The organism is Streptomyces sp. DG2A-72, from assembly GCF_030499575.1.
In the GTDB taxonomy this organism is placed as follows: Bacteria; Actinomycetota; Actinomycetes; order Streptomycetales; family Streptomycetaceae; genus Streptomyces.
On the sequence record NZ_JASTLC010000001.1, the window covers coordinates 961,655 to 1,192,340 of the forward strand.

The 230,686-nt window shown below is 70.9% G+C and carries 189 protein-coding genes and 10 pseudogenes (1 of these 199 only partly in view); 97 read left to right on the forward strand and 102 right to left on the reverse strand.

Annotation, left to right across the window (positions count from 1 at the left end; translation table 11 throughout):
• Window positions 1-27: 27 nt before the first annotated feature.
• The 3 genes from QQY66_RS04780 to QQY66_RS04790 all read right to left on the reverse strand — a co-directional run bounded on the left by QQY66_RS04780 (window position 28) and on the right by QQY66_RS04790 (window position 2,085).
• Window positions 28-813 carry an electron transfer flavoprotein subunit beta/FixA family protein gene (locus QQY66_RS04780; RefSeq protein WP_301977780.1) on the reverse strand — a complete coding sequence of 262 codons (786 nt, stop codon included), beginning with the start codon at window positions 811-813 and terminating at the stop codon, window positions 28-30.
• Between the two features lie 219 nt (window positions 814-1,032).
• On the reverse strand, window positions 1,033-1,554 hold the full coding sequence (locus QQY66_RS04785; RefSeq protein WP_301977781.1) for a flavin reductase family protein: 522 nt from the start codon (window positions 1,552-1,554) through the stop codon (window positions 1,033-1,035).
• Window positions 1,555-1,758: 204 nt separating this feature from the next.
• Window positions 1,759-2,085 (reverse strand): thioredoxin family protein, encoded by a 327-nt coding sequence (locus QQY66_RS04790; RefSeq protein WP_301977782.1) that lies wholly within the window; start codon window positions 2,083-2,085, stop codon window positions 1,759-1,761.
• A 109-nt stretch (window positions 2,086-2,194) separates the two neighbouring features.
• On the opposite strand from QQY66_RS04790, the pseudogene QQY66_RS04795 reads away from it, so the two are divergent.
• A pseudogene (locus tag QQY66_RS04795) lies at window positions 2,195-2,322 on the forward strand (DUF4395 family protein); the annotation flags it as partial.
• 187 nt (window positions 2,323-2,509) lie between these two features.
• On the forward strand, window positions 2,510-3,238 hold the full coding sequence (locus tag QQY66_RS04800) for a 1-acyl-sn-glycerol-3-phosphate acyltransferase (RefSeq protein WP_301977783.1): 729 nt from the start codon (window positions 2,510-2,512) through the stop codon (window positions 3,236-3,238).
• Window positions 3,239-3,295: 57 nt separating this feature from the next.
• Here the strand turns inward: QQY66_RS04800 and QQY66_RS04805 are convergent, their stop codons facing one another.
• On the reverse strand, window positions 3,296-4,000 hold the full coding sequence (locus tag QQY66_RS04805) for a B3/4 domain-containing protein (protein ID WP_301977784.1): 705 nt from the start codon (window positions 3,998-4,000) through the stop codon (window positions 3,296-3,298).
• 13 nt (window positions 4,001-4,013) lie between these two features.
• Window positions 4,014-4,604 (reverse strand): transglutaminase family protein, encoded by a 591-nt coding sequence (locus QQY66_RS04810; RefSeq protein ID WP_301977785.1) that lies wholly within the window; start codon window positions 4,602-4,604, stop codon window positions 4,014-4,016.
• Between the two features lie 63 nt (window positions 4,605-4,667).
• Here QQY66_RS04810 and QQY66_RS04815 point away from each other — a divergent pair, with 63 nt between their 5' ends.
• Genes QQY66_RS04815 through QQY66_RS04825 form a run of 3 tightly spaced genes read left to right on the forward strand, consistent with a single transcriptional unit; the run spans window position 4,668 to window position 5,522 of the window.
• Window positions 4,668-5,096, forward strand: a complete 429-nt coding sequence (locus tag QQY66_RS04815; RefSeq protein WP_301977786.1) for a hypothetical protein — start codon at window positions 4,668-4,670, stop codon at window positions 5,094-5,096.
• Window positions 5,097-5,138: 42 nt separating this feature from the next.
• Complete coding sequence (locus QQY66_RS04820) at window positions 5,139-5,303, forward strand: hypothetical protein (RefSeq protein ID WP_301977787.1); 165 nt, start codon at window positions 5,139-5,141, stop codon at window positions 5,301-5,303.
• Window positions 5,304-5,522 carry a hypothetical protein gene (locus tag QQY66_RS04825; RefSeq protein ID WP_301977788.1) on the forward strand — a complete coding sequence of 73 codons (219 nt, stop codon included), beginning with the start codon at window positions 5,304-5,306 and terminating at the stop codon, window positions 5,520-5,522. It abuts the gene before it with no gap.
• Window positions 5,523-5,536: 14 nt separating this feature from the next.
• Here the strand turns inward: QQY66_RS04825 and QQY66_RS04830 are convergent, their stop codons facing one another.
• From QQY66_RS04830 to QQY66_RS04840, 3 genes are read right to left on the reverse strand one after another with little or no spacing between them, the layout of a single operon-like run.
• Window positions 5,537-6,607: a low specificity L-threonine aldolase gene (locus tag QQY66_RS04830; RefSeq protein WP_301977789.1), complete on the reverse strand. Its 1,071-nt coding sequence runs from the start codon at window positions 6,605-6,607 to the stop codon at window positions 5,537-5,539.
• Window positions 6,604-7,350, reverse strand: a complete 747-nt coding sequence (locus tag QQY66_RS04835) for an SDR family oxidoreductase (protein WP_301987172.1) — start codon at window positions 7,348-7,350, stop codon at window positions 6,604-6,606. The genes QQY66_RS04830 and QQY66_RS04835 overlap by 4 nt, the downstream gene beginning before the upstream one ends.
• A 38-nt stretch (window positions 7,351-7,388) precedes the next feature.
• Entirely contained in the window at window positions 7,389-8,786 is a 1,398-nt protein-coding gene (locus QQY66_RS04840; protein ID WP_301977790.1) for a DUF6421 family protein, read from the reverse strand.
• Window positions 8,787-9,181: 395 nt separating this feature from the next.
• Between QQY66_RS04840 and QQY66_RS04845 the strand changes: the two genes are divergently transcribed.
• Window positions 9,182-9,865, forward strand: a complete 684-nt coding sequence (locus QQY66_RS04845) for a glycerophosphodiester phosphodiesterase family protein (protein ID WP_301977791.1) — start codon at window positions 9,182-9,184, stop codon at window positions 9,863-9,865.
• Window positions 9,866-9,868: 3 nt separating this feature from the next.
• Here the strand turns inward: QQY66_RS04845 and QQY66_RS04850 are convergent, their stop codons facing one another.
• Complete coding sequence (locus QQY66_RS04850) at window positions 9,869-10,408, reverse strand: GNAT family N-acetyltransferase (protein ID WP_301977792.1); 540 nt, start codon at window positions 10,406-10,408, stop codon at window positions 9,869-9,871.
• Between the two features lie 71 nt (window positions 10,409-10,479).
• Here QQY66_RS04850 and QQY66_RS04855 point away from each other — a divergent pair, with 71 nt between their 5' ends.
• Entirely contained in the window at window positions 10,480-10,872 is a 393-nt protein-coding gene (locus QQY66_RS04855; RefSeq protein WP_301977793.1) for a VOC family protein, read from the forward strand.
• A gap of 27 nt (window positions 10,873-10,899) precedes the next feature.
• Here QQY66_RS04855 and QQY66_RS04860 read toward each other — a convergent pair whose 3' ends face one another.
• Window positions 10,900-11,883, reverse strand: coding sequence for a GNAT family N-acetyltransferase (locus QQY66_RS04860; RefSeq protein WP_301977794.1), 984 nt, complete (start codon window positions 11,881-11,883; stop codon window positions 10,900-10,902).
• A gap of 177 nt (window positions 11,884-12,060) precedes the next feature.
• On the opposite strand from QQY66_RS04860, the pseudogene QQY66_RS04865 reads away from it, so the two are divergent.
• From QQY66_RS04865 to QQY66_RS04895, 7 genes and pseudogenes are all read left to right on the forward strand, one after another.
• Window positions 12,061-12,860 (forward strand): annotated as a pseudogene (locus QQY66_RS04865) (VOC family protein).
• A 102-nt stretch (window positions 12,861-12,962) separates the two neighbouring features.
• The gene (locus QQY66_RS04870; RefSeq protein ID WP_301977795.1) at window positions 12,963-14,015 is read left to right on the forward strand and encodes an aldo/keto reductase; all 1,053 of its coding nucleotides are present in this window, start codon (window positions 12,963-12,965) and stop codon (window positions 14,013-14,015) included.
• Window positions 14,016-14,216: 201 nt separating this feature from the next.
• The gene (locus QQY66_RS04875; RefSeq protein WP_301977796.1) at window positions 14,217-14,747 is read left to right on the forward strand and encodes a DUF5134 domain-containing protein; all 531 of its coding nucleotides are present in this window, start codon (window positions 14,217-14,219) and stop codon (window positions 14,745-14,747) included.
• A gap of 86 nt (window positions 14,748-14,833) precedes the next feature.
• On the forward strand, window positions 14,834-15,769 hold the full coding sequence (locus QQY66_RS04880; protein WP_301977797.1) for a M56 family metallopeptidase: 936 nt from the start codon (window positions 14,834-14,836) through the stop codon (window positions 15,767-15,769).
• 107 nt (window positions 15,770-15,876) lie between these two features.
• Window positions 15,877-16,548 (forward strand): phosphatase PAP2 family protein, encoded by a 672-nt coding sequence (locus QQY66_RS04885; RefSeq protein WP_301977798.1) that lies wholly within the window; start codon window positions 15,877-15,879, stop codon window positions 16,546-16,548.
• A gap of 68 nt (window positions 16,549-16,616) precedes the next feature.
• Window positions 16,617-17,306 (forward strand): HAD family hydrolase, encoded by a 690-nt coding sequence (locus QQY66_RS04890; protein ID WP_301977799.1) that lies wholly within the window; start codon window positions 16,617-16,619, stop codon window positions 17,304-17,306.
• A 145-nt stretch (window positions 17,307-17,451) separates the two neighbouring features.
• The gene (locus tag QQY66_RS04895) at window positions 17,452-18,129 is read left to right on the forward strand and encodes a TetR/AcrR family transcriptional regulator (protein ID WP_301977800.1); all 678 of its coding nucleotides are present in this window, start codon (window positions 17,452-17,454) and stop codon (window positions 18,127-18,129) included.
• Here the strand turns inward: QQY66_RS04895 and QQY66_RS04900 are convergent.
• The gene (locus QQY66_RS04900; RefSeq protein ID WP_301977801.1) at window positions 18,117-19,619 is read right to left on the reverse strand and encodes an LVIVD repeat-containing protein; all 1,503 of its coding nucleotides are present in this window, start codon (window positions 19,617-19,619) and stop codon (window positions 18,117-18,119) included. The two genes, QQY66_RS04895 and QQY66_RS04900, sit on opposite strands and share 13 nt — an antisense overlap.
• A 96-nt stretch (window positions 19,620-19,715) precedes the next feature.
• Between QQY66_RS04900 and QQY66_RS04905 the strand changes: the two genes are divergently transcribed.
• The gene (locus QQY66_RS04905; protein WP_301977802.1) at window positions 19,716-20,357 is read left to right on the forward strand and encodes a DUF305 domain-containing protein; all 642 of its coding nucleotides are present in this window, start codon (window positions 19,716-19,718) and stop codon (window positions 20,355-20,357) included.
• A gap of 12 nt (window positions 20,358-20,369) precedes the next feature.
• Here the strand turns inward: QQY66_RS04905 and QQY66_RS04910 are convergent, their stop codons facing one another.
• A complete protein-coding gene (locus tag QQY66_RS04910; RefSeq protein WP_301987173.1) occupies window positions 20,370-20,840 on the reverse strand; it encodes a DUF6214 family protein in 471 nt (156 codons plus the stop codon).
• A 200-nt stretch (window positions 20,841-21,040) separates the two neighbouring features.
• Here QQY66_RS04910 and QQY66_RS04915 point away from each other — a divergent pair, with 200 nt between their 5' ends.
• Window positions 21,041-22,384, forward strand: a complete 1,344-nt coding sequence (locus tag QQY66_RS04915) for an FAD-dependent oxidoreductase (protein WP_301977804.1) — start codon at window positions 21,041-21,043, stop codon at window positions 22,382-22,384.
• A gap of 130 nt (window positions 22,385-22,514) precedes the next feature.
• Window positions 22,515-23,900, forward strand: coding sequence for a nucleobase:cation symporter-2 family protein (locus QQY66_RS04920; RefSeq protein WP_301977805.1), 1,386 nt, complete (start codon window positions 22,515-22,517; stop codon window positions 23,898-23,900).
• On the opposite strand, the gene QQY66_RS04925 is transcribed toward QQY66_RS04920, so the two are convergent.
• Window positions 23,823-24,173 carry a helix-turn-helix transcriptional regulator gene (locus QQY66_RS04925; RefSeq protein WP_301977806.1) on the reverse strand — a complete coding sequence of 117 codons (351 nt, stop codon included), beginning with the start codon at window positions 24,171-24,173 and terminating at the stop codon, window positions 23,823-23,825. The genes QQY66_RS04920 and QQY66_RS04925 overlap by 78 nt on opposite strands.
• 124 nt (window positions 24,174-24,297) lie before the next feature.
• Between QQY66_RS04925 and QQY66_RS04930 the strand changes: the two genes are divergently transcribed.
• Complete coding sequence (locus QQY66_RS04930; RefSeq protein WP_301977808.1) at window positions 24,298-25,377, forward strand: NADH:flavin oxidoreductase/NADH oxidase; 1,080 nt, start codon at window positions 24,298-24,300, stop codon at window positions 25,375-25,377.
• Window positions 25,378-25,488: 111 nt separating this feature from the next.
• Here the strand turns inward: QQY66_RS04930 and QQY66_RS04935 are convergent.
• The 3 genes and pseudogenes from QQY66_RS04935 to QQY66_RS04945 form a co-directional block, all read right to left on the reverse strand.
• Window positions 25,489-26,436 (reverse strand): annotated as a pseudogene (locus QQY66_RS04935) (PHB depolymerase family esterase); the annotation flags it as partial.
• Between the two features lie 286 nt (window positions 26,437-26,722).
• Window positions 26,723-30,991, reverse strand: coding sequence for a cation-translocating P-type ATPase (locus QQY66_RS04940; RefSeq protein WP_301977809.1), 4,269 nt, complete (start codon window positions 30,989-30,991; stop codon window positions 26,723-26,725).
• Between the two features lie 8 nt (window positions 30,992-30,999).
• On the reverse strand, window positions 31,000-31,521 hold the full coding sequence (locus QQY66_RS04945) for a hypothetical protein (protein WP_301977810.1): 522 nt from the start codon (window positions 31,519-31,521) through the stop codon (window positions 31,000-31,002).
• A gap of 341 nt (window positions 31,522-31,862) precedes the next feature.
• On the opposite strand from QQY66_RS04945, the gene QQY66_RS04950 reads away from it, so the two are divergent.
• Window positions 31,863-32,843, forward strand: a complete 981-nt coding sequence (locus tag QQY66_RS04950; protein WP_301977811.1) for a polysaccharide lyase family 1 protein — start codon at window positions 31,863-31,865, stop codon at window positions 32,841-32,843.
• Window positions 32,844-32,874: 31 nt separating this feature from the next.
• Window positions 32,875-33,657: a pectate lyase gene (locus tag QQY66_RS04955; RefSeq protein ID WP_301977812.1), complete on the forward strand. Its 783-nt coding sequence runs from the start codon at window positions 32,875-32,877 to the stop codon at window positions 33,655-33,657.
• A 67-nt stretch (window positions 33,658-33,724) separates the two neighbouring features.
• Here the strand turns inward: QQY66_RS04955 and QQY66_RS04960 are convergent, their stop codons facing one another.
• A complete protein-coding gene (locus QQY66_RS04960) occupies window positions 33,725-34,468 on the reverse strand; it encodes a PaaX family transcriptional regulator C-terminal domain-containing protein (protein ID WP_301977813.1) in 744 nt (247 codons plus the stop codon).
• Between the two features lie 75 nt (window positions 34,469-34,543).
• Here QQY66_RS04960 and QQY66_RS04965 point away from each other — a divergent pair, with 75 nt between their 5' ends.
• Together QQY66_RS04965 and QQY66_RS04970 are read left to right on the forward strand one after the other, a co-directional pair.
• A complete protein-coding gene (locus QQY66_RS04965; RefSeq protein ID WP_301977814.1) occupies window positions 34,544-36,211 on the forward strand; it encodes a DNA alkylation response protein in 1,668 nt (555 codons plus the stop codon).
• Between the two features lie 91 nt (window positions 36,212-36,302).
• Complete coding sequence (locus QQY66_RS04970) at window positions 36,303-38,309, forward strand: HEAT repeat domain-containing protein (RefSeq protein WP_301987175.1); 2,007 nt, start codon at window positions 36,303-36,305, stop codon at window positions 38,307-38,309.
• A gap of 19 nt (window positions 38,310-38,328) precedes the next feature.
• Here the strand turns inward: QQY66_RS04970 and QQY66_RS04975 are convergent, their stop codons facing one another.
• Window positions 38,329-38,913, reverse strand: a complete 585-nt coding sequence (locus QQY66_RS04975; RefSeq protein WP_301977815.1) for a hypothetical protein — start codon at window positions 38,911-38,913, stop codon at window positions 38,329-38,331.
• Window positions 38,914-39,207: 294 nt separating this feature from the next.
• On the opposite strand from QQY66_RS04975, the gene QQY66_RS04980 reads away from it, so the two are divergent.
• The 5 genes from QQY66_RS04980 to QQY66_RS05000 all read left to right on the forward strand — a co-directional run bounded on the left by QQY66_RS04980 (window position 39,208) and on the right by QQY66_RS05000 (window position 43,490).
• Window positions 39,208-40,293 carry a sialidase family protein gene (locus QQY66_RS04980; RefSeq protein WP_301977816.1) on the forward strand — a complete coding sequence of 362 codons (1,086 nt, stop codon included), beginning with the start codon at window positions 39,208-39,210 and terminating at the stop codon, window positions 40,291-40,293.
• 216 nt (window positions 40,294-40,509) lie between these two features.
• Entirely contained in the window at window positions 40,510-41,187 is a 678-nt protein-coding gene (locus QQY66_RS04985; protein ID WP_301977817.1) for a uracil-DNA glycosylase, read from the forward strand.
• Window positions 41,184-42,242, forward strand: coding sequence for an N-acetylglucosamine kinase (locus QQY66_RS04990; protein ID WP_301977818.1), 1,059 nt, complete (start codon window positions 41,184-41,186; stop codon window positions 42,240-42,242). Before QQY66_RS04985 ends, QQY66_RS04990 begins: the two co-directional genes overlap by 4 nt.
• 131 nt (window positions 42,243-42,373) lie before the next feature.
• Window positions 42,374-43,297, forward strand: coding sequence for a sirohydrochlorin chelatase (locus QQY66_RS04995; RefSeq protein WP_301977819.1), 924 nt, complete (start codon window positions 42,374-42,376; stop codon window positions 43,295-43,297).
• 46 nt (window positions 43,298-43,343) lie between these two features.
• Entirely contained in the window at window positions 43,344-43,490 is a 147-nt protein-coding gene (locus tag QQY66_RS05000) for a hypothetical protein (RefSeq protein ID WP_301977821.1), read from the forward strand.
• A 141-nt stretch (window positions 43,491-43,631) separates the two neighbouring features.
• On the opposite strand, the gene QQY66_RS05005 is transcribed toward QQY66_RS05000, so the two are convergent.
• Window positions 43,632-44,666, reverse strand: a complete 1,035-nt coding sequence (locus QQY66_RS05005; RefSeq protein ID WP_301977822.1) for a lactonase family protein — start codon at window positions 44,664-44,666, stop codon at window positions 43,632-43,634.
• 91 nt (window positions 44,667-44,757) lie between these two features.
• Window positions 44,758-46,248 (reverse strand): FUSC family protein, encoded by a 1,491-nt coding sequence (locus QQY66_RS05010; RefSeq protein ID WP_301977823.1) that lies wholly within the window; start codon window positions 46,246-46,248, stop codon window positions 44,758-44,760.
• Between the two features lie 194 nt (window positions 46,249-46,442).
• Here QQY66_RS05010 and QQY66_RS05015 point away from each other — a divergent pair, with 194 nt between their 5' ends.
• The 3 genes from QQY66_RS05015 to QQY66_RS05025 all read left to right on the forward strand — a co-directional run bounded on the left by QQY66_RS05015 (window position 46,443) and on the right by QQY66_RS05025 (window position 50,619).
• Window positions 46,443-46,919, forward strand: a complete 477-nt coding sequence (locus tag QQY66_RS05015) for an Lrp/AsnC family transcriptional regulator (RefSeq protein ID WP_301977825.1) — start codon at window positions 46,443-46,445, stop codon at window positions 46,917-46,919.
• Between the two features lie 476 nt (window positions 46,920-47,395).
• Window positions 47,396-50,215 carry a beta-L-arabinofuranosidase domain-containing protein gene (locus tag QQY66_RS05020; RefSeq protein ID WP_301977826.1) on the forward strand — a complete coding sequence of 940 codons (2,820 nt, stop codon included), beginning with the start codon at window positions 47,396-47,398 and terminating at the stop codon, window positions 50,213-50,215.
• Window positions 50,216-50,289: 74 nt separating this feature from the next.
• Window positions 50,290-50,619, forward strand: coding sequence for a TfoX/Sxy family protein (locus tag QQY66_RS05025; protein WP_301977827.1), 330 nt, complete (start codon window positions 50,290-50,292; stop codon window positions 50,617-50,619).
• 8 nt (window positions 50,620-50,627) lie between these two features.
• On the opposite strand, the gene QQY66_RS05030 is transcribed toward QQY66_RS05025, so the two are convergent.
• Window positions 50,628-51,401 carry a LysR family substrate-binding domain-containing protein gene (locus QQY66_RS05030; protein WP_301977828.1) on the reverse strand — a complete coding sequence of 258 codons (774 nt, stop codon included), beginning with the start codon at window positions 51,399-51,401 and terminating at the stop codon, window positions 50,628-50,630.
• A gap of 58 nt (window positions 51,402-51,459) precedes the next feature.
• Between QQY66_RS05030 and QQY66_RS05035 the strand changes: the two genes are divergently transcribed.
• A complete protein-coding gene (locus QQY66_RS05035) occupies window positions 51,460-51,870 on the forward strand; it encodes a DUF5997 family protein (RefSeq protein ID WP_301977830.1) in 411 nt (136 codons plus the stop codon).
• On the opposite strand, the gene QQY66_RS05040 is transcribed toward QQY66_RS05035, so the two are convergent.
• The 4 genes from QQY66_RS05040 to QQY66_RS05055 are packed head-to-tail and all read right to left on the reverse strand — an operon-like array spanning window position 51,812 to window position 56,658.
• Window positions 51,812-52,987, reverse strand: a complete 1,176-nt coding sequence (locus QQY66_RS05040; RefSeq protein WP_301977832.1) for an XdhC family protein — start codon at window positions 52,985-52,987, stop codon at window positions 51,812-51,814. The genes QQY66_RS05035 and QQY66_RS05040 overlap by 59 nt on opposite strands.
• The gene (locus tag QQY66_RS05045; protein ID WP_301977835.1) at window positions 52,980-55,109 is read right to left on the reverse strand and encodes a xanthine dehydrogenase family protein molybdopterin-binding subunit; all 2,130 of its coding nucleotides are present in this window, start codon (window positions 55,107-55,109) and stop codon (window positions 52,980-52,982) included. Before QQY66_RS05045 ends, QQY66_RS05040 begins: the two co-directional genes overlap by 8 nt.
• Window positions 55,106-56,098: a xanthine dehydrogenase family protein subunit M gene (locus tag QQY66_RS05050; protein WP_301977837.1), complete on the reverse strand. Its 993-nt coding sequence runs from the start codon at window positions 56,096-56,098 to the stop codon at window positions 55,106-55,108. The genes QQY66_RS05045 and QQY66_RS05050 overlap by 4 nt, the downstream gene beginning before the upstream one ends.
• Window positions 56,095-56,658 (reverse strand): 2Fe-2S iron-sulfur cluster-binding protein, encoded by a 564-nt coding sequence (locus QQY66_RS05055; RefSeq protein WP_301977839.1) that lies wholly within the window; start codon window positions 56,656-56,658, stop codon window positions 56,095-56,097. Before QQY66_RS05055 ends, QQY66_RS05050 begins: the two co-directional genes overlap by 4 nt.
• Before the next feature lie 235 nt (window positions 56,659-56,893).
• Here QQY66_RS05055 and QQY66_RS05060 point away from each other — a divergent pair, with 235 nt between their 5' ends.
• Window positions 56,894-57,481 (forward strand): TetR/AcrR family transcriptional regulator, encoded by a 588-nt coding sequence (locus QQY66_RS05060; RefSeq protein ID WP_301977842.1) that lies wholly within the window; start codon window positions 56,894-56,896, stop codon window positions 57,479-57,481.
• A 122-nt stretch (window positions 57,482-57,603) separates the two neighbouring features.
• Window positions 57,604-60,450, forward strand: a complete 2,847-nt coding sequence (locus QQY66_RS05065; RefSeq protein ID WP_301977845.1) for a SpoIIE family protein phosphatase — start codon at window positions 57,604-57,606, stop codon at window positions 60,448-60,450.
• A gap of 22 nt (window positions 60,451-60,472) precedes the next feature.
• On the opposite strand, the gene QQY66_RS05070 is transcribed toward QQY66_RS05065, so the two are convergent.
• The 4 genes from QQY66_RS05070 to QQY66_RS05085 form a co-directional block, all read right to left on the reverse strand.
• Window positions 60,473-60,697, reverse strand: coding sequence for a heavy-metal-associated domain-containing protein (locus tag QQY66_RS05070; RefSeq protein WP_301977847.1), 225 nt, complete (start codon window positions 60,695-60,697; stop codon window positions 60,473-60,475).
• 101 nt (window positions 60,698-60,798) lie between these two features.
• Window positions 60,799-61,416 (reverse strand): 2'-5' RNA ligase family protein, encoded by a 618-nt coding sequence (locus tag QQY66_RS05075; protein WP_301977849.1) that lies wholly within the window; start codon window positions 61,414-61,416, stop codon window positions 60,799-60,801.
• Window positions 61,417-62,132: 716 nt separating this feature from the next.
• The gene (locus tag QQY66_RS05080) at window positions 62,133-64,511 is read right to left on the reverse strand and encodes a glycoside hydrolase family 65 protein (protein ID WP_301977851.1); all 2,379 of its coding nucleotides are present in this window, start codon (window positions 64,509-64,511) and stop codon (window positions 62,133-62,135) included.
• Complete coding sequence (locus QQY66_RS05085) at window positions 64,508-65,266, reverse strand: HAD family phosphatase (RefSeq protein WP_301977853.1); 759 nt, start codon at window positions 65,264-65,266, stop codon at window positions 64,508-64,510. Before QQY66_RS05085 ends, QQY66_RS05080 begins: the two co-directional genes overlap by 4 nt.
• Before the next feature lie 101 nt (window positions 65,267-65,367).
• Here QQY66_RS05085 and QQY66_RS05090 point away from each other — a divergent pair, with 101 nt between their 5' ends.
• Window positions 65,368-65,811 carry an archease gene (locus QQY66_RS05090; protein WP_301977855.1) on the forward strand — a complete coding sequence of 148 codons (444 nt, stop codon included), beginning with the start codon at window positions 65,368-65,370 and terminating at the stop codon, window positions 65,809-65,811.
• Window positions 65,812-65,822: 11 nt separating this feature from the next.
• Here QQY66_RS05090 and QQY66_RS05095 read toward each other — a convergent pair whose 3' ends face one another.
• The 4 genes from QQY66_RS05095 to QQY66_RS05110 form a co-directional block, all read right to left on the reverse strand.
• Entirely contained in the window at window positions 65,823-67,235 is a 1,413-nt protein-coding gene (locus QQY66_RS05095; RefSeq protein ID WP_301977857.1) for an RtcB family protein, read from the reverse strand.
• The gene (locus QQY66_RS05100; protein ID WP_301977860.1) at window positions 67,139-67,978 is read right to left on the reverse strand and encodes a universal stress protein; all 840 of its coding nucleotides are present in this window, start codon (window positions 67,976-67,978) and stop codon (window positions 67,139-67,141) included. Before QQY66_RS05100 ends, QQY66_RS05095 begins: the two co-directional genes overlap by 97 nt.
• Before the next feature lie 14 nt (window positions 67,979-67,992).
• Entirely contained in the window at window positions 67,993-68,649 is a 657-nt protein-coding gene (locus tag QQY66_RS05105) for a phosphoribosyltransferase (protein ID WP_301977862.1), read from the reverse strand.
• Window positions 68,650-68,717: 68 nt separating this feature from the next.
• Window positions 68,718-69,374: a dienelactone hydrolase family protein gene (locus QQY66_RS05110; protein WP_301977864.1), complete on the reverse strand. Its 657-nt coding sequence runs from the start codon at window positions 69,372-69,374 to the stop codon at window positions 68,718-68,720.
• Window positions 69,375-69,488: 114 nt separating this feature from the next.
• Between QQY66_RS05110 and QQY66_RS05115 the strand changes: the two genes are divergently transcribed.
• Entirely contained in the window at window positions 69,489-69,941 is a 453-nt protein-coding gene (locus QQY66_RS05115; protein WP_301977866.1) for a YbhB/YbcL family Raf kinase inhibitor-like protein, read from the forward strand.
• Here QQY66_RS05115 and QQY66_RS05120 read toward each other — a convergent pair.
• Entirely contained in the window at window positions 69,919-71,412 is a 1,494-nt protein-coding gene (locus QQY66_RS05120) for an alpha/beta hydrolase (RefSeq protein ID WP_301977867.1), read from the reverse strand. The two genes, QQY66_RS05115 and QQY66_RS05120, sit on opposite strands and share 23 nt — an antisense overlap.
• A 273-nt stretch (window positions 71,413-71,685) precedes the next feature.
• Between QQY66_RS05120 and QQY66_RS05125 the strand changes: the two genes are divergently transcribed.
• Together QQY66_RS05125 and QQY66_RS05130 are read left to right on the forward strand one after the other, a co-directional pair.
• A complete protein-coding gene (locus QQY66_RS05125) occupies window positions 71,686-72,867 on the forward strand; it encodes a sensor histidine kinase (RefSeq protein ID WP_301977868.1) in 1,182 nt (393 codons plus the stop codon).
• A complete protein-coding gene (locus tag QQY66_RS05130; RefSeq protein WP_301977869.1) occupies window positions 72,868-73,545 on the forward strand; it encodes a response regulator transcription factor in 678 nt (225 codons plus the stop codon).
• Window positions 73,546-73,551: 6 nt separating this feature from the next.
• On the opposite strand, the pseudogene QQY66_RS05135 reads toward QQY66_RS05130, so the two are convergent.
• From QQY66_RS05135 to QQY66_RS05145, 4 genes and pseudogenes are all read right to left on the reverse strand, one after another.
• Window positions 73,552-73,875, reverse strand: a pseudogene (locus tag QQY66_RS05135) (DNA polymerase/3'-5' exonuclease PolX); the annotation flags it as partial.
• 95 nt (window positions 73,876-73,970) lie between these two features.
• Window positions 73,971-74,105, reverse strand: a pseudogene (locus QQY66_RS50225) (helix-hairpin-helix domain-containing protein); the annotation flags it as partial.
• 39 nt (window positions 74,106-74,144) lie between these two features.
• On the reverse strand, window positions 74,145-74,564 hold the full coding sequence (locus QQY66_RS05140; RefSeq protein WP_301977870.1) for a CBS domain-containing protein: 420 nt from the start codon (window positions 74,562-74,564) through the stop codon (window positions 74,145-74,147).
• 18 nt (window positions 74,565-74,582) lie between these two features.
• Window positions 74,583-75,008, reverse strand: coding sequence for a CBS domain-containing protein (locus QQY66_RS05145; protein WP_301977872.1), 426 nt, complete (start codon window positions 75,006-75,008; stop codon window positions 74,583-74,585).
• Window positions 75,009-75,303: 295 nt separating this feature from the next.
• On the opposite strand from QQY66_RS05145, the gene QQY66_RS05150 reads away from it, so the two are divergent.
• The 3 genes and pseudogenes from QQY66_RS05150 to QQY66_RS05160 all read left to right on the forward strand — a co-directional run.
• Window positions 75,304-76,509, forward strand: a complete 1,206-nt coding sequence (locus QQY66_RS05150; RefSeq protein WP_301977874.1) for a hypothetical protein — start codon at window positions 75,304-75,306, stop codon at window positions 76,507-76,509.
• Between the two features lie 134 nt (window positions 76,510-76,643).
• The gene (locus tag QQY66_RS05155; protein ID WP_367666960.1) at window positions 76,644-77,138 is read left to right on the forward strand and encodes a hypothetical protein; all 495 of its coding nucleotides are present in this window, start codon (window positions 76,644-76,646) and stop codon (window positions 77,136-77,138) included.
• Window positions 77,123-77,425 (forward strand): annotated as a pseudogene (locus QQY66_RS05160) (TIM barrel protein); the annotation flags it as partial. The gene QQY66_RS05155 and the pseudogene QQY66_RS05160, both read left to right, overlap by 16 nt.
• On the opposite strand, the gene QQY66_RS05165 reads toward QQY66_RS05160, so the two are convergent.
• Entirely contained in the window at window positions 77,415-78,128 is a 714-nt protein-coding gene (locus QQY66_RS05165) for a response regulator (protein ID WP_301977876.1), read from the reverse strand. The pseudogene QQY66_RS05160 and the gene QQY66_RS05165 overlap by 11 nt on opposite strands.
• Entirely contained in the window at window positions 78,125-79,900 is a 1,776-nt protein-coding gene (locus tag QQY66_RS05170) for an ATP-binding protein (RefSeq protein ID WP_301977878.1), read from the reverse strand. The genes QQY66_RS05165 and QQY66_RS05170 overlap by 4 nt, the downstream gene beginning before the upstream one ends.
• A 218-nt stretch (window positions 79,901-80,118) precedes the next feature.
• Here QQY66_RS05170 and QQY66_RS05175 point away from each other — a divergent pair, with 218 nt between their 5' ends.
• From QQY66_RS05175 to QQY66_RS05190, 4 genes are all read left to right on the forward strand, one after another.
• Window positions 80,119-81,105, forward strand: a complete 987-nt coding sequence (locus QQY66_RS05175) for a tripartite tricarboxylate transporter substrate binding protein (protein ID WP_301987176.1) — start codon at window positions 80,119-80,121, stop codon at window positions 81,103-81,105.
• A complete protein-coding gene (locus tag QQY66_RS05180) occupies window positions 81,102-81,638 on the forward strand; it encodes a tripartite tricarboxylate transporter TctB family protein (RefSeq protein ID WP_301977880.1) in 537 nt (178 codons plus the stop codon). Before QQY66_RS05175 ends, QQY66_RS05180 begins: the two co-directional genes overlap by 4 nt.
• 1 nt (window position 81,639) lies before the next feature.
• The gene (locus QQY66_RS05185; RefSeq protein ID WP_301977882.1) at window positions 81,640-83,133 is read left to right on the forward strand and encodes a tripartite tricarboxylate transporter permease; all 1,494 of its coding nucleotides are present in this window, start codon (window positions 81,640-81,642) and stop codon (window positions 83,131-83,133) included.
• A gap of 167 nt (window positions 83,134-83,300) precedes the next feature.
• Entirely contained in the window at window positions 83,301-84,296 is a 996-nt protein-coding gene (locus QQY66_RS05190) for a serine protease (protein ID WP_301987178.1), read from the forward strand.
• 57 nt (window positions 84,297-84,353) lie between these two features.
• Here the strand turns inward: QQY66_RS05190 and QQY66_RS05195 are convergent, their stop codons facing one another.
• Both QQY66_RS05195 and QQY66_RS05200 read right to left on the reverse strand, forming a co-directional pair.
• On the reverse strand, window positions 84,354-86,120 hold the full coding sequence (locus tag QQY66_RS05195) for a thiamine pyrophosphate-binding protein (RefSeq protein WP_301977884.1): 1,767 nt from the start codon (window positions 86,118-86,120) through the stop codon (window positions 84,354-84,356).
• Window positions 86,117-86,902: a cyclase family protein gene (locus QQY66_RS05200; protein ID WP_301977885.1), complete on the reverse strand. Its 786-nt coding sequence runs from the start codon at window positions 86,900-86,902 to the stop codon at window positions 86,117-86,119. Before QQY66_RS05200 ends, QQY66_RS05195 begins: the two co-directional genes overlap by 4 nt.
• 64 nt (window positions 86,903-86,966) lie before the next feature.
• On the opposite strand from QQY66_RS05200, the gene QQY66_RS05205 reads away from it, so the two are divergent.
• A complete protein-coding gene (locus QQY66_RS05205) occupies window positions 86,967-88,145 on the forward strand; it encodes a cytochrome P450 (RefSeq protein WP_301977886.1) in 1,179 nt (392 codons plus the stop codon).
• Window positions 88,146-88,151: 6 nt separating this feature from the next.
• Here QQY66_RS05205 and QQY66_RS05210 read toward each other — a convergent pair whose 3' ends face one another.
• The 3 genes from QQY66_RS05210 to QQY66_RS05220 all read right to left on the reverse strand — a co-directional run bounded on the left by QQY66_RS05210 (window position 88,152) and on the right by QQY66_RS05220 (window position 90,862).
• On the reverse strand, window positions 88,152-88,358 hold the full coding sequence (locus tag QQY66_RS05210; protein WP_301977888.1) for a hypothetical protein: 207 nt from the start codon (window positions 88,356-88,358) through the stop codon (window positions 88,152-88,154).
• A gap of 71 nt (window positions 88,359-88,429) precedes the next feature.
• Window positions 88,430-89,452, reverse strand: coding sequence for a LacI family DNA-binding transcriptional regulator (locus QQY66_RS05215; protein WP_301987179.1), 1,023 nt, complete (start codon window positions 89,450-89,452; stop codon window positions 88,430-88,432).
• Between the two features lie 222 nt (window positions 89,453-89,674).
• Window positions 89,675-90,862, reverse strand: coding sequence for a transposase (locus QQY66_RS05220; protein WP_301987181.1), 1,188 nt, complete (start codon window positions 90,860-90,862; stop codon window positions 89,675-89,677).
• Window positions 90,863-91,024: 162 nt separating this feature from the next.
• On the opposite strand from QQY66_RS05220, the pseudogene QQY66_RS05225 reads away from it, so the two are divergent.
• Window positions 91,025-91,450 (forward strand): annotated as a pseudogene (locus QQY66_RS05225) (sugar-binding domain-containing protein); the annotation flags it as partial.
• Between the two features lie 160 nt (window positions 91,451-91,610).
• On the opposite strand, the gene QQY66_RS05230 reads toward QQY66_RS05225, so the two are convergent.
• A complete protein-coding gene (locus QQY66_RS05230) occupies window positions 91,611-92,717 on the reverse strand; it encodes an NAD(P)/FAD-dependent oxidoreductase (protein ID WP_301977890.1) in 1,107 nt (368 codons plus the stop codon).
• A 262-nt stretch (window positions 92,718-92,979) separates the two neighbouring features.
• Between QQY66_RS05230 and QQY66_RS05235 the strand changes: the two genes are divergently transcribed.
• A complete protein-coding gene (locus QQY66_RS05235; RefSeq protein ID WP_301977891.1) occupies window positions 92,980-94,218 on the forward strand; it encodes a cytochrome P450 in 1,239 nt (412 codons plus the stop codon).
• Between the two features lie 149 nt (window positions 94,219-94,367).
• Here QQY66_RS05235 and QQY66_RS05240 read toward each other — a convergent pair whose 3' ends face one another.
• Window positions 94,368-94,958: a TetR/AcrR family transcriptional regulator gene (locus tag QQY66_RS05240; RefSeq protein ID WP_301977892.1), complete on the reverse strand. Its 591-nt coding sequence runs from the start codon at window positions 94,956-94,958 to the stop codon at window positions 94,368-94,370.
• 119 nt (window positions 94,959-95,077) lie between these two features.
• Here QQY66_RS05240 and QQY66_RS05245 point away from each other — a divergent pair, with 119 nt between their 5' ends.
• The 3 genes from QQY66_RS05245 (at window position 95,078) to gap (ending at window position 98,510) form a co-directional block, all read left to right on the forward strand.
• Entirely contained in the window at window positions 95,078-96,094 is a 1,017-nt protein-coding gene (locus QQY66_RS05245; protein ID WP_301977893.1) for a saccharopine dehydrogenase, read from the forward strand.
• 330 nt (window positions 96,095-96,424) lie between these two features.
• Window positions 96,425-97,381 carry a GlxA family transcriptional regulator gene (locus tag QQY66_RS05250; RefSeq protein ID WP_301977894.1) on the forward strand — a complete coding sequence of 319 codons (957 nt, stop codon included), beginning with the start codon at window positions 96,425-96,427 and terminating at the stop codon, window positions 97,379-97,381.
• Between the two features lie 130 nt (window positions 97,382-97,511).
• Window positions 97,512-98,510: a type I glyceraldehyde-3-phosphate dehydrogenase gene (gap, locus tag QQY66_RS05255; protein ID WP_301977896.1), complete on the forward strand. Its 999-nt coding sequence runs from the start codon at window positions 97,512-97,514 to the stop codon at window positions 98,508-98,510.
• Between the two features lie 30 nt (window positions 98,511-98,540).
• On the opposite strand, the gene QQY66_RS05260 is transcribed toward gap, so the two are convergent.
• The gene (locus QQY66_RS05260) at window positions 98,541-99,257 is read right to left on the reverse strand and encodes an NAD(P)-dependent oxidoreductase (RefSeq protein ID WP_301977898.1); all 717 of its coding nucleotides are present in this window, start codon (window positions 99,255-99,257) and stop codon (window positions 98,541-98,543) included.
• A gap of 93 nt (window positions 99,258-99,350) precedes the next feature.
• Here QQY66_RS05260 and QQY66_RS05265 point away from each other — a divergent pair, with 93 nt between their 5' ends.
• On the forward strand, window positions 99,351-100,040 hold the full coding sequence (locus QQY66_RS05265) for a TetR/AcrR family transcriptional regulator (RefSeq protein ID WP_301977899.1): 690 nt from the start codon (window positions 99,351-99,353) through the stop codon (window positions 100,038-100,040).
• Window positions 100,041-100,060: 20 nt separating this feature from the next.
• On the opposite strand, the pseudogene QQY66_RS05270 reads toward QQY66_RS05265, so the two are convergent.
• A pseudogene (locus QQY66_RS05270) lies at window positions 100,061-100,404 on the reverse strand (DUF1062 domain-containing protein).
• Window positions 100,405-100,657: 253 nt separating this feature from the next.
• Here QQY66_RS05270 and QQY66_RS05275 point away from each other — a divergent pair.
• From QQY66_RS05275 to QQY66_RS05315, 9 genes are read left to right on the forward strand one after another with little or no spacing between them, the layout of a single operon-like run.
• Entirely contained in the window at window positions 100,658-100,861 is a 204-nt protein-coding gene (locus QQY66_RS05275) for a DUF2997 domain-containing protein (RefSeq protein WP_301977900.1), read from the forward strand.
• A complete protein-coding gene (locus tag QQY66_RS05280; protein WP_301977901.1) occupies window positions 100,849-101,448 on the forward strand; it encodes a 4Fe-4S cluster-binding domain-containing protein in 600 nt (199 codons plus the stop codon). Before QQY66_RS05275 ends, QQY66_RS05280 begins: the two co-directional genes overlap by 13 nt.
• Window positions 101,449-102,996, forward strand: a complete 1,548-nt coding sequence (locus QQY66_RS05285; protein WP_301977903.1) for an AAA family ATPase — start codon at window positions 101,449-101,451, stop codon at window positions 102,994-102,996.
• A 5-nt stretch (window positions 102,997-103,001) separates the two neighbouring features.
• Window positions 103,002-103,529, forward strand: coding sequence for a hypothetical protein (locus QQY66_RS05290; RefSeq protein WP_301977904.1), 528 nt, complete (start codon window positions 103,002-103,004; stop codon window positions 103,527-103,529).
• Window positions 103,530-103,534: 5 nt separating this feature from the next.
• Window positions 103,535-105,850, forward strand: a complete 2,316-nt coding sequence (locus QQY66_RS05295; protein ID WP_301977905.1) for a hypothetical protein — start codon at window positions 103,535-103,537, stop codon at window positions 105,848-105,850.
• Window positions 105,851-105,855: 5 nt separating this feature from the next.
• Window positions 105,856-107,757, forward strand: a complete 1,902-nt coding sequence (locus QQY66_RS05300; RefSeq protein WP_301977906.1) for a hypothetical protein — start codon at window positions 105,856-105,858, stop codon at window positions 107,755-107,757.
• 5 nt (window positions 107,758-107,762) lie between these two features.
• Window positions 107,763-110,024 (forward strand): hypothetical protein, encoded by a 2,262-nt coding sequence (locus QQY66_RS05305; protein ID WP_301977907.1) that lies wholly within the window; start codon window positions 107,763-107,765, stop codon window positions 110,022-110,024.
• Complete coding sequence (locus tag QQY66_RS05310; protein ID WP_301977908.1) at window positions 110,021-111,631, forward strand: Hsp70 family protein; 1,611 nt, start codon at window positions 110,021-110,023, stop codon at window positions 111,629-111,631. The genes QQY66_RS05305 and QQY66_RS05310 overlap by 4 nt, the downstream gene beginning before the upstream one ends.
• A gap of 45 nt (window positions 111,632-111,676) precedes the next feature.
• On the forward strand, window positions 111,677-112,084 hold the full coding sequence (locus QQY66_RS05315) for a DUF1257 domain-containing protein (RefSeq protein ID WP_301977909.1): 408 nt from the start codon (window positions 111,677-111,679) through the stop codon (window positions 112,082-112,084).
• 10 nt (window positions 112,085-112,094) lie between these two features.
• On the opposite strand, the gene QQY66_RS05320 is transcribed toward QQY66_RS05315, so the two are convergent.
• Together QQY66_RS05320 and QQY66_RS05325 are read right to left on the reverse strand one after the other, a co-directional pair.
• Entirely contained in the window at window positions 112,095-112,502 is a 408-nt protein-coding gene (locus tag QQY66_RS05320) for an FAD-binding oxidoreductase (RefSeq protein ID WP_301977910.1), read from the reverse strand.
• Window positions 112,503-112,615: 113 nt separating this feature from the next.
• Window positions 112,616-113,086 carry a hypothetical protein gene (locus QQY66_RS05325; RefSeq protein WP_301977911.1) on the reverse strand — a complete coding sequence of 157 codons (471 nt, stop codon included), beginning with the start codon at window positions 113,084-113,086 and terminating at the stop codon, window positions 112,616-112,618.
• Window positions 113,087-113,400: 314 nt separating this feature from the next.
• Between QQY66_RS05325 and QQY66_RS05330 the strand changes: the two genes are divergently transcribed.
• Entirely contained in the window at window positions 113,401-114,588 is a 1,188-nt protein-coding gene (locus QQY66_RS05330; RefSeq protein ID WP_301977912.1) for an acyl-CoA dehydrogenase family protein, read from the forward strand.
• Here the strand turns inward: QQY66_RS05330 and QQY66_RS05335 are convergent, their stop codons facing one another.
• The 4 genes from QQY66_RS05335 to QQY66_RS05350 all read right to left on the reverse strand — a co-directional run bounded on the left by QQY66_RS05335 (window position 114,589) and on the right by QQY66_RS05350 (window position 120,324).
• Window positions 114,589-115,791 (reverse strand): LCP family protein, encoded by a 1,203-nt coding sequence (locus tag QQY66_RS05335; protein WP_301977913.1) that lies wholly within the window; start codon window positions 115,789-115,791, stop codon window positions 114,589-114,591. It abuts the gene before it with no gap.
• A gap of 30 nt (window positions 115,792-115,821) precedes the next feature.
• Entirely contained in the window at window positions 115,822-117,924 is a 2,103-nt protein-coding gene (locus tag QQY66_RS05340; RefSeq protein WP_301977914.1) for a glycosyltransferase, read from the reverse strand.
• A gap of 355 nt (window positions 117,925-118,279) precedes the next feature.
• Window positions 118,280-119,302 carry a DNA-directed RNA polymerase subunit alpha gene (locus tag QQY66_RS05345; RefSeq protein WP_301977915.1) on the reverse strand — a complete coding sequence of 341 codons (1,023 nt, stop codon included), beginning with the start codon at window positions 119,300-119,302 and terminating at the stop codon, window positions 118,280-118,282.
• 194 nt (window positions 119,303-119,496) lie between these two features.
• Window positions 119,497-120,324, reverse strand: a complete 828-nt coding sequence (locus tag QQY66_RS05350; RefSeq protein ID WP_301977916.1) for a hypothetical protein — start codon at window positions 120,322-120,324, stop codon at window positions 119,497-119,499.
• Between the two features lie 255 nt (window positions 120,325-120,579).
• Between QQY66_RS05350 and QQY66_RS05355 the strand changes: the two genes are divergently transcribed.
• From QQY66_RS05355 to QQY66_RS05370, 4 genes are read left to right on the forward strand one after another with little or no spacing between them, the layout of a single operon-like run.
• Window positions 120,580-121,227, forward strand: a complete 648-nt coding sequence (locus QQY66_RS05355; RefSeq protein ID WP_301977917.1) for an ABC transporter permease — start codon at window positions 120,580-120,582, stop codon at window positions 121,225-121,227.
• Complete coding sequence (locus QQY66_RS05360; RefSeq protein ID WP_301977918.1) at window positions 121,224-122,396, forward strand: ABC transporter ATP-binding protein; 1,173 nt, start codon at window positions 121,224-121,226, stop codon at window positions 122,394-122,396. The genes QQY66_RS05355 and QQY66_RS05360 overlap by 4 nt, the downstream gene beginning before the upstream one ends.
• Entirely contained in the window at window positions 122,397-123,188 is a 792-nt protein-coding gene (locus QQY66_RS05365; RefSeq protein ID WP_301977919.1) for an ABC transporter permease, read from the forward strand.
• Window positions 123,185-124,174, forward strand: a complete 990-nt coding sequence (locus QQY66_RS05370; RefSeq protein WP_301977920.1) for a glycine betaine ABC transporter substrate-binding protein — start codon at window positions 123,185-123,187, stop codon at window positions 124,172-124,174. Before QQY66_RS05365 ends, QQY66_RS05370 begins: the two co-directional genes overlap by 4 nt.
• A gap of 13 nt (window positions 124,175-124,187) precedes the next feature.
• Here the strand turns inward: QQY66_RS05370 and QQY66_RS05375 are convergent, their stop codons facing one another.
• The 3 genes and pseudogenes from QQY66_RS05375 to QQY66_RS05380 form a co-directional block, all read right to left on the reverse strand.
• Window positions 124,188-124,808: a CocE/NonD family hydrolase C-terminal non-catalytic domain-containing protein gene (locus QQY66_RS05375; RefSeq protein WP_301977921.1), complete on the reverse strand. Its 621-nt coding sequence runs from the start codon at window positions 124,806-124,808 to the stop codon at window positions 124,188-124,190.
• A 232-nt stretch (window positions 124,809-125,040) separates the two neighbouring features.
• Window positions 125,041-125,523 (reverse strand): annotated as a pseudogene (locus QQY66_RS50230) (CocE/NonD family hydrolase); the annotation flags it as partial.
• Window positions 125,524-125,624: 101 nt separating this feature from the next.
• Window positions 125,625-126,965: a CitMHS family transporter gene (locus QQY66_RS05380; protein ID WP_301977922.1), complete on the reverse strand. Its 1,341-nt coding sequence runs from the start codon at window positions 126,963-126,965 to the stop codon at window positions 125,625-125,627.
• 167 nt (window positions 126,966-127,132) lie between these two features.
• On the opposite strand from QQY66_RS05380, the gene QQY66_RS05385 reads away from it, so the two are divergent.
• The 3 genes from QQY66_RS05385 (at window position 127,133) to QQY66_RS05395 (ending at window position 130,301) form a co-directional block, all read left to right on the forward strand.
• Window positions 127,133-128,053 (forward strand): LysR family transcriptional regulator, encoded by a 921-nt coding sequence (locus QQY66_RS05385; RefSeq protein ID WP_301977923.1) that lies wholly within the window; start codon window positions 127,133-127,135, stop codon window positions 128,051-128,053.
• A gap of 129 nt (window positions 128,054-128,182) precedes the next feature.
• Window positions 128,183-129,403 carry a CaiB/BaiF CoA-transferase family protein gene (locus QQY66_RS05390; protein WP_301977924.1) on the forward strand — a complete coding sequence of 407 codons (1,221 nt, stop codon included), beginning with the start codon at window positions 128,183-128,185 and terminating at the stop codon, window positions 129,401-129,403.
• Window positions 129,393-130,301 (forward strand): CoA ester lyase, encoded by a 909-nt coding sequence (locus tag QQY66_RS05395; protein ID WP_301977925.1) that lies wholly within the window; start codon window positions 129,393-129,395, stop codon window positions 130,299-130,301. The genes QQY66_RS05390 and QQY66_RS05395 overlap by 11 nt, the downstream gene beginning before the upstream one ends.
• Window positions 130,302-130,334: 33 nt before the next feature.
• Here QQY66_RS05395 and QQY66_RS05400 read toward each other — a convergent pair whose 3' ends face one another.
• The gene (locus QQY66_RS05400; RefSeq protein ID WP_301977926.1) at window positions 130,335-130,757 is read right to left on the reverse strand and encodes a secondary thiamine-phosphate synthase enzyme YjbQ; all 423 of its coding nucleotides are present in this window, start codon (window positions 130,755-130,757) and stop codon (window positions 130,335-130,337) included.
• A 124-nt stretch (window positions 130,758-130,881) separates the two neighbouring features.
• Here QQY66_RS05400 and QQY66_RS50235 point away from each other — a divergent pair, with 124 nt between their 5' ends.
• From QQY66_RS50235 to QQY66_RS05420, 5 genes are all read left to right on the forward strand, one after another.
• Window positions 130,882-130,965, forward strand: coding sequence for a putative leader peptide (locus QQY66_RS50235; protein WP_349817350.1), 84 nt, complete (start codon window positions 130,882-130,884; stop codon window positions 130,963-130,965).
• Between the two features lie 142 nt (window positions 130,966-131,107).
• Window positions 131,108-131,998, forward strand: coding sequence for an ABC transporter permease (locus QQY66_RS05405; protein ID WP_301977927.1), 891 nt, complete (start codon window positions 131,108-131,110; stop codon window positions 131,996-131,998).
• Window positions 131,971-132,729, forward strand: coding sequence for an ABC transporter ATP-binding protein (locus tag QQY66_RS05410; protein ID WP_301977928.1), 759 nt, complete (start codon window positions 131,971-131,973; stop codon window positions 132,727-132,729). The genes QQY66_RS05405 and QQY66_RS05410 overlap by 28 nt, the downstream gene beginning before the upstream one ends.
• A gap of 28 nt (window positions 132,730-132,757) precedes the next feature.
• Window positions 132,758-133,783, forward strand: a complete 1,026-nt coding sequence (locus QQY66_RS05415; RefSeq protein WP_301977930.1) for an ABC transporter substrate-binding protein — start codon at window positions 132,758-132,760, stop codon at window positions 133,781-133,783.
• A gap of 53 nt (window positions 133,784-133,836) precedes the next feature.
• Window positions 133,837-134,904 (forward strand): NAD(P)-binding domain-containing protein, encoded by a 1,068-nt coding sequence (locus QQY66_RS05420; RefSeq protein WP_301977931.1) that lies wholly within the window; start codon window positions 133,837-133,839, stop codon window positions 134,902-134,904.
• Window positions 134,905-134,916: 12 nt separating this feature from the next.
• Here the strand turns inward: QQY66_RS05420 and mltG are convergent, their stop codons facing one another.
• Together mltG and QQY66_RS05430 are read right to left on the reverse strand one after the other, a co-directional pair.
• Complete coding sequence (gene mltG / locus QQY66_RS05425; protein WP_301977932.1) at window positions 134,917-135,756, reverse strand: endolytic transglycosylase MltG; 840 nt, start codon at window positions 135,754-135,756, stop codon at window positions 134,917-134,919.
• Window positions 135,757-135,799: 43 nt separating this feature from the next.
• Complete coding sequence (locus QQY66_RS05430; protein ID WP_301977933.1) at window positions 135,800-137,602, reverse strand: ABC transporter ATP-binding protein; 1,803 nt, start codon at window positions 137,600-137,602, stop codon at window positions 135,800-135,802.
• Window positions 137,603-137,696: 94 nt separating this feature from the next.
• On the opposite strand from QQY66_RS05430, the gene QQY66_RS05435 reads away from it, so the two are divergent.
• Entirely contained in the window at window positions 137,697-138,140 is a 444-nt protein-coding gene (locus QQY66_RS05435; protein WP_301977934.1) for a MarR family winged helix-turn-helix transcriptional regulator, read from the forward strand.
• Window positions 138,141-138,198: 58 nt separating this feature from the next.
• On the opposite strand, the gene QQY66_RS05440 is transcribed toward QQY66_RS05435, so the two are convergent.
• Together QQY66_RS05440 and QQY66_RS05445 are read right to left on the reverse strand one after the other, a co-directional pair.
• Complete coding sequence (locus tag QQY66_RS05440; protein WP_301977935.1) at window positions 138,199-139,617, reverse strand: cation:dicarboxylase symporter family transporter; 1,419 nt, start codon at window positions 139,615-139,617, stop codon at window positions 138,199-138,201.
• 170 nt (window positions 139,618-139,787) lie between these two features.
• Window positions 139,788-141,383 carry a peptide-N4-asparagine amidase gene (locus QQY66_RS05445; protein ID WP_301977936.1) on the reverse strand — a complete coding sequence of 532 codons (1,596 nt, stop codon included), beginning with the start codon at window positions 141,381-141,383 and terminating at the stop codon, window positions 139,788-139,790.
• 158 nt (window positions 141,384-141,541) lie between these two features.
• On the opposite strand from QQY66_RS05445, the gene QQY66_RS05450 reads away from it, so the two are divergent.
• The 5 genes from QQY66_RS05450 (at window position 141,542) to QQY66_RS05470 (ending at window position 146,529) form a co-directional block, all read left to right on the forward strand.
• Window positions 141,542-143,329: an ABC transporter ATP-binding protein gene (locus tag QQY66_RS05450; protein ID WP_301977937.1), complete on the forward strand. Its 1,788-nt coding sequence runs from the start codon at window positions 141,542-141,544 to the stop codon at window positions 143,327-143,329.
• Entirely contained in the window at window positions 143,326-145,107 is a 1,782-nt protein-coding gene (locus QQY66_RS05455) for an ABC transporter ATP-binding protein (RefSeq protein WP_301977938.1), read from the forward strand. The genes QQY66_RS05450 and QQY66_RS05455 overlap by 4 nt, the downstream gene beginning before the upstream one ends.
• Window positions 145,108-145,275: 168 nt before the next feature.
• Complete coding sequence (locus QQY66_RS05460; protein ID WP_301977939.1) at window positions 145,276-145,482, forward strand: hypothetical protein; 207 nt, start codon at window positions 145,276-145,278, stop codon at window positions 145,480-145,482.
• A 270-nt stretch (window positions 145,483-145,752) separates the two neighbouring features.
• A complete protein-coding gene (locus QQY66_RS05465; RefSeq protein WP_301977940.1) occupies window positions 145,753-146,223 on the forward strand; it encodes a DUF5709 domain-containing protein in 471 nt (156 codons plus the stop codon).
• 48 nt (window positions 146,224-146,271) lie between these two features.
• Window positions 146,272-146,529 (forward strand): type B 50S ribosomal protein L31, encoded by a 258-nt coding sequence (locus tag QQY66_RS05470; RefSeq protein WP_301977941.1) that lies wholly within the window; start codon window positions 146,272-146,274, stop codon window positions 146,527-146,529.
• Window positions 146,530-146,591: 62 nt separating this feature from the next.
• On the opposite strand, the gene QQY66_RS05475 is transcribed toward QQY66_RS05470, so the two are convergent.
• Complete coding sequence (locus QQY66_RS05475) at window positions 146,592-147,386, reverse strand: metal-dependent hydrolase (protein ID WP_301977942.1); 795 nt, start codon at window positions 147,384-147,386, stop codon at window positions 146,592-146,594.
• 145 nt (window positions 147,387-147,531) lie between these two features.
• On the opposite strand from QQY66_RS05475, the gene QQY66_RS05480 reads away from it, so the two are divergent.
• Together QQY66_RS05480 and QQY66_RS05485 are read left to right on the forward strand one after the other, a co-directional pair.
• Window positions 147,532-150,045, forward strand: a complete 2,514-nt coding sequence (locus tag QQY66_RS05480) for a DEAD/DEAH box helicase (RefSeq protein ID WP_301977943.1) — start codon at window positions 147,532-147,534, stop codon at window positions 150,043-150,045.
• Between the two features lie 19 nt (window positions 150,046-150,064).
• Window positions 150,065-150,931, forward strand: coding sequence for an acyl-CoA thioesterase II (locus QQY66_RS05485; RefSeq protein ID WP_301977944.1), 867 nt, complete (start codon window positions 150,065-150,067; stop codon window positions 150,929-150,931).
• Window position 150,932: 1 nt separating this feature from the next.
• Here the strand turns inward: QQY66_RS05485 and QQY66_RS05490 are convergent, their stop codons facing one another.
• Window positions 150,933-151,826 (reverse strand): DUF6397 family protein, encoded by an 894-nt coding sequence (locus QQY66_RS05490; RefSeq protein ID WP_301977945.1) that lies wholly within the window; start codon window positions 151,824-151,826, stop codon window positions 150,933-150,935.
• A 120-nt stretch (window positions 151,827-151,946) separates the two neighbouring features.
• Window positions 151,947-152,360 carry a roadblock/LC7 domain-containing protein gene (locus QQY66_RS05495; protein ID WP_301977946.1) on the reverse strand — a complete coding sequence of 138 codons (414 nt, stop codon included), beginning with the start codon at window positions 152,358-152,360 and terminating at the stop codon, window positions 151,947-151,949.
• Between the two features lie 94 nt (window positions 152,361-152,454).
• Between QQY66_RS05495 and QQY66_RS05500 the strand changes: the two genes are divergently transcribed.
• Window positions 152,455-152,883, forward strand: a complete 429-nt coding sequence (locus QQY66_RS05500) for a PPOX class F420-dependent oxidoreductase (RefSeq protein ID WP_301977947.1) — start codon at window positions 152,455-152,457, stop codon at window positions 152,881-152,883.
• Between the two features lie 14 nt (window positions 152,884-152,897).
• Here the strand turns inward: QQY66_RS05500 and QQY66_RS05505 are convergent, their stop codons facing one another.
• The 5 genes from QQY66_RS05505 to QQY66_RS05525 form a co-directional block, all read right to left on the reverse strand.
• Window positions 152,898-153,503, reverse strand: a complete 606-nt coding sequence (locus tag QQY66_RS05505) for an ATP/GTP-binding protein (protein WP_301977948.1) — start codon at window positions 153,501-153,503, stop codon at window positions 152,898-152,900.
• Between the two features lie 114 nt (window positions 153,504-153,617).
• Entirely contained in the window at window positions 153,618-154,028 is a 411-nt protein-coding gene (locus QQY66_RS05510; protein ID WP_301977949.1) for a DUF742 domain-containing protein, read from the reverse strand.
• A 22-nt stretch (window positions 154,029-154,050) separates the two neighbouring features.
• On the reverse strand, window positions 154,051-154,506 hold the full coding sequence (locus QQY66_RS05515) for a roadblock/LC7 domain-containing protein (protein WP_301987182.1): 456 nt from the start codon (window positions 154,504-154,506) through the stop codon (window positions 154,051-154,053).
• Window positions 154,507-154,520: 14 nt separating this feature from the next.
• Window positions 154,521-157,037, reverse strand: coding sequence for a nitrate- and nitrite sensing domain-containing protein (locus QQY66_RS05520; RefSeq protein WP_301977950.1), 2,517 nt, complete (start codon window positions 157,035-157,037; stop codon window positions 154,521-154,523).
• A gap of 215 nt (window positions 157,038-157,252) precedes the next feature.
• Window positions 157,253-158,026 carry an MHYT domain-containing protein gene (locus tag QQY66_RS05525; RefSeq protein WP_301977951.1) on the reverse strand — a complete coding sequence of 258 codons (774 nt, stop codon included), beginning with the start codon at window positions 158,024-158,026 and terminating at the stop codon, window positions 157,253-157,255.
• Window positions 158,027-158,177: 151 nt separating this feature from the next.
• Between QQY66_RS05525 and QQY66_RS05530 the strand changes: the two genes are divergently transcribed.
• Window positions 158,178-158,777: a class I SAM-dependent methyltransferase gene (locus QQY66_RS05530; RefSeq protein ID WP_301977952.1), complete on the forward strand. Its 600-nt coding sequence runs from the start codon at window positions 158,178-158,180 to the stop codon at window positions 158,775-158,777.
• 136 nt (window positions 158,778-158,913) lie between these two features.
• On the opposite strand, the gene QQY66_RS05535 is transcribed toward QQY66_RS05530, so the two are convergent.
• A complete protein-coding gene (locus QQY66_RS05535; protein ID WP_301977953.1) occupies window positions 158,914-159,816 on the reverse strand; it encodes an oxygenase MpaB family protein in 903 nt (300 codons plus the stop codon).
• A gap of 98 nt (window positions 159,817-159,914) precedes the next feature.
• Between QQY66_RS05535 and QQY66_RS05540 the strand changes: the two genes are divergently transcribed.
• A complete protein-coding gene (locus QQY66_RS05540) occupies window positions 159,915-160,211 on the forward strand; it encodes a hypothetical protein (protein WP_301977954.1) in 297 nt (98 codons plus the stop codon).
• A 135-nt stretch (window positions 160,212-160,346) separates the two neighbouring features.
• Entirely contained in the window at window positions 160,347-161,222 is an 876-nt protein-coding gene (locus QQY66_RS05545; RefSeq protein ID WP_301977955.1) for a hypothetical protein, read from the forward strand.
• Window positions 161,223-161,367: 145 nt separating this feature from the next.
• Here QQY66_RS05545 and QQY66_RS05550 read toward each other — a convergent pair whose 3' ends face one another.
• A complete protein-coding gene (locus QQY66_RS05550; protein ID WP_210571217.1) occupies window positions 161,368-161,550 on the reverse strand; it encodes a hypothetical protein in 183 nt (60 codons plus the stop codon).
• Between the two features lie 357 nt (window positions 161,551-161,907).
• Here QQY66_RS05550 and QQY66_RS05555 point away from each other — a divergent pair, with 357 nt between their 5' ends.
• Entirely contained in the window at window positions 161,908-163,995 is a 2,088-nt protein-coding gene (locus tag QQY66_RS05555; protein WP_301977956.1) for an AAA family ATPase, read from the forward strand.
• A gap of 16 nt (window positions 163,996-164,011) precedes the next feature.
• Here QQY66_RS05555 and QQY66_RS05560 read toward each other — a convergent pair whose 3' ends face one another.
• The 5 genes from QQY66_RS05560 to QQY66_RS05580 all read right to left on the reverse strand — a co-directional run bounded on the left by QQY66_RS05560 (window position 164,012) and on the right by QQY66_RS05580 (window position 168,688).
• Window positions 164,012-164,599 (reverse strand): histidine phosphatase family protein, encoded by a 588-nt coding sequence (locus QQY66_RS05560; protein WP_301977957.1) that lies wholly within the window; start codon window positions 164,597-164,599, stop codon window positions 164,012-164,014.
• Window positions 164,600-164,681: 82 nt separating this feature from the next.
• Complete coding sequence (locus QQY66_RS05565; protein WP_301977958.1) at window positions 164,682-166,208, reverse strand: pyruvate, phosphate dikinase; 1,527 nt, start codon at window positions 166,206-166,208, stop codon at window positions 164,682-164,684.
• Window positions 166,205-166,831: a transcriptional regulator gene (locus tag QQY66_RS05570; RefSeq protein ID WP_301977959.1), complete on the reverse strand. Its 627-nt coding sequence runs from the start codon at window positions 166,829-166,831 to the stop codon at window positions 166,205-166,207. The genes QQY66_RS05565 and QQY66_RS05570 overlap by 4 nt, the downstream gene beginning before the upstream one ends.
• Before the next feature lie 106 nt (window positions 166,832-166,937).
• Window positions 166,938-167,735 carry an ABC transporter permease gene (locus tag QQY66_RS05575; RefSeq protein ID WP_301977960.1) on the reverse strand — a complete coding sequence of 266 codons (798 nt, stop codon included), beginning with the start codon at window positions 167,733-167,735 and terminating at the stop codon, window positions 166,938-166,940.
• Window positions 167,732-168,688 (reverse strand): ATP-binding cassette domain-containing protein, encoded by a 957-nt coding sequence (locus QQY66_RS05580; protein ID WP_301977961.1) that lies wholly within the window; start codon window positions 168,686-168,688, stop codon window positions 167,732-167,734. The genes QQY66_RS05575 and QQY66_RS05580 overlap by 4 nt, the downstream gene beginning before the upstream one ends.
• Before the next feature lie 89 nt (window positions 168,689-168,777).
• On the opposite strand from QQY66_RS05580, the gene QQY66_RS05585 reads away from it, so the two are divergent.
• Entirely contained in the window at window positions 168,778-169,875 is a 1,098-nt protein-coding gene (locus QQY66_RS05585; RefSeq protein WP_301977962.1) for a TetR/AcrR family transcriptional regulator, read from the forward strand.
• A 448-nt stretch (window positions 169,876-170,323) separates the two neighbouring features.
• Here QQY66_RS05585 and QQY66_RS05590 read toward each other — a convergent pair whose 3' ends face one another.
• The 11 genes and pseudogenes from QQY66_RS05590 to QQY66_RS05640 form a co-directional block, all read right to left on the reverse strand.
• Window positions 170,324-171,136 (reverse strand): 2-keto-4-pentenoate hydratase, encoded by an 813-nt coding sequence (locus QQY66_RS05590; protein ID WP_301977963.1) that lies wholly within the window; start codon window positions 171,134-171,136, stop codon window positions 170,324-170,326.
• Window positions 171,133-172,116 (reverse strand): class I SAM-dependent methyltransferase, encoded by a 984-nt coding sequence (locus tag QQY66_RS05595; protein WP_301977964.1) that lies wholly within the window; start codon window positions 172,114-172,116, stop codon window positions 171,133-171,135. Before QQY66_RS05595 ends, QQY66_RS05590 begins: the two co-directional genes overlap by 4 nt.
• A gap of 20 nt (window positions 172,117-172,136) precedes the next feature.
• A complete protein-coding gene (dmpG, locus tag QQY66_RS05600) occupies window positions 172,137-173,183 on the reverse strand; it encodes a 4-hydroxy-2-oxovalerate aldolase (protein ID WP_301977965.1) in 1,047 nt (348 codons plus the stop codon).
• Window positions 173,180-174,070, reverse strand: coding sequence for an acetaldehyde dehydrogenase (acetylating) (locus tag QQY66_RS05605; RefSeq protein WP_301977966.1), 891 nt, complete (start codon window positions 174,068-174,070; stop codon window positions 173,180-173,182). The genes dmpG and QQY66_RS05605 overlap by 4 nt, the downstream gene beginning before the upstream one ends.
• Window positions 174,067-175,188: a tryptophan dimethylallyltransferase family protein gene (locus tag QQY66_RS05610; protein ID WP_301977967.1), complete on the reverse strand. Its 1,122-nt coding sequence runs from the start codon at window positions 175,186-175,188 to the stop codon at window positions 174,067-174,069. Before QQY66_RS05610 ends, QQY66_RS05605 begins: the two co-directional genes overlap by 4 nt.
• 41 nt (window positions 175,189-175,229) lie before the next feature.
• Window positions 175,230-175,820 (reverse strand): isopentenyl-diphosphate Delta-isomerase, encoded by a 591-nt coding sequence (idi, locus tag QQY66_RS05615; RefSeq protein ID WP_301977969.1) that lies wholly within the window; start codon window positions 175,818-175,820, stop codon window positions 175,230-175,232.
• A 3-nt stretch (window positions 175,821-175,823) separates the two neighbouring features.
• Complete coding sequence (locus tag QQY66_RS05620; protein WP_301977970.1) at window positions 175,824-176,039, reverse strand: MbtH family protein; 216 nt, start codon at window positions 176,037-176,039, stop codon at window positions 175,824-175,826.
• Window positions 176,039-180,376 carry an amino acid adenylation domain-containing protein gene (locus tag QQY66_RS50240; RefSeq protein WP_367667075.1) on the reverse strand — a complete coding sequence of 1,446 codons (4,338 nt, stop codon included), beginning with the start codon at window positions 180,374-180,376 and terminating at the stop codon, window positions 176,039-176,041. Before QQY66_RS50240 ends, QQY66_RS05620 begins: the two co-directional genes overlap by 1 nt.
• Before the next feature lie 467 nt (window positions 180,377-180,843).
• Window positions 180,844-199,689 (reverse strand): annotated as a pseudogene (locus QQY66_RS05630) (amino acid adenylation domain-containing protein); the annotation flags it as partial.
• 36 nt (window positions 199,690-199,725) lie between these two features.
• Window positions 199,726-200,520 (reverse strand): phytanoyl-CoA dioxygenase family protein, encoded by a 795-nt coding sequence (locus QQY66_RS05635; protein ID WP_301977973.1) that lies wholly within the window; start codon window positions 200,518-200,520, stop codon window positions 199,726-199,728.
• Between the two features lie 77 nt (window positions 200,521-200,597).
• Window positions 200,598-201,806 carry a cytochrome P450 gene (locus QQY66_RS05640; RefSeq protein ID WP_301977974.1) on the reverse strand — a complete coding sequence of 403 codons (1,209 nt, stop codon included), beginning with the start codon at window positions 201,804-201,806 and terminating at the stop codon, window positions 200,598-200,600.
• A 220-nt stretch (window positions 201,807-202,026) separates the two neighbouring features.
• Here QQY66_RS05640 and QQY66_RS05645 point away from each other — a divergent pair, with 220 nt between their 5' ends.
• Window positions 202,027-203,304 carry a cytochrome P450 gene (locus tag QQY66_RS05645; protein WP_301977975.1) on the forward strand — a complete coding sequence of 426 codons (1,278 nt, stop codon included), beginning with the start codon at window positions 202,027-202,029 and terminating at the stop codon, window positions 203,302-203,304.
• A gap of 53 nt (window positions 203,305-203,357) precedes the next feature.
• Here the strand turns inward: QQY66_RS05645 and QQY66_RS05650 are convergent, their stop codons facing one another.
• The 4 genes from QQY66_RS05650 to QQY66_RS05665 form a co-directional block, all read right to left on the reverse strand.
• Window positions 203,358-203,894 (reverse strand): hypothetical protein, encoded by a 537-nt coding sequence (locus QQY66_RS05650; RefSeq protein ID WP_301977976.1) that lies wholly within the window; start codon window positions 203,892-203,894, stop codon window positions 203,358-203,360.
• 64 nt (window positions 203,895-203,958) lie between these two features.
• Window positions 203,959-204,723, reverse strand: a complete 765-nt coding sequence (locus tag QQY66_RS05655; RefSeq protein WP_301977977.1) for a thioesterase II family protein — start codon at window positions 204,721-204,723, stop codon at window positions 203,959-203,961.
• Window positions 204,720-205,577 carry an FkbM family methyltransferase gene (locus QQY66_RS05660; RefSeq protein ID WP_301977978.1) on the reverse strand — a complete coding sequence of 286 codons (858 nt, stop codon included), beginning with the start codon at window positions 205,575-205,577 and terminating at the stop codon, window positions 204,720-204,722. Before QQY66_RS05660 ends, QQY66_RS05655 begins: the two co-directional genes overlap by 4 nt.
• A gap of 28 nt (window positions 205,578-205,605) precedes the next feature.
• On the reverse strand, window positions 205,606-206,814 hold the full coding sequence (locus QQY66_RS05665) for a cytochrome P450 (RefSeq protein ID WP_301977979.1): 1,209 nt from the start codon (window positions 206,812-206,814) through the stop codon (window positions 205,606-205,608).
• A gap of 345 nt (window positions 206,815-207,159) precedes the next feature.
• Here QQY66_RS05665 and QQY66_RS05670 point away from each other — a divergent pair, with 345 nt between their 5' ends.
• The 3 genes from QQY66_RS05670 (at window position 207,160) to QQY66_RS05680 (ending at window position 212,088) form a co-directional block, all read left to right on the forward strand.
• Entirely contained in the window at window positions 207,160-210,039 is a 2,880-nt protein-coding gene (locus QQY66_RS05670) for a LuxR family transcriptional regulator (protein WP_301977980.1), read from the forward strand.
• Between the two features lie 79 nt (window positions 210,040-210,118).
• Window positions 210,119-210,673, forward strand: a complete 555-nt coding sequence (locus QQY66_RS05675; protein WP_301977981.1) for a GNAT family N-acetyltransferase — start codon at window positions 210,119-210,121, stop codon at window positions 210,671-210,673.
• A 71-nt stretch (window positions 210,674-210,744) separates the two neighbouring features.
• Window positions 210,745-212,088 carry an esterase-like activity of phytase family protein gene (locus QQY66_RS05680; protein ID WP_301977982.1) on the forward strand — a complete coding sequence of 448 codons (1,344 nt, stop codon included), beginning with the start codon at window positions 210,745-210,747 and terminating at the stop codon, window positions 212,086-212,088.
• Between the two features lie 52 nt (window positions 212,089-212,140).
• Here the strand turns inward: QQY66_RS05680 and QQY66_RS05685 are convergent, their stop codons facing one another.
• Window positions 212,141-212,440 (reverse strand): hypothetical protein, encoded by a 300-nt coding sequence (locus tag QQY66_RS05685; protein ID WP_301977983.1) that lies wholly within the window; start codon window positions 212,438-212,440, stop codon window positions 212,141-212,143.
• Between the two features lie 231 nt (window positions 212,441-212,671).
• On the reverse strand, window positions 212,672-213,838 hold the full coding sequence (xylA, locus tag QQY66_RS05690) for a xylose isomerase (RefSeq protein ID WP_301977984.1): 1,167 nt from the start codon (window positions 213,836-213,838) through the stop codon (window positions 212,672-212,674).
• A 172-nt stretch (window positions 213,839-214,010) separates the two neighbouring features.
• On the opposite strand from xylA, the gene xylB reads away from it, so the two are divergent.
• The 6 genes from xylB (at window position 214,011) to QQY66_RS05720 (ending at window position 221,598) form a co-directional block, all read left to right on the forward strand.
• Entirely contained in the window at window positions 214,011-215,465 is a 1,455-nt protein-coding gene (gene xylB / locus QQY66_RS05695) for a xylulokinase (RefSeq protein WP_301977985.1), read from the forward strand.
• A 13-nt stretch (window positions 215,466-215,478) separates the two neighbouring features.
• A complete protein-coding gene (locus QQY66_RS05700) occupies window positions 215,479-216,687 on the forward strand; it encodes an ROK family transcriptional regulator (protein ID WP_301977986.1) in 1,209 nt (402 codons plus the stop codon).
• A gap of 269 nt (window positions 216,688-216,956) precedes the next feature.
• A complete protein-coding gene (locus tag QQY66_RS05705) occupies window positions 216,957-217,865 on the forward strand; it encodes an acetamidase/formamidase family protein (RefSeq protein WP_301977987.1) in 909 nt (302 codons plus the stop codon).
• Window positions 217,866-217,900: 35 nt separating this feature from the next.
• Window positions 217,901-218,500 carry an N-acetylmuramoyl-L-alanine amidase gene (locus tag QQY66_RS05710; protein WP_301977988.1) on the forward strand — a complete coding sequence of 200 codons (600 nt, stop codon included), beginning with the start codon at window positions 217,901-217,903 and terminating at the stop codon, window positions 218,498-218,500.
• A gap of 155 nt (window positions 218,501-218,655) precedes the next feature.
• A complete protein-coding gene (locus QQY66_RS05715) occupies window positions 218,656-219,948 on the forward strand; it encodes a GAF domain-containing protein (RefSeq protein ID WP_301987183.1) in 1,293 nt (430 codons plus the stop codon).
• A 126-nt stretch (window positions 219,949-220,074) separates the two neighbouring features.
• Window positions 220,075-221,598 carry an aldehyde dehydrogenase family protein gene (locus QQY66_RS05720; RefSeq protein WP_301977989.1) on the forward strand — a complete coding sequence of 508 codons (1,524 nt, stop codon included), beginning with the start codon at window positions 220,075-220,077 and terminating at the stop codon, window positions 221,596-221,598.
• Window positions 221,599-221,651: 53 nt separating this feature from the next.
• Here QQY66_RS05720 and araD read toward each other — a convergent pair whose 3' ends face one another.
• From araD to QQY66_RS05755, 7 genes are all read right to left on the reverse strand, one after another.
• Entirely contained in the window at window positions 221,652-222,380 is a 729-nt protein-coding gene (gene araD / locus QQY66_RS05725; RefSeq protein ID WP_301977990.1) for an L-ribulose-5-phosphate 4-epimerase AraD, read from the reverse strand.
• Window positions 222,381-222,412: 32 nt separating this feature from the next.
• Entirely contained in the window at window positions 222,413-223,930 is a 1,518-nt protein-coding gene (araA, locus tag QQY66_RS05730) for an L-arabinose isomerase (protein ID WP_301977991.1), read from the reverse strand.
• Window positions 223,931-223,978: 48 nt separating this feature from the next.
• Entirely contained in the window at window positions 223,979-225,661 is a 1,683-nt protein-coding gene (gene araB, locus QQY66_RS05735) for a ribulokinase (RefSeq protein ID WP_301977992.1), read from the reverse strand.
• 102 nt (window positions 225,662-225,763) lie between these two features.
• Window positions 225,764-226,783, reverse strand: coding sequence for an ABC transporter permease (locus QQY66_RS05740; RefSeq protein WP_301977993.1), 1,020 nt, complete (start codon window positions 226,781-226,783; stop codon window positions 225,764-225,766).
• Window positions 226,780-228,372, reverse strand: a complete 1,593-nt coding sequence (locus QQY66_RS05745) for a sugar ABC transporter ATP-binding protein (RefSeq protein WP_301977994.1) — start codon at window positions 228,370-228,372, stop codon at window positions 226,780-226,782. The genes QQY66_RS05740 and QQY66_RS05745 overlap by 4 nt, the downstream gene beginning before the upstream one ends.
• A gap of 2 nt (window positions 228,373-228,374) precedes the next feature.
• Window positions 228,375-229,526 (reverse strand): substrate-binding domain-containing protein, encoded by a 1,152-nt coding sequence (locus QQY66_RS05750; RefSeq protein WP_301977995.1) that lies wholly within the window; start codon window positions 229,524-229,526, stop codon window positions 228,375-228,377.
• A gap of 364 nt (window positions 229,527-229,890) precedes the next feature.
• On the reverse strand, window positions 229,891-230,686 hold the 3' portion of the coding sequence (locus QQY66_RS05755; RefSeq protein WP_301977996.1) for a substrate-binding domain-containing protein. It continues 236 nt past the right edge of the window; only the last 796 of its 1,032 coding nucleotides appear in the window; its start codon lies off the right edge, out of view — the gene reads right to left on this strand; the stop codon is at window positions 229,891-229,893.

The following is a 230,686-nucleotide window of genomic DNA, read 5'->3' on the forward strand; positions in this document are numbered from 1 at the left end:
GTGAGGGGGCGGTCAGCGAATCGGGGCTCAGATGAACTTCTGGCCCGCGAGGAACTGAGCGAGCTGCTTGCCGCCCTCGCCCTCGTCCTTGACGATCGTGCCTGCCGTACGGGCCGGGCGCTCGGCCGCGGAGTCGACGACCGTGTAGGAACCCTCCAGGCCGACCTCCTCGGCCTCCAGGTCCAGGTCGGACAGGTCCCAGGACTCCACCGGCTTCTTCTTGGCCGCCATGATGCCCTTGAAGGACGGGTAACGCGCCTCGCCCGACTGGTCGGTGACCGACACGACGGCCGGGAGGGAAGCCTCCAGCGTCTCGGACGCGGCGTCGCCGTCCCGGCGCCCCTTCACGGTGCCGTCCTCGACGGAGACCTCGGAGAGCAGCGTGACCTGCGGGACGCCCAGACGCTCGGCGAGCAGCGCCGGTACGACACCCATGGTGCCGTCGGTGGAGGCCATGCCGGAGATGACCAGGTCGTAGCCGGCCTTCTCGATCGCCTTGGCCAGCACCAGCGAGGTGCCGATGGCGTCGGTGCCGTGCAGGTCGTCGTCCTCGACGTGGATCGCCTTGTCGGCGCCCATCGAAAGGGCCTTGCGGAGCGCGTCCTTGGCGTCCTCGGGGCCCACGGTCAGGACGGTGATCTCGGCGTCGTCGGCGTCCTCGGCGATCTGCAGCGCCTGCTCGACCGCGTACTCGTCGAGTTCGGAGAGCAGACCGTCCACGTCGTCCCGGTCGACGGTCAGGTCATCGGCGAAGTGCCGGTCGCCAGTGGCGTCGGGCACGTACTTCACAGTGACAACGATCCTCAAGCTCACGCCGGCTCTCCTACTGCATCGACATTTCTCTGCTGCCTGCTTGCAGGCAGCATAGGCGCCCCAAGCGGCCGATCCCGGTCGGGGCGGCCTGCGCTCCGACCGGAATATTACTCGTCAGTACACCCAGTCCCTGCCCGCTAAGCAAGCGCTTTGAACTGTGACCTTTGCAACGCAGCGTAACCGGAACTGGACGGTCCCGCAGAAGAGTCCGGAGCCCGGTCAGTCACGCAGTGCGGTGAACCGCCCCTGGTGGTACACGAGCGGACGTCCGGGTCCCGAGGGGTCCCCGTGCACGACCTCGGCGAGCACCACGCGGTGATCCCCGGCGGGCACGCGCGCGTGGACCCGGCACACGAGCCAGGCGAGGACATCGTCGAGGACGGGAACGCCTTCCGGCCCTTCCCGCCAGGCGGTGGACGGGCCGAAGCGGTCGGCACCGCTGCGCGCGAAGGTCGCGGCCAGCTCGCGCTGGTGCTCGCCGAGTATGTGCACCCCGACATGGTCGGCCCGGGCTATCGCGGGCCAGCTGGAGGCGCCGGTGCCGATACCGAAGGAGACGAGCGGAGGTTCGGCGGAGACCGAGGTGAGGGAGGTGGCGGTGAAGCCGACCGGGCCCCGGTCACCGTGGGCGGTGATCACGGCGACGCCCGCCGCGTGCCGCCGGAAGACGGAGCGGAACAGGTCGGTCGTGGCGAGCTGAGGGGTGAGCTGAGGGGTGACCAGATCGGGCGTGGCCGTCATGGAATGGTCCTTCTGGGGGGAGTCGGCAGCGGTCCTGTCGGTGTTCTGGGTGTTCAACGACCCGGACAGCGCGCGCTCGCGGTACGGACGAGGTCGATGTGCACCCGTCCGAAGAGAAGGAGTTCCGAAGGCATACAGTCAGGCTGACGATAGATGGTGCACGCAGTCAAGTACGTCCCGTTACCTGGGACATGGCTCACGCACTCACACCGCCTCCCCCAGCGCCGCGATCACATCCGCCTTGCGCGGTTGACCGGTCGCCCGCCGCACCACGTGACCGTCGGCGTCGAGGACCAGCACGGTCGGGGTCTTGAGGATGCCGAGTCGGCGTACGAGCTCCAGCCGGGCCTCGGCGTCGATCTCGACGTGGGCCACGCCCGGCACCATGTCCGCCACCTCACCGAGGACCCGCCGGGTCGCCCGGCAGGGCGCGCAGAAGGCGCTGGAGAACTGCACGAGGGTGGCGCGCTCGCCGAGATCCTGGCCCAACTCGGCCGCGCCGAGCCGCTGTCCGTCGTCGCGCCCGCGCACCCGCACTCTCCCGTTCCGCCGCCGACGCGGCACTCCGTAGGCGCCGCCACCAGTCCGCCCATCATCTCGTCAGCATGCACACGACTCCAAAGATTCCTTCGCCCCGGTGCCACCCTGGCTGGGGTTCGCGGCGACCGGCGCCGCGCTCGCCGCCGCGTTTCTCAATGCTGCATTCGGGTACTGCTTGACTGCGAGATGTACCTGGTCGTACGGAGGGTTGCCGTACGTGCGAAGTAAAGGCGACGCAAAAGCCCGAGGTGGATCATGGGGTCGACGTGACGAGGATCTCGCCGTTCCCAGGCACCAACACTGGCTGTCCGTGCGTTCTTGGGGCACGATCTGCGAGATGCCGTAAACCTACGGCTGCGTAACTTTCCCGCCGGGAGCCCTTTCCCTGGCAGAGAAGGAAGGGTTCACCCCGTCCATGGCAGAGCTTGTCTACCGTCCCGTTGTCGGTCTCGCCCTCACTTTGTTCAAGGCGTGGGACCTGAAGATCGACTGCAAGGGGTCGGAGAACATTCCGCGCTCGGGCGGCGCCGTGCTGGTGAGCAACCACATCAGCTACCTGGACTTCATCTTCGACGGCCTGGCGGCGCTCCCGCAGAAGCGGCTCGTCCGCTTCATGGCCAAGGAGTCCGTGTTCCGGCACAAGATCTCCGGGCCGCTGATGCGCGGGATGAAGCACATCCCCGTGGACCGCAAGCAGGGTGAGGCGGCGTACAAGCACGCGCTCGACTCGCTGCGCTCCGGCGAGATCATCGGAGTCTTCCCGGAAGCCACGATCTCGGAGTCGTTCACGCTGAAGACCTTCAAGTCGGGCGCCGCGCGACTGGCCCAGGAGGCGGGCGTACCGCTGATCCCGATGGCCGTGTGGGGCACGCAGCGGCTGTGGACCAAGGGCCACCCGAAGAACTTCAAGCGGAGCCACACCCCGATCACCATCCGGGTCGGCGAGGCGATCGAGGCGTCCCGCGACAAGTACGCCGGCGCCATCACGCGCCAGCTGCGCGAGGCCGTACAGGAACTCCTCGAAGCAGCCCAGCGCGCCTACCCCGTACGCCCCAAGGACGCCCAGGACACCTGGTGGATGCCGGCGCACCTCGGTGGTACGGCGCCGACACCGGAAGAGGTCCGCGCGGCCGAGGCCCGCTGACACCGCGCGGCACACCGACCGTCAGGGTCCCGGCAGAGACGGGGCGAGTGCGGCGAATCAGTCCCGCGCCGGTTCGGCGGGACGGATCTCGATGCGCGCGCCGGGGCTGAACTTCTCCAGCAGTTCGGCGAGTTCGGCAGCCGCCGTCTCGACGTCGGTGACCGGCATCGGCGCCATGCTCTCCAGCAGGAAGATCGCCGAGACGGTCTCCTCGGTGAGCCGGGTGCGCGGCCCCTGGCGCCAGTTCCAGCGGCGGCAGGTCACCCCGGACTCGTCGCACCACACGACCTCGCCGGCGTCGGGGTGCTCGACGACTTCCTCGCCCGCGGCGACGGTCACGAAGTCCTCGTCGCCGGTGGCACGGACGAGACGCATGCCGCCCTGGATGCGGTCGAGGTCCTCGCCGCCCACGGGGATCAGGTGGGCGACGCTGATGGCGTTGTAGAGGTCGACGAGCACATTGATCCGGGGCAGCCCGGCCTCCGACAACGCCCGCTTGGCCAGCGCCTCCGCCGAGTTGCGGGTGCGTGAGGGCTTCGAACCGAAGGCCGTGTAGGCCTCCCGCCAGGCCGCCATGTGCGGGTCCTCGTGCGGCGCGCGCCCGTCCAGGCGTACGGCGAGCCGCCGGGCCGCGTCGTCGAGGAGCGCCGAACTGGCGTCGGTGCTGGGCCCGTTGACGAGGCCGTACGCCTCGATGGCGACGTGCGTGAAGCCGGGCGCGAGGGCGCGCACCTCGTCGGACACGGTCAGCGTGAGAGTCATGGTCGGCCTTGCCTCAGAGTGCGGTGGGGAGCGTCTGCCACAGGTGCGGCCGGTCGCGCGCCGCCTTGAGGGTGTTGAGCACGACCGGGTGAGGTTCAGCGTACAACACCGAATAGTCCACCTCATTGGACTTTGACTCGGCCACGAACGCCAGCCGCTCACCGTCGAGCGAGAACTGGGCGTCCACGCCGGGCTTGTTGCCCCTGGGGTCCTGCCGATGCCAGGCGCCGTTGAACCGGACAGCGACCAGACCGTGTACGACATGTCCGTCACCGTCGTCCGCCAGCCGCTGATAGCAGAACGCCGTCGGGATGTCCTCGGCCCGCAGCAGCGCCGCGAGGGCGTGCGCCTTGGCGTAGCAGATGCCGGTGCCCTGTTCCAGGACATCGGAAGCACGCCAGGTGACCCGCAAATCGCCGGAGTCCTGCGAGTGCGGGATGGTGTCGCGCACGAACTCGAACGCCAGCCGCGCATAGACATACGAGTCCTGCGCTTTCCCGGCAAGGCGGGCAGCCGTCGTCCGTACGCGCGGATGGTCGTGGTCGATGACGTCGTCAGCGGCCAAGTAGGCGGACAGGTCAGGGGTTTCCTGAGTGAGCTCCATACTCGTAGAGCATAGGAATCCGATCACCTGGGCGTCAATGAATTTTCCCTTTGCCGCATATCTATGCAGCGGCGGGAGCAGTGGCCGGGGCCGGACGCGGACGGCAGCGCACGTGAGCGCAGGCTCGCTGTGGACATCACCCACGACAACCTCGACGACGGCGTTCCGGCCGAGCAGCTGACGTCGCACACCGCGGAGACCCTGGTCGCCCTCGGCAACGGACCGGATCTCGGACTCAGCCAGGCCGAGTACCAGCGGGGACTCAGGCCGGGCACGGACACCAGCGTGCGGGCGACGGTCGCCAACAGCGGCAACCGCGCCGTGGACCGGACGCTGCTGTGGCTCAGCGCCTCATACGGCCTGCGGTTCAAGGAGCAGGAGTACGCCCTGGTGACCGAGCTGGGCGTCGGGCGGAAGGCGCTGTACGAGCGGTTCGACCGCTCCGTCGAGCCGTACTCGGACGAGCGGCTGGAAGACGTCCGCGGCGACTGAACGTGGACTCGGGGCACCGGCGCCGAGCTGGACCTTCTTCCGGTGACCGCGGCCGGGGCCGTCGGTGACACCGTGACCGCGGGGGTGACCGTGCACGACCGCGGACCGGCGTGGGTGGCATCGCTCGGCGCGGGCGCGGCCGTGACCACGGTGCGGTTCCAGGCGCCGGAGGGCACGACGGTCGTCGGACTGCCGGAGGACTGCTAGGTGCTGCAGCCGTCCGAGGAGGGTCCGTCCGCCACGACGTACTTCTGCTGGACGCCGATCTACCTGCACGACAAGGCGTCCTACACCATCGAGGTCCAGTTGCGGATCGACCGGGTGGTGCGCGGGGCACGCACCACCGTCATCGAGGACTGGGAGCTCGACATCCGCCGGTTCGATCCGAACCTGCGCGACAACAGGACGGCCATCGTCGTCAACTGACGCACGGCGCGGCCTCAGCGGGCCATCTCCTCCTTGAGCGCCGCCACGAACGCGTCCACGTCCTCCTCGGTGGTGTCGAAGGCGCACATCCAGCGGACGTCGCCCGCGGCCTCGTCCCAGAAGTAGAAGCGGAACCGCTTCTGCAGGCGCTCGCTCACGTCGTGCGGGAGGTGCGCGAACACGGCGTTGGACTGCACCGGGTAGAGCAGTTCGACGCCGTGCACCGCGCGCACGCCCTCCGCGAGCCGCTGGGCCATCTCGTTGGAGTGGCGGGCGTTGCGCAGCCACAGGTCCTTGGCGAACAGCGCCTCCAACTGCACCGACACGAAGCGCATCTTGGAGGCGAGCTGCATGGACAGCTTGCGCAGGTGCTTCATATGGCTAACGGCGTCCCGGTTGATGACGACGACCGCCTCGCCGAACAGCGCGCCGTTCTTGGTCCCGCCCAGCGAGAGGAGGTCCACGCCGACCGCGTCGGTGAAGGTCCGCATGGGCATGTTGAGCGAGGCCGCCGCGTTGGCGAGGCGGGAGCCGTCGAGGTGGACCTTCATGCCGTGCGCATGGGCGTGCTCGCAGATGGCGCGGATCTCGTCCGGCGTGTAGACGGTGCCGAGTTCGGTGCTCTGGGCGATCGAGACGACCTGCGGCATGGCCCGGTGCTCGTCGTCCCAGCCGTACGCCTGCCGGTCGATCAGCTCGGGGGTGAGCTTGCCGTCGGGAGTGGGCACGGTGAGCAGCTTCAGGCCGCCCATGCGCTCGGGGGCGCCGCCCTCGTCGACGTGGATGTGTGCGCTCTCGGCGCAGATCACCGCGCCCCAGCGGTCGGTGACCGCCTGGAGCGCGACGACGTTGGCGCCGGTGCCGTTGAAGACGGGGAAGGCCTCGGCGGTGGCGCCGAAGTGGCTGCGGATGATCCGCTGGAGGTTCTCGGTGTAGACGTCCTCGCCGTACGCGACCTGATGCCCGCCGTTGGCCAGGGCCAGGGCGGCGAGTACCTCGAGGTGGGCCCCGGCGTAGTTGTCGCTGGCGAAACCGCGGAGCTCCGGGTCGTGATGGCGACGGGCGTCGGTCTTCGGAGGGTTCACGGCTTCTCGGTCAGCCACAGACGGTTTCCGTTCACTTCGGCGGCGGGCTTCTCCCAGACTCCGACGATGGCCTCGGCCAGGTCCTTGACGTCCGTGAAGCCCGCGAACTTCGCGTTGGGTCGCTCGGCGCGCATGGCGTCGTGCACCAGTGCCTTCACCACCAGGATCGCAGCCGCCGCGTTCGGGCCCTGCTCGCCCCCGGCCTTGCGGAAGTAGTCGGCCGTGGCCAGCGTCCACGCCTCGGCGGCGGCCTTGGCGGCGGCGTAGGCGGCGTTGCCCGCGGTGGGCTTGCTGGCGCCGGCCGCGCTGATCAGGACGTACCGGCCGCGGTCACTGCGCTGCAGCGCCTCGTGGAAGGCGAGGGAGGTGTGCTGCACGGTGCGGATCAGCAGCAGCTCGAGGAAGTCCCAGTCGTCGAGGTTGGTCCGGGTGAAGGTCTCGCTGCCGCGCCAGCCGCCGACGAGGTGGACCAGGCCGTCGACCCGGCCGAAGTCCTTCTCGATACGGGTGGCCCAGTCATGGGTGGACTGGAGGTCGAGCAGATCGACCGTGTCACCGACGACGGTGGCACCGCCGTGTGCGTAGCTGGCCGCGTCCACGGCCTCGGCCAGCCGCTCCGGGTCGTTGTCCGAGCCGACGACGGTCGCACCCGCCTCGGCCAGCCTGAGCAGCGCCGCCCGCCCGGCGGGTCCACCCGCACCGGCCACCGCGATCACCGCACCGCTGAGAGCCCCGTTCCCCATGATCTTCGCCTCCTGAGCCACGTTCTTGGTGCGGTCGCTCACGCGGCGACCCGTTCGGCGGTGTCCGCCGTGATGCCCCGAGTCGAGGCAATCACGTTCTTCAGCTTCTTGGACAGCGCCTCATAGAACATGCTCAGGGGAAACTCGTCCGGAAGCACGTCATCGACGAGTTTGCGCGGCGGCAGGGTCAGGTCGAGGGCGTCGGGGCCCTTGGCCCACTTGGAGCCGGGGTGCGGAGCGAGGTAGGTGGAGACCAGCTCGTACCCCTTGAACCAGTGGACGAGCTTGGGGCGGTCGATGCCCTCCCGGTACAGCTGCTCGATGTCGGCGCACAGCTGGTTGGTGACCTGGGGTGCGCGCTCCCAGTCGATGGAGAGCCTGTTGTCGGTCCAGCGGACGACGTCGTGCTTGTGCAGGTAGGCGAAGAGGAGCTGGCCGCCGAGGCCGTCGTAGTTGCGGACGCGCTCGCCGGTGACCGGGAAGCGGAACATGCGGTCGAACAGCACCGCGTACTGCACGTCACGGGCCTGCGGCACACCGTCCGCGGCCAGTTTCACGGCCTCCTTGAAGGCGGTGAGGTCGCAGCGCAGCTCTTCCAGGCCGTACATCCAGAACGGCTGGCGCTGCTTGATCATGAACGGGTCGAAGGGCAGATCGCCATGGCTGTGGGTGCGGTCGTGGACCATGTCCCACAGGACGAAGGCCTCCTCGCAGCGCTTCTGGTCGTGGACCATGGCGGCGATGTCCTCGGGCAGCTGGAGGCCGAGGACGTCCACGGCGGCGGCGGTCACGCGGCGGAAGCGGGCGGCCTCACGGTCGCAGAAGATGCCGCCCCAGGAGAAGCGCTCGGGCGCCTCGCGCACGGCGATCGTCTCGGGGAAGAGGACGGCGGAGTTGGTGTCGTAACCGGCCGTGAAGTCCTCGAACTTGATGCCGCAGAACAGCGGGTTGTCATAGCGGGTGCGCTCCAGCTCGGCCAGCCAGTCCGGCCAGACCATGCGCAGGACGACCGCTTCGAGGTTGCGGTCGGGGTTGCCGTTCTGCGTGTACATCGGGAAGACGACCAGATGCTGGAGGCCGTCCGCGCGGTGTGCGGCGGGCTGGAACGCCAGCAGCGAGTCGAGGAAGTCCGGCACTCCGAACCCGCCGTCGGCCCAGCGGCGCAGATCCTCGACCAGGGCCTCGTGGTAGGCGCGGTCGTGCGGGAGCAGTGCGGAGAGCTCCGCGACGGCGTCGGTGATCCGGCGCACGACGCGTTCGGCGTCCGCGGGACCGGGGGCGCCCTCGGCCTCGAAGTCGATCGATCCGTCCTTGGACTGCCACGGCCGGATCCGCTCCACGGCATCCTTGAGCACGGGCCATGCCGGGTGCTCCACCACCCTGACCACCGAAGGAACCTGGTCCCCCGTACCCACCTGCACAAGAATTTCCGTCATGTCCCATCCTCCACGGGAGAACCTCGCGTAAGGACACCGTATGCGTACGGGGTTTCTTCCAGCAAGGGCAGACTCGGGAGATTATCCTGCGCACACCCCACTGTCACCGAACTTTTTCCCGCCTGATGCCGTGACGGCGATTACTTCGGCTGTGCGCGGGCACGCGTGACACGAGCGTCGGAGCCACCCGCGGTCAATCCGCGCAGGGACTCGCCCACGCCCGAGTGACCGCGCCCGGCGACGGCGGGCAGGTCCGCCATACGCGCCACGCCAATCCCCGGTGAACGCGCGGGTACATCCCGGGTCGGGGCCATTAGGCTGCGGCCCTGCCGCGCGAAACGTCCGTTCCTTTTCCCGCGCGCCCGAGCCGCCGTCGACGGAAGCGAGTTGGAACCTTGAACTTCCTTACCATCGGTCACCGCGGAGTCATGGGTATCGAACCCGAGAACACCCTCCGTTCCTTCGTCGCCGCCGAGCACGCCGGCCTCGACGTCATCGAACTCGATCTGCACCTGAGCAAGGACGGCGCCCTCGTCGTCATGCACGACGCGGACGTGGACCGCACGACCGACGGAACCGGCCCGATCGCCGAGAAGACCCTCGCCGAGCTGCGCGCCCTGGACGCGGGCCGCGGGGAGCGCGTACCGGTCTTCGAGGAGGTCCTGGACGCGGTGAAGTGCCCGCTCCAGGCCGAGATCAAGGACGAGGCGGCGGCGCGGGCGCTGTCCGAGGTCATGCACAGCCGGGATCTGGTCGCCCGGGTCGAGGTGTCCTCGTTCCACGACGAGGCGATCGCCGAGATCGCCCGCCTGGTGCCCGGCGTCCGCACCGCACTCATCGCCAGCCGCTACGGCACCGACATCGTGGACCGCGCCGTCGAGGCCGGTGCGCGGACGGTCTGCCTCAACATCCGCCGGCTCACCCTGGAGATCGTGGAGCACGCCCGGAAGGCGGACCTCAGGATCATCGGCTGGGTGGTGAACACCCAGGACCACCTGCGGCTCGTACGGGCTCTGGCGCTGGACGGCGCGACCACCGACTACCCGGAGATCAAGCGCACCGGCCGCTTCACCGCGTGACGCTCAGCCCAGTTCCTTGACCAGCAGCTCGAACTGCAGGTCGTCGCGGAGCGGAATGCCGAACCGCTCTTCGCCGTACGGGAACGGAGTCATCCGTCCCGTACGGCGGTAGCCGCGCCGCTCGTACCAGGCGATCAGGTCATTGCGTACGGAGATCACGGTCATGTGCATCTCCGTGGCGCCCCACTCCTCGCGGACCGTGCGCTCCGCCTCGGCGATGATCATCTTGCCGAGGCCGTCGCCCTGGAGATCAGGGCTGACCGCGAACATCCCGAAGTAGGCGTGATCACCGCGGTGTTCGAGCTGGCAGCAGGCGACGACCCGCCCGTCCCGCTCGACCGTCAACAGCCGACTGTCGGCCGACTTGATCACGTCCCGCACGGCCTCCGGGTCGGTCCGCTGCCCCTGGAGGATGTCCGCCTCCGTGGTCCATCCGGTCCTGCTGGAGTCACCGCGATACGCCGACTCGATCAGTACGACCAGCGCGTCGACATCGCTGTCGACAGCGTCTCGGTACGTCAGTCCGTTGGCTGCGGTCTCCATGGAGTACGGCTCCGATCTGCGGCGCGGCTCGAGCACCGACGAGGGTAACGCAGCCACTAGGCTCCGGGTGCATGGTGCACGTACTCAGCAGCCGGACCCTCCTGCGGCCCACCGATCCCGAACGGTCCCGGAACTTCTACGGTGAGCAGCTGGGCCTGGCCGTCTACCGCGAGTTCGGTACGGGCCCGGAACGCGGCACGGTCTACTTCCTCGGCGGCGGCTTCCTGGAAATCTCCGGCCGGTCGGACACTCCGCCGTCCCCGGCCGTGCGGCTGTGGCTCCAGGTCGAGGACGTGGCCACGGCGTTCGAGGAGCTACGGGCGAAGGGCGTCGACATCGTGCGGGAGCCGGTGAAGGAGCCGTGGGGCCTGATCGAGATGTGGGTGGCGGATCCGGACGGAACGCGGATCGTACTGGTGGAGGTACCAGCGGACCACCCGATCCGCTACAGGCCGGGGATTTGAGCGCCCCCGAAGGGGCGCGGGGCTGTGTCAATATGCGGCTCCGCCGCGTGGGCGCGACCAGCCACGACGGCTCCGCAGACGCTCGACGACCTGGCGCGGCACCTCGCGGAGCGCCCAGCCGCGATCGGTCCGGGCCAGTTCCCGGAACCCCGCCGAGGTCAGATGGTCGATCATCGTGCGGTCGGTGGCCGCCCCATAGGCGAGCAGACGATCCGCACCACACAGCCGCAGCCAATCCGCGGCCTGGGCAAGGAGCCGCCGCTCGATGCCCCGTCCGTACTGAGCCGGCTCGATGTGCAGGTTGCCGACGTCGGCGAGGCCGGCCGCGCGGGTGTGCCGCTCGGGGCGGGCCGGCGTCGTGTCGACCTCGATGAAGCCGAGAGGGGCACCGTCGGCGTACGCGGTGAGCCGCGTGCCGCACTCCCCCAGCGTGCGCTCGACCGTGACGCCCGGCCACGGCTCCCGCACCGGCAGGTCGGCCACCCGCGCGATCAGGATCACCTCGGTGTCCCCCGTGTGCCGGAAGCCGGCACGTTCGTAGAGGGCTCGGATGTGCGGCCAGTTCCGGGGCAGGCCGTACACGACCGGGGCGGGCAGCTCGCCGCTCGCACAGCAGGCGCGGACACCCCAGCGGGCCAGTTGGGCGAGGCAGGCGCTCATCAGCAGATCGGCCGCCTCGTCGGGGTCCGGCCAGAACGAGGCCGGCGGGTGGCAGACGAGCCAGTCGATCTCACCGATGTCCCGGTAGCACTCGCCCACTTCGGCGTCGGCGCGGTACCGCAGCAGATGCGCGGCGGCCACGAGGTTGTCGCGCTGCTCGGCGACGAGCGTCACCCGCTCGGCCACCCAGGGGTCGGTGATGAACTCGTCCGGCTGTCGCTCCAGGCTGCTGAGGACGGTGTTCACCGAGACGGAGACACCGGGTACGACGGCTGCGACATGCGCGTTGATCAGGTCGGTGAGCTGGTCGCGGTCGGCACGGTGGAAGGGGCGCACGGTGGGCGCGGGCATGCGGGACCTCCGGGAGAACGGGTCGGGCTGGAGGCCGCCATGCGATGCGGTACGGGGCCGAGGGTACGTCGGCGGCGGCGCCGGGCACCAGTGGATTCGCGTCGGATGGCCGGGCACCCGAGCGGGGCATAGCGTGCTGGAGGGGGATCCCCGTGCCTGCCCTACGGAAGGATCGCCATGAAGCTCGACAAGCCGATGCCCGGCGGACCCTGCTGGACCGAGCTGGGAACCGATGACCTGACGGCGGCCAAACGGTTCTACGAGGAGCTGTTCGGCTGGCGCACCGTGACGGATCCGCGCGAGGAGGCGGGCGGCTACACGATGGCCCACCTCGGCGATGCCCCGGTCGCCGCGCTGACCCCGCTGTACCAGGAGGGGCAGCCCGTCGCGTGGAACGTGTCGTTCGCGATGGGGGTCCCCCCGCTCGAGCGAAGTCGAGAGTGGGGGAGGACGCCGACGACGCGGCGCAGCGGGTGGCGGAGGCCGGCGGGACGGTGCTGGTCGGTCCGACGGAGGTGTTCGACGTGGGCCGGTTCGCGGTGGCTCTCGACCCCACCGGTGCCGCCTTCCAGCTGTGGCAGGCGCGGACGTTCCCGGGCGCCGGGCTGTTCAACGCGCCCGGGGCGCTGGGCTGGGTGGAGCTGCTGACCCGGGCGCCGGAGCGCGCCGAGTCCTTCTACACGACGGTCTTCGGCTGGAGCGTCGACTCCTCCGCGCACTACACGCAGTGGGGCATCGACGGCGCCGACTTCGGCGGCATGACCACGATGGACGACAAGTTCCCGCCCGAGGTGCCGACCCACTGGCTGCCCTACTTCGCCGTGGCCGACGTGGACACCAGCGCGGCCACCGCGGCAGGAGCGGGCGGCACGGTCCTCATGGAGCCGACGTCCGTACCGCGCGGGCCGCGGATCGCGGTGCTGCGGGATCCGCAGGGGGCGGTGTTCGGGGTCTACCTCGCGGGGGACGAGGGCTGAGGCGACGGCAGGCGCCGGGGCAACGGCCAGGGCGGGGCCTTGCGTTGAAGCGCGCTCCAGCTCCTAGCGTCGTACGCACGACCTCCTCGAAAGGGAACCACCGTGCGTTACACACTGTTCGGCAGGACCGGTCTGCGCGTGAGCGAGCTGAGCCTGGGCGCGATGACCATCGGCGACGACTGGGGCTGGGGTGCCGGCCAGGAGGTCAGCGCCCGGATCCTGGACGCGTACGCGGACGCCGGCGGCAATTTCGTCGACACGGCGAACAACTACACCGACGGCAGCTCCGAGCGGATCCTCGGGGAGCTGCTCGAAGGGCGGCGTGACGAGTTCGTGCTGGCCAGCAAGTACACGTGCGGGATCCGCAAGGGGGATGTCAACGCCGCGGGCAATCACCGCAAGAACCTGGTCCAGTCGGTGGAGGCGAGCCTACGGCGGCTGCGCACCGACCGCCTCGACGTGCTGTGGGTGCACGCCCGCGACAACTTCACGCCGGTCGACGAGGTCATGCGGGCGCTGGACGACCTGGTGCGGACGGGCAAGGTGCTGTACATCGGCGTCTCGGACTGGCCCGCCTGGGAGATCGCGCAGGCCAACACCCTTGCCGAACTGCGGGGTTGGACGTCGTTCGCCGGTTCGCAGCTGCGCTACAACCTCCTCGATCGCACTCCGGAACGTGAACTGCTGCCGCAGGCAAGGGCGTTCGACCTGGCCGTGCTGGCCTGGGCACCGCTCGCGGCCGGACAGCTCACCGGCAAGTACCGCCGCGGTGAGCCGGGACGGCTGAGCGCGCAGGAGGACCGGCCGGATCCGCAGGAGGAGGACGTCATCACGGCCGTCGTGGAGGTCGCCGAGCAGGGCGGCTGGAGCCCGGCGCAGGTGGCCCTGGCCTGGCTGCTCGGCCGGCCCGGCACCGTCGTCCCGATCATCGCCGCGACCAAGGAGAGCCAGCTCGCCGACAACCTCGGCAGTGTCGGTGTCCGGCTCGACGCCGACGCCGTCGCCCGCCTCGACGAAGTGAGCGCGGTGCCGCTCGGCTTCCCGCACGACTTCGTCCGCGAACCGGCCGTCACCCGGAACATCTACGGCGACCGCTGGCCCGACATCGTCGACCGGCGTTCCACGTACCGCCGCACCGCCCACGAGGTGCTCTGATCAGACGCGCAGTCCGCCCAGGCGCCCTTCCAGCTGTGCGAGCAACTCGCCGAGCAGAGGAGAAGGTCTCACAGGCCGGTTCGCCGGCGAACCCGTGCTCCACCGAATGCCCCCCGCGTACACCCTTGCGCTCGTATGCGCGCCGCCTGCCCCGGGCATCTCCTGACCGAGTGGCCGCGACCGTCGACCGCGGAGGTGCGTGTGCACGGAACGGCTTCGTCCGGCTGGCTGCTGGTCGTGCTGTGCATGGCGACCGGCGCCTACTGTCTGCTGCGGATGCGCAGCAGCGTCGAGGAGCAGCGCCGTGCCGCGGGCGGTGAGGCGCTGATGGGTTTCGGCATGGCCGCGATGGCCGTACCGGCCGCGGTGTTCACGCCCCCTTCATGGGCCTGGCCCGTGTACGCGGCCGTGTTTGGCGTGGCCGCGCTGCACGCGTTGTGGGCGGCACGGACGCACGCCCACCATCTGCACCACCTGGTCGGCGCCTCGGCCATGGTCTACATGGCGCTGGCGATGGCCGCCTCGCCGGGACGGCACGGCGATTCCGGAGTCCCCCTCGTCACGGCGGCGCTGCTGGCGTACTTCGTGGCGTACGTGCTGCTGTCGGGCGCCCGGCTGGTGCCCGTCGGCGCCGGTGGCGGGAGCGTGGGGTGGGGCAACCGGCCGGAGCTGTCACGGGCCTGCCGGCTGTCGATGGGGATCGGGATGGTCGCGATGCTGCTGGCGCTGTGAGTACTGGCCGCATACGGCCGTGGTCTGCGTCACTTCGGCGTGACAAGCCGTACCCCTGAGCGTTCCGCCGCTCATAGGGTGCTCCCATGATGGTCCCCGCGGCACTGTTGCTGCTCGGCGCCCTGACCGCCGTGGTCGCCCCTCGGCTGATCGCCCGGGCCGACTGGCCGGACCGTGAACCCGTGGTCGCCCTGTGGGTGTGGCAGTGCGTGGTGGCGGCCGTGCTCCTGTGCTGTGCGCTGTCGATGACGCTCAGCGCGGCGGCGGCCTGGCAGGCGGTCCGGGGCCATGTGTTCGCGCCCGCGCCGCACGCCGTCGTGGAGGCCTACGCCTTCGGTCCCACCGGCCCCTGGGCCGCCACGACCGCGGTGGCGCTCGCGCTGGGCGGGGTGTGGAGCGCGGCGATGCTGGTCCGCGAGGTTGCACGGGCACGCGCACGGCGACGTCAGCGGCGGGCCGAACTCCTCGTCCGCGCCCCGCGGTTGCCCGGCGAGGGGCCCGAACATCACCAGCTGGTCGTTCTAGAGGGCGAGCGGCCCGACGCCTGGTGGTTGCCGGGCGCGCGGCCCCAACTGGTCGTCACCACCGCCGCGTTGCGCCGGCTGAAGGGCCGGCAGCTGGACGCCGTGCTGGCCCACGAGGAAGGGCACGCGCAGGCGCGGCACGACTGGCTGCTGCACTGCTCGGCCGCGCTGGCGGGCGGGTTTCCGCAGGTGCCGGTGTTCGCCGCGTTCCGTGACGAGATGCACCGGCTGGTCGAGCTCGCCGCCGACGACACAGCCTCCCGGCGCTTCGGCCGCCTGACCACCGCCCTGGCGCTGGTGGAACTCAACGAGGACCGGGGCGTGTTCGGCCACGGGGCCACCCCGCACACCCATGTGCCGCAGCGGGTGAACCGGCTGCTCACTCCCCCGGACCGGCTCTCGACGGCCCGGCGGCTGCGGCTCACCGCGGCGGCCTCGCTGGTGCCGGTGGTGCCGGTACTGGTGGCGTTCGTACCGGCGCTGCGGACACTGGGCTAGGGCCGGTGGGAAGGATCAGGCGGCTGGAATCCCGTCCGTCCGCGGCACTGGCCCCCGCGGAGCCCCGGAATTCGCCTAACTCCCCGTCGTTCGGCGAGGATCACAGCATGCACACCCCACCCGTCGACTCCCCGCCCCGCCCGCCCGGCCATCGCGGCGCCCTGCGCTCCGCCGCCGCCCTGGCGGCGTCCTCCCTGCTGCTCCTCATCCTGGTCGCGGCGGAGTGGGGCCCCCTGATCACGCTCGACGGCGACATCTCCCGGACCACGCACCGCTGGGCGGTCGACGACCCCGGGGTCACACAGGCGTGCCGCATCCTCACGGACTGGGTGTGGGACCCGTGGACGATGCGCATCCTGTGCGCGGCCGTCGTGGTGTGGCTGATGTGGAGACGCAGGGCCTGGCGGACGGCTCTGTGGCTGACCGCCACCGTGGCCCTGGGCACCCTGGTGCAGCAGTCCCTCAAAGCGGCGGTCGGCCGGGCCCGCCCGGTCTGGCCCGACCCCGTCGACTCGGCCCACTACGCGGCGTTCCCGTCCGGCCACGCCATGACCGCCGCGGTGGTCTGCGGCGTCCTGCTGTGGCTCCTCCACCACTACGGCGCCGGCCGCGTCCTGTGGCGTACGGCGGTGGCGGTGGCGGTGATCTCCGTGGTCGGCGTCGGCCTGACCCGCGTATGGCTCGGCGTGCACTGGACCACGGACGTCGTCGGCGGCTGGCTGCTGGGCGCGACGCTGGCGGCGCTGGCGGCGCTGGTGCACCGGCGGTGGATCGCCTAGGTACGGCCCTGCGTCGCCGGGTCGGCGATCTTCCCTCCCGATGCGCCGCGTCCTCGTAGGATCGCCTCATGACTGCCGTGCTGTTCGATTTCTCCGGGACCCTCTTCCGTGTCGAGTCCACCGAGTCCTGGCTGCGGGGTGCGCTCGCCGAGGCCGGGATCGAGCTGCCGGAGCCGGAGTTGACCGAGACGGCGCAGGCGCTGGAGACGGCGGGGGCGCTGCCCGGCGGGGCCGATCCGGAGCGGCTGCCCACGGAGGTCGCCGAGGTGTGGGACGTCCGGGACCAGAGCTCGGAGCTGCACCGGGCGGCGTACACCGGGCTCTCCCGGCAGGTGCCGCTGCCCGACCCGGGGTTGCACGACGCGCTGTACGACCGCCATATGCGGCCCGCCGCCTGGGCCCCGTACCCTGATGCCGCGGAGGTCCTGCACACCCTGCGTGAGCGCGGAATCCCGGTCGGTGTGGTGAGCAACATCGGCTGGGATCTGCGCCCGGTGTTCCGCGAGCACGGCCTCGACCCGTACATCGACGTATACGTTCTGTCGTACGAGCACGGCATCAGAAAGCCGGACCCGCGGCTGTTCGCGACCGCCTGCGCGAAGCTCGGCGTCGAACCGCGGGACGCGCTCATGGTCGGTGACAACCGCCGCGCGGACGGCGGCGCGGCCACGCTGGGCTGCGGGGTGCACTTCGTGGACCATCTGCCGGTGGCACTGCGGCCCGACGGCCTGCGGCCGGTGCTTGACCTGGTGGGCTGAGCCGGCCCGGAAGTGGCCGCCTCCTCGGACGATCCCCCGCGTTGCCCGAGGAAGACGGCAGCACCGGACCAGCCCGCGGAAAGGGGCAGGTCCGGACTCGCCTGAGTATAGTTGGCTGCCAGCCAGTCAACGCAGGAGTTACAGCATGTCCCCGCGCAGCGCCTCGGTCAATGAAGAGTTGCGGCGGCGTTCCCGGGAGCGGCTTTTGCAGGCGGCGGTCGAACTGGTCGGTGAGCGCGGGTTCGAGGCGACGACGCTGGGCGACATCGCGGACAGAGCGGGCTCGGCGCGCGGCCTGGTTTCGTACTACTTTCCCGGCAAACGCCAGCTCGTGCAGTCCGCGGTGCACCGGCTGATGAACCGCACGCTGGAGGAGGCGCTGGAGCGCGAGCCGCGTACCGGGGACGGCCGGGAGCGGATGGCGCGGGCGATCGACGCGATCCTGAGCCTGGCCCGGGACCGGCCCGTGCTGATGCGCCAGCACATGGCCGGGCTGCTGCAGTCCGAGGGATTCATGCCGTGCCAGGAGCAGCGGCGGCTGGCCGAGCTGCTGCGGGACACCGTCGCCCGCAACGGCTCACAGGACGTCGACGCCGACTACACGATGCTGCGCGCCCTGCTGATGGGCGCGGTCTACGCGGCGCTGGTGCCGGGTGCTCCGATGCCCCTGCCGGTGCTGCGGGCCGAGCTGTTCAAGCGCTACCGGCTGGACTGGGAGCTGGGCGTCCCGCCGGACACCGAGGTGGCGTCCGGCGGGACGGGTGACACGGATCTGTCACGGTTCTTCGCGACCGGCGAGCGGCCCGCAGATCAGTCGAAGTAGTCCGGCTGGGTCTGCACGTTGAGCTCGCTCATCCGCACCCACTTGGCCGGGTCGGTACGCCGGTCGTTGATCTTGAGGACGTCGAGACCCTTGGCGATGTCGTTCGAGTAGATGTAGCCGTTGTAGTAGTACGCCGACCAGGAACCGGCCGTCGTGACCCTGTCCGTGGTCAGCGGGCCGCGCTCGAAGTAGGCGATCTCCTTCGGGTGGGCGGAGTTCGTGAAGTCCCAGACGGAGACGCCGCCCTGGTACCAGGCTTGGACCATGATGTCCCTGCCCTTGACCGGGATCAGCGAGCCGTTGTGGGCCACGCAGACCTCGGTGTCCGCCTGGTGGCGGTCGATCTTGAAGTAGCTGCGGAAGACCAGCTTGCGCTTGTCGCCCTTGCCCACGAGGTCGTAGATGCCGTCGGCACCGCGGTTCGGGCCGATCTCCTCGTTGCAGGTGGCCGCTCCGCCGCCGCCCAGCTCGTCGGTGAAGATGACCTTGTTGGCCTTCTGGTTGAAGGTCGCCGAGTGCCAGAACGCGAAGTTGACGTTGTCCTGGACCCGGTCGATGACCTTCGGGTGCTCCGGGTCCTCGATGGAGAACAGGATGCCGTCGCCCATGCAGGCGCCGGCGGCCAGGTCCTTCGAGGGCAGCACGGTGATGTCGTGGCAGCCGGTGGTCTTCGAGACGCCGGGGTTGGTGGGCGCGCCCGGGTTGCCGCCGCCGTCGGGTCCCTCGCCCGGGAAGAGGACCGGGAAGCCCACCATGGCGGCCTTCTCGGGGGCCTTGCGCGGGACCTTGATGACCGAGATGCCGTCGTGCGGTGGCTGGCAGTCGGGGTAGGTGGCGCTCGGCGAGTAGGAGGAGACGTAGACGTAGACGTTCCGGCGCTCGGGCACCAGCGTGTGGGTGTGCGAGCCGCAGGCGGTCTCCACGGCGGCGACGTACCTCGGGTTGGCCTTGTCGCTGATGTCGAAGACCTTCATGCCCTCCCACGAGGACTTCTCGGTCGCGGGCTGCGTGGTGCTGCTGCAACTGCTGTCGCTGCGCGAGGAGTCGGTGGACAGGAAGAGCAGGTCGCCGGAGACCGAGATGTCGTTCTGCGAGCCGGGACACAGCACCTGGGAGACCGTCTTCGGGGCCTTCGGGTTGCTGATGTCGAAGATCCGGAAGCCGTCGTAGTTGCCGGCGAAGGCGTACCTGCCCTGGAAGGCGAGGTCCGAATTGGTGCCGGGCAGCACGTCCTTGGGGATGTTCGTCACGTGCTGGATGTTGGCGGAGTGGACGATCTCGTCCTGGCCTGGTATCTCACCGCTCTCGACGGACCGTCTCACCTCGGCCTGGGTGCTCTTGGAGACCTCCTTCTGCGCCGCCGGGCCGTCCCCCGGGTCGGGGGTCGCGGCCGCCGGACCGCCCGTGAGCAGCGCGGCCAGCAGCCCGACGGCGACAGCGCCGACTCCCAGGCGTCTGTGCCGCGTTCGGGGTTCGTTCAACAGGATCACTGTTTCCTCCCTAGTTCCGTTCGCGTGTGAACGGTTCATGCACGTCGAAGTATTGTCTTGGACATGCTCATACCAACAGAGGGACACGGACATGTAATGAAGCTTTTCAATCGATCGTTTACGGCCGTCCTGGCCGCCATCGCCGTTCTGGCGCTGGGAAGTTGCGACTCCGGATCCGACGCCGACTCCGCCCCGGAGAGCGGGCCATCGGTGATCGTGCCGGGCAAGCCGGGCGAGGCGAACCACACGATGTCCGCCGAGGACGCCGCAGAGCAGCGCGCCGACGACGACTCCCCCAACTCCGCGGACGTGTCGTTCGCCCGCATGATGATCGAGCACCACTCCCAGGCCCTGGAGATGACCGAACTCGCCCCGGACCGCGCCGAGTCGACGAAGATCAAGAAGCTGGCCGAGCGGATCGCGGCCGCACAGAAGCCGGAGATCGAGGGCATGAAGGGCTGGCTGAAGACGCACGGCGAGAAGGAGACGGGCGGCGGACACGACCACGCCTCGATGCCCGGGATGGCGACCGAGGGTCAGCTCAGCAACTTGCGCAAGGCCAAGGGGAAAGCGTTCGACCAGCTCTTCATCACCCTCATGATCACCCATCACGAAGGGGCGGTCACCATGGCCACGGAGGTGAAGGCGCAGGGCAACAACGTTCAGATCGAGGAGATGGCGGACGACACGGTCGCCCAGCAGACCAGCGAGATCAACCGGATGCGGGACCTGCCGTGAGCCGGGCGCGCCTCAGCGGCGTGCGTGACGCGCCGTCAGGAACCCGGTGTCGCGGGCCTGGGCGATCAGGCTGAGCGACCGGCGCCGGCTGTGCCCGGTCGCGCCCATCACCGCGAGGACGGGATCGACACCCTCCTCCTGTGCCGCGCGGTACTCCCGGGCCACCAGCCACTGCCCCGCGATGCCGCGCGGCCAGGCGGGCCGGGCATGCCGCGAGGCCCCCGGCTCGCCGGCCGGCTCCACCCCGCACACCTCGGACAGCGGGCCCTCGACCCACTCGGCGAGCACCGCCAGATCGTCGAGGGACAACGCCGGCTGGGCCCGCACGTCCTCGATGCAGACCCCGGCGTCGGACACCACGGCGAGCAGGTCGACCTGCGCACCGTCCGGGAACGCCAGCCGAACGCCCCACCAGGACGTCACGCCGGCGTCGTCCCCATCGGCTCCGTCTTCCCGCACTTCCCACGCGGGCCACACGGACACCGCACCGTCCATCGGACAACGATCAGAAAGATCAAGAAAGGATGCTTCGAGCACACACGCAACGAAACCGCATGATCACATTCCATACGAAAGGACACGCGCGCCCGTCCTCCGGTCAGCACCCTGTCAGCGGAGCATCCGCGGTGCGATGCTGGAAGCGTCAGCGATCTCCGACGGTCTTCGGGGTAAGGAGTTCCGCCGTGCTTCGTGTCGCCGTCGTCGGCTCCGGGCCGAGCGGGGTCTACACAGCCCAGAGCCTCGTCCAGCTCCACTCCGACGTGCTCGTGGACGTCCTGGACCGGCTGCCGTGCCCGTACGGCCTGGTGCGCTACGGGGTGGCACCGGACCACGAGAAGATCAAGTCGCTGCAGAACAACCTCCGGGCGGTCCTGGAACACGAGCGGGTGCGGTTCCTCGGCGGCGTCGAGGTGGGCCCCGGCGCCGTGCCCGCCGCGAGGCTGCGTGAGCTGTACCACGCGGTCGTGTACTGCGTGGGCGCCGCGACCGACCGGCATCTAGGGATCCCCGGCGAGGATCTGCCCGGCAGCTGGTCGGCCACCGAGTTCGTCTCCTGGTACAGCGCCCACCCGGACGCCGCCGCCGACGGCTTCGTGCTCGGCGCACGCTCCGCGGTGGTCATCGGCGTCGGCAACGTGGCCGTGGACGTCACCCGGATGCTGGCCCGCGGCCAGGCCGAGCTGAGCCCCACCGACATGCCACAGGCGGCGCTCACCGCACTGGCGGCGAGCCGGGTGACCGAGATCAGCATGGTCGGCCGCCGCGGCCCTTCCCAGGCCCGCTTCACCACCAAGGAACTCCGTGAGCTCGGCGCCCTGCCGGACACCGAAGTGCGGGTCGATCCGGCCGAGTTGGCACTGGACCCGGCCTACGCCGACCCCTCCGGCCTGCCCGCGGCGAACCGCCGCAACGTGGAGGTGCTGCGCGGCTGGGCCGAGACCCCGGCGAAGGACGCCCACCACCACATCCGGCTGCGCTTCTTCCTGCGCCCCGTCGAACTCCTCGCCGAAGCGGGCCGCGTGGGCGCGGTGCGCTTCGAGCGGACGCGGCCCGACGACCACGGCGGCGTGACGGGCACCGGCCACTACGAGGACATCGAGGCCCAGCTGGTCCTGCGTTCGGTCGGCTATCGCGGCGTCCCTCTGGAGGGCCTCCCCTTCGACACGACGACCGGCACGGTGCCCCATCTCGCCGGCCGCGTACTCCGCGAGAACCTCGTCGCGCCGGGCGAGTACGTGGCGGGCTGGATCAAACGGGGGCCCACAGGTGTCATCGGCACGAACCGTCCGGACGCCAAGGAGACGGTGACATCACTGATCGAGGACGCCGCCGTGCTCGTACAGAAGGATCTTCCTGAGGATCCGCTGACGGCACTGCGCGCGGAGGGGATCGAGCCGGTCGAGTGGTCCGGCTGGCAGGCGATCGAACGGGCCGAGGCAGAACTCGGGGCATCGCTGGGACGGGGCGTGGTGAAACTGCCCGACTGGCAGTCACTACTGAACGCCGCGCAGGGCGACGCCGGTTAGGGGCGCGGGGCTGTATCAATATGCGGCTCCGCCGCGTGGGCGCGACCAGCCACACACAACCCGCAGCGAGAAACGAACCAGCAACACTCCCGAAATCAACAAACTGTGCAAGGAGCCTACGGTCCCGTACATGACCGAAACCGCACCCGTACACCCCGTTGACCAGATCCCGCCCAAACGCCACCTCGTCGCCTTCGGCCTCCAGCACGTCCTCGCGATGTACGCCGGCGCCGTGGCCGTCCCCCTGATCGTCGGCGGAGCCATGAAGCTGTCGCCCGCGGACCTGGCGTATCTGATCACCGCCGACCTGCTGGTATGCGGAATCGCCACGCTCATCCAGTGCATCGGCTTCTGGCGCTTCGGCGTACGACTGCCGATCATGCAGGGGTGTACGTTCGCGGCCGTGTCCCCGATGGTGCTGATCGGGACGACGGGCGGCGGCCTGCCCGCGATCTACGGCGCCGTGATCGTCGCGGGCCTGGCGATCATGCTGCTCGCGCCGGTCTTCGGAAAACTGCTGCGGTTCTTCCCGCCGCTGGTCACCGGCACGGTGATCCTGATCATCGGTATCTCACTGCTGCCGGTGGCGGGCAACTGGGCCGCGGGCGGCGCCGGTTCGGCGGACTTCGGGGAGCCGAAGAACCTCGCGCTGGCCGGTTTCGTACTGCTGGTGGTGCTGGCCGTGCAGCGGTTCGCGCCGGTGTTCCTGAGCCGGATCGCGGTACTGGTCGGCATCGCGGTGGGCCTCGCGGTCGCGGTGCCGTTCGGCTTCACGGACTTCGGCGGGGTCGGGGACGCCGACTGGCTCGGCATCAGCACGCCGTTCCACTTCGGCGCGCCCACCTTCGAGGCGTCGGCGATCATCTCGATGCTGGTGGTGGCGCTGGTGACGATGACCGAGACGACCGGTGACCTGATCGCGGTCGGCGAGATGACGGACCGCAAGGTCGAGCCGCGCGCCCTCTCCGACGGCCTGCGCGCGGACGGCTTCTCCACGGTCCTCGGCGGCGTCTTCAACACGTTCCCGTACACGGCGTACGCGCAGAACGTCGGGCTCGTCGGGATGACGCGCGTGCGCAGCCGCTGGGTCGTCGCGACCGCGGGCGGCATGCTCGTGCTGCTCGGTCTGCTGCCCAAGCTGGGCGCGGTGGTGGCGGCGATACCGGCGCCGGTGCTCGGCGGCGCGGGTCTGGTGATGTTCGGGACGGTCGCGGCGAGCGGGCTGCGGACGCTGGCCCAGGTCGACTTCAAGGGCAACAGCAACCTGACAGTGGTGGCCGTTTCGGTCGCCATGGGGGTGCTGCCGGTCGGCGTGCCGACGATCTACGAGAAGTTCCCGGACTGGTTCCAGACGGTGATGAACAGCGGCATCAGCGCGGGCTGCCTCACGGCGATCGTGCTGAATCTGCTCTTCAATCACCTTCCCGCACAGGCAGGTTCAGCCGCCGAGGCGGACGGCCTGCCGGGCGGCGGCGTCGAGCAGGGTGTCGAGAAGCCCCGGGAAGAGGCCGTCTAGGTCGTCCCGGCGCAAGCCGTTCATCTTGGCCGTGCCCCGGTAGATCTGCCGGATCACGCCGCTCTCGCGCAGCACCCGGAAGTGGTGCGTGGTCGTGGACTTGGTGACCGGCAGGTCGAAGCGCGAACAGGAGAGCTCGCCGCCGTCGGTGGCGAGCTCTCGCACGATCTGCAACCGCATCGGGTCGGAGAGCGCATGCAGGATGCCCTCCAGCCTGATCTCGTCGCGCGCCGGGTGCGGAAGATCGCGACTGGTGGTGGCGGCGGTGGTCACGGCGGCTCCAGTTCGTCGGGCGGAATTCCATTGTACGAAAGGTCTCGTAGTTTGACACTCCCCGTACTACGATGCCTATCGTACGAGTCGTCCTTCGACCCCGTGACGATTGGAGCAGCTCACCATGAGCGCCCTCTTCCAGCCTTTCCGCCTGCGTGATGTGACCGTCCCGAACCGGGTCTGGATGGCCCCGATGTGCCAGTACTCGGCCGCACCGGAGGGCCCGGACACCGGGGTCCCGAACGACTGGCACTTCGCGCACTACGCGGCGCGCTCGGCCGGCGGCACGGGCCTGATCCTGGTCGAGGCGACCGCCGTCAGCGCCGAGGGCCGGATCTCCCCGTACGACCTGGGCATCTGGAACGACACGCAGGTCGAGGCGTTCCGCCGGATCACGCGCTTCCTGGTGTCGCAGGGCACGGTGCCCGGGATCCAGCTCGCGCACGGCGGCCGCAAGGCGTCGACCGACCAGCCCTGGAAGGGCGGGGCGCCGGTGGGGCCGCAGACGTACGGCTGGCAGCCGGTGGCGCCGAGCCCGGTCGCGTTCGACGAGCGGCACCCGGTGCCGGACGAGTTGACGGTGGCTCAGATCCACGAGGTCATCGGCCAGTTCGCGGAAGCCGCCCGCCGTGCTCTCGCCGCCGGCTTCGAGATCGCCGAGATCCACGGCGCCCACGGCTACCTGATCAACGAGTTCCTCTCGCCGCACTCCAACCACCGCACCGACGCGTACGGCGGCTCGTACGAGAACCGCACCCGTTTCGCCCTGGAGGTCGTCGACGCCGTACGGGAAGTGTGGCCGGACGAGAAGCCGCTGTTCTTCCGCATCTCGGCGACCGACTGGCTGGAGGACGGCGGCTGGACCGCTGACGACACCGTCCGTTTCGCCGCCGACCTCCAGGCCCACGGCATCGACCTGCTCGACGTCTCCACCGGCGGCAACGCCTCCGGCGTCCGCATTCCGACCGGCCCCGGTTACCAGGTGCCGTTCGCCGCCCGCGTCAAGGCGCAGACGAGCCTGTCCGTCGCCGCCGTCGGTCTGATCACCGACGCCGAACAGGCCGAGAAGATCCTCGCCAACGACGAGGCGGACGCGGTGCTGCTCGGCCGTGAGCTGCTGCGGAACCCGTCCTGGGCGCGGCACGCGGCGCGCGAGCTGGGTGGGGACGTCCACGTGCCGGACCAGTACCACCGCTCGGTCTGACCGGCCCTGAGGGGTTCCCTCCGCCCCGGGGAGCACGACGGCGAGGGTGGTGGCATCGGAAACGCATCAGGAACCCTCGGGCCGTCTGCTGCCGTATCAGCCGGCTCGGCTGCCGCTCAGGCCGAAGAAAGTGAGTACGCGCTCGGCCATACCGGGGGCGTAGAGGGTGTGGTCGACGCCCCGGAGGCTGATGGCCTCGACGGGGGCCCGGTCACCGGTACCGCCGTAGCGGGTGCGGGTCCAGCTGGACTGGGGCGAGTCCGTGGCAGCCGGGGTCTGGCTGAGACCGAGTACGTTCGTCCACTGCTCGATCTGCTCACCGAAGTTGGGGTAGCGGAGTACATCGTCCTCGGTGCCGTGCCAGAGCTGCATCCGCGGCCGGGGTCCGCTGTAGCGAGGATAGGCGGCGCGCACCAGGTCGCCCCACTCCTTCGGGGTGTGGGCGACGGTGCCGTTCGCGCACGCGCTGTTCCATTCGGAGCCGTCGGTGGTGGCGAAGCAGCCGAAGGGCACACCGGCGAAGGAGGCGCCCGCCGCGAACACATCGGGGTAGAGGGCCAGCAGGACGTTCGTCGTCATCGCACCCGAAGAGATGCCGGTGGCGAAGATCCGGCTCGTATCGGCGTGAGAGGTCCGGGTCACCCAGTCGACCATGGACTTGATGCCGACCGGGTCGCTGCCGCCGCCGCGGCGCAGGGCCTGGGGCGAGGAGACATCGAAGCACTTGCTGGCGCGGGTGACCGACGGGTAGATGACGATGTACCCGTGGCGGTCGGCGAGCGAGGCGTACTCGGTGGCGGAGTACATCTCGGGGCCGGAGCCCCCGCACCAGTGCGGGGCCACCACGACGGCCGGCTTGTCGGCCACGTTGTCCGGAACGTACAGGTACATCCGCAGGTTGGTGGGGTTCTCGCCGAAGCCGGTGACCTCGGTGAGCGTCGCGGTGGGCTCGTCGGCGCGGGCGACGGCCGGGGATGCGGTGAGGAGAGCTGCCGCGAGCATTCCGCAGAGAGCGGCGAGCGAGGTGCGAAGCGGTCTGTGCTTGGTGGTGGCAGGCATGTGGTCGTCCCTTCGTGATGGCGGCTCGTGGGGCTGTCGAGCAAGCGCTCCAAGGCGGCGACTCCGACTGTCCCATCGCTCAGCAGGGGTGTCCGAACATGTTGTGCGCAAAGCGTGGACCATAAGCGCCGGCCCCCTGGGTGCCGTTCAGCGAACTGACCGTCAGGCACCTCTATCAGGCCGAATGCAGCAGCATTCCCCGGCGTGGCGTTCTGTACCTCGCACGCCATTCACACACATGACCAGCCGCGGCCACCCGAAGAGACGCACCCGTATGCGTACAGGCTTACCGGCTCAGCCGTACCACCGCCTGCTCCAGCTCCGGCATCAACCGCTGTCCGGTCACCGCTAGAACGATGGCCGCCACGACGCCGGCCCAGGCGACCGGACCCAGCGGTGTGCAGCCGAGGGCGTTGCTCACGCCCGGAGTCTGAACCAGCAGGACGAGGGCGGCGGCGGAGCCGAAGGAGGTGACGCGGACCAGCGGGGAACCGCTGCGGTCGGCCAGGGTCTGGGCGAGCTGGGTGCCGACGACCGCGCACAGGGCCATCGTCGTGGTCCGGCGGGCCGACCCCGGCGTGAACCGGCCGATGAGCCAGGCCACGACCGCGCCCAGGCAGGTCGTCAGCGCCCGGTGACGGATCTGCCGCATCAGCGGTGTGCCGAGCAGGGTCTTGCCCAGCGGCGCGCTGACGTCGGTCTCCCCCTCCTTCTGGGGGGTCACCGCCACGGCCATCGCCGGGAACAGGTCCGTGAACAGGTTCACCAGCAGCATCTGACGGGTGGACAGCGGCGCGGCGCCGGCGAGCAGGGTGCCCAGGATCCCGAAGCCCACCTCGCCCGCGTTGCCGCCGATCAGGATGGCGATCGCGTCGGCGACGCTGTGCCACAGGGCCCGGCCCTCGACGACAGCCTCGACGAGCACCGTGAGGTCGTCGTGGGTGAGCACCAGGTCGGCGGCGTTGCGGGCGGCGGCCGAGCCGCGGGCACTGATGCCTACGCCGATGTCGGCGGCGCGGATGGCGGCCGCGTCGTTGGCGCCGTCGCCGACCATGCCGACCACCCGGCCCGCGTCCATCAGGGCCTCGACGACCTGGAGCTTCTGCTCGGGCGCGACCCGGGCCACGACGTCCACGTCCCGCAGCATCCGGGCGCGCTCGGAGCGGTCCGCGGCGGCCAGTTCGTCGCCGGTGACGACGGCCGTGTCGTCGGGCCAGCCCAGCTCGATGGCGATCGCCCGCGCGGTCTGCGGATGGTCGCCGGTCAGCATGACGGGTCGTACGCCCGCTTCACGCAGTCCGTGGACCAGGGCGGTGGAGGTCTCGCGCGGTACGTCGGCGAGCGCGAGCAGACCGGTGAACTCCAGCTCCGACAGGGGCTCTTCGCACACGTCCGCGTCCTTCTCGTCGGCGCCCAGTCGCCGTCGCGCGACCGCGAGGACGCGCAGTCCGTCGCGGGCCAGCGACTGCGCCGTACGGGAGGCGTGTTCCGGCAGGTCGCGGCAGGCGGGCAGGACGATCTCCGGGGCGCCCTTGACCACGAACTCCCGTATTCCGTCGGCCGCGTGGCCCACGGCTCCGGCGTATCCGCGCCCGGCCTCGAACGGCCTGCCCTCGGTCTGCTCCCACTCCGGGTCGCGCCCGGCCGCGTCCAGGACCGCCTCGTCGGTGGAGTGCACCGGCTGGTGGGGGCCCTCCTCGGGCTCGGGGCAGGCCCGTGCCGCGACGCGCAGGGTGGCCGTGTCGACGGCCTCGTCCGGCTTGCGGGCGGTGCCGTCGGGGTCGGTGACGCGGACGAGGCGCAGCTTGTTCTCGGTGAGGGTGCCCGTCTTGTCGAAGCAGATGGTGTCCATCCGGCCGAGGGCTTCGAGCGTGCGCGGGGTACGGACCAGCACGCCACGCTTGCTGAGCCTGCGGGCGGCGGCCAGCTGCGCGACCGTGGCCACCAGGGGCAGCCCCTCGGGTACCGCGGCCACCGCGACCGCGACCCCGCCGCTCACCGCCCGGCGGATCGGGGTGCCGCGCAGCAGCGCGAGACCGGTCACGGCAGCGCCGCCCGCCATGGTCAACGGCAGTGCCTTGCGGGTGAGTTCCTGCAGCCGGGCCTGCACTCCGGCGGCCGGCGGCTTGCGTGCGGCGAGGTGGACCGCGCGGGCGGCCTCGGTGTGGTCGCCGGTCTCCACCACGACGGCACGGGCCTGTCCGGCCACCACGGTCGTGCCCTCGTACACCATGCAGCTGCGGTCGGCGACGGGTGCGCGCGGGGTCGGGGCGGTCTGTTTCTCCGCGGGCAGGGATTCGCCGGTCAGGGCGGACTCGTCGACCTCCAGGCCGTCCTCCCACAGCAGGCGTGCGTCGGCCGGCACGACGTCGTCGGCCTGCAGCTCGATCACGTCGCCGGGCGTGAGGCGTGCGGCGTCGACGGTGTGCGGGTGGTCCGAGGTCCCGTCGGGTGCGACGCGTGCCTTCTGCTTCTGTTCCGCGAGCAGCCCGGACAGCGCCCGTTCGGCCCGCAGCCGCTGTATGCCGCCGACCAGGGCGTTCAGGTCGAGGGCGCCGACGACCAGCAGGGCGTCCACGACCGAGCCGAGGATCGCCGACGCGGCCGAGCCGACGGCCAGCACCGGGGTGAGCGGGTCGTCCAGCTCTCCCCGTACGGCCCGGCCCAGCCGCAGCGCCCCCTTGGCCGGCGCGAACACCGGGAGGCGGCCGACGGTCTCGGCCGCCTCCCGCACCTTGGAGGTCGCCTCGGCCGCCAGAGTCGGCGGCTCTTCCAGCCGGTGCTCCAGCCGCTGTCGTACGTCCTTCGCCTTCAGCTCGTGCCAGGCCACCCGCGCCCGGGGACGTGGCGCGCGAGTGGCCGCGACGCCTACGGCGGCTCGTGCTCCCGACAGCAGGGCCACCGCCGCGCTCGCGTCGACGGGCACATGCCGCAGACCGGGCAGCGGTGAGCGGGTACTGCGCCCGGACTCGCCCACGGCCACCAGCAGCCCGGACAGCGCCGCGCCGGACCGGGCCAGCGTCTGCGAACGCCGCCCGACCTTCCGCGCCACCGGTACGGCCGCGAGCAGCCGCCACACGTCGGCCAGACCGCCCGGCGCCACCACGTCGGCGCCCCAGGCCACGGCCGCGTCACCGTCGGCGAGCGCGACGGCCACATCGCCGGCGAGCAGCCCGGACAGGGTGTCTGTGTCATCGGCCGAGCTCGGCCGGGCCACGGTCAGGACGCCGCCGCGACTGCGTAGTTCGTTCACCGTCCGGCTGAAGGACCGTTCGGCGGACACGACGTGATCGGCGAGGGCGGTGAAGTCGCCGAGCGAGGGATCGTCCGTCACGACGACCCGGAGTCCGGCCCGCCGTGCCGCGTCCAGGACGGGCTCGGCCCAGGGGTCCGCGGCGCCGTCGGGGGTGTGCAGCGCGCTCGGGTGCAGGAACACGGTGGTGACCGTCCCCAGCTGCCGCATGCGTTCCATGTGGCGGACCAGTACGCCGGTGCGGGCTAGCGCGCAGCCCAGTGCGGCGTGGAAGGCGGCGGGTCCGTAGCGGGCCGCTTTCGGGGAGCCCGCGAGGACCGCTTCGGCCGCCTCGGTGCCGTCGTGCTTCACCAGCAGCGTCACGGCCGCGCCGACCACGCTGCCCGTCTCGGCGTGGACCGCGTACTCGTGCGCCGGGGTGGTGCGTAGCGGTGGGCGCGGGAACCGCTCCGGGGACACGTCCTCCCGCTCGGGTCCGCAGACCCGGTCGTGGACCGCGTCGAACGCGGCCGCGCGTGCGACCGCCTCCGCGAGCTGAACCGAGCGCAGGCCCGCGTCGAGCACGAGGGACATCGGGGTGCGGCCCGCGCCATGGACCGCCGCGTTCGACACGGCCAGGATCAGATCCATGCGGGAGAACCCGAACCGTTCGCGCAGCCAGGCGCGGAAGCGGGGGTTCTCGCGCAGCAGGGTCACCACCGCCGTGATGGCCCGGGGCGAGTGCGGCAGTCGCAGGACGGAGCCGGTCACCGAGACCACGACGCCCGCCGCGTCGGCCGCGAGTGCCGCCGCGCTGGTCCGTACGAGGGCGGGGTCGCCGGGATGCGTGAATTCCTCCGTCGGTTCGTCCGCCGGCTCCAGCCCGTGTTCGGCGGCGAGCGCGTGCGCTTTCTGCTCCACCCGCTCGGACACGGCCGCCTCACTCGCGGCCACGACCAGCCGGGCGAGGCCGCCGTCCCAGTAGGCATAGGCCACGTCCGGCCGTTCCGCCAGCGCCGTGGCCACCTTCCGCGCCGCCTTGGCCGTCCCGCCCGCCCGCCGCACCCGCTCCGGCTCGGCCGGCCGGAGCGGCAGATGGCTCCGGTCACCGGACCGCCAGGTGTGGTCACCGCCCGGCAGCGCCCGGCGGGCCACCCGCGTCACCCTGACGGCCGCGTCCGCCCCTCGCACACCGGCCCGCGCCGTCCCGGCCACCGCCCCGGCGGCCACACCCACACCGGGCGCGGCCCCACGAACCAGCAACCGCGGCCCCGCCAGTACCGCACCGGACAGGACCGTGGCAGCCCCCGTCAGCACTCCCATGACTCACCTCAGCTCTTCGTGCTCGCGCGCTTCGACGCTGTGCTCCGGCTCTTCGGCGCGCTCTTGCCGCCGCCGGCGGCGGACGTCGACCGGGTGCTCGACGTCTTGCGGGTACCGCCGGACGTCTTGCGGGTGCCCGTGGACGACTTTCCGCCGCGGCTGGATGTCGTACGACGGCCGGGGGCCGACGTGCTACTGCTGCTGGACGACGTACGACCGCTGCGTGCCGTCGTCTTCTGGTCGCCTGTCTCTTCGCTCCCGCCGGGCTTGGGCTGGGTCAGCCAGACCACTGCCGCCCCCGTGAGGGCGATGGGCCATTCGACGATGCCCGCGACCCCGAGGAGCCCGGCCCCGGTGTACGCGACCATGCGCCGGCCGCGCGGTGACACGGCGCCGACCGCGTCCAGCGTGCCTTCGGCCGCCTTGGTCACCGCACCGGCGCCGGGGACCCTGCGCAGCGCCGACGCGGTGGTCTGCAACGGTTCGCGCAGTGGTTCCGGAAGATCGAGCGACGGCTTCTGCCGTGTCATGACTCTCGATGCCTCCCTCACAGATCGGCTCTCTCTTCACGGCCGGGTTCCCGCGAAACGGAACGTCACCCGTGCGGAGGGTGGCAGGCAACGAACGCGCCGGCCCTGGAAGCGCTCCCACACCCTCGCCCCGTCCGGCGTGGCGCTCACCTGGGGTGTTCGAATGTGTTCTGCGCGAAGCGTTGACTAGAAAGCGCTTGCCCTCTACGTTCCGTTCAGCAGGCTGACCGGCTGACGCCCCCTCAGGCCGGAATCAGCGGCATGCCCCAGCGCAGCGTTCAGAATGACGTACGTCATTCACAGATACGACCAGTCAAGGCAACGCGAAGGGACGCACCCGCATGCGTACAGGCCCCCTCCGTACACACGCGCAAAGAACCACCCTGGTGACGGCCGCAGCGGCCGCTCTCGCGACGGCTGCCGCCCTCGCCCTTCCCCAGTCGGCGGGCGCCGCCGAGACCTCGCCGGTCGGATTCGGCGCCGGCACGACCGGCGGCGGCAGCGCCTCCGCGGTCACCGTCTCGACGCTGAGCGCCTTCAAGACGGCCGTCACCGGCAGCGCGGCCAAGGTCGTCCGGGTGAACGGCCTGATCTCGCTGAGCGGTCAGGTGGACGTCGGCTCCAACACCACGGTCCTGGGCGTCGGTTCGTCCTCCGGGTTCACCGGCGGCGGGCTGCGGCTGAAGGAGGTGACGAACGTCGTCATCCGCAATCTCAACATCAGCAAGCCGGTCGCGCCCGCCGACGGCATCACCGTCCAGAAGTCGACGAAGGTCTGGATCGACCACAACTCCTTCTCGGCGGACCGCGAGCACGACAAGGACTACTACGACGGTCTGCTCGACATCAATCACGGCGCCGACAACGTGACCGTCTCCTGGAACACCTTCAAGGACCACTTCAAGGGCTCGCTCGTCGGACACAGCGACAACAACGCCGGCGAGGACACCGGTCACCTGAAGGTGACGTACCACCACAACCACTTCAGCAACGTCTACTCGCGCATCCCCAGCCTGCGCTTCGGCACCGGCCACTTCTACAACAACTACGTGGCCGGCGCCGACACCGCCTGCCACTCGCGCATGGGCGCCCAGATGCTCGTCGAGAACAACGTCTTCCGAGCGACGAAGATCGCGGTCACCACCAACCGCAGCAGCGACGTCGACGGATACGCCAACCTGCGCGGCAACGACCTCGGTGGGGCCGCCACCGAGATCTCGCGGGTCGGCAGCTTCACCGCCCCGCCGTACGGCTACGCCGCGGAGTCCGCCTCGACGGTCGTCTCCTCGGTCACGTCCGGCGCGGGCACCGGAAAGATCTGACCACCCCCCAACTGGAAGAAGGCATTGGGACATGACTTCACCAGCACTCCCACGCGCCCGTCGGCGCGCTCTGACCGGCACCGTGGCCGCGGTCGGCTTCTCGTCTGTCATGATCATGACGCTGGGAGCACCCCCGGCGAGTGCCGCCACGTGGCCGACGCCCACCGGCAGCCAGCCCGTGAGCTCCACGATCAACGTGTCCGGCGTCCGGGACGGCGGCATGGTGCGCTACTACGGCAGCGGCAACCTGGCCGGTAACGGCCAGGAAGAGGGCCAGGACCCCATCTTCAAGCTCGCGGCCGGCGCGACGCTGAAGAACGTCATCATCGGCGCACCCGGCGCCGACGGCATCCACTGCGAGGGCAACTGCACGCTGCAGAACGTGTGGTGGGAGGACGTCGGCGAGGACGCCGCCACCTTCCGGGGCGGCTCCACCTACACCGTGACCGGCGGTGGCGCGAAGAAGGCCGCCGACAAGGTCTTCCAGCACAACGGGCCCGGCACGCTGAACATCTCCAACTTCGCGGTCAGCGAGTTCAAGACGCTGTACCGCTCCTGCGGCGACTGCTCCACGCAGTACACGCGCAAGGTCAACCTCAGCAACATCGAGGTGACCGGCACGGGTTCCACCGCACGCCTCGTCGGCATCAACGTCAACCGGGGCGACGTGGCGACACTGCGCGGCATCACGATCCGCAACGACGCGAGCCGCAAGGTCATCCCCTGCCAGAAGTACAACAACAACACCGCGGTCGGTACGGGCCCGGACAGCACCAACTGCCGGTACTCCACCTCGGACATCACCTACCGCTGACCTCTCCCCCCGCGGTGAGGGCGGCCGTCCGAAGCGTCCCTGCACGGCGCTTCGGACGGCCGCCGTGTCATGCCCGCCGCTCCCGCACGACCTGCGTGAACTCTCGCTGGTAATCGGCGTACGCGGCGCGCAGGGCGGGTCCTGGCCAGTCGGCGGGGAGGAGTTCCCCGGGCAGGACGGGGTCGAGGAGCAGATGGCGTACGACGGCCGCGAAGGCGGTGAGCCGGTCGGCGGGGCGCTCCACGCGCGCGATGTGGCCGAGCAGGGCATGGGCCGTGCGGGCCCAGGTGTCCAGTGGCCAGAGGGTCCACGCCAGGTCGCGTGCCGGTTGTTCGGGGCGGGCCGTGAAGGGCCGGAGCACTGTTTCGAGGTCCCCCGGGAGCGAGCGGCGGAGATTGGCGGGGCGCAGCCAGACGCCTTCGCGCAGTTCGGCGAGGCGGAGGGCGGTCAACCGGGTCCGCAGTTCGGCGCGTTCGGCGGGACCACGGCCCGTCGCGGTGATCACGGCCATCTCCCAATCGCCGTCCCACGCGCGCGTGCTGGGCTCCACGGCGTCGTCCTGACGGCGCTGGCGCTCCAGCAGCCGGTCCCCGATGCGATACCCGGCGTCCGTGCGCCGCAGGTCGCCGGCGGCCGTCATCCGGCTGAGCGCGGCCCGCAGGGTGGAGCCGCCGACGCCGAAGGGTTCCACCACGCGCGCGAGGTCCTTCACCGGCAGCTCGGGCGGATGGCTGCCGAGGAGCAGGCTCAGGACGACCGAGCGCGCCGAGAGCGGGCGCAGGTGCAGCTCGTCTGCCTGGACCGTTCGCATGGGGACGTACTGTACGGGCCGGATCGGATCGTTGCATGATTGCTACGGTCGCAGGAATAGTGCAACACTCACCGTATGGCCTCGACACTCGCGCACGAAGAAGGCCCTCAGGGCCACGCCACACACGACGTGACCAACCAGCCCCCAGCCCTGGCCCCGTACGACGCGTCCGACGACTCGGCCCTGCTCGAAGGGCTGCGCCGCGAGGGTGCCGGATGGGCCGAGGAGGGGCTCCGGCGGCTCGGGCTGCGGGCCGGGAGCGCCGAGGCGCAGGAGTGGGGCGAGCTGGCCAACCGGTACGAGCCCGAGCTGCGCACGCACGACCGGTACGGCAACCGGATCGACGAGGTCGAGTTCCATCCGAGCTGGCACCACCTGATGCGTGTCGCGGTCACCGAGGGACTCGCCGCGACGCCTTGGGCCGAGGACCGGCCCGGCGCCCATGTCGCCCGGACCGCGGGCGGGTTGGTGTGGGGGCACACGGACGCCGGGCACGGCTGTCCGACGTCCATGACATACGCGGCCGTTCCCGCGCTGCGCCGGCAGCCGGAGCTGGCGAAGGTCTACGAACCCCTGCTGACCAGCCGGGAGTACGAGCCGGGGCTGCGGGTGCCGACGCAGAAGCGGGGCCTGCTGGCGGGCATGGGGATGACCGAGAAGCAGGGCGGCTCCGACGTCCGTACGAACACGACGACGGCGACGCCCAGCGCCGAGCCCGGCGTGTACACGCTGCGCGGGCACAAGTGGTTCACCTCGGCGCCGATGTGCGACGTGTTCCTGGTACTGGCGCAGGCTCCCGGCGGATTGTCCTGCTTCTTCGTGCCGCGCATCCTGCCCGACGGCACCCGCAACACCTTCCGCATCCAGCGGCTCAAGGACAAGCTGGGCAACCGCTCCAACGCCTCCTCCGAGCCGGAGTTCGACGGCACCGTGGCCTGGCTGGTCGGACCCGAGGGCCAGGGTGTGAAGACGATCATCGAGATGGTCAACTGCACACGGCTGGACTGCGTGATGATGTCGGCCACGCTGATGCGCCAGACACTCGTCCAGGCCGGACATCACGCGCGGCACCGCAGCGCGTTCGGCGCCCGGCTGGTCGACCAGCCGCTGATGCGCAACGTCCTGGCCGATCTGGCGCTGGAGTCGGAGGCCGCCACGACGCTCACGCTGCGGCTGGCGGGCGCGGCCGACCGGGCCGTGCGCGGGGACGCCGGTGAGGCGGCTTTCCGCCGGATCGCCACCGCCGTGGGCAAGTACTGGGTCACCAAGCGGGGCCCTGCCTTCACCGCGGAAGCCCTGGAGTGCCTAGGCGGCAACGGCTATGTGGAGGAGTCGGGCATGCCCCGCCACTACCGGGAGGCTCCTCTGCTGTCCATCTGGGAGGGCTCGGGGAACGTCAACGCCCTCGATGTGCTGCGGGCGTTGCGCCGGGAGCCCGGCACCGCGGACGCGCTGTTCGCCGAACTCGCCCTGGCGCAGGGGGCGGACGCCCGCCTGGACGCGGCCGTGAACCGGCTTCAGGACGCGTTGTCCGAGGGGTCCGAAGCGGGCGCCCGCCGTCTGGTGGAGCGGATGGCCCTGACCCTCCAGGCCTCCCTGCTGGTCCGGCACGCCCCCTCGGCGGTCGCCGACGCCTTCTGCGCCAGCCGGCTCGGCGGCGACTGGGGACACACCTTCGGCACCCTCCCCGACGCCGCTGACCTGGACGCGATCCTGCGGCGGGCCCTCGTGTCGGCGAACTGACCGGATCGCACACAGTCACTCCCCGATCCCGCTCGGTTGTCAGTGCCGTGGTGCACACTCACGACCAGTGGAACTCGCTGGGGAGGACAACGTGTTCACGGGGATCGACGAGGTCGACTGGGCCGCGCTGCGGCACGCCTACGGAAGTGCGGAGGACGTGCCCGGCATGCTGCGAGGGCTCGCCTCCGCGGACCCGGCCGAGCGGGAGATCGCACTCGACGGCATGTACGGCGCGGTGCACCACCAGGGCGACGTCTACGACTCGACACTCGCCTGCGTCCCGTTCCTGTTCGCGCTCGCGGGGCGGGAGGGGGTGCCCGATCGGTGCGGGATCGTGGAGCTGCTGGTCAGCATCGGCGGGGACGGTGGCGCGGAGCTCCTCGGCGGCAGCCAGGCGATGGCCCACACCGCGGTCCGTGCGAGCGCCGGGGTGTTCGCCCGTCTGGTCGGGGATCCGGACGCCGGGGTGCGGCGAGCGGCAGCGGGAGCGGTCGTGCGGTTCCTGGACGAACCGGCAAGGGTGCTGGGGCTGTTGCGGGAGCGGATCACGGTCGAGCGGGACGACGGCGTGCTGCTCGCCCTGACCGAGAGCCTCGGGCTCTTCGCCCGACGGCACCCCGGTCAGGCCGCGGGCGCGCTGGACCTCCTGACGACGCAGAGCGCGTCGCCCTACGGTCCCGGGCTGCGGATCGCCGCACTGGGCCAACTGGCGGCCTGCGCCCCCGACCGGCTCCCGGCCGACCTGGTGGACACCGTCGTACGACTGCTCAGGGACCGGTCCGAACGGCGGCCTGTCACTCCGGACGAGCCGGATCGGCCGGACACGAACACGCTCGTCGGCCGATTGCGGCGGCTCCGCCCCTCGGACGAGGAGGGCTCCCAGCTGCTGCGCACCCTGCACACCGCTCTCGGCAGCCGGGTGGAGGACCGGATCGGCCTGTTGTGCGGTCAGTTGACCAGCCCCGATCCGGTCGACCGGTGCAACGCCGTGTGGATGTCGACGAAACTGTTCGGCGAGTGGCGCGCCGACTACAGCGAACCTGTGGCGTTGATCGGTGCCCAACTGTGCGCGGACGACGACCGGTTGCGCGAGGCTGCGGTGTCCGCCCTGACGGGCCTCGTCGACGTCGCCCGCCCTGCCGCCGACGACCTCCACACGCTGGTCGCCTCCCGTCCCGACCTGTGGGTACAGCAGTGGGCGCACGGCCTGCCGTCTCTGGGTGGCCCGCTCAAGGTCCTGGCCCAGACCGGCGATCCCAGAGCGGTGCCGGTACTGGCGGAGGTCCTGGAGGGGCCGGCCGTACCCCACGACCTGGGGCAGGTGATCCCCTATATGGGCCGGGCCGCGGCGCCGTTGGCTCCCGCGTTCCGGCGCAGGCTCGAGGAGCTCCCTCTTGACTGCCCGGAGTCGCATGAGCGGGCCACGTCGCTGCTGCTGGCGCTGCGGGTGCTGCACGACAGGGAGTGTGTGCCCGGGGTGCTGCGACTGCTGCTCGGCACACCGGAGGAGGCGCGGCTGCGGGACGTCGTGGTGGAGAACTCGGTACGGACCCTGGGGTCGCTCGGCAGCGCGGCACAAGAGGCCATACCGGCGCTGCGCGGGCTGCTGGAGGGCGAATCCGCCGTAGCAGCCGCGGACGCGCTGTGGTCGTTGGCGGCCGACGCGAGTGCTGTACTCCCTGTCCTGCTGCGTGAGTTGACGTTCGACAACGCGCGCCGGCGCAGCGCGGCGGCCGACGTGCTGGCGCGGCTGGGCCGCGCGGCACACCCCGCGCTGCCAGGACTGCTGCCGATGACAGAGACCGGCACGGTCTGGGAACGGATGGCGGCCGCGTGCGCGATCTGGCGGATCACCTCGGAGCCGGACCCCGCCCTTACGGTGCTGCGCGGCGCCTGGGCGGAGAATCCGTACACACGCCTCACCATCGCCGAGCGCGTCGCCGCCATGGGCACGACGGGAGCGCCCCTGCACGACCTGCTCCGGGCGGAGCTGTCCTCCGTCCGGCGGCACCAGGCGACCTCCGAGGGATTCGGCCAAGGCGTGTTCGCCGACGAGCAGTTGCTGCGGGTGTGCCGCGAGGCGTTGAAGGGCGGGTAAGGGCTTCCGGCCCCGCCGCTCAGCCCGTCGTCCGCCCCCACAGCGGGCCGAGCAGCGCCCACTCCGCGTCCCACATCTCCATGCGCCTGCGCTCCAGCCGGCCCCGCAGGACCCGGCCCCCGACGAAGGGAAGCGCCGCCGCTGCCACCCCCATCAGCGCGCCGGTCATCGCGGCCTGTAAGCGGGCCTGGGACGCGGTGGCGGGCCTGGTCACCAGGCGGCCCTGCGGGTCCGTCCACACCGTGACCGAGGAGCCGACGGGGCTGCCCGCAGGGACCCGGGCCTGGCCGGTGTGCACGGAGCCGTCCGGCGCGGTCCAGCGCACCTTGCCCCACACCCGCTCGCCGCTGACCGCGCCCGCGTTCGCGACGGCCGGGCCGGGGGCCTGCTCGGTGAGCCGGGCCACCGCGGGACGCCACTCGACGCGCTCCCGGGCCAGTCCGTGCTCCACGGACCGGTCCACCGCCAGACCTGCGGACACCCCGACGAGGACGGTGGACACCCAGACACCGAGCACCACCCAGGCCTCCACCACGTCGGCCTGGCGCTTCAGCGGGTTGCGCCGCCAGCGCCACAGCCACACCTTCGGACCACGGAACGCCATCGAAGGCTTCCTCCTCATGAGCGCACGAACATCCCCGACCGTCCTCCCATACGTCGGACGGCTCGCGGATGCTCAGGGATGGTCCCCCGGGCCGACGGTCCCACGGGCCCGACGCGCTCACCGGTGTCTGACCGAAAGTGACCGGATCGGTCCGGGATCGGCACCGTGCGGCACATGCGGCACGGCCCGCCGCACCGCCCTGACCTGCGAGACAGCCCCTTCCAGAGGTGACTGTCAGTGGTGGGGTGCAGACTGGCCGGTGTCTTGGACAAAGATGTCGCGGAGGTGATCGGCATGACCGAGGTACTGCTCGCCGTGGGCACGCGCAAAGGCCTGTTCATCGGGCGCCGGCGCGGTGGCGCATGGGAGTTCGACGAGAGTCCCTACTTCAACGCACAGGCCGTCTACTCGGTCGCCGTCGACACCCGCGGCGACCGCCCGCGGCTGCTGGCCGGCGGCGACAGCTCGCACTGGGGTCCGTCCGTGTTCCACTCCGACGACCTGGGCCGGACCTGGACCGAACCGCCCCAGCCGGCCGTCAAGTTCCCCAAGGACACCGGCGCTTCACTGGAGCGGGTGTGGCAGCTGCACCCGGCCGCCGCCGAACCGGATGTGGTGTACGCGGGCACGGAACCGGCCGCTCTGTACCGCTCCGAGGACCGCGGCGAGAGCTTCGAGCTGGTCCGTCCGCTGTGGGAGCACCCCACCCGCTCGCAGTGGGTGCCGGGCGGCGGCGGTGAGGGCCTGCACACCGTGGTGACCGACAAGCGGGACCCGCGGGCCGTGACGGTCGCCGTATCGACTGCGGGCGTGTTCCGCACCGTCGACGGCGGCGCCGGCTGGTCACCGTCCAACTCCGGTGTCTCCGCGGTGTTCCTGCCGGATCCCAACCCGGAGTTCGGACAGTGCGTCCACAAGATCGCGCAGGACTCGGCCACCCCGGACCGGCTGTATCTGCAGAACCACTGGGGCGTCTACCGCAGCGACGACGCGGGCGCGCACTGGACGGACATCGGCGAGGGTCTGCCCTCCACGTTCGGATTCGCGGCGGCCACACACCCCCACCGCGGCGACACGGCCTATGTGTTCCCCATCAACGCGGACGCGGACCGGGTGCCCGCCGACCGCCGGTGCCGGGTCTTCCGCACGGCGGACGCGGGCAAGACGTGGGAGTCGCTGTCGGCGGGGCTGCCGCAGGAGGACCACTACGGCACGGTGCTGCGCGACGCGCTGTGCACCGACGACGGGGATCCGGCGGGCGTCTATTTCGGCAACCGCAACGGCGAGGTGTTCGCATCGGCCGACGACGGCGACAGCTGGCAGCAGCTCGCCTCGCATCTGCCGGATGTGCTGTGTGTCCGTGCGGCGGTGGTCGGTTGAGCGCTCCTAAGGAGGTCGGGCGACGTCCACTGCGGTTCGGCAGCGCCCTGAAGGGGCGCGGGGCTGTATCTAATATGCGGCTCCGCCGCGTGGGCGCGACCAGCCACGGCGGCGCCACAGACGGCCGACCGCCCGTCACGGTACTTCCAGCGGAGCGCTCAGCGGCCTTGGCCACCGGTTGATCGCCGCTGCCCGTACGGCAGTAGGGTGACGCCCGTGGCATCACGACCCTTGCATGAAATCGTCGAACCGGGCTGGGCGAAGGCCCTGGAACCCGTAGCCGGACGGATCGCCTCGATGGGCGACTTCCTGCGCACGGAGATCGCCGCGGGACGCACCTATCTTCCGGCCGGACCGAATGTTCTGCGGGCCTTCCAGCAGTCCTTCGACGACGTCCGCGTCCTCATCGTGGGGCAGGACCCCTATCCGACGCCGGGACACGCGGTGGGGCTGTCGTTCTCGGTCGCGCCCGAGGTGCGTCCGCTGCCCGGCAGCCTCATCAACATCTTCCGGGAGCTGAACACGGATCTGGGGCTGTCCCAGCCGTCCAACGGTGATCTGACGCCGTGGACCCAGCAGGGCGTGCTGCTGCTGAACAGAGCGCTCACCACCGCGCCACGCAGTCCGGGCGCGCACCGCGGCAAGGGCTGGGAGGAGGTCACCGAGCAGGCCATCAGGGCGCTGGCGGGGCGCGGCAAGCCGCTGGTGTCCATCCTGTGGGGCCGCGACGCCCGCAACCTCCGCCCCCTCCTCGGCAGCCTCCCCTCGGTGGAGTCCGCCCACCCCTCCCCCATGTCGGCCGACCGCGGCTTCTTCGGCTCCCGCCCCTTCAGCCGCGCCAACGACCTGCTGGTCCAGCAAGGGGGTCAGCCGGTGGACTGGCGCCTGCCGTGACAGGCATGGGGTCCGGGGCGGATGCGGCTCCGCCTGATTCCGCGCGAACGACGACCCCGTCCGGACGCGCCCGCCTCGCGGATACGCCCGCCGGTTTCCTCGCCGTCGACTCCGGCGGCTCCGGCCTGCGCGTGGTCGTGGCGACCGCGCAGGGGGACGTGAAGGCCCAGCGTGAGTCACGGGTGCCGGTGCGGACCGGTGCGCGTGGTATTGATCCGGGGCATCTGGTGGAGCAACTGGTGCCCATGGTGCGGGTGTTGGCGGCGGAGACCGGTGTGCAGCAGCTGGACACCGCCGTCGTCGGGGCCGCCGGGCTCTCCACGCTCGGCGACGCCCTGCGCGCCGAACTCCCGGGTGCGCTGCGCCAGGAGTTCGGTGTCCGGACGCTCGCGCTCGTCGCCGACGGTGTCACCGCGTATGTCGGCGCCGTCGGGCCTCGGCCCGGTGCGGTGGTCGCCGCCGGTACCGGACTGATCGCCATCGGCACGGATCTGACGAGCTGGCGCCGCGCCGACGGCTGGGGGCATCTGCTGGGCGACTGCGGCGGCGGTGCCTGGATCGGGCGGGCCGGACTGGAGGCGGCACTGCGGGCGTACGACGGGCGGCCCGGTGGGTCCGCCGTGCTGCTGGCGCGCGCCGAGGAGGAGTTCGGTCCGATGCCGGGGCTGCCCGGCAAGCTGTACCCGCGGCCTGACCGGCCCGCCGTCCTCGCGTCCTTCGTGCCGCATGTGGCCGCGTGCGCGGACGGCGACCCGGTCGCCGCGGGCATCCTGCGCACGGCCGCCCGGCACATGGCCGAGTCCGCGGCAGCCGTCTGCCCGCCGGACGCGGACGCCCGGGTCGCCGTCACCGGCGGGCTGCTCAACATCGGCGCCCCGCTCGTCGTACCGCTGGAGGAGGAGCTGTCCCGACAACTGCCGCGCGCCCGCCGGGTCCCGTCCGCCGGCGATCCGCTGGACGGCTCCGTGCGCATCGCGACGGACCTCGCGGCGGGCGCGTTCACGCTGCCGAGTGACGAGGCGATGCTGACCGTGGTCACCGTCGAGGGGGACTGACCCACAGCCCGGCCGGAACCCGCTGAGCACTTCTGATCCGACCGTAACTCATCAGACAAAACTGGACGGATACCGCTCACCTGCACCCTCCCCGAACAGGGAAGCCCAGGAAGCCAGTAACATGCGTCGCCATGAGCTCCCCCACTGGGCCCGCGTCCGGCCTGCCAGTACGAATGCCGCGACCTCGTCAGCCCGGGCGGCACCGCCGACCCGAGCCCCTGGCGGCTCCCGAAGGCGCGCCCGCGTTCGTCCTCGCGGTGCCGGGCACGCCCAGCGCCGCCACGCGCGGCCTCTCCGAGGAGGTCGTGAGCATCGCCCGCTCCGAGCTCCCCGGCCTGGACGCGCGGATCGGGTATCTGGACGGGGACGACGCGGAGTTCCCCACGCTCACGTCCGTGCTCGCACACGCCGCCCAGGAGCGCGCGGCCCGTTACGAGCAGGCGCGCGCCGCGGGTGTGGACGCCCAGGAGCCGGACGGCCCCGTCGCCGTCGTCGTACCGCTGCTCGCCGGGCCGGACGGCGCACTGCTGCGCCGGGTCCGCCAGGCGGTCATGGACAGCCGCGTCGCGGCCGATCTGACCGATGTGCTCGGCCCGCACCCGCTGCTCGCCGAGGCGCTGCACGTGCGCCTGTCGGAGGCCGGTCTGGCCCGCGCCGACCGCGCCCGTCTGTTCACCGTGGCGACCGCCGCGGACGGCATCATCCTGGCCTCGGTCGGCGGTGAGGAGGCCGTGCAGGCGGCCGGGATCACCGGCATGCTGCTCGCCGCGCGCCTCGCGGTGCCGGTGATGGCGGCGGCGCTCGATCAGGACGGCTCGATCTCGTCCGTCGCCGAGCAGCTGCGTTCCTCGGGCTCGCAGCAGCTGGCGCTGGCGCCCTATCTGATCGGCCCCGAGATCGACCCGGGCCTGGTCGACGCGGCGGCCAAGGAAGCGGGCTGCTCCGCCGCCGAGGCGCTCGGCCCCTACCCCGCGATCGGCAAGCTCGCGCTGGCCAAGTACACGACGGCGCTGGGCATCGCCCCGCAGCAGCCGCAGGGCTCGCCGGTGCGCTGAGCGCTCCGCTGGACGTTCGGTGCGTCAGCGCTCCGCTGGGAGTCCGGTGCGTCGACCGCGGGTTCGTCGTGGCTGGTCGCGCAGTTCCCCGATCGGCCCCGAGATCGACCCGGGCCTGATCGACGCGGCGGCCAAGTACACGACGGCGCTGGGCATCGCCCCGCAGCAGCCGCAGGGCTCGCCGGTGCGCTGAGCGCTCCGCTGGACGTTCGGTGCGTCAGCGCTCCGCTGGGAGTCCGGTGCGTCGACCGCGGGTTCGTCGTGGCTGGTCGCGCACTTCCCCGCGCCCCTTCGGGGCGCCCGGGAGCGGGCCCTCGCCGTTCCGGGGCCGGGTTCAGCCGATGACCACGCAGGAAGCGGCGGTCACCTCGATCAGCCCGCCGGGTCGCGGCAGGCCGGTGTCCGGGTCGACGGTGAACCAGGTGACGTCGCCGGAGCGCTCGTTCGCGGCGTAGAGGAAGCCGTCCGCCGCGGTGAGGGCCCGTGGCCAGTGGCCGCCGCAGGTGACCGTGCCCACCAGCCGCAGCTCCTCGCCCTCGACGGCGAACGTGGACACCACGTCCTCACCGCGGGTGGCGGTCCACACGAAGCGGCCGTCGGGCGACGCGACGATGCCCGACGGGTAGGCGTCACCGGCCGACTGCCCGGCCAGCACCGGAGTCTCGGCGAGCGGTTTCAGCGAGCCGTCTGCTGCGTCCCAGCGGCACACGGTGACGGTTGGGGTCAACTCGTTCAGCACGTACGCGTACGAGCCGCGCGGGTGGAACGCCAGGTGCCGGGGCCCGGAACCGGGGCGCAGGGCGATCTCCCGGTGCACCTCGAGGCTCCCGTCGGTCAGCGTGCACACGCGTACGGAATCCGTGCCGAGGTCCACGCTGACGGCCCACCGGCCGCTCGGGTCGGGCTGCACCTGGTGGGCGTGCGGGCCCTGCTGGCGCGGTGTGTGCGGGCCGGAGCCGGTGTGCCGGAGCACGCCGGACGCAGCCGGGGCGAGGGTGCCGTCGGCTCGCAGGGGCACGGCGGTGACGCTGCCGGAGCCGTAGTTGGCGGTCAGGACGTGTCCGGTGAACAGGCTCAGGTGCGTGGGGCCGCTGCCGTCGACCGGCACCGGAGAGCCGGCCGGCTCGGGCTTGTCGCCGGTCACGCGGTACGCGGCCACCGCGCCGTCGGCGGTCTCGCTGACCGTGTAGAGCGTGTTGCCGTCAGGCGAAAGGGCGAGATACGAGGGGTCGGGCACGGTCTCCACGCTGCCGAGAACGGTGAGCGCGCCGGTGTCCGGATCCACGGCCGCCGTCACGATCCCGGCGCCCCCGGCCGCCGTGAACGACCCGATGAAGGCCCGCCGCTGCCGCCTGCCGCCGTCTGCCACCGCTGTCCCCTCTCGGCGCCCTGTGTTGTCGGGGGTGACGCTAGCAGTCGATCACGATCGGTCTAGACCAAATAGGGGGCCGCCAGGGGTTTCACGCTCCGACGAGGGGCGAGCGCAATGGTGCTCGCAGCGGCTTCGCAAGGTCCGCGAGGGCCCGCTCCACGCCATGGAGGTGGGCGAGCGCCGGCTCCGTCGCGGTGGCCTCGATGGCAGACACGGGAACGTCGCCCCCGCCGGTGAGCGCCTCGACGGCGGCCTCGACGCGCCAGCAGGCCGCGGCGAGGCGCGCGTCGTGCGATGCCTCGGGGTCGGCGGCGACGGCTACCAGGCCGCGGATCTCGCGGGCGCAGTCGTCGAGGAGGGCGAGCACGCGGCGGGCGCGCCGTTTGCGGCCGAGCATCGGGTTGAGCGGGTGGACGAGCGGGGCGACCGAGAGCCGTACGCGGCCGAGCAGCTGCTCCAGTTCGGCCACCCGGGCGATGGGGTCGGCGCCTTCGTTTCCGGCGAGGCGGGCGGCGGCCTCGGCGGTGCAGGCGTGGACGCAGCGCAGGGCCCGCCGGATCCAGGCGTCGGTGACGGTGTGGGTGGTGACGGGCAGCACGAAGAGCACGGCCAGGACGGCGCCGAGCGCCCCGACGCCGGTCTCGGCGAACCGCAGCGCGAGCAGGGCGGGATCGAGGACGCCCAGCAGGCCGTAGAGCAGCTCGGCGAGCACCGTCACGCAGAGCATCATCCAGGTGTAGGACACGGCGGCCGTATAGAAGATGCCGAACACGCAGACGGCGAGCAGGACGGCCGTGGGGACGGCGGCCCCGTGCAGGGGGACGGCGACGAGCAGGCCGAGGCCGACGCCGATCACGGTGCCGAGGACGCGGCGGAAGCCCCGTACCAGGGTCTCGCCCCGCGAGGTGGTGTTGACGAAGACCCACCAGGCGGCGCCGACGGCCCAGTACCAGCGCTCTCCGGACAGCAACTGGCCCACGACGAGGGCGAAGCCCGCGCCGGCGGTCGCCTGGATCGCCTGGCGGGTGGTCACGCGGGCCAGGCCGGTGCCGGCCGGCGGGGCGGGCACGGCGGCCGGGGGCAGCCGGCGCTCGTAGCACCACAGCCCGAAGCGGACCGCCGAGGCGGTGAGGACGGAGAGGAGGACGGCGGCGTACAGCTCGGGCAGCTGCCCGGGGGTCGCGTGCAGGAACTGCGCCACGAAGTAGGTCATGAACGCGAACACACCGAGGCTGTGTCCGCGCGGGCCCCAGCGGCGCGCGTACACGCCCGCGCCGACCACGGCGAGGAAGGTGAGGTCCCGGGCCCCGGGCTGATCGTGCAGCTCGGCCGCGGCGGCTAGGACGGGCAGGCCGACGGCGGGCAGGAGCACGGTGGTGAGCGCCTGCCCGCGAACGGTGGCGTCGGTGACGGTGAACAGGGCGAGCAGCGCGGCGAGTCCGCCGGTGACGGCACCGGCGAGGGAGTGGCCGGCGAGGCCGCAGACGACGACCGCGAGGCCGACGCCGAGGACGGCCCGGGCGGCGAAGCGCAGCCGCAGCCGCCCCGGGTCCGGAGCCATGAACACCCTCTTCAGCACTGCTTCCCGCCCCCTTGGACAACGGCATGAAAAAGGCGCCGCGGGATCCGCAGCGCCATCGACATGTCCATTGCAGCATCAAGGCGCACCCTGGCTCAAGTGGTGCTTGGAATGCTGGACCATTGGCACAGACATATCGGATCCGGCTCATCCATCGACGAGCCAACGGACCAGGGACGAGGAGGCCGAGCGCCATGGCCGTGGACGAGCTCGACACCCGCATCCTGCGGCTGCTGCTGGAGCAACCCCGGACGAGCGTGCGTGAGTACGCCCGTGTCCTCGGCGTTGCCCGCGGGACGTTGCAGGCCCGCCTGGACCGGCTGGAGCGGGACGGCGTGATCACCGGGACCGGCCCCACGCTCTCCCCCGCCGCACTCGGCCATCCGGTGCTGGCGTTCGTGCACATCGAGGTCACACAGGGCCATCTCGACGATGTGGGCGATGCGCTGGCCGCCGTACCGGAGATCGTGGAGGCCTTCTCGATCACGGGCGGCGGGGATCTGCTGACGAGGGTGGTGGCGCGGGACAACGCGCACCTGGAAGACGTGATCCAGAAACTGATCAGCCTGCCGGGCGTCGTCCGCACCCGGAGCGAGGTGGCCCTGCGTGAACGCGTTCCGCACCGGCTGCTGCCGCTGGTCGAGTCGATCGGCCGCGCGGCAGGGAAATGACGGTTGGCATCCTGGACCCATTGCCTGCGCCAGTTCGGCGCCGATGCTGCCGATGAGGTCGCGGAACGGGCCGAGGGGCCGTCGGGTGGCGAGGTCGTCGCACTGGCCCACCAGGACGCGTGCCCCGCCGGGCAGCCGGTCCGGCATCGCCTTGACCAGGCTCGACTTGCCGATCCCGGCCTCCCGAAGACGAGCGCCACGGATCCGGCCCCGTCCGCCGCCTCTTGTGCGGCCGTGGCCAGTAGCGCCGGCTCGGGCTCGCGCACGCGGATCCCCCAGTCCACGGGGCAGACTCTGCCACCCGGGGGCGCCTGCGGCGCGGGCAAGCGTTCCCCCGGTGCCGGGCGCAGGCGGCCGGAACCGAACGCTCCCGACCCGTTGACGCTCACCCGTCCCCTCCCTATCGTCTGGTCGATCACTCGTACGACGTTCGAAATATCGACCCACATCGGCAAGTCGATTCGCGGAGGAGCAACATGGCACCGCCCCTCTCCAGACGATTCCTTCTCCAGGCCGCCGCCCTCGCGGCGACGGCCTCACCGCTCTCCTTCGCGGCCTCCGGCCGGGCCGCCGCCGCACCGGCCACACCCACCGCGGCCGACGCACCCGCCACCTGGACCACGCAGCCCTTCGCGCTCGACGAAGTGCAGCTCGGGCAGGGGGTGTTCGCCGACAAGCGGCAGCTGATGCTGGACCACGCCCGCGGCTACGACGTGAACCGGCTGCTCCAGGTCTTCCGCGCCAACGCCGGGCTCGCCACGGGCGGCGCGGTGGCGCCGGGCGGCTGGGAAGGGCTGGACGGCGAGGCCAACGGCAATCTGCGCGGCCACTACACCGGGCACTTCATGACGATGCTGTCGCAGGCCTTCGCCGGCACCGGTGAGCAGGTCTTCGCCGACAAGATCCGCACGATGGTCGGGGCGTTGACACAGGTGCGCGAGGCGCTGCGCCACGACCCGGTGGTACTCAAGGCGGCCGGGAAGTTCGGCACCGCGGCGGAGAACGTCCGCGGCTCCCACCAGTACGTCGATCTCCCCTCCGCCATCCTCGGCGGTGCCTCCGCGATCACCCTGTCCGCCTGGGTGAAGCCCACCCATGACGGCAACTGGGCCCGGATCTTCGACTTCGGCAACGACACCACGCGCTACCTGTACCTGGCCGCACGCAACGCGAACGGCGTCCCCCGCTTCGCCATCACGACCGGCGGCCCCGGCGGCGAGCAGGGCATCGACGGCACGGCCGCGCTGCCGCTGAACCAGTGGAGCCACCTCGCGGTCACGCTCGCGGGCGGCACCGGCACCCTCTACGTCAACGGCACGGCCGTGGCGCAGAACACGGCGATGACCCTCACGCCGGCCGTACTCGGCACCCTGACCAACAACTGGCTCGGCCGCTCCAACTTCTCCACCGACCCCGTCTTCGCGGGCGCCTTCGACGAGTTCAACGTCTGGTCGCGTGCCCTGACCGCCGCCGAGATCACGCAGTTGCAGAGCAGCCGGGCCGCCGACTCCTCGGCCGGACGCGGCAACCTGGCGTCGTACGCCTTCGACGAGACCACCGGCTCGGCCTTCGCGGACGCCTCCGGCCGCGGGCTGACCGCGACGCTGCGCCGCGCCTGGGGCGCGCCCAGCCATCCCGGGTTCCTGGCGGCGTACCCCGAGACGCAGTTCATCCAGCTGGAGTCGATGACGGCCAGCGACTACACGCGGGTGTGGGCGCCTTACTACACCGCCCACAAGATCCTCCGGGGGCTGCTGGACGCGCACGCCGCGACCGACGACAGCCGGGCGCTGGACCTCGCGTCGGGCATGGGCGACTGGATGTACTCCCGGCTGTCGCAGCTGCCCGAGGCCACCCTGCAACGCATGTGGGGCCTGTTCTCCAGCGGTGAGTTCGGCGGCATCGTCGAGGCGATCGTCGATCTGCACACGCTCACCGGCAAGGCCGAACACCTCGCGCTGGCCCGCCTGTTCGACCTGGACAAGCTCATCGACGCCTGCGCCGCGAACACCGACACCCTCGACGGGCTGCACGCCAACCAGCACATACCGATCTTCACGGGTCTGGTCCGGCTGTACGACGCGACGGGCGAGGCCCGTTACCTCACTGCCGCGAAGAACTTCTGGGGCATGGTCGTACCGGTGCGGATGTACGGCATCGGCGGCACCAGCACCGGAGAGTTCTGGCGGGCCCGGGGCGTGATCGCGGGCACGATCGGCGAGACCACCGCCGAGAGCTGCTGCGCGTACAACATGCTCAAGCTCAGCCGGACGCTGTTCTTCCACGAGCAGGACCCGAAGTACATGGACTACTACGAGCGGGCCCTCTACAACCAGGTGCTCGGCTCCAAGCAGGACAAGGCGGACGCGGAGAAGCCGCTCGTCACGTACTTCATCGGTCTGACGCCCGGCCATGTCCGCGACTACACGCCCAAGCAGGGCACCACCTGCTGCGAGGGCACCGGCATGGAGAGCGCCACCAAGTACCAGGACTCGGTGTACTTCAAGAAGGCCGACGGCAGCGCCCTGTACGTCAACCTCTACAGCCCGTCCACGCTGACGTGGGCGGAGAAGGGCGTCACGGTCGGCCAGACCACCGCCTATCCGAAGGAGCAGGGCAGCACGCTCACCATCGGGGGCGGCAGGGCCTCCTTCGAGTTGCGGCTGCGCGTGCCGTCCTGGGCGGCCCGCGGCTTCCGGGTGACGGTCAACGGCGAAGCGGTCAGCGGTACTCCGACGGCCGGAAGCTATTTCACCGTCTCCCGCACCTGGCGCGGCGGCGACACCGTGCGCGTCACCCTCCCCTTCCGGCTCCGGGTGGAGAAGGCCCTCGACGATCCGTCCCTGCAGACCCTGTTCTACGGCCCGGTGAACCTGGTCGCCCGCAACTCCTCCACCAGCCATCTGCAGTTCGGCCTGTACCGCAACGCCGCGCTCTCCGGTGACCTGCTGCCCACCCTCACCCCGGTCAGCGGCAAGCCGCTCCACTACACCCTCGATGGCACGGAGTTCGCCCCCTTCGCCGAGGGCACCGAGGATCCGACGCACGCCTACTTCCGGCGCTCGGAGCCCAGGGTGGTCTTCGGCACCAGGGACTCCGGCGTCGCGAACCCCGCGAAGACCGACGGCACCACGCTGCTCGACGAGGTCTGGGCCGGGGCTCCGTTCGCCACCAAGGCCGCGCTGGTCGCCCGGGTGCGGTCCTCCGTGAACGCATGGGTGTCGGCGGGCCTGCTCAGCCGGGCGAACGGGCGGACCGTCGTCGCCACGGCGGAAAGGGCGACGTTCGTGTCCTGACAGACGGCGCGCGCCCGCCGCCCCGCGCGGGGATCCTGGAGTCGGCACCGCGGACTCCAGGAACGAGGAACGTCATGGCGTACGACGAAGGACTGGCCGAGCGGATCAGGGCGCACCTGGGCCCGGACCCGGAGGTCACCGAGAAGAAGATGTTCGGCGGCCTAGCCTTCCTGCACCGCGGCAACATGGCCGTCGGGGTGAGCGGCGACGACCTCATGGTCCGGGTCGGCCCGGACGCCGCTGAGGCGGCGCTGGCCCGGCCCGGTACCCGGGTCTTCGACATGACGGGACGGCCGATGCGCGGCTGGATCCTCGTCGACGGCTCCGCGCTGGCGGAGGACGCCGACCTCGGGGCGTGGGTCGATCAGGGACACGCGTTCGCGGCGAGCCTGCCGCCGAAGTGAGCCTCGGGCTACGACCGGCGGCGGGGCTTGCCGCGTTTCGCGCCACCGCCGCCGCGCGTGGGCTTTCCTGTCGTCTTGCCCGGCGCGGGCTTGCGCCGGGCACCGGACGTCTCGGCCCGCTTGGCCTTCGGCTGAGACTGGGGCTGGGGCTGGGGCTGAGCAGCAGGCTGCGTACGTCCCCTCGTGCTGTTGACCGTCCGTCCGCGGACGATCCCGATGAAGTCCTCGACCAGCTCGGTGGTCGCCTCCTCGGGCCACGACAGGACGACGCTCGACTGAGGGGCGTCCACGACGGGCCGGTAGGTCACGTCCCGGCGGTGGTACAGACGGGCGAGCGACTGGGGTACGACGAGCAGGCCCACGCCCGCCGCCACCAGCTCGACGGCGTCCTGCGTGGTGGCGGGGCGCTCGAAGGCGGGCTGCCCGGGCGGGCGCTCCCAGTCGAAGACGTCGTCCAGGGGGTGGAACACCACCTCGTCGGCGAGATCCTCGACGGACACCTCCTCGGCGGCGGTCACCAGATGGTCCTTGGGGACCATGACGACCGTCGTCTCGGTGTAGAGCGGGATCGCGCTGAAGAACGTACGGTCCACGGGGAGCCGTACGAAACCCGCGTCCGCGCCCCCTTCGCGCAAGACGTCGGATGCTTCCGCGGCCGGTACGGCGACCAGGTCGAGCGGGACGTCGGGCAGGCGCTCGTTCCAGATCCGCACCCACTTGGCGGGCGTCACCCCGGGGACGTACGCGAGCCGGAACGAGGGGGAACTTTCCGAGCCTGTCACTCCGCCAGGTTACCCGGCGTGGTCGGAGGTCTCTTGCCCGGTCGTTAGTCTTGACAGCATGAAGTCGCACCAGACCGCCCAGACCATGAAGCCCGCGACCGCGGCGAAGAAGCTGGGTGTGTACCTCGAGGCCACCCCCGCCGAGTTCCAGGAGGGTGTCGTCTCGCGTGCCGAGCTGAACGCGCTCCAGGCCGATCCGCCACAGTGGCTGCAGGACCTGCGCGCAGGCGGCCCGCACCCGCGTCCGGTCGTCGCGGCGAAGCTCGGCGTGTCCATCGCGGGTCTGGGGCGCGGCGGGATCACCGAACCCCTCACCACCGAGCAGATCGAGGCCCTGAAGAGGGACATGCCCGAGTGGCTGGAGAAGGAGCGGGCCACCCAGGCCGAGGTCCGCAAGGAAGCGGCCCGCATCAAGAAGAGGAACACGGAGCGCGCCGCCCGGACCGACCAGTCGCCTCCCTCGCCGTGATCGCCGTGATGGCCGCGGTAGGCACGGCACGGTGAATCGGCGTCCCTGAATCGGTGAGCGGTACACCCGTCCCGCCGCGCCGAGTCGCGACGATCTCCGCTGCGATGGACAGCGCGGTCTCCTCCGGTGTGCGGGCGCCGAGGTCGAGGCCGATGGGTGAGCGCAGCCGGGCCAACTCGCTTTCTGTGAGCCCGACTTCACGCAGTCGCTCTTCCCTGTCCGCATGCGTACGGCGTGAGCCCATCGCGCCGACGTACGCGACCGGCAGTCGCAGTGCCGTCTCCAGCAGCGGTACGTCGAACTTGGCGTCGTGGGTCAGTACGCACAGCACCGTGCGCTCGTCGGTCTCCGTGTGCCGGAGGTAGCTGTCCGGCCACTCGACCACGATCTCGTCCGCCTCGGGGAAGCGGGCGCGGGTGGCGAAGACGGGGCGGGCGTCGCACACGGTGACGTGGTAGCCGAGGAACTTGCCGGTGCGGGCGAGGGCGGCGGCGAAGTCGATCGCGCCGAAGATGATCATGCGGGGTGGTGGGGTGTGGGTCTCTATGAAGAGGGTGAGGCCGTCGAGTTCGACAGTGCGGGTGCCTTCGGCGGTCAGGGGGGTGAGGGGCTCGGTGGGGAAGGTTGTGGGTCGGCTGCGGGCCGTCTGGGGCTGGTCGCGCAGTTCCCCGCGCCCCTTAGGTAGCTCCAGCACAGCCGTGCCCAGAAGTCCCGCCGGTCCACTTATCACCCGGGCCAGCGCCGTTGGCTCTCCTTGCGCTGCCTGCGACAGTGCCGCCTCGTACACCTCCCGGTCAGGGGTGTCCCGTGTCACCGGCGTGACCAAGACCTCGATCACCCCGCCGCACGTCAGCCCCACCGCGAACGCGTCCTCGTCGCTGTAGCCGAAGCGTTCGACGACTGTCTCGCCGTTCTCGAGGGCCTGGACGCACAGGTCGTACACAGCGCCCTCCACGCAGCCGCCGGACACCGAGCCGATGGCCGTGCCGGTGGTGTCGACGGCGAGGGCGGCGCCGGGTGGGCGGGGGGCGCTGCCGCCGACGGAGACGACGGTGGCGACGGCGAAGTCGCGGCCCTCCTCGGTCCATTTGGCCAGCTCGGCGGCGAGGTCAAGCATGTCGGCCTGCCTGGAGGACCCGGTCGGGGCGGATCGGGAGACTGCGGTGGCGTACGCCGGTCGCGTGCCAGACCGCGTTGGCGACGGCAGCGGCGGCGCCCACGATGCCGATCTCGCCGATGCCCTTGATGCCGATGGGGTCGTCGGCGTCCCGTTCCTCCTGCAGCCAGTCGGCCTCGATGAGCGGTACGTCGGCGTTGGCGGCGAAGTGGTAGCCCGCGAGGTCGGCGCCGACGTGGGCGCCCGAGGCCGGGTCACGGACCGCCTCTTCGTGCAGGGCCATGGAGATACCCCAGGTCATCCCGCCGACGAACTGGTTGCGGGCGGTCAGCGGGTTGACGATCCGGCCCGCCGCGAAGATGCCGAGCATACGGCGGACGCGTACCTCGCCGGTGGTGACGTCGACGGCGGCCTCGGCGAAGTGAGCGCCGTAGGAGTGCCGTTCCTTCTGCGACAGGGCGGCGATGGCCGCCGAGGTGTCCGAGCGGACGGTGATGCCGTCCGGCGGGACGGCGGCACCCGGGACGAGTCGCTCGCGCAGTTCGTCCGCCGCCGCGGTGATCGCCCAGGCCCAGGAGCTGGTGCCCATCGAGCCGCCCGCGATCATCGCCGGTCCGAAGTCGCTGTCGCCGATCAGGACGCGGACGCGGTCCGGAGTCACCTGGAGCGCGTCCGCCGCGATCAGGGTGAGGGCGGTCCGTGCGCCGGTGCCGATGTCCGACGCGGAGATCCGGACGGTGAAGGTGCCGTCCGCCTCCGCCGTCATCGCCGCCGTGGAGGGGAAGGCGCCCGCGTGGAAGGTGGCCGCGGCCGTGCCGGTGCCGAGCAGCCACCGGCCGTCGCGGCGCAGGCCGGGGCGGGGGTCGCGGTCGGCCCAGCCGAACCTGCGGGCGCCTTCCCGGAAGCAGTCGAGCAGGAGCCGGCGGCCGGCGAAGGGCAGCCCGGACACGGGACCCGTCTCGGGTTCGTTGCGGGCGCGCAGGTCGATCGGGTCGACGCCGCACTTCTCGGCCAGTTCGTCGAGCGCCGACTCCAGCGCGAACGACCCCGGTGCCTCACCCGGCGCGCGCATCCAGGTCGGGGTCGGCACGTCGAGCCGTACGATCCGGTGGGCCGTGTGGTGGGCGTCGGCGTCGTACAGCACCCGGCCCGGCAGGGCGCTGGGCTCCAGGAACTCGTGCACCGTCGAGGAGAGGTTGAGAGCTTGGTGCTCCAGTGCGCGCAGGCGTCCGTCGGGGTCGGCGCCGAGCCTGATGCGCTGGGCCGTGGGGCTGCGGTAGCCGACCAGCGAGAACATCTGCCGGCGGGTCAGGACGACGCGGACCGGGCGCTGGAGGACGGTCGCGGCCATGACGGCGGCCACCTGGTGGGCGCGGACGCCCTTGGATCCGAAGCCGCCGCCGATGTGTTCGGAGCGCACGCGCACCGAGGCCGGGTCGAGCGAGAACAGGCTCGCGAGTTCGCCCTGCACCCAGATGCTGCCCTGGTTGGAGTCGACGACTTCGAGACGGCCGCCGTCCCAGTGGGCGGTGGCCGCGTGCGGCTCCATCGGGCTGTGGTGTTCCTCGGGCGTGGTGTACTCGGCGTCCACGACGACGGCGGACCGGGCGAGTTCGCCCTCCAGGTCGCCCTTCGCGGTCACGGCCGGGGCGACGGCCGTGTCCGCCGCCGTGTAGGCGTCCGGACGCCCGTCGGAGAACGCGACGTCGTGCGGCTCCTGGTCGTAGTGCACCACGAGCGCCTCGGCGGCCTCCCGCGCCTGCTCGGAGGTCCGGGCGACGACCAGCGCCACGGGCCAGCCCGCGTGCGGCACCCGGTCGTGCTGGAAGAGCGCGACGGACGGGTCGGGTTTCATCCCCATGAGCCCCGCGTAGTCGGTCTCGACGTGCAGGGCGTTCCCGTGGTGCAGGACGGTGAGGACGCCGGGCATCGCCAGGACGGCGTCGGTGTCCATCGCACGGATGCGGCCGCGGGCGACCGTGGACAACACCAGCCAGCCGTGGGCCAGTTCGGCGAAGGGGATCTCTCCTGCGTAGCGGGCGGCGCCAGTGACCTTGTCGCGTCCCTCCACGCGCGTGTGCGCGGTGCCGACGAAGCCTTTCAGGGGGGTGACGGTGGTCATCGGGCGGTCTCCTGGGCGAGTTCGGTCAGCACGGCCACCATGAGGTTGCGCATGAGGGTCACCTTGTATCCGTTGTGGGGCAGGGGCCGGGCCGCGGCCAGTTCGGCGTCCGCGGCGGCCTCGAAGGTGCGGGCGTCGGCCGGTGCGCCCGTCAGCACCCGCTCGGCCTCCCGGGCCCGCCACGGCCGCGACGCGACCGCTCCCAGAGCCAGCCGCGTCTCCCGTACGACTCCTGCCTCGACGTCGAGCGCGGCGGCGACCGAGCCGATCGCGAACGCGTACGAGGCACGCTCGCGCACCTTGCGGTAGCGGGAGTGGGCCGCGACCGGCGCGGGCGGCAGGGTGACGCCGGTGATCAGGGCGCCCTGCGGCAGGGCGGTCTCCAGGTGCGGGGTGTCACCGACCGGCAGATAGAAGTCGCTGAGCGGCAACTCCCCGGGCCCATCGGCGGTTTCGTACGACACGACCGCGTCGAAGGCGGCGAGCGCCACGCCCATGTCCGACGGGTGTACGGCCACGCAGTGGTCGGAGGCGCCGAGGATCGCCGCGTTGTGGTGCTCGCCCTCGATCGCGGGGCAACCGCTGCCGGGGACACGCTTGTTGCAGGGCCGGCTCACGTCGGCGAAATAGCCGCAGCGGGTGCGCTGGAGGAGATTTCCGCCGACCGTGGCCATGTTGCGCAGCTGCCCGGACGCGCCGGCCAGCACCGCCTGCGTCAACGCCGGATAGCGGCGCCGGACTTCGGGGTGGGCGGCCAGGTCGCTGTTGGTGACGGTCGCGCCGATCCGCAGGGCGCCGTCGCTCGTCGACTCGATGCGGTCCAGGGGCAGTTCACGGACGTCGACGAGCCGGGCGGGCCGCTCGACGCCGGTCTTCATCAGGTCGACGAGGTTGGTGCCGCCGCCGAGGAAACGCGCCTGAGGGTCGGCGTCGAGCAGCGCGACGGCGCCGGAGACGTCGAGGACGCGCTGATAGCCGAACTCCCTCATGCCGCCGCCTCCGTCGTCTCGGTGCGAGCCTCGGCCGCCTGGGCGACCGCCTGCACGATCGACACATACGCTCCGCAGCGGCACAGGTTGCCGCTCATCCGCTCGCGGATCTCGTCGGCGGTCAGTGGCGGCGGTCCCGCCTCGGGCCTTACGTCGTCGGTGGCGGCGCTCGGCCACCCCGCCGCGTGTTCCTCGATCACCGCGACGGCCGAACAGATCTGGCCCGGCGTGCAGTAGCCGCACTGGTAGCCGTCGAGGTCGAGGAAGGCCTGCTGCACCGGGTGCAGCCGTTCGCCGTCGGCCAGGCCTTCGACGGTGGTGATCTCACGCCCCTCGACGGCCACCGCCAGCTGCAGACAGGAAACGGCTCGACGGCCGTCGGTCAGGACCGTGCAGGCACCGCATTGGCCCTGGTCACAGCCCTTCTTCGTGCCGGTGAGATCGAGGCGCTCACGCAGCGCGTCGAGCAGGGTGGTGCGGTGGTCGACGGAGAGCGTGTGTTTCTCGCCGTTGATGTTCAGGGTGATGGCGCTATACGTCGATGCGGGGGCTGGGGCCATGATCAGCCTTCTTTCACAGCTCCGGAGTGCGCCGAGAAGGCGGTCCGGCAGGCAGGCGTATAGGAAAATCCGGGGTGTCGGGAGGCAGAAGAGGCAGCGCAGCACGTGGCTGGATCGGTTCGGCCGCGGCTATGGTGGGATCCAACCGGACAGCTGTCCGCTATCAGGAAACGTACCGGACACCTGTCCGCTTAGCAAGGCCGGGCTCCTTGGCGAGCCCGCGAGGAGGCCACGGGTGAAGGAGAAGAAGGGCGCGCCGCTGCGCTCGGACGCGCAGCGCAATCGCGAGCGCATCCTGGAAGTGGCGCTCGTCGAGCTGACCCGCTCCGCCGATGCCCCGCTCAGCGCGATCGCCAAGAAGGCGGGCGTCGGACAGGGCACGTTCTACCGGAACTTCCCCAACCGCGAGGCGCTCGTCCTGGAGATCTACCGCCACGAGATGCAGCAGGTCGCCGACTGCGCACACCAGTTGCTCGAGACACGGGAACCCGACCGGGCGCTGCGGGACTGGATGGACCGGCTCGCTCAGTTCGCCATGGCCAAGGTCGGTCTGGCGGACGCGATCCGCCAGGCCACGAGTGCGCCCGGCGCCGCGGCGAAGCCCGATCACACCCCGGTGACCTCCGCGGCCGAACTCCTGCTCCGCGCCGCCGAGAAGTCCGGCACCATCCGCCCCGGCGTCACCGCGGACGACTTCATCCTCGCCATCTCCGGCCTGTTCGCGATGGACCCCCACAGCGACTGGGAGGCACGCGCCGCCCGCCTCTTCGACCTGGTCATGGACGGACTGCGGGTGGGAGCGCCGGGACCGAAGGCCGGCTGAACAGGGCGCGACAGAGGCGATGTTGGCGTGCCCCGCCGGTCGAGCGGCCCGTCAGAATCGGGACACATCAGTGCATGACGAGAATTTTGCACTCTGCGTATATTGAGGGTATGCACGGGCGGATGGCCATACTCCGCGCCATCGACGACGACGTGGCCGTGACAGAGGCGCTGCGTCTCGCCCTGGAGCACGCTGTCGCCGAGCTCGGCGGGGTCGGCGGCCTGATCCACGTGGGCGGGCCCGAGGGCCTGCGCGGACTGCATCTGCTGGTGAGCAGCGGGCTGCCCCCGGCACTGACCGAACCCTGGGAGCGCGTCCCGGACACCGGGGACCTGCCCCCGGCGCGTGCCGTGCGCGAGGGGACACGCTGCTGGCTGCCCGCCGAACCCGCCCCCGACGTCGGCGGACGGCCCGGCGCGGACCGCGGTGTGGCCACCGTTCCGCTGCCCGGACCGGACGGACCGCTCGGCGCGCTCACCGTCCTGACCGCCGTACACCATGCCCCCCGCCCCACCCAGTGGACCCTCCTGCACGCCATCGCCGCCTGGGTCGCCGGACGGCTGGACCGTCCCCTGCTGCTGCCCAAGGAGCCCTCACCGCGTGAGCGGCAGCCCGGAGCCCTGCTGCGACAGGCGCTCGATGCCGTGCACGTCGGCTCCTGGGAGTGGACCATGACCACCGAGGAGGTCGATCTGGACCAGGCCGGACTGACCGTGCTCGGCTTCGAACCGGGCGAATTCGACGGACGGGCCGAGACCTGGATGAACCTCGTCCACCCCGACGACCGGCCGCTCGTGACCGCCGAGGTCGCCAAGGCGCTGCGCGAGCGGACCTCCTACGGCACCGAGTACCGGGTGCAGCGCCCGGACGGCACGATCGGCTGGGTCCAGGTCCGTGGCCGGGTGAAGCTGGCGGACACCGGACAACCGGTCGGCATGGTCGGCACCGTATGGGACACCACCGAGTCCCGCAGCGCCCGCGACGCGATCAGCCGCGCCCTGCGGCACATGAGCGACGGCTTCCTCACCCTCGACCACCAGTGGCGGATCACCTTCCTGAATGAGGAGGCCGAGCGGGTCCTCGGCGCCGGGCAGGAGCTGATCGGCCGACTGGTGTGGGACCTCACCGCACTGCGGGTTCCCGGGCTGCGGGCGCTGTGCGAGGAGGCGGTCGCAAGGTCCACGCCCTCAGGTCTCGACCTGCTGGCCCCCGGCACCGGGCGCTGGTGCCATCTGCGGCTGGTCCCGCTCCCCGACGGCCTCGCCTTCTTCCTCACCGACATCCACGAAAAGCGCGTACGGGAGACCGAACGTGAGGCCGCCGCCCGCGCCCAGGCCGACCGCGCCGCCCGCATCGGCGAACTGACGGCGGCGCTCGCCAAGGCGATCAGCTCGCAGGACGTCGTGGACGCGGTCGCCCGCCATGTGCTGCCGCCGTTCGGCGCGGCCGGGCTGATGATGCAGGTCATCGAGGACGAGCGGACCCGGGTCGTCGGCAGCGTCGGCTACTCCCAGGAGTTCATCGACCTGGTCGACCACCTTCCCGTTACGGGACGCAGCGCGGTCACGGACGCGCTCTTCAGCCGCACTCCGCAGTTCTTCTCCTCCCCGCAGGAGTACGCGGCCCGCTACCCGGCACTGGCCGGGCAGCCCGCGGCGGGTTCCAAGGCGGCCTGGGCGTTCCTGCCGCTGATCGCCTCGGACCACCCGGTCGGGGTGTGCGTGATCTCCTTCGAGCAGCCACGCCGCTTCACCGGCGAGGAACGCACGCTGCTGGTCGCGATCAGCGGCCTGGTCGCCCACGCCCTGGAGCGGGCCCGCCTCTTCGACGCCGAGCACATCCGCGCCCAGGAACTGCAGCGCGGTCTGCTCCCCCGGACGCTGCCGCCGCTGCCCGCGTGCACGTCCGCGGCGCGCTATCTGCCGGCCCGGCAGGGCATGGACGTGGGCGGCGACTGGTACGACATCATCCCGCTCTCCGGCGACCGGGTCGCCCTCGTCATCGGCGACGTGATGGGCCACGGACTGCCCCAGGCGGCCACCATGGGACGGCTGCGCACCGCCGTCCACACGCTGGCGGATCTGGAACTGCCGCCCGACGAGATCCTGGCCCACCTCAACGACGTCGTCTCCGAACTCGGCGACGACTCCTACGCCACCTGCCTGTACGGGGTGTACGACCCGACGACCGGCGTGTGCGCCTTCGGCTGCGCCGGGCATCCGCCGCCCGCCGTCGTGCGGCCGGACGACACGGTCGAGTTCCCGGCGGTGGCCTCGGATCCCCCGCTGGGCGCCGCCGACCCGCCCTTCGAGAGCGTCGAGGTCGCCCTGCCGGAGGACTCCGTGCTCGTGCTGTACACCGACGGCCTGATCGAGTCCGCCAGCCGGGACATCGACGCGGGCATGGCCCATCTCGCGCGGCTGCTCGGCGGGGCCGACGCGGACGACCTCGACCGGCTCTGCGAGCGGCTCACCTCGGGTCTGGTCCCGGCACAGCAGCAGTCCGCCGACGACGCGGCCCTGCTGGTGGTGCGGGTGCACCGGCTGCCGCCCGAAGCGGTCGCCGTGTGGCCGCTGACCGCGGAGCCACAGGCGGCCGGCGAGGCACGCAAGCTGGTCCGGGCGCAGCTGTCCGAGTGGGGCCTGGACGATCTGGCGATGACGACGGAACTGCTGGTCAGCGAACTGGTGGGCAACGTCGTACGGCATGCCAAGGGCCCGGTCGTGCTCCGTCTGCTGCGCAGCCGCACCCTGATCTGCGAGGTCTCCGACGGCAGCCTCACCACCCCCCGGATCCGCCGGGCGTCCGAAACGGACGAGGGCGGCCGGGGCCTGCAACTGGTCGCGGCCCTCTCCCAGCGGTGGGGCGCCCGCTACACCGGGACCGGCAAGTGCATCTGGACCGAACAGGCACTGACCGGCCCCGACTCCCCCGCCGCCCTGCTGACCTTCTTCGACCAGGTGGCATGAGAGGCGGCACGCGCCACCACGCTCAGGCCGCGGCGGCCCGTGCGCCCCGCGCCACGTCGAAGCCCGCCTCGACGATCGCGCTGCGCACCGCGTCCTCGCCGAACTGCTCCCCTCGTACGATCACCCGGCCGACCCGCACATCGACGTCGACCTCGGTGACGCCGGGTACCGCCACCACCTCTTCGGTGACGCTCGCCGCGCAGTGGCCGCAGCTCATGCCGATGACGGTGTACTGCTTCTCGGCCATGGCAGGTACTCCTGTCGTCCGGGATCGGTGTGCCCTGAGGTACGCGACCGGGACGGGTGATGTTCAACGCCCTTACGGAGAAGGCCGGTTGAGGACGGCCCTCACCCCGCACCGCCCAGCGGCACGAACGCCAGCTCCTGCCAGCGGATCTCGTGCTGCTTGCGGTCCTGGACAGCCTCCACGAGCCGTGCGCCGTCCACGGTCAGCGTGGCCCGCCGGCCCGAGGCGCTGCGCAGCCTGCTCTGCAGGAGCCGCGAGTCGCCGAGTGCGGTGCCGTAGGCGAGCGAGATCCTCGGGCGTTCGTCCTCGTAGTCGTCGGCATCCTCGCCGAACACCTCCACGACGGCGTCCCTGGCCTGGTGCCGCAGCTCCTGGAACTCGTCCTCGGGAGCGATGTCGAGCAGGACACCGCACCGGCCGGCCACCGCCGTGCCCACCGTCACCGTGAAGGGGGGCACCGCGCCGAGCCGTTCCCGCAACCGGCCTTCGAACAGGGCGAGTTCCGGTCCGGTCACCTCGCTCGCGGGCCGGTCGTCGACGACGGCCAGCGTCTCGTGCAGCCACTCGTCCTTGACCGGCGAGACGAACCCGAACCGGGCGAGGACCGGGCGATAGTTGTCGGTCACCGGTTTGATCTCGGGGAGCCGCGGGACGAAGTCCACCCTGAGCTTGGTCCACCCGTCGGGCCAGAGCCTCGCCCCCCTGAGATACCGGTCCATGAAACTCCCTCTCATCCAGCCGAGTCGACGCCTTTCGTACCGCCCACCCGGTGCCGCGATCGACCACGCCCGGGTACGGCTCACGGCAGTCTGCCGCACCCGGGGCTTCGGTGGGTAACCGCCGCAGTACCGGGAGTCGTCACCGAATGCCCCCCGGTTGACCGGAACTTGGTGCTTGAGCACACCGAGCCCCAGCGCGCTCGCGCAGGTCAGCAGGGTTTCGCCAGTGGCAGCGACTCGGGCGGAGAGGTCAGCCGTCCGCGATACGACGCGAGTTGACGTCGCGGGAGTCGCGGATCAGGCGTGTACACCCGTCGGCCACGTCCGGTACCTTGACCTCCTGAATCGGGTCTGCCGACGCGCCGGTGGCTGGGTAGCGCCTGCCGTACACCTGTGCCGCCTCGCCAACTTCGCCGCTTGGCGGCCCTGTCGGGGGCGACTCAGGCACACGCGCGTGGGTGGCGGTGACGGCCGCGCCGGTGGGCCCGGGTGCTCTTCGGAGCAGCGGCGGAAGCAGCGGCTGCCGTGGCACCTCTCCCTGCGCACCCGCCATGTCTGGTTCTCCGCGGCGCTTTTCGCCGCTATGGCGCTGCTCTTCGTCGGTGCCCGACCGGTCTCGCTGCCCGCCGCCGTCGCGGTGGCGAGCATGACGGTGGCGCCGTACATGATCACCCTGTACGCCCCGACCGAGGGTCTCGCCCCCGCAGAACGTGACATCACCCCGGCAGCACCAGCCGACGCATCTCGCCCGGCTGGACGGACACCGTGCGGTCCGGCAGGCGGACGTCGATCGGGTCGCGGTCGGACGGGGGCACCGTGATCTCCAGCCGCTCGTGTTCCAGCCGTAGCCGGATGCCCCAGTGGCCCTGGTAGTGGATGGCGAAGCCGTACGAGGACAGCTCCGGCAGCGGCACCGGGTCGAGGCACAGCGCCCCGCCACGGGTCTCCAGTCCGGTCAGTCCGCGCTGGACGAGGTCGAGGGTGCCGGCCATGGCGCCGAGGTGGATGCCCTCGCCGGTGGTGCCGCCCTGCAGGTCGGCGATGTCGCCGCGCAGCGCCTCCTGGCAGAACATCCAGGCCTCCGCGCGCCGGGCCCGGGCCAGCACCCAGCCGTGGACCAGGCCGCTGAGGGTCGACCCGTGGCTGGTGCGCCGCAGGTAGTAGTCGACCGTGCGCCGCCAGGTGTCCTGGTCCAGCCGGTGGCCCAACCGGCTGAAGATTCCTTGGAGTTCGGCCGGTGAGAAGAGGTACCCGAGCATCAGCACATCGGCCTGCTTGGACGCCTGGTAGCGGTTGACGGTGTCGCCCTCCGCCTCCAGGATCCGGTCCAGGCGCCGGATGTCGCCGTAGCGCTTGCGGTAGCCGTCCCAGTCGAGTTCGGCGAGGTCGCCGTAGCCCTCGAACTGGCTGATGACACCCCGGTGGAAGGGCACATGGAGGGTGCGCGACACCTCCTCCCACTGCTCCCTCTCGCCGCCGTCCAGGCCGGTGCGTTCGAGGAGTTCACGGCGGCGGGGTTCGGGCAGGGCACGCAGCACCTCCAGGGTGCGGGTGAGCACCCATGCGGCGGTGACGTTGGTGTACGCGTTGTCGTCGAGGCCGGGCCGCTTCGCGTCGGGGTAGGCGTCGTGGTACTCGTCGGGCCCGACCACGCCCCGGATGCGATACCGGCCCAGGCCCTCGTCGTACACGGCCGAGTCCGCCCAGTAGCGGGCGATCTGCAGCAGCATCTCGGCGCCCTTGGTGTGCAGGAACTCGGCGTCGCCGCTCGCCTCGCAGTACTGCCACACGTTGTACGCGATCGCCGAGCCGACGTGGTGCTGAAGGCGGGAGTGGTCCGGCAGCCAGCGCCCCGAGCGCGGGTTGAGGTGCAGTTCCTGGGTCTCCTCCCGCCCGTTGCTGCCGCTCTGCCACGGATAGAGCGCACCGCGCCGCCCGGTCGCGCGGGCGGCGGCACGGGCCTGGTCCATGCGCCGGTGGCGGTAGCCGAGCAGGGCCCGGGACACCTCCGGGAAGTGCAGGTTCAGATACGGCAGCACGAACAGCTCGTCCCAGAAGACGTGCCCCCGGTACGCCTCACCGTGCAGTCCCCGGGCGGGCACGCCCACGTCCAGGTCGGCGGTGTGCGGCGAGAGGGTCTGCAGGACGTGGAAGAGGTGCAGCCGGAGAATGCGGCCCGCGGCCCCGGGGACGTCGATCTCGGCCCGCCGCCACAGCTGGTCCCAGGCCGTGCGGTGGGTCTTCAGCAGGTCGTCGAAGCCGGAGGCCGCGTCCACCCGGTCGACAGCGGCGTCCAGCGGATCGCTGATCGCGGGGTCGCGGGAGGTGTGCAGGGCGACCGTCTTGTCCACGGTGGCGGTACGGCCGGGAATCAGGTCGAGGCGGATCCGCTGGACGGCTCGGGAGACCTCCAGCCGCTCGGTCACCGGGACGTCGGCGGTCAGGCGGGCCGCCATGCCGATCCGGATGTCCGAGGTACGGGTCCGGCAGCGCAGCCAGACCCTGTCGGGTGCGGAACTCCCGGTGTGCACATGGGTCAGATGGTGGCCGTCCAGATCGCGGTAGCGCGTGACCCCGGAGTTGGTGACGCCCCCGTCGAGCGCCGCCTCGACGTCGAGGGCACCGGCGAAGCCTTCGGCGGTGAACTCGGTGCGCAGGACCGCCAGATGGGGGTCGGCCATGTCCACGAACCGCTGCTGCCGTACGAACAGGGTCTTGCCCTCCGCCAGCGTGTACCGCGTCAGCCGCTCCAGCAGCCCCGAGTCGAGGTGCAGCACCTGTCGGTGGTCGAGGACCGTCGCCGTGTCGGGTGCGAGCCACCGCCCGCCGGGGCGGCGGAAGCGCAGCGACAGCCAGTTCGGCAGGTTGACCATGTCCTCGTTCTCGACGCGGCGCCCCGCGACGTCCGAGGTGAGCCGGTTGTAGCAGCCGGCCACATACGTGCCCGGGTAGTGCACCTCGTCGGCCGTGCACTCCGGGAACGCGCCACGGGTGGCGAAGTATCCGTTGCCCAGCGTGCACAGCGACTCCCTGAGCCGTTCGTCCGCTGCTTCGTAGCCGTCGTACTCCCAGGTCCAGGACGTCGCTGCCGTCACCGCGGTGCTCCTTCCACGAGCAGTTCTGCCAGATCTCGTACGACGATGTCGGCGCCGTGCCGCAGCAGTCTCGCGCCGGTGTCCGCACCGGCGGCCCGGTCCACGCCGACGACGAGTGCGAACGCACCCCGACGCCCCGCTTCCACCCCGGCCAGCGCGTCCTCCACGACAGCGGTGTGCCCGGCGGGGACGCCGAGCCGGCGGGCCGCCTCCAGGAAGAGGTCGGGCTCGGGTTTGCCGGCGAGCCCCAGCCGGGCCGCCTCACCGCCGTCCACCAGGGCGTCGAAGAGGTCCCGGACTCCGGCCCGGGTGAGCAGTTCACCCGCGTGCCGGGACGCCGAGGCCGCCGCCACGGGTACCCCGGCCTCGCGCAGGGCACGCACCAGCCGGACCGTCCCGGGGTAGGCGTCGACACCGTGGGTGCGCAGCCGCTCGGTGAAGAGGCGCTCCTTGTCCGCGGCGACGGCCTGTACGGTCCCGTCGGATGTGTCGAGCCCGCGGGAGGCGAGGAAGGCGGCGGCACCGTCGAGTCGGGACTTGCCGTCCACGTGCCGCAGGTAGTCGTCCCGGGGATCGAAGGGGCGCCGCTGGTCCGGGTCCTCGGGCGGGTGCTGACGCAGGTAGGCGTCGAAGGCGGTCCGCCAGGCGGCGGCGTGCACCCGGGCCGAGTCGGTGATCACTCCGTCCGTGTCGAAGACGACGGCCCGCACGTCCCGCAGTGCGGGTGCGAGCGCGGGGTGGGTCGGGTCGGTCATGGCGGCTCCTGAGGCGGTGGCTCCCCTGCCGGTCCGCACATGCCCCCCGAAACCAGTGTGCGGTTCTGCGCAGTGGGCACACGGTGGGCATGGTCGGTGACATGGGCGACGACATCACGGCGCGCAGGCGCGGGACGAGCGGGCACCGGCTGGTGCCGCACACGGCTGACGTGCGCGTCGAGGCCTGGGGGGAGAGCCGCGAGCGCTGTCTGGTGGAGGCCGTCACGGGCATGGTGGAGGGCTTCGCGGACGTCTCCGGGACCCGGGCGACCGGCGTGGCCCGGCTGCGGCTGGCCGAAGGCAGCCCCGAGGATCTGCTGACCACGCTGCTCGACGAGGTCGTCTTCCGGCTGGAGGTGCACGGGCAGGTGCCGGTCGATGTGGAGGCGGAGGCGTACGACGAAGGGCTCGACGTGCGGATGGCGGTCGCCGACCTCGGCGTGGTGGAGGTCATCGGCGCCGCACCGAAGGGCATCGCGTGGGAGAACCTGCGCATCGAGCCCGGTCCGTACGGCTGGTCCTGCGCGGTGACCATCGACGTGTGAGCGGATCCGGCTCATCCCTTCACCACGCCCAGCGGCACGAGCTTGGCCACGGTCCGGCACAGCCCAGCCGTCTCGCTCGCGGCGACCACCGCGCTGACGTCCTTGTAGGCCTCCGGGGTCTCCTCGGCCAGCCCGCGCATCGACTTCGGCCGGACGGCGATACCGGCCGACTCCAGCCGGGCGCGCAGTTCCCTGCCCGTCACGGTGCGGGCGGCCCGGTGCCGGCTGAGGGTGCGGCCCGCGCCGTGGCAGGTGGAGTGGAAGGCGTCGCCGCCGGGCACCCCGGCCAGCACGTAGGACGCCGTGCCCATGGTGCCGGGGATGAGCACCGGCTGGCCGAACTCCCGTAGCTCCTTGGGCAGTTCGGGGTGGCCGGGCGGGAAGGCGCGGGTGGCGCCCTTGCGGTGCACGCACAGCAGGCGCCGGGCGCCGTCCACCTCGTGCGTCTCCATCTTGGCGAGGTTGTGGGACACGTCGTACACCAGCGACAGCTGTGCGCCGGTGACGCGGCGGAAGACCCCGCGGGCCGCGTCGGACAGCAACTGGCGGTTGGCGCGGCCGTAGTTGGCGGCGGCGGCCATCGCGCCCAGGTAGGCCTGGCCCTCGGGCGAGTCGACCGGGGTGCAGGCCAGCTGACGGTCGGGGACGGTGATGCCGTAGCGGGTCATGGCCCGGTCCATCGCCCGGACGTGGTCGGTGCAGATCTGGTGGCCGAGGCCGCGTGAACCGCAGTGGATCATCACGCACACCTGGCCGCGGGCGAGGCCGAAGGCAGCGGCGACCGGTTCGTCGTACACCTCGGCGATCTCCTGGATCTCCAGGAAGTGGTTCGCGGAGCCGAGGCTGCCGACCTGGCCGAGGCCCCGTTCCCGGGCCCGCTCGCTGACCTGCGTCGCGTCGGCGTCGGCGACCGCCCCGCCGTCCTCGCAGCGGGTGAGGTCGCGCTGCTCGCCGTGGCCCTGCTCGACGGCGTACCGGGAGCCGCCCCGCAGGATCCGCTCCAGCTCCGCCTGCCCGCCGAGCCGCCACACCCCGCCGGGCCCGGCGCCGCGCGGTATCCGCCGGTCCAGGCCGTCCATGACCGCGGGCAGCGCCCTGCGCAGCTCCCGCCCGTTGCAGTCGGCCGACAGCAGCCGCACCCCGCAGGAGATGTCGAAGCCGACCCCGCCGGGCGAGACCACGCCGCCCTCGTCCACGGCGGTCGCGGCGACGCCGCCGATGGGGAAGCCGTAGCCCCAGTGGATGTCCGGCATGGCGTACGAGGCGCCGACGATGCCGGGCAGCGTGGCCACGTTGACGACCTGCTCCAGCGACTGCTCGGCGTCCCTCAGCAGGTCTCGGGAGGCGAACACGACGCCGGGCACGCGCATCCCGTCGTACGGCTCGATGCGGAAGCGGCAGGGGCGCTCCTCGACCAGGTCCATCGCTCCGCCTCCGTGACGCGAGGGTGTTTCGCAGTGCCTGAAATGGCATGGGGATCCTGATTGCCGGTAAGTAGCGTGGGCGGCGTCGAGAGACCGGAGTGGTCTGGTCTCACCGAGAATCCGCCCCGTGCCCAGGAAAGCGACGCGGGGTTCCCGCCCCGCCCGGGTCCACGCCGGGCGGAAAGCGTCCGGCGGGGCGGATACCCCAGCTTCCGAATCGCCGCAGCCGGCGGGGCCACAGGCGGCAGGTACCGCACACGATGAGCACCGTGCTCAACCAGCGCACGGCCCGCAGCCCAGTGACAGGCGTCCACACCCTGCCACGCACCACGGCCGCTCCCCCGGAATCCGGGCATGCCCCGGATCACCGAGGACGTCAGCTCATCTGCGACGCTCACGAATCCCAGCAGCAGTCCGGCGAAGCCGCGCCGTCCCCGGGTGCCGAGCGCGATCAGGCCGGCGTCGGTGTCCTCGGCCGCGGTCAGGACCGCCCCAGCGGGCTCCTGGTGCCCGAGGACGGTGTCGATCCGCAGCCCGGGGTGGGCGGTCGTGATCCGGGTCCGGGCGTCCTGCAGCAGATCGGCGGCCGCACCGCGGACCCGCTCGTCGGCGTCTGTCACCGCGTGCACGACCTGGAGTGCCGCTCCGCGCAGCGCCGCCTCCCGGGTCGCCCAGTCCGCGGCGAGCCAGGCCTGCGGGGTGTCGTCGACGCCGACCAGGACGGTGCCGGTCGCTTCCGTCACTCGCTTCCCCTTCCTCAGCCGGGCAGGGTGTGGGAGCCGTGCAGCGCGTCGAGGACCTCGTCGTCGGTGAGCTGGTCGAAGTTCTCGTACCAGAGGCCGACGGCCATGAACTGCTCCGGCCGGTGCAGGCAGATCACCTCGTCGGCCTCGTCGCGCAGCAGCTCGACCGCCTCCGGTGAGCAGACCGGAACGGCCAGGACGACCTGTTCGGGCGCCTCACGGCGGACCCGGCGCAGTGCGGCGCGCGCGGTCGCGCCGGTGGCCAGGCCGTCGTCGACGACGATCACGGTGCGGCCCCGCAGGTCCACCGGGGGACGGCCGCGCCGGTAGCGCCGTTCGCGACGCCGTACCTCCTCCCGCTCCCGGTCGACGGTCTCGGCGAGGGCGGCCTCGCTCAGGCCCAGCCGGTCGAGGGCCCGTTCGTCGAAGAGCGGCGGGTCGTCGCCGGCGATCGCGCCGACGCCCAGCTCCTCCTGGAACGGCGCCCCGATCTTGCGGACCACGAGGACGTCAAGCGGGGCGTCCAGCGCGTGTGCGACCTCGCGCGCGACCGCGACGCCACCGCGGGGCAGCGCGAGTACGACAGCGTGCGGGAGAGCCCCTTTCTCCTGCAGGGTGCGCAGCCGCTCGGCCAGTTCCCGCCCGGCCTGCTTGCGGTCACGGAACTGCATGGCTGCTCCTTCCGGTTGCCTCCGTGCGCGCCTGCCGGGTACCCGGCCCTCCCCTCGCCCACACGGCGTCACCGCTGCCGCGCGCCCAGGCGTTCCACACACCACTCCCGGGCCAGGCCGGCGACCTGCTCCAGCGCGCCCGGCTCCTCGAACAGGTGGGTGGCGCCCGGCACGACACGCAGCGTGCAGGGGGCCCGCAGACGCCGGGCGGCGTCCTCGTTGAGCCGCAGCACCTGCTCGTCGTGCCCGCCGACGACGAGCAGCACGGGTGCGCGTACGAGGTCCAGCGCGTTGCTCGCCAGGTCGGGCCGTCCGCCGCGCGAGACCACGGTCAGGACCCGGTCCGGCCGGTCCGCCGCGGCCATCAGGGCGGCAGCCGCACCGGTGCTGGCCCCGAACAGGACGACGGGCAGTCCCTGGACCTCGGGTTCCGCGTCGAGCCAGTCGATCGCTGCGACCAGACGGCGCCCGAGCAGCGGAATGTCGAAGCGGTGCTCGGCGGTCAGCGCGTCCTGCCGGTCCTCCGCCTCGGTCAGCAGGTCCATCAGCAGCGTGCCCAGGGCGGCGGTGCGGAGCTCGGCGGCGACCTGCCGGTTGCGCGGGCTGTGGCGGGAGCTGCCGCTGCCGTGCGCGAACAGGACGACGCCGTGGGCGGGCGCCGGGACGTCGAAGTCGCCGGGGAGCTCGACGCCGTCGGCGGGCACCAGAACGGTCTGCGAGATCATCGGACCGGGCCTCCCTCAGTCCGTAGCACTCCTGACCTGGCCCGGGTATCCGTCGCGCGGAGATCCACACGTCCCCCTGATACGTCCGGCCGCCTGAGGGGTACTCCGGGCCACATGACCGGCATCGAACTCAAGAGCAGCGCATTCACCGACCACGCCCCCGTCCCCCGCCGGTACGCGCTGGAGGGGGAGAACGTCTCCCCGCCCCTGGCCTGGTCCGGCGTGCCGGACGACGCGGCCGAGCTGGTCCTGATGTGCGAGGACCCCGACGCCCCGTCGGGGAACTTCGTGCACTGGATCGTCGTGGGCGTCGATCCCCACAGCGACGGCGTGAGCGAGGGGCAGAGCCCGCCCGGCGGCACCGAACTCGTCAACGGCTACGGCCGTCCCGGCTGGGGCGGACCCCACCCGCCGCCCGGGGACGAGTCGCACCACTACGTCTTCCACCTCTACGCCCTCGCCGAGCCCTGCGTGCTCCCGGACGCCCCGCGCGCCGACGACGTACGGCAGGCCGTGGAGAGACAGGAACTCGCCGACGGCACCCTCATCGGGCTGTACCGCCGCTGAGCGCTCCGCGGGCTGTGCCGACATGCGGCTCCGCCGCGCAGGCGAGGTCCTGCGACGGGCGCTGCCCGGTGGTCAGGAACGCCGTCACCGTGCTGTTCGCGCACGTGTTGGGGCCGAACGGGTGGACACCGTGCCCGCCCTGGTCGGCCGTCACCATCGTGGCCCGCTTCCCGAACGCCCGCCGCAGCTCCTGGGCACCGACCAGCGGGGTCCCCGGGTCGCGCTCGTTCTGCACCATGAGCACGTTCGACGGGCCCCGGTCACCGATGCGTACCGGCGGCTCGACCCGCTCGTCCGGCCAGAACGCGCACGGTCCGATGCCGGCCGTGGACCCGCCCAGCATCGGGTATTTCAGCCGGTCGACCGTGACGTTGCGCTGATATTCCCGGACCGTCTCCGGCCAGCGCGTATCGCCGCAGATCACCAAAAAGCGGGCGGACATGAGGTTCTCTATGTTCGGAAACGGCGGGATGGGCGGCGGTGGCTGGTCCGTGTCGAGCGCCTGCCAGGTCTTGGCCAGCAGGGGCATGTCCGCATCGCTGTAGAGGCGGTCGAACGTGATCCCTCGGAACGACGTCCCATCGAAGCCCTGGACCGGTTTCGCTTCCAGCCGCTTGGCGAGATCGAAGAACTTCGCCCTCACCTGTTGCGGTGTGGTGCCCAGACCGTACTCGGGGTGCGCGGCCGCGAACGCCGCGAAGTCCGGGAACCGGTCCTCCAGTCCACGGGCGAGCAACCGCATGGCCGTGACGTCGTAACCGCCGGGGCCCAGGTTGCTGTCGAGCACGACCCGGTCGCTGCGCTTCGGGAACAGCGTCGTGTACACCGCACCGAGGTAACTGCCGTAGGAGGCCCCGAGGTACGAGAGCTTCGGCTCGCCCAGCGCCGCCCGGATCCGGTCCATGTCGCGCGCGATGTTCGCGGTGGTGGTGTGCGGCAGCATCCACGCCGTCCGTGAGGTGGCGCACTGCTCGGCCACAGTGCGCGCGTTCCCCGCCTCCCGCGCGACATCGGCCGCGGTGTGCGCGTACGGCGGGACGTTGCCGCGTGCCTGCTGCTCCGGCGTCAGATCGCAGGTCACCGGCGCGCTGCGGCCGACGCCACGCGGGTCGAGGCCGATCAGGTCGTAGGAGTCCAGTACCTCCTGCGGCAGCCCTGAGCCGGCGAGAACGGCCGGGTAGCCGAGTCCCGTGATGCCGGGGCCGCCCGGATTGGTCAGCAGCACGCCGCGGCGCTTCGAGGGGTCCTTGCTCGCCAGCCGGGAGATCGCGATCTCTATCTGCCGGCCGTCCGGATCCCGGTAGTCCAGCGGGACTTCGAGCGTCGAGCAATCCAGAGGGGGCAAGGCGGCCTTCTCCGAGCACGGACCCCACCGCACGGTGTCCGGCGTCGCCGCCACCGGCCTTCCCGGCATCGCGGTCGCCACAGTCACCGCGGTGGCGGCGAGGCCGAGGGACAAGGTTCGGCGCATCTGATGTCCTCCTGAGGGGGGGTACGGGGGCGCACGGGATCGCCGGAACGGGCATGCGGGGACGGCCCCGTCGCGGATCACGGCTTGGGCGGACAGGGCTGTGATCAACGTTCCGACCGCCTCGACGAGTCTGTTCGTGCGGCCCCGCCGGCACATCGGCCCGGCGGCTCGAATCGCCTTCGCCCAAAGTCGAGGCGGCGATTCGACTCTGGTCGAAGGCACTTCAGCCCCCGGTCTGACTCACCGGCCGTACGGTGTCGCGACAATGGCCAGGTGAATACGGACGTCGCGCCACGGCTCGGGTGGTGGCAGCAGACCTGGCGGCTGGCGGCAGCCGCGGCAGTGGGCATACCGGCCTGGCTCTCCACCGGTGCGGTACTGCACTGGCAGGCGGCCGGAACGGGCTCCTGGTTCGTCACCGGTGATCCGATGGTGGCTCTCGGCTGCCTGACGGCGCTTCTGTGGCGACGGCGGTTCCCGCTCGTCGTCGCCATGACGGTCGCGATCGCCTCGACCACGTCGACACTCGCCACCGGCGCCGCGCTTCTGGCGCTGGCCTCGCTCTCCACCCGTCGCCGTCCGGTGGAGATCGGGGTCGTCGGGCTGGCCTACGTGACCGCGTCACAGTTCGCCATCGGGCTCTACCCGGTCCAGAGCCCGCCCGGCTCGTTGTGGTTCCAGCTCGCGTTCTCGGCACTGACCGCAGGTATCGCGGTGGCCGTGGGCATGGCCATCGGAGCGCGGCGTGTCGAAGTGCGGTCCTTGCGAGAGCGGGCGGAGAGCGCGGAACGGGAACAGACCGCACGAGCGGCGCAGGCACGGGCCCTGGAACGCAACCGGATCGCCCGCGAGATGCACGACGTGCTCGCGCACCGGATCTCCCTGGTCGCCATGCAGGCAGGAGTGCTGGACCACCGCAGCGACCTCGCAGCAGAGGAAAACCGCGTGCTGGTCCGCGGCATCGCCGACGGCTCCCACCAAGCCCTGGAAGAACTACGGGATGTCCTCGGTGTGCTCCGGGCCGATCCGGGCCGACCGGAACCACCCCAGCCCTCCCTCGACCGCATCCCCGACCTGGTGACCGACGCCCGCACCTCCGGACTGGACGTCACGCTCACCACCACCATGACGGGGACACCGTCCGACGTCGTCGGACGAACCTGCTACCGGGTCGTCCAAGAAGGACTGACCAACGCCGCCAAACACGCCCCGGGCGCACGCATACACATCGCCCTCGACGGAACAGCGGGCGACCAACTCCACGTCAGCGTCCACAATTCCGCGGCCACCACAAGAAACGCTCAACCACCGGCGTCGGGCTTCGGCCTACTCGGTCTCACCGAACGAGTCGACCTCGCCGGCGGAAAACTCGACCATCACCCCACACCCGACGACGGATACCTCCTCACCGCCCAACTACCCTGGCCGGACCCCACCCACGAAAAGAGAACCTGAGTGGACAGCGAGCGGGAGCCGGTGCGTGTCGTCATCGTCGACGACGAACAACTGGTGCGCATGGCGCTGCGGCTCGTCATCGACGGCGAACCGGACCTGACCGTCGTCGCGGAGGCGGCGGACGGGAACGCCGCGATCACCGTGGTGGACGAGCAGCGGCCGGATGTCGTGCTGATGGACGTGCGCATGCCCGGCCGTGACGGTCTCAGCACGACCCGGGAACTCCTCACCCGACCGGCGCCGCCCCGGGTGCTCATGCTGACCACATTCGACTCCGACGATCTGGTGCTCGGCGCACTGCGCGCCGGAGCACTCGGGTTCGTCCTCAAGGACACCCAACCGCCGCAGATTCTCGATGCGGTGCGGACTGTCGCGGACGGCAACCCCGTGCTGTCTCCGGCGGCCACGGCACGGGTGATCGCCGCGGCCACCGGCCCGCAGTCCTCTCACGCTCGCAGCTCAACCCGCGAAGCCGCACGGAAACAGCTGTCCACACTGACCGAGCGAGAACGCGAAACCGCTCGGGCCATCGCGGACGGACTGGGCAACCCGGAGATCGCCCAGAGGCTGCGCATCAGCGTCGCGACCGTCAAGGCACACACAGGCAACCTGTTCGCCAAGCTGGCGGTCGAGAACCGGGTGCAGATCGCACTCCTGGTCCGCGACGCAGAGGAATGACCTGGGTCAAGCTGCGGAGCGCCCCTTTCTCAGGAAGCGCCGCAGCGGGGTCTGCGGCCAGGTGTTGATCACGTCGTCCTTGGTGAGCCGGCCGCGCTGGGCCGTGCCCCGCGCAGGCGGCGAAGAACTCGTCGAGGTCGGCATCGATGGGCGGCCGCTTGCCGAAGAGGCGCGTGGCGGGGTCGCCGATGATGTTGACGCACGGGTTCTCGCAAGCCCGGACTCGCCGTCGGCCACGCACAGCTCGAAGCCGGCGAGGAAACCCTCCGGCCAGTCCACCTCGCCGTCCGGCTCGATGTCCAGTTCCGCGCCGTGCAGCGGCCGCGTGCCGGGCTTGCCCTGCTACTCGACCGCGGACACCCGGCCGGTGCCGATGCACTCGACGACCTTCTCGGCGATCGACGTGCCGACGTTGGGGATCTCCGTCAGGCCTTGACGTCGAGCGTGAAGACGTCGGTGTGAAAGCCGCCGATCGAGCGGGCGGCCTTCTCGTGGGCACGGGTCTTGAACGCGTCTCCGCCGGTGATCGGGTTCAGGTCCGCGTGCTCCTGGAACGGCGCGGCGACCTCGTCGTCGGGCCGGGTGCCATGGGCGCCTCGCTACCGGTTGGGCTTGGAGGCGCTGATGTTCCCGAGCGGCGTTTCCGGGGCCCGTTCGACGGCCAGGTCGCCGAGGGTGACGATGCCCACGGGGTGCTCGTCCGCCACGACCGGTATCCGGCGTACGGCGTGCTCGCGCATCAGCTCGGCCACCCGGTCGACGTCGTCGTCGGGGCCGACGCTGAACACATCGCCGCTGCACACCTGGGCCACGGTCGTGTGCTCCGGGTCCTCGCCCTCGGCAACGGCACGGACCACGAGGTCACGGTCGCTGACGATGCCGCGCAGCCGTCCTTCCTCGGTGACCAGGACGTCCCCGATGTCCTGGTCCCGCATGAGCCGGGCCACCGCGGTCACGGACGTGAGCGGGTCGACCGTCACGGGTGTGCTGGTCATGATGTCGCGTACGTGCTGAGTCATGGCACGCTCCTCACTGCGTCAGCGGGTGGGATCCGCCCTGCTGATGTCGGCCAGCGCGGAACGCGGGTCGTCGACCGTGGCGAGGTCGCCGAGGCTGACGACGCCGACCGGGCAGCCGCCCCGTTCGACGACCGGCAGCCTCCGGACGGCGTGGCGGCGCATCAGCTCGGCCGCCCGGTCGGTGGTGTCGTCGGGGGTCAGGGTCACCACGGGCGGGCGCGTGCACACCGATCCGACGGCGGTGGTGTCGGGGTCGCGGCCCTCGGCGAGCGTCCGGACCACGATGTCGCGGTCGGTGAGCACACCGAACAGATCGCAGTCGTACGCCACCAGCACATCGCCGACGTTCTGCTCCCGCATCAGCCGGGCCGCCCGCGCGACGGTCGTCATCGGCTCGACGGCTGCCGCGCCGGGCGACATCACGTCACGTATCTGCCGGGTCATCGGACCTCCCGGATCGACGAAGCAGGGCACGCCGCCCGCGTAGCCCGTACGCGCGGCGGCAAACCCGTCCTCGCCCCTTGACGCCCCCGACCCCCGTTGGCACACTCACCGACCGCTCGTAGAAAACGCTTGCTACATCCTCGCCGCACGCCGCGGGACCCCTTGGAGCCACGACCCCCCAGGTCACGCACACCCCCGGTCGTGAATCGATTCAGTCGAACCGGATTCGACGACGGCACCGGCGAGGGATCCACCCCCCGCACACCCCACATCTGGATCACTTGGAGAAGACGAGATGGGACGCAGAGCCGCACAACACCTCGCCGACACTCCCGCAACGGCCCCCGGACGACGCGCCGTTGCCGCCGCCGCATGCGCCACCGCCCTGCTCACCGGAGCGGCCCTGCTCACCGAACCCGCGCACGCGGCCGCTCCGCCGCAGGTGGCGGCGGCGTGCGGTGAGGGCTCCTACCAGGCGGAGGCGGTACTCAACGGCAGCACCTGGACCGCCCGGCGCGGCAGCAGTGTCGTGTACACCGGCAGCGACATGCGCGCCGCCATGCAGGCGGCCGTGGGCAGCCTTACCGCGGGCCGCACCTCGAAGGAACGGGTCGTCGTCCGCGGATCGGGCTCCATCAGCGCCGGATCCCGGGTCTCGCTGCCCAGCTACACCGTGCTCGACGTCTGCGGCACGATCAACGTCACCGGATCGGGCTCCGGCGACCAGGCCCCGGTGTACGCCCGCGGCGCCCGCGACATCGAGGTCCAGCACCTCACCCTCACGGGCAGCCCGCTGTACGGCGTCTTCATGCGCAACGTGCAGAACGTCGTCCTCGGCCAGATCGACATGCGGCTGTCGCGCGGCCTCGGCGTCCGCATCGACAACCGCGGCGACACCAGCCAGTGGACGCGGAACGTCAGGATCGACAACGTGTATGTGTCCGGCGCGAGCAGCCACGCCGTGGAGACGTACGGCGTCGACGGCCTCACCGTCGGTACGGTCACCGCGCGCAACGTGGGCGAGTCCGGACTGCTGCTCAACCAGACCATCAACGCCACCGTCACCAAGGTCGACGCGGACGGCGCGGGCACCGGCACCGGCTACGCGGCGTTCCGCATGGCCAACCGCAATGGCCGGGTGGGCAGTTCGTACCCCACCAACATCCGCGTGGGCGAGGTGATCGCGCGCGGCGGCGGCCGAGGGGTGTTCTGCGTCTCCGAGAGCGGCGGCGCGGTCATCGACCGGGTGAACATCTCCAACACCGGCAACAACTCGATCCTGGTCGAGAACTGCACCAACGTGAACATCGCCGCGCAGAGCGGCAGCGTCACCGGCGGCGGCGAGATCCGGCTCGCGGCCCGCTCGGAGTTCCCCAACAACTCCAACATCACCATCCAGAACCTCCGGGTGACCAACTCGGCGATCAGGGAAAGCCCTTGCGGCACCAACACCACGTTCCGCAACAACACGTTGGTCAACAGCAGCCAGAACATCTGCTAGGCAGCTCCTCACTGGGGCCGCCGGCGCGGCCCCAGTGTGCAGACCCCGGTAAGAACTCCTCACCTCACAGTCAACGCACAGCCCCTATTTCTCCTCTTGCACGGCGAAACACGCCCACCGAGAAGGGATTCGCCGTGCGCGCACGTACGCGTTTACGCACCCAGCCCGCGGGATCCGTGTTCCTCGCCCTCGCCGCCACGGGATCCGTGCCGGCCACGCAGCTCTCCCCTGCCGTCGCCGCGGAGCCGGCCGCGACAGCCGATCTCCGAGCGGACGTCAACCGTGACGGCCGGGTCGATCTCACCGGCGACACCGACACGGCCGGCGAGGACAGTTGGACCGTCGGCCGGGGCGCCGTCAGCCTGCCCGACCTCGACGACGACACCAAGCGCTGCCCGGTCACCGGCCCCGGCGGCAGACCGTTGCCCGACGCCAAGCCGGCCGCCTGCAAGGACGCCTCCGACACCAAGGTCAACGGCGCGACGGACGCCGCCGATCTGGCGCGGGTGCGCTCAACGCCCTTGCCGGGGCCGGCAGGTGACGCCACGGGCGGCGTCAAGGTCACCGCGGGTGCCAAGCAGACCCACGTCTTCCTCAAGCGGTCCGGGAACTCGACATCGCGGCGATGATCCGCTACACGGACGACAAGCTCCAGCATGTGCACATCGCGGACTCCTTCAACCACAAGGGTTCGTCGGGCCTGCGCTACATCCTGAACCCGCCCGGCACCCCCGCCCGTATCCACCAGCACCTCGACATCGGCCAGGGCGAGGTCGACTGGGACGCCTTCTTCGGCACCCTGCGCGAACTCGGCTTCGACGGCGTCGCCACGTCCTGTGTCTTCGCCTGGGAGGAGCGGGCCCGCGACTCCTCGGCGTTCATGCTGGACCGCATCCGCAAGGAGCTCACCGCATGACAGCGGGCTGCCCGCGGAACCGGTAGCGGCGTTCGGGACGCCCTGCCGCGCCGTAGCGCAGGGAGACCTCCGCGTTCCCGGTGGTGTGGAAGTACTCCAGGTAGCGTCGGGCGCTGACCCGGGAGACACCGGTCAGGGTCGCGCACTCGGAGGCGGACAGGGTGCCGGCGCAATCGCGGAGGGTGCGCTCGATGAGTTCGGCGGTCTCCACGCTCATGCCCTTGGGCAGCGGGCTGGCCGCCGGCACCGGTACGGCGCCCGAGGCCATGACCCGGTCCACGTCGGCCTGGCTGCGGACGACCGTGGAGAGCAGCCGGCCGCGCTGGGCGGCGTACCGCTCCAGTCGGGAGCGCAGGTCCTCGAACTCGAACGGTTTCAGCAGGTAGTCGACGACGCCTCGGCGCACGGCCCGGCGTACCGTGTCGCCCTCCCGTGCGGCGCTGATCACCATGACGTCGCAGTCGTGGCCGGCGGTGCGCAGCCGGGGGATGACGTCGAGGCCGAAGACGTCGGGCAGGTAGAGGTCGAGCAGGACGACGTCCGGGCGGAGTGCGTCGACGGCGGCGATGGCCTCCTCGCCGGTGGTGGCGACGCCGACGACGGTGAAGGGCGGAACGCGTTCGACGAAGGTGCGATGGACTCTGGCCACCATGAAGTCGTCGTCGACGATGAGGACGCCTATCTGGTTCGGGTCGTCGGTCATGTCGCTCCTTCCGCCACCGCGTCGGTGAGGTGGCTGACGGTCATGCGCGCGGTGAACATGGCCCCGTCGGGGGTGTTGGCCACCGAGATCTCACCGCCGTGACGTTCGCAGACCAGCCGGGTCAGCGCCAGGCCTATACCGCGCTCGCCTTCCTGGGCGGCCTTGGTGGTGAAGCCGTGCTGGAACACCTCCTGGGCGAGTTCCGGTGCCACACCGGGACCCGAATCCCGTACGACGATCTCCACACTGGAGGCGTCCTGCCGCAGCTCGACCTCGACCCAGCGTCCGCCGTCGTGCGCCGCGGCGTCCACGGCGTTGTCGACGAGGTTGCCGACCACGGTCGCCACGTCGGCGGCGTCCTCAGGGGTGAGCCGGTCGAGCGCGGTGTCGTCCGAGATCCGCAGTGTGACCTTCCGCTCGGCCGCGAGGGAGGCCTTCGCGGTCAGCAGGGCGGCGACGGCGGTGTCGCGGACGCGGCGGCTGAGCGTGATGTCCAGCGACTGCCGGTGCCGGCTCAGGGCGCGGATGTAGCGGACCACCTCGTCCTGCTCGCCGATCTGGATGAGTCCGGAGATGGTGTGCAGCTGGTTGGCGAACTCGTGGGCCTGCGCGCGCAGCAGCTCCGACGAACTGCGGAAGGAGCCGATCTCCCGCTCCAGGCGGGCGAGTTCGGTGCGGTCCCGCAGGGTGGTGACGGAGCCGAGCAGACGGCCGTCCTTGGTCACGGTCATGCGGTTCATGACCAGGACGCGGCCGTGGCGTACGACGACCTGGTCCCGCTGGTCGGGCGTGGCCCCGGCGAGGACGTCCCGCAGCCGTCCCTCGATGCCGAGCTGGTCCAGGCTCCGGCCCACGCACTCCTCGGGCAGGTCGAGCAGGGTCCGGCCCATCTCGTTGACGAGGGTCAGCCGGGCCGCCGGGTCCAGGGCGATCACGCCCTCGGCGATGCCGTACAGCATGGCCTCGCGGTGTTCGGCCAGCCCGGCGATCTCACGTGGCTCCAGGCCGAGGGTCTGCCGTTTCACGCGCCGGGCGAGCAGCCAGGAGCCGGCCACGCCGAGACCGCTGGCGATGCCCAGGTAGGCGAGGAGATAGGAGGACGCGCCGCTCAGGCGCTGCCACACCGTCGGGTCGGCCTCGCCGATCATCACCGTGCCGAGGTGCCGGCCGAGGTTCTGCCGCGTAGCCCCGAGGACGGGCACCTGGGCCACCAGCTCGTGACTGCCGTCCAGCGTCAGCGGCCCCGACCAGCCGCGCCCCGCAGCAGCGCCCTCCCCCAGGGGCAGCCGGTCGCCGATCACCGTGGCGTTGGTGGAGCTGACGATCCGGCCGGCGGCGTCGGCCACCGTGACCGAGGTGACTCCGGACTGGGTCTGCATGGAGTTCACCAGCGGGGCCAGGCGCTCCGCTGGCTGTGTCGATATGCGGCTCCGCCGCGGGGCCGCGATGGGTCGTGGGTCGTCTGCGGCACCGTGGTGGCTGGTCGCGCAGTTCCCCGCCCCCCTTCGGGGCGCTGCCGAACCGCAGCCGACCTCGCCCGACCGGCTCAGGCCCTCCTGCGGCACCGGCTGGGCGAGCTCGCTGCGCACCAGGGGCGTGGCGGCCAGTTGTTCGGCCAGCGCAGCGACGCGGCGGCCCTCGACGCGGTTGAACGTCGCCTCGGACTGGGCAAGGGAAACGCCGGCGACTGCCACCAACACCACCACGACGATGGCGAGTTGGAGCACCAGCATCTCGCCCGCGAGGGTCTGGCGACGGAAGGTGGTGACCACGACCTGCTCAATCTCTGACCTGGTGGTTCGGGTGCCGGGACGGCCCCATGATGGCCTTGGCCCGGGAGCGGGGGAAGACATCCGTCGCCGCCCCGCCGCTGACACAAAGACCAAAACCTCCGTTGGTTCCGGAAGCGAGACAGGCCGTCGCCGCCCGTGCACCATGTGGCCCACATCACGCTCCACAAACCCGCATCGACCGACAGGTGGTGGCACTCGTGCGTCTGCGCACCCCGCTCGCCCTGCTCGGGGCCGCCGTGCTGGTCCTGGTGGCACCGCCGCTGCTGACCACCGGCAGCGGCTCCGACACCGGCACACAGATCCCGGGCCTGCGCTTCATGGTCCCCAACACCCCCGGCGGCGGCTACGACATCACAGCCAGGACCGCCGCGAAGAACGCCGAGGACGCCGGACTCACGCACTCCATCGAGGTGTTCAACCTGCCCGGCGCCGGCGGCACCGTCGGACTGACCCGGCTGGTGGGCGAGCACGGCAACGGCAAGCTCGCGATGTCCATGGGCCTCGGGGTCGTGGGCGCGGCCCGCTCCAACCACGCGCCCAAGACCCTCGCCGACACCACCCCGATCGCCCGGCTCACCGAGGAGCAGGACGTGGTCGTGGTCGCCAAGGACTCCCCGTACAAGTCGATCGACGAACTGATCGAGGCATGGAAGGGCGACCCGGGCAAGCTTCCGGTAGGCGGTGGCTCCTCGCCCGGCGGGCCCGACCATCTCGCGCCGATGCTGATGGCGCGGGCCGCGGGCATCGCGCCGAAGGAGGTCAACTACATCCCCTTCGACGGCGGCGGTGAGCTGCTCGCCTCGATCCTCGGCAACAAGGTCGGCTTCGGGGTGTCCGGCGTCGGCGAGTACCTCGACCAGATCAAGGCGGGCGAGCTGCGAGTGCTCGCGGTCACCGGCCCGGAGCGCGTCGGCGAACTCAAGGACGCGCCCACGCTCAAGGAGTCCGGCTACGACGTGAACTTCACCAACTGGCGCGGCATCGTCGCCCCGCCCGGCCTGTCCGCCGCCGAACGCGACAAGCTCACCCGGCTCCTCGAGGAGCTCCACGACTCCCCCGAGTGGCAGAAGTCCCTGGAGCAGAACGGCTGGGAGGACGCCTTCCTGACCGGCGAGGAGTTCGGTGACTTCCTGGACGCCCAGGACAAGCGCGTGGTGTCGGTACTGAAGGAGCTGGGACTGTGACGACACAGACGGATACTCCCCCCGCCGAGACGGCCGGCCGTGGCTCGTGGCTGCGCGAGCACTCCGAACTCGGCGTCTGCGCCCTGCTGCTGGCGCTCGGCGTGCTGGTGCTGACCGACGCGCTCACCATGGACGTCGACATCGCCCAGCGCGGTCCCGTCGGCCCGAAGACGGTGCCGATCGTCGTCGGCATCGGGCTCCTCGTCATCGCCGCGCTCCTCGCCGTGGACGTGCTGCGCGGCGGCCGTGGCCAGGCGGAGACCGGCGAGGACATCGACCTGTCCGAACCCGCCGACGGGCGCACGGTGTTGTTGCTCACCGGGGTGTTCCTCGGCGCGGCCGTCCTCATCGAGCCGCTGGGCTTCCCCGCCGCGGGCGCGCTGCTCTTCTGGGGCGCCGCCTTCGCTCTCGGCAGCCGCCGCATCGACCGCGACCCGCTCATCGCGGCCGTCCTGTCCCTCGTCACCTACGCCGTCTTCAACAACCTGCTCGGAGTGCCGCTGCCCGGTGGCCCCCTGATGGGAGCGCTGTGACATGAACGCCCTCAACTCCCTTCTGGACGGCTTCGGTACGGCCCTCACCCCGATCAACCTGCTGTGGGCGGCCCTCGGTGTGCTGCTCGGCACCGCGATCGGGGTGCTGCCCGGCATCGGTCCCGCGATGGCGGTCGCGCTGCTGCTGCCGGTGACGTACGGGCTCGACCCGATCGCCGCGTTCATCATGTTCGCGGGGATCTACTACGGCGCGATGTTCGGCGGCTCCACCACCTCGATCCTGCTCAACACGCCCGGCGAGAGCGCCGCCGTGGTCGCGGCCATGGAGGGCAACCCCATGGCCAAGTCGGGGCGTGGCTCGCAGGCCCTGGCTGCTGCCGCCATCGGTCACTTCGCGGGCGGCCTGATCGGCACGATCCTGCTGGTGGCGCTGGCGCCGACGGTCGCCGACCTGGCCGTGGACATCGGCGCTCCGGACTACTTCGCCATCATGGTGCTGGCGTTCATCGCCGTGACGTCGGTCCTCGGCTCGTCCCGGATCCGGGGACTCGCCTCCCTGCTGATCGGCCTGACGCTCGGCCTGGTGGGCCTGGACCAGATGACGGGGCAGCAGCGTCTCACCTTCGGTTCGCTCCAACTCGCCGACGGCATCGACGTGGTGATCGTGGCGGTGGGGCTCTTCGCGATCGGCGAGGCGCTGTGGGTCGCGGCGCATCTGCGGCGCGATCCGGGCGAGCCGATCCCGGTGGGCCGCCCGTGGCTGGGCCGCGGGGATGTGCGGCGGACCTGGAAGTCATGGCTGCGCGGCCCGTTCATCGGCTTCCCGTTCGGCGCGATTCCGGCGGGCGGCGCGGAGATCCCCACCTTCCTGTCGTACGTCACGGAGAAACGGCTGTCGAAGCACAAGGACGAGTGGGGCAAGGGCGCCATCGAGGGTGTCGCGGGACCGGAGTCGGCGGCGTCGGCCTCGGCGGCGGGCACGCTGGTGTCGATGCTGACGCTGGGGCTGCCGACGACGGCGGTCGCCGCGGTGATGCTGGCCGCGTTCCAGCAGTACGGCATCCAGCCCGGTCCGCTGCTGTTCGAGCGCGAGCCGGAGCTGGTGTGGGGGCTGATCGCGTCGCTGTTCGTCGGCATGGTGCTGCTGCTCGCGCTCAACCTGCCGCTGGCGCCTCTGTGGGCGAAGCTGCTGCGCATTCCGCGGCCGTATCTGTACGCGGGGATCCTGTTCTTCGCGATGGTCGGTGCGTACGCGGTCGGCGGCGAGGTGATCGACCTGGTCACCCTGCTGGTGATCGGGCTGATCGGGTTCGGCATGCGGCGCTATGGCCTGCCGATCCTGCCGGCCGTCATCGGCGTGATCCTCGGCCCGAACGCCGAGCAGCAGCTGCGGCGTGCCCTGCAAATCAGCGACGGCAGTGTCTCGGGGCTGGTCAACACGCCGTTCGCGGTGACCGTTTACGCGGTGGTCGTGCTGCTGCTGGTGTGGCCGCTGCTCCGGAAGCTCGTGGTCCGGGGCGGTGCGAAGGCCTGATCCATGCGGACTTTGTGGATTTTCGGCCATGGTTGTGGCGTGCACCTGCCCAGACGCCGCTTCTTGATGGCACGCTGCCCTGAACTGCGCACGCAGTAACACCCCTGCCCACCCGGGCGGATGGTCCCCACCGCCCGGTCCCCCCCACCGCAGAAGGAGACCGCGTGATAGGCAGACTCCGCACATCCGGCGGTACCCGCGTCCGGCGCACCGTCCTCGGCGCGCTGGCCGGCGTCGCCGCCCTCCTGGCCACGGGCGTCACCGCCGCCCCGGCCGGTGCCACCACTGAGGAACCGGGAGCGGTGCCCCTCGCGGCGCAGGAACGCGCCCGTGACTTCTGGACCTCTGAGCGGATGCGGCAGGCCATCCCGCTCGACGTCCTGTCCGTCGACCGCTCCGACGTGACAGCCTCGGCCCCACGCCAGGGCAAGAAGACCGTCGTCGCACCGAGCGCCCCGTCCTCCCCCGTCGGAACCCTGGCCATCCCCAACAGCGGTGGCGCCTGGACCGGAGGCGGGGCCGTGGTGAAGACCGCGGGCCGGGTGTTCTTCACCTACCAGGGCCGCACCGCGTCCTGCTCCGGCAACGCGGTCACCAGCGCCAACAAGAGCACGGTGATGACCGCCGGCCACTGTGTGAAGCTGGAGGGGGCCTGGCACACCAACTGGGTGTTCGTGCCCGGATACCACGACGGACAGGCGCCGTACGGCAGGTGGTCGGCGACCAAGACGCTGTCCACGCCGCAGTGGACGGCCAGTGAGGACATCAACTACGACATAGGCGCGGCCGTGGTCGCACCTCTCGACGGCAAGAGCCTCACGGATGTCGTCGGCGGCCAGGGCCTGGCCTTCAACACCGGCTACAACAAGGCGATGTACGCCTTCGGCTTCCCCGCCGCCGCCCCGTACGACGGCGAGAAGTTCATCTACTGCAGCGGCACCACCTACCGGGACTTCCTGCTGTCCAGCGACCACGGCATGACCTGCAACATGACCGGTGGCTCCAGCGGAGGCCCCTGGTTCACCCAGTTCGACGAGGCGACCGGCACCGGTCTGCAGTCCTCGGTGAACAGCTTCAAGTACAACTTCCTGCCGAACGCGATGTACGGGCCGGTCTTCGGCGCGGACGCGCAGAACCTGTACCGGACCGCCCAGTCGTCCTGATCGGTCGCCCAGTCCGACGGGCCTGCATCGAACGCGGGCCCGTCAGCTGAGCATCGCTCAGTGACCCCGGAACGCCTCCTCCAGCCACCAGGACCCGTGATCCCGGACCACCTTGGCGTCGATGAGCAGCGGTGCGGAGCGTGGCCCGGCCACCCAGTCCTCTACGGCCTTCAGGTCCGCCCGCGAGCGCACGGTCACCGCCTCGAAGCCGTACCCGCGGGCCACGGCGGCGATGTCCGTCGGCGGGAACTCGACCAGGTCGAGCGCGTGTCCGTCCGGCCCGAAGTGGTGCACCTCCGCTCCGTAGGCGTCGTCGTTGTAGACGACGACCACCATCGGCAGTCCGAGCCGGCGGACCGTGTCGAGTTCGGCGGCGCCCATCATCGCGCCGCCGTCCCCGAGCGCGGCCACGGGAAGCCGGTCCGGCTGGGCCAGCGCCGCACCGATCGTGGTCGCCAGCCCCAGGCCGATCGACTGGAAGGCCTGGGTGAAGCAGAAGCCGTACTGGTCGGGCACCGACAGGTACATGCTGGGGTAGCCCATGAAGTTGCCGGAGTCCACGCCGATGACCCGCTCGCCGGGGAGGATGTCGTCGAGCGCGATGCTCAGCGTCCGCGGGTCGATCCGCTCACGGCCGCTCGTGTCCTCGTACGGCACGTCCCGCCAGCGCACGCGTGCGGCGATGTGCGCGCCGACCTCGGGGGTGCGGTAGCCCTGCCGTGGTCCGCCGCCCGCGTCGAGCACGAGCCGTGCCGTGCGGGTCACGTCGCCGGTGACGCCGAGGTCGAGCGCCCGGTGTGCGCCGAGCGCGGACGCGTCGTCGTCGACCTGGACGACGCTCGCCTCCGGGCCGATCAGTCGCCCGTGCCGCATGGTCCACATGTTCAGCGCGCAGCCCCAGCCCACGATCAGGTCCGCGCCCTGGATCAGTTCGGCGGCCACGGGGGACGCGAAACCGCCGGACACGTCGAGCGACCAGGGGTTGCCGTGGAACAGGCCGCGGGCGACGGCCGACGTCGCGAGCAGTGCGCCGTGGCGCTCGGCGAGCGCTTCGAGAGCGTCCCGGCCACCGCGCCCGCGTGCTCCCCGTCCGGCCACGAACACCGGGTGCCGGGCCTGCCCCAACAGCCGTGCCAGCGCGGTCACTTCGGCCGCCGACGGTTCGACCGGCGCTCGTTCGGGTGGCGCGGCGGCTGAGCGGCCTCGGTGAAGTCCGGTACGGTTCGGCAACGCCCCGAAGGGGCGCGGGGAACTGCGCGACCAGCCACGACGGGCCCGCAGACGCTCGACGGCCGATCGCCGCACTTCCCGCGGAGCGCTTGGCGCCAGGGCGCCGTCCGGCACGTCCAGGGACTGCACCGGCAGGGGGAGGTTGAGCAGGACGGTGCGGCGCTCGTGCAGGGCGCGACGTACGGCAGCGCAGGCCTGCTCGACCGCGTCCTCGGCGGACGTGATCCGCGCCGTGACCGCGCCGACCGCGTGTGCCAGTCCCTCCTGGTCGACGTAGAAGTTCGACTTCGGCTCGGTCACCTCTGCCGCCAGCACGACGAGGGGCGTACGGCTCTTGGCCGCCTCGGCGATCCCCGTGACCGCGTTCGTCAGGCCGGGCCCCTGGTGCACACTCAGCGCCGGCACCGTGCCGCTCATCCGCGCGTACGCGTCGGCCATGGTCGCCGCGCCGCCCTCGTGGCGGGCGGCGACGAACCGCGCGCCCGCCGCGACCATGGCGTTGGTCGGGTGGAAGTTGCCCGATCCGACCACGCCGAAGACCTGCTCGACCCCGGCCGCCACCAGCGCCCGGCCGACCGCCTCCGCGACGTTCATGACCGTTCCACGAGGGCGAGCACCCGCGCGGGAGCCCCGGAGCCGGTGACGATGGGCAGGGGTCCCGCGATGACGACGGCACCGGTCGGCGGCAGCGCGGCGAGGTTCCGCAGCTGGGTGAGCCCGTACTTGTCGCTGCCCATGAGATAGGAGTGGCACGGGAACATCGGGTCGAAGGAGTGGGCGCCTCCGGCGTCGGTGCCCACCGTCTCGACGCCGAGGCCGATCACCGGGGACTCCTCGGCCACCCAGCGGGCGCATTCCGGCGACAGGCCCGGAGTGTGCGGACCGTTCTCGTCCGCGTTGAGGAAGGCCTCCTGGGTGTCCGAGCGGGCGTCCCAGCCGGTGCGCAGCAGCAGCCAACCGCCGTCGGGCAGCGGGCCGTTCTCCGCCTCCCATGCCTTCACATGGTCCACTTCGACGAGGAAGTCCGGGTTGGCGTCCGCTTCGGCGGTGAAGTCCAGCACGGCCGCCGGTGCGATCAGCCGCCGCGCCGGCACCGAGGCCACGTCGGCGAGGTCCTTGCCGGTGACCCAGTGGTTCGGTGCGTCGAAGTGGGTGCCGGTGTGCTCGCCGCTGCGGAAGTTGTTCCAGTACCAGGCCGGTCCCCGGTCGTCGTACCGGCTGATCTCCTCCAGTGCGAACACGGCGGTCTGGCCGAACTCGGGCGGCAGCTGGATCACCGGTGTCGACGACGACAGCGGCGACGTCAGGTCGACGACGTCGATCGAGCCGCTCCGCAGCCCGGACACCAGCGAAGCGAGAACGGACGGCTCGGGCATGGCGGCCTCCTGAGACGATGCTGGAGCCGGAACTCCACGTAGGTACGGGAACAGGGCAGCTCCCATGGTGACAGCAGATCGCTTTCCGCTCGGCTCCGCGACGACGCTCGCCGAGCTGGCGGACGACCCCCACCCCAGGCTGGCCCTGCTGCGTGCCCACGAGCCGGTCTCCTGGCTCCCCGCGCTGGGCGGCTGGCTGGTGACGCGGCGCGATCTCGCGCTGCGGGTGATGCGGGACGCGGACACCTTCACCGTGGACGACCCCCGCTTCTCCACCGCCCAGGTGGTCGGCCCCAGCATGCTCTCCCTGGAAGGCGCCGAGCACGCGCGGCACCGCGCTCCCTTCACCGATCCGTTCCGTCCGCGAGATGTGCGGGACCGGTTCGCCGGCTTCGTGGCGGACGAAGCAGCCCGGCTCGTGGAGACCGTCCGGCCGCGGGGCCGCGCCGAGCTGCGGCGGGAGGTGGCCGGGCCCCTGGCCGTCGCCGTCGTCGCCGAGTCCCTGGGCCTGGTCGACGCCGACGCCGAGGCGGTGCTGTCCTGGTACGACGCCATCGTGGGCACGGTCTCCGACATCACCGCGGGGCAGCCCTCGAATCCCACCGGAGCGGCGGCGTTCGACGAGTTGAGAGACAGCGTCGAGGCGACGGTCATCGCGGGTGTCGATACGTCGCTGCTGGTCGCGGCTGCCGAACGGCTGAAGCTGCCGGAGGTGGTCGCCAACGCCGCCGTGCTGATGTTCGGCGGCATCGAGACCACCGAGGGCATGATCGCCAACGCGGTACTGCACCTGCTGGCCGAGCCCGGTCAACTCGCGCTTCTGCGGGCCGATCCGGGCCTGGTCGACGCGGCGATCGAGGAGGCGCTGCGGCTGGAACCCGCCGCGGCGGTCGTCGACCGCTACGCCACCGCCGATGTGACGATCGGCGGGGCCGAGGTGCGCCGCGGGGATCTCGTGGTCGTCTCGCTCGCCGGAGCCAACCGTGACCCCGAGGTCTTCCCGGACCCCGACCGTTTCGACCTACGACGCACCAACTCCCGTCTCCAGCTGGCCTTCGCCCACGGCCCGCACTTCTGCCTGGGCGCCCATCTCGCCCGACTGGAGACCCGCGTCTGCCTCCTCACGCTCCTCGATCGTCTGCCCGGACTGCGCCTGGATGCCGCCTCGTCCACCGCACCCAGCGGCCTGCTCTTCCGTAAGCCCTCGGCCCTGCACGTCCGTTGGGACACTCCGGTGTCGTGACGCGGCCTACGGGCGCGCGGCGCGGCCGATCTCGGCTGCGACGCGGGCGTCGACGAGGTACTGCCTGATGTCGTGCGCCCGGTCCTTCCGAGCGGCCAGCCGATGGCGACGGCGTCCCCCGCCGCCCACGCGGCCCGCCGGTGCTCCCCGCGACGAGCCGTTTGCGATCGTCCGGCCGCCGCGTCCGTCGGTCGGCACTGGGCGTCCGGTCACGCTCGGACCTGGCCCGGTGCCTGGCGTACGCGGGGGTCACGGAGTGACGAGGCACCGGCCGGTGCCTCGGCTCAGCCGCGGGTGCTCTCGCGCACGATGATCCGGTGGCCCGCGACATGGTCCTGCAGCGGACCCGCGTCCGGCTCGTCGATGCGCTCCAGCAGCAGGGCCACCGCGGCGCGCGCGATCTCCTGCTTGTCCGGGGCGACGGTCGTCAGACTGGGCACGCTGAACCGGGATGCCTCGATGTCGTCGAAGCCGACCACGTCGAGGTCTCCGGGCACGGTACGGCCGAACTCGTGCAGGGCACGCAAGGCGCCCAGGGCCATGTGGTCGTTCAGACACAGCAGCGCGTCCGGAGGTGACGGCCGCCGCATGAGCGCGGTCGCGGCGCGAGCGCCGTCCTGCCAGTGGTACGCCTCCATCGGCAGCACCAGGTCGGCGTCGAAGGGCAACCCGGCCGCATCAAGGGCCTCTCGGTACCCGTCCGTGCGCAGCCGGTCCGTGCCCAGGCGGCCCCGCACGGCCCCTCCGACGACGGCGATGCGGCGGCGACCGCGCGACAGCAGATACGCCGTGGCCTCGCGGGCGGCCCGTACGTTGTCGATGCCCACGTGGTCGGTGCCGCCCTCGGCGGGCCGTTCGCCGAGCAGGACGACGGGCAGGCGCCGGTCGCGGGTGGCGAGGTCGCGGGGCAGGAGGGAGAGCGGGCTGAGGATGACACCGTCGGAGAACTGGGCGTCGAATCCGTGCAGCGCCGCCAGTTCGCGCTCGCGCACGGCCCCGGTCTGGTGCAGCAGCACCGTGCGGCCCCTGCGGTCGGCCTCGGCCATGACGTACTTCGCCAGCTCGGCGAAGTACGCGACGTCGAGTTCCGGGACAGCCAGGGTGATCATGCCGGTGCGGCCCTGGCGCAGCTGGCGTCCGGCGATGTTCACCCGGTAGCCCAGCGCGTCGATGGCCTCCTGGACGGCGGTACGGGTCCGCTCCGAGACATGCTCGAAGTTGTTGATCACGTTGGAGACGGTCTTGGGCGAGACGCCCGCGTACTCCGCCACGTCCTTGATCCTCGGTCTGGCCGCCACGCTGTTCATCCTTCCGCAGGCCGCGATCGTACCGACCGTCACGAATCGATTTCGGGCCGGACCAACGTCCGCCAACACATTTGCATCGATGTAAAGAGCATGGTGCCATGTGCCTCGACACTCGAGGCAAGGAGCACCATGCGCGTCCCCCAGTTCTCGGGCCTGCCCCGCCCCGACTACCCGAGGCCGCAGTTCGTGCGCGAGGCCTGGCTCAATGTCAACTACTCAGCGCTAAGGCGCCGGGCTTGCACAACGGGCATCACTGGGTGTGATGCTGCGTTTGCGTCCAGTCCCACTCCGAGATGTTCGGGGTGGGTCAGGGGCCGTTGACTGGGCCCCGCGTCGCCACAACTCCCACGCGCGGGCGCGGATGTTGCGGGAGCTGTTGCGGTCTGCGTGATCAACGAATCCGCAGGACCGGCACGCGAACCAGGCCTGGCTCACCCGGTTCGCCTTGTCGATGTGCCCGCACTCGGCGCAGGTGCGGGAGGTGTACGCCGGGTCGACGTGCACGACCGGCACTCCCGCCTTGCGGGCCTTGTACGCGATGAACGACCCCAGCTGGGCGAACGACCAGCTGGCGTGGGTGGCCCGTTGGGGCTTGCGAAGCCGTACCCGCTCGCGGATGCCTGTCAGGTCTTCCAGGGCGATTCCGCGACCGGTGCGTTCCGCCTCGGCCACCACATGCTTCGCGATCTTGTGGTTGATGTCCTTGGCCCTACGGGCCTCCTTGCGCCGCCGCTTCTTCAGCCGGCGCTTGGCGGACGGGGTGTTCTTCTTCTGCAGCTTGGTGCGCAGCGTCCGTTCGCGGACCCGGATGCGGTTGAGTGTGCGCCCGGCCAGGATCTCGCCGTCCGAGGTGGTGGCGATGTTGACGATGCCCAGGTCGATGCCGAGAAAGTCCACCGGATCGGTGTTCAGCGGCGCTTCGGGGACTTCGCAGGTGGCGTTCAGGAACCACCTGCCGTCCCGCTCCAGCAGGTCGGACTCGCCCTTGCGGTACAGGGCCAGGGTGGCCAGCTGCTCGACCGAGGCGGTGAACGCCACGTTCTTGACCCGCCCGCCGGTGGTCCAGATCGACACCGTGCGGCCGGGGATCTGCCAGGACAGCATGCGGTCGTCGTAGGGCTGCGCGCTCTCGGGGCGGAAGGCGATGGGCTTCTCGGCGGCCCTGCGGTAGCGCTTGGAGCCGGGCCGTCCCAGGTTTCCGGCCTTCAGGTTCGCCTTCAGTGTGGTGTACGCGTCGCAGGTCTTCTTGATGACGTGCTGAGCGGCCTGCGCACCCATGCCCCAACGGGACTTGACGGTGTCGTAGGCATGCTTGCGCAGGGCGAAGTTTTTGAACTCCCCGCGCTCGAAGGCCACCTCGCTCGCCTGCTCGGGCGTCGGCAGCAGCTTGACCTGCACCACCAGCTTCACAATCACCGAACGTACACACCCGCACGACAGGGCACCGTGCGTTCGAAGTGGATCACCTGAACGAGTGACACGCATGGTTGTGTGTCGGCACCTTGACCGGAGAAGAGACCCGGCCGCTCCGCGGCCGAGCCGGCGTCATGATGCTGCGGCGCTCCGCGCCGCCTGACCCAGGATGCGATTCCTCCCGGGCGTGAACGCCCGGGGTTCCTCGCAAGAAACAAGCTGAACGGCGTCTGGCAGTTCGAGATCGACCGGTCGGACACCGGTCTCGAGCGCGGCCTGCTGGAGCGTGAACTCTCTGACCGCATCCTCGGCCCGTTCTGTCCCGAGTCGGAGCTGTCCGGGGTCGGGGACACCGACTTCATGGAGGCGGTGTGGTATCAGCGCACGGTGACCGTCCCGTCCTCCTGGGCGGATTCACGGGTGCTGCTGCCCTTCGGAGCGGTGGACCACGACGCCACCGTCTGGGTCGGCGGCACCGAAGTCGCCCGCCACCGCGGCGCTTTCACCCGGTTCACCGCCGACCTCGGCGAAGTCGCCGTGCCGGGCGAGGAGTTGACGATCGTGGTGCGGGCCCGGGACAAACGGGAGCGCGGCCGGTGAGGTCCGCTATCCCCACACCGGTTGGGACAACTGGCAGACCGCGAGCGTGAGCGTCGAGTTGAAGGAGGGGTGGAACACCGTACGCCTCGGCAAGGGACTCCTCCATGCCGAACTGGACAGCGTCGAGGTGGCGTGAGGCGGTCTTTCAGGTCGCGGTGTACCCGAGCTGGCGCCTCATGTACGGCGTCATGAGTGTCTTCGCCTTGGCCAGGACGGACGTACGGCTGCCGAGGACCGCGGTCTCGCCGCCCGGCACGGGCAGCACGGTCAGTCCGTCGGCCGCGCCGAAGGGCACGATGATCGGGGTGCGGTGGACCGGCCGGTACGGGCGGGGCTCCTTGCGGTGCCGGCCGGAGCTGGTGAGGTAGGTGCGGATGTTGTGGGCGGCGAGGTCCGCCTGGGCGAGCGCGGCGGGGGTGATCTTGAGCTCGGTGGCGTCGCTGACGTCGCCGACCGCGAACACGTCCGGCTTCCCGTCGACCCGGAGCATCCGGTCGACCTTGACGTGCCCGGCCGGGTTCAGCCAGTCGCCGTGTCCGGCCAGGCGCAGCCAGAGCGTGTTGGGGGTGGTGCCCGTCGCCCAGAAGGAGAGGTCGGCCTCGACGATGTGGCCGTGGGCGTCGCGGTAGGTGCCGAAGTCATTGCCGGGCGCCATGAAGGAGTCGAGCCGCACCTCGACGTCATGGGACTCCAGCCAGGCACGGGCCTTGCGCCCGGCCCGCGCACTGCCCGTGGCATCGAGCAGCGCCGGCCCGGCATGGGCGAGTGTGACCCGGGCGTCCGGCCGGGCCAGCCGGATCTCGGCGCCGAGCTCGACGCCGGACGGACCGCCGCCGACGACGAGGATGTGCCGGGCGGCGGCGATGTTCCGCTGGTGCTCGGCGAACGACTTGGCCGCCTCCTCGGCCGTGGTGCCGAGGAACCGGGCCGGTTCCGGGTAGTCGGCGCCGGTCGCGATCACCAGCGCGTCGTACGGCAGCCGTTCGCCGGTGCCCAGCACCACGTGCCGCTCGCCGGTCTCGACGCGGACCGCCTTGCCGACGACGACACGTCCGTGGCGCAGCAGTCGGTCGTACGGAATGAAGGGCGTCACCGACCACTCCGGGTGCACGCCGGCGCGCAGGGAGGCGATGCGGTGGAAGAAGATCTCCTTGCGGTCCACCAGCGTGACCCGTGCAGTCGCGTCCAGCCGTTTCGCCAGCCGGACGCCGGCATAACCGCCTCCGATCACCACTACGTCGCCGTCATGCACACCGAGTCTCCTGTGCCTGTGGGGGGGCGAGTGCCGTGGCGGCGTGGACGCCCTCGGCCACTCGACTGCCGGCGAGCCTAGCCCTTGAAACATAAAGTTTCTGCCGCGGCTTTGTGGGCGTTCTGTGAAGCGAGTGCGCGGATGACCACTGCGTCCGAAACCCTCCTACGGCCGCGTGGTGTGCGCCAGGGCCCCTTCCTCGCGCAGGAGATTGCCGAGAGCATCGCCCGTACGGGCATCCCGTACCCCCTGGAGGCCAACCATGAGTCACGCTCAGGACGTTGCGACGCCCGCCATCGTCATCGACCCGCTGGTGCGCGACCTGGACGGCGAGACAGAACTGCTGCGCAAGGCCGGCCCGTTCGCCCGGATCGACCTGCTCGGTGTCCCGGCCTGGACGGTCACCCGGCATTCCGTGGCCCGGGAACTGCTCACCGACCCCCGGCTGGTGAAGGACATCGGCGCCTGGGGACTGTGGCAGTCGGGCACGGTCACCCGGCAGTGGCCGTTGATCGGCATGGTCGACCCGGGCCGGTCCATGTTCACCGTGGACGGCACCGAGCACCGTCGGCTGCGGGCGAAGACGGCCCAGGCGATCACCCCGCGGCGGCTGGAGTCGCTGCGGCCTGCGGTCGAGCAGCTCACCGAGCAGTTGCTGGACGACCTGGCGGAGCAGGCCGGCCGGGACGGCCGGGCCGACCTGAAGACCGTCTTCGCGCAGCCGTTACCGATGGGAGTGGTCTGCACGCTGATGGGTGTGCCGCAGGCCGAGATCCCACGCCAGATGCGCCTGTGGAAGTCCTTCTTCTCCCTGCTCACTCCGCAGGAGGAGCGACTCGCGGTCATCGCGGAACTGGGCACGATCTTCACGGAATTGGTGCGTGAGAAGACCGCGCACCCGGCCGACGACCTCACCAGCGCCCTGATCCTCGCCGAGGAAGGCGGTGCACCGCTGACCGAGGAAGAGGTGGCGGGAAACCTCAAGTCGATGATCGGCGCCGGGCACGAGACCACCATCGGTCTGATCCTCAACAGCGTCCGCGGCCTGCTCGGCCACCCCGACCAGTTGGCCATGGTGCTGGACGGCCGCATCCCGTGGGACACGGTGGTGGAGGAGGCACTGCGCTGGGATCCGCCGGTCACCCACCTGCTGATGCGGTTCGCCGTCGAGGACATCGACGTCGACGGGTTCGTCATCGCCAAGGGCGAGGGCGTGGTCATCTCCTACCGCGCGATCGGCCGCGACACGGACCAGCACGGGCCCGACGCCGACGCCTTCGACATCACCCGGCCCAGCGCCGTCCGGCACATGGCCTTCGGCCACGGGCCGCACATCTGCCCGGGCGCGGCGCTCTCCCGGCTGGAGGCGGGCATCGCCCTCCCGGCCCTCTTCACCCGCTTCCCCGACCTCCGGCCGGCCCTGCCCCTGACACAGCTCCGCAACCTCCCGGTCCTCACCCAGAACGACCTGGAGTCGTTCCCCGTCCTCCCGCACGGCTGAGCACGGGCAGGTCGCGCCCGGCTCGTCGCGGCCTCTCAGCGGGTCCGGCGAAGTCCGGTGCGGTTCGGCAGCGCCCCGAAGGGGCGCGGGGAACTGCGCGACCAGCCACGACGGACCCGCGGCCGACACACCGGACTTCCGGCGGAGCGCTAGTGGCCCTGTCCCGTGGCGAGGCCGCCCATGATCAGGTCGGTCAGAGCGACGACCGCCTCGTCGGACGTCACTCGCTCCCGGGTCACGTCCCCGGCGATCGCTTCGGCCGCGCCCAGGAGGCCTACGCAGCGCAGACGGAGGGCGTTGCGGGAGAGGCGGGAGTACGGCGACAACGCGGCCGCCATCAGGTCCGTATAACGGCCCATCAGCTCGTGCTGGGTCGCCTCCATCTCCGGATTTCCCTTCAACGCGGCGGAGATGGCGGTGAGTTCCGGCATGTCGGTGGCGCAGGCGAAGTATGCGGTGCTGATGACGCGGGCGACCTCGGCAGCGGTGGGGGCGGCGTCCTGCAGCGCCTGCGCGATCGCGGCCCGGTGGCGTTCGTCGAGGCGCCGGTAGAGGGCGAGCAGCAGACCGGGGCGGGTGCCGAAATGGTCGTACACGATCGGTCTGCTGACCTTCGCCGCCTCGGCGAGGGTGACCAACGTCAGTCCGTCGGTGCCCTGGCCGCGCACCATCGCCACGGCGGTGTCGAGCAGCTGCTCCCGCCTGGCCTGCTTGGACAGCCGGGTCGTCGTGGTCGCCATGGTCCTCCCTCGCTTCGCGTCGAAGCCTAGGCTACAAAAAGTAACCTACAAAATGTAGGCTACGTGATGTAGCTTCAAGGACGCAGGGTCATTGCAGGCTTGTATGGAGGGAGTTCACCGTGGGACATCCGGAACCGGTACTGATCCTTGGCGGCTCGGGACAGGCAGGCGCGGGGGCCGCCGCACTCCTGCGGCGCTGGCACCCCGACCTGCCGTTGACGATCGCGGGTCGTGACCTCGGCCGCGCGCGGCGGGTGGCCGACGAACTCGGTGCCGCGACGGCCGTGACCGTCGATCTGGGCCGCAGCGATCTCGGGCTCCCGCCCGGGCACGGCCACTCGGCGGTGGTCGCGTCGCTGTGGGACAACCACCTGCATGGGCTGCGGTACGCGCAGCACCGCGGGCTGCCCTACCTCAGTCTCTCCAGCGGGCTGGTGGACATCGGGCCGGAGGTGGTCGCGGGGGCCCAGCGGGCAACCGCCGCGCCGATACTGCTGGCCAGCCACTGGTGTGCGGGCGTTCTCGTCCTCACAACCCTGAACCTGGCCAGGGAGTTCGACCGGATCGACACCATCCGGGTCGGCGCCGTGCTGGACGAGTCGGACATCGGCGGGCCCGCGGGGGCCGCGGATCTGGAGCGGTGGGGTGACGTCACCTCGGCCGGGCTGGTGCGTCGTGACGGCGCCTTCGCCTGGGTCGACGGCCCCGACGCGGAGGCGGGCGTACCCACGTCCGACGGCAGGATCCTGCCCGGCCGGACCATCCCCATCCTCGACGTGCCGAGCCTCGCCCTCGCAACGGGTGCGGCGAACGTCAGCTTCGCCCTCGCCATCGGTGAGTCCGCGGGCCGGCACCGCGGTGACGGACCTTCCCTCGAGGTCCGGATCGATCTCGAAGGGGTGGGGGTCGAGGGCGAGCCGTTGAGCAGGAGCCGCCGGCTCGTCCATCCGGCGGGGCAGGGCCCGTTGACCGCGCTCGGTATGGCTCTCGGCGTCGAGCGACTGATCGGGCTGCGCGGCGACGCGGTACCGGTGGGGATCCACACGCCCGAGGCGTTGATCGACCCTGCGTACGCGGCCGAGCGGCTGGCGGAGACCGGTGCCATGGTCGTCGATCCGGCGGCCGCCGCTGCCTGAACAGCTCGCGCAGGAGCGGTACTTCTGCGCGCTCACCGACAGGGTGTCGATCGCCCGCATGCCGAGATCGTGGAAAGTGGTGCCGGGCAGAATGCGCACACCGGCCGCCGTCGCCACCGGCTCAGAACACCTGCCCCCGCGGTGCGTTGGAACTCGACGGCCGGCAGCCCGCGCCGGACGCGGCGCCGGACCTGCTGTCACGTGCCCGCACGGCCGGAGCCAGCCGGGTCCGCCGGGCTCGGCGCTGCCCCGAGCCCTGCGCACCGTCGGTGAGTGGCACAGCACGCGGGTCGCGCCCCCGGCTGCCTGTGCCTTCGTACCCTGTTACCCGTGCCGTCCTCCCGCCTGCATCGTGTCGCCGTTCTCGTGCTCGAGGGTGCGAAGCCGCTCGATGTCGGCATTCCCGCGCAGGTGTTCACGACCCGGGCGAGCATGCCGTACGAGGTGCGGGTGTGCGGCGCGGCGCCCGGTCTCGTGACGGGCGGCGACGGGCTGTCGTACCACGTCGCCGATGGCCTCGACGCGCTTGCGTGGGCCGACATCGCCTTCGTCCCCGGCTACCGGTTCCCGGACCGCGACGACCCGCCGCGGGCCGTCGTCGAGGCGCTGCTCGCCGCCCATGGCGGAGGCACGCGGCTGGCCGCCATCTCGACGGGCGCCTTCGCGCTCGCCGCGACCGGCCTGCTCGACGGCAAGCGGGCCACGACGCACTGGCACTACACGCGGGCGCTCAAGCGGAGGCATCCGCTCGTCCAGGTCGACGCGAACGTCCTGTTCGTCGACGAGGGCAGCGTGCTGACGTCGGCCGGCGCCGCCTCGGGCATCGACCTGTGCCTGCACATCCTGCGCGGCGACCTCGGGGTGGCCGCGTCGAACCACGCGGCCCGGCGCCTGGTCGCCGCTCCCTATCGCAGCGGCGGCCAGGCGCAGTATGTGCCGCGCAGCGTGCCCGAGCCGCTCGGCGAGCGGTTCGCGGCCACCCGTGAGTGGGCGCTGCACCGGCTCGACGAGCCCCTCAGCCTCGAAGCCCTCGCGCAGCATGCGGCCGTCTCACCGCGCACGTTCTCGCGGCGCTTCGTGGAGGACACCGGGTACACGCCGATGCAGTGGGTCATGCGCGCCCGGATCGACCTGGCCCGTGAGCTGCTGGAGCGTTCGGAGCGGAGCGTCGAGCAGATCGCGGGCGACGTGGGCCTCGGCACCGGCGCGAATCTGCGGCTGCACTTCCAGCGCATCCTCGGGACCACGCCCAGCGAGTACCGGCGCACGTTCACGCAGGGCGAGTAGCCCGTCGTACGACACTCGGTGCTCAGGCCCTCAGGCGCTTGGCGCGATCCTTGCGAACCTTGGCAGTCACGCCACGGCCACGGATGGATCCCGCACGCGACGCTGGTGACGAGAGGAAGGGACACGATTCATGACGCGCATCGCCATCAACGGATTCGGCCGCATCGGACGCAATGTGCTGCGGGCCCTGCTGGAACGCGACAACGACCTCGAGATCGTCGCCGTCAACGACCTCACCGAGCCGGCCACCCTGGCCCGGCTGCTCGCCTACGACTCGACGGCCGGCCGGCTCGGCCGCCCGGTGACCGTGGACGGCGACGCCCTCGTCGTCGACGGCCGCCGCATCACGGTGCTCGCCGAGCGGGACCCGGCGCAGCTGCCATGGGCCGAACTCGGCATCGACATCGTGCTGGAGGCGACCGGCCGCTTCACCTCGGCGAAGGCCGCCGGCGCCCACCTCGCCGCAGGCGCGAAGAAGATCCTGGTCAGCGCGCCGTCGGACGGAGCCGACGTCACGCTGGCGTACGGGGTCAACACCGACGCCTACGACCCGGCCCTGCACACGATCGTCTCGAACGCCTCATGCACGACCAACGCGCTCGCGCCGCTGGCCGCCGTCCTGGACCAACTCGCCGGCATCGAGCACGGCTTCATGACCACGGTGCACGCCTACACGCAGGAGCAGAACCTCCAGGACGGTCCGCACCGCGACGCGCGCCGCGCCCGTGCCGCCGCCGTCAACATCGTGCCGACCACGACGGGCGCCGCCAAGGCGATCGGCCTGGTGCTGCCGAACCTGGACGGAAAGCTGTCGGGCGACTCGATCCGTGTGCCGGTTCCCGTGGGCTCGCTCGTCGAACTCAACACGACCGTGGCGCGGGACGTGACACGCGACGACGTGCTGGCGGCGTACCGCGCGGCGGCGGAAGGGCCGCTCGCGGGCATCCTCGAGTACTCCGACGACCCGCTCGTCTCGTCCGACATCACGGGCAACCCCGCCTCGGCCGTCTTCGACTCGGCCCTCACCCGCGTCGACGGCCGCCACATCAAGGTGGTCGCCTGGTACGACAACGAGTGGGGCTTCTCGAACCGAGTCATCGACACCCTCGAACTGCTCGCCGCACGCTGACCGGTTCCCGGAACGCCGTGGCGCATCCAGCTAGGCGTGACTGTGGCCGCCCCCGGCGTGCGCGAGGGCGCTGGGGGTGCGGCAGCCGACGATGGCCGGGGCCTCGTGGAGGAGCGTGTCGTCGGTGAGCGCTTCCACCATGAACAGCGCGAAGTCGATCCGGCGGGTCCGGTCGCTGGCCAGTACCGGGTCGCCCACATGCCGGCTCCACACCGGCAGGCCCTGGCTCTCGCCCTCCTCCAGGCTGCTGCCACGCACCACGGTCCACCGGGTGTCGCTGGCGAACACCCGTCGGCACGCCTCCACCTGATCGTCGATCTCGACGGCGCGGACCAGCTTGGCCAGCACGGCCACGACCCGGAGCCCCAGGGTGAACAGCCGCGAGTACGTGTCCTTGCCGTCGCGCGTGATGTGCCAGCCGCAGGAGAAGACCAGACGCGCGCCCGGCCGGGCGTGGTCGAGCACCGCCTGTGCCGTCCCCGACGAGTACTGCCGTACGCCCCAGGGCACCAGCACCGTCAACACCCCGTCGCACCCGGCGACCGCCCGCCGGATCACCTCGGGGTCGTTCGTGTCCCCGGGAACGACGGTCATCCGGCCCTCGAACGCGGCCAGTTTCGGCACACTGCGCTCCCGGCACACGCCGACGACTTCATAGCCGCGTTCCAGTGCGTGCCGGACCATGTACTGCCCGAGCTTCCCGGAAGCTCCGACGATGCAGACCTTCTTCATTCGATCCGTGCCCATGGCGCAGCCCCTTCGCCGGCATGCTGACCTTATGTTGTAAGGCACGCTAGCCTTATACTGTAAGGCGGTCAAGGAGAGGGAAAGGGAGGCCGCATGCACGAGAGCGGCAAGAGGGCTCGGCGCAGGGCGTCGGCGCGCACCCCGCTCAGTCGCGAGCGAGTGATCCATGCGGCGATGGCGGTGGCGGACGAAAAGGGGTCGGTCGCCGCACTCACCATGCGGGCCATCGCCGCACCGCTGGGCGTCGAGGCGATGTCGCTCTATCACCATGTGGCCGGCCGGGAGGACATCCTCGACGGCATGGTGGACGCGGTGTTCGGCGAGATCGACCTGCCGCCGCGCGACACGGACTGGAAAACGGCCATGCGCCACCGGGCGGACTCCGCCCGCGCCGCCCTCAAGCGCCATCCCTGGGCCGTCGGCCTGATGGACTCCCGCTCCCAGCCCGGCCCCTCGACCCTGCGCCACCACGACGCCGTCCTCGGCGCGTTGCGCGCGGGCGGCTTCTCCGTCCCGATGACCGCACACGCCGTCTCACTGATCGACAGCTACCTGTACGGCTTCGTGCTCCAGGAGCTGAGCCTGCCGTTCAAGGGCGAGGCGGAGCTGGACGAGGTCGCGGGCGCCATCCTGCACGACCTGTCGGCCGACACCCACCCCCATCTCACCGAGCTGGCCACCGAACACGTCCTCAAACCCGGCTACGACTACGCCGACGAGTTCACCTTCGGCCTCACCCTCATCCTCGACGCCCTCCACCCGGACGAGACCACGAGCGCGTAGCGGAGAGTCCCGCGGAGGGCTCAGCACTTGAGTGTGAAGGTGAAGTCGTCGGAGAGCTTGCCGCTCAGGCGGACTGCCGAAACGAGCTTCCCCTCCGTGATCAGCCTGCCAGGTCAGGGTCGTTGTCATGCATCCGGTCCAGCCGTTCAGGTCGTACGGAGCGCACGTTCATCCCCTCCAGGACCGTGAGCCTGGCCGTGTCCCCGCAGGCGGTACAGAGCACGAGGAGCCAGGCGTCGAGGAGCTTGTGGTGTGCGTTGACCCGGAACTTTCCGTTTGCCCGGAAGCGCTCGGACGCGCATGCGTGGCAACGACGGAGAACGGTCGGCAGGCAGGTGGGCATGACCACCCAGCTCTTGAGCACAGAAGTACACCGGTTGCAGTGAGAAGTCCGCAGCAAAAAGGAGCACGGCGCACATGCACGACGCGCGACACATCAGCTCTCGGGAGGTCTCACAGGGTGTACAACGGCACGTCCTTGCCCAGACGACTTGGTTCGGCAGCACGGTAATGGCGCACAGCGGCGCTGCTCCACAGGTATTCCGATCACTCGGGACCGGTCCCGAGCGCCTCCCGGCACAGTGGCGGGGTCTTTTCCCTGAGTGAAGGGTGAGTTGATGGCGGAGGAGAGTGTCGAGGTCGTCATCGCGGCGGACGGGACCGTGGAGGTGCACGTCCAAGGGGTCTCCGGCACGCGGTGTCTGCAGGACACCGACGAGTTGGTCCAGTTGCTCGGCGGGGCGGTGGAGCACCAGGTGCTCACCGAGGAGGCCTACCAGCAGGACGCGGCCGAGGAGCAGGACCGCCTGTGGCAGGGGTGAGCGGCCTCGGTACGCCGTGGCGGCTGCACGCCGTGGTGCCCAGAAGTGCCGCCAACGGACCGGGAGTTCGGTACGTCGTCTGGAGTCAGGGGTGCGCCTTGGCCTGCCCGGGCTGCTTCAACCCCGAGACGCACAGCGGGGCGGGCGCCGGTCTCGTGCGGACGGCCGGCGAGGTCGCCGAGGAGGCGCTCGCCGGCGCGCGGCACATCGAGGGCGTCACCCTCACCGGCGGTGAGCCGCTGGAGCAGCCCGCCGCGGTGGCCGCGTTCTGCGCCGAACTGCGCGCCCGCAGCGGCCTGTCGGTGATCGTGCTGACCGGGTTCACCCGCGCCGAGATCGAGACGGACCCGGCCCGCTCGGCGGCCGTCGCCGATGCCGATCTGGTCATCGCCGGACGGTACAACGCGCGACTGCGGCTGGCCCGGGGGCTGCGCGGCTCGTCGAACAAGGAGTACTGGATGCGCACCGGGCGCTACACGGCGGACGACCTGGCCGCCGTACCGGAGTTGGAGATCACCGTCGGGGACGACGCGACGGTGACGTTCACCGGCATGGTCGCGCCGGTCGCCGCGGGAGGGGAGTTCTGAGTGGGCACCGTGGGCATCCATGACGAGATCCGGCTGTATCTGCGCGCCCGGGTGGCGCTGATCGTGCTCGTCACGGTCGAGGAGCAGCGGGCGCTGGACGTGCTGGACCAGGTACGGCGGGACCGGGACCCGTCCTCCGACCTCGTCACCTGGGACGTCGCCGACGGTCTGGAGTCGGCGTCGGGCCGGCAGCTGCCCAAGGCGGCCACCCCGCCGGACGCACTGACCAAGATCAAGGAGCTGGCGCAGAAGGAGCCGCGCCGCCGCGACCTGTACGTCCTCAAGGACTTCCACGCCTTCTGGGAGCGCGACCCCGCGGTACGCCGGCGCCTGCGCAACCTCGCCCACAAGCTCGTGTTCACCGGCTCCTCGCTGATCGTGACCACGCCGGTGCGCGACATCCCCGTGGAACTGGGCGACGACGCGGTGGTGGTGGAGATGCCGCTGCCCGAGGCCGACGCGCTGCGCCGCGAACTCGACCAGCTCATCGACAGCACCAAGGGAGTGAAGTCCACGCTCACCCCGGCGGGCCGAAGCCGCCTGGCCCAGGCCGCGCTGGGCCTGACCGCCGCCCAGGCGCGACGGGCCTTCGCCAAGGCCATCGTGCGCGACGAGGTGCTGGACGACCGCGACATCGAGGCGGTGCTGGCCGAGAAGAAGGCCGTCATCCGGGAGAACGAGGCCCTGGAGTTCTACAGCGCCGAGGAGAGCCCCGACGACCTCGGCGGCCTGGACGTGCTCAAGGAGTGGCTGCGGCTGCGCGAGCGCGCCTTCGGGGACGCCGCCCGCGAGTTCCGCCTTCCGGCGCCCAAGGGCATCGCGCTCATCGGCATCCCCGGCACCGGCAAGAGCCTCACCGCGAAGATGATCGGCGGGCTGTGGCGGCTGCCGCTGCTGCGCCTCGACGTCGGCGCGCTGTTCGGTTCGCTGGTGGGTGAGTCGGAGGAGCGGGTACGCAGGGCACTGCGGCTGGCGGAGACCGTGTCGCCGTGCGTGCTGTGGATCGACGAGGTGGAGAAGGCGCTGTCGTCCGGGGGCCATGACGGCGGCACCTCGCAGCGGGTCTTCGGCACGGTCCTGACCTGGATGCAGGAGAAGACGGCACCGGTGTTCGTGGTCGCCACCGCCAACGACGTCAGCGCCCTGCCGCCGGAGACCCTGCGGCGGGGCCGGTTCGACGAGGTGTTCTTCCTCGACCTGCCCACCGAGGAGGAACGCCGCGAGATCATCACGGTCCACCTGCGCAAACGCGGCCGGAAGCCGGAGATGTTCGACGTGTTCCAACTGGCCCTGGCGTGCGACGGGTTCGTCGGCGCCGAGCTGGAACAGGTCGTCGTGGACGCGATGTACGCGGCGTTCGCCGAGGAACGTGACATCACCACCGACGACATCGCGCGCGCCGCCGCCCGCACCGTTCCGCTGAGCAGGTCCCAGCGCGAGGTCATCGAGGACCTGCGCGCCTGGCTGCGCGAGGGCCGCGCCCAGTCGGCCTCCTTCGCCGGGGCGGACCGGGCGGCGGAGCACCAGGTGCCGGTGCTGGAGGTGTAGCGGGGATGGCACGACTGATGGAGGCGGGCGCGGCACGGCTGACGGAGGCGGGCACGGTCCGGCTGCTGAGGCGGGCGTCGCTGCGACGCGCGGACGGTTCGCGCGGGATGCGGGCCCGGCGGGCGTGGGGGCGACTGGTCCGGCCGTGCGCGGCCGGGGACACGGCGGCACAGGACGCCGTACGAGCATCCGAGCTGCTGGAAGCCGACGTGCTGGAGCTGTCGGCGGTGGGGCCGGAGGGGTCCCTCGACCGGGCCGCGTATCTGACGTTGATCGGGCAGAGCGCCCAGCGCCAGTCCCTCGACCCGGACGGGTCGCTGCTCGCGCCGGTCCACCGCGCGGCGGTGGTCACCGGCGCAAGCACGCTGCACCTTCGTGAACAGGGCCGAGGCAGGTGGCCGGATCGCGTCGAGGCGATCCTGGACCTGGGCGGGGAGACCGTCCGATCCCGCCTGTACGTGAACTGCCCCGAGATCGTCCGTATCCATTCCCGGCACGAGAGCATCGCCCTCGGCCGGGACGGCACGGAGTGAGGCCCATGCGGATACGGATCGCGGTGGTGATGCTGTGGCTGCCTCTCGGGCAAAACTCCCGGTGGCGCCGGAGAGCGCTGGAGGCCGTGCTGCGCGCTGCCGACTCCGGTGAGCGCGTGGCTCTGCGGGCTGCCGTGGGCGCGATCAAGTCCCTCGGCCCCGACACCGTGTGGGAGACCTGGCTGGGGCCGACGGTGTCCGGGGCGGCATCCCCGCGATGGTGGACGTCCCCGCTCGTGGCGGAACTGGCGAGCAGTTCAACGGCCGTGCACGACGTGCTCGTGGACGCGGGTTGGCGCGACTGGCTCGACGAACACCAGCCCGAGCTGTGGTCCCTGCTCAGGGGTTGGAACCGCGCAGCGACGACGTCCGACCCGCGGCTGCGTTTCCTCAGCCGTCTGGCGCTCGGCGACGACGGAGAGACCAGCAGCGATGAGGCCGTCGACGCCTTGTCACTCGCCCGTGCCGCCGTCCGCTTCGACCACCCCATCGGTGAACGGGCCCGCGCGAAACTGCTGACCTGCGGCGAGTCGCGGGCGGTCGATCTGTTCTGCGCGACAGCCGTGCACGCGGATGCGCCGCACGCGGTCGCGTTCTGCAGGACCCACCACCTCGCCCCCGCCAACGCCGCGGAACGCGCCGCGTTCTTCCTGCGCACCGGGCAGCACGAGCAGTACCGGGCACTGGACCCCGACGGAGCGCTTCTGGCCGTCCACTACCGGGACGCGCCGTCCGAGGAGCGCTCGGCACTGCGCGAGGCCATGACCCGGCTCGGCGGCATCGACATACTTCGCGTGCTCGCCGGACAACGCCGTCGGGACAGGGACGTCGCCTCCCTCAACCACAAGGAACGCGCCTATCTGACAGGGCAGTTCACCCGGCAGCGCGACTGGGACCAACTGTGGCCGTTCACCGTGCTGCTCCCGCTCGCCGACGCCGTCAGAGTGGTCCACGCGTTCGGCGACTGGCGGCCGTCCGGCGCGGACGACCGCAGTGTGTTCGAGACGCTGCTCGCCGCGGGACCGGTGACCAAGCAGGTGAAGGCCCTCTCCACCGGGTTGCCGGCCTGGGACACCCCGCACACCCGGATCGCGCTCCGCGACCTGGACGAGCGGGCCACCGACGTCGTCGACCTCGACTTCGCGCCGGACGGCCGCGGGCTCGCTTTCGCCAGTCCCGGCAAGTGCGCCGGGATCGTCGATCTCGGCAGCACCACACTGTCCCGGCTGTATCACTTCACGGGTGCCACCACGCGGGTCGCGCAGCTGGGGCCCGACACAGTCGTCGTCGCGGAATCCGCACGCGACCGGGGCAGGACCCGGCCCGGCCGCACCCGGCTCCAGTACTGCGACAGCCAGGGCCGACACACGCTCTCCTTCGGAGCCAGCCGCGTTGCCCACGTTCGTCAGCTGCGGCGTACCGCCGGTGACCGGCGCTTCATCGTGCTGTCCGCACAGGGCCGTGCCGAGGACGGGGAATGGACGCTGTTCACCGGGGAAGCCGACGGCCCACTCGTCGACACCGGCATGTTCAGCGGTCGGAACCACCCAGGGCTCACGGCCACCCTGGACCCCGAGGGCCGGATCGTCGCCGTGCTCGACGAGCGGACTGCCGTGCTCGCCGATCTCACCGACCCCACGGCGGCGGCATCCCTCCGCAACAGCACAGCCGCGGCCGGGGACAGCATGCCGCACGTCGCCATGTCGCCGTCCCTTCTTGTCCGGGGGAATCACCAGGGCCGCGTGCAGGTGTGGCGCGAACCGCTCACCTCCAGGAAAGCACCGGTGTCGAAACGCCTGTGGCAGCAACAGGAGGACAGAGAGCTGATCGGCCTGTCCTGGTCGCCCGCGCTGCAGCGTCTTCTGGCGCTCAGCCGGCGGGGGCTCGACATCGCGGTGCATCTGCCGCGCCTCAAGGTCCTCGGCACTCCGCCATCCGACGACGGGCCGGTTCCCGGCACACGCGTGCCCAAGCCGATCCCGCTCGCCAGTGCCGTGCCCGGGGCCCGCCCGTTCATGCGGCTGTCGCCCCGGGGCGATGTCCTCGCCATGGGTGGCGTCCTGCCGGGTCACATCGATCTCTACGCGCTGTCCCTCCTCACCGTCCGCCCGTTCATCGGCAAGCCGATGGGACTGATGCGGCCCAGGGATCTGACGGCGGTGGTCACGGTGCTGGAGAACCCGGTGCTGGACGAGGAGTCCCGGACCACGCTCACACTGCTGCGGACCTGCCTGGAACACCGGTTCCGCCACGACGTGTGGCTCGGGGACACGCAGGGCACGGCGGTCGCCGGCGACCACGAGATCGAGCTGGGCTGGTGAGCCGGATGGCGAAGACGCTCGCCGCTCCCCACGCCGCCCGGCTGACCGAACTCGCCGCGCGCCGACGGGGCGACGGCTCCCGCGGGCTCCGCGCCCGGCGTGCCTGGCGGCAGTTGGTACGGGCGTGCGCCGCGGGCGATCCCGCCGCGCTGGAAGCGGTACGGGCGGCGGCCGGCGACCTGCCCGAACCCGACGTCTTGGATCTGCTGGCCGTGGGGCCGCAGGAGCCCGCCGGCCGAGCCGCGTATCTGACGCTGCTCGGGCAGCGGGAACAACGGCAGGCCATGGATCCGGACGGGGCGCTGCTGGCACTGGCCTACCGGGCCGCGGAACCCGATGTGCGAGAGCGGCTGCGTAGGGCCATGGCAGCCGCGGGCGAGACCGACGTCATCCGAGTCGTGGTCACCGGCGATCGGCGTGACCGCATGGCCGAGATGACGGACGACGAACTCGACTACCTGGCACACGAGCTGGCCGAACACCGGCGCTGGGACGAGCTGCGCCGGCTCGCGCTCGACCTGCCCTTGGCCAAGGCCACGGCAACCGCGCGTGTCCTGCCCGCCGATGAGCGAGGGGCGCTCCTCACCACGCTTGCCGAAATCTCTCCCGAGCAGCTGGCCGCCACCATCGAGAGGCTGCCCCGAAAGAGCGTGATCTCGTGCGCCGGCGGATCAGGACGACCGGCTTCCTTCTCCCCGGACCAGGCCGAACTGGCCGTGGCCGCGCCGCAGACGCTGCCCGGCATGCCCGCCTCCACCGCCCTGCCGATCCCCACCGAACTGATGGAGACCGTGCGGCTCGCGACCGGCGAGAGCACCGTGCACGTTCTTGACGGGCAGCCAGAGCGTGGGCCGGCAAACGGCGTCCTCATGCCGGGAATGAAGGCCACCTCGATCCTGCATCTGGGCGACGAGCTCTACCGGATGGATGCGCTGCTGTGGCGGCGCAATGACGGTGATGCCATCACCCGAGTCCATCCCGCAGGCGGCACGCTGCCTCTGGCACGCCCGGAGGTGATGTCGGGAATGGGCCGGGCGAGCACGGGTGTTGTCGCAGTCACGACGGCCGGGCTCGTCTTCTTCGACCGCGGCCTCTTCCGGCCCCGGTACGTCTCGGTTCCCCGGATCACCGAGGAGGCAGGCGCGCTCCCCCGGCGTCGGCTTCCCGAGCTTGTCAAGTGCTGGATCGCGACGCTGCCGGAATCCCGGCTGATCGCGATCTCCACCTACGGCTGGATACTCATGGTGGACGAGCAGGGGACCGTGCTCCACCACGAGCACGGCGGCGCGATCGCGATGAGCTTCCTAGGCCCGGATGCGCTGGCGTTCATCACGATGCCCGAGGATGACGAACCTCTCAAGGTCCAGCTCCTCTCGGCGTCCCATGGCATGCCGCGCGATGCCGGACATCCCTCGTACCAGGGCGCGTTCGACAGGATCCAGACCCTCGCGACAGGCAGCAGGGGAGATGCGGCGTTTCGGAAAGCCTTCGAGGGGCGGAGGGAACATCCCCTCGACGCTCATTTCGCCTCGGTGCTCTACTCGTTGGGCCATCCCCAGGACCTGCCGCCGGTCGCGGTGTCCGCGTACGGAGACATGATCGTCACTTCCGCGCAGGCGCCCGGCAAACCCGAAAGCAGCGCCCCAGGCGGCCTCGAGGTCCACAGTCCTCATCTGCCCTCCGCACGCGAACTGCTGGAACAGCCCCTGCTGCACACCGGACCGCACGATGTGCGGCGCATACGGGAACTGCGCCCGAAGATCGGCGACCCCGCGGTGCGGGAGGCTCTCGATCTGCTGGCACGCGCGCTCGAGGATCGCTTCGGCGCGGACATCGCTCTCGGCACCGGCCCGGTGTCTCCGGGAGGGCCGCACGACATCGCGCTCGGCGCTGACGGGACGGAGTGAGACTGATGCGGATACGGATCGCCATGCTGGTGCTGCGTCTGCGGGCCACCCCGGACTCCGGGCTGGGCCGCTGGGCTCTCGGTGCCGTGTTGCGTACCGCGGATTCCGGCGCGCCCCGGGCCCTGCGCGCCGTCGCCCGCTCCATGGAGACCCACGGCCAGGAGGCGGTGTTCCGGTCGTGGCTGACGCCGTCGGTGTCCGGGCCGTCCCCGAAACGGTGGGCCTCTCCTCTCGTGGCGGGGCTCGCGAAGGGTTCAACGCCCGTACCTGCCATGCTCGTTGACGCCGCGTGGCAGGACTGGCTCGACCAGGACGACGCCGAGCTGTGGTCACTGCTGAAGCGCTGGGGCCCCGCCCCGACGACCTCCGAGCTCCAAGTGCGCTCCCTCAGCCGCCTGGCGCTCGGCGACGACGACGTACCCCTGGAAGAGCACACGCTCGTGGATACCGCGCTCCGCTTCGACCACCCGATCGGCGAACATGCCCGGGCCCGGCTGCTCGCGCAGAGTGCACCCGAGACCATCGACCTCTTCTGCGGGGCGGCGCTGGACTCCCCCAGGGCGGCGGCCTTCTGCGCCGAGCACCATCTCGCGCCCGCCGATCCGGTCCAGCGAGCCATCTTCTTCGTACGTACCAGGCAGCTGGAGCAGTATCGGGCGCTGGATCCCGACGGCTCTCTCCTGACGCTGGGCTACCGGGGCGCCGCCGACGAGGAGCGCTCGGTTCTGCGGGCCGAGATGAGCGGACTCGGCATCCTGGATGTGGTGCGTGTGCTGGCGGGACAGAGTTCCCAGCAGGAGGACTTCGCCTCCCTCTCCGAGCACGAACGCGCGTATGTGGCGGAGCAGTTGGCAGACCGGCGTGACTGGGACCGCTTGTGGTCCCTCACGCTGCTGATGTCGCTGCACGAAGCGGTGCAGACGGCCGACGAGTTCGGTGACTGGCGTCCGAAGGGCGAGGACGACCGCCGCGTCTTCGAAGCACTGCGTGCCGCGGACCCGATTGCCGTAGCCCGGTTCGTGGAAGCCCTGGCCGGCGCAGGTCCGTTCAGCTCCCTTCCCCGCACCCGGATCTGGCCGACCGACACCGACGAGCAGCCGATCGCGGTGCACGCTCTCGACTTCGCCCCGGACGGCACACAACTCGCCTTCTCGGGACGAGGGCCCAGGCACTGCGCGGGGATCGTGGATCTCGGCAGCCTGACGCTGGTGTGGCTGGACGACGACTTCCCCCATCCGGCCAAGCGGATCGCGCATCTGGGCTCTGACTCCATGGTCGCTGCCGGGCAGAAACAGATCCACTACGCCGACGAGAGCGCCACGCGGACTCTCGGCTTCGGCCACAGCGATATCCGCGACGTGGAGCGCATCGCCGGAGACCGTGCCTTCATCGCGCCGGCAAGGGATGTCAGATCGGGCAAGACGTCCGAGTGGACGGTGTTCGTCGGCAGCTCCGACGAGGCTCTCACCGAAAGCGACATCCTGCGCATGGAGGGATATGTCGGCCGGATGGCCTCCGCGGCAGATTCGGAAGGGCGGCTGATCGCCCTGGTCGGTGAACTGGAAATCGTGGTCGCCGACCTCACCGACTCTGCCGTGAACAAGCTCACTCGCCCCGAAACCTCGAAATACGGCATACGGCACGCCGCCATCTCGCCTTCCAGCCTTGTCTGCGGCACCGCGTCCGGCGGCCTGCATGTCTGGCACGAACCCCTCACGACCTCGGACGCGCCGATCACCACCCGCCCCTGGTCGTACGGGGCAAATGCGCCCGTCCACCTCGCCTGGTCGCCCGCACTGGACCGGTTCCTCGCCGTCACGGAGACGCATCTCCAACTCCTCGACGTGCCACCGACGCGTGACACGCCCCTGCCCGAAGACCTCGTCTCCGAGCAGGTCCCCCTACTCGCTGACCAGCCCCGTGCCAGGGCGCGTTGTGCACGGGTGTCACCGAGGGGAGACCTGCTGGCGGTGGGGGGCCTGGAGGGGGGCACCGTCGACATCTACCTCCTGACCGCCCTCGCCCTTCGTCCGTTGATCGCCAAGCCCATGGGCGTGATGGGCCACGGGGAACTGACGCAAGTGGCCACGGTGATGGAGCACCCGGTCCTGAACGAGTCGTCCCGGCAGGCGTTGGGGTTGCTGCGGATGTGCCTGGAACACCGCTTCCGGCACGACGTCGGGATCGGCGAGGCGGCAGCGTCGGTGGGGCCGGGCGACCACGAGATCGAACTGGGCGAGCGTCAGGAACGAAAGGGAGACGCATGACCACCCGTATCGGCATCGACTTCGGGACCGCCAACACCGTCGTCGCGGGCTGGGACCCCGAGGCGGGCCGCGGCGTCCCCATCCCGCTGCCCGGCGTCGACATGCTGCGCGAGGCCGGTCCCGGACCCACCCAACGGGTGGTGCCCTCCCTGATCGCCTACGCCCACGACGGAACCACCCGCCGCCTCGGCATCCAGGTCACCCCCGAGATGGACGACGACCCCGGCTTCACCGTCTTCGCGTCCACCAAGAGCAACGTCTCCGGACACGCCTACGACGCGGCCCGCCCGGTCGGCGACCGCAAGGTCACCGGCCGGGAGGCGGCCACGCAGTTCCTCAGCGACATCATGGCGCTGGCCCTGCTCACCATCGAGGACGACGACCTGGAGATCGTCGCCACCGCGCCGGTGGAGTCCTTCGACGGTTACCGCGACTGGCTGGTGCGCGAGGTCCGCGACGGGCTTCCCACCGCCCGCCTGCGCATCGTCGACGAGGCCACCGCGGCCGCCGTCGGCTACAGCGCCCGGCTCAACCCCGGCGACGCCTTCGCCGTGATCGACTTCGGGGCCGGCACCCTCGATGTCTCCGTGGTCCGCGTGCAGGAGCCCGACGAGGCGGGCTCCGGCGCAGGGGTGCGCACGATCGCGAAGCGGGGCCTGGACCTGGGCGGCAACACCATCGACGCGTTCCTCGCCGAACACGCCCTCGGCCATCTCACCCTGCCGCTCGGCGACCAGATCGGCCGCAACCAGGTCTTCCGCCGCCTCCTGGCCTCCGCCGAGCGGGCCAAACGGGAACTGGCCACCGCAGAGCAGGCCGTCATCCGCGCCGCCGACGCCCGCAGCGACCGTGTGCACCAGGTCACGGTCACCCGCGGCGAGTTCGACGCCCTCCTGCGCGACAAGGGCGTGCTGCGCCGGATCAACCAGGCCCTGCGCTCCTGCCTGGACTCCGCGACCGGGCGCGGTTTCAGCAGCGAGGACATCCGGGGTGTCTTCCTCGTCGGCGGCAGTTGCCTCATTCCCGCCGTGCAGGATCTGGTGCATCTGCATTTCGACCCCGAAGTGGTGCGCCTGGACCGGCCCTTGGAGGCGGTGGCTGCCGGGGCGGCCGGCATCGCGGGCGGCAGCGAGTTGTTCGACCACATCCAGCACGACTACGCCATCCGGCACGTCGACCACGACACCGGCGCCTACGAGTTCGAGACCCTGGTGGAAGCCGGCACCGCCTATCCCACCGAGGAACCGGTCAAGACGCTCACCGTCAGGGCGGTGCACGATCGGCAGCGCAGACTCGGCCTGGCCGTCTACGAACTCGCCCACGCCACCTACCGCGACGCGAGCGCCGAGCTGGAGATCTCCTTCGACGCCGGCGGCGGCGCCCGCACCGTCACCGTCACCCCGCAGCAGCGCCAGCAGCGATCCATGCGCTGGCTCAACGAGGACAGCCCCACCTTCCTGGAAGCCGATCCCCCGGCCGCGGCCGGAGAGGACCGCTTCCGCCTCGAGTTCCGCATCGACGCCCACAAGCGCCTCACCGTCACCGCCTACGACCTGCGCCGCCAGACCCTGGTCCTGGACAGACAGCCGGTCGTCCGCCTGGCGTGAACCCGGCGGCGCCGCCCCTCCCGTCTCCGACCCCAAGGAAGCGTCATGTCACACTTCACCCGCGTCCGCACCGCGCTGCGCGACCCCGACCTGCTCGTCCAGGCCCTCGCCACGGTCGGCTTCGCCACCGTCGAGACCCACGACACGCCCCAGCCCCTCTACGGCTACCGGGGCGACGCCCGCCCGGACCGCGCCGAGGTGATCATCCGCCGTGCCCACATCGGCCGCCTCAGCAACGACATCGGCTTCCGCCGCGGCGACGACGGCACCTTCGAAGCCGTCATCAGCAAGTTCGACAGGTCCCGCTACGACCAGCGATGGCTGACCAAGGTCGCCCGCGCCTACGGCCACGCCGCCGCCCTGCGCTACGCCGAGGACAACGGCTACGAGGTGGACGCCGACGTACTCGAAAAGGACGGCCGACGCCGCCTCGTCCTGCGCCGCTACACCTGAGCGTTCCGGTTCAGCGGCGGAGCCGGTCGAAGCGGAACGGTGCGAGGGCCTCGGGGCGTCGGCCGGTGCGGATGTACTCGGCGAGTCGGTGCCCTGTGGCGGGGCCCAGGGTGACGCCGAGCATGCCGTGGCCGCTCACCAGGTCGTCGGGATCGTCGAACCAGCGGCCCGGATAGTGGCGGCTCGCCAGCGCCACGGCGACGACACGGTGCCAGTCGAGACGGCTGTTGTTTCCGCTCGGCTCCATCGTGCCGCCGATCCGCGTGGTGCCGCCGATCGGTGAGGCGGCGGCCCGGCGCTCGCCGAAGTACAGCGTGTGCCGAGGCGCCGGGTCCAGCTCCACCGAGAAGCTGTAGCCCTTGCCCGCCTGGAGAGGCAGTCGGTGTCCCAGAGCACGCAGCAGACGGGGAGAGCGCATACCGGCCGCGACGACGACGGCCTAGCAGGGAATCTCGCCCTGGTCGGTGCTCAACGCGGTGACCCGCCCCCTTTCGGACCGGAAACCCGTGACCTCCGCGTTCTCATGGACCTTCACCTCCCGGCGGCCGGCGCCGCACCGAGCCCGCGGGCGAAGGCCTCCGGATCGACCACACCCTCCCCCTCCACGAGGTAGGCCGCGCGCACCCGGGGCGACAGCGCGTCGTCCGGCATCGCATAGCGGCCGTCCGCCATCTCCAGCTGGATCGCGAAGTGATGGCGAGCCTCCTCCGGCGACAGGAAGGCGTGCCCGCCACCGCCGCCCGACGCCAGGGCGCCCCGACCCGGGACATGGCGCTGGTCCGCTCGGAACTGCTCCGCACTGTTCGCGAGGTCTTCGCCGATCCCCAGGACATCGTCGCCTCCACGGCTCCCGGATGGATCGGCGTACCGCGCCGGCTCCCGGCCCGGACCAGGGTGGCCTCCCTGATCGACGACTGCCGGAGGATCACCGACATCATCGCCGCGCGGGACGGGCTGAATGCCCGCGACGCGCTCCGCCTCGGCGGCCGCGTCGCGGTCCACTCACCGGTCCACCTGATCACCGATCTACGCGTCCATCAGGTCCTGGCGACGGTGAGCCAGCCCACGCGCAACCGTCTGATCGAAGACCGCGGCACGACTGCGGGCCCAGCCGGACCGGCCGGTACTGCGCGACGCGATCACCGGCGGGTCCGCTCCGTGAGCACCGGACGACCATGGCCCTGTACCTCGCCTGTCCGGCCGACGAACTGGGGGACGGCACCACGACGGCCGACGGATGACCTCGCTGGGTGGGTTCAACTCCCGGCGTGGCAGGCATGGTTGACACACCCGGTCGTCCGGGTGACGGTGCGTTCATGACTCCGTCATCCTCACCTCCCGGTGCTGACGCCGAACTCGTCGACCGCGTACGAGCGTTACGTCCCCTCATCCGCGAACACGCCTTCCGCACCGAGCAGGAACGGCGCGTCACGCCTGAAGTCGTCGCCGCGCTCACCGAGGCCGGGGTCTTCCGGATGAACGTGCCCCGGCGGTACGGCGGCTATCAGAGCGGCCTGCGTACACAGGTCGACGCGCTGGCCGAGGTCTCCGCCGCGTGCGGTTCGGCCGGGTTCATGGCGTTGATCCAGGCGGGGTGCGCGTACATCGCGGCACTGTTTCCCGACGAGGTGCAGGACGAGATCTTCAGCGGCCCGGACATACGGGTCAGCGGCACTCTCGTCCCGGACGCCACGGCCGTCCCCACCGAGGACGGGTACGTCGTCAACGGCACCTCGCCCTTCGCCACCGGCTGTCAGGACGCCGACTGGCATCTGCTCACCGCACGGGTCGAGTCCGGCGACGGGCCTCCCGAGATCCTGTGGGCCGCCGTGCCCATGGCCGAGTTGGAGGTCCTCGACGACTGGCATGTGACGGGGCTGGCGGGCAGCGGCAGCAACAGTGTCGTCGCCCGGGACGTCGTCGTCCCGGCTCATCGCGTACTGCCGGTCGGGCCGTTGCTGGGCGGGGAGTTCCCCTCCAAGGCCAACGCGGACGACCCGTTCTACCGGATGCCGGTGCTGATGCTGTTCTGCGCGTGGACGACGCCGAACGCGCTCGGCCTGGCGCGCTCGGCACTGGCGGAGTTCCGGGAGCGGATCCACCGGCGCGGCATCACGTACACCTTCTACGAGCGGCAGAGCGAGGCCGCCGTCACGCATCTGCAGGCGGCCGAGGCCGCGATGAAGATCTCCTGTGCCGAGTTGCTGACCGGCGACATCGTCACGCTGATCGAGTCGCGGGCGGCGAGCGGGCAGCCGTACACGACCGAGGAACGGGCGCGGATCCGGGCGGGGAGCGGCTATGTGGCGCGGCTGTGCACGGAGGCCGCCGAGCTGATCGGCTCGGCATCCGGCGCCTCCTCCCTGCACCGGGACGTGCCGATCCAGCGGACCGTGCGCGATCTGCGAGCGCTGAGCCTGCACTCGTTCGTCAACCCGGCCACCAACCTGGAGCTGTACGGCCGGGTGCTGTCCGGGCTCGACGCGGGAACGCCGTTCCTGTGACTAGCCCGCGGGTACCGCAGAATCGTTCCGCAGCGCTGTGAAGAGGGCGCGCGCCCGCCGTTCGTCCCATTTCACCGCGCTGCCCTTGGAGGTACGGAGATCGGGGTTGGAGACGGGCACGTTGAGCTGGCTGCCCTGCCCCAACGCGGCCTTCCGCATCGCCTCGAACAGCGACACGAGGTCGGGCAGTTCCGTGTCCTTGTCCACGATCAGCGTGTCGAGGCCCGCGTCGGCCGTGGGGACCGACTTGGTCGGGTCGAGGAGGGTGGACGGCGTGACCGCCTTCTGCGCGAGCGCGGCCAGGAACTCCTGCTGGTTGCGGGTGCGCCCCAGGTCGCCTTCGGCCTCCTGCTTGCGCTGCCGTACGAACGCCAGTGCCTCGGCGCCGTCGAGGATCTGGCAGCCTCTGGGCAGGTTGGCCCCCGAGTCCTTGTCCTTCACGGCCCGCTCCAGGCACATGCCGACTCCGCCGACCGCGTCGACGACGCCCACGAAGCCCGCGAAGCCGATCTCCGCGTAGTGGTCGATGCGCACCCCGGTGTTGCGTTCCACGGTACGGACGAGCAGGTCGGGGCCGCCGAGCGAGAACGCCGCGTTGAGCTTGTTCGGTGTGGCGGCGTAGCGCCTGCCGGTGTCCGGGTCGACGTACGGCGGAAGGGTCACCCACGAGTCGCGCGGCAGGCTCAGCATCGTGGTGCCGCCGGCCCCGGTGTGCAGCAGGATCACCGAGTCGGTGCGGCGGCCCTCGGTCGAGCCGGTGTTCAGGTCCTGCTGCTCCTGCGGGGACAGGCCCGCGCGGCTGTCGGAGCCCACGACCAGGTAGTTGGTGCCCTCGCCGAGCGGCGCGCGGCCGGCGAGCGCGCCGAGGTCGACCTCCTGGTTGAGGCGGGTTTCGGCCCAGACGTATGTGCCGACGACGAAGAGCAGCAGCGCGGCCGACAGGACGGCCGCCGTCCGCGCGGCGCGGTGGCGTCGGGGGCGGCGGCGCCCATGGCCTTGGCTGCGGCGGTCGTAGGCACTCTGGTCGTAGCGGCCGGGGGTGGCGGGCGAGGGCATGCCCGGCAGGGGGGCGGTGCGGGTCGAGGGCGGGGGCACCGCCGGGGACGGTGGCGCGGCGCCCGGCACCGCGCTCGGCGTCCAGCGGCCTCCCGTCCAGCCGTCTCCCGCCCGGTGGTCTCCTGGATGCTCGGTCCAGTCGTTCATCCACCCGTCCCGCTGGTTCTGCTCGAAGGGTCAACGCATCCGCAGACTCTTGTACGGAGCGGGACCACCGATCTGTTCAGCGGCCGAGCCGGACCGCTTGACGCGGTGCCACTTCAGCCGGCTGCCGAGCAGCAGGGCGACCAGGGACTGGATGACGACCAGGTACATAAGCTGCCGGTAGACGATGATCTGGAACGGCATCGTCCACAGCGTCCGCAGCCGCTCACCGTCGAGTCTCAGGGCGTAGCCGGACGTGGCGAGTTGGACGCCGAGGAAGGCGAACCACACCAGGGCCGACTCCAGCGGGTCGCGGAACAGCACACCGTACAGCGCGTAGACGTCGATGACGGGCGCGAGGAGCGGCAGGGCGACCTGGAAGAGCGCGGTGTACGGCAGTCCGCGCCGGCCGAAGCGCCCGGCCGTGCCCCTGCCGAAGAAGGCGCCGCGGTGCTTCCACATCGCCTGGATCGTGCCGTAGCACCAGCGGTACCGCTGCTGCCACAACTGGCGCACCGACGTGGGCACTTCGGTCCAGGCGACGGCGGACTCCTCGTACAGCACCCGCCAGCCCGCCCGCCACAGCGCCATCGTGAGGTCGGTGTCCTCGGCGAGGGTGTCGTCGCTGAGCCCGCCGACGGCCAGCACCGCGTCCCGGCGGAAGGCGCCGATGGCACCGGGCACCGTCGTCATGCACTCCAGGACCTCGAACATACGCCGGTCGAGATTGAAGCCGAAGACGTACTCCAGGTGCTGCCATCGGGCCAGCAGCCTGCGGCGGTTGCCGACCTTGGTGTTGCCGCTGACGGCGCCGACGGCCGCGTGCGCGAGCGGCTGGATGAGCCGCTGAACGGCATCGGGCTCGAAGACGGTGTTGGCGTCGACCATCACCACGATGTCGTACCGCGCCTGCGCCAGTCCCGTGTTGAGCGCGGCGGCCTTGCCCTCGTTGGGCTTGCGGATCACCTCCACGCGCGGATCCCCGATCCCCTCGGCGATCTCGGCCGTACGGTCGGTCGACCCGTCGTCGATCACGATGATCTGCAGCGCCTGGTGGGTGGAGTCGAGCAGCGAGAGGACGGTGGACTCGATGCCGACCTCTTCGTTGTACGCCGGTACGAGCACCGTCACCGGCCCGGTCACCTCCCGCATCCAGGGCGCCCCCGGCCGGAACCGCTCCAGCCGGCGCACATGGGCCCGGGCGAACAGGGCGAGCAGCACCAGCCGCAGCACACCGAGGCCGCCGGCGAGGCCGAGGGTCCAGATCATGGCCGTGGAGAAGGCGCGCCCGGCGGCCGTGGCCCAGATCAGCCCCTGCCCCTGCCAGCGATCGACGGTGGAGGCGGAGGAGTAGGGGACGAGATCGAGCCCCGTGGACACGGTGGTGAACCGGTCGACGTTCCGGTTCCCGAGCAGCTTCTTCGCCTCCTGGTACGCGGTGGCCGTCTGACTCAACTGCCTGACCGTCCCCAGCGCCGGCTTGCGCGCCCCCTTGTCGGCGGCGACGAGCACATAGCCGTAGTCGGTGGCACGCCGGGCCGCCTGCCACTCGCGGCCGCACAGTGTGTCCGGTGTCGTGGTCCGCGGCATCCGCAGCAGATTGGTGCGCAGGCCGGTGGCGCCCGCCAACGCGGCCTGGGTCATGGTGAGTTCGGCGTCGAAGCGGGGCGGCGAGGACTCGCCGAGAACAGCGCCGGTGTACGTGTGCGAACCGATCTCGTGCCCCTCGGCACGGATCCGCCGGATCAGGTCGGGGTACTGGGCCGCCTGGGCTCCCTTGACGAAGAAGGTGGCGCGTGCCCGGTTCGTGCGCAGGAGGTCGAGCAGGCGCGGAGTCCAGACGGGGTCGGGCCCGCCGTCGAAGGTGAGCGCCACGGTGCGGGGCGGCATCGCCGCCGTCTGTATCCCACCGCGGTTGATCCCGATCACCGGCCCGCCCTTCGCCACGGCATCCGGCACGGGCGAGGTGCACGGGGACCGCGTCTTCGCGGCATCGACCTCGTGCTCGGTCCAGCCCTGGAAGAGCAGGGCGGCGAACAGGGCGGGGAGGGTGAGCGCCAGTAACAGCCAGTGGCCGCGGGGGTCGCGTGTCTGTTTGTGACGGGCCTTCTGGCGGGACTTCGACTCGGCCGTCACGGAAGCCCACCTCCCCCGGGGCCTTCACCTCTGCTCAGGGCGGAGGAGATCTTCGTCCACTGCTTGGCGAGGCTGGGGGTACGCATGGGGCGCGAGTGTAGTTACGGGGTTTCCACTACGGGGGCACAACACCGATCTTCACAGGGGCGCCGCCGAGGTCGCTCCGTCCCAGGCCCGTACATGCCGCGGACGCGCGGGCGGCCGAGCGCGATCGCTCGGGCCGCCGCATCAGGACGCATCAGGCCGGCCGGCACACCCTTCGACCGGTGAGAGCCGGTTTATCGTGACGACGGCTGCCGCGAGCCGGTGACGTGTGCATGAAATGCCCCGCTCGCGCCCCGGCACAGCGCAGCGTTCAGTACTCCTCGGTCTCGACGAACCCGGCGTCCACGTCGTTGTTCGCGCCGAAGGCGTCGGCAGCGGTGGTGGGGTCGAAGCCGGGCGGGCTGTCCTTGAGCGCCAGGCCCATGCCGTGCAGCTTCGCCTTGACCTCGTCGATCGACTTCGCACCGAAGTTGCGGATGTCGAGGAGATCCGCCTCGGAGCGCGCGACCAGCTCACCCACGGAATGGACGCCCTCGCGCTTGAGGCAGTTGTACGACCGAACGGTGAGCTCCAGCTCCTCGATCGGCAGTACCAGATCGGCGGCAAGGGCGGCGTCCGTCGGGGACGGACCCATGTCGATGCCCTCGGCGTCGATGTTCAGCTCGCGCGCGAGACCGAACAGCTCGACCAGCGTCTTACCGGCGGAGGCCATAGCGTCACGCGGACGCATCGCCTGCTTGGTCTCGACGTCGACGATCAGCTTGTCGAAGTCGGTGCGCTGCTCGACACGGGTCGCCTCGACCTTGTACGTGACCTTCAGAACCGGCGAGTAGATCGAGTCGACCGGGACACGCCCGATCTCCTGGCCCACCTGCTTGTTCTGCACGGCGGAGACATAGCCACGGCCACGCTCGACCGTGAGCTCCATCTCCAGCTTGCCCTTGCCGTTGAGCGTGGCGACGACGAGGTCGGGGTTGTGCACCTCGACACCGGCCGGGGGCGCGATGTCGGCGGCGGTGACCAGACCCGGACCCTGCTTGCGCAGGTACATCACGACCGGCTCGTCGTGCTCACTGCTCACGACCAGCTGCTTGATGTTGAGGATCAGGTCGGTGACGTCCTCCTTGACGCCCGGCACGGTAGTGAACTCGTGCAGCACGCCGTCAACGCGGACGGACGTGACCGCCGCACCGGGGATCGAGGACAGGAGCGTACGGCGGAGGGAGTTGCCGAGGGTGTAGCCGAAGCCCGGCTCCAGCGGCTCGATCACGAACCGGGAGCGGAACTCGTCGACGACCTCTTCGGCCAGGGACGGACGCTGAGCAATCAGCACGGGGTGTTGCCTCCAGTAGTTCGGCGCCCGGGGATGTGACGCCGTAGTCACCACGAAGGATACGGGCGATACGGGTGATACGGCCTCCGAAAAGGCCGGACCACCCGACTCCGCCCCTCTGCCGGCCAGTCGGCAGCCCCGGCTCTGGCAGGAATGGAGCCCGACGATCAGCCGCTCCTACTCCTGGACGTCCGTCATTCGGAGCGTGGCCGGGACTGGTAAAGCCGGGTGTGATAGCGGCCTTCGGACTCCAGTCCGGTGGGGTCGTCGCCGGCCCGGAGCACCTGCTCGACGGCGCGACGTTGTTCCGCCGCGCTGGTGAAGCGCCGCTGGGGGTAGGTCCGTGCGGAGTCGGTCTCGGTGGTCAGGCCATGGGCTGCCAATTGCGCGATCACAGGTTGGTAGGAGACGGTGCGCAGGACGAACGCGCTGACCCAGATCGACGCCCGTGCGCTCTCCAGCAGCGCCTGAAAGGTGCGGTGGGTGATGTAGCCGACCCCTCCGGTGACGGTGATCAGGCCGGTGTCCGCGACGGCGCGCCGCAACCGGGGGCTGGGCGGGTGGTGTTCCAGGTTCTCGGCATATGCCTGATCGAGCAGACCGACCGCCAGGGCGTACTGGACGGCGTTGTCAGCGGTGTCGAGCCCGATGACCGGGGCAGCGTCCGCGCGGCGCCGTGAGGCGTAGAACTCCTTGTCGTGTTCGATGAGTTCGGCGGGCGTGAGGGCGTCGACCTCAGGGCTGGTGTAGTGCGCGTACAGCTCCGCCAGTGTGATGTGGTGGTTGAGGAGAGCGGCGTTGAAGCCGTACGAGCAGCAGAGGTCGAGGACGGTGACGGGGCCGTCGGTGCCGTCGGCCGCGGACCGGTCGGCGCGGGTGCCCCGGAAGACATCCTGCGCGTGGTGCGGTATCTCGTACTCCAGCGGGGCGAGTCGGCGGACGTAGGCGCGGGGGTCCGGCTGATTGTAGATGTCGTCGAATCGGGTCTTGCCCGATGCGGTGCTGACAGGGCTTACGGCCACGGTGCGTACCTCCAGGTGATGGGATCGGTCCGCTGCACAGCCCTACCGGGCCCGTGGCACCGACCGATAGACCTCACGGCTGGATCCGGCCACGGGATGCCCGTGTATCCCGCGCGACCCGGCTCACACACACGAATTACTGGCCGAAAGCCAACGCTGAAGACATTGCCTGAAGAATCATCAGAAATGGACTGATGACGCACAGATGAGCTGCTCATGACGTTCGGACGGCCCGTCGCGGGGTAAGAGCGCGCCGTGGATTTCTTAGAATTCCTGTCCGGGAACTGGCCGGATGTGCGGGATGCCACGGTGGATCACGCCGTGCTCGTCCTCGAAGGGCTCGGCCTGGCGGTGGCGGTGGGCCTGCCCCTGGCGGTACTCGTCTACCGCACCAAGCTGCCGCGCGCCGCCGTTCTGGGAGTCGCGGGGGTGTTCCTCACGATTCCCTCGTACGCCTTGTTCGGTCTGCTCATCACCCCGCTCGGGCTGGGTACGGGGCCCTCGATCGTGGCTCTGACGATGTACGCCCTGCTGCCCGTCATCCGCAATACGGTCGTCGGCCTGCGTGAAGTCGACCCCGCCGTTGTGGAGTCGGCGCGGGGCATGGGCATGAGCCGGCTCAAGGTGCTGCTGGGCGTGGAGTTGCCGCTTGCCTGGCCGGTCATCGTGACCGGGCTGCGGGTGGCCGCCCAGCTGCTGCTCGGCATCGCCGCCATCGCCGCCGCCGTCAACGGCCCGGGCCTGGGCAATCTCATCCTGCAGGGCCTCGACAAGGCCGGCACTCCCTTCGCCATCTATCTGACCATCGAGGGCGCCGCGGCGATCATCGTGCTCGCCGTGCTGTTCGACGCGGCGTTCGCACTGCTGAAGCGGCTCACGACATCGAGAGGGCTCAGCACATGACGAAGACGAAGACCGAGACTCGGGCCGAGCCGATGATCCGGCTGGACCAGCTCACCAAGGCGTACGACGGGCAGGCCGCCCCCGCCGTGGACCGCCTCACGCTCGACATCCCGGCGGGCGAGATCGTCGTGCTCGTCGGGCCGTCCGGCTGCGGCAAGACGACCACGATGAAGCTCATCAACCGGCTGATCGAGCCCACCTCGGGGCGGATCCACCTGGACGGCAAGGACGTCACCGACGGCAACCCGGACATGTTGCGACGCCGCATCGGCTACTCCATCCAGCAGACCGGTCTCTTCCCGCACCGCACCGTCGCCGACAACATCGCGACCGTGCCACGGATGCTCGGCTGGCCCAGGGACCGCGTCGCCGCCCGCGTCGACGAACTCCTGGCGCTCGTCGGTCTCGACCCGGACACGTTCCGGCGGCGCTTTCCCAAGCAGCTCTCCGGCGGCGAGCAGCAGCGCGTCGGTGTCGCCCGCGCACTGGGCGGCGATCCGCAGGTGATGCTCATGGACGAGCCCTTCGGCGCCATCGACCCGCTCAACCGCGCGTCGCTGCAGAACGAATTCCTGCGCATTCAGGCCGAGTTGAGGAAGACCATCGTCTTCGTCACCCATGACATCGACGAGGCCGTGAAGATGGGCGACCGGATCGCGATCTTCTCGTCGAACGGGAAGGTCGAGCAGTACGACACCCCCGAGCGCATCCTCTCCGAGCCCGTCAACGACTTCGTCGCCGGCTTCATCGGCAGGGGCGCCGCGGTGCGCCGGCTCTCGCTCAGCCGGCTGGCAGACGTCGACGTACCCGGTGACTGGCCGACCCTCGCCGACGGGGCCTCCAGCGAGGAGCGGCGCCGCGCGGCGGCTGCCGCGAACGGGCGGGAGTTCCTGCTCGTCCTCGACGGCGACCGGCGGCCCGTGGGCTGGCTGCCCACCGACGGGGCCGCGGACGGCGAGGGGGCTGTGCCCGTGCTCTCCCCGCTCGGCCCGCGCGACACCCTCTACGACGCGCTGGACCAGATGCTCACCCTGAACGCCGCGGCCGCCGTGGTCACCCACGACGACGGCCGCTATCGCGGCGTCCTCGAACTCGACTCGCTGCGCACCCTCATCCACGCGGAGCGCGCCGGGGCCATGGCAGCGCCCGGCCACCGGGAGGTGCGGTAGATGGCGGTCATCGCCCAGTCCCGCCCCCCGGTGACCGAGACCGCGGCCACCCGGGGGCGACTGCTCGCGTACGGGCGGTACGCGGTCCTGCCGGTGATCGTCGGCCTCGCGCTGCTCGCGCTCTACCTCTACGTCTCCGATCACCGGCTGGACTCCATCGAGCAGCGCAGCCTCAACGCCGACTACCTCACGAACCGGATCCTGAAGCATCTCGGCCTCACACTCGTCGTGTCCGCCCTCATCCTGGTGATCGCCGTGCCCTGCGGCGTCCTGCTCACCCGCCCCTGGGCGCGCCGCTGGGCCTCGCCGATCCTGGTCGTCGCCAACATCGGGCAGGCGCTGCCCTCCCTCGGGCTGATCGTGCTGCTGGCCGTCGGCTTCAAGACGCTGGGCGTCAACCAGATCGCGGTCATCGCCTTCCTCGTGTACGGAATCCTGCCCGTGCTGCGCAACACCATCGCCGGGCTGCAGCAGGTCGACCGATCGGTGATCGAGTCGGCGCGGGGCATGGGAATGACCCGCTGGTCGGTGCTGCTCCGGATAGAGCTGCCGCTGGCCGTCCCGGTGATCCTCGCCGGTGTGCGTACGGCCCTCGTGATCACCGTCGGCACCGTGGCGCTGGCCACTTTCGTCGGCGCGGGCGGCCTCGGCGACGTCATCTCCAACGGCATCAGCTCCAGCCGCGATGTGGTCCTGCTGACCGGCAGCGTGCTGGTCGCCGCGCTGGCGCTGCTCGTCGACTGGGCGGCGTCGATCGCCGAAGACCTTCTCAAGCCACGGGGGCTGCAATGAACCGTCCACGAAGGCGCCTGGGCGCGCTGCTGGCCGTACTGTCCCTCACCGCGGTCTGCGCCGGCTGCTCGTCCACCTCCAGCGATCTGCCGTCGAGCGTCTCCGCCGGGCAGCTCAGGGGCGGCAGCATCGCGAAGGCCGTCGATCTGTCCGGCAAGAGCTTCACGGTCGGCTCGAAGGAGTTCACCGAGCAGACCGTCCTCGGCAACATCCTGATCTACGCCCTGCAGGCCGCCGGCGCGAAGACCAAGGACCAGACGGGTCTTACCGGTTCGGCGATCGTCCGCAAGGCGCTGCTCGGCGGCGACATCGACATGTACTGGGAGTATGCCGGTACCGGGTGGTCGGAGTTCCTCAAGAAGACGAGCGTTCTGCCAGGGGCCAAGGAACAGTTCGACGAGACGGCGCGGCTGGACCAGAAGCAGAACAAGATCACCTGGCTGGGGCCTGCGAAGTTCGGCGACCAGTACGCCATCGCCCGCGCGGGCGACGCCAAGGGCCCGGCCGGCAAGGTCGACAAGCTCAGCCAGCTCAAGCAGCTGGCGAAGGACCACCCGGGCGAGGTCACGCTGTGCGGCGCGGCAGAATTCCTCGACCGGGAGATCGGCCCCCTGCAGAAGGTGTACGACGTGCGCATTCCGCCCACGCAGGTCTACCAGAACGCCTTCGCGCTGAACTTCGTCAATGTGGCCAAACAGAGCCCCTGCAACTTCGCCGAGGTCTTCACCACGGACTCCCGCATCAAGTCCCTCGGCCTGAAGGTCGTTGAGGACGACAAGACCCACTTCCTGACGCAACTGGTGGGTCTGACACTGCGCGAGAAGACCGCGCGGGAGAACCCGGAGTTGAAGAGGCTGGTGCGGCTGCTCGGGGACAAGCTCACCCAGCAGGTGATCATCGAGCTCAACGGGATGGTGGACATCGACGGCGCGAGTCCGCAGCAGGCGGCGGTGAAGTTCCTCAAGGACGAGGGGTTCATCGCGTAGCGAGAAGAGTGTTTCAGGAAGTGCGCCCGGCCGCCCGCACCGTGAGACGCACCGCCGATCCGTGAGACCCGACTTCGAGCGCCACGCGGCACGTCGGCACGTCGGAGTCGATCTCCGGGTAGTCGTCGCTGGAGATCCGCAGCACCAGCCGGTGTCCGGCCGCGATCCGGTAGTGCGTGGGCCAGATGTGCACGTCCAGGCCGTGGAACGCGCCCGGCGTCACCGGCACGAGTGCGGTGTGCCCGTGGCGGTGGCCGGCCTTGAGCCATCCGGCGGTGATTCTCGTTCGCGTGCCGTCGGGTGTCTCGTCGTACAGCACCGCGGCGATATTGCCGTCGGTGGCGGTGAAGGACGCCCGAAGCGACACGCCGGCGTCTCCGGCCAGGACCAGGTCGCGCCTCAATGCCCCGGTGGAGAAGGTGAGTTGTTGATGGCTCTGCGGAGCCTCGATACTCGTGTTGACCTCGAAGGCGGCCTCGCCTCTGGTGCCGAGGGCGGTCCCGAGTGAGCCGTCGCCGCGCAGCGCGAGCGTCAGGGTATGGGCGCCGCGGGGCGGCCACGCGTCCCACTGGTGCCGGCCCGTACCGACCCCGGGGCCGGGGATTTCGTACGAGGTGATGCGCGCGCCCGGCAAGGGGGCGCGCGGGTCGCCGGCCAGCCGGCGGTCCCACCACGCCAGACAAGGGCCGGGCCCGATGCCCGCGTGCTGGGTGCTCGCCGTGTTCCCAGGGGCCGGAGACGAGCCACACGTTCTCGGGCCGGGCGAGGTGGTTCTTGACCATGCCGTCGCGGTAGCCGCCGCGCCAGAAATCGTCGTAGAGCGGGTGCGCGGCGTACGTCTGGAGCGTCGCGGGCGCATAGGTCCGCTGCCAGTCCCGGATGCGGGGAGAGTAGATTCCGCCGCGATGGATGGTGTTCTCGTACCAGTCGTGCAGGCCGTTCGTCGGGATGATCGCCTTCAGGTGCGGGGGCCGGTTCACGGCGGCGAGGAGACTGGTGTGTCCGCCGTAGCTGACGCCCATCTGACCTATGCGGCCCGTGGCGGACGGGTGCCGGGCGAGCCATTCGATCGCGTCGTGGTTGGCACACCAGCGCGTTGTAGCCCTGTGCCACGAAGTACGACGCCGTGTGACCGAAGTACTCCAGGTCCGCGGGGTAGGCGGTGTACTCGTGGATGATGCCCGGGAAGCGGCCGGTGGCCGCCTTGCCGTCGGGGCCGGCGGGCCGGTAGAGGGCGGCCAGATGGCTGCCGTCCCGCAGCGGCACTCTGACGTCCTCGCGCAGGACGCCGAACAGCGCCGGCCGGTCGTAGGAGAAGAACGGGTCGCCCGGCACACCGGCTGTCGCACGGGCGGGCGCTGCGGATGCGGGCCGGACGGGGGCGAGGGCGGCCGTCAGCGCGGCGAAAACACCGATCGGCTCGCGCATGTCGATGTCTCCTCACGGTGGTTCACAGGGATATGGCGCCGGTGAGCAGGGCTGCCGCGGTCATGACGAGGGTCGTGCCGAAGGCCCAGCGGAAGATGAAGCGCTGATGTTCGCCGAGCTGTACTCCGCTCATGCTGACGAGGATGAACGTGGAGGCGGTGAGCGGGCTGAGCGGGAACCCGGTGGTCATCTGGCCGAGGATCGCGGCCCGTGCGATCTCGGCCTCGTCGCCGCCGAAGCCGGACGCCGTGTGGGCGAGGACGGGCAGCACTCCGAAGTAGTAGGCGTCCGGTGTGAAGGCAAGGCTCAGCGGCATGCCGGTGACGGCCACGATCGGCGCGAGGTGTCCGCCCAGGGAGTCGGGCACGACCGAGACCAGCGCCTGTGCCATCTCCGTGATCATCCCGGTGCCCGTCAGGACTCCGGTGAAGACGCCCGCGGCGAAGATCATCGTGGTGACGAGGACGACACTCTTCGCGTGCTTCTCCAGAAGGGCCTGCTGTGCTTCCCACGTGGGGTGGTTCACGAAGAGGGCGAGCGCGAAGGCCAGCGCGAACAGCACGGGCAGCGGCATGAGTTCCATGACGAGCGCCACGATCAACGTGATGGTCAGGACGGCGTTGAACGCGGTCAGCAAGAGCTGCGGGCGCCCCTCCCGCACCACGAGGGGCGTGCCCGGCCCGTCCCCCGCGCCACGGCCGGCGAGCGGCCCCGCGTCCTCCTGCTCCTGGGCGGTACCCGGACCGGACACGGCGAGGCGGCGGCGCTCACGTCGGCCGATCCAGTACGAGGCGAGCAGCACCCAGACGATGCCGCAGCCCATCGCGGGGAGGACGGGAGTGAAGACGTCCGAACTCTCCAGTTCCAGCGCCGCCATGGCCCGCACCGTCGGCCCGCCCCACGGGATCATGTTCATCACGCCCGCGCCCAGGCAGACCACCCCCGAGAGGACCAACGGGCTCATGCCCAGGCGCTTGTAGACGGGCAGCAGCGCGGAGACGGTGATGAGGAACGTCGACGCGCCGTCACCGTCGAGTGCCACACACAGGGTGAGGACGGCCGTGCCGACGGCGATGCGTGCCGGATCGTTCCGGGCGAGGCGAAGTATGCGGTTGATCAATGGGTCGAAGAGCCCGGCGTCCACCATCAACGTGAAGTAGAGAACGGCGAAAGCGATCATGATGCCGGTCGGGGCCACCGTGGTGAGCCCTTTGAGGATCATGTCCCCCATGTCGCCGGCGAAGCCCCCGACCAGGGCCGCCAGGACCGGCAGCAGCACCAGTGCCACCAGGACGGAGACCCGTTTGGCCATGGTGAGCAGGAGGAACAGGCCGATCGTGGAGAACCCCAGCGCTGCCAGCATGGTCGTCGCTCACCTTCTCGTACGGCTCGAGGGTCCCCCGGCACTCCCGGTGGCCCGTGCTGCGGATGAGTGTCGGAGCGGCAGCGAATCGGCGTCCAGCATCAAACCGAGATCTATCCATGCTGTTCACGCATCAATGGGCGCGTACGGCCATAAGCTCGCTCGTCATGGACAGCACTCTTCGTCAACTCAGTGCCTACGCCGCCGTGGCCCGGGTGGGCAGCTTCACCGCGGCCGCCGCTCAACTGCGCGTCTCCCAGTCCTCGCTCAGCCGCGCGGTGGCGGATCTGGAGCGGCAGGTGGGCGCTCGACTCCTCGAACGCGACACCCGTAACGTCGAGTTGACGGCCGCCGGCGTCGAGGCGCTGCGCATAGCCGAGCAGATCGTGAATGCCCATCAGTCGGGCATGAAGGAGCTGGAGCGCTTCCTGCTCGGTGAGTCGGGGACGGTCGCCGTGGCCACCCTGCCGTCGGTCGCCGCGGTCCTGCTGCCCGAGGTGATCCTGGACTTCCGTCGGCAACGGCCGCAGGTGGCCGTGCAGATCATGGACGGACTCGAACAATCGGTACTGAGCCGAGTCCTGACCGGCGACGCGGACTTCGCCATCACGACCGGTGAGCCGTCGGGGCAGCTGGAGCACCACCCTTTGGTACGCGACCGGTTCGTGGCCGTCCTGCCGCAGCACCATGCCCTGTCCGACCGTCCCGAGGTCACCTGGGACGACCTGGCACACGAGCCCTTCCTCGCCGTCGGCCGTGACTCCAGCGTGCGACGCCTGACCGATGCCGCGTTCGCACAGGCCGAGGCCCGGTCGGTGCCGGCCGCGGAGGCGGGCAACGTCGCCACGGTGGGCGGACTCGTGGCAGCCGGGCTCGGAGTCACCGCGATGCCCGCCCTGGTCCTGCCCCTCCTCGGGACGGGCCCGTTCATCCACAGGCCGCTCGTCGAACCGGCTCTTCACCGGCGCCTCGACATCGCCCTGCGTGCGCGCCGTCCACTCCCGCCGGCGGCCGACCGGTTCCTGGAGACACTGCGGGAGTTCCGTGCGCGCCGGCACGAGCTGCCGTCCGGAGTGTCCTGGGCCTGACCTGCCGGCCCCTCCGACTCATGCGTGAACCGCAAGGATTCATAGCCGTTTGTTGCTGGACTCACATGCTCACAGCTCGGCAGGCTGACTGGTGCCGCCGTCAGACGAGTTGGGGAGCAGAGGGTGCCGATGGTGTCGATCACGGGTCAGGATGCCGGTGGCCAGGGCCAGCTGCACGGCCTCAAGGTGGTGGAGTTCGCGCACGTGGTGGCGGGTCCGCTGGCCGGCTCCCTCCTTGCCGACCAGGGCGCGGACGTCGTCCACGTGGAGCCGCCGGGCGCCGGTGACGCCGCACGGGCGATGGGCCCCAGCAAGGACGGCCACCCGCTCTGGTTCAAGGTCGCCGGCCGCAACAAGCGGTCGGTCACGCTCGATCTCCACCAGGAGTCCGGGCGGCGGGTCGCCCAGCGTCTTGTCGCCTGGGCGGATGTCGTCATCGTCACCCTGCGTGCCGGCCGGCTCCGCTCGTGGGGGCTCGACTGGGAATCCGTGCATCGCATCAATCCCAAGGCCGTCCTGTTGCAGATATCCGGCTTCGGCGCCACCTCGTCACGCGCCGACGAGCCCGGCTTCGGCAAGGTCGGCGAGGCCCGCAGCGGCGTCGTGCATCTGACCGGCTTCCCCGATGCCCCACCCGTGCACACCGGCTTCTCCCACGGCGACGCGGTGACCGGACTCATGGGCGCCTACGCGGTGCTCGCCGCACTGCACCGCCGCGACCACGACCCCGACTTCGACGGCGAGTGGATCGATCTCGCTCTCTTCGAGCCGCTGTTCCGGCTCGTCGAGTGGCAGGTCATCGTCCACGACCAGCTCGGCACGGTACCCGGACGCTCCGGCAACCAGCTCGCCGTCGCCCCCGCCGCCGTCATCAACACCTACCGGTCGAGCGACGGCGAATGGATCACGGTGACGTCTGCGACGCTCCGCTCGGTCCGCAACGTTGCCAAGCTGCTCGGGTTCGACGAGGCCGACTTCGCCACGCCGGAACAGCAGTTCGCCGGGCGCGCCCGCCTCGACGACGGCCTGCGAGCCTGGGTGGCCGAGCGCACGGCGACCGCCTGCCTCGAAGCGTTCTCACAGGCCGAGGTCGTGGCGTCCCGTGTGTTCAGCGCCGCCGACATCGCCGAGGACCCTGTCTACGCCGAACGCGGCGACATCGTCACCGTCGACGACGCCGACCTCGGCCCCGTACGCATGCAGTCCGTGATCCCCCACTTCCGGCAGCGACCGGGCACCATCTGGCGGACCGGCCCCGCCCTCGGCCAGGACAACGACCTCGTCTACCGCGAGTGGCTCGGCCTGAGCGAGGACGAGCTCACCGACCTGGAGAAGCACGGTGTCGTCTGAACCCGTTCCCCTCCCCCGCCCGCCCCTGCGCTCCCTGCTGTTCGTCCCCGGAAACCGTGCCACGCACTGGCTTCCCAAAGCGCGGGCGGCCGGGGCGGACGCCGTCGTCCTCGACCTGGAGGACGCGGTGCCGCAGGCCGAACGCGCTGTCGCCGTCCAGCAAGTGACCGAGGCGCTCGCCCGCCGGGCCGACGGCTCCCTGCCGGGACCGGCCCTGTTCGTCCGCGTCACCCCACTCGACACCTGGGCAGCCGCCGACGAGCTGCGCGCCCTGTGCGGTCCCGGACTCACCGGAATCGTGCTGCCCAAGGTGACAGGCCGCGGCGATATCCGCTTCGCCGACCTGCTCCTCGCCTGGAGCGAGCATGAACACGGCCTGCCACACGGCCACTTGGCCCTCATCCCCCTCCTCGAGACCGCTCAGGCGCTGCGCGAGGCCCACGGCTGCGCGACGGCCGCCGCACGCGTCGCCTACCTCGGCGCGATCACCGGGGCGGGCGGCGACGTGGAGCGTGCGATCGGTTACCGCTGGAGCCCCGAAGGCACCGAGACGCACGCCCTGCGCGCCCGCGTCCTGCTCGACGCGCGTGCCGCGGGAACCCCGCATCCGGTGGCCGGGCTGTGGACCCGTATCGGCGATCTCGACGGCCTGCGCGCCTTCGCCGAGCAGAACCGGTCGCTGGGCTACGCGGGCATGATGGCGATCCACCCCTCCCATGTCCCGGTCATCAACGACGTGTTCGCGCCCAGCCCGGCCGAACTCGCCCGTGCGGCACGGCTGATCGCCGTGATGGAAGAGGCCCAGGCGTCCGGCGCCGGCGCGGTGACGTTCGACGGGGAAATGGTCGACGAGGCGATGGCCGCCACGGCTCGGGCGTTGCTGGAGCGGCACACCTGAGCGGCGGTTGCGCGAGCTGCCGACTGATCTTGGTCAGCCCAGGAAGCTCAGCCGAACCCGACGGTTGGCATTGTCCCTGTTCGTGTCCACCAGGCACACCGACTGCCACGTCCCCAACTCCAGCCGCCCGCCCAGCACCGGCAGCGTCGCGTGGGGTGGTACGAGTGCCGGGAGGACGTGGTCGCGGCCGTGGCCGGGGCTGCCGTGGCGGTGTTGCCAGCGGTCGTCGGCGGGCAGGAGGGTGTGCAGGGCGGCGAGGAGGTCGTCGTCGCTGCCCGCGCCCGTTTCGATGATCGCGATGCCGGCGGTGGCGTGGGGGACGAAGACGTTCAGCAGGCCGTCGCGGTCGGCGGCCGTCTCCCGCAGGAAGGTCTCGCAGTCGTGGGTGAGGTCGACGACCCGCTCCGTGGATCCGGAGGTCACGTTCAGCACGCGGGTGGTGAAGGCATCTGACATGCGTCCCATCCTCGCGCACACGACCCGCTGCGCACGTCATCGGACCGGCCGGGGTCCGGCGCAGGGGTCCACACCGCGAGACGGGCGTTGACCGCGCGCATGCCATCTGGATACTTTCGGCGGCATGTTGCGTTCAGCCCTGCTCACCACGCGCGGTCACATCGACCTGCTGCGGGTGGCCTCCGCCGCGTGTCGCCGCGGCTGCTGACGCCCTTCTCTCACCTTCCCCGCGCCTGCGCACCCTTCTGCCCGCACGCCTGATGCGCTGATCCGCCGATCCGCATAGGGCTCTGCGGGTACTCGGGCGCGCCTCATCACCGGCCGCTCCCCCATGAACCCATGGAGCATCCATGAGCATCAGCCATGCCCCGCCCGGCTCGCACGAACCCGATATTTCGCCTATGGGCGAGAAAGACAGTCCCGCTTCAGCGGCCTCCCCCGACCTCGTCCCCCTCGTCCCCGCCTCCTCCCACCGCACCCGCGTCCCCCGCTGGCTGCGCCGCACCACCGGCCCGCTCCTGCTGCTCGCGCTCTGGCAACTGCTCAGCGTCACCGGCGTGTTGACCGCCGATGTGCTCGCCTCGCCCGGCCGTATCGCGCAGGTCGGGAGTGATCTGATCGCCGACGGTTCGCTGCCGTCGGCCATGGGGACCTCGCTGCAGCGGGTCGCGTTCGGGCTGCTGCTGGGCACGGTCGTCGGCACCGGACTTGCCCTGGTGTCCGGGCTGTTCCGGATCGGGGAGGATCTCGTCGACGCTCCGGTGCAGATGCTGCGGACCGTGCCCTTCGTGGGGCTCATCCCGCTGTTCATCATCTGGTTCGGTATCGGCGAGGCTCCCAAGATCGCCATCATCACGCTCGGTGTGACCTTCCCGCTGTACCTCAATGTCTATGCCGGAATCCGGGGCGTGGACGCCCAGTTGATCGAGGCCGGGGAGTCCCTGGGGCTGTCGCGGTGGGGGCTGGTGCGGCATGTCGTGCTGCCGGGTGCGCTGCCCGGCGCGATGACCGGGCTGCGCTACTCGCTCGGCATCGCCTGGCTCGCGCTCGTCTTCGCCGAGCAGGTCAACGCGGACTCCGGCATCGGGTTCCTCATGGTGCAGGCGCGGGACTTCCTGCGGACCGACGTGATCGTGGTCTGCCTGGTCGTCTATGCCTTCCTCGGCCTGCTGGCCGACTTCGTCGTCCGCTCCCTCGAAAGGCTGCTGCTGCAATGGCGACCGACGTTCACCGGCCGGTGAACCCCAAGGTGAGTCCCCAGTCCGCTCAGGCCGTCCACGTCGAGGAGCTGACCCGCTCCTTCGACGGGCGCGCCGTCATCGACCGGCTCCGACTCCACGTCCGCCCGGGCGAATTCGTCGCCCTCCTCGGCCGCAGCGGCTGCGGCAAGTCCACCCTGCTGCGCATCCTCGCCGGGCTCGACCGCGAGATCGAGGGCACCGTCCTGGTGCCGCGCCGCAAGGCCGTCGCCTTCCAGGCGCCGCGTCTCATGCCGTGGAAGAAGGTGTGGCGCAACGTCCTGCTCGGCCTTCCGGGCAAGCCCGGCCGAGCGGTCGCCGAGCAGGCGCTCAAGGAGGTCGGCCTGGACCACCGTACGGACGCCTGGCCCAAGACGCTCTCCGGCGGCGAGGCCCAACGCGCCTCCCTCGCACGGGCGTTGGTACGCGAGCCCGATCTGCTGCTGCTCGACGAGCCGTTCGGGGCGCTGGACGCGCTCACCCGCATCAGGGCCCAGCGTCTGGTGGGCGAGTTGTGGCAGCGCCGCGGCTGCGCGGTGCTGCTCGTCACGCACGACGTCGAGGAGGCGGTCCTGCTCGCCGACCGCGTTCTCGTGATGGACGACGGTGTCATCGCGCACGAGCAGGAGATCGACCTCGACCGGCCCCGTGACATCACCGACCCCCGGTTCGCTGAGCTGCGCGCCGGACTGCTGGAACGGCTCGGCGTCGACACCGCCGCCGAAGCCGCCTGAACTCCCTCACCCGAAGAACGGATCCATCATGCGACGACGCCTCGTCCCCGCCGCGCTGCTCCTCCCCCTCGCCCTGCTGCTCACGGCCTGCGGCGGGAGTTCGTCCGCCAGCACGGGGTCCGACACCGACGGCAAGGGCTCGCTCACCCTCAACGTCGGTGATCAGAAAGGCGGTTCCGAAGCCATCCTGCGCGCCGCCGGAGAGCTGGGGAACCTCAACTACAAGATCAAGTGGTCCACGTTCACCTCCGGCCCGCCGCTCCTCGAAGCCGTCAACGCCAAGGCCGTCGACATCGGCGGCGTCGGCAACACCCCGCCGGTCTTCGCGGCCGGGGCCGACTCCAAGATCAAGGTGGTGGCCGCCTGGCACGGCACGTCCCAGGGTGACGCCATCCTCGTGCCCAACGGGTCGAAGCTGAAGAGCACCAGGGATCTGAAGGGCAGGTCCGTCGCCGTCGCGCAGGGGTCCTCCGCGCACTACCAACTCGTCGCCTCCCTCAAGGCGGCCGGGCTGACCCTCGGCGATGTGCGGGTCAAGTACCTCCAGCCGGCCGACGCGCTCGCCGCGTTCACGTCCGGCAAGGTCGACGCATGGGCGGTCTGGGACCCGTACACCTCGCAGGTGCTCCAGGCCAAGCAGGGGACGGTTCTCACGACCGGCGAAGGCGTGACCAACGGTCTCCTGTTCCAGGTGGCGGCGCCATCCGCGCTTCAGGACAGCAAGAAGACGGCGGCCATCGAGGACTACCTCGGCCGGCTCCGCCGCGCCTACGACTGGGTGTACGACCACCCGGAGGCGTGGGCGAAGGTGTGGGCCAAAGAGACCGGGCTGCCGTACGAGGTGGCGCTGGCCTCGGTGAAACGGACCAACGCCTCCCGGGTCGCGGTCGCCGTGGACAAGCCGCTCATCGCCTCGGAGCAGGAGATCGTCGACGCGTTCGCCGATCTGAAGCTGATCCCGCACCGGGTCGACTTCGCCAAGTTCACCGACGCCCGCTTCAATGGCTCCCTGCCGCCGTCCACAGCGAAGCCCCGTGTGTACAAGGACTCCTGATGAGGTCGTGATCCCGGGGGAAGATCCATGCACCCCACGCGGTTAGTAGAAGCGTGAACAACACCGAGGTAGTCGTCATAGGCGCCGGCCAGGCAGGTCTGGCCGGCGCCTTTCACCTGCGGCGCACCGGATTCGAGCCGGAGCGGGACTTCGTGGTGCTCGACCACTCCCCCGGGCCCGGCGGCGCCTGGCAGTTCCGGTGGCCTTCGCTGACCTACGGCAAGGTGCACGGGATGCATGCGCTGCCCGGCATGGAGCTCACGGGCGCCGACCCGGCGCGGCCGTCCTCCGAAGTCATCACCGAGTACTTCGACAGGTACGAGCGCACCTTCGATCTGCGGGTACGGCGGCCCGTCGATGTCCACGCCGTGCGCGAGGGCGACGCGGGGCGGCTGCTCGTGGAGACCTCGGACGGTGTGTGGTCGACCCGGGCGCTGATCAACGCGACCGGGACCTGGGACCGGCCGTTCTGGCCGCGCTATCCCGGTCAGGAGACCTTCCGGGGGCGGCAGTTGCACACCGCGCAGTATCCGGGACCGGAGGAGTTCGCCGGGCTGCGGGTCGTCGTGGTGGGCGGGGGTGCGTCCGGTACCCAGCATCTGCTGGAGATCGCCCCGTACGCGGCGGCCACGACCTGGGTCACCCGACGGCCGCCGGTCTTCCGCGAGGGGCCCTTCGACGAGGACGCCGGTCGCGCCGCGGTCGCGCTGGTGGAGGAGCGGGTGCGGCAGGGGCTGCCGCCGCGGAGCGTGGTGTCGGTCACGGGGCTGCCGTTGAACGACGCGATTCGGCAGGGGCTCGCGGACGGGGTCCTGGACCGGCAGCCGATGTTCGACCGGATCACCCCCGACGGGGTGGCGTGGAACGACGGGCGGCACATACCCGCCGACGTCATCCTGTGGGCGACCGGATTCCGGCCCGCCATCGACCATCTGACACCGCTGAGGCTGCGTGAGCCGGGCGGCGGGATCCGGCTCGACGGGACCCGCGCGGTCGCCGATCCGCGGATCCATCTGGTCGGCTACGGTCCGTCGGCGAGCACCATCGGCGCCAACCGGGCCGGCCGTGCGGCCGTGCGGGACATCAGGCGGCTGCTCGCCGAGGAGCCCGTCGCCGCGTGATGTCCCTGCCGGTCACGTCTTCGCCTGCGGGCTCTTCTGGAGGGAGTTGAACTCCGCCACGTTGCGCTGGTGCTCGGCGTAGTCGGCCGTGAAGCGGGTGTCGCCCCGCTTGACCGTGACGAAGTACAGCCAGTCGCCCGGCGTCGGAGTGACCGCCGCACGCAGGGCCTCCTCGCCGGGGTTGGCGATGGGCGTGGGCGGCAGCCCCATGCGCTGGTACGAGTTGTAGGGGCTCTCGATCCGCAGGTCGTCGAGGGTGGTCTTCACGGTGGAGCGGTTCAGGGCGTAGTTGATGGTGGAGTCCATCTGGAGCGGCACACCGCGTTCGAGCCGGTTGTGGATGACCCGGGCCACCTTGCCCATGTCGGTCTTGGTGGAGGCCTCGGCCTGCACGATGCTCGCGATGGTGACCGCCTGATAGACGTTCATCGCGTTGCGCTGCGCGCCGGCGGTGATCGGGACGCCGTTGAACTTCTGGTTGGCGGTGTCGACCATCGACGACAGCAGCGTCTGAGGCGTCGCCTTCTCGTCGATCGGATACGTCGCCGGGAAGAGATAGCCCTCCGGGTTGCCCTCGGCGTCGACCGGCAGCTTCAGGTTGGCCTTGCCCAGGGACTTCTTCGTGGTGCCCGGCGGCAACTCGAGGGCCTTGTCGACGGCGTCGTAGACCTGGCCCGCGCGCCAGCCCTCCGGGATCACCAGGGACACCGGCTTGGTCTCTTCCTCGCCGCCCAGGGTGAGCAGCGGCACCGCCACGGCGGTGCCGGCCAGGACGGCCCCGGTCGCGATGAGGGCGATACGGCCCCGGCGCGTCAGTCGCATGGTGCTTCGTGGCGGAGTGTTGAAGTGCATGCGCAAACCGTAACCCGCACATCGTCACAAACTCCGCATATCTTCAGCTTGTCGGCTCCAGTTGGGCGTCCCTGCGGACCAGCGCCGCGTACCGGCCCTCGCGGCCCAACAGCTCCTCGTGCGTGCCGCGTTCGACCGCGCGCCCGGCGTCCAGGACCACGATCTGGCCGGCACCCCGAATGGTGGACAGACGGTGAGCGATGGTGAGCGTGGTGCGGTTGGCCGACAGTGCGTCGATCGCTTCCTGGACGGCGTGTTCGGTGCGGGTGTCCAGGGCGCTGGTCGCCTCGTCGAGGATGAGCACGGGTGGGTCGCGCAGGATCGTGCGCGCGATGGCCAGGCGCTGCTTCTCGCCGCCGGAGAAGCGGTGCCCGCGCTCGCCGACGACGGTGTCGTATCCGTCGGGAAGCGCGGCGATGTGGTCGTGGATCTGGGCCGCCTTGGCCGCCTGCTCGAGTTCCTCGTCGGTGGCGTCCGGCTTCGCGAAGCGCAGGTTCTCGGCGATGGAGGCGTGGAAGAGGTACGTCTCCTGGGAGACGACGCCGACCGCGCGGGCGAGGGTGTCGAAGTCGAGGTCGCGGACGTCGATGCCGTCGAGGGTGACCCGGCCGCCCGTGACGTCGTACAACCGCGGCACCAGATAGCCGAGCGTGGACTTGCCCGCGCCGGTCGGGCCGACGATCGCGAGGCTGCCGCCGGCCGGGACGGTGACGTCGATGCTGTCGAGGATCGGCCCGCTCTTGTCGTCGTAGCGGAACTCGACCTCCTCGAAGCGGACCTCGCCCTTCACGCGGTCCAAGTGGACGGGGTCCTCGCGCTCGGTGATGTCTATGGGCAGGTCGAGATACTCGAAGATGCGCTGGAACAGGGCGAGCGAGGCCTGGATCTGGACGCCGGTGCCGAGGAGGCTCACGGCCGGGCGGAACAGGCCCTGCTGGAGCGAGACGAAGGCGACGATCGTGCCGATCGAGACCGCGGGGCCGCCGAGTTGGAGGGCCATGCCCGCGGCCCAGTAGATGACGGCGGGCATCGCGGCCATGACGATCGTGATGACGCCCATCCGCCAGCGCCCGGCCATGCTCGACCGCACCTCGAGGTCGACCAGTTCCTCGGACTCCTCCCCGAAGGACTTCGTCAGCGAGTCGGAGCGGCCCATCGTGCGGCCGAGCAGGATGCCGCTGACCGAGAGCGACTCGGTGACCGTGGCGGCCATCGCGGCCATCTGCTTCTGGCGCTGGGTCGTGATCTTCCGGCGTTCGTCGCCGACGCGGCGGCTGATCCATACGAACACCGGCAGCAGAAGCAGCGAGACGACGGTCAGTCGCCAGTCGAGGACGACCATCGCGACGATCGTGGCGACCACGCTGGTGAAGTTGGCGACCAGCGAGGTGGCGGTGGAGGTGACGGTGGCCTGCATGCCGCCGATGTCGTTGGCGATGCGGGACTGGACCTCGCCGGTGCGGGTGCGGGTGAAGAAGGCGAGCGACATGCGTTGCAGCCGGCCGTAGACGGCGGTGCGCAGGTCGTGCATGACGCGCTGGCCGACCGTCGTGGAGATCAGGGTCTGCAGGACGCCGAAGACGCTGGTGAGGACGGCGCTGAGGATCATGCCGAGCGCGAGCAGGCTGAGCAGGCCTGTGCGGCCCTGCGGGATCGCGGTGTCGAGGATCGCCTTCAGGAAGAAGGGGGTGGCGACGGAGACGAGGGACGAGGCGCCGACCAGGAGGCCGACTACGGCGAGACGTCCGCGGTACGGACGGAAGAGTGTCAGGATGCGCCGCGCCTGCCGGGGCTGCTCCTCGGCGTCGGCGGGCGGGGTCCACGCGGGTTCGTGCTCGGGTTTCATGGGCTCCTGCGGGTGGTGAGTCGACGGTGACTGACGGAGAGTAGCTCATTGTTACCTATACTCACAATGAACGGCATCCTGTTATTGTTCCCGCATGACCACCCCCGATTCCGACGGTCTGCTGGCCGAGCAACTGCTGCGGTTCACCCGGCGTGTGCACCGGATCCAGAAGCGGCACATCGAGCAGTCCGGCCTGGGCGTCACCCCGGCCCAGTCCCGGCTGCTGCGCACCCTCGCGCACTACGAGGCGCCGCCCCGCATGGCCGACATCGCCGAGCGGCTGGAGGTGGTCCCGCGGGCCGTCACATCGCTGGTCGACGGACTGGAGGCGAGCGGGAAGGTGCGGCGGGTGCCCGATCCCAGCAACCGGCGGGTGATCCGGATCGAGTTGACGGACGACGGGCGCAAGGCGCTGGGCGAGTTGCATGGGGCGCGGAGAGCGGCGGCCGACGAGATTCTGGCGCCCTTGACGCATGTGGAGCGTGCGGTGCTCGGGACGCTGCTGGACACGTTGGTGGACAAGGCGCAGCACGGTTGAGAAATGCCGCGGCCACCGCCCCTGAAGAGGAGCGGTGGCCGCGTGAAGGCGCGATGCGTCAACTGACCTCGGGTGCGGGTTCCTTGGCCGACTGGGCGGGTACGGCGGCAGGGGCGGGCGCATCCGTTCCCGGAGCCTCGTCGGCAGCGGCGGACTCGTCGCCCTCGCCGCTCTCGGCCCTGGGCTCGGCCTCTCCGCTCAGCACCTTCTGAGCCCGTTCCGTATCCAGCGCACCCTCCCACCGGGACACGGCGAACACGGCGACGCAGTTGCCGAGCAGGTTCGTGACGACGCGCATCGAGTCCATGATGCGGTCCACGCCGAGGAGCAGGGCGACGGCCCCGGCGGGGATGGCGCCCAGCGAGGAAGCGGTCGCGGACAGGGCGAGGAAGGCGGAACCGGGGATGCCGGCCATGCCCTTGCTGGTGAGCATCAGCACCAGGATCACGGTGATCTGCTGGCTCAGGCTGAGGTCCACGCCCACGGCCTGCGCGATGAACAGCGTGCCGATGGACAGGTAGAGCGAGGCTCCGTCCAGGTTGAAGGAGTAGCCGGTGGGCAGCACCAGGCCCACGGCGTCGTCGCGGGCACCGGCCTTGCGCAGCTTCTGCATCACGCGCGGCATGACGGACTCGGTGGAGGCGGTGCCGAGCGCGAGGAGCATCTCCTCACGGATGTAGCGCAGGAACTTCCAGAGACTGAGTCCGGTGACCATCTTGAGCGCGACGGCGAGGAGGGCGATGAAGAACGCCGCAGCCGCGTAGCACAGGACGATCAGCTTGGCGTAGGTCTCGATGACGCCGAGCCCGTACTGGCCGATCAGGACGGCCATCGCGCCGAACACCGCGATCGGAGCGAGGCGCATGATGAAGCCGACGACCGCGAAGATGATCTCCTGGGCCTGCTCGATGACGGGCAGGACCTTGGGCACCTTGGTGTGGCCGAGGTGGAGCAGCGCGGCGCCCACCAGGCAGGCCAGGATCAGCACCTGGAGAAGCTCGTTCTCGGCGAAGGCGCCGATGAAACTGGTGGGAATCGCGTTGACGATGAACTCGGTCGTCGAAGGCAGTGAACCGCCGCCCGTCTTCGCGTCGACCGCCGAGGCGTCGAGCGTGGAGGGGTCGACGTTCATCCCCGAGCCGGGCTGCACGACGTTGGCGGCGAGAAGCCCGATGAGCAGGGCGAGCGTGCTCGCGACCTCGAACCAGATCAGCGCCTTCAGCCCGATCCGGCCGAACGCCTTCAGGTCACCGGCCTTGGCGATGCCGACGACGACCACGCAGAACACCAGCGGCGAGATGATCGTCTTGATGAGCCGGGTGAAACCGTCGCCGAGCGGCTGGAGATCGGCGGCGAAGTCGGGCCACAGCTTGCCGACGACGATGCCGAGCACGAGCGCGCAGGCGACCTGCGCGAAGAGGGAGGTACGCAGTATGCGTGCGACGCGTCGCGGCAGGGACGGTACGGGCGGCGGCACGGGGACTCCTAGAGGGGGACGGCGGTATGGCAGAAGCCCGGAGGGCTTCTGCCATACGGAAAGCGGCTTCCGTGCCGATCACTCTCGGGGCGTCATTGATCCTTCCGGGAACTTTTGTGTATCGGTCATGTAAATCCGCCCGCCTTGTGGAATGTCACATACCGCCGCTCTCAACAGCCATTGCGGTCCTTCGTCAGCACGCCCTGAACAGTCGTGAGTGCCCGGTCGTAGCACCCGCCCGACCCGTACAGCCGGTACCGCTCGCTCGTCGTGCCGACCGCGTGCCGCTGATCGCGCGGCACGTTGATCGTGTACGTGGCGTCGCCCGCGTAGGTGTCGTCGAGCCGCGACCACGCGAGGCGCCGACCACCCTGGGCGGTGACGACCGAGGCACGGTCACCGAGCGACAGCACCGTCCGCAGCCGGTCGCCCGCGCCGATCGTGGTCGTGCCGTCCATCGTGTACGTCCGCTCTGTGCGCGTCGTCCGGGCCGGACCGCGTCCATCGACGGTGACCGACTCGTCGTCCGTCCAGCGGGCGTCGAGACCGTCGACGGTCTCGCCCTCCGTCCAGCGGTGCACGGAGTTGTTCGCCAGCGACCGGCTGACGGTGGTCGTCACACGGCCGTGCGAGGTGTCGACGTATCCGGCGACGGTGAGCCGATGTGCGCCCTTGGTGTCCACTCGGTGTTCCGAACCGGGCGTATGCGCCGAGGAGTTGGTGAGCTCGCCTTCCCTGTGGATGGTGAGCTTCCCGCTGACGTGTGCGCTCTTCGCGTCCTGCCAGACAAGGACGTTCACGGGAGTGCTCCAGCCGGTCTGCCCCTCGGGGACACCGACGACGGAGACCTCGACGCGGTGCGGGCGGCCGTCGTTGAGAAGGCCGGCGAAGGGTGTCAGGTCGTATTCGATCGGCTTGATGTCGAAGGCGCGCGGGCCCGGAACGACGTACCAGAGGAAGGGATTCGACCAGCCGCCGGTCCACACCGTCGGGAACGGCGCGGCGATTCCGGCCAGTTGGCCGTCGACCTTCACCTGCACCTCGCGGTAGGGGCCGCCGTCGGCCTGGCAGGAGTACGGCGCCGAGTCGGGCACCGTCAGATACCAGTACTCCTCGCAGCCGCCTCCGGAGCCGGTGGCGTACACCTCGGCGACGATGCGTTCGCTGTTGCGCGGGGTGGTGAGGGTGGAATCGGCGGCGAGGGTGAGGACTTGGTCCGGCGTCACAGCGGGCTTGCCCGCATAGAACGTCAGCGTGACCTTGACATCGATGATCCCGGTGTACGTGTCGTCCACCACGTTCCCGATGAGCATCTCGACGTCCTGGGCGCCGCGGAAGGTGTCGCTGTAGCGCGTGACATCCTTCTCGACGGACCACTCGATGCCGTCTGGTGACGGCTGCGGTGTCGACGTACGGAAGATCTCGACACCGCCGAGGTGCAGATACCCGAGCCGGTCGAACTGTCGTCCCTTGACCTTGCCGTCCATGCGCAGGACCACCTTGCTCCAGCGGTCGCCACAGCCCTCCGGCGGGGTGTAGGTGCTGGTGTACGGCGTGAAGTCGCGGAACTGCGCCTCGGCGAGGGTGACTTGGCAGGATGTGCCGGAGGGCTTGGGGACGGGCGGGGCGGCGGTCATGGGGTCGTGCCAGTCGGTGGTGCTGAACTCGGGCGGGGCGTCGGCGGATTGGGCGGGGGCCGCCGTGAGGAAGGTGCTCGCGAGGAGGGCCGCTCCGGCGAGCATGGACATGATGATCCGTCTCTTCATGGCCGGTGTTCTACGGGGAGTAGGGCGCCCTGCGCAATAAAAACCGTTTGCCTTCGGACACTCTGCGACGCGAACCTGTCACGGCTTGTTGCCACCCTCCCACCCTGTCCTCCCCCGTCCTCCACCCCTTCCGACCTGACACGAGCCACTGGGACGTCATGCAGATTCAAGACCTTCCGTATCCCGACCCCGGTGTGCCGGACGCACGCTCGGGTCCCCGATTCCTGCGGTGGCTCTTCCGGAATCAGCTGGGTGGGCAGCTGAAGTCGCTGGCCTGGGGCCTGCTGCACTTCGTGTCCGTCTCCGCGCTGCCGTTCTGTGTCGGACTCGCCATCCAGGCAGTCGTCGACCGCTCCGGCACCCGGCTGGCCCTCGCGGGCGGCCTGCTGGCGCTCGCCTGCGCCGGAAACGCGATCGGCGACACCTTCCTGCACCGCACCGCGGTCACCAACTGGATCACCGCCGCCGCCCGCGTCCAGCAGCTGCTGGCCCGCAAGGCCTCGGTGCTGGGCTCGGCGCTGACCCGGCGCGTCGCGGCCGGTGAGGTCGTGGCCGTCTCCACGGGTGACGTCGAGAAGATCGGCTGGTTCGTGGAGGCCGTGTCCCGGTTCACCGCCGCCGCGGTCACCGTCGTACTGGTCTGCGTCGCCCTGGTCCTCTACCAGCCCGCGCTCGGGGTGGTCGTCGCCGTCGGCCTGCCCGTCCTGGCGATCGCCGTGCTGCCGCTGCTGCCCCGCGCGACCAGGCGGGCGGACATCCAGCGCGAGAAGGCGGGGCGCGCCACCGAACTGGCCTCGGACACCGTCGCCGGACTGCGCGTCCTGCGCGGCATCGGCGGCGAGGAGCTGTTCCTCGACCGCTACCGCAGCGCCTCCCAGGAGGTACGCCACGCGGCCGTGCGCAGCGCCCGCATGTGGTCCCTGATCTCCGCGATCCAGGTGCTGCTGCCGGGGCTGCTGTTGATCGCGGTGGTCTGGTACGGCGTGCACCTGGCCCGCCAGGGCCGGATCACAGTAGGTGAACTGGTCACCGTCTACAGCTCGGTCATGGTCCTGACCCACCCCCTGCGGCACTTCGAGGAGATCGCGATGGCGTACTCCTTCTCGCGTCCGTCGGCCCGGCGGGCCGCGCGTGTCCTGTCGCTGGAGCGTGCCACGGACACGGGCGGATCGCGTGCCGCCGAGGTGCCGTCCGGAGACCTGTACGACCCGGCGACCGGTCTGCTGGCCCCCGTCGGCCGGTTCACCGCGGTGGTGTGCGGCGACCCGGACACGGCGGGGCGGCTGGCGGAACGGCTGGGCGGGCACCCCGCGGAGGAGAGCACCTCGGTGCTGCTCGGCGGCGTGCCGCTGGACGAGCTGCCGCTCGACTCGGCGCGAACGGCCGTCCTCGTCCAGGACAAGGACCCGGTGCTGCTGTCGGGCTCGCTGCGCGAACTGCTCGACGTTCCCGCGTCCGGTGACGTGGCCGCCGAGCGGGCACTGGCGGCGGCGCAGTGCGAGGACGTCCTCACCGCGCTCGTCCAGGGTTCACTCGACGCCCAGGATCCGCTGGACGCCCGGATCACCGAACGGGGGCGGTCCCTGTCCGGCGGCCAGCGGCAGCGGCTCGCGCTGGCCCGGTCGCTGCTGACGGACCCGGAAGTACTCGTCCTGGACGAACCGACCTCCGCCGTCGACTCGCACACCGAGGCACGGATCGCGACAGGCGTGAAGGAGTTGCGGGAGGGGCGCACGACCGTCGTGTTCACCTCCTCGCCGCTGCTCCTGGATCGCGCGGACCGGGTCGTGCTGGTGCACGAGGACGAGGTCACTGCGGTCGGCGTACACCGCGAACTCCTGATCAAGGAGCCCCGGTACCGGGCCGTCGTCACCCGCGAGACCGACGACGAGGCCGCCCTGAACGCCGTATGGGAAGAACTGGAAGAGATCGAGGAGACAGCATGATCGGCGTGGCGCCACCGGCCTACGACCCGGCGGCACCGACGACGGCGAACACCCTGCCCGTCGGCGCCACCACGACCGTACGCGCCTATGTGGCCGAACTCTTCCGCCGGCACCGCCCTGCCTTCCTGCTCCTCATCGGCGTCAACACGGTCGCGGTGCTCGCGTCGATGGCTGGCCCGTATCTGCTCGGCGGGCTCGTGGAGCGGGTGTCGGAGGGGGCGCGTGAACTCCATCTGGAGCTCACCGCCTCGCTGTTCATGATCGCGCTGGTCGTTCAGGCCGTGTTCGTACGGGAGGTGCGGCTGCGGGGCGCGATGCTCGGCGAGCGGATGCTGGCCGACCTGCGCGAGGACTTCCTCGTGCGGTCGGTCGGGCTGCCGCCGGGGGTCCTGGAACGTGCGGGGACCGGCGACCTGCTGTCCCGGATCACGACGGACATCGACCGGCTGGCCAACGCGATGCGCGAGGCCGTACCGCAGTTGGCGATCAGCGTGGTGTGGGCGGCGCTGCTGCTGGGCGGGCTCGTCGTCACGGCGCCGCCGCTCGCCGCCGCGGTGCTGCTCGCCGTGCCGTTGCTGGTGGTCGGCTGCCGCTGGTACTTCAAGCGCGCCCCGTCCGCCTACCGGTCGGAGGCCGCGGGGTACGCGTCCGTGGCCGCCGTGCTCGCCGAGACGGTGGACGCCGGGCACACCGTCGAGGCCCACCGCCTCGGCGATCGCCGGATCGAACTGTCGGACCGGCGGATCAAGGAGTGGACGGCCTGGGAGCGCTACACGATGTGGCTGCGGTCGGTGCTCTTCCCGGTCGTCAACGTCACCCATGTCACCGTGCTCTCATCGGTCCTGATGCTCGGCGGCGTCTTCGTCCTGCGGGGCTGGATCGACGTCGGCCAGCTGACCACGGGTGCGCTGATCGCGCAGATGCTCGTCGACCCGGTCGGGCTCATGCTGCGCTGGTACGACGAGCTTCAAGTCGCCGAGGTGTCACTGGCCCGGCTGGTCGGGGTCCGGGAGATCGAGCCGGACGACGGTGACGCCGAGGTGTCACCCGACGGGCGCGACGTGCGGGCGGACCGGGTCCACTTCGGCTACCTCGAAGGCGTGGACGTCCTGCGCAAGGTGTCCCTCGACGTCGCTCCGGGCACCCGGCTGGCGCTGGTCGGCCCGTCGGGCGCGGGGAAGTCCACGCTGGGCAGGCTGCTGGCCGGCATCTACGCGCCCCGGGGCGGCCACATCACCCTCGGCGGCGCCGAACTGTCCCGGATGCCCGCCGAGGCGGTCCGCTCCCATGTGGCGCTGGTCAACCAGGAACACCATGTGTTCGTCGGCGCCCTGCGGGACAACCTCCTGCTGGCCCGCACGGACGCCACCGACGCCGAGCTGTGGGCAGCCCTGGGCGCGGTCGACGCGGACGAGTGGGCGCGGGCGCTCGATGACGGCCTCGACACCGAGGTCGGCTCGGGCGGGGCGGTGCTCACGCCGGCGCAGGCCCAGCAGATCGCGCTGGCCCGCCTGGTGCTGGCCGACCCGCACACGCTCGTCCTGGACGAGGCCACCTCCCTGCTCGACCCACGCGCGGCACGCCACCTGGAGCGGTCCCTCGGCCGGGTCCTCGACGGCCGAACCGTCGTCGCCATCGCCCACCGGCTGCACACCGCCCACGACGCCGACGTCATCGCCGTCGTCGAGAACGGCCGGATCAGCGAGCTGGGCAGCCACGACGAGCTGGTCGCCGCGGACGGGGCGTACGCGGCGCTGTGGCGGTCCTGGCACGGGTGAGCCACTGAGCCGCTCGGTTCAGTAGCCGTCACCGCCGGTGCCGTCCTCTTCCGTCGAGGGGACGGCACCGGTGACGGCCCTGCCTTCGGCGTCGGGCACGTACCGGATCCCGTCGATGCCTGCCCCTTCAGGTCGCCCCCGTTCCGGTCCTGGGCGCGCGTGGTCGTCATGCAGATCACGGATGGCCCTCCCGGTACCCACTGCACATGCCGGCTCCTGCTCACCGACGGCTCCACCCGCGACGCCGGCGAGTGGTGGATGCCACCCTCCGGCCGGGCCACCTGGATCGCGTACGGGGACGCGGCAGCCGTCGACCGGGGCGAACTCGACGCCGACGACGGCCGCGTTCGGTCGTCGGCGGATCTGGGCGATTGACCTCGGGCTGTCCCGTCCCAGGGATGGTGTGCGGGCCGATCGCGCGCCCGGGCGGGGTGTCACAAGGGCCGTCCCGCCGAACCCGGCCCTCTCCCTCCCGTGCCGTTGCGCGGTGCCGAAAGGGGGTGGAAGGCTGGATATCGGTACCGGCTCGCGGAGTGCGGCCGGGAACCGCTCGGCTCCGGTCGAGTGCGCCCCGCGCCCCGCGCCCCGGCCGCCCGTCGCCGACCGCGGTCGGAACGGGCCCGTCCCCATCACCTGGAGGTACCCGTGAACAGCGTCGACGGATGGGGAGACGACGTCTACCAGCCCGACGGATCCGAGGTCCAGGACGACGCCGGGTTGCTGGACGCGGAGGACACCCTGGTCGACGACGGTGTCGACGACCCCCTCGACCGGGGCTGGTCTCCTCCGGACAGACCATGGGCGGTGGAGCGCTCCGACGTGACGGCCGCCGAGCGCCTGCACGGCGAGACGCTGGACCAACGGCTCGCCGAGGAGCTGCCGGATCTCACGGAGCCGGACGGGGACGGCATCGGAGACAGCCAGGGCACCGATGGGGAACTCTGGGACAACGAGGTCGGCACCGTCCGCTCCGGCCGTCTGGTGGCCCCCGACGAAGGAGCGCACGAGGACGAGGAGAGCGCGATGATCGCCACAGACGTCGGTATCGACGGCGCCGCGGCCTCGGCCGAGGAGGCCGCCATGCACATCGTCGACGAGGACACCCTGTCCGGCTGACCCGTCGTCCCCCGCGCCGACGATCCCGGTGCCGTACAAGGAGCCGCCATGCAGCAGGACAAGCACCCCGACTACCACCCGGTCGTCTTCCGCGACCGCGCCGCCGGCTACGCCTTCCTGACCCGGTCCACCGCCACGAGCGAGCAGACCATCGAGTGGGACGACGGCGAGACCTACCCGGTCGTGGACGTGGAGATCTCCTCCGAGAGCCATCCCTTCTACACCGGCAAGGCACGGACCGTGGACACCGAGGGCCGCGTCGCCAAGTTCGAGAAGCGGTACGGCAGCACCGGGCACAGCGGCTGACAGCACTGGGCAGGTGAGGCCGGGCCCACGGCAACCTGTGCCCCGCCCTGGCGGCGGCGGGCTCAGATGAAGTTGAGCGCCGCCGCGCAGCCCACGCCCCCGAGCAGCATGAAGGCCGGCATCAGCACCTTCAGCTCGACCCAGCTGCCCGCCCGGAACCGCATGGCCTTCGGCGGGCCGATGGGGTACCAGCGCTTGCGGCCCACCGGGATCGGCCAGAGTATCGGGCAGCCGGAGACGGTCAGCGCGTCCCCGATGTCGTGCACCAGCGCGCCCAGCAGGATCGGCAGGCCCAGCCACAGGTACTCCTGGCCGGGCTCGGTGAACAGCCAGCTCGCGCCGTTGCCCGGCTCGTCCAGGACACCCGCGAGAATCCATGCGCTGGTGGCCGCGAGCAGCCACACCAGGACATCGGCGCTGGAGCCTCGCGTCGCCCGCCACAGCAGGCCTTCGATGGCCAGCACTATGTGCGCGAACAAAATCGCCAGCACCGCCCAGCGCCCCCCGGTGATCGCCAGGACCGAGGCGCCCGCGCCGATCAGGACGGCCCACAGCCAGGTGTGGGTGAGCGTGCGGTGCCCGCCGGAGCGGCGCGGGTCGCCCTGCTTCTTCGTGGCCTTGTAGACGGCGTACGACAGCTTGTCGACGATCTCGCACAGCCCGCGCGAGAGCGGTCCGAAGGCCCGCGAGATGGTGGCCGCCTTGTGGTCGAGGTCCGGGGCGAGCGCGGCGCCGGCACAGATCAGGGCGCCCACCAGGAGCACCGGCCACGGCATCGTGTGCCCTGTCGCAGCCGCCGCCGCTCCGACGCCGAGCCAGGCCGCGGCCCCCGACAGTGAGTGTGCTGGTCCCATCATCGCCGTTGCCCGCCCCATTCGTTGTGTGCCGCTGTCCAGTTGACCGGGTGCGCTGACGCTCCGTCGGCGAGACAGCGTAGCGTTCGCGATCTTCGGGCCTGCATCCGATTCCCCTATCGGGCAGGAGGGCAGGCAAGATGGGGGCGTGACCCTCATCGATCAGCTGCCGCCGACCGCCGACCCCGACGCTCTCTATGAGGCCTTCGAGTCGTGGGCCCAGGAGAGCGGCCTCACCCTCTACCCCCACCAGGAGGAGGCGCTGATCGAGGTGGTCTCCGGTGCGAATGTGATCGTGTCGACGCCCACCGGCTCCGGCAAGAGCATGATCGCGGCGGGTGCGCACTTCGCCGCCCTGGCCCGTGACGAGGTCACCTTCTACACAGCCCCGATCAAGGCGCTCGTCTCGGAGAAGTTCTTCGAGCTGTGCAAGCTCTTCGGCACCGAGAACGTCGGCATGCTCACCGGCGACGCGTCCGTCAACGCCGACGCTCCCGTCATCTGCTGCACCGCCGAGGTGCTCGCGTCGATCGCCCTGCGCGACGGCAAGAACGCCGACGTCGGCCAGGTCGTGATGGACGAGTTCCACTTCTACGCGGAGGGCGACCGGGGCTGGGCCTGGCAGATCCCGATCCTCGAACTGCCGCAGGCGCAGTTCGTCCTGATGTCGGCCACGCTCGGCGATGTCTCGATGTTCGAGAAGGACCTCACCCGGCGCACCGGCCGCCCGACCGCGGTGGTCCGCTCGGCGACCCGTCCCGTGCCGCTGTCCTACGAGTACAAATTCACGCCGCTCACCGAGACACTGACCGAGCTGCTGGAGACCAAGCAGGCGCCGGTCTACATCGTGCACTTCACCCAGGCTCAGGCCGTGGAGCGGGCGCAGGCGCTGATGAGCATCAACATGTGCTCGCGCGAGGAGAAGGACCAGATCGCCGAGCTGATCGGCAACTTCCGCTTCACCACCAAGTTCGGCCGCAACCTCTCCCGCTACGTCCGGCACGGCATCGGTGTCCATCACGCCGGCATGCTGCCCAAGTACCGCCGCCTGGTGGAGAAGCTCGCGCAGGCCGGTCTGCTGAAGGTCATCTGCGGCACGGACACGCTCGGCGTGGGCGTCAACGTCCCCATCCGCACCGTGCTGTTCACGGCTCTCACCAAGTACGACGGCAGCCGCGTGCGCACGCTGCGCGCCCGTGAGTTCCACCAGATCGCGGGGCGGGCCGGGCGCGCGGGCTTCGACACGGCGGGCTTCGTCGTGGCGCAGGCGCCCGAGCACGTGGTCGAGAACGAGAAGGCGCTCGCCAAGGCGGGCGACGACCCGAAGAAGCGCCGCAAGGTGGTCCGCAAGAAGGCGCCCGAGGGTTTCGTCGGGTGGACGGAGAACACCTTCGAGAAGCTCATCGCCTCCGATCCGGAGCCGCTGACCTCGCGTTTCCGGGTGACGCACACGATGCTGCTGTCGGTGATCGCCCGGCCCGGCAACGCCTTCGAGGCGATGCGGCACCTCCTGGAGGACAACCACGAGTCGCGCAAGCAGCAGCTCAGGCACATCCGGCGGGCGATCGCCATCTACCGCTCGCTGCTGGACGGCGGCATCGTCGAGAAGCTCGACGAGCCGGACGCCTCGGGCCGCATCGTGCGCCTCACCGTCGATCTCCAGCAGGACTTCGCGCTCAACCAGCCGCTGTCCACGTTCGCCCTGGCCGCGTTCGAGCTGCTGGACCCCGAGTCGCCGTCGTACGCGCTGGACATGGTGTCCGTCGTCGAGTCGACGCTGGACGACCCACGGCAGATCCTCGTCGCCCAGCTGAACAAGGCGAAGGGCGAGGCCGTGGCCGCGATGAAGGCGGACGGTGTCGAGTACGAGGAGCGCATGGAGCGGCTCCAGGACATCTCGTACCCGAAGCCCCTGGAAGAGCTGCTCTTCCACGCCTACGACACCTACCGCAAGAGCCATCCCTGGGTGGGCGACCACCCGCTGTCGCCGAAGTCCGTCATCCGCGACATGTACGAACGGGCCATGTCCTTCACGGAGTTGGTGTCCTTCTACGAGCTGGCCCGCACCGAGGGCATCGTCCTGCGCTACCTCGCCTCCGCCTACAAGGCCCTCGACCACAACATCCCCGACGACCTCAAGTCCGAGGATCTGCAGGACCTGATCGAGTGGCTCGGCGAGATGGTGCGCCAGGTCGACTCCAGCCTGCTGGACGAGTGGGAGCAGCTCGCCAACCCGGAGGAGATGACCGCCGAGGAGGCCCAGGAGAAGGCCGACGAGGTCAAGCCGGTGACTGCGAACGCGCGCGCCTTCCGGGTCCTGGTGCGCAACGCCCTGTTCCGCCGGGTCGAGCTGGCCGCCCTCGACCAGGTCGAGGAGCTGGGCGAGATGGACGCGGAGTCGGGCTGGGACGCGGACACCTGGGGCGAGGCGATGGACAACTACTGGGACGAGTACGACGACCTCGGCACCGGCCCCGACGCCCGCGGCCCCAAGCTGCTCGTCATCAAGGAAGAACCGCAGCACGGCCTGTGGCGCGTGCGCCAGATCTTCGACGACCCGAACGACGATCATGACTGGGGCATCAGCGCGGAGATCGACCTCGCCGCCTCCGACGCTGAAGGCCGTGCGGTCGTCCGTGTCACCGACGTCGGCCAGCTGTGAGCACAGGAGAATCCCACCCATGACGAATCCGGCCGAGAGGCTCGTCGACCTGCTCGACCTGGAGCAGATCGAGGTCAACATCTTCCGGGGCCGCAGCCCGCAGGAGTCTTTGCAACGGGTCTTCGGCGGCCAGGTGGCCGGCCAGGCGCTGGTCGCCGCCGGGCGCACCACGGACGGCGAGCGCCCGGTGCACTCGCTGCACGCGTACTTCCTGCGCCCGGGCCGGCCGGGCGTGCCGATCGTGTACCAGGTCGAGCGGGTCCGGGACGGCCGGTCGTTCACCACCCGTCGGGTCACCGCCGTGCAGCAGGGCCGCACGATCTTCAATCTCACCGCCTCCTTTCACAAGCCTGAGGAAGGTTCCTTCGAGCACCAGCTGCCGCCGGCCCGCAAGGTCCCGGACCCGGAGTCCCTGCCGACGGTGACGCAGCAGGTCCGGGAGCATCTGGGCGCGCTGCCCGAGCAGTTCGAGCGCATGGCCCGGCGTCAGCCCTTCGACATCCGCTATGTGGACCGGCTGCGCTGGACCGCCGAGGAGGTCAAGAACGCCGAGCCGCGCAGCGCCGTGTGGATGCGTGCGGTCGGGCCGCTCGGTGACGACCCGCTCGTGCACACCTGCGCGCTGACCTACGCCAGCGACATGACCCTCCTGGACGCCGTCCGGATCCCGGTCGAACCCCTGTGGGGCCCACGGAACTTCGACATGGCGTCACTGGACCACGCCATGTGGTTCCATCGGCCGTTCCGCGCGGACGAGTGGTTCCTCTACGACCAGGAGTCGCCGATCGCGACGGGCGGACGAGGCCTCGCCCGCGGGCGCATCTACGACGTGGAGGGACGGCTGCTCGTCTCCGTCGTCCAGGAGGGGCTGTTCCGGGCGCTGTAGGTCACTCTCCTCTGCGGCGCAGCCAGCCCAGCAGTCCTCCTCGTGATCGCCTGGGCTCCTCGGTCGGGGCGGGAGTCCGGTGCGGGGCGGCAGGGGGTTCCGGCCGCTTCGCCTTCGGTCGTGGTGCGGGGCGGTACCTGCGCGCCTCGTCCAGCGCCTGGGTCAGGTCCGCCCGGAGCCAGCTGATCTCGTCCGCGTCGTCCGCCGTCATGATCCGCTCGGCGAGGTGCGCGGCGGGTGATCCGGGTGCGCCGTGTGCGGGCGGTGCGGGCCGGAACCTGTTCAGATGCGCCCGCTCATAAGGGTCTGTGACGATCTCCGCGATCTGTACGGGGTCGAGCAGGGCGGCCACTGCACCGGCATGCTGCCAGGGGTCGTCGGCCTGCCGCAGCAGGAATCCCAGGTGACGTCCGCGCCAGTTGCGGGGCCGTAGGTCCAGGCCTGCGTCCAGTTGGTCGCGAAGGCCCTCGGGTGTTCGGCCGTTCAGCAGCTGAGCGTTCTTCTCGTCGGCCGCGAACTGACGTAGTTCTTCGGCCAGATAGAGCCAGACAATCGCTCGGTAGCGGTTGAGATAGAAGGAGACCGGGACCACCAGGCCGAGCCGGGCGAGGCGGGTGAACCTCCCTGCGGTCACCTCCATGATGCGGGCGCCTTCCGTGGCCCCTACCGCCTTGACGGCGCTGAGCAGCCTCTCCTGGAAACCCTCTTCGGCGCGGAGCCGCTCAATCTCCTGCTGGGCCACGCGACGTCCCCCGCCTCCCTCGTCGGGCACGGTCCGGATGCGTCCGAGGTGCACGGCGAGGTCGAACTCGCGCCGTTTCAAACCGAGTTCGCGAGCGGCGCGGCTCGGCGCCCAGGAAAGCCGGTGCGGTTTCGTGATGGTGTCGCCAGACATGTCTCCCCCGTGGAGTCAGCGGCTCACGCCCTGTGCGCTCGCCGTGAAAAAACCGTAGCCGGTCCGGCGGATCTCGTGGCGAGCCTGTGGATAACTCACGGAGGATGGAAAATGCGCAGGTCAGGCGTCTGATGCCGGAGGGTGCTCGGGCTGTCGGGCGTCCACGCCGAGGTGCTCACCGACACGATTGACGAGCAGGGTCATCTCGTAGGCGATCTGGCCGATGTCGGCCTCCGCGCCGCTGAGGACGCACAGACAGCTGCCGCTGCCGGCCGCGGTGACGAACAGGACCGCGTCGTCGAACTCCACCATGGTCTGGCGCACTCTGCCCGCGCCGAAGTGGCGTCCGGAGCCCTTGGCCAGGCTGTGCAGCCCGGAGGAGACGGCGGCGAGGTGTTCCGCGTCCTCGCGTCGTAGGCCCGTACTCGCTCCCGTGACCAGCCCGTCGTTGGACAGGACCAATGCGTGCCGCACCTGTTCGACGCGCTCGGTCAGATCGTCCAGCAGCCAGTCGAGTCCCTGGTTCTGCGCCATGATCCGCTCTCCCCGTGTGATGTCTCCCCCTGGCTGGAGGATCTGCCGGCCACCCTTCCGGACGACCCGGCGTCAGGGCAAGGATGATGGAGGCATGGCACAGAAGATGACCGATGAGGAATGGCGAGCGTTCGTCTCGGACGGCACCCGCACCGGCAAGCTGTCGACCGTCCGGGCAGACGGAAGCCCACATGTGGCGCCGATCTGGTTCGTGCTCGATGGCGACGACGTGGTGTTCAACACCGGCAGCAGGAGTGTGAAAGGGCGCAATCTGGCCCGTGACGGGCGTGTCGCGCTGTGCGTGGACGCCGACCGGCCGCCGTTCGACTACGTGATACTGACCGGTCGCGCCCACATTTCGGAGGATGTCGCGGAGCTGCGTCACTGGGCCGCGCGCATCGGTGCGCGGTACATGGGCGAGGAACGCGCCGAGGAGTTCGGGGACCGCAACGGCGTCCCCGGCGAACTCCTCGTCCGCGTCACGATCGACAAGGTCCTGGCGGAGAAGGGCGTCGCGGACTGAGCCGGACTCCCGTCTCAGCCCACTGAGTCGAGCAGCCGGGCGGTGTGCATACGCCCGGCGTACTCGACGAGTCGGATCAGCACCTCCTTTCCCGAGTCGCGGTCGCGGGCGTCACAGAGCACCACGGGTGTTCCCTGGTCGAGGTCGAGGGCGCGGGAGACGTCATGGGCGCCGTATGCGCGCGCGCCGGCGAAGCAGTTCACGGCCACCACGAACGGGATGTGCCGGTGCTCGAAGTAGTCGACGGCGGGGAAGCAGTCCTCCAGGCGCCGGGTGTCCGCGAGGACCACGGCGCCGAGGGCTCCTTGCGACAACTCGTCCCACAGGAACCAGAAGCGGTCCTGGCCCGGCGTACCGAAGAGGTAGAGGGACAGGCCGGAGCGGATGGTGATGCGTCCGAAGTCCATGGCGACGGTCGTGGTGACCTTCTGATCCACGCCGTCGGTGTCGTCCACCGACTGGCCGACTTCGCTGAGCAGTTCCTCGGTGCGCAGCGGCCTGATCTCGCTGACCGCGCCCACCAGGGTGGTCTTGCCCACGCCGAATCCGCCGGCGACCAGTATCTTCAGCGCCAGAGGGGCGGACTCGCCGTCCTGGGCATCGGAGTTCTCGGAGACCATCGATCACTTCTCTCGGGAGTGCCGGCAACGGTCGACGTGTGACGTCAGCATCATGACAACTGCTGCTTCCTCTTGAGGGATTGGACCGCTATTGGCCGGTTTTCGAACGTTCATCTACAGCGCCCGCAATCCCTCGATCACCTCGCGCAGAATCCGTTCGTCGGGCAGCTGCGCCGGCGGCACCGGGCGGCTGACGGTGACGCAGCCGAGTTCCAGCAGGTTGCCCAGGAGTACGCGCACCACACCCACGGGCAGATCGGCGCCCGCGGCGAGTTCCGCGACCGACTGGGTCTCGGTGCGGCACAGCTCGACGAGCGCGCGGTGTTCCGGCCCGAGCGTGGTGTCGTCGAATCCGGGTGCGCCCGCATCCAGGGTGACGAGGGCGATGAGGTCGAACCGCACTCCGGTGGGGCCGGGTTTGGTACGTCCGCCCGTCATCGCGTACGGGCGGACCAGGGGCCCTGCCTCGTTGTCGTACCACTGGCTGCCCTGCTCCCGCGGGGCGCCCGTCAGGTGATCGGTCATGTGCGCGGACCGCCCTCTCGGTTCATCGGGCGGCGGGCGGCCGCGCGGCGACGCGCGGCGCCGTGTAGAGGTGCTCGCCGACGCGCTTGACCAGCCGCGCCATCTCGTAGGCCACCAGCCCGATGTCGGCGGTGACGGCGGTGAGGACGGCGAGGCAGGAGCCGTCGCCCGCCGCGGCCACGAACAGGAAGCCGTCGTCCATCTCCACCATGGTCTGGCGTACGCCTCCCGCGCCGAAGTGCCGGCCGGCGCCCTTGGCCAGGCTGTGGAAGCCGGAGGCGACCGCGGCGAGGTGCTCGGCGTCCTCACGGCGGAGGTCGGTGGACGCGCCCACGGCCAGTCCGTCGTTGGACAGCACCACGGCGTGCCTGACTTCGCTCACGCGCTGGACCAAGTCGTCCAGCAGCCAGTCGAGTTCGCCCGACCTCCCCCACTGTCGGCTTCGCTCGAGCGGGGGGACCCCCACGTCGGCCCTCATGCTCGGGTCCTGGATCATGCGGGGTCTCCTTCGCTGCTGTGACTGCCCGCCGGGGTTTCTGGAGCGGCACCGCGTCCCGGCTGCCTGCCGCCGCCGCGCGTCCAGCCGTCGCGGTACGCCGCCATGCGGTCCCGCACGAGTTCGGGTGTGCGCTCGTCCTCGCCCGGCGGAGCGGCCGGTGGTTCCGGATCCTCGGGGCGCCCGTCGCGCAGTTGGGGGGCGAGGTTCGCTTGCCGTACGCGGCGGGGAAGGTCGTCGGAGGCTTCGGAGTCGTCCGGCGGGCGGTGCAGTCGCAAGGTGGTGACTCCGGGGGGTGGTGTGTCTGCCGCGGTGTCCGCAGCGGTGGCGACGGGTGCCACCAGTGCGGGGCGGTCCGCAGGCGCGGTCACGGACTCCTGGTGCCCGGCCGGGCCGGGCACGCGCGCGTACTCGCGATCCGCAGATCGTTCCGCCTCCGCGGTCTTGCGAGGGGAACGTTCCTCCGTGCCGCTGTGCAGCAGGGCGGTGGGCAGCAGCACGACCGCGGTCGTGCCGCCGTAGGGGGAGGTGCGCAGGTGCACCTTGACGCCGTGCCGGGCCGCGAGCCTGCTGACCACGAAGAGGCCGAGCCGGTCGCTGTCGAACAGGTCGAGGGCTTCGGACTGCTCGATACGGCGGTTGGCCTCGGCGAGGGTCTCCTTGCCCATGCCCAGGCCCCGGTCTTCGACCTCGAGGGCGTAGCCGTTGCCGACGGGCTCGCCGGTGATCCGCACGCGCGTGTGCGGCGGCGAGAACTGGGCGGCGTTCTCGACGATCTCCGCGAGAAGGTGGGTGAGGTCGGCCACGGCCGTGCCGATGACGGCGGTCTCGGGGAGTTGTCGTACCTCCACGCGCGCGTAGTCCTCGACTTCGGAGACCGCCGCACGGACGACGTTCGTCAGGGAGACCGGCATGCGCCACGCCCTGCCGGGCGCCGCCCCGGAGAGGATGATCAGGCTCTCGGCGTGGCGTCGCATACGAGTGGTGAGGTGGTCGAGCCGGAACAGGTCGCTCAGTTCGCCCGGGTCCTCGGAGCGGCGTTCCATGCTGTCGAGGAGGCTGAGCTGGCGGTGGACGAGAACCTGGCTGCGACGGGCAAGGTTGACGAAGACACCGGAGATGCCGCTGGCCAGCTCGGCGCGTTCCGCGGCGGCCCGCAGCGCCGCGCGGTGCACGGTGGCGAGGGCCTCGGCGACCTGGCCGGCCTCGTCCTCCGCGGCCGGACCTGGCGGAGCCTCGGCACCGACGTCGATCTCCTCGCCCGCGCGCAGTTTCCGCATGGCCTCCGGGAGCTTGCGCCGGGCGATCTCAAGGGCGCTGTTGCGCAGGCTCACCAGCTCGACCACGAGGGCGCGGCCGATGCGTACGGAGATGACGAGCGACGCGGCGACGGCGACGAGGCCGAGCAGGACCGCGGCACCGGCCGGGGTGAGCAGACCGCGGGTGAACGGGTCGGCCCGGTCGGCCACGCCTCGTCCGGCGTCCTCCTCGATCGTGCGCATCGCGTCCTGCACGCGCGCGTGCGCCTGGTCCCAGGTGGCTTCCGGTGCCGCGTCGATCGCCTGCGCACCCGGGCCGCCGGCGAGGACCTTGTCCTCGGCGGCTCCCAGGGCGGCGTAGGCGCTGCCGTCGGCGAGCTCCCGCCAGGCGGTGCGTTCGGGGCCGCGCAGGTCCGCGACGGCGGACTCGGTGAGGGTGCGGCGGGTGTCGACGGCTCCGGTGAACAGCCGCATCCGCTCCCCGTCGAGGCGACCGGCGAGGCGTGCGCCGGCCAGCACGACGTCTTCTTGGGCCAACGCCTCGCCCGCGCGGGAGAATTCGAGCAGCACGCGCGCGTCCGAGCCGAGTTCGGCGTCCTGGATGCCAGTGAGCGCGCCGCCCACGGTGAAGGCCGTCGCGATGGTCTTCGTGTACTGCCCGTACGTCTCGTCCCAGCCCGCACGCCGGTCCCGTACCGCGGTGCGCACGGGGCGCAGTTCCTCGGCGGCGGTGACGAACGCTTCCAGACGCGCGGCCACTCCGGCGGGCAGTTCCTCGCTGTCGGCGACGGTGTTGTCCTTGCCGAGCCGGAGTTCCTTCACGGCCCGGTCCGTGCGCTCGGCGAGCCGCTCGATGTCACCGCTCTGCCCGGAGGACGGATCGGTGGCGTGACGCACGGCGGCCTCGCGCTCGGCCTGGAGCGCGGCGACGGCGTCCGCGACGGGGGCCCGGATCGCGGAGTCCACCCGCTGCAACTGCCGCAGCCGGGAGACGTCCTGGGCGGTGCTCACGGTGGCGTACGCCCAGAGGGCGAGCAGCGAGACCACCGGCACCATCAGCAGGCAGACGATCTTGGCGCGTACGGTGCGCGGTCGTATGCTCCATCGCCCCGCGCGCGCGGGTGCGTCCTCCACCACCACCGTGTCCACGGGTTCGTCCCGCCCTTCGTCCGCGGGCGGTCCGGCATGGGCGCGGCGCCCGCGCACGGGCGGCGGCGCGGCGCCGGCTTCAGGGGTCCTTCGGGGTGTACGCATGGCCTCCTCGCTCGGAAGTCGTTCGGGGCGTGCCTGCCGGACCTCTCCGGGGTGGACCCGCCGCTCAGCGCTCCACTGGATATGCGGTTCGTTCGCCGCGGGCCGGTGGGGGCTGGTCGCTCCCCCACTCTCGGCTTCGCTCAAGCGGGGGATCCCCATCGCGGCGGTAGCCGCAGATTCAACACAGCCCCGCGCCCGAACTTCCCCAAGACCGCTCAGCGGGCGACGCTCTCGACCGGACGCCGGGCCGAGGCGGATGCCTCGCGCTCGCCTGTCGTGGGAGACAGGGCGACGAAGGCCGAGGTCAGGAACAGATAGGACCCGAGGCCGACGGCGAGGGGAAAGATGAACTGCATCGCCGTGGCCCCGGGCAGGACCTCACCGGACGGCGTGACGTGCACGCTCACCGCGAACATCCCGGTGTAGTGCATGCTGCTCACCGCCGCCCCCATGATGAGCGAGGCGATCGTGACGGCGACCGCGGACTTGATGTTGAGGGCCGCCCACAGGGCCGCCGTGGCGGCGACGACGGCGATCAGCACGGAGAGTCCGACGAGCACCGGGTCGTAGTCGACGTCTCCGTGGAGGCGCACCGCCGCCATTCCGAGGTAGTGCATGCTCGCCACGCCGAGTCCGGTGGTGAGTCCGCCGATCAGCAGCGCCCGGCCGCGGTCACGGCTGTAGCCGACGGCGAAGACGCCGGCACAGACGACCGCCATGGCGACGAGCAGGCTCAGGATGGTGAGCGGCACGTCGTAGTGGATGTCGGTGCCGCTGACGCTGAAGCCGAGCATGGCCACGAAGTGCATGGTCCAGATGCCGGTTCCGATGGCCGAGGCGGCGGTGATGAGCCAGTTGCGGCGCGACCGGCCGGTGGCGCCGAGCGCTCGGACGGTGCAGCGCAGTCCGAGCGCGGCGCCTATACAGGCCATGACGTACGACAGTGCGGGTGTCAGCCAGCCCAGGGCGGCGTGGTCCAGGTGTCCCATGGCCAAGGGACGCTAGGGGGGCAGGGGCGCACAAAGGGAGCGCATTTCGAAAGGTGCTGGAATATGACGCAGAGAGGTATCTGAACGATCGCGTCACGCTCGAACGTGTGCGCCGCGACGTCCTCCCTGCCGGTGAGGGATCATGCGGACCATGAGCGACGACCACACACATGTCCAGGAGTTCTTCACCGCCCGCGCAGCGGACTGGGACAGCCGCTTTCCGGACGACGGCCCGGCCTACGCGGCCGCGGTCGCCGAACTCGCTCTGCCCGAGGGGGCCCGAGTGCTCGACGCGGGCTGCGGCACGGGCCGGGCCCTGACGCCGCTGCGCGCGGCCGTGGGGCCGTCCGGAGTGGTCCTGGGAGCCGACGTGACCCCGGCCATGCTGGAGGCCGCCGTACGGGCCGGACGGGACCGGGACGGGCAGTTGCTGCTCGCCGACGTCGCCGCGCTGCCGCTGCGCTCACAGTCGCTCGACGCGGTGTTCGCGGCGGGACTCATCGCCCATCTCCCCCAACCGGTCAAGAACCTGAGGGAGTTGGCGCGCGTGGTGCGCAGGGGCGGCACCCTGGCGCTGTTCCACCCGATCGGCCGGGCGGCGCTCGCGGCACGCCAGGGGCGGCAGATCACCCCGGACGACCTGCGCGCGGAACCCAACCTGCGGCCCCTGCTGGCGCGTTCGGGGTGGCGTATGACGTCGTACGTCGACGAGGACGCCCGGTTCCTGGCGCTGGCCGTGCGCGAAGGCTGAGCCTCACGCCGATTCGGCGCCAGTCACATCGTCGTCGCCCACAGGTGCCCGCCGTCCTCCAGCACGCGCGCGTGGCCACCGTCGCCGAACGCGTCCTCCTCGTAAGAGGCGATGCCGCCGATGGCCGCGGATCGGCTCATTCGCCGGCGGTGGCTGACGGATCCGTGGAGCGCACCGGGCAGCCACGCAGTCCGGGCACCGGGCGGGTGCCCAGCTCGTCGAGCCGGTAGCCGTTCGGGTAGCCCTTGATCTCCCAGTTCTGGCGCGCGTGGTGCGGTGCCCGGCGTGGTGGCAGGAGACGCACGAGCCGTCCGCGCGTCCGTACGGCGCGGCGTACCAGGGCACGGGTGGCGGCGTTCGGCGCAGGGTAGTGGAAGGCCCGCAGCAGCGAGTCGTCGAGCAGGGCGAGGGTCGTCGTGCGCAGGAGGGGGCGCAGTGGGCGTGGGTACCAGGAGGCCATCAGAGCGAGAGTGGCGTCGGAGACACGGCGCGCGTCCTCGTCCCAGTCGAAGTGGGCCTCCTCGTAGGCGTCGAGGCAGGTCTCGAACTCCTCGTAGGACTCGGGGATGTCCTGGATGCCCATGCGCCGGCCCAGCGTGCGGTAGTGGACCGTGGAGGCGATCGTCTCGTGGCGTGACAGCCTGCGCCATCCGTAGGAGTCGATCCACCGCTTGGGCATGACGACGAACGTGCACAGGACGTAGCGCATGTCGTCGTTGCTGATGTCGTAGCTGCGGTGCATCTGGTTGATTCGACGTATCGCGGTGCGGCCCTCTCCGCTGTCGAACCCGTGCTCGACGACGGCGTCCAGGAGCAGGCTGGTGTCGTCGTAGCGTTTCTGCGTACGGTCGGTGAGCTCGGCCGTCGCGGCCAGGAGCCGGCCGATGCTGGGCACGGCGTACGTGCGGTAGAGGGCCAGTTCCAGGGATCGGGTGAAGTCCCAGGGGAACTCGTACGCCGCGCAGAGACGGTAGATCTCGGACGCGTCCTCGTACGGGTCCATCCGCCGGATTCGTTCGAGTCGCTCGAAACGCTTCACCGCGCCGTCCCCTTCTGCCGCCGGAGCTCCAACTCTACGTTGAGGAGCAGGAGATGAAGGATCAGCCGTGGCAACCACGCAGGGGGAAGGTGGTCAGCATGTTCAGGAGGGTCCGCAAGTCCGGTGTCAGATTCCTCAACGCGTTGCGCGCGGAGCGGGACACCGGCAGGGACAGGCGCACGCACAATCTGTTCGAGGCCGCCGCCGCGTATGTGTCGGCGTGCGCCGAGGACGACCAGGAACAGATCGACGAGGCCGCCGGCTGGGTGTCGCCGGAGGCGCTGTCGTTCGGGGTGAGCGAGCTGGCGTGCCGGGCCGTCATCGCGCTCGCGCGGGAACGCGACGAGTCGCCGCAAACCGTGGCCCGGGCGCTCCTCGGGCTGCCGGCGGCCTGACGCCGAGGGGGCAGCCGTGGTCGATTCGCCCCGTCGAGCCGGAAAACTGCAGCTCCGGGTGGGCCTGGGAGTCGTGACAACGGCCTTCCGGTCGCACTAGGGTGCGCCGTTGTACAGACCGATGGGGAGGCTGGGATGGCCGGGACGGACGAGGACGCCGTCGCCGCCGAGGACGACGCGCTCTATGTGCTCACGGCGGTGCTGCTGACGCCGGCGAAGTTCCCGAGCGTGCTGGGCGACGACTATCCGGAGGCCTGCGCGGCGCTCGGTCTCGCGCCGCTGGCCGACGGGTACGGCTTGGTGTTCGGCCAGGACGGTGACGGCGCCCGCTGGACGGTCGCCATCGACGACGTGTCGCTGGTCGCCGTGGCCATCGCGTCCTGGGACTGCGGCATGGAGTACGACCTGTCCCCCGACGAGCGGACGGTCGTGGCCGCGCTGCCCGGCTGGCCGCTCGAGGTCGCCGTCGCGGCGCCCGGCGTGCCCGCGCCGCACGACCCCGGTCCCGATGTCGCCGACCGCCCTCCACTGGTGCCGCCGGACACCAGCATCTGGGGACCGGCCCAGCGCCGCCTGGGCGCGGACGAGATCGCGCGGCAGTGGGCGACGTGGCGCGAGCAGATCGACGACGGGGACTTTCAGAGCCCCAACGGCTCATCCGCGACGCCCGCGGACACGGACGAGGCCGAGCAGGACGTGAAGGCCCAGAAGCAGGACGGGACCGAGGAAACCGGCAAGCCGGGCCACGGCGGCATCCGGCGTGTTCTCGCGGAGGCCCGCGCCTACGTCGACACGCCGCCGCCACTCGGCCGCGTACGGTCCTCCTTCGCGCCGGGCGACGCACGGACCCTGCGCGCCGACGGCCCCGGCTGGTCCTTGGTGGCCAGGACAGACGACATCGCCTTCGTGCTGCTCGACGAGGAGCCCGGCGAGGTCATGCCGGTGGGCCGGGGACCTGAGCTGCCGGGTCTGCTCGAGGCCCTCGACAAGATGGCCGTACGCCCCAGCTGAGGGGGCCACGACCACGGGGCTCAGCCTCGTGAGTCCCCGCAAGGCACCGAGCCGCCCGCGGACCGTACCGTCGGCAGGCCCGCGGGCGGCGATGTGGTCGGCTCCTGTGTGCCGGCCGACCGGGATACACCGGTGCGGTCATGCCTCAGCGGCCGAGCTCCTTGCGGGTGACGCGGCGCAGCTTGCGCCGCTGCGAGGGGTCCAGCGTGAGGTACGCGGCAGCCGGGACTCCCAGGATTATCAGGAGCGCCGCCCACCAGGGCAGCCAGATCAGCAGGATGATCCCGGCTGCCACACCTCCTGCGGCGATCTTCGCGTTCTTCGACATGTGTCGCCTCCTTCGCGGCCACGGCCGCTCTCTGTCCTGAAAACGGGTCCGCGCTTCCCACGGTTCCGGATCACGACCCTGAGACACCCCTGAGGCCCGACCCCGAGGCACCCCTGAGATCGAACGCCACTGCGTTCCATGAGGCAACCCGTCCGTGAGGCGGTAGCCACGGGCAGGAGTCGGGATGTCCGTCTCCGCATGGAGTGGATACCCAGCCGGAGCGTGGAGTGACCCGGCTCACTGCGCGATCATGCCGGGCTGACCGCCGCCGTGCTGTACCCTCGGCGGCTCCGACCTCCGGTAGTCAAATTTGAGGAATAAGTCTTCGCTGTGCACGTTGTCAAGAGGAGCCACCTGTTGTCGCAAGTCAACGATCCCGCCGCGTACCAGGTCGAATGGGAACAAGCCCACGTGTCCACTGTGTACGAGGTACTCACCGAGCGGCTCGCCGAGGCACGGACGCGTTTGGCAGATGTACTCAAGACCCGGGCCGAGAGCGCAAGCGAGACGCACGAGCGAGAGGTCGCCGCTCAGCGGCTGGCGAAGGAGATCGGCCGGCTGGAGGGAGCCGAGAACGGCCTGGTCTTCGGTCGGATCGACTCGGCGGACGGTACCACGTTGCATATTGGCCGGCTTGGCCTGCAAACGGACGAAGACGACCTGCCTCTGCTGGTGGACTGGCGCGCGAACGCGGCGCGGCCCTTCTACGAAGCGACACCGGCCCACCCGATGAGCCTGCGGCGCCGCCGACACCTTCGCCTGGAGGAGCGCAAGGTGGTCGCAGTGAGCGACGAGTTGCTGGACGGCTCCACTCCGACCGCTGGGGATGTCGTGGGGGACGGCCCTTTGATGGAGGCCCTTTCGGCGCGGCGTACGGGTCGGATGCAGGCCGCGGTCGCGACGCTGCAGGCCGAGCAGGACGAGATCGTGCGCTCCGCGCACCGCGGAGTGTCAGTGGTCCAAGGCGGCCCCGGAACCGGCAAGACGGTGGTTGCCCTGCACCGGGCGGCCTATGTCCTGTACGCGTTCCCGCGCGCGGCACAGCACGGTGTGCTGATAGTCGGTCCGAACGCGCGGTTCCTGGACTACATCTCCCAGGTTCTGCCCTCACTCGGCGAGAACGACATCGTCCTGGCGACCTGCCAGGAACTGGCGGGAGTCTTCCCGGACACGGCGGAGACGCTCGACGTGGCGCGTCTCAAGGGCAGCTCGATGCTGGCCGGCGCACTGGCCGAGTTGGTGCGGTGTCACCAGGCTCCGGACGGAAGCTTCACCGTGCTGATCGGACACGAATCGGTTCGCCTTCATGACGAGGTTGTCGCCACAGCGCGAGACTCCGCCGTGGCAACCGGGTTGGGACACAACCCCGCGCGACGGGTGTTCAAAAAACTCCTGATCGACGCCATCACCGACGCGCTGGAACGGAGCACGGGCGACATCCTTGAGCAGATCGATGCGGAGGTCGCCGTGCTGACCGGCACAGACCTCGACCGGGTGGCGGCGGCCGACCTGCGCCGGCTCGGATACGATGCCGCAGCTGCCACGGGGCCGGCCGATGAGTTCGACGCGGACGCCGTCCGGGCCGGACTCCTGGACGACGCTCACGTCGATCGCGCGGTGGAAGAGCTGTGGCCGCGGCTGGTGCCCAGCGATCTCGTGCGAGCTCTGCTGACGAACCCTGGCACTCTCGCCGAGCACCTGCCCCAGTTGACCGACGACGAGCGGTCAAGTCTGCTGCGCGATGCGGACGACTCGTGGACCGATGCCGATGTGCCTCTGCTGGACGAAGCAGCGAGCCTGATCGACGGTCCACCGCAGCGGACGTACGGGCACGTGGTCGTCGACGAGGCACAGGAGCTGACCGCCATGCAGTGGCGGATGATCGTACGACGATGCCCGGGCAAGGCGATGACGCTGGTGGGCGACTTCGCCCAGGCGGGACCGGTCGCGACAGCACACGACTGGACGGAGGCGCTGAGCCCTCATGTCGGCCAGCGGTTCAACCTCCACACCCTGACCATCAGTTACCGCACTACACAGGAGATCCTGGAGACCACCCGGGACCTTCTCGTACGGATTGCCCCGGACCAGACTCCGACACGGTCCCTACGCAGTGGTGAGTCTCCTCGCACCGTGTCGACGCAGCCGGATGAGCTTGTCGCCACCCTCGTCCGGGAGCTGCAGATGCAGACCGAGTCGTACCCCGGCGAGCTCATCGGGGTGATCTGCGCGGACACGAGGCTGGATCAGCTGACAGCCGCGGGTATCGCAGAGCATGCGCGCATCGTGCCGGCGTCCGAAGCACGCGGGCTGGAGTTCGACGAGGTCGTCGTCGTGGGTCCCGGGGAAATCAGCACGGCCCGGCCCGGCGGAGAGAAGGACCTGTACGTTGCCCTGACTCGGGCCACCAAGAGACTCTGCACGATCACTGTCCAGCCCGTTTGACGGACGTCAGCTCCGCTCAGGGCCGTGTGCCGGCCCCGAACCCTGTCCAGCGCAGATCGACCGGCAGGTGGCCCATGTCGTTGTACAGCAGCACCGTCGGCGCCGTGCCGTCGCGGTACTCGATCACCGTCAGCGCCGCGTTCCCGCAGTTCAGACCGAGCCAACGCACCGCGGGCGCGTCAAGGGCGTGCCGGACCAGCCAGGCCACCTGGTAGGCGTGGGTGACCAGGATTTCGTGCGTCTCGGTTTCGGCGGGGCGCGCGAACCTGTCGGTCAGGGCGTCGGCCTGGCGTCGCGCCTCCGCGGCTTCCTCGTCGCCGTAGCCGTCGAAGAACGCCGCCCACGCCGGTGGCACGTCGTCCGGAACATGCGGAATGTGATCGACCAGTTCCGGCGCTTCCCGCACGGCGGCGTCCGGCAGACAGGCGCCCACGATCTGCGCGGAGTGCACTGCCCTGGGCAGGGGCGAGTGCCAGACCGTTTCGATCGGAAGTCCGGCCAGGCGTTTGCCGACCAGTTCCGACTGCCGCTGCCCGACGTCGGTCAGCGTGCCGAAGGGGTCGGCTGCTCCGTGTCGTACCAGGTACACATGCCGAGTTGCCATGGTGGATCTCCTGTTCAGGATGCCGCTCGTCGTCGAATCAGGTGAGTCAGGTGGATCAGATGAGTCAGGTGAGTCAGTCGAATCAGCGGTGGCGCAGTGCCGCATGGGCCGCCTCGAGGCGCTGGGTTTCCTCGCGTACGGAGTGGTCGCCCGAGACGTCGTCGGCCCATGCGAGCAGTCGGTGGAGGTGCCCGTCGGCCGCGTCGGCGATGACGTGGGGAGTGCCGAGAGCGACCTCGCCGCTGGTCCCGTCGATGGTGACGAGGGTGCCGCCGCCGATGGTGCGGCCGCCGACCGTCACGGAGCCGTCGTCACGGTCGAGGGTGAGGCCGGCGACGCCCACGACCGCGGGCTTTCCCATGGCCCGCGCGACGACCGCGGCGTGGCTGGCCGGTCCGCCGCGGGCAGTGACGATTCCGGCGGCGGCGGCAAGGCCGTGCATGTCGTTCGGGGAGGTCTCCGGACGTACCAGGATGACCGGATCGGCACGGGCCATGCGTACTGCGCCGTCCGCCGTGGTCGCGATTCTGCCGACGGCGACACCGGGACAGGCGCCGATGCCCCGGGCGAGGACGTCGGTCTTCTCGGATGACGCGATGCGCGGCGTGCGGACGTGCCGGAGGTGCTGTGCGGAGACCCTGAGCAGCGCTTCGTGACGTTCGAGGACACGCTCGTCTACGAGTTCGGTGGCTACGCGGACCGCGGCACCCCCGACGAACCGGCCGGGACGGACCTGCAGGATCCACAGCTCGCCGGACTGGAACGTGAACTCGACGTAGCAGGCGTCGCGGTAGTGCCCTTCGATCCGGCGCAGGGCGTCGAGCAGCCCTGTCCACACTGCCGGTTCCCGCTCGGCGAGTTCACGCAACGGCCGGGTCGTCGCTCGACCGGAGACGACTTCTTCTCCTTGGTGCCCGAAGAGGACTTCGCCGAAGGGGGTGTTCTCGCCGGTGTTGGGATCGCGGCTGAACACGACTCCGGTGCCGCTGCGGTCGTCGCGGTTGCCGAACACCATCCGTTGGACGATCACGGCGGTGCCGAGGTCGTGCGGGATGTCGTTCAACTCGCGATAGGTACGCGCGCGCGGCGCGTCCCAGGACGAGAAGACAGCTTCGACCGCCAGTTCCAACTGGCGGCTCGCGTCCTCGGGAACCTGCTGGTCGCCGTCCCCCTCCGAGTCCGTGACCGCGGAGGCAAAGCTCGACAGGAAGCGCAGGCGCGAGTCCCGTGCGAACGGCCGGTCGTCCGTCTCGGCGGCAAGGCCCTCGGTGGCTTCGGTCGTGAGACCGAGGTTGAGGATCGTGCTCATCATGCCGGGCATTGACACGCCGGCCCCGGAGCGAACCGACACGGCCAGCGGCTTCTGCGGTCCCCCGAAGGAGCGCTCGGTGGAGCGTTCGAGGTCGGCCATGGCAGTCGCGAGCTCGTCGTCGAGTCCTTCGGGAAGGCGCCCTGCCCGAAGGAAGGCGCGACATGCCTCGGTGGTGATGACGAACCCGGCCGGCACCGGCAAGCCGAGACGGTGCAGCAGGACCAGGCCGAGTGCCTTGCCGCCCAGTGTCTCCGCCGTCTCCTCGGCCTGGGCGGAGATCGCGCGAATCCACCTCATCGCTGCATCCCGAGTGTGGCGAGCAGGTCTTCGTGCAGCTCTGCCCAAACGGTGTGGTACGACGCGGTACTGTCGGCCACGTACTCCAACTCGCCGGAGACAGCGCGCTTGAGAGCTTCGGTGAGGCGGTACCGGTAACGACCGAATCGAGGCAATGCCTCGGACAACTCGGCACAGACCACGGCAGCGCGTCGGTCGAGATCGGCGAATCGGGCCAGGACCCGGGAGTCGTAGGCGGGATCGCTGTGGTCGTTGGCGCTCGCGATGCCGTCGACGGCTCGGAGTTGCCATGCCGTACAGAGGTCGAGCAGCTCCGGGTTGAGGACGAGAAACCGCTCGTACGCCGCTGTCACGGCCCCGCGGGCATGGGCCGACTCGAGCTCGTCGATGATCCGCTCGGACGCTGCGGCACGGCCGGCGTCCGTGAGACTCCAACCGGGCAGGTCGCCGGACATACGCGTGACAAGACCGTCGGCCCCGAGATCGATGAGCTCGGACTCGGCATCGGATTCGTCGAGACCCGTTATCGCGTGGAGCCGGGCGAGGCTGACGGTGCCGGCGCAGCGCAGGGCGTGCAGTACCAGCAGGCCGGTGTCCGTCGCGCGAGCTTCAGGCCAGGTCATGTGTTGTCCTCCTGGGGTGCGGTGGGCATTGCGGAAATCAGCGGGCCCGAGGGCGCCGGCGCCGGGAGGGGACGTCGGCCGATCGCCACGTGAGGGAGCCGCATCGTCATTCCTGGCGGCCGTAGGCGCGGACTGCCAGGGGGCAGAAGACGACGAACAGGACGGCGGACCACAGCAGGGTGCGGCCGATGCTTCCCGCGTCCGGCGTCCCGTTCAGCAGAGCGCGGCAGGCATCCATGACATGGGTGACGGGGTTGATGTCCGCCCACGCTTTCAGCCAGCCGGGCAGGGTGTCGGTCGGGGAAGCCAGGCTGCTGCCCAGCTGGAGCGGCAGGAAGGCGATGAAACTGAACGCCAGCACGGCCTCGGCGCTCTTGACGATGACACCGATGAACACCGTGACCCAGCTGAGGCAGAACCCGAACAGGATCGCGAGCCCGGTCGCCCCCAGTGCGGCGGGGATGCTTCCCTGGATGCGGAACCCGAGCGGAATGCCGATGACGAACAGGATCGACACGGCGATCAGGTAACGGAGGACGTCGGCCGTCACGGAGCCGAGCAGCGGCGCCGTACGGCTGATCGGGAGGCTGCGGAACCGGTCGGTGACGCCGTTCTTCAGGTCGAGGTTGATGGCCGATCCGGTGGAGATCATTCCGGCCAGGCCGGCGCCCATGACGAGGATTCCGGGGAACAGGTACTGCAGGTATTCGCCGGTGGAACCGGCGACCGGTCGGCCGAACAGGTAGAGGAACAGGATCATGAACAGCGCGGGGGTGACCACACCGTTCATGATCGGACCCGGGTTCCGGGTGGTCTTGAGCAGGCTGCGCTGGGCGAGAACCGCGCTGTGCCGGACGGTGGCGAAGCGCCGAGGCCGGGCGGTCCCGGCGAGGGTCGTGGTCATGCTGCCTCCTGGGCGTCGGCAGTCGGGGCCCCGGTCAGGGACAGGAAGACCTCGTCGAGGCTGGGAAGGCGGAAGGCGATCTCGCTGACATCGATGCCGCGGTCCCGGAGTTGAGCGGTTATCTCGAAGAACTCGGCGTCCCCGGCAACCGGCACGACGAGTTCGTGGCGGCGTGATCGGTCGGGCTCCCGTCCTGCGACTCGGGCGATGACGGCGGCAGCGGGGTCGAGGTCGCCGGCATCGGCCGGGCGGAGGACGATCGTGTGTCCGCCGATCTCGCGCTTGAGGTCGGTGGGTGTGCCCGACGCGATCACTCGTCCGTGGTCGATGACGGTGATGCCGTCGGCGAGGGCGTCGGCCTCTTCGAGGTACTGCGTCGTGAGCAGGACCGTGACGCCGTCTTGGCTGAGCCCGCGGATCATCTGCCACAACTCGTCGCGCTTGCCGGGGTCCAACCCGACCGAGGGCTCATCGAGGAACACGACCTCGGGCCGGCCCACCAGGCCGGCGGCGAGGTCGAGGCGGCGTCGCATCCCGCCCGAGTAGGTGGCGACGGGCCGGTCGGCCGCATCGTCGAGACCGAAGCGGGACAGCAGTTCGCCGGCCCTCCGGCGGGCGTCATGCCGTCGGAGGTCGAGGAGCCGGCCGATCATGACCAGGTTGGACCGCCCGGACAGCTCGTCGTCGACGCTTGTGTGCTGCCCCGACAGCGCGATGCGCCGACGGACCTGAGCCGGATCTCGCCGAACGTCGAATCCGGCCACGCGCACCTGCCCCGCGTCGGGGCGCAGAAGGGTCGCCAGCACACGGACGACGGTCGTCTTACCGGCGCCGTTGGGCCCCAGCAGTCCCAGCACCTGTCCGCGCTGAGCGGAGAGGCTCACTCCGTCGACCGCCGTCGTCCGGCCGAATTTCTTGATCAGTACGTCGACGTCGAACCCGTTGTCACCCACGACCAATCTCCGATGTTCGCCACTTTCGGATGTCCTCAGCATCTGGATGCTGGTTGTATCATGACACAGCAGGAGCGGAAGGGGACACGATGGCGAGGTTGACCCGCGCGCAGCAGCAGGAGCGGACGCGTGCGGCGGTACTGGTCGCGGCCCGGCAGGAGTTCGCCGAGTACGACTATGCCGAGGCCAAGATCGACCGGATCGCCGAGCGAGCCGAACTGACCCGAGGCGCGGTCTACTCCAACTTCACCGGCAAGCGCGCGCTCTACCTCGCGGTGCTGGCCGACGCCGCCGAACTGGCCCGAGCCTGCGCCGAACCGCCGGCGGAATCCCCCGACTGCGTCGGACGAGCGCTCGGTTCGTTCGCCCGGGTCTGGCTCGAACGGCTGCCCTTCCTCGGCGACACACCGGGCAGCGGCCATCTTCAGCTGCGCTCACTGTCCGGAGTGCTCACCACCGAGCCGGCCCGGACCGCGATGGCCGAACTCGTCCGGTTCGAAGCCCTGCTGCTCGCGCTGGCACTTGAGCCGCGTTCCGCCGTGCGCGCCGGCACCGTGCGGCTGGCCGGGCTGGCCCTGACCCTTCTCCACGGTGCGGCCGGCCTCGCGGAGAACGCCCCCGGCGTCGGTGACCCCTTCGACCTGACCCGAGCCGCCGAGCATCTGGCCGGCATCGCCCTCGGCGACGACACGGAGCCACCGCATCTGCCCTACGTCGCTCCGGCCCGCTCGACCGAGGACCGGTGGGTGCCGCCCCGCGGTCTGCGCGACGAGATCACCGGCCGTCCGGTCGGCTTCGACGACGGGGTGGTCGTCGTACTCGGTGCGGGACGCCTGTCCGCGGCCGAGGACGCGGTGCGCTCAGCGCGGCCGGACGACGAGGTGACCATCGTCGTCGTGACGAGCGACCCCGCCGAGATCGGTCAACTGGCCCGACTCCGGATCGTCGATCTCGTCGGCTGCCTGCTCCGAGTGTTCGCGGCCGACCGACTACCGCAGGCACGCATCGTTTTCGACGACAGCGGCACGGTCCCCGCAGCCCTCGGCCACACGTCGGTCGACGACCTCACCGAGATCGCGGTCCGGGTGCGCGACGGACTGATCGTGGCCCGCGCGACCGGCCGCGGCGCAGGCCACGCCGCGGCCCGCCACCGTTCCCCGGATTCCGGCCGGAGCGGGGCGGTGTGAAACCGGGCCCGCGTCCGGAGCCTTGCCTCGCGACGTGACGCTCCTGGCACACGGCGCAGCCCCTCGAAGTGACGCTCCTGGCGGTGACGCTCCTGGCGCACAGCGCAGTCCAGCCGCCTGCCGGCCCGGCGAGTGACCGTCGTTCGAAGCGGGACCGGCTGTCTGTTGGTCAAGGTGCGTGGCGTGGCGGCGCGTTGGTGGAGTTCCCGACGTCGTCAACTTCGAGGGCCTTCGTCGGCCGCCTGAGAGGGCTGCTGACCAGGACCGGCGGAGGGCGAGCCGCTCGGGCGGTCGCGGCACGGACCGGCTCTGCGCCGCGCCGCGCCGGCCTCCGTGTGCGGGGCCGGGCGGCCGCCCGCCGCGTGACGACGTATTCCTCGGAATGCCGGAATACGGTCAGCCGACATCAGACAACGTCAGTCGATCGCCTGCGCTGCGGCAGGGCCTCTCATGGCTCACCGTCCTTCTCCTCGCGGTCATGTGTGCTGAGGGACACCGAACCCAGGACCCCGAACGAGGCATGTACCTCCTGGTTCGGCAGCAGGTCCACCGCGCCGGACCAGGAGCCGGCCAGCACGAGGTCACCGGCGCTGATGCCGGTGCCGAACCCTGCCAGGATCCGGACCAGGCATGCCACCGACTCCGCTGGATGCCCCATGACCGCCGAGCCGTTCCCGGTGTACTCGGTGTCGCCGCTGCGCAGTACCATCCGCGCCGCCGCCAGGTCGGTGGTGTCCGGTGGGACGCCGGAGCCGACCACGGCCGCGGCGGAGGACGCATTGTCGGCGACGGTGTCCACCAGGCCGATCTTCCATGCCTCGATCCGGCTGTCGAGCACCTCCAGGACCGGGCAGACCACTGTGGTGGCGTCGAGAACGTCCTGAGCCGTGACCTCGTGGCCACTGAGATCCTCCGCCATCCGGAAGGCGATCTCGCCCTCGACCTTCGGTGAGATGAACCTCCGCAGGTCGAGGAGGACGCCGTCGGGCAGGAGCATGCGATCGGTCAGGTATCCGAAGTCGGGATGGTCGATGTCGAACATCTTCTGGATCGCCTCACTGGTGGCTCCGATCTTGAGCCCGGCCAGCGCGGCACCACTCGCCACTTCGAGCGCGCGCATCTCACTTTGGATCGCGTATGCGTCCGCCAGGCCGAGTTGCGGGTGCCGGATCGACACGGGCGGCACCGGCCGGCGGGTTTCGGCGGCCTTCCAGAGCTCGGTGGCGAGTTCGCGGTGGAGTGCCCGCGCGGCGGTTGTCATCTGCTCGCCACGAAGAGCCGGCCCCCGGGCAGGCCGATCGGCACGGTCCTGGTCCGCGAGAAGCCCGCCTTGTCGAACGTGTCCAGCCACTCCTGCTCGGTGGGCAGAAGGACACTCATGAAAGTGGCGTGCAGATAGGTGAAGAGCGCGCTGAACTTGCGCTCCTGAGGCTGCTGCGCGTAGGAGACGGCGTCGGCCACGGCGAGGAATCCGCCGGGGGCGAGCGCGTCGCGCAGGGCACCGAGAACGTTCTGGGCCGTGCGCTCGTCCGCCACGATGTCGTGCATGACGTAGCAGGCCAGGATGGCTTCCGCGCCCGCGACCGGCCCCGGGTCGTCGACCAGCGACTCGATCGGCCGCTCGGCAACTGTCAGGCGATCGTGCACCTCGCAGGCGCGGGCGGCCTCACGCGCCGCGGCGCAGGCGGCGCCGTTGCTGTCGACGGCCGTGCCGGTGCGTGCCGGATTCTCCTGCAGCAGCTTGATGAGCAGTGCGCCGGCCCCGGCGCCGAGGTCGGTCACCCGGAGCGCGCCGGACGCCACGACCTGTTCGATGATCTGCGGGTAGAACGCGCGTTCGCCGATCCACCGTGAGCTGACCGCGACCCGCCGTCCGTTGCGCCGGTGGGTGCGGGCGGCCTGGGCGGGGTCGGTCAAGAATGCACGGGCGTTGTCGATGAAAGGGCCGTTGGCGTGCATCGCCCAGGACACGTACCCGGCCTGGTGGCGCAGGTCGGTGTAATCTGCGGCCGTCTGGAACTCGTCAGGGACCTCGGTCTCGACGATCAGGCCGGCGGCGAGCAGTGCCGCCAGGTAGGCGGTGACGCCGGCGACGGGGACGCCGGCCGTCTTGGCCATGTCCGAGGCGCTGAAGATCTCGCCGGAGTCCAGGACCTGGTCGGCCCCGATCTCGGCACCGATCTGCAGCAGTGCGGCGACCGCGGCCGCGTCGGCCACGGATTCCGGGGTGTGCCGTTGCATGGTTCCTTCCCTCTTGCCCGTCAGATGTGGTCAGCAGAGGTGTGCGGCAGGTCCGTGGGTGCCCGCTCGCCGGCCAGTTGCATGGCGACCTCGATGATGGTGTCCTCCTGGCCGGCCACCACCCGCCGCTTGCCCAGCTCGAGCAGGATCTCGCGGGGATCGACGTCGAAGCGCCGGCTCGCTCGCCGTACCGGCGCCGCGAATCCGGAGAACACCCCGGCTATGCCGCTGGCGATGGTGACGCTGTCGTTGGTCGGCACGTGCTTCACGAACCGTTCCTCGGCCGTCTGCGCCGCGTCCAGGGCGCCGAACAGTCTGATCCCTGTCTCCATCTGCTCGACGTGCAGGTTGGCGGCGACTAGTTCGATCGGCGCGTTACCCGCCCCTGCGCCGAACCCGCGCGCCGTGACGTCCACGATGGAAGCCCCCGCCTGCATCGCGGTCATGCTGTTGATCACCGAGAGGCCGAGGTTGTTGTGGGCGTGGAAACCGATCGCGATGTCGAGCTTGTCGACCAGCTCACCGACCTTCTCCCGCACCTTCTGCGGCGTGTACGCGCCGGCCGAGTCCATCAGCACGACGGCCTCGGCGCCGTAGTCCTGCATGAGCTGCGCCTGTTCGACCAGCTTCTTCGCCGACGCCATGTGGCTCATCAGAAGCATTCCCTTCACGGGTACGCCCATGGCCCGCAGCATCGTGATCTGCTGGCGGGTGACGTCGGCCTCGGTGCAGTGGGCGCCCACCCGGACCTCGTCCACGCCGCTGTCGAGGGCGGGCTTGAGGTCGCGTTCGACGCTGGCGAAGCCGGGGATGGAGAGCACGCCGAGCCGGGAGTTGCGCAGTTCGGCCTTGGCGGCGCGCAGCATCTCCGCGTCGCTGATGGCCGCGATGCCGACCTGGATGGAGGAGGCGCCGAGGCCGTTGCCGTGCCCGACCTCGACGACGTCCACACCGGCCGACTCGGCCGCCCGCGCGTACGCGCTGATGTCCGCGCGGTTCAACTGGTGGGCGACCGCGTGGTTGCCGTCCCGCAGCGTCGTGTCGCAGATCTGGAGTTGCCCGCTCATGACCGCCCCCGCCCGGTGCGAGCCTCCGCCGCGGCGACGGCGGCGCAGGTGATGATGTCCAGGTTTCCGGCATAGCGCGGGAAGTAGTCGCCCCGCCCCTCGACCTCCACCGTGAGCATGTAGCGGTCTCCGGTGGCGACCGGCGGCACCACGACCCGGTAGCCGGGAACGTACGAGCGGATCTGCTTCTCCATCGTGGTGACCGCCTCCCGCAGGGCGTCGAGGTCGATGCCCTCGGTGGTGGACACCGCGATGGAGTTGCGCATCACGATGCCGGGGTCGGCCGGGTTGATGATCAACACAGTCTTGGTCCGCGTGGCGCTGCAGAACTCGGTGGTCGCTTGCTCCGTGGTGTGTACGTATTCATCCAGGTTTGCCCGCGAGGCCGGTCCCACGCTGGCCGAGGCGCTCGCCGAGACGATCTCCAGGTAGTCGACGTGGCCCGCGATCTGCGTGATGCAGCGGGCCATCGGGACCGCTGCCTGTCCGCCGCAGGTCACCATGGAGAGGTACTGCTCTTCGAGGCAGTCCTCGAGGTTGAGGGCCGGCACACAGAACGTGCCCCGGTTGGCCGGCGTGAGGTCGATGAACGGCAGCCCCAGCGGCTCGACGATGCCCCAGTGGCGGGTGGCATCGCCGGCGGAGGTCGCATCGAACACCAAGTCGATTTCGTCCTTCGCGTCGACGACCGCGTCGATGCCGCCGGTGCTCGTGGCCACCCCGCGGCCGCGGGCCAGCTCGATGCCGGGCGATTCGGCCCGCCGACCGGCGAACAGCACGCACGTCAGCAGCGGTGAGGTTTCGACCTTCAGCAGCAGATCGGTTCCGATGTTCCCGGTCCCCACAATGGCGGTTCGCAGTGGAGCCGGATGCACTTGCGTACTCATTCGGTCCTTCCTGTCGCAGTGGGCCGGCCGCCGAGGTGATCCTGTTGGCTCACGCCGAGCGGCGGTGGGTTCACGTCGTGCATCTCCGGCGAGAGGTAGACCTTCACGCGGGGACGGGAGCGGCCCGGCTGCCAGGAGATGTAGTTGTGGATCCCGGTTCCCGCGTCAAGTCCGCGGTGCGCGATGCCGGCGAGCACGCTGTCGTAGCGGCGCAGCGCCTGCGGATGCGCGGCAAGGGCACGGTGGACCCGCTGCCGCACCTCGCCGTCGTGCTCCGCGTACGTCCACAGGGGGATGTAGAGCGTGGCCGCGGGGCGCTCGAGAGTCTGCGCGTCGAACAGTGACACGCAGGTGACGGGCGGCTGGACGCTGAAATGGCGGCGGCCGTCCGTCATAGTCCTGCAGAAGGCGCGTACCTCGCCGGGTTCGAAACCCGGATAGGCCTTGAGAACGGCCGCCACCTCGTCGGCGTCTGCGGCGAAGTGCCGGAAGTAGACCTTCACCCGGGCCGCGGGGTCGTCGGCCAGATCCAGCGAGAGCAGGAACGGCACGTCGTACCCGGCCCGGTGGACATGCGCCTGGACCACCGGCCACAGATGCCTCGCCCCCATCCGGTCCAGGGCGGTGTACAGCAGGTCGAACACCCCGTCCGGGCCGTTCACGTCCAGGTAGAACCAGACCTTGAACCGGATCGGGGCGCCGGAGCGCACCTCGGCGCCGTACATGGACACATGCGGTCCGTACGCGTCGTCGGGCAGGAGGCGGTCCGCCACGGCCGACCACCGGGCCGCGCCGGTGCCGTAGCGTTCGGCGAGCAGCGGCATGAGCGCCCGCGCCGCGCCGGGGTCGCGGGCCGGCACGCCCGCGGTCAGTGGCTCGATGGCGAACTGGAGGGCGGGCGCGTCCCCGTCGAGGTCGACGGCGTACTCCACCGGCGACCCGTCGGGCGACACGTCCGACAGGGGAAGATCGTGGGGGCGGGCGTCGCCCCAGTGGTCGGTCATGGCCCGGAACGTCGCAACGAATTCCGTACCGCTGGCGCCCAGTTGCAGGGTCTGTGCCGTCTTCTCCAATAGCGTGGCGCAGGCATCTCGGACTGTTGCCGGCTCCTCGGTCACCCGGTTCTCCTTGTCAGAATCCACGTCGAGGCGGGGGTGGCTCAACGCCACGCGTCCAGATGAAGGTCTGCGGTACGTCCCGCCCCGACGGCACGTTCGAGCACGGCCGGGAACCACACGGAGAACTCGAGCCGGTCCCGCATGTCCCGCAGTCGCTCAGGCGTGACCAGCGTCCATTCCGAGACCTCCGCGGGATCGGGCCGCGGCTCGTCCCGGAACCGGCCCACGAACACATGGTTGTACTCGCGTTCGATCAGGCCCGACTTCGGGTCCGGCAGCGCGTACCGCACGGTGCCGGCGGCCGCGAGACCGACCGGCGCTATGCCGAGTTCCTCCTTGACACGCCGTGCGGCAGCGCCGGCCGGTGGTTCCCCTGGGAAGGGGTGGCCGCAACAGGTGTTGGACCACACTCCCGGCGAGTGGTATTTGCCCGGCGCCCGCCGCTGTAGCAGCAGGCGCTCCTCGTCGTCGAAGAGGAACACGGAGAACGCCCGGTGCAGATGGCCGGGACTCGTGTGGGCCGCCAGCTTGTCGAGCACCCCGACGGTCTGTCCTGTGGTGTCCACCAGCTCGAGCAGGTCACGCCCCGGCTCGGGGGCGCCTGGCCCGCTCGCGACGTTGTGTGCGGGCACGGTTCAGGACTCCTCGCCCATGGCGCGGACCAGGCTCCGCGGCCGCATGTCGGTCCAGTGCTCCTCGATGTAGTCGAGGCACGCCTGGTGCGCGTCCTCGGGGTGGGCGACGGTCCACCCGGCCGGCACGTCGATGGCCGCGGGCCACATCGAGTACTGACCCTCGTCGTTGACCAGCACCAGGAACGTTCCCTCGGTGTCGTCGAACGGGTTGCCCATCAGTTCTCCTCCTTGGTTGTCGCGTTGGCGGCGATGGCGGCCCGGAGGTGTTCCTCGAGAATCGGGCCGATCAGCTTCAGCGCCTCCGGCGTCATGATCGTGCTGTGGCCGGTCGGGACCGGGTGGTACGTGATGTCGCCGCCGACGAAGTCCCGCCACACCTCGGGGTCGAGCACCCGCTCCCGTTCCTCGGTCGCGCCGAAGATCAGCATGTCGGCGTCGACCCGTTCCGGCCGATGCCTGGTGGCGATGGAGATATTGCGGTGCAGGATCTCCATCAGGAGCCGGAACTCGTCCTCGGCGACGTTGCCCAGGACCGTGTTGGTGGTCCGGGCCAGCTCCGAGAACTGCGCGAAGGAGAGCTTCCCGCTCGGCAGGGTCGCCGGGTCGACGCCCAGCACCTCAAGGATGCCGGTGTAGACCTTGGCGGTGGCCTCGACGACCTGCTGCTGTTCCTCCTCGGTCAGCGGCCTGGCCGGTTCGGAGTCGAGGGCGACGATGAGTCCGACCTGCTCCCCGGCGGCCTGCAGGCGGGCGGCCATGGCGTGCGCCACGACGCCGCCGAACGACTGCCCGAGCAGGTAGTAGGGCCCGGTCTTCTGCACCTGGCGCATTTCCTCGATGCAGTCGTCCGCGACCTGGATCAGGGTTTCCGGCAGCTCGTCGGGGTGGCTCAGCGCGCGGGACTGCAGCCCGTAGACGGGGAAGTCGGGGCTCAGATGCAGCAGCAGATCCGAGTAGGACCAGCAGATCGCCGCTCCCGGGTGGATGCAGAACAGCGGCGCCAGGCTGCCCCCGGTGCGCAGCGGGAGGAGTACGTCGAAGGCCTTGTCCGTGCCGTCGGAGCCGAGGTGCTCGGCGAGCTGGGCGACGGTGGGCCCGGCGAAGAACGTCCGGATCGGAACCTCCGTGCCCATCACCTCGGCGATGCGGGCGATGAGCCTGTTCGCCAGCAGGGAGTGGCCGCCCAGGTCGAAGAAGTTGTCCTCGACGCCGATCTGTCCCAGGTTCAGCACCTCGGCGAACAGCCCGCAGAGGATCTCCTCCTGCGGGGTGCGGGGGCCACGCCCCACCGGTGCCGCGATCTGCGGCACCGGCAACGCCTCCCGGTCCACCTTGCCGTTCGGCGTGAGCGGGAACTCCTCCACCGCCATCACCACCGCCGGCACCAGATGCTCGGGCAACGACCGGCGCAGATCCTCCCGGATGCCGGTGACGTCGGTGTCGGGGCGGGCGGGGACCACGTACCCGAACAGCGCCAGGTCGCCCTGGCGGTCGGCTCGCACGGCCACGGCAGCCTGTGCCGCGGCCGGGTGCTTCGCCAGCGCGGCCTCCACCTCGCCGGGCTCCACCCGCATCCCGCGGATCTTCACCTGGTCGTCGGTGCGGCCCACGTACTCCAGCTCGAACGCGTGGTTCAGGCGGCCGATGTCCCCGGTGCGGTACATCCGCGAGCCTGCCGGGCCGTACGGGTCGGCGACGAACCGGCCGGCGGTCAGTCCGGGCCGGTGCAGGTAACCGCGGCCCACGGCCGGCCCGGCGACGTACACCTCGCCGTCGGTGCCGGGCGGCACGATCCGCAGGGCCGCGTCGAGGACGTAGATGCGCATCCCCGGGTTGGGCCGGCCGACCGTGACGCGCGCGCCGTCCGCGCTGTCAAGGGGATCTGTCATCGTGCAGGCGACGGTGGTCTCGGTCTGGCCGTAGACGTTGACCATGCGTCGCTCCGGCGACCAGCGGGCGGCGAGATCGGGCGTGAGGACCTCCCCGCCGAGGAGCAGTCCGCGCAGCTCGGTGAGCCGGCCCGGCGCGTCGGCCGGCAGGCTCGCCAGCACCGACGGCAGCGTCACCAGGTGCGTGATCCGCTGCTCGGCCAGCACCCGGGCCAGCGCCTCGCCCGCGAGAAGGCCCGGCTCGGGAAGGACGAGCGTGCCGTGCGCGGCGAACGCGACGACGAGGTCCATGACCGAGGCGTCGAAGCTCGGTGAGGAGAGCTGCAGGACGCGGGAGCCCGGCCCGAAGCCCCAGCGGTCCCGCCACGCCTCGGCCGCGCCCGCCAGGCCCGCGTGGGTGATCACTGCGCCCTTGGGCCGGCCGGTCGAACCCGAGGTGTAGATGACGTAGGCGGGGTGGTGCAGGCCGAGGGCGGCCGAGCGATCCCGGTCGGTCGGGTTCGTGTCCGGCAGGCCCTCCCACTGCGCGACGGTGGCCGGTTCGTCGATGTCGATCAACGGCTGCTCCGCGCCGAGGCGGGCGGCCCCCGAGGCATCCGTCACGACCAGTTCCGGCCGGGCGTCCGCGCAGAGGTACGCCACCCGGTCGGCCGGGTAGGCCGGGTCGATCGGCAGGTACGCCGCCCCGCTCTTGGCGATGGCCCAGATGGCGACGACCTGCCGGACACTGCGCGGCAGCAGCACGGCGACGAGGTCCTCCGGGCCCGCGCCCCGCTCGATCAGCGCCCGCGCCATCCGGTTCGCCCGGCTGTTCAGCTCGGCATAGGTGAGGCCGGCCGCGCCGTCGCTCACGGCGATCGCGGACGGGTCGGCCGTCGCCCAGGTTTCGAACAGCCACGGCAGCGTTCCCGGTACGGGATCCGCAAGGTTGACTTCCGCCCCGCTCGTCAATTCAAGTCCTCCGATGGGTTGGTGGGGAGAGTCGACGACTTCACGCAGCAGCCGGCCGAACTCGTCGAGGAAGGCGTCGATGGTCGCGCCGTCGTAGAGATCGGTGGCGTACTCGGCGACGAGGATCAGTCCGCCGGGCGCGCCACGGTCGTCGAACGTCTCGATCGCGTTGACGGTGAGATCCACCCGGGCCACGCCGGTCTCGACCCCGTCCAGCTGCGGCCGCGCGGTCAGGCCGGCCAGCTCGAACTCGGCCTCCGGTGTGTTCTGCAGCACGAGTTGCACCTGGAAGAGCGGGTGGTGCGCGGGCGACCGGTCGGGGTTGAGCTTCTCCACCAGGTGGTCGAAGGGGATGTCCTGATGGGCGTACGCGGCCAGGCTCGTGTCGCGCACCTGCTCCAGCAGCTGGACGAAGCTCGGGCCGCCCGAGGTGTCGATGCGCAGCACCAGCGTGTTGATGAAGAAGCCGATCAGGTCCTCGAGGGCGTCGTCGACCCGTCCCGCGATCGGTGCACCCACCGGGATGTCGGTGCCGGCCCCGCTGCGGCTCAGCTGCGCGCCGAGCGCCGCCTGGAGGGCCATGAACAGTGTGGATCCGTTGCCGCGGGCCAGCGCTCGCAGGGCCTGGTGCAGATCTGCGTCGAGATTGCGGGTCAGCGTCGCACCCTGGTGACCGGCCTCCTCCGGGCGCGGCCGGTCGGTCGGCAACGTCACCAGCCGCGGCAGGCCGGCCAGTTGTTCCCGCCAGTAGGCGAGCTGGCGGCCGATCCGGCTGTCCGGGTCGGCGTCGTCGCCCAGCATCCTGCGCTGCCACAGCGCGTAGTCCGCGTACTGCACCGGCAACGGCGCCCAGGACGGTCCACGCCCGGCTGCGCGTTCCTCGTACGCCGTCGTCAGGTCACGGGTCAGCGGCCGCAGCGACCAGCCGTCCGCGGCGACATGGTGCACGACCAGCAGCAGCACCCATTCGTCGCGGCTCGTAGCGAACAGCCACGCCCGCAGCGGGATCTCCCGCGACAGGTCGAACTCGTGCCGGGAGGCGTCCCGGAGCACCTGCGCCAGGTCGTCCTCGGACACCTCGCGCACCGGCAGGTCGATGTCGCCGACGTCAAGGATCTGCTGGTGCGGCACTCCACGGCGCTCGGCGAAGACGGTGCGCAGTGCCTCGTGCCGGGCCACCACGTCGCCCAGGGCGGACCGCATCGCGGCCACGTCGAGGGCACCGGACAGCCGCACCGCCAAGGGCGAGTTGTACGTCGCCGACGAACCCTCCAGCTTGTGCAGGAACCACAGCCGCTGCTGCGCGAACGACAGGGGCAGCGCCTTGGGCCGGGGCTCCGGCACAAGGGCGGGCGCCATGCGGTCCGCGTCCGACCCGTGTGCCAGCACCACGGCGAGCCGGGCGGGTGACGGCGCGGCGAACACCTGCTGCAGAGGCACCTCGATACCCAGGACGGCGCGGATGCGGCTGGTCAGCCGGGTGGCCAGCAGCGAGTGGCCGCCCAGGTCGAAGAAGCTGTCGTCGACACCGACCCGGGGCAGGCCGAGGAGGTCGGCGAACAGCTCGCACAGGATCTCCTCGTACGGGTTGCGCGGACCGCGGTCCTGGGCGCCGGTGATCATGACCTCGGGTTCCGGCAGGGCCTTGCGGTCGATCTTCCCGTTCGGGGTGAGCGGGATCCGCTCGATCGGCGTGATCGTGGCCGGCACCATATGGTCGGGCAGCAGCGACTTGACCGTGCCGCGCAGCTCGGACACCAGCTCACCGGCGGTCCGGGCGAGGGCGGGCACGTTGGCGACCGCTTCCGGGCTGCTCGGGCGGTACACGTCCGCGAGTGGTACGTCCTCGCCGGTGCCGGTGAGCAGCACCGCGTCGTAGGCGTCCCGGCTCCGCGGCGACCAGGTCAGCACCGCCCGCCGGCCGCGGTCCGCGGCCCATTGGCGTACCCGCTCGGGGTGCAGCCGCGGATCGGTCGTGTCGGCCAGCCGCGGGTTGGGGATCCGGGTCAGCCGCGCCGGTGCCGTCACCTCGTCCAGCTCGGTGACGTCGCGGCCCCAGACCAGCTCGGGCAGTTCCCCGACCGGTTGCGCGGCGCCGGTGTGCAGCACCACCTCGTATCGGTACGCGGTCAGCTCGTTGTCCGCGTCACCCCGTTTGAGCAGCACCTCGACGCCGCTCAACCGGGGATGCCGGAAAGCGGTGAAGAACTCGGGTGCGAGGAGCAGTTCCTTCTCCACGGCCACCGCGTGGTCCACGGCCGACGTGCCCGATCCGGGATCCCGGAACCGCTGCACCGCCGTGTGCAACGCCCGCAGCAGACCGTGGTGCCGTACGTCGCCGACGACCACCCGGCCGCCGTCGGCCAGCAGATCGATCGCCTTGCCCAGCACGTCGCGCAGGTAGTCGGCGCTCGGGAAGTACTGGACGACCGAGTTCAGCACGATGGTGTCGAAGTGGCCACTGGGCAGCCCCGAGACGTCATGAGCCGGTCGGCATCGCAGGTGCACGTGGTCCCAGTTCTGTTCCCGCGCGTACTCCCGCAGTCTCTCCACGGCGGCCGCCGAGAAGTCCGTCGCCCAGTACTCCTCGCTCCGCCGAACCAGCGGGATCATCACCAGGCCGGAGCCCGCTCCGATTTCGAGTACCCGGCGAGGGCCGAACCGCGCCACCTGGTCCACCGCGGACCGCTGCCACTCCCGCATCTCGTCGATCGGGATGGGCGCGCCGGTGAAGGAGCTGTTCCAGCCCGCGAAATCGGCGCCCGGCTCGCGCGACAGCCCGCGGTAGACCTGGTGGTAGATGCTGCGCCATTCGTCGAGCTGCTCGTCGACGTCCGCGGTGGATCCGCCCTCGGCCGGCACGACATAGGCGGCGAGCGAGACGGCACCCGAGCGGTCCTGCCGCGGCACCACGACGGCACGTGCGACCGATGCCTGCGCGGCGAGGACGCGTTCCACCTCGCCGGGTTCCACGCGGAAGCCGCGAATCTTCACCTGTTCGTCGGAGCGGCCGAGATACTCCAGGTCGCCCTCGGCGTTCCACCGGACCAGGTCACCGGTGCGGTACATCCGCGACCCGGCCGGCCCGTACGGATCGGCGAGGAAACGCGACGCCGTCAGGGCCGGACGCCGCCCATAGCCCCGTGCCACCCCGGCACCCGCGATGTACAACTCCCCCGGCACACCCGGTGCCGCCAGCCCGAGGGACTCGTCCAGCACATACAGCCGGGTGCCCAGAGCCGGTTTGCCGATCGGCACCGGGGGTCCACTCAGTTGGCCGGTCTGGCTGGCGACGACGGTCGACTCGGTGGGCCCGTAGGCGTTCACCATTCTCCGGCCGGGCGCCCAGGTCCGCAGCAGTTCCGGCGGGCACGCCTCGGCACCGACGATGAGGGTGCTGAAGCCGGTCAGGGCCCGCGGTGCCTCGGCCGGCAGGGTGCTCAGCACCGACGGCGGGATCAGGGCGTGGGTGATGCGGTGTCCGGCGAGCGCCTGCGCCAGCTCCTCACCGGCCAGGCGATCCGCCGAGGCGATCACTAGGGCGGCGCCGGAGTCCAGGGCCCAGACGAGTTCCAGGACCGCGGCGTCGAAGCTCGGCGACGAGAACTGCATGATCCGGCTGTCCTCGTCGGCGGCACAGCGCTGACGCAGGGTGGCGGCGAGGCTCGCGAGTCCGCGGTGGGTCACCACGACGCCCTTGGGCAGGCCGGTCGAACCGGACGTGTAGATCACATACGCCGGGTGATCCACTCCCACCGGACGCACCCGATCCCCGTCACCGGGGTCGTGCTCGGGCAGCCCCTCGAACACATCCGACTCACCGATCACCAACACCGGTTCGGCATCCTGCAGCAGGTACTCCACCCGCGCCTGCGGATAGCCCGGGTCCACCGGCAGATACGCCGCACCCGCCTTCGCCACACCCAACACAGCCGCAACCTGCATCGCACCACGCGGCATCAACACGCCGACGACGTCCTCGGCACCCACACCCCGGCCGATCAGATACCACGCGACCCGGTTCGCATACGCATTCAACCGCGCATACGACCAACTCACCTCACCCTCGACCACCGCCACCGCATCCGGCGCCGCCACAACACGACGCCGGAACAGCTCCGCCAACGTCACCGCATCGACAGCAGTCTCAGCCGCTCCCCACTGGCCCAGCAGCCGAACCCGCTCCTCAGCACCGAGCAGATCCACCTCACTCAGCCGGGCCCCAGGCGCCACCACCATCGCCCTCAACACACGCACCCACCGCGCCGTGAACGCCTCGATCGTCGAACGCTCGTACAAATCCGTGGAGAACTCGACCACGCCGGTGAACCCAGCCGGGCCGCCATCGGCCGAAGTGGTCTCGGTGAGGCTCAGCGACAGGTCGAAGCGGGACGTGCCGGTGCCGCGTCCCTCCTGCCGCACCCGCAGATCGGAGAGCGTGAAGTCGGCCTCGGCGTTGTTCTGCAGGACCATGGCGATCTGGAACAGCGACTGATGCGACGCCGACCGCAGCGGATTGATCTTCTCGACCAGGTACTCGAACGGAATGTCCTGATGCGAGTAGGCGGCGAGACTGCTGTCGCGTACCCGCTGGAGCAACTCGGTGAAGGTCGGGTCGTCGGACGTATCGGTGCGCAACACCACCATGTTGACGAAGAAGCCGACCAGATCGTCGAGTTGCTCGTCGGTGCGGCCGGCCACGCCGGCGCCGACCACCACATCCGTTCCGGCGCCGGACCGGGTCAGCAGCGCGGACAGCGCCGTCTGCAGGACCATGAACAGCGTCGAACCGGTCTGCCGGGCCAGTGCCGTCAGCTCGGCGTGCAGTGCGGCATCGACCTGGAAGGTGCTCACGTCACCCTGGTAGCCGGCCACTTCCGGCCGCGGGCGGTCGGGGGCAGGGTCACCTGCTCCGGCAGGTCGGCGAGCCGATCCCGCCAGAACGCGAGCTGGCGGCCGAACTCGCTGTCCGGATCCGCGTCGTCCCCGAGCAGTTCACGATGCCACAGGCTGTAGTCGGCGTACTGCACCGGCAGCGGGGCCCAGTCCGGGGCCGTGCCGGCGCTGCGCGCGGCGTACGCCGTCGCCAGGTCGCGCGCCAACGGCCGCAGCGACCAGCCGTCGGCGACGATGTGGTGCAGGACCAGCATCAGCACCCACTCGTCGTGGCCGACCGAGAACAGCGACGCCCGCAGCGGGATCTCGTCGGCCAGGTCGAACCGGTGGCGTGCCGCGGCCCGCAACTCCTCGTCCAGGACGGTGGCGTCGGCCTCGCGCACGGCCAGCTGAATCGTGTTCTCGGCCAGGTCCAGGATCCGCTGGTACGGCTCACCGTCGTGCTCGGCGAAGACGGTGCGCAGTGCCTCGTGCCGGGCGACGACGTCGGCGAGCGCCGTCCGCAGCGCCGGCACGTCCAGATTGCCCGTCAGGCGCAGCGTGAGCGGCATGTTGTACGTCGGCGACGGGCCTTCCAGCTTGTGCAGGAACCACAGCCGCTGCTGGGCGAACGACAGCGGCAGCACGGCCGGCCGCGGCAACGGCACGAGGGCGGTCCGGGCCGGGGCGTTCGCTTCGAGGATCGCCCGCGCCAGCGCGGCCGGCGTCGAGGCCTCGAACAGGGTGAGCAGCCGGACCTCGAGGCCGAGCTCGGCACGGATCCGGCTGATCAGCCGGGTGCCCAGCAGCGAGTGGCCGCCCAGGTCGAAGAAGCTGTCCTCCAAGCCGACCCGGTCCAGACCCAGGATCTCGGCGAAGAGCCCGCACAGGATCTCTTCCTCCGGCGTACGAGGGTCTCGTCCCCCCGAGGTCTCGAACTCCGGTTCCGGCAGCGCCTCGCGGTCCAGCTTGCCGTTCGGCGTCAGCGGGATCTCCTGCACCGCCACGACCGCGACCGGTACCAGGTGGTCGGGCAGCAGGCGGCGGAGGTCCTCGCGTACGGCCGTGGGATCGGCACCGGGCCGCGCGGGGACCATGTAGCCGACCACCGCGGGGTCGCCCCGCCGATCGCTGCGGACCACCGCGACGGCGCGGGCCACATCCGGATGCGCCGCCAGCGCGGCCTCGATCTCGCCCGGTTCGACGCGGATGCCCCGGATCTGAAGCTGGTCGTCGGAGCGGCCGAGGTACTCGAGTTCCCCGTCCGCGTTCCAGCGGACCACGTCACCGGTCCGGTACATCCGCGAACCGGCCGGCCCGTACGGATCGGCCACGAACCGTGACGCGGTCAGTGCCGTACGGCCCAGGTATCCCCGTGCGACGCCGGTACCGCTGATGTACAGCTCGCCTGCCGAACCGGGCGGCACCAGGCCCAGGCCGGCGTCCAGTACGTACACCCGTGTGCCGGGCAGTGGGGCGCCGATCGGATGCGCGCTCCCGGACAGCGGACGGCTCACCGACGCCGCTACCGTCGTCTCCGTCGGCCCGTAGAGGTTCGTCATCCGGCGGCCCACCGACCAACGACGCACCAGGTCCGCCGAACACGCCTCGCCCCCGACCACCAGACTCCGCAACCCCGGCAGCCCGTCCGCCGCGTCCTCCGGCAACGTCGCCAACACCGACGGCGGCACGAACGCGTGCGACACCCCCGCACCCGCCAACAACCCGGCCAACTCCTCACCCGCCAGCCGTGTCTCGCGGGCGACGACCAGGGCGGCGCCGGCGCCGATGGCCATCATCATTTCGAGGACGGAGGCGTCGAAGCTCGGCGACGCCAGGAGCAGCACCCGGCTGTCGCCGTCGACGTCGGCGCGCTCACCCGTGCCGGAGGCGAGCGCGGCCAGGCCACGGTGGGTGACGACCGTGCCCTTGGGTCGGCCCGTCGACCCGGACGTGTAGATCACGTATGCCGGGTGGTCCACTCCCACCGGACGCACCCGGTCCACGTCGCCCGGGTCGTGCTCGGGCTGCCCCTGGAACTCGTCCGACTCACCGATCACCAGCGCCGGTTCAGCGTCCTGCAACAGATACTCCACCCGATCCTGCGGGTAGCCCGGGTCCACCGGCAGATACGCCGCACCCGCCTTCGCGATGCCCAGCACTGTGGCGATCTGCGTCGCGCTGCGCGGCATCAGTACGCCGACGACGTCCTCGGCACCCACACCCCGGCCGATCAGATACCACGCGACGCGATTCGCATGCGCGTTGAGCTGCGCATACGACCAGCTGACGGCTCCCTCGACCACCGCGGTCGCGTCCGGTGTCGCCGCGACGCGACGTTGGAACAGCTCTGCCAGGGTCGCCGGTTGTACCGCCGCCGCCGGCTCGGTGTACGACCAGCGGGTCAGTTGGTCGCGCTCGCCGTCGAGCAGCAGGTCCACGGATCCGATCCGCTGCTCCGGGTCGCGTACGACGGCGGCAAGGAACCGCAGCCAGCGCCCGATGAAGGCATCGATCGTCGCGGCGTCGTACAGGTCGGTGGCGTATTCGACGGCCCCGATCACACCGGCGGCGCCGTCGGCGTTCTGCTGCTCCGCGAGGCTGATGAACAGGTCGGTGCGGGACAGCCCAGTGCTGACGCCCTCCATGCGGGTGTGCAGTCCGGGCAGGTCGAAGCTGGTTTCGGGGTTGTTCTGGAAGGCCAGCAGCACCTGGAACAACGGGCTGTGCGCGGTACTGCGATGCGGATTGAGCTTCTCCACCAGAAACTCGAACGGCACATCCTGATGCGCATACGCCGCCAGCGACGTCTCCCGCACCCGTCGCAACAGCTCGTCGAAGCCCGGATTCCCCGACGTGTCCGTCCGCAGGACAAGCGTATTGACGAAGAAACCCACCAGATCATCGAGCGCATCATCCGTCCGGCCGGCGACGGGACTGCCGACCGGCACATCAGTACCCGCACCCGACCGCGTCAGCACCGCGGCAAGCGCCGCCTGCAACACCATGAACAACGTCGCACCACTACGCCGCGCCAACACCAGCAGACCGGCGTGCAGATCGGCGTCCACCCGGAACATGCACACATCGCCGGCATACGACGCCGTCTGCGGCCTCGCCCGATCAGCCGGCAGCGTCACCTGCTCCGGCAGCCCCGCCAACTGCCCACGCCAGTACGCCAGCTGACGCCCGAACACACTCTCCGGATCAGCCTCATCGCCCAGGAGCCGCCGCTGCCACAACGTGTAGTCCGCGTACTGCACCGGCAACGGCGACCACGACGGACCACGCCCCGCCCGACGATCCCCATACGCCCTAGCCAAGTCCCGCGCCAACGGCCCCAGCGACCAACCGTCCGCCGCGACATGGTGCACCACCAACAGCAGCACCCACTCCCCCGAACCAGCCGCGAACAACCACGCCCGCACCGGAACCTCACGCGAGAGATCGAACTCATAACGCGCCGCATCCCGCAACACCCGCGGCAACTCGCCCCCGGACACCTCACGCACCGGCAGATCGACCCCGGCAACGTCGAGGATCTGCTGATACGGCACCCCCTCCGACTCCGCGAACACCGTCCTCAACGCCTCATGCCGACCGACCACATCACCCAGCGCCGCCCGCAACGCCGACACGTCCAGGGCACCGGACAGCCGGATCGCCAACGGCGAGTTGTACGTCGCCGACGGACCCTCCAACTGGTGCAGGAACCACAACCGCTGCTGCGCAGACGACAACGGCAACAACTCAGGCCGCACCACCCGCTCCAACGCCACCTGCACCCGACCCTGCTGCTCCCCCAACACCACCGCCAACTCCGCCGGCGAAGGCGCCGCGAACAGCGCGCGCGGCGCCAGTTCGCAGCGGAACGCCTTGCGGATCAGGATGATCAGCCGGGTGGCGAGCAGCGAGTGCCCGCCCAGATCGAAGAAGCTGTCGTCGGGTCCCACCTGCGGCAGGCCGAGCACCTGGGCGAAGAGGAGGCAGAGCAACTCCTCCTGCGGCGTACGCGGTGCGCGGGTACGGCCGTCGGTCTGCTCGGGATCCGGCAGCGCCCGCTCGTCGATCTTCCCGTGCGAGGTGCGAGGAATCTCGTCCAGCAGGACGACGGCCGACGGAACCAGGTGCTCGGGCAGTTCGTTCTGCAACTGCGCGCGCAGTTCATCACCGTTGATCGCCCGGTCGGCGACCGGAACGGCGTACGCCAAGAGCCGCAGGTCGTCGTGCTGGTCCGGTCGGACGATCACGGCAGCCTGGGCGACAGCGGTGTGCCGGAGCAGCACGGACGCCACCTCGCCGGGTTCCACGCGGAAGCCCCGGATCTTCACCTGTTCGTCGGAGCGGCCGAGATACTCCAGGTCGCCCTCGGCGTTCCACCGGACCAGGTCACCGGTGCGGTACATCCGCGACCCGGCAGGCCCGTACGGATCGGCGAGGAAACGCGACGCCGTCAGGGCCGGACGCCGCCCATAGCCCCGTGCCACCCCGGCACCCGCGATGTACAACTCCCCCGGCACACCCGGTGCCGCAGGTTGCAGCCCGTCGTCCAGGACGTACAACCGGGTGTTGAGCACCGGACGGCCGATCGGCGCGGAGCCGGGCGACAGTTCCCCGCTCATCGACGCGCAGACGGTCGACTCGGTGGGACCGTAGGCGTTGAACATACGGCGGCCTGGCGACCATCGCGCGGTCAGCTCGGGCGTGCACGCCTCGCCCGCCACCACCAGGGTGCCGAGGTCGGGCAGGTGGGCGGCGGTTTCGGCGGGCAGCGTCGCCAGCACGGTGGGCGGCAGGGTGAGGTGGGTGACGCGGTGTTCGCGCAGGACGGCCGCCAGGTCCTCGCCGGCGAGGCGGTCGGTCTCGGGCAGCACCAGGGCGGCGCCCGAGCCGAGGGCCATCACGAGTTCCCAGACCGTGGCGTCGAAGCCGAGCGCGGCGAACTGCAGCACCCGGGAGCCCTCGTTCACCCCGAACCGCTGCTGAGTCGCCGCCATGCTCGCGAGTCCGCGGTGGGTCACCACGACGCCCTTGGGCAGGCCGGTCGAACCGGACGTGTAGATCACATACGCCGGGTGATCCACTCCCACCGGACGCACCCGATCCCCGTCACCGGGGTCGTGCTCGGGCAGCCCCTCGAACACATCCGACTCACCGATCACCAACACCGGTTCGGCATCCTGCAGCAGGTACTCCACCCGCGCCTGCGGATAGCCCGGGTCCACCGGCAGATACGCCGCACCCGCCTTCGCCACACCCAACACAGCCGCAACCTGCATCGCACCACGCGGCATCAACACGCCGACGACGTCCTCGGCACCCACACCCCGGCCGATCAGATACCACGCGACCCGGTTCGCACACGCATTCAACCGCGCATACGACCAACTCACCTCACCCTCGACCACCGCCACCGCATCCGGCGCCGCCACAACACGACGCCGGAACAGCTCCGCCAACGTCACCGCATCGACAGCAGTCTCAGCCGTCCCCCACTGGCCCAGCAGCCGAACCCGCTCCTCAGCACCGAGCAGATCCACCTCACTCAGCCGGGCCCCAGGCGCCACCACCATCGCCCTCAACACACGCACCCACCGCGCCGTGAACGCCTCGATCGTCGAACGCTCGTACAAATCCGTGGAGAACTCGACCACGCCGGTGAACCCAGCCGGGCCGCCATCGCCTGCCGCGGCCTCGACGATGTTGATCGACAGGTCGACCCGGGAGACGCCGGTGTCGACCGACGCGCCGGAGGCGGTGACACCCGGCAGGCTGATGTTCTGCTCGGCGGTGTTCTGCAGTCCGAACAGGATCTGGACAAGGGGGTGATGGGCGGCCGACCGGTGCGGGTTGAGCCGTTCCACCAGGTACTCGAAGGGCATGTGCTGGTGGGCGTACGCGGCCAGGGAGGTCTCGCGCACGCGGGTGAGCAGGTCGCTCAGCGTGGGATCACCACTGGTGTCGGTGCGCAGCACCAGCATGTTGACGAAGAGACCGACCAGGTCCTCCAGGCGGTCATCCGTGCGCCCGGCGATAGGTGAGCCGACCGCGATGTCGGTTCCGGCGCCGAGGCGCGTCAGCAGGCCGGCCAGTCCGGCTTGCAGGATCATGAACAGGGTGGTGCCGGTTTCCCGGGCCAGGCGGACGAGCTCGCTGTGCTGTTCGGCGTCGAGGTCGAAGGTGACCGTCTCGCCGCGGTAGCTCGCGACAGCCGGGCGCGGCCGGTCGGTGGGCAGCGTCATCTGGTCCGGCAGGTCCGCCAGTTCCTGGAGCCAGTGGGCAAGCTGGCGGCTGAAGACGCTGTCGGGGGCGTCGTCGGTGCCGAGGTGCTCGCGCTGCCAGAGGGTGTAGTCGGCGTACTGCACGGCCAGTGGCTGCCATGAGGGTGAGGTGCCGGCCCGGCGGCTCGTGTACGCGTCCGTCAGGTCGGACACGAGGACCTGCAGCGACCAGCCGTCGGCGACGATGTGGTGCAGGACCAGCATCAGCACCCACTCGCCGGAACCGGTTGCGAACAACCACGCCCGCAGCGGGATCTCGCGGGCCAGGTCGAACTCGTGCCGAGCCGCCTCGCCCAACGCCTGCGGCAGTTCCGCCTCCGTGATCGCCCGGACCTCCAGCTCGGGCACGGCCTCGGCCACGTCCAGGATCCGCTGGTACGGGTTTCCGCCCTGCTCGGCGAAGACGGTCCGCAGCACCTCGTGCCGGGCGACGACATCGGCCAGCGCCATCCGCAGCGCCGGCACGTCCAGGTCGCCGGAAAGCCGTATCGCCAGTGGCGAGTTGTAGGTCGCCGACGGGCCTTCCAGCTTGTGCAGGAACCACAGGCGCTGCTGGGCGAACGACAGCGGCAGGACCTGGGGTCGTGGCATCGGCTGCAACCGGGCCGGGACGGGGCTGCCCTCCACCAGCCGGCCGGCGAGCTGCCGGGGGGTCGGGGCGTTGAAGAACGTCCGCATCGACACATCGACGCCGAGCGCGCCGCGCACCCGCGAGATCAGTCGGCCGGCCAGCAGGGAGTGCCCGCCCAGGTCGAAGAAGTTGTCCTCGGCGCCGATCTGCGTGATCCCCAGAACGTCGGCGAACACCGACCGCAGGATCTCCTCCTGCGGCGTGCCCGGCGACCGGTTGTCCGCGCCCGTGGTGACGAAGCGAGGCTCGGGAAGGGCGTTGCGGTCCAGCTTTCCGTTGGCGTTCAACGGGAACTCGTCGAGCACGACGATCGCGGCCGGTATCAGATAATCAGGCAGTTCGCGGCGCAACTCCTCGCGCAGCCGGGTGGCGTCGGCGGGTTCCTCGCCTGCCGTGACGTACGCGCACAGCGCCTGGAAGCCTTGCTGATCAGGGCGGGCGACCACAACGGCCTGCGAGACGCCTGGCTGCCGGAGCAGCGTTGCCTCGATCTCGCCCGGTTCGACGCGGATGCCCCGGATCTTGAGCTGGTCGTCGGAGCGGCCGAGGTACTCGAGTTCCCCGTCCGCGTTCCAGCGGACCACGTCACCGGTCCGGTACATCCGCGAACCGGCCGGCCCGTACGGATCGGCCACGAACCGTGACGCGGTCAGGCCGAAGCGGCCCAGATATCCGCGCGCGACCCCGGCCCCGCCGATGTACAGCTCGCCCCGCGAGCCGCGCGGCACCATCCCCAGACCCGCGTCCAGCACATACACCCGCGTCCCCGCCAGTGGGGCGCCGATCGGATGCGCGCTCCCGGACAGCGGACGGCTCACCGACGCCGCTACCGTCGTCTCCGTCGGCCCGTAGAGGTTCGTCATCCGGCGGCCCACCGACCAACGACGCACCAGGTCCGCCGAACACGCCTCGCCCCCGACCACCAGACTCCGCAACCCCGGCAGCCCGTCCGCCGCGTCCTCCGGCAACGTCGCCAACACCGACGGCGGCACGAACGCGTGCGACACCCCCGCACCCGCCAACAACCCGGCCAACTCCTCACCCGCCAGCCGACCGGGTTCGGGCATCACGAGGACGGCGCCGACGTGGAACGTGGTGAGGAACTCGAAGACGGAGACGTCGAAGCTCGGTGAGGTGAGCTGCAGAACCCGGCTGTCCCGGTCGACGTCCGCCCGCTCGCCACCGCTGACCGCCAGCGCGAACAGGCCCGTGTGGGTGACGACCGTGCCCTTGGGCCGGCCCGTCGACCCGGATGTGTAGATGACGTACGCCGGGTGTTCGACCCGCAGGGCGGTCCGCCGGTCGGCATCGGCCGGGTCGGTCACCGGCAGGTCCCGGAGAGCGGAGGCCATGGCCGGGTCGTCGACCGTGATCGCGCCGGCCCCGGCCGCCGCGTCCGCGTGGGCGGTGTCGGTGAGCAGGAGCTTCGGCCGGGCGTCCTCGATGAGGTAGCCGACCCGTTCCGCCGGGTACGCCGGGTCGATCGGCAGGAACGCGGCGCCGGCCTTGCCGATCCCGAGAAGGGTGGCGATCTGCAGCGCGCTGCGCGGCATCAGTACGCCGACGACGTCCTCGGCACCCACACCCCGGCCGATCAGATACCACGCGACGCGATTCGCATGCGCGTTGAGCTGCGCATACGACCAGGTGAGGTCCTGCTCGATCACCGCGGTCGCGTCCGGCGTCGCGGTGGCCGTGGCTTCGAAGATCGCCGGCCACGCCAGCTGTTCGGGGGCCGGTACATCGCGGCCGGACAGGGCGAGGACCGTGGCGTTCTCCTCGTCGGAGAGCAGGTCGATGGCGTTGATCCGGCGGCCCGGGTCCTCGACGGCCGCCTGCAGCATGCGCACGAAGCGCGACACGAACGACTCGACGGTGCTCGCGTCGTACAGATCGGTCGCGTACTCGACGGCACCGCGGATGCCCTGCGGTTGGCCGTCGTCCCCGAACGACTCGGTGATGTTGAGGGTCAGGTCCACCCGGGACACACCGGTGACGATCTCGTCGGGCTCGGTGTGCAGTCCGGGCAGGTCGAAGCTGGTTTCGGGGTTGTTCTGGAAGGCCAGCAGCACCTGGAACAACGGGCTGTGCGCGGTACTGCGATGCGGATTGAGCTTCTCCACCAGAAACTCGAACGGCACATCCTGATGCGCATACGCCGCCAGCGACGTCTCCCGCACCCGTCGCAACAGTTCATCGAAGCCCGGATTCCCCGACGTGTCCGTCCGCAGGACAAGCGTATTGACGAAGAAACCCACCAGATCATCGAGCGCATCATCCGTGCGACCGGCGACGGGACTGCCGACCGGCACATCAGTACCCGCACCCGACCGCGTCAGCACCGCGGCAAGCGCCGCCTGCAACACCATGAACAACGTCGCACCACTACGCCGCGCCAACACCAGCAGACCGGCGTGCAGATCGGCGTCCACCCGGAACATGCACACATCGCCGGCATACGACGCCGTCTGCGGCCTCGCCCGATCAGCCGGCAGCGTCACCTGCTCCGGCAGCCCCGCCAACTGCCCACGCCAGTACGCCAGCTGACGCCCGAACACACTCTCCGGATCAGCCTCATCGCCCAGGAGCCGCCGCTGCCACAACGTGTAGTCCGCGTACTGCACCGGCAACGGCGACCACGACGGACCACGCCCCGCCCGACGATCCCCATACGCCCTAGCCAAGTCCCGCGCCAACGGCCCCAGCGACCAACCGTCCGCCGCGACATGGTGCACCACCAACAGCAGCACCCACTCCCCCGAACCAGCCGCGAACAACCACGCCCGCACCGGAACCTCACGCGAGAGATCGAACTCATAACGCGCCGCATCCCGCAACACCCGCGGCAACTCGCCCCCGGACACCTCACGCACCGGCAGATCGACTTCGCTGACATCGAGGATCTGCTGATACGGCACCCCCTCCGACTCCGCGAACACCGTCCTCAACGCCTCATGCCGACCGACCACATCACCCAGCGCCGCCCGCAACGCCGACACGTCCAGGGCACCGGACAGCCGGATCGCCAACGGCGAGTTGTACGTCGCCGACGGACCCTCCAACTGGTGCAGGAACCACAACCGCTGCTGCGCAGACGACAACGGCAACAACTCAGGCCGCACCACCCGCTCCAACGCCACCTGCACCCGACCCTGCTGCTCCCCCAACACCACCGCCAACTCCGCCGGCGAAGGCGCCGCGAAGATCTGCTGCAGGAGCGCCTCGACGCCCAGCACCGAGCGGATCCGGCTGGTCAGCCGGGTGGCGAGCAGCGAGTGCCCGCCCAGATCGAAGAAGCTGTCGTCGACACCGACCCGCTCCAGGCCCAGGATGTCGGCGTACAGCTCGCACAGGATCTGCTCCTGCGGCGTCCGCGGCTGCCGGCCGCCTGACACCATCACCTCCGGGTCCGGCAGCGCCCGGCGGTCGATCTTTCCGTTCGGGGTGACCGGGATCCGCTCGATCGGGGTGATCGTCGCCGGGACCATGTAGTCCGGCAGCAACTCCTTCACCGTCGAGCGCAGTTCGGAAACCAGTTCGCCGACCGTACGGGCCACCGCGGGAACGTTGGCCTGCTCGACGGCCTCGGCCGGGCGATAGACATCTGCCAGCGGCTCCGCCTCGGCGGCGTCCGTCAGCACGACGTCGTAGGTGTTCCAGCGATGCGACGACCAGGTCGGCACCGCCCGCATGCCACGCGCCGCCGCCCACTGCCGCAGCGCCTCGGGCTCGAGCTCGGGCCCCGCCGACGTCGGCACCGCGTCCGCGCCGTCCAGCACTCGCATCGCGGCCACGCCATCGGCCAGCCGAGGATTCGGGATGCGCGTCACCCGCGCCGGACCGGTCACCTCGTCCAGATCGGTGATGTCCTGGCCCCACACCAGTACGGGCAGCGTCGCGAGCCGCCGCGCCGGTGCGGTGTGCAGAACGACCTCGTAGCGGTAGCCGGTCAGTTCGTCCGACGCCCGGCCGGCCTTGAGCGACACCTCGACACCGGAGATGGCCGGGTGTTTGAAGGAGGTGAAGAACTCCGGAGCCAGCAGCAGTTCCTTCTCCACCGCCATCGCGCGCTCCACCGCCGCGCGCAGCCCTTGGGTGCCACGGAAGTCGTGCACCGCCGCCTGGAACACGCGGAGCAGGCCGTAGTGCCGGACGTCGCCGATGATCACCCGGCCGCCGTCGGCGAGAAGGTCCATGACCTGCGTCAGCACGTCGCGCAGGTAGTCGGCGCTCGGGAAGTACTGCACCACCGAGTTGATGACGACGGTGTCGAAACGGCGGCGGGGCAAGCCGGAGAGGTCGTGCGCCGGCTGGCAGGACAACCGCACGTGCTCCCAACCGCGTGCGCGGGCGAAATCCCTGAGCCGGTCGATCGAGACCTGCGAGAGGTCGGTTCCCCAGTACTCGTCGACCACGTCGGCCAGCGGGGTCATCAGCAGACCGGAACCCGCGCCGACCTCCAGGACCCGGCCGGGACCGAACCGCAGCACCGCGTCCACCGCGGCCCGCTGCCATTCCCGCATCTCCTCGACCGGGATCGGGCCACCGGTGAACGAGCTGTTCCAGCCCACGAAGTCGTTGCCCGCGTCACCGGAGAAGCCGGTGTAGACCTGGTCGTAGAGGTCGTTCCACTCGGACAGCTGATCGTCGAAGCCCGTGGTCGCCGCCTGCGCCGCCAGCACGGCGTACGCCGCGAGGGAAACGGCTCCCGAACGGTCCCGGCGCGGCACCACCACCGCCCGCTCGACCGACGGCTGGTTCGCGAGGACACGCTCGACCTCGGCGGGTTCGACCCTGAAGCCCCGGATCTTCACCTGCTCGTCGGAGCGCCCCAGGTATTCCAGCTCGCCGTCGGCGTTCCACCGGACGACGTCGCCGGTCCGGTACATCCTCGATCCGGGATCGCCGAACGGGCTCGCGACGAACCGCGACGCCGTCAGGCCGCCCCGGTCGAGGTACCCCCTGGCCAGGCCCGCGCCGCCGATGTACAACTCTCCCGGTACGCCGGGAGCGGCCGGCCGGAGCGTCTCGTCCAGGACGTACAGCTCGGAGTCGAACACCGGCTTGCCGATCGGTGCGCGCGCCTCGGCCAGCGGGAAGGTGTGCGAGGCGGCGATCGTGCACTCGGTCGGGCCGTACGCGTTCACGACATCACGCCCCGGCATCCACAGCCGGACGAGTTCGGACGGGCAGGCCTCCGCGCCGACGCTGAGCATGCGGAACTCGGGCAGCAGGCCGGCCGTTTCCGGCGCCAGGGTGCTCAGTGCGGACGGCGGGATGTGCGCGTGGGTGATGCGGTGCTCGGTCAGTGCCCGGGCGAGTTCCTCGCCGGCCAGGCGGTGCTGGCTGGCGATGACCAGCCGGGCTCCGGAGCTGAACGCCCACACCATCTCCAGCACCGAGGCGTCCACGCTCGGCGACGACAGCTGCAGCACGCGGCTGTCCTCGTCCGCCGCGCACCGCTGCCGCAGGGTCTCGGCGAAGGCGGCGAGGCCGCGGTGGGTCACCACTACGCCCTTGGGCCGGCCGGTCGAACCGGACGTGTAGATGACGTAGGCCGGGTTGTCGACGTTCACCGGCCGGACGCGGTCGTCGTCGGTGGGGTTGTCCTCCCGGCCCGTCTGCCGCAAGACGGAGCCGTCCTCGTCGACCGTGACCAGCTCGCAGGTCAGGTCGGAGGGCAGGTCCTCGGCACCCTCGCGGGTGGTCAGCACCAGCCGGGGGGCCGAGTCGGTGATCACGTGCCGGTTGCGGCGGGCCGGGAAGACGAGGTCCACCGGCACGTACGCCGCACCGGCCTTGAGTACTCCGAGCAGCGCGGCCACCAGGCCGGCGGACCGCGGCATCGCGATGCCGACCAGGTCTTCGGGGCCGATGCCCCGCTCGATGAGGCGGCGGGCGACGTGGTTGGCGTAGCGGTTCAGCTCACGGTAGGTCCAGACGTCGCTGCCGTCGCTCACGGCGATGGCGTCGGGCGTGGCCGCCACCTGACGCTCGAACAGATCGCTGAAGGTCACCGGCACGACGTCTTGCCGGTACCGGCGCCACCCGGCCAGCCGGGAGGCGTCGTCGGGGGTGGTGACGTCCAGGGTGTCGATCCGGCGCCCCGGGTCCGCCACGACCTGGCGGATCAACTGGGTCCAGCGCTCGACGACGGCCTGTGCCGTCTGCGGGTCGTAAAGGTCGGCGGCGTACTCCACGGTGCCGCTGATGCCGGCCGGGGTGCCGTCGGGCGTCGTGCTCTCGGCGACGCTCAGCGACAGGTCGAAGCGGGCGGTGCCGGTCGGCACCGTCTCGGCGCGTACCCGGAGTCCGGGCAGGTCGAACGGGACGGAGGTGTTGTTCTGCAGGACCAGCGCGACCTGGAACAGCGACTGGCGCCCGGCACTCCGGTGCGGGTTGAGGCTCTCGACCAGCTGCTCGAACGGGATGTCCTGATGGCTGTACGCCGCGAGGCTGGTGTCGCGCACCCGGTGCAGCAGATCCGCGAACCGTGGGGTGTCGGCCGTGTCGGTGCGCAGCACCAGCATATTGACGAAGAGCCCGACCAGGTCGTCGAGGGCGGGCTCGGACCGGCCGGCGACACCGGCGCCGATGGCGATGTCGGTGCCCGCGCCGAGCCGGGTCAGCAGCGCCGCCAGGGCCGCCTGCAGAACCATGTAGACGGTGGCGCCGTTGCCGCGGGCGAGCTCCGAGATACCGGCGTGCAGCTCGGCGTCCAGGGTGATCGGGACAACGCCGCCCCGGTAGGTCGGCACGGCCGGCCGGAGCCGGTCGCCGTGCACGGTGACCTCGTCGGGAAGCTCGGCCAGCTGCTCGCGCCAGTACCGCAACTGCCCGTTCAGCGGGCTGGCCGGGTCGTCCTCGTCGCCGAGCATCGCGCGTTGCCAGAGCGTGTAGTCGGCGTACTGGACCGGGAGCGGCAGCCACTGCGGTGCGGCCCCGTCGCGCCGCGCGGAGTAGGCGGTGACCAGGTCCCTGGCCAGCGGCGCCCCGGACCAGCCGTCGCCGGCGATGTGGTGGATGACGAGCATCAGCACGGACTCGTCCGGGCCGAGGACGAGCAGCTCGGCCCGGACCGGGATCTGCCGCGCCAGGTCGAACGCGTGCCGCGCCGACCGGCGCAGTTCCTTGTCCAGGTCCGCCGCGTCGATCCGGCGCACGGGCAGGTCCGGGCGTACGTCGTCGGGGGGCAGGATCTGCTGGTACGGCTGTCCGGCGATCTCGGGGAAGAGGGTGCGCAGCGGTTCGTGGCGGCGGACGACGTCGGCCAGGGCGGCGGCGAGCGCGCCGGTGTCGACAGTTCCGGTCATGTGCAGGGCGAGCGGCATGTTGTACGTCGCCGACGGCCCTTGGAGCCGGTGCAGGAACCACAGCCGCTGCTGTGCGAAGGACAGCGGAATCCGCTCGGGCCGCGGCAGGCGGGTCAGCTCCGGGCGAGCCGGCCCTGCCTCCTGCCGCTGCAGGTGCGCGGCGAGGCCTGCCGGGGTCGGCCTCTCGAAGAAGTCCCTCATGTCGACGTCGAGGCCGAGGGTGCCGCGGATCCGGCCGATCAGCCGGCCGGCCAGCAGGGAGTGCCCGCCCAGGTCGAAGAAATTGTCGTCGAAACCGATCTGCGGCAGCTCGAGGATCTCGGCGAACAGGACCCGCAGCATGTCCTCCAGCGGGCTGCGCGCGGTCCGGTCCAGCCCGGCCGGGGTGTACTCCGGGTCCGGAAGGGCGTCGCGGTCGACCTTGCCGTTCGGGGTCAGCGGCAGGCTGTCGAGCAGCACGACGCTCGCCGGGACCAGGTATGCCGGCAGTGTGGTGCGCAGTTCGTCGCGCAGCTCCGCCGCGCTCGTCGTGGCGGAGGCCGGCACCACGTAGGCGGCGAGCTGCCGTTCCCCGCGGGCGTCGGCGCGTACGGCGACGGCCGCGTGCACCACGTCGGCCCGCCGCTGCAGCACTGCTTCGAGTTCGCCGGGCTCCACCCGGGCGCCACGGATCTTGACCTGGTCGTCGGCGCGGCGCAGGAACTCCAGCCGGCCGTCCGGGCGTTGCAGGCCGATATCGCCAGTGCGGTACATCCGCGAACCGGGCGGCCCGTAAGGGTCGGCGAGGAAGCGGGTGGCGGTCAGGCCCGAACGGCGCAGATAGCCCCGTGCCACGTTGGCGCCCGCGACGTACAGCTCGCCCGGCTGCCCCGGGGCGAGCTGCGCCAGTCCGTCGTCCAGCACGTAGACGCGGGTTTGCTCGATGGGTGTGCCGATCGGGGCGTCGGTGCCGGTCAGCGGCGCCGTAAGGGTGGCGGCCACGGTGGTCTCGGTCGCGCCGTACCCGTTGATCAGCCGGCGGCCCGCCGACCACCGGCGTACCAGCTCGGGCGGGCAGGTCTCGCCGCCGATGTGCACGGTGGTCAGGTCGGGCAGCAGGTTCTCGGCGTCCGGCGGAAGCGATGCCAGCACCGGGACCGGGAGCGTGACGCACGTGATCCGCTCCTCCCGGAGCACCCGGAGCAGGTCGTCACCCAGGAGCCGTTCGGCCCGGGGGACGACCAGGGTGCCACCGGTGGCCACCGCGGTGAGCAGCTCCCAGATCGCGACGTCGAAACCGAGCGACGCCAGTTGCAGCACGCGCGGGGTGTGGCCGGGGGCGTGCTGACCGGTGATGGTGCGGGCGAGGTTGACCGTGCTGCCGTGGCTGACGCCGACGCCCTTCGGCGTCCCGGTGGAGCCGGAGGTGTAGATGACGTACGCGAGGTGGTCCGCGGTGAGCGCGCAGACCCGGTCCGCGTCCCCGGGATTGCTCGCGGGCTGCGCGGCCCATGCCGCGGCGACGGACGGGTCGCCGACCTGAATGGCCCCGGCGAAGCTGTCGTCCGTGCTGCCGGTCAGCACCAGGCTCGGCGCGGCGTCGCCCAGCAGGTATCCGATGTGCTCGGCCGGCAGGACCGGGTCGAGCGGCAGATAGACGGCGCCCGCTTTGAGCGTGCCGAGCAGCGCGGCAACCTGGTCGATGCCGCGGGCGAGGGCGACGCCCACTGTCTGCTCCGGCCCGACGCCCCGCTCGATCAGCCACCACGCGATGCGGTTGGCGGCGGAGTTCAGCTCCCGGTAGGACCACGAGCGGCCACCGTCGGTGATCATCGGCGCGTCGGGGTGCGCCTCGACCATCGACTCGTACAACCGGACGATTGTGGGCCGCGCGCCGGGCAGTTGAGTCGCGGCCACTACATCAGCAGAGCTCATGCTCACTTCCATCGGGTCGTCGGGGCGGCGAGATCGTGATCAGGGGCGTCAGGTGCGGTCGAGCGGACCGCGGTCGACCTCGAGCGGCGTGTGGTCGCGGCCTACGAGGTGCTCCGGGCGTGGGGCGCCGACCGGGCGCGGCGCGGCCGACACCGGGTTGTAGGTGAGGATCAGCAGGCGGCGGGCGAACGGGGAGACGTTGGTCCCGGACCCGTGGACGATCTGCGAGCTGAACAGCAGCACGCCGCCACGCGCACCCTTCGGGCTGACCATCTCGTGCTGCTTGACCAGATCGGCGAGTTCGGCCGGGGTCAGGGAGTACGCGTCCGGGTCGATGTGGCCGGTGCCGTGGTCCTGCGCGGACGCGCCGCGTTCCAGCGTGCCGAGCCGGTGCGAGCCGCGCAGGAAGATCACCGGGCCGTTGAACTCGGTGACGTCGTCGAGGAAGAGCGCGACGTTCACCTGCGAGGCGGCCGGCATGTTGTCGGCGTCGCGCCAGACGATGTAGTCCTGGTGCCACGCCCACCGCTCGCCGCCGAACGCCTGCTTCGAGTTGATCTTCATCTGGTGTACGTAGAGGTCCTCGCCGGTGATCTGCCGGGCCGGGCCGAGCAGCCGCTCGGTGCGTACCAGCCGCTCGAAGACCGGGTGGCGGGTGTGCGAGGCGTAGATCGACCGCGGGGTGACGCCGTCGTTCTCGGTGATCAGACACGGGCCCGGCACGCGCTGGTCCTCGGCCAGCGCGATGCACAGGGCATCGATCTCATCGCCGGAGAACGCGTCCTCCAGCAGCACGAATCCGTCGTTGTGGAAGCTGGCGAGCTGTTCCTCGGTGAGTTTCATGGCTCTCTCCGCGTGGACCTGTCGGCAGGACGTGGTGACCGTCGATCGCGTCATGTGCGGCGACCCGAGGTGTCGGATCAGTGGTGACGGAAGGCGATGCGCAGGGAACGCGGACCGGCGACCCCGGGCGTGTCGTAGTAGTCGACGGGCGTGCCCGTCACCTCGAACCGGCTGAAGCGGTCGAGTATCGCCTCGAGTGCGATCTCCAGCTCGAGGCGGGCCAGCGGCGCACCCAGGCAGTAGTGGATCCCATGGCCGAACCCCAGATGCTTGCGGGCGTCACGGTGGATGTCGAACCGGTCGGCGTCGGTGAAGTGCTGCTCGTCGCGGTTGCCGGAGATGAACGACAACGACACGAACTGGCCCGCCGGCAGCTGTTCGGCACCGACCGTGACCGCGCGGGTGGTGACGCGCATATTGCTGACGATCACCGGCCGGTACCGGAGGGTCTCCTCGATGGCCCCCGGAATCAGCGCCCGGTCGGCGCGTACCTCGGCTGCCGCGGCGGGGTGCTCGTCGAGTGTCAGGACGATGTTCGCCAGCAGCAGCGTGGTCGTCACATGACCGGCGAGCAGGAGGAGGTTGGCGAAGTTCACCACCTCTTCCTCGGTGAGCCGCTCCCCGCCGACCTCGGCCTGGGTCAGGCGGCTGATCAGATCGTCCTGGGGATTCGCCCGGCGCCGCCGGCAGTGGACCTTCAGGTAGTCCAGCAGCTCCTGCTGGGTGTCCGCGACGCGCTTACGGACCGCTTCGTCCGTCAGGTTGCCCTTGTCGAACGAGAGCAGGCGCTGCGCCCAGTCACGGAACAGCTCCCATTCCTCCGTCGGCAGACCGAGCAGATCGCCGATCACCAGGACGGGAAGCGGATCGGAGAGGTCGGCGACGACGTCCATCTCACCGCGGTCGGCGACGGCGTCGACCAGTCGGGTCGCGATGGCGGTGATCCTGGGCCGCAGTCCCGCGACCGCACGGGCCGTGAACGAGCGACTGACCAGATCCCGCACCAGGCGATGCCGGGGCGGATCCATCGCTGTCAGGTTGCCCGCGGTGAGGTTGCCGGTGCCCATCTCCCCGGGCAGATGCCGCCACAGCTCCGACGAGAAGGCGGCCGGGTCGGCGGTGGCCTGTGTGATGTCACGGTGCCGGTAGAGCGTCCACACGCGAGTGAGCGGATCCTGATGCACCGGATGGCGCAGCCGCATGTCCCGCAACCACCGGTGCAGCGAGCCTCCTCCGTCCAGCGAGTACGCCGGTGCCGTTGCGATGCCGGTTTGCCGAAGATCCATACACGCTCACACTGCCCCCGCCGTCGTGCAGTCAGAAGATTCCTGGCAATCCTTGCGACGGCGGGTCGGTCACCGCACCAGGGGTCCACCCCAGAAGGACCCCAGGATGAACGCACGAGGACTCTGCGTAGTCCGGGGTTGTGGCGGCGAGCACGGGCGCGGGTACATTGCGGATCCGATGCCGAACTTCCGGTACGCCTGGGTCAGACGGAGGGCAGCCGTGAGTGGTCAGCCTGTCAGCGATCAGCAGAATTCGAGCGACGTACATGCGCCGCCCAACGTGATTTCCGACCCGCACGCCGTGTACACGCATATGAGGGAGCAGGCAGCAGCCTGTCCCATGCGCTCGCTCGACGGGTCACTGATGTGGGTCGTCGGACGCCATGAGGGCGTACGGTCGATGCTCGCCGATCCCCGGTTCGCGAACGATCCGGCCTCGGTCCCGGGCGGCGCGCCGCTCATGCAGGTCAACGCGATGCGGAACCTCGGCCTCGCCGAGGAGCTCATCCCGTATCTCGCGGACACGCTGCTCGACAACGACGGGGCGAGCCACAGCAGGCTGCGCCGTCTGGTGGCGCCCGCGTTCACCGCGCGGCGCATCCTCAACCTGCGTCCGCGCATCGAGCGGCTCACGGACGATCTCCTGGACGGGCTGGCGGAACACGCCGAGGACGGCGTCGTCGACTTCCTCAGCCTGTTCGCCTACCCGCTGCCCATCACGGTGATCTGTGAACTCGTCGGGGTGCCGATGGCCGACCGCCCCGCCTGGCTGCGCTGGACCCACGCGCTCTCGTTCGAGCAGGAGAAGCTGGGGGAGACGCTCGGCCCGCTCGTGGACTACACGCAGGCGCTGGTCGGGCGTCGCCGGTCCCAGCCGGCGGACGACCTGATCAGCGAACTGATCCGGGCGCAGGACGGCGACCGTCTCACCGACCGGGAACTGGTCACGATGGTGCTCAGTCTGGTCATCGCGGGGCACGACACCACGGCCAACTTCCTCGCCAACAGCGTCTGGGCGCTGCTGACCCACCCCGACCAGCTGGCGCTGGTCCGCGCCGACCCGGAGCTGATGCCGCAGGCGGTGCACGAGTTGCTGCGCTGGTGCGGGCCCGTCCTGGTGTCGCGGATGCGGTACGTCACCGAGGACGCCGACCTCGGGTGGGCGGCGTTTCAGGCGGGGGACGCGGTGATGGCCGCGCTGAGCGGCGCCAACCACGATCCGCGGGAGTTCCCGGAGCCGGAGCGCCTGGACGTCACCCGGCAGAACCGGACCCGCGGGGAGGCACACGTGTCGTTCGGCGCCGGGCCGCACTACTGCCTCGGCGCCGGGCTGGCACGCCACCAGGCAGAGATCGCGCTGGGACGGTTGCTCGCCCGCTGGCCCGCGCTGGCCCTGGCCGTGAGCCCCGAGGAGCTGAACTGGCAGCCGGTGTCCGGCATGCGGAAGCTCGAGCACCTGCCGCTACGGCTGAACGGGCCCAGCGACTCGTCCGCCTGACGGCGGAGCGGCGGACGCGGGCATCGCCCTCCGCCGGTTTCCGCCGGCCGGTCTCACGGGTCGCCGGCGTCGGCGTCGTCCGCGCGGGCCAGTCCTCCGGACACGGGGCGGGTCGCGTCGAGGCCGCGCTCGCGCCACCGCTCGCTCTCGACGGGATCGAGATGCCGGCCCGCCCAGCCGTCGAGGTCGTGCGCGTACGCCTCCGGCGCATAAGCGGCCTGAGGGACCGTCAGCTCCGGTAGGTCCGCGCCGGGCTCGTGCCGCAGCGGGTGGGCCAGACCGGCGCGCCAGCGCTGCTCCTCCGGCAGCCATCGCTCGGCGACGGACTCGGTCCGGATGCCGATCGCGACGGCGATCTCGGTCCAGTCGGAGCCGTTCTCCCGTGCGTTGAGGACGGCGGCCTCCACCAGCTTGTCGACGTGCGAGCGCACCCGGAGTGCCTGGAGCAGCAGTTCCTGCGCGGTGCGCCGGTCGTCGTCGACGGTGGGCACCAGGCGGAGCGCCTCGTCGACGGTGTCGCGGGCCCGGTCGGCGAGGACCAGGCGTGCCAATGCGGCGGTCGTGTACGGGTTCGGTGGCCTATCGGACACGGAGGACTCCGGATACGGCACGCGTGGAACGTGTGCCCGGACGGTGTGGCGGCATCGGGCGATTCTATCCGCGGGCCCAGTCCAGACCGTCCTGCGCGCAGTCCGCGGTCACCGCCTCGCAGACCGCGGCCGGGTCGTCATGCAGGAAGAAGTGGTTGCCGCCGAAGACGCGCACCCGGGCTCCCGGGGCCACCTGCCGCCACCCCTGAAGCGTCTCGACCGGGACGTCGTGGTCCGCCGCGGCGCCGTACACCGAGACCGGCGACTTCAACGGGTACGCAAAATCCGGTGTGTACCGCTCGATCAGGTCCAGGTCGGCGCGCAGCCCGGCCAGGACCTGCGGGCCGAACTCGGGATCGGTCAGGAGGCTTTCGTCCGTACCGCCGAGCCGTCGGACGTAGGCGGTCATGCGCTCGTCGGACGCTCTGAGCACATCGGGCGGAAAGGTCCGCCGGGAGCCGGGAGGCGCAGCAGCGCACAGCACCGCACGCTCCGGGAGCGGCCCGGCCGAGTTCTCCAGCCGGCGCACCGTCTCCGCGGCGATCAACGCACCGAGACTGTGGCCCAGCAGGATCCACGGCTCCGCAAGCTCGCGCACCGTGCTCGCGAGGGCGGCGGCGCGGGACTCGATGCTGGAGCGGCGTTCCGACCCGTCGGGCCGTTCCCAGTGCACGGCCCGGACCGCGATGCCGCGTGGGCCGAACACCCGGTGCCAGGAGTGGAAGGCCACGGCGCTGCCACCGGCGTGGGGCACGCAGACCAGCGTCCACTTCGCCTCCTGCCGCTGCGCTCCGCCCAGCGTGACGAGCCTTGCCCGCTCGGCGCTCATCGGCCCGCCTCCTCGTGGGCGTCGTGCGTCACGACCGGTTCCCGCGAGCGCTCCGCCCGGTAGGCGTAGACCTCGTACAACTCGGTGCCGCGCAGTGCGGGGTCCTGCCGCACCCGCAGCGAGAAGCCCACGTCCCGCAGCAACTCGCTCAGCTGTGTGAGCCGGCCTCCCTCGTCGTGGACCTCCGCCACGACAGCGCCGATGCGCGGCCAGTCGGCGGCATCGACACCGCGCAGGACGTCGAGTTCCGCACGCTCGACGTCCACCTTGAGCAGCGCGACGGATCGGAGATCCTGCTCACTCATGAGGTCGGAGACCGTCGTGACCGGGACCTGGATCGTCCGGCCGTCGTGCAGTCCGTCGATCATCATGTCGACGGCTTCCTCGTCGAGACCGCCGTGGCGCAGGAAGGTCCTGGTGAGGGCGTCGTCGGCCGCTCGGTCGGCGTACAGGCCGGAGTTGCCGGGGGCTGCCGGGTAGTAGGTGAAGTCCTGGACACCGGACGCGGCTCCCACGGCGGTGCGCACCGCGGTCGCTCCCGGGACGTGGCGGGTGATGTTGTCCCGCAGACAGGCGAAGACGTCCGGAACCGGTTCCGCGGCGACGATCCGGAGCGTGCGCTGCGCGTCCGTGAACGCGATCGACACCAGCCCGACGTTGGCGCCGATGTCGAGAACCGAGTCGTGGGGGCGCAACTCCCGTGCGGCGAGCCCGTACAGGCCGCTGCCGGTCGCCTCCCGCCAGATGAGCAACGCCTCCGCGGGGCTGGTGCACGACACCCGTCGGCCGTCCGGGAGGCTCACCTCCTGCCGCGCCGCGCCGGGTACGGCGTGCGCGGTCCGTTCCTCGCTCATGATCGCTTCCTCCGGCTCGCGCGATGGGTCATGCGGCGACGAGTCGCACGGGCAGCGCGTCGTAGCCCCAGATCAGGATCGACCGCGTCCGCCGCGGCGGACCGGTCAGCTCGGCGCCACGCACCCGCCGCAGCAGTTCCTCGAACAGAACGGTGAGCTCCCGCGTGGCGAGTGCCGCGCCGAGGCAGTAGTGGGGCCCGGCGGCGAAGGCCAGATGGGGGTTGGGCCGCCGGGTCACGTCGAATCGGTCGGGGTCCGGGAACACGGCGTCGTCGCGGTTGCCCGCGGCCAGCCACAGCGCCACCTGGTCGCCGGGGGCCAGCGCGTGACCGGCGATCTCCACCGCGGCGGTGGACGTGCGCAGCACGTGCATCGCGGGGCTGGTGAACCGCAGGATCTCCTGCACCGCGGTCGGCAGCAGATCCGGGTCCTCGCGCAACGACTCCCACTGCGATGGACTCCGCACCAGTGCCAGCAGGCCGCCGACGCTCGCGTGCCGTGTGGTCTCGTTGCCTCCCGACACGAGCCCGTCACAGTTGAGGAAGATCTCCTCATCTGTGAGGGGAACACCGTCGACCGCGCCGTGTGCCAGCGCGGTGACGATGTCCTCCTGGGGTTCGCGTCTACGGCGGGCCAGCAGTTCCTCGTAGTACGACAGGATGTCCACGTGTGCCGCGGCCGACGCGAGCGGGTCGGTTCCCGTTCCCGCGCCGAAGGCCACCATGGTGCGCTCCAGCATGAAGTCCCGGTCGCCGGGCGGCACGCCGAGCATGTCGCAGATCACCGTGAGCGGCAGCCTGGCCGCGACCCGGGTGAAGTCGCACTCGCCGGCCTCCAGGGCTTCGTCCAGGACGGCGGTGACCGTGTCGCGCATGGTGCGCTCCAGCCGGGCCACCATGCGCGGGGTGAAGGCGCCGCTGACGATCCGTCGGATCCCGCCGTGCCGCGGCGGATCGGTGATGATCAGCATTTTGCCCGAGGCCGCCGCCGTCGCGGCGGGGTTCTGGTCCAGCCGCATGCCCTGCTGGGAAGTGAAGTTCCGGGTGTCCTTGACGACCCGGGAGATCTCGGCGTGCGACAGCACGGCGTGGAACCGGCGACCGTCGTACTCGCCCTCGTGCACGGGAGCTGCCCGCCGCATCCGCTGCCAGAGCTCCTCGGGGCGTCCCTGAGCGTAGAGGTCCGGGTCGCAGAGCTCCATCGAACAGGGCGCGGTGACCGGCCGACCACGTGGCATACCGATGGCTCCTGGAGTGAGGGGACGAGCCGATTGTGTCCGACGTCGGTCCCCGGCAGAACCCCAGAAATTTTCATGCGGTGTGCGGCCCGATTCCCGGGGTGCCGACCGAAACTCTGGGGTGCGGTGGCGGCCTGGGGCGACCGGCCGCCGCCCGGCCCCTTGTGACCATTTCGCGCCAATTTAAAGACGGGCGAGCAACCTATCGGCTGCCGAGACAGGTGACCGCCGACACCCGCGGGACCAGCAGACTATAGTCCGACCCTCGAAAATTATCCTGGACGCTCGGCCAGGGGTCGTGTAATCTGAGTTCGCTCCTGAGTTCAGAAATAAAGTAGCAGTGAAATGTTCTCGGCCAGGCGATACGGGGAAGCACTGACCGTGGTAACTCACTTATTCAACAGCTCACACACCGCACTTCTCGAACGGCAAGCGGAAATATCCGAGATCGAGAGAAGACTCGACGATCTGCGCGGCGGATTCGGTGGAGTTATCGCAGTCGAAGGTGCACCAGGGACAGGCAAGTCAAGCCTCCTGCACCTCCTGCACGGCAAGGCCGTCGACAATAAATTCCTGGTACTCCATGCGAGAGGGAACGAATTCGAGGGCTCATTCGCCCTGGGAGCGGTCGCGCAACTGATTGAATCCGCGGCCGAGGACCTTCCGGGCGGAGATATGCCCGGCCGACTGCACGGTTCACGCATCGCGCGCCTGCTGCACGGCAAACTGCCGGACGAGACGCACGCAGCGGAATGGCACTCACTGCTCCACGAGTTGCACCGCATCTTTCTCGACCTCGCCAGTGACCAGCGCCTCGTACTCGTGGTCGACGACGCACAACTGGCCGATCTGCCCTCATTACGATTCCTCAGTTACCTCGCCGCCCGTGTCGGGCGCAGCCCCATCGTGCTGACCGTCGCCGTGGAACCCCGCGGCCCCAGTCCGGCCGCCGACCTGCTGGGCACCGTGGTCACCTCTTTCGAATCGACCGTGCTCCGGCCGGCGCCGCTGAGCCTGCGGGCCCTGGAGCAGGTCGTCGCGGAGACCGTCGGCGGACCCGACCCCACGGCGATCGCCGAGTCGATCTTCGAGGCGACCGACGGCAACCCGATGCTGGTGCGAGCCTTGCTCGACGAGGCGGCCACCGGCCCCGGGCGAACGGCCAGGACCGGCCGGGACTGGCTGACCAAACGCGCGCCCCGGAGTCTCATGCGCTGGATCATCCGCAAGCTGCGCAGCCTCCCGGGGCCGTCCCTCGAACTGGCTCAGGCGGTCGCGGTGCTGGGCCGCGCGACGGAACCATGGGTGGTGGAGCGGACCACCGGCCGCACCGACACCGGAGTCGAGAAGGCACTCGCCGCGCTGATCGACGCGGAGATCCTGGTCGACGGCCCGGTGCTGCGGTTCGCGCAACCGCTGGTGCGCACGGCGGTCCAGGACAGCACCCCGCTGCTCACCCGCGGCCAGTTGCACGCCCGCGCGGCGCGAGCACTGGCCACCACCGGGGCCTCACCGGAGCAGATTGCCGGACATCTGCTGGAAGCGCCCACCCAGGGCGACCGGCGGACCGTCAGAAGCCTGCTGGACGCCGCCGCAGCAGCGACAGCGCGGGGCGGCGAGCCGGAGACCATCCCCTACCTGCGCCGTGCCCTGCGCGAGCCACCGGCCGGCCGCGATCTGCCGATGGTCCTGACCCGCCTCGGCACGGCGGAGCTGTCGGTCGACCACGAGGCGGCGGCCGGACACCTCAGGGAAGCACTGGAGCACACGTCCGACCCGGACGCCCGCGGCGCCGTCGCGCGGGACTTGGCCTGGGCGCTCGCGGCCGGCTCCCGGTTCGAGGAGGCCGTCACCGTGCTGGCCGACACCATCGCAGAACTTCCGGTGGGGGATGCCGTCGCGGACCTGGACGACGCGTTGTCCTGGATCGGCAGGCTGTCCCCCGGGGCCCGTGAGCTCCGCCGACAACGCCTGGCCCAGATCCGGGAGCAGTCGGCCGGGACAAGCTCCCACGGGAGCGTTCACCTCCTTCTCGACCAGTTGTGGAACGGAACGGACGCCACGCGGATGGCGGACTCGGCCGACGACGTGCTGCGCCGGGCCGGCCTGCCCACCGAGAACGGCGTCGGCTGGGGTGCGGCCCTCACCGCGACCTGGTCCCTGGCTGTCTGCGACCGGCTCCCGCAGGCACGCCGCGCCGTACGGGCGCTGGCTGACGAGGCCCGGCGCCGGGGAGTCCACCTGTTCCACCTCGACCACTGCCTGCAGGCGTACGTCGAGCTGCGACTCGGGCAGGTGTCCGCCGCCGCCGAGCTCGCCACCACGGCCCTGGAGGCGAGCGAGTCGGCGGGCCGCCCCACGATCGCGCAACCGATGGCGGCGGCGGCCCTGGTCGAGGCGCTGATCGAGCAGGGCGAATTGGAGCGGGCCACCACTGAGCTGTCGACACGTGAGCTGCTCGACGTCGAGGGTGACACATCCGCCCACCTCCCCCTGCTGCGCGCCCGTGGACGGCTGCGGCTCGCGCTCGGGCAGACCGACGCGGGGGTGGCCGACCTGGTGCGGGGACGAAGACTCGACGCGGAACTCGGCCCGGCGGCGGGGTCGGTCGGTACGTGGGCACCGATGATCACGGCCCTCCACCGCAGCGGACGGGTGCGGGACGCGCGCGAGCTGGGCGAGGAGGAGCTCGCCCGTGCGTACGCGTTCGGAGCCGCTCGCCCCCTGGCCGTCGTGTTGCGGGCCCTGGCCTCGACCGCGGCCCCGGACCGCGCCCTGCTCCTGCTGGAGGAGGCCGTCGACCTGCTGGACGGCTCACCGGCACTCCTCGAACGGGCCCACACCCTGTACATCCACGGCAGGGCGCTGGGCAAGGCCGGCAAGACCTCGACGGCACGCGAACAGCTCCGGCTCGCCGTCGAACTGGCCGGTGACTGCGGGGCGTACCCCCTGCACAGCCGGGCCCGGGAGGAGTTGCTGTCGCTCGGCGCCCCCGCCCGCGGCCCGGGACGCCGCAAGCGGTCTCCGTCCACGCTGACGCCCGCTGAAGAGCGGGTGGCGGCCCTGGCCGCCGAGGGCCTGAGCAACCGGGACATCTCGCAGGCGCTCTTCGTGACGGTCAAGACAGTGGAGTGGCACCTCACGCAGGCGTACCGGAAGCTCGGCGTCGACTCGCGGGAGAACCTCCCCTGCGCTCTCGGAACCTCGTTACCAGAGCCTCACTGAGGCGAACAGCCGGCGGCACTGGCGTCGGCAGAGATCCATTCGCCTGAAGGGGCCGCCGAGGACGGTAAGTTGGCGCATCATGAAGCATTTCGGCCAGGACATACTCACCGTCGCCGACCAGCTCTCCGAGGCATATGCGGAGGTCTTCGGGGCGCCGCCGTGGGAGACCCGGGAACCAGAGGCGACCAGGGTGGAGTTCCGGGAGCGACTGGAGAGGGACGCGCTTCGCCCCGGGTTCCGCGCCGTACTGGCGCTCTCCGACGCCGGTGAGGTCGACGGCTTCGCCACGGGGTGGATCACCCAGGCCCCGTTCCGCACCGACCGCGCCTACCCGAAGGTGACCCGACGGCTCGGCGCGGACCGAGTGAACCAACTGCTCGTGGGCGCCCTGGAGATCGACGAACTGGGAGTACGGGCACGCGCGCGTGGCGGCGGTCTCGGGCAACGGCTTCTGTCCGCGCTCACGGCCACCGCACCCGACGGCAGGGCGTGGCTGCTGACCTGGAATCAGGCGCACGACGCCGTGGCCTTCTACCGCCGTATCGGCTGGCAGGAGCTCGAACCGGTGCCGGGGGACGAGACGGACGTCGTGGTGTTCCTCTCGACGAGCGTCCGCCGCCCCACGTTCACCTGAAGGTCGTACGGCGTTCGATGCGAGGCCCAACTCTGGCCGCTGTCGTCGAACTTGCTCCTCAGGAGGCCCTGATGTCCCCGTACGCCACCGGCCGGCGCCGCTTCCACCGTTCCCTCGCCGTGGGTGTGCCGCTGGCGGTGGTGGCCGCCGCGCTGGTGACGGCGGGTCCGGCCTCGGGGTCGACGACCACGGCCCCGCACGTCACCCGTACGGCCACGCTCGGCGACATCCCGCTCGGCACGTTCAGCAACGCGCTGCTGCCGGGCACGGTGGCCGACGACCGGGGCGTGGACCTCGGTGGCATCGGCAGTGACATCTATCCGGCGGGCCGCAAGGGCGAGTTCTGGACGGTCACCGACCGCGGGCCCAACGGCCAGATCAAGGTGGACGGCACCAAGCGCCGCACCTTCCCCGTGCCCGGCTTCGACCCGGCGATCGTGAAGATCCGGGTGTCCGGTGACACCGTGAAGGTGCTGGACGCGATCCCGATCACCACCTCCTCCGGGAAGCCGGTCACCGGCCTGCCGAACCAGAAGGGGCGCGACGAGGCGCCGTACTCCTATGACGCGCAGACGCCTCTGTCGTACAACGCGAACGGGCTGGACACCGAGGGCGTCGTGCGGGCCGGGGACGGGAGTTTCTGGCTCGTCGACGAGTACGGGCCCTCCCTGGTGCATGTCTCCGCGCGCGGGAGGGTGCTGGCGCGCTATGTGCCCGAGGGGCTGAACCTCACGGGCGCGGACTACCCGGTCATGGAGGCGCTGCCGTCCGTCCTGCTGCACCGGAAGATCAACCGGGGCTTCGAGGGACTCGCCCAACTGCCCGGCGGTGACCTGGTGATGGCCGTGCAGAGTCCGTTGTCCCTCCCCGACGGGGATGCGGGGGACGCCTCGCGCACCATCCGGCTGCTGCGCTTCTCGCCGAAGAAGGAGGCGGTCACCGCCGAGTACGCGTACCGCTTCGACCCGGTGAACGTGGTGGACCCGAGCGAGGACGACACCTCCGAGCTGAAGATCTCCTCGGTGGTCGCCGTGGGCCGGGACCGGCTGCTGGTCGAGGAGCGCACGGACAAGGCCGCGCGGCTGCAGATCGTGCACCTGGGACGCAAGGCGAACATCCTCGGCGGCCCCTGGGACGACGACACGACCTCCCCGTCGCTGGAGCAGCTCGACGACCCGGCGGCCTCCGGTGTGCCCGTTCTGGCCAAGCGCCTGCTCGTCGACCTGGGCACGGTCGACGGCGTGCCCGGGAAGATCGAGGGCGTCGCGCGCGTGGATCGCGACACGCTCGCCCTGATCAACGACAACGACTTCGGCATGACGGACGGCACCGGCGCGTTCGACGCGAACGGCCGGCTCGTGGACAGCGGCGTCGAGACGACCGTGACGTACGTGCGGCTGCCGCGCGGGATCTGATCCAGGCCCGTGAGAGTGCGGCACGCGCGCGTGCCGCACGAAACACGTCGTCCTACGGCAGGTCGACCCCCAGCGACGGCAGCAGTGACTCGATGTCGCTCGGCAGGCCGCTCGGCAGCTCGCTCGGGAACCCCGAGGGCAGCGAAGGCACCTCGCTGGGCAGTCTGCTGGGGAACTCGGTCGGGATGCTCAGGGACGGCCGCGGGGTGCCGCTCGTGCTGCTCTCGGCGGGCGTCTTCTCGTCCGGCGAATCGTTGCCTCCCGAGGCGACCAGCACCACGGCGACGACGACGGCGACGCCCAGGAGTGCGGCGATCAGGATGAACAGCGGATTGCGGCGGCGGCCAGTCACCGTACGACGGCGGTCCGAAACCACCGCCCGGAGGCGGCGTCCCACCCGGAGGCCCGGGCGGCTGAGGCGGTGCGGGCGGCATGGCCATACCGTCAAGCGTCGCCGCGGACCGGGGCAGCGCGCGACCCCCGCACGGCGGTTGATACGGACTCATGGCATGGATCGCATGGTTCCGGAGCATTCCGCGCGGGGACCGTCCGACAGCCGGATCTCACCGGCACGCGCGCGTGGTCAGCCGCGCGCCCCCAGCAGATGGTCCATGGCCAGCTGGTCGAGCTGCTCGAAGGCCATCCCGCGCGCGGCGGTCGCCTCCACGTCGAACTCCTCGAAGGCCGAGCGGTCGGCGAGCAGCGCCTGCAGACCGTCCGCAGCCGTGGGCTGCGCCAGCTCGTCCAGTCGCGAGGCGCGCAGAGCCTCCTGGACCTCCGGGTCGGCACGGAAGGCGGCTGCACGCTCCTTCAGGATGAGGTAGTTGCGCATGCAGCCCGCGGCCGACGCCCACACGCCGTCCAGGTCCTCGGTCCGCGGCGGCTTGAAGTCGAAGTGGCGGGGTCCGGCGTAACCGGCGCTCTCCAGGAGGTCGACCAGCCAGAACGCGGAGCGCAGATCGCCGGCGCCGAAGCGCAGGTCCTGGTCGTACTTGATGCCGGACTGGCCGTTGAGGTCGATGTGGAAGAGCTTGCCCGCCCACAGGGCCTGCGCGATGCCGTGCGGGAAGTTCAGCCCGGCCATCTGCTCATGGCCGACCTCGGGGTTCACGCCGTACAGCTCGGGGCGCTCCAGGCGCTCGATGAACGCCAGAGCGTGGCCGACGGTGGGCAGCAGGATGTCGCCGCGCGGCTCGTTCGGCTTGGGCTCGATCGCGAACTTCAGGTCGTAGCCCTGGGAGGTGACGTACTCGCCGAGGAGGTCGAAGGCCTCCTTCATACGGTCCAGAGCGACGCGTACGTCCTTGGCGGCGCCGGACTCGGCACCCTCCCGGCCGCCCCAGGCGACGTAGGTCTTGGCCCCGAGCTCGACCGCCAGGTCGATGTTGCGGATCGTCTTGCGCAGGGCGTAGCGCCGCACGTCACGGTCGTTCGCCGTGAAGGCGCCGTCCTTGAAGACGGGGTGCGTGAAGAGGTTCGTCGTGGCCATCGGCACGGTCATGCCGGTGGTGTCGAGCGCCTGACGGAAGCGCTTGATGTGGGACTCACGCTCGGTGTCCGAGGACCCGAAGGGGATCAGGTCGTCGTCGTGGAAGGTCACGCCGTAGGCGCCGAGCTCGGCCAGGCGCTGCACCGACTCGACCGGGTCGAGGGCGCGCCGCGTGGCGTCGCCGAACGGGTCCCTTCCCTGCCAGCCGACGGTCCACAGGCCGAAGGTGAACCTGTCCTCGGGGGTGGGCTGGTAGTTCATGCCGCGGCTCCCTTGCTCGCTTGCGACTGTCGCTCACGACTATTTCGTCATGGCGCTTTACAAATTAGTATGCGGAGGCATCTCTGGGAAGAGACAAGGTGTCTTTCGTCAGGCATGAGCCAGACATGAGTCACGCATGAGCCACGCATGACCGCAGAAAAGGGAGAGCCCGATGTCAGCAGCCGAGGGTCCGCTCGTCGTCGGCGTGGACACGTCCACCCAGTCCACCAAGGCACTGGTCGTCGACGTGTCCACCGGTGAGGTCGTCGCGAGCGGCCAGGCGCCGCACACCGTGTCCTCCGGGGCGGGCCGGGAGAGCGATCCGCGCCAGTGGTGGGAAGCCCTGTGCGAGGCCCTGCGCCAGTGCGGTGACGCGGCGCACGAGGCCGCGGCGGTGTCGATCGGCGGCCAGCAGCACGGGCTCGTCACGCTGGACGCCCAGGGCGATCCGGTACGCCCCGCCCTGCTGTGGAACGACGTGCGCTCGGCGCCGCAGGCGCGCCGGCTGACCGAGGAGCTGGGCGGCGCGAAAGTCTGGGCCGAGCGCACCGGGCTCGTCCCCGCACCGTCCTTCACGGTCACGAAGTGGGCCTGGCTGGCCGAGCACGAGCCGGACGCGGTCCGCGCCACCAAGGCCGTACGCCTCCCCCACGACTACCTCACCGAACGCCTCACCGGGCAGGGCACGACCGACCGCGGCGACGCGTCCGGGACGGGCTGGTGGGCGTCCGGGACCGAGGCGTACGACGCGGAGATCCTCGCGCACGTCGGGCTGGACCCCGCCCTCCTGCCCCGCGTGGTGCGGCCCGGCGAGGTCGCGGGCACCGTGCGCGACAGCCATGACCTGCCGTTCTCCAAGGGCACCCTGGTCGCCCCGGGCACCGGCGACAACGCCGCCGCCGCGCTGGGCCTCGGGCTGCGTCCCGGCACCCCGGTGCTGAGCCTGGGCACCTCGGGCACGGTGTACGCGGTGTCGAAGCGGCGCCCCACCGACCCGACCGGAACCGTGGCCGGCTTCGCCGACGCGCACGGCGACTGGCTGCCGCTGGCCTGCACCCTGAACTGCACGCTCGCCGTCGACCGCGTCGCCTCCCTGCTGGGCCTCGACCGCGAGGCCGTGGAACCCGCCACCGGCATCACCCTGCTGCCCTACCTGGACGGCGAACGCACGCCCGCCCTCCCCCACGCCTCCGGCCTGCTGCACGGCCTGCGCCATGACACCACCGCGGGCCAGCTCCTCCAGGCCGCCTACGACGGCGCCGTCCACGCGCTGCTGGGCGCGCTCGACCTGGTCCTCGACGAAGACGACGAGGATGCGGACCGGTCGGCCCCGCTGCTGCTGATCGGCGGCGGCGCCCGGGGCACGGCATGGCAGCAGACCGTACGACGGCTGTCGGGGCGCCCCGTGCAGGTGCCCGAGGCCAAGGAACTGGTCGCGCTCGGCGCCGCCGCGCAGGCTGCCGGCCTGCTGACCGGCGAGGATCCGGCCGCGGTGGCCCGGCGCTGGCGTACCGCCGAGGGTCCGGTGCTGGACGCGGTGGAGCGGGACGAGGCGACCCTGGCCAGGATCTCCGGGGTACTCTCCGACGCGGCCCCGCTGCTCGAGCGGAGCGCGGAAAACCACTGAGGACGACGGGGGCATGACCGCACCGCTGCACGAGGCCCGCCCGGGAGGAACCGGGCGCGCACTGCCGGACACACAACAGGGCATGCGCCGGCGCAACCTCGCCCGGGTGATGCACACCGTCAGTGCCGAGGGGCCGCTTTCCCGTGCCGCCGTCGCCTCGCGCATCGGGCTGACCCGTGCCGCGGTGTCGACCCTCGTCGACGAGCTGATCCGCTCGGGACTGCTGGAGGAGCTGGGCCCCGAGCGGCCCGGCCGGGTGGGACGGCCCGGCTCGGCGCTCGCCGTCAGCGCACACGGGCCGGCGGGGATCGGCGCGGAGGTCGGCGTGGATCACCTCGCGGTGTGCGCGGTCGATCTGCGGGGAGAGGTGCGAGCGCGGGCCGTGCGGTACGGCACGAACCGTGGGCGCTCGCCCCGACCGGTGATCGAGGAGCTCACCGAGCTGGTGGGCCGGATCGTCGCCGAGACCGAGCGCGAGGGCCTGTGGCCGGCCGGACTCGCCGTGGCCGTACCGGGCCTGGTGGCGCGCGACGCGCGAACGGTCGTACGCGCCCCGAACCTCGACTGGCACGACACGGACCTCGGCGCCCTGCTGCCCGCGGACCTCCCGCTGACCGTCGGCAACGAGGCCAACTTCGGCGCGCTCGCCGAACTCCGGCTCGGCGAAGGCACCCCGAGCGACTTCCTGCATGTGTCCGCCGAGATCGGCATCGGCGCGGCGGTCGTCGTGGACGGGCAACTGCTACGCGGGACGCGGGGGTTCGCGGGCGAGCTGGGGCATGTGCCGGTCCGTCCGGACGGACCGGCGTGTCCGTGCGGGGGCCGCGGGTGCCTGGAGCAGTACGCCGGGGAGGAGGCGGTGCTGCGAGCGGCCGGTCTGGAGCCGGGCGAGGACCGCGTCGGGCTGCTCGCGGGGCGCGCGGCGGACGGCGACCCGGACGTACGACGTGCGCTGCGCGACGCGGGAGAAGCGCTCGGCATCGCGCTGACCGGGGCCGTCAATCTGCTGGACCCCGAGGGCGTGGTGCTGGGCGGCGCGCTGGCCGGGCTCGCACCGTGGCTGCTGCCTTCGCTGGAAGCCGAGTTGGCACGCCGGACAGCGGGGCCCGCATGTCCGGTGACCGTGTCGCGACTGGGTCCCGAGGGGCCGTTGCTGGGTGCCGCGCACTCCGTCGTACGGGCGGTGCTCGACGATCCGGCGGCCGTGGCCGAACGCGCCTGATCGACGGATGCCCCCAGCCGCGGCCGTCCCAACGTGCCTGATCACAGCGCGACTTCACTCGTCCGAGTGAGCGAGTTGTCCACAATTCCGCAGCCGTCCACGGATATATGGAGCGCACTTCTGCCCACCCCGCCTGGGCCGTAACGTGATCCACGCGGGGCGCAGCCGTCGTGTCGGGGCGGCGTCCGGAGCGCAGAGCCGTAACCGCGTGTCCACCGCGAACCGAACCCTCCCCCACCGACCTTCCGCCAGAACGGAGCTGTGCAGCGATGAGCGACCCCCGGATTCTGACCGTGCGCCCCGAACCGGGCGAGTACGCCTGGACGTTCGGCGGAGTGCCACCCGTGGCCCGGATCGCGCCGGGCACGGTCCTCGATCTCTACACGGAGGACTGCTTCGCCGGACGCGTGCGGTCAGAGAAGGACCTGGTGACGCAGGTGTGCGAGTTCCCGTTCCTCAACCCGCAGACCGGCCCCTTCCACATCGAGGGCGCCGAGCCGGGCGACACCGTCGCCGTGCGCGGAGACGGTCTGGATCTGGCAACTCGACCGGACCCGCCGTACGGCCCTGTTCCGGGCGCACGACAGCGACATCGAGGCCGAACTGACCCTCGACCCGATGCACGGCACCGTGGGCGTGGCTCCCGCCAACCTGGAGGTGCGCTCGGCCCTGGTACCCGACGCGCACGGCGGCAACATATGGACACACCCGAGATGAGGGCCGGCGTCACCTGCTACCTGGGGGTGAACGTCGAGTGCGCTCTGCTCAGCCTCGGAGACGGCCACGCCCGGCAGGGCGAGGGCGAGACCTGCGGAGTCGCCGTCGAGTGCGCGATGAACACGGTGGTGATCGTCGAGCTACTCAAGGGACTCGCCACGCCCTGGCCGCGCATCGAGTCGGACACCCACATCATCTCGACGGGCTCGGCGCGCCCGCTGGAGGACGCGTTCCGGATATCCCAGCTCGACCTGGTGCGGTGGCTGGTGCGCGACTACGGCTTCAGTGAGCTGGACGCGTACCAATTCGCAACCCAGTGCGTCGAGTCGCCGTTGGCCAATGTGTGCGACACCAACTACACCTGCGTGGCCAAGCTCCGCAAGCAGTGGCTGCCCGCGCGCGAGACTCATCGCGGCGTGCATGCACGGCTGCGGGAGACGGCAGCAACCCTGCGGAACTGAGCAAGACTTCCTGACCACCGAAAGGCACCGCCCCCATGGAACGGGCAAGACCACTCCCCACGAGACGCCGGCTGCTGAAGGGCGCCGCCCTGGCCGCCGTACCGTACGCGCTGCTCCCCGACGCGCGGGCCGGAGCGCGCGTCCAGGCCGTCGACCACCCGTCGGCCGAGTGGCAGCCGGCGAACGGCTCCAACTACACGGCGGCAGAACCGGCTACGGACCGAGTGGTCGACCGCGTGATCATCCATGTCACGCAGGCGACCTTCACCACCACCCTGTCCATCTTCCAGAACCCGAAGAAGGAGGTGTCCGCGCACTACGTCGTCCGCTCGGCCGACGGTCATGTGGCGCAGTGCGTCCGGGAGTCCGACATCGCCTGGCACGCGGGAAACTGGGAGTACAACACGAGCAGCATCGGCATCGAGCACGAGGGCTGGGTGGACCGGCCCGCCTACTTCACCGACGTGATGTACGAGGAGTCGGCCGCACTCACCGCGGCGATCTGCACCAGACACGGCATCCCGAGAGACCGCGCGCACATCATCGGGCACCACGAGGTGCCGGGCACGGATCACACCGATCCCGGGCCGAACTGGGACTGGGCGCGCTATCTGAGACTGGTCGATCGAGCCTGACCTGAGACTGTTCGACCGAGCCTGACCTGAGAACGATCGACCGAGCCTGACCAAGAACCACACCCCTCGTTCGGGTGGCCCCGGTCGAAGTGGTTGTCCACGCCCGCACCCGGAGTGACGATGTCCCCAGCCGCATCGCCGTCCGGGAGGCCGAGTTGACCGATCCATGGGTGGCCCTGGAGCCGGGGGCCGACCCTGCCGAGCGTGTGCGGATGCTGCGTCGCGCGCATGAGACGTTCACCGAGGCGGGCACGGTGCCGCGGCCGGTGCGTGCGGTGGTGGCCGACTCATGGCGGCGTTCCGTGCGGGCGGGGGTCGGGCCCGACGGCACGGCAAGGGTGGAGCTCGCGGACGGTGACCTCGGTTCCTATCGGGCCGAGCATCCACTGGCACGGGTGATGCCGCTGTTCCGGGAGCTCATGGGCACGTTCGCGGCCGACGGCGAGCATCTGCTCGCGGTGTGCGACGCCCGCGGCAGGCTGCTGTGGGTCGAGGGCCATCCGACGACCCGGCGACGGGCGGACCGGATGAACTTCGTGCCCGGCGCGCGCTGGGCGGAGACCGCGGTCGGCACGAATGCGCCGGGCACGGCTGTCGCCGTCGACCGTCCGGTGCAGGTCTTCGCCGCCGAACACTTCATCCGGCGGGTGCAGCCCTGGACCTGTGCGGCGGCTCCGGTGCACGATCCGCGCACCGGGCGGGTGCTGGGCGCGGTGGACATCACGGGCGGGGACGGGCTCGCGCATCCGCACAGCCTGGGCTTCGTCCAAGCGGTCGCTCGGGCCGCCGAGTCCCAGCTGGCCCTGCTCCCCGAGGGGCAGCCGGCCGCCGACACACCCGAGTTGACCGCGCTGGGCCGCGATGAGGCACTGCTCGTCTCGGGAGGTCGCCGGCTCCGGCTCAGCCGTCGGCACAGCGAGATCCTGGTGCTGCTGGCCCGCCATCCGGAGGGGCTGACCGGCGACGAGCTGCTGTGCGCGCTGTACGAGGACGAGTCGGTGACACCGGTGACCCTGCGCGCCGAACTGGCCCGGCTGCGCAGACTTCTCGGCCCCGGGCTCCTGGCCTCGCGGCCCTACCGGCTGACCATGCCGGTCGAGTCCGACGTCGCCGTCGTCGAGCGGCGCCTGGAGACCGGTGCGGTCACCGCGGCGGTGACGGCGTATGCCGGCCCGCTGCTGCCCGCCTCGCAGGCACCGGCGGTGGTGCGGCTGAGGCACCGGCTGGCCGACGGCCTCCGGACGGCGCTGATCACCCGCGGCGACCCCGACCTGCTGGCCGACTGGGCACACGCGGCGTGGGGCGAGGACGACCTCGACGTCTGGCGTGCGCTGGCCGCCGTACGCCCGACCGCCGCGGTCCGCTCGCGGCTGGCCGCGCTGGAGTCGGAGCTGTCGGCACCGGCCGACCGGCCACGCGCCGACCGGCCGCGCGGGGCTGCCCGCTGACCGGACGCCATTCGTGGCGCCTCACCTCAGCACAGGCCACGCAACGTACTCGCAACGTCCCCGTCCCTACCCTCGCGCCGAGAGCTGCCCAACGGCGGGCAGCGCAGCTCCGGGAGGCACAGCACCATGACCCGTTACACGGCGCCCGGCACAGAGGGCGCGATCGTCTCCTACCAGGCGCGCTACGACCACTTCATCGGTGGCGAGTGGGTGCCGCCGATCCGCGGGCAGTACTTCGAGAACCCCTCGCCGGTGAACGGGCAGCCGTTCACGGAGGTCGCGCGCGGCACCGCGGAGGACGTGGAGCGGGCGCTCGACGCGGCGCACGCGGCCGCTCCTTCCTGGGGCCGCACGTCGGTGACCGAGCGGTCCGACATCCTGCTCAAGATCGCCGACCGTATGGCGGCGCATCTGGAGCCGCTGGCGGTCGCCGAGAGCTGGGAGAACGGCAAGCCGGTCCGCGAGACCCTCGCCGCCGACATCCCGCTCGCCATCGACCACTTCCGCTACTTCGCGGGCGCGATCCGTTCTCAGGAGGGCTCGCTGGGAGAGCTCGACGACGACACGGTGGCGTACCACTTCCATGAACCGCTGGGCGTCGTAGCGCAGATCATCCCCTGGAACTTCCCCATTCTCATGGCGACTTGGAAGCTCGCCCCAGCGCTCGCCGCGGGCAACGCGGTCGTCATCAAGCCCGCCGAGCAGACCCCGGCCTCCATCCACTACTGGATGAGCCTGATCGCGGACCTGCTGCCGCCGGGCGTGGTGAACATCGTCAACGGCTTCGGCGTGGAGGCGGGCAAGCCGCTCGCGTCGAGCCCGCGGGTGGCGAAGGTGGCGTTCACGGGCGAAACGACGACGGGGCGGCTGATCATGCAGTACGCCTCCGAGAACATCAAGCCGGTCACGCTGGAACTCGGTGGCAAGTCGCCGAACATCTTCTTCGACGACGTATGGGCGCACCACGACGATTTCCGTGACAAGGCCCTCGAAGGCTTCACGATGTTCGCTCTCAACCAGGGCGAGGTGTGCACCTGCCCGTCCCGAGCGCTCGTCCAGCGCGGTCACTACGCCGAGTTCCTGGAGGCGGCCGTCGCCCGCACCGAGCAGATCACGGCGGGCCATCCCCTGGACACCGACACGATGATCGGCGCGCAGGCCTCCAACGACCAGCTGGAGAAGATCCTCTCCTATCTGGACATCGGTCGCCAGGAGGGCGCGAGGATCCTCACGGGCGGCGAACGCGTCGAGTACGACGGCGAGTTGAAGGGCGGCTACTACGTCCAGCCGACCATCTTCGAGGGCGACAACCGGATGCGGATCTTCCAAGAAGAGATCTTCGGACCGGTCGTGTCCGTGACGTCCTTCGACGACTTCGACGACGCGATCAAGATCGCCAACGACACCCTCTACGGCCTCGGCGCCGGCGTGTGGACCCGCGACATCAACACCGCCTACCGGGCCGGCCGCGCGATCCAGGCGGGCCGCGTCTGGACGAACTGCTACCACACCTACCCGGCGCACGCGGCGTTCGGTGGGTACAAGCAGTCCGGGATCGGGCGGGAGACGCACAAGATGATGCTGGAGCACTACCAGCAGACGAAGAATCTGCTGGTGTCGTACTCGCCGAAGAAGCTGGGCTTCTTCTAGACGCACGAAAAAAGGCGCCTGACCTGGGTTTTCACCCCTCAGGCGCCTTTCGCTCAGCTGGAGGCCGCTGTCATGTCCGGGTTGCCGTAGTAGGCGTCCGGGCCGTGCTTGCGGGTGTAGTGGCGGTCGAGCAGGTGGCGGGGCGGTGGGGCGGTCGGGGCGAGGCTGAGGGTGTGGAGGGCGATGTCGGCGACGGCCTCGCAGATGATGGCGTGTTCGAGGGATGTGCGGGCTGTGGTGCCCCAGGTGAAGGGGCCGTGGCCCGCGACGAGGGCGCCGGGGACCTCGACGGCTTTCTGGTCGTCCTCCTCGAGCATGTCCACGATGATGCGGCCGGTGTTGTACTCGTAGTCCTTCGCGCACTGCTCGGCGGTGAGGTCGGGGGTGCAGGGGACGGGGCCGTTGAAGGTGTCGGCGTGGGTGGTGCCCAGGACGGGGATCTCGCGGCGGGCCTGGGCGAAGGCGACCGCGTGGGTGGAGTGGGTGTGGGTGACGCCGCCGATGGACGGGAACGCCAGGTACAGGCAGCGGTGGGTCTCGGTGTCGGTGGAGGGGCGGAGGTCGCCGTCGACGACAGCGCCGTCGGCCAGGCGAACCGTCACCAGGTGGTCGAGGGCGAGGTCCTCGTAGGGGACGCCGGACGGCTTGATGACGAACACCCCTGCCTCACGGTCGACTCCGCTCACGTTGCCCCAGGTCAGGGTCGCGAGGCCAACCTGCGGGATGGCGAGGTTCGCATCCAGTATCTCTTGCCGCAGGCCGTCGCGGACTCGCACGGTCATCGCTCGTTCTCCTTGCGTGGGGGATGTGGGCGTCACAGGGCCTGGGCGAGGCGGTGGTACGCGGCGTTCCAGCGGATTTCCTTGGCGAGCTGCTCGATGTCGGTCTCCTCGTCGATGGTGAGCAGTTCGACGCCGGTCATCGCGGCGAAGTCCGTCAGGGTCTCCCTGTCCACGGCCGAGCTGAGCACGGTGTGGTGCGGAGCGCCGGTGAGCAGCCAGCTCTCGGCGGACTCCGCCAGCGACGGGCGCGGCTTCCACACGGCCCTGGCCACCGGCAGCCGGCGCAGTGGTTCGCTGGGGGTGATGACGTCGACGGCGTTGGCGGTGAGCCGGAACCGGTCGCCGAGGTCGGAGAGGCCGACGACGAGGGCGGGACCGGGGGCGGCGTCGAAGACCAGGCGGACCGGGTCTTCACGGCCGCCGATGGACAGGGGGTGGATCTCGCAGCGGGGGCGGGCGCCCGCGACCGAGGGGCAGACCTCCAGCATGTGGGCGCCGAGGATGCGGGGCGTGCCGGGGCCGAGGTGGTAGGTGTAGTCCTCCATGAAGGTGGTGCCGCCAGGCTGTTCGAGGCCCATGACCTTCATGGTGCGCAGCAGTGCGGAGGTCTTCCAGTCGCCTTCGCCGCCGAAGCCGTAGCCGTCGGCCATCAGGCGCTGGACGGCCAGGCCGGGCAGCTGGCGCAGCCCGCCGAGGTCCTCGAAGTTGGTGGTGAAGGCGGTGAAGCCGCCCTCCGTCAGGAAGGCGCGCAGGCCGAGTTCCTGGCGGGCCGCGTAGAGGAGTGAGTCATGGCGGATGCCGCCGGGGCGCAGGGCCGGGACGACGTCGTACGACTCGACGTACTCGGCGGCGAGTTCGGTGGCCGCCTTGTCCTCGACCTGGTCCACGACGGCGACCAGGTCGTTGACGGCGTAGGTGTTGACGGAGAAGCCGAACCGTATCTGGGCTTCGACCTTGTCGCCCTCGGTCACGGCGACATCGCGCATGTTGTCGCCGAAGCGGGCGAGCCGCAGGGTGCGCGAGGCCTGGCGGCCGGCGGCGGCCCGCGCCCAGGCCGCGATGCGCCGGACGACTCTCGGGTCGGTGACGTGGCCGGCGACGATCTTGCGGTCGATGCCGAGCCGGGACTCGATGTGGGCGAACTCGCGGTCGCCGTGGGCGGCCTGGTTGAGGTTCATGAAGTCCATGTCGATGCTCGACCAGGGCAGCGACAGGTTGTACTGGGTGTGCAGATGCAGGAGGGGCCGGTCCAGGGCGCTGAGTCCGGCGATCCACATCTTGGCGGGTGAGAAGGTGTGCATCCACACGATCACGCCCACGCAGGCGTCGGAGGCACTCGCCTCCTGGCACAGCCGCCGGATCGACTCGGCGTCGGTGAGGACCGGCTTCCAGACGATCCTCACCGGGATCTTGCCGGGGCCGCCGAGGATCTCCGAGATGCTCCTGGACTGATGGGCGACCTGTTGCAGGATGTCGTCGCCGTACAGGCCCTGGCTTCCGGTGAGAAACCAGATCTCGTGGTTCGGGTAGGGCGTGGCGCTGGTCTCCATGAGCGTTCCTTTCAAGGGCAGATGTTCAGCGAGCGGAGGGAGCGCCGCTCAGGCGGACGCCTCGGCGCGGAGGCGGCGCAGGCGGTGCATGACCTCGTTGGTGCCGCGGCCGAAGTAGTCGTGCAGGAGCCGGTACTCGGCGTACAGCCGGTCGTAGGCCGCGGCGCGGTCCGGGTCCGGCTGGTACACGCCCCGGTCGGACTTGCCCATGGACCCGGCAGCGGCCTGGATGTCGGAGTACGCCCCGGCCGCCACCGCGGCGTGCATGGCCGCGCCGAGAGCGGGACCCTGTGTGGAGCCGATGACGCCGAGGGGACGGCGGGTGACATCCGCGTAGATCTGCATCAGCAGCGCGTTCTTCGTCAGCCCGCCGGCGATGATCAACTCGCGTACCGGTACGCCCGCCGTCTCGAAGGCCTCGATGATGGTGCGGGTGCCGAAGGCGGTGGCCTCCAGCAGTGCCCGGTAGACGTCCTCCGGGCGGGTGGACAACGTCAGCCCCACCAGGACGCCGCTCAGGTCGTGGTCGACCAGCACGGAGCGGTTGCCGCTGTGCCAGTCAAGGGCGATCAGGCCGTGCTCGCCGACCTTCTGCTCGGCGGCGAGGGCGGTGAGGTGTTCGTGCGCATCGCGCCCGAGTGCGGCGGCCTCTTCGGCGTACGACGCGGGGAAGCCGTTGCGTACGAACCAGCCGAAGATGTCGCCGACGCCGCTCTGACCGGCCTCGTACCCCCACAGGCCCGGCAGGATGCCGCCGTCGACGACACCGCACATGCCCGGCACCGCGCCCTGCTGGTCGGAGCTCATGACATGACAGGTCGACGTGCCCATGATGGCCACCATCTGCCCCGGTTCCACCGCCCCCGCCGCGGGCGCCGTCACATGGGCGTCGACGTTGCCCACGCACACCGCGATGCCCTCGGGCAGGCCTGTCCACGCCGCCGCCTCGGCCGTCAAGCGCCCCGCCTTCGCGCCCAACTCGCCGATCGGGTGCTCCAGTTTCTCCGTCACGAAGTCGGCGAAGCCGGGGTTGAGTGATTCCAGGTAGGCACGGGAGGGATAGACGCCGTCCTGGAGCTGGCCTTTGTAACCGGCGGTGCAGGCATTGCGCAGGTACGTGCCGCACAGCCGCCAGACGATCCAGTCCGCCGCCTCCACCCACCGCTCCATGCGGTGGTAGATCTCGGCGTCCTCCTCCAGCATCTGCAGGGCCTTGGCGAACTCCCACTCCGAGGAGATCTTCCCGCCGTACCGCTCCAGCCACGCCTCCTTCCGCTCCGCGGCCAGTGCGGTGATCCGGTCGGCCTGCGCCTGGGCCGCGTGGTGGCGCCACAGCTTGACATAGGCGTGCGGGCGGCCGGAGAGGCCGGGAAGCTCGCACAGCGGCGTGCCGTCCGCGAGCACCGGCAGCATCGTGCACGCGGTGAAGTCCGTGCCGATGCCGATGACCTGCTCCGGCCGCACACCGGCGGTTGCGAGCGCCGCCGGCACCGCGTGGCGCAGCACGTCGACGTAGTCCGACGGCACCTGGAGGGCCCAGTCCGGGGGCAGCCGGGTACCGTCCGGCAGCTCTCGGTTCAGGACCGCGTGCCGGTATCCGTGCTCGGCGGTCCCCAACTCCGCGCCGTCCCGTACGCGGACCACCACGGCCCGGCCGGACAGCGTCCCGAAGTCGACTCCTACGACGCAGGGTTCCGGGTTCCCGGCTGTCTCGTCTCCGGCGTTCACCATCAGCCTCCTCACATTGACGTATTCGATATATCGATCACTGTTCGATCTCCTGAGGGCGCCGAGGCGGCATCCGCGTCCGGATCGGCGGAGTCGACGGAGGTGCTAGCTGCGGCTCCTGCCGAAGTAGCGGGCGCGCACCCGGTCGAGCAGGATGGCGACGCCGAGAACCGCTCCCTGCACCACCTGCTGGTCGTACGGGCTGACCTTGAGCGCGAGCAGGCCGTTGGTGATGAACTCCAGCAGGATCGCGCCGGCCGCGATGCCGGCGATACGCCCCTCGCCGCCGGAGAGCGACATGCCGCCGACCACCGCGGCGGCGATCGCGGTCAGTTCCCAGCCGGCGCCGACCGACGGGTCGGCCACGTTCATCCGGCCGATCACCATGATGCCGACCACACCGGCCAGCGCGGCGCTGGCGACGTAGGTGGACGTGATCCGACGGGCGGTCGGGATGCCGGCCAGCCGGGCGGCCTCCTTGTTGCCACCGACCGCGTAGATCTGACGGCCCACGTAGGTGCGCTCCAGCACGAACCAGGCGATGGCGGCCGCTCCCACGAAGAACAGTGCGGGAACCGGCACTTGGCCGATGTAGTACTGGCTCAGGTTGCTGAACATCGGGTCCAGGTTGTTGATCGGCGAGCCACTGGTGATCGCGAGTGCCAGGCCCTGGGCGACGGTGTAGGTGACCAGGGTGATCACGAAGGGCGGCACGTTCAGGCGCGTGACCATGACGCCGTGCCAGAGGCCGACCCCGCCGCAGATCACGAGCGTGAGCAGCATGGCGAGGGGCGCGGGCAGGCCCTCGTTCACGTTCATCCAGGCGGCCAGGATGCCGGCCAGACCGGCCAGCGCGCCCACCGAGAGGTCGATGCCACCGGTCAGGATGACCAGCGACTCGCCGATCGCCAGGATGCCGACCTGCGACAGGTCACGGCCCATCACCTGGAGGTTGCCCACCGCGGTGTACGTGTCCGCGTTGGCCGCGATCCCGGCGAACACCAGCACGCAGGCGATGATCACGCCGGCCTCCGGGGAGGCCGCGAGCTTGCGGGCGAGGCTGGATACGGCCGGGCGGGAACGTGGCACGACCTCGTCGGGTGCGAGCGTGCTCTGCGCGCTCATGCTGTGGCTCCGTTCGTCAGCTGTTCTTGGTCGGGCGTCGGCTGGTCGGGCGTCGGCTGGGTGAGGGGGGACGTTCCGGCCGCGGCCGTCATGATCCGTTCCTTGGTGGCATCGGCCCGGTCGAGGACCGTGACGACCCGCCCGTGGTTCATCACGGCGATGCGATGGCAGATCCACAGCAGCTCCTCCAGTTCGGAGGAGGCGACCACCAGCGCCATGCCCTGATCGGCCGCACGGTCGATCAGCTTGTAGATCTCCGCCTTGGCGCCCACGTCCACGCCGCGGGTCGGCTCGTCGAGCAGCAGCAGACGCGGTTCGGCGGCGAAGGCGCGGCCGAAGATGGCGCGCTGCTGGTTGCCGCCGGACAGCGAGCCGATCGGCTGCTCCACCGACTGCATCCGCACGTTGACGTTCTCGGTGATCTTCCGTGCCTCGGCGCGTTCCCGCCCCGGGCCGAGCAGGCCCCGGGTGCTGATCCGCTTGAGCACCGAGACGACGACGTTCGACCGGATGGACGCGAACAGCACCAGCGACTGCTCCTTGCGGTCCTCGGGAATCAGCGCGATCCCGGCCGCCACGCCGTCACCCGCGCCCCGCGGCTGGTAGGGCTCGCCGCCCAGCCGCATCCGGCCGCCCGTCGAGGGCTGCGCGCCGGCGATCGTGTGGACGAGGCGACTGCGGCCCGAGCCCATCAGTCCGGCCACGCCCAGGATCTCGCCCTCGCGCACCTCCAGGTCGACGGGGCCGAGACCGTCCGCGGTCAGGCCCTCGACCTGCAGCAGGACCGGGCTCGCCGCCGGCGCCTTCGGCTCGCCCTGCGTGACCTCGCCGCCGACCATCTCCCGGATCAGCCGTTCCTCGGTGGCCTGAGCCGGTTCGAGGTCGGCGACCAGCCTGCCGTTGCGCAGCACCAGGACGCGGTCGCTGATGTCCCGCACCTCGTCGAGACGGTGCCCGATGAACAGCACCGTGCCGCCGCGTTCGGCCAGTTGCCGGGCCAGGCCCAGCACCATCTCGGCCTCGACCGGGCCCAGGGAGGAGGTCGGCTCGTCAAGGATCAGCAGCTTGGGCTCGCGGCCCCAGGCCTTGGCGATCTCGATCATCTGCCGCGTCGGCACCGGAAGGGTGCGCACCTCCCGGCTCACCGCGATCGTCTCCGCGGACAGACCGATCTCCGTCAGCATCGCCTCGGCCTCGGCCCGCTGTGCGGCACTGTCCACCAGGAACCGCCGCTTCGACTTCCGCGGACGGCGGCCCAGCAGCAGGTTCTCCGCCACCGAGAGCTGTCCGACCAGAGGGAACTCCTGGGAGACCATGGCGATACCGAGTTGCCCCGCGGCCTCGGTGGACCCCGCGACGAGGGGCTCGCCGTCGATCAGGATCTCGCCGCCGTCCCGGTGGACCGATCCGGCCAGTGTGCCCATCAGCGTGGACTTCCCGGCGCCGTTCTCGCCGACCACGCCGATCACCTGGCCGGCGTAGAGGTCGAGTTCCGGCAGGTCGAGGACCCGCACCGGTCCGTAGGACTTGTGCACTCCCCGCAGCCGCGCCGTGATCGCGCGGCCCGGGGCGTTCTTCGTGGCCGTCATGCTCAGCCGATCCCGAGCTTCGACTGGAGGGACTGGTACGCGCTCAGGTCGGACTTGGTGACCAGGCCCACGCCGGAGCTCAGGGTCGAGCCGTCCTTCTCCAGGTAGGGCTTGACGATCTCCATCGTCTTGGCTTTGCCCAGCACCTTCTCCGCGGCCAGGAGGTACGCCCCGGTGTAGCCCTGCTGGTACGGCATCTGCACCACGGTGCCGGAGATGACGCCGGACTGAATGAACTTCAGGGTCTGGGCGTCGGAGTCGTCCGACACGATGTGCACCGAAGACGTCCTGCCCGCCGAGGTCACCGCCTGCGCCAGCGCGGGACCGTCGTAGGAGAAGACGCCGTAAAGGCCGTTGACGTCGGGGTTGTTGGCCAGGATGGTCTCGGCGTCGGAGGTCGCGGTGCTGGCCTGGAGGTTGTCGTTGACCTTCTGGGCGACCGTGATCTTGGTGCCCTTGAGCGCGGCCTCGAAGCCCGCGATGCGCTGGGTGGCGTTCGACGCGGTGAGCGAGCCGACCAGGATCGCCACCTTGCCCTTGCCGCCGAGCACCTGCTTCATCGCGGTGCCCGCCTGGAATCCGGCGGTGTAGTTCGGGGTGCCGAGGTAGAGCGAGGCGGCGTCGGTGCCGGGCAGCGGCGAGTCGATCGCCAGGACGTTGATGCCCTTCTGCACGTCGGAGTGGATGGTTCCCGCGGCCGACGTCGGGTCGATCGCCGAGATCGAGTAGCCGGTGACACCCTGCGAGCGCAGGGTCTCCAGCTCCGAGTTCTGCTCGGTCAACTTGCCGTTGGGCGGGGCGAAGTACGTGCACTTGCTCTTCGCGATGCCGAGGTCGGAGCAACCCTTGAGGAACCCGACCTGACCGGCCTTCCAGTAGTCGGCGGCCACGTTCACGACCATCGCGATGTCGACCTTGGACAGATCCTTGCCGGCCAGCGCCGACTTCAGCGCCGCGTCGAGCTTGGCGAGGTTCGTCTGGTTGAAGGTGACCGAACCGGCCAGCGCGACGGGGGCCGCGCTGGAGCCCGCGCTCGAGCCGGCCGAGTTGGAGGAGTCGGAGCCGCCCGCGTTCTTGGAGCAGCCGGCAGCGGTGAGCGAGATGAGCACAGCGGTCGCGGCGGCCACGGTGCGGGCTCGTCTGGTGCGAATCATTGGTGATCAGCGCCCTTCTAGGCATGTCGGGGGCGAGAGCCCACGGCCGGGAACGGATGTGGGTGACTCGGGATGACTGGATCGCGGTCCCGTCCGCCGGGCCCGGCCGATGGGCATGCCGGTGCCTGGGAGGGGGCCGGGGGTGGTTGGGTGGTGGTTCCGCTCGGGAGCGGTAGGTGGCGCAGCGGGCAGTTGCCGGCGAGTGGGAGCCGACCGTGGGGCCGCGTGCGCGACAGCGAGGTACGGGTGCCTGACGGCGAGTCAGAGCAGCTTGAAGGCCATCGGGTGGGCACCTTGGCCGGGGTGGAGCCGTCGCGACCGGCGGGCATCGCGGAGCATCTCGTGCGGCTGGCGCGTCACTTGGTCAGGGTCTGGGGCGGGTCGCCGAGGTTCGCACCACCAAACTGGGCGGGATGACGATGTGGGGTGTCTCGCTTGCCGCCGGAATCCCGGCGTCGGGATCACCGACGATCTCGATCAGCGCACGCAGGGCACGTCGGCCGAGTTCGTCGAAGTCCTGGCGGACGGTGGTCAGTGACGGGCCGAAGTACTCTGCCTCCGGCGTGTCGTCGAAACCGATGACGCTGATGTCCTCGGGCACCCGGTGCCCGGCCTGTTGCAGCGCCCGCAGCAGGCCGAGCGCCATGTGGTCGTTCGCGCAGAACACCGCGGTGACATCGGTGTCGGCGACGATCCGTTGACCGTGCTCATATCCGGTGCGGGCCGTCCAGTCACCGCCGAACAGCGGCTCGGCCACCGCGGCGCCCCGCTTTTCCAGGGCGTTGCGCCATCCCGCCTCGCGCTCCTGCGCGTCGAGCCAGGAACGCGGCCCGACCAGGTGGTGCACCGTGCGATGGCCGAGGTCGAGCAGGTAGTTGGTGGCGAGTTCGGCACCGGCCTCGTTGTCCACGGCGACCGAGGCCAGCGCGGTGTGGGTGCCGCAGCCGACCGCGACCAGGGGCACGTCCGGCGGTACGTTCGCCAGTGCGCCGACCGCGGAGGTCTGCGGGGCGATGACGATGACTCCCTCGACACCCTGGTCCCGAAGCCGGTCGACGGCGTCCAGCAGCGAACGCCGATCGAGCGTACCGACGGCGGCCACGGTGACGAAGTACTCGTGCTGCCGGGCCGCCTGTTCGATGCCGTAGAGCATGCAGGCC

Coding starts and splice junctions, on each gene's coding strand:
- QQY66_RS05265 (WP_301977899.1), top strand. CDS start 99,351: ATGCACGAGAGCGGCAAGAGGGCTCGGCGCAGGGCGTCGGCGCGCACC.
- QQY66_RS05675 (WP_301977981.1), top strand. CDS start 210,119: ATGAAGCATTTCGGCCAGGACATACTCACCGTCGCCGACCAGCTCTCC.
- QQY66_RS05380 (WP_301977922.1), bottom strand. CDS start 126,965: ATGCTGGCAGCGCTGGGGTTCTCCACGATCGGCCTGTTCCTCCTGCTC.
- QQY66_RS04860 (WP_301977794.1), bottom strand. CDS start 11,883: ATGCCCGCGCCCACCGTGCGCCCCTTCCACCGTGCCGACCGCGACCAG.
- QQY66_RS05015 (WP_301977825.1), top strand. CDS start 46,443: ATGGCCGTGGACGAGCTCGACACCCGCATCCTGCGGCTGCTGCTGGAG.
- QQY66_RS05205 (WP_301977886.1), top strand. CDS start 86,967: ATGGTGACAGCAGATCGCTTTCCGCTCGGCTCCGCGACGACGCTCGCC.
- QQY66_RS05195 (WP_301977884.1), bottom strand. CDS start 86,120: ATGAACGTCGCGGAGGCGGTCGGCCGGGCGCTGGTGGCGGCCGGGGTC.
- QQY66_RS04885 (WP_301977798.1), top strand. CDS start 15,877: ATGCACACCCCACCCGTCGACTCCCCGCCCCGCCCGCCCGGCCATCGC.
- QQY66_RS05290 (WP_301977904.1), top strand. CDS start 103,002: ATGGCACGACTGATGGAGGCGGGCGCGGCACGGCTGACGGAGGCGGGC.
- QQY66_RS05025 (WP_301977827.1), top strand. CDS start 50,290: ATGGCGTACGACGAAGGACTGGCCGAGCGGATCAGGGCGCACCTGGGC.
- QQY66_RS05035 (WP_301977830.1), top strand. CDS start 51,460: ATGAAGTCGCACCAGACCGCCCAGACCATGAAGCCCGCGACCGCGGCG.
- QQY66_RS05360 (WP_301977918.1), top strand. CDS start 121,224: ATGACGAAGACGAAGACCGAGACTCGGGCCGAGCCGATGATCCGGCTG.
- QQY66_RS50240 (WP_367667075.1), bottom strand. CDS start 180,376: ATGGTGCCGGCCACGATCACGCCGATCGAGCGGATCCCGCTCACCCCG.
- QQY66_RS05330 (WP_301977912.1), top strand. CDS start 113,401: ATGACTCCGTCATCCTCACCTCCCGGTGCTGACGCCGAACTCGTCGAC.
- QQY66_RS05485 (WP_301977944.1), top strand. CDS start 150,065: ATGACGAATCCGGCCGAGAGGCTCGTCGACCTGCTCGACCTGGAGCAG.
- QQY66_RS05745 (WP_301977994.1), bottom strand. CDS start 228,372: ATGACGGCCACGAAGAACGCCCCGGGCCGCGCGATCACGGCGCGGCTG.
- dmpG (WP_301977965.1), bottom strand. CDS start 173,183: ATGAGCGGGCAACTCCAGATCTGCGACACGACGCTGCGGGACGGCAAC.
- QQY66_RS04810 (WP_301977785.1), bottom strand. CDS start 4,604: ATGGAGCTCACTCAGGAAACCCCTGACCTGTCCGCCTACTTGGCCGCT.
- QQY66_RS05370 (WP_301977920.1), top strand. CDS start 123,185: ATGAACCGTCCACGAAGGCGCCTGGGCGCGCTGCTGGCCGTACTGTCC.
- QQY66_RS05115 (WP_301977866.1), top strand. CDS start 69,489: ATGACCGGCATCGAACTCAAGAGCAGCGCATTCACCGACCACGCCCCC.
- QQY66_RS04805 (WP_301977784.1), bottom strand. CDS start 4,000: ATGACTCTCACGCTGACCGTGTCCGACGAGGTGCGCGCCCTCGCGCCC.
- QQY66_RS05700 (WP_301977986.1), top strand. CDS start 215,479: ATGACCGCACCGCTGCACGAGGCCCGCCCGGGAGGAACCGGGCGCGCA.
- QQY66_RS05585 (WP_301977962.1), top strand. CDS start 168,778: ATGGCGAGGTTGACCCGCGCGCAGCAGCAGGAGCGGACGCGTGCGGCG.
- QQY66_RS05500 (WP_301977947.1), top strand. CDS start 152,455: ATGGCACAGAAGATGACCGATGAGGAATGGCGAGCGTTCGTCTCGGAC.
- QQY66_RS04840 (WP_301977790.1), bottom strand. CDS start 8,786: ATGACGGAAATTCTTGTGCAGGTGGGTACGGGGGACCAGGTTCCTTCG.
- QQY66_RS05400 (WP_301977926.1), bottom strand. CDS start 130,757: ATGTCAGATGCCTTCACCACCCGCGTGCTGAACGTGACCTCCGGATCC.
- QQY66_RS05365 (WP_301977919.1), top strand. CDS start 122,397: ATGGCGGTCATCGCCCAGTCCCGCCCCCCGGTGACCGAGACCGCGGCC.
- QQY66_RS04980 (WP_301977816.1), top strand. CDS start 39,208: ATGACCGAGGTACTGCTCGCCGTGGGCACGCGCAAAGGCCTGTTCATC.
- QQY66_RS04955 (WP_301977812.1), top strand. CDS start 32,875: ATGACTTCACCAGCACTCCCACGCGCCCGTCGGCGCGCTCTGACCGGC.
- QQY66_RS04800 (WP_301977783.1), top strand. CDS start 2,510: ATGGCAGAGCTTGTCTACCGTCCCGTTGTCGGTCTCGCCCTCACTTTG.
- QQY66_RS05525 (WP_301977951.1), bottom strand. CDS start 158,026: ATGGGACACCTGGACCACGCCGCCCTGGGCTGGCTGACACCCGCACTG.
- QQY66_RS05260 (WP_301977898.1), bottom strand. CDS start 99,257: ATGGGCACGGATCGAATGAAGAAGGTCTGCATCGTCGGAGCTTCCGGG.
- araB (WP_301977992.1), bottom strand. CDS start 225,661: ATGGTGAACGCCGGAGACGAGACAGCCGGGAACCCGGAACCCTGCGTC.
- QQY66_RS05490 (WP_301977945.1), bottom strand. CDS start 151,826: ATGTCTGGCGACACCATCACGAAACCGCACCGGCTTTCCTGGGCGCCG.
- QQY66_RS05670 (WP_301977980.1), top strand. CDS start 207,160: ATGTTCTCGGCCAGGCGATACGGGGAAGCACTGACCGTGGTAACTCAC.
- QQY66_RS05450 (WP_301977937.1), top strand. CDS start 141,542: ATGCAGATTCAAGACCTTCCGTATCCCGACCCCGGTGTGCCGGACGCA.
- QQY66_RS05415 (WP_301977930.1), top strand. CDS start 132,758: ATGCGACGACGCCTCGTCCCCGCCGCGCTGCTCCTCCCCCTCGCCCTG.
- QQY66_RS05120 (WP_301977867.1), bottom strand. CDS start 71,412: ATGCGCCGAACCTTGTCCCTCGGCCTCGCCGCCACCGCGGTGACTGTG.
- QQY66_RS05240 (WP_301977892.1), bottom strand. CDS start 94,958: ATGGCGACCACGACGACCCGGCTGTCCAAGCAGGCCAGGCGGGAGCAG.
- QQY66_RS05185 (WP_301977882.1), top strand. CDS start 81,640: ATGAACGCCCTCAACTCCCTTCTGGACGGCTTCGGTACGGCCCTCACC.
- QQY66_RS05200 (WP_301977885.1), bottom strand. CDS start 86,902: ATGCCCGAGCCGTCCGTTCTCGCTTCGCTGGTGTCCGGGCTGCGGAGC.
- QQY66_RS05430 (WP_301977933.1), bottom strand. CDS start 137,602: ATGAAACCCGAGCACGAACCCGCGTGGACCCCGCCCGCCGACGCCGAG.
- QQY66_RS05495 (WP_301977946.1), bottom strand. CDS start 152,360: ATGGCGCAGAACCAGGGACTCGACTGGCTGCTGGACGATCTGACCGAG.
- QQY66_RS05460 (WP_301977939.1), top strand. CDS start 145,276: ATGCAGATCACGGATGGCCCTCCCGGTACCCACTGCACATGCCGGCTC.
- QQY66_RS04835 (WP_301987172.1), bottom strand. CDS start 7,350: ATGGGGAACGGGGCTCTCAGCGGTGCGGTGATCGCGGTGGCCGGTGCG.
- QQY66_RS04945 (WP_301977810.1), bottom strand. CDS start 31,521: ATGACACGGCAGAAGCCGTCGCTCGATCTTCCGGAACCACTGCGCGAA.
- QQY66_RS05150 (WP_301977874.1), top strand. CDS start 75,304: ATGGGACGCAGAGCCGCACAACACCTCGCCGACACTCCCGCAACGGCC.
- QQY66_RS05565 (WP_301977958.1), bottom strand. CDS start 166,208: ATGAGGTGGATTCGCGCGATCTCCGCCCAGGCCGAGGAGACGGCGGAG.
- QQY66_RS05410 (WP_301977928.1), top strand. CDS start 131,971: ATGGCGACCGACGTTCACCGGCCGGTGAACCCCAAGGTGAGTCCCCAG.
- QQY66_RS04995 (WP_301977819.1), top strand. CDS start 42,374: ATGAGCTCCCCCACTGGGCCCGCGTCCGGCCTGCCAGTACGAATGCCG.
- QQY66_RS05050 (WP_301977837.1), bottom strand. CDS start 56,098: ATGAGGGAGTTCGGCTATCAGCGCGTCCTCGACGTCTCCGGCGCCGTC.
- QQY66_RS05235 (WP_301977891.1), top strand. CDS start 92,980: ATGAGTCACGCTCAGGACGTTGCGACGCCCGCCATCGTCATCGACCCG.
- QQY66_RS05720 (WP_301977989.1), top strand. CDS start 220,075: ATGACCCGTTACACGGCGCCCGGCACAGAGGGCGCGATCGTCTCCTAC.
- QQY66_RS05070 (WP_301977847.1), bottom strand. CDS start 60,697: ATGGCCGAGAAGCAGTACACCGTCATCGGCATGAGCTGCGGCCACTGC.
- gap (WP_301977896.1), top strand. CDS start 97,512: ATGACGCGCATCGCCATCAACGGATTCGGCCGCATCGGACGCAATGTG.
- QQY66_RS04940 (WP_301977809.1), bottom strand. CDS start 30,991: ATGGGAGTGCTGACGGGGGCTGCCACGGTCCTGTCCGGTGCGGTACTG.
- QQY66_RS05315 (WP_301977909.1), top strand. CDS start 111,677: ATGTCACACTTCACCCGCGTCCGCACCGCGCTGCGCGACCCCGACCTG.
- xylA (WP_301977984.1), bottom strand. CDS start 213,838: ATGAACTACCAGCCCACCCCCGAGGACAGGTTCACCTTCGGCCTGTGG.
- QQY66_RS05110 (WP_301977864.1), bottom strand. CDS start 69,374: ATGATCTCGCAGACCGTTCTGGTGCCCGCCGACGGCGTCGAGCTCCCC.
- QQY66_RS04850 (WP_301977792.1), bottom strand. CDS start 10,408: ATGGAGACCGCAGCCAACGGACTGACGTACCGAGACGCTGTCGACAGC.
- QQY66_RS05390 (WP_301977924.1), top strand. CDS start 128,183: ATGGTGTCGATCACGGGTCAGGATGCCGGTGGCCAGGGCCAGCTGCAC.
- QQY66_RS05475 (WP_301977942.1), bottom strand. CDS start 147,386: ATGATGGGACCAGCACACTCACTGTCGGGGGCCGCGGCCTGGCTCGGC.
- QQY66_RS05145 (WP_301977872.1), bottom strand. CDS start 75,008: ATGACCCGGCAGATACGTGACGTGATGTCGCCCGGCGCGGCAGCCGTC.
- QQY66_RS05515 (WP_301987182.1), bottom strand. CDS start 154,506: ATGAGGGCCGACGTGGGGGTCCCCCCGCTCGAGCGAAGCCGACAGTGG.
- QQY66_RS05530 (WP_301977952.1), top strand. CDS start 158,178: ATGAGCGACGACCACACACATGTCCAGGAGTTCTTCACCGCCCGCGCA.
- QQY66_RS05680 (WP_301977982.1), top strand. CDS start 210,745: ATGTCCCCGTACGCCACCGGCCGGCGCCGCTTCCACCGTTCCCTCGCC.
- QQY66_RS04950 (WP_301977811.1), top strand. CDS start 31,863: ATGCGTACAGGCCCCCTCCGTACACACGCGCAAAGAACCACCCTGGTG.
- QQY66_RS05165 (WP_301977876.1), bottom strand. CDS start 78,128: ATGACCGACGACCCGAACCAGATAGGCGTCCTCATCGTCGACGACGAC.
- QQY66_RS05540 (WP_301977954.1), top strand. CDS start 159,915: ATGTTCAGGAGGGTCCGCAAGTCCGGTGTCAGATTCCTCAACGCGTTG.
- QQY66_RS05570 (WP_301977959.1), bottom strand. CDS start 166,831: ATGACCTGGCCTGAAGCTCGCGCGACGGACACCGGCCTGCTGGTACTG.
- QQY66_RS05045 (WP_301977835.1), bottom strand. CDS start 55,109: ATGACCACCGTCACCCCCCTGAAAGGCTTCGTCGGCACCGCGCACACG.
- QQY66_RS05605 (WP_301977966.1), bottom strand. CDS start 174,070: ATGAGTACGCAAGTGCATCCGGCTCCACTGCGAACCGCCATTGTGGGG.
- QQY66_RS05655 (WP_301977977.1), bottom strand. CDS start 204,723: ATGAGCGCCGAGCGGGCAAGGCTCGTCACGCTGGGCGGAGCGCAGCGG.
- QQY66_RS05275 (WP_301977900.1), top strand. CDS start 100,658: ATGGCGGAGGAGAGTGTCGAGGTCGTCATCGCGGCGGACGGGACCGTG.
- QQY66_RS05520 (WP_301977950.1), bottom strand. CDS start 157,037: ATGCGTACACCCCGAAGGACCCCTGAAGCCGGCGCCGCGCCGCCGCCC.
- QQY66_RS05335 (WP_301977913.1), bottom strand. CDS start 115,791: ATGAACGACTGGACCGAGCATCCAGGAGACCACCGGGCGGGAGACGGC.
- QQY66_RS05445 (WP_301977936.1), bottom strand. CDS start 141,383: ATGAAGAGACGGATCATCATGTCCATGCTCGCCGGAGCGGCCCTCCTC.
- QQY66_RS04960 (WP_301977813.1), bottom strand. CDS start 34,468: ATGCGAACGGTCCAGGCAGACGAGCTGCACCTGCGCCCGCTCTCGGCG.
- QQY66_RS04890 (WP_301977799.1), top strand. CDS start 16,617: ATGACTGCCGTGCTGTTCGATTTCTCCGGGACCCTCTTCCGTGTCGAG.
- QQY66_RS05040 (WP_301977832.1), bottom strand. CDS start 52,987: ATGCTTGACCTCGCCGCCGAGCTGGCCAAATGGACCGAGGAGGGCCGC.
- QQY66_RS05505 (WP_301977948.1), bottom strand. CDS start 153,503: ATGGTCTCCGAGAACTCCGATGCCCAGGACGGCGAGTCCGCCCCTCTG.
- QQY66_RS05055 (WP_301977839.1), bottom strand. CDS start 56,658: ATGGCCCCAGCCCCCGCATCGACGTATAGCGCCATCACCCTGAACATC.
- QQY66_RS05090 (WP_301977855.1), top strand. CDS start 65,368: ATGGGCGACGACATCACGGCGCGCAGGCGCGGGACGAGCGGGCACCGG.
- QQY66_RS05105 (WP_301977862.1), bottom strand. CDS start 68,649: ATGCAGTTCCGTGACCGCAAGCAGGCCGGGCGGGAACTGGCCGAGCGG.
- QQY66_RS05705 (WP_301977987.1), top strand. CDS start 216,957: ATGAGCGACCCCCGGATTCTGACCGTGCGCCCCGAACCGGGCGAGTAC.
- QQY66_RS05085 (WP_301977853.1), bottom strand. CDS start 65,266: ATGACCGACCCGACCCACCCCGCGCTCGCACCCGCACTGCGGGACGTG.
- QQY66_RS50235 (WP_349817350.1), top strand. CDS start 130,882: ATGTTGCGTTCAGCCCTGCTCACCACGCGCGGTCACATCGACCTGCTG.
- QQY66_RS05620 (WP_301977970.1), bottom strand. CDS start 176,039: ATGGGCAACCCGTTCGACGACACCGAGGGAACGTTCCTGGTGCTGGTC.
- QQY66_RS05385 (WP_301977923.1), top strand. CDS start 127,133: ATGGACAGCACTCTTCGTCAACTCAGTGCCTACGCCGCCGTGGCCCGG.
- QQY66_RS05750 (WP_301977995.1), bottom strand. CDS start 229,526: ATGATTCGCACCAGACGAGCCCGCACCGTGGCCGCCGCGACCGCTGTG.
- QQY66_RS05740 (WP_301977993.1), bottom strand. CDS start 226,783: ATGAGCGCGCAGAGCACGCTCGCACCCGACGAGGTCGTGCCACGTTCC.
- QQY66_RS05320 (WP_301977910.1), bottom strand. CDS start 112,502: ATGCGCTCTCCCCGTCTGCTGCGTGCTCTGGGACACCGACTGCCTCTC.
- QQY66_RS05095 (WP_301977857.1), bottom strand. CDS start 67,235: ATGGACCTGGTCGAGGAGCGCCCCTGCCGCTTCCGCATCGAGCCGTAC.
- QQY66_RS05510 (WP_301977949.1), bottom strand. CDS start 154,028: ATGACCGATCACCTGACGGGCGCCCCGCGGGAGCAGGGCAGCCAGTGG.
- QQY66_RS05590 (WP_301977963.1), bottom strand. CDS start 171,136: ATGACAACCGCCGCGCGGGCACTCCACCGCGAACTCGCCACCGAGCTC.
- QQY66_RS04920 (WP_301977805.1), top strand. CDS start 22,515: ATGACCGAAACCGCACCCGTACACCCCGTTGACCAGATCCCGCCCAAA.
- QQY66_RS05665 (WP_301977979.1), bottom strand. CDS start 206,814: ATGCCACGTGGTCGGCCGGTCACCGCGCCCTGTTCGATGGAGCTCTGC.
- QQY66_RS05595 (WP_301977964.1), bottom strand. CDS start 172,116: ATGCAACGGCACACCCCGGAATCCGTGGCCGACGCGGCCGCGGTCGCC.
- QQY66_RS05310 (WP_301977908.1), top strand. CDS start 110,021: ATGACCACCCGTATCGGCATCGACTTCGGGACCGCCAACACCGTCGTC.
- QQY66_RS04880 (WP_301977797.1), top strand. CDS start 14,834: ATGATGGTCCCCGCGGCACTGTTGCTGCTCGGCGCCCTGACCGCCGTG.
- QQY66_RS05660 (WP_301977978.1), bottom strand. CDS start 205,577: ATGAGCGAGGAACGGACCGCGCACGCCGTACCCGGCGCGGCGCGGCAG.
- QQY66_RS05545 (WP_301977955.1), top strand. CDS start 160,347: ATGGCCGGGACGGACGAGGACGCCGTCGCCGCCGAGGACGACGCGCTC.
- QQY66_RS05065 (WP_301977845.1), top strand. CDS start 57,604: ATGGCCATACTCCGCGCCATCGACGACGACGTGGCCGTGACAGAGGCG.
- QQY66_RS05635 (WP_301977973.1), bottom strand. CDS start 200,520: ATGAAACTCACCGAGGAACAGCTCGCCAGCTTCCACAACGACGGATTC.
- QQY66_RS05560 (WP_301977957.1), bottom strand. CDS start 164,599: ATGGCAACTCGGCATGTGTACCTGGTACGACACGGAGCAGCCGACCCC.
- QQY66_RS05455 (WP_301977938.1), top strand. CDS start 143,326: ATGATCGGCGTGGCGCCACCGGCCTACGACCCGGCGGCACCGACGACG.
- QQY66_RS04855 (WP_301977793.1), top strand. CDS start 10,480: ATGGTGCACGTACTCAGCAGCCGGACCCTCCTGCGGCCCACCGATCCC.
- araD (WP_301977990.1), bottom strand. CDS start 222,380: ATGACCGTGCGAGTCCGCGACGGCCTGCGGCAAGAGATACTGGATGCG.
- QQY66_RS05305 (WP_301977907.1), top strand. CDS start 107,763: ATGCGGATACGGATCGCCATGCTGGTGCTGCGTCTGCGGGCCACCCCG.
- QQY66_RS05300 (WP_301977906.1), top strand. CDS start 105,856: ATGGCGAAGACGCTCGCCGCTCCCCACGCCGCCCGGCTGACCGAACTC.
- QQY66_RS05140 (WP_301977870.1), bottom strand. CDS start 74,564: ATGACTCAGCACGTACGCGACATCATGACCAGCACACCCGTGACGGTC.
- QQY66_RS05435 (WP_301977934.1), top strand. CDS start 137,697: ATGACCACCCCCGATTCCGACGGTCTGCTGGCCGAGCAACTGCTGCGG.
- mltG (WP_301977932.1), bottom strand. CDS start 135,756: ATGCACTTCAACACTCCGCCACGAAGCACCATGCGACTGACGCGCCGG.
- QQY66_RS05550 (WP_210571217.1), bottom strand. CDS start 161,550: ATGTCGAAGAACGCGAAGATCGCCGCAGGAGGTGTGGCAGCCGGGATC.
- QQY66_RS04895 (WP_301977800.1), top strand. CDS start 17,452: ATGTCCCCGCGCAGCGCCTCGGTCAATGAAGAGTTGCGGCGGCGTTCC.
- QQY66_RS05710 (WP_301977988.1), top strand. CDS start 217,901: ATGGAACGGGCAAGACCACTCCCCACGAGACGCCGGCTGCTGAAGGGC.
- QQY66_RS05575 (WP_301977960.1), bottom strand. CDS start 167,735: ATGACCACGACCCTCGCCGGGACCGCCCGGCCTCGGCGCTTCGCCACC.
- QQY66_RS04975 (WP_301977815.1), bottom strand. CDS start 38,913: ATGGCGTTCCGTGGTCCGAAGGTGTGGCTGTGGCGCTGGCGGCGCAAC.
- QQY66_RS04930 (WP_301977808.1), top strand. CDS start 24,298: ATGAGCGCCCTCTTCCAGCCTTTCCGCCTGCGTGATGTGACCGTCCCG.
- QQY66_RS05020 (WP_301977826.1), top strand. CDS start 47,396: ATGGCACCGCCCCTCTCCAGACGATTCCTTCTCCAGGCCGCCGCCCTC.
- QQY66_RS04815 (WP_301977786.1), top strand. CDS start 4,668: ATGCAGCGGCGGGAGCAGTGGCCGGGGCCGGACGCGGACGGCAGCGCA.
- QQY66_RS05075 (WP_301977849.1), bottom strand. CDS start 61,416: ATGGACCGGTATCTCAGGGGGGCGAGGCTCTGGCCCGACGGGTGGACC.
- xylB (WP_301977985.1), top strand. CDS start 214,011: ATGTCAGCAGCCGAGGGTCCGCTCGTCGTCGGCGTGGACACGTCCACC.
- QQY66_RS04965 (WP_301977814.1), top strand. CDS start 34,544: ATGGCCTCGACACTCGCGCACGAAGAAGGCCCTCAGGGCCACGCCACA.
- QQY66_RS04905 (WP_301977802.1), top strand. CDS start 19,716: ATGAAGCTTTTCAATCGATCGTTTACGGCCGTCCTGGCCGCCATCGCC.
- QQY66_RS04785 (WP_301977781.1), bottom strand. CDS start 1,554: ATGACGGCCACGCCCGATCTGGTCACCCCTCAGCTCACCCCTCAGCTC.
- QQY66_RS05215 (WP_301987179.1), bottom strand. CDS start 89,452: ATGAACAGCGTGGCGGCCAGACCGAGGATCAAGGACGTGGCGGAGTAC.
- QQY66_RS05295 (WP_301977905.1), top strand. CDS start 103,535: ATGCGGATACGGATCGCGGTGGTGATGCTGTGGCTGCCTCTCGGGCAA.
- QQY66_RS05405 (WP_301977927.1), top strand. CDS start 131,108: ATGAGCATCAGCCATGCCCCGCCCGGCTCGCACGAACCCGATATTTCG.
- QQY66_RS05470 (WP_301977941.1), top strand. CDS start 146,272: ATGCAGCAGGACAAGCACCCCGACTACCACCCGGTCGTCTTCCGCGAC.
- QQY66_RS05640 (WP_301977974.1), bottom strand. CDS start 201,806: ATGGATCTTCGGCAAACCGGCATCGCAACGGCACCGGCGTACTCGCTG.
- araA (WP_301977991.1), bottom strand. CDS start 223,930: ATGGAGACCAGCGCCACGCCCTACCCGAACCACGAGATCTGGTTTCTC.